This window comes from Burkholderia sp. MSMB1826, from assembly GCF_001526325.1.
Lineage (GTDB): Bacteria > Pseudomonadota > Gammaproteobacteria > Burkholderiales > Burkholderiaceae > Burkholderia.
Genome location: NZ_LOYN01000032.1, coordinates 1 through 230686 on the forward strand (window position 1 = coordinate 1; position 230686 = coordinate 230686).

The 230686-nt window shown below is 64.1% G+C and carries 208 protein-coding genes, 2 tRNA genes, 4 pseudogenes and 1 riboswitch; of the genes and pseudogenes, 118 read left to right on the forward strand and 96 right to left on the reverse strand.

Features of this window, described 5'->3' with window-relative positions:
* Positions 1–562 precede the first annotated feature (562 nt).
* Both WS95_RS20250 and WS95_RS20255 read left to right on the forward strand, forming a co-directional pair.
* Positions 563–1888, forward strand: a complete 1326-nt coding sequence (locus WS95_RS20250; RefSeq protein WP_218921600.1) for a B12-binding domain-containing radical SAM protein — start codon at positions 563–565, stop codon at positions 1886–1888.
* A gap of 9 nt (positions 1889–1897) precedes the next feature.
* On the forward strand, positions 1898–3325 hold the full coding sequence (locus WS95_RS20255; RefSeq protein WP_059825303.1) for an HD domain-containing protein: 1428 nt from the start codon (positions 1898–1900) through the stop codon (positions 3323–3325).
* A 522-nt stretch (positions 3326–3847) separates the two neighbouring features.
* On the opposite strand, the gene WS95_RS34925 is transcribed toward WS95_RS20255, so the two are convergent.
* Together WS95_RS34925 and WS95_RS34930 are read right to left on the reverse strand one after the other, a co-directional pair.
* Positions 3848–4846, reverse strand: a complete 999-nt coding sequence (locus tag WS95_RS34925) for a hypothetical protein (protein WP_156444514.1) — start codon at positions 4844–4846, stop codon at positions 3848–3850.
* Positions 4847–5088: 242 nt separating this feature from the next.
* Positions 5089–5259 (reverse strand): annotated as a pseudogene (locus WS95_RS34930) (IS256 family transposase); the annotation flags it as partial.
* 247 nt (positions 5260–5506) lie between these two features.
* Here WS95_RS34930 and WS95_RS20265 point away from each other — a divergent pair.
* Positions 5507–5938 carry a TIGR02594 family protein gene (locus tag WS95_RS20265; RefSeq protein ID WP_059825309.1) on the forward strand — a complete coding sequence of 144 codons (432 nt, stop codon included), beginning with the start codon at positions 5507–5509 and terminating at the stop codon, positions 5936–5938.
* 46 nt (positions 5939–5984) lie between these two features.
* On the opposite strand, the gene WS95_RS20270 is transcribed toward WS95_RS20265, so the two are convergent.
* The 5 genes from WS95_RS20270 to WS95_RS20290 form a co-directional block, all read right to left on the reverse strand.
* Positions 5985–7421: an efflux transporter outer membrane subunit gene (locus tag WS95_RS20270; protein ID WP_059825312.1), complete on the reverse strand. Its 1437-nt coding sequence runs from the start codon at positions 7419–7421 to the stop codon at positions 5985–5987.
* Between the two features lie 15 nt (positions 7422–7436).
* The gene (locus WS95_RS20275) at positions 7437–9011 is read right to left on the reverse strand and encodes a DHA2 family efflux MFS transporter permease subunit (RefSeq protein WP_059784244.1); all 1575 of its coding nucleotides are present in this window, start codon (positions 9009–9011) and stop codon (positions 7437–7439) included.
* 13 nt (positions 9012–9024) lie between these two features.
* Positions 9025–10119 carry an HlyD family secretion protein gene (locus WS95_RS20280; protein ID WP_034205337.1) on the reverse strand — a complete coding sequence of 365 codons (1095 nt, stop codon included), beginning with the start codon at positions 10117–10119 and terminating at the stop codon, positions 9025–9027.
* Between the two features lie 64 nt (positions 10120–10183).
* Complete coding sequence (locus WS95_RS20285) at positions 10184–10615, reverse strand: MarR family winged helix-turn-helix transcriptional regulator (RefSeq protein ID WP_059825315.1); 432 nt, start codon at positions 10613–10615, stop codon at positions 10184–10186.
* A 107-nt stretch (positions 10616–10722) separates the two neighbouring features.
* A complete protein-coding gene (locus WS95_RS20290; protein ID WP_059825318.1) occupies positions 10723–11643 on the reverse strand; it encodes a LysR family transcriptional regulator in 921 nt (306 codons plus the stop codon).
* Positions 11644–11735: 92 nt separating this feature from the next.
* Between WS95_RS20290 and WS95_RS20295 the strand changes: the two genes are divergently transcribed.
* The 3 genes from WS95_RS20295 to WS95_RS20305 all read left to right on the forward strand — a co-directional run bounded on the left by WS95_RS20295 (position 11736) and on the right by WS95_RS20305 (position 14045).
* The gene (locus WS95_RS20295; RefSeq protein WP_059825321.1) at positions 11736–12164 is read left to right on the forward strand and encodes a MarR family winged helix-turn-helix transcriptional regulator; all 429 of its coding nucleotides are present in this window, start codon (positions 11736–11738) and stop codon (positions 12162–12164) included.
* Between the two features lie 191 nt (positions 12165–12355).
* Positions 12356–13603: an aconitase X gene (locus WS95_RS20300; RefSeq protein WP_059825323.1), complete on the forward strand. Its 1248-nt coding sequence runs from the start codon at positions 12356–12358 to the stop codon at positions 13601–13603.
* On the forward strand, positions 13596–14045 hold the full coding sequence (locus WS95_RS20305; RefSeq protein WP_059825325.1) for an aconitase X swivel domain-containing protein: 450 nt from the start codon (positions 13596–13598) through the stop codon (positions 14043–14045). Before WS95_RS20300 ends, WS95_RS20305 begins: the two co-directional genes overlap by 8 nt.
* 22 nt (positions 14046–14067) lie before the next feature.
* Here WS95_RS20305 and WS95_RS20310 read toward each other — a convergent pair whose 3' ends face one another.
* Complete coding sequence (locus WS95_RS20310; RefSeq protein ID WP_059825328.1) at positions 14068–15147, reverse strand: AraC family transcriptional regulator; 1080 nt, start codon at positions 15145–15147, stop codon at positions 14068–14070.
* A 75-nt stretch (positions 15148–15222) separates the two neighbouring features.
* On the opposite strand from WS95_RS20310, the gene WS95_RS20315 reads away from it, so the two are divergent.
* Positions 15223–17256 (forward strand): NADPH-dependent 2,4-dienoyl-CoA reductase, encoded by a 2034-nt coding sequence (locus tag WS95_RS20315; protein ID WP_059825331.1) that lies wholly within the window; start codon positions 15223–15225, stop codon positions 17254–17256.
* A gap of 194 nt (positions 17257–17450) precedes the next feature.
* Here the strand turns inward: WS95_RS20315 and WS95_RS20320 are convergent, their stop codons facing one another.
* Together WS95_RS20320 and WS95_RS20325 are read right to left on the reverse strand one after the other, a co-directional pair.
* Positions 17451–17855, reverse strand: coding sequence for a DUF2471 family protein (locus WS95_RS20320; protein ID WP_059784235.1), 405 nt, complete (start codon positions 17853–17855; stop codon positions 17451–17453).
* 165 nt (positions 17856–18020) lie between these two features.
* Positions 18021–18914 (reverse strand): LysR family transcriptional regulator, encoded by an 894-nt coding sequence (locus WS95_RS20325; RefSeq protein ID WP_059825334.1) that lies wholly within the window; start codon positions 18912–18914, stop codon positions 18021–18023.
* A gap of 86 nt (positions 18915–19000) precedes the next feature.
* Between WS95_RS20325 and WS95_RS20330 the strand changes: the two genes are divergently transcribed.
* Positions 19001–19780, forward strand: a complete 780-nt coding sequence (locus WS95_RS20330; RefSeq protein ID WP_059825336.1) for an NAD(P)H-dependent oxidoreductase — start codon at positions 19001–19003, stop codon at positions 19778–19780.
* Between the two features lie 140 nt (positions 19781–19920).
* Here the strand turns inward: WS95_RS20330 and catC are convergent, their stop codons facing one another.
* From catC to WS95_RS20345, 3 genes are read right to left on the reverse strand one after another with little or no spacing between them, the layout of a single operon-like run.
* Positions 19921–20211 (reverse strand): muconolactone Delta-isomerase, encoded by a 291-nt coding sequence (catC, locus tag WS95_RS20335; RefSeq protein WP_059825339.1) that lies wholly within the window; start codon positions 20209–20211, stop codon positions 19921–19923.
* Between the two features lie 43 nt (positions 20212–20254).
* The gene (gene catA / locus WS95_RS20340; RefSeq protein ID WP_034205324.1) at positions 20255–21157 is read right to left on the reverse strand and encodes a catechol 1,2-dioxygenase; all 903 of its coding nucleotides are present in this window, start codon (positions 21155–21157) and stop codon (positions 20255–20257) included.
* 32 nt (positions 21158–21189) lie between these two features.
* The gene (locus WS95_RS20345) at positions 21190–22323 is read right to left on the reverse strand and encodes a muconate/chloromuconate family cycloisomerase (protein ID WP_059825340.1); all 1134 of its coding nucleotides are present in this window, start codon (positions 22321–22323) and stop codon (positions 21190–21192) included.
* A 91-nt stretch (positions 22324–22414) separates the two neighbouring features.
* On the opposite strand from WS95_RS20345, the gene WS95_RS20350 reads away from it, so the two are divergent.
* On the forward strand, positions 22415–23305 hold the full coding sequence (locus WS95_RS20350; RefSeq protein ID WP_059825343.1) for a LysR family transcriptional regulator: 891 nt from the start codon (positions 22415–22417) through the stop codon (positions 23303–23305).
* A 234-nt stretch (positions 23306–23539) separates the two neighbouring features.
* Here the strand turns inward: WS95_RS20350 and andR are convergent, their stop codons facing one another.
* On the reverse strand, positions 23540–24499 hold the full coding sequence (gene andR / locus WS95_RS20355; protein ID WP_059825347.1) for an anthranilate 1,2-dioxygenase regulatory protein AndR: 960 nt from the start codon (positions 24497–24499) through the stop codon (positions 23540–23542).
* A gap of 213 nt (positions 24500–24712) precedes the next feature.
* Here andR and andAc point away from each other — a divergent pair, with 213 nt between their 5' ends.
* From andAc to WS95_RS20380, 5 genes are all read left to right on the forward strand, one after another.
* Positions 24713–25984, forward strand: a complete 1272-nt coding sequence (andAc, locus tag WS95_RS20360) for an anthranilate 1,2-dioxygenase large subunit AndAc (RefSeq protein ID WP_059825350.1) — start codon at positions 24713–24715, stop codon at positions 25982–25984.
* A gap of 14 nt (positions 25985–25998) precedes the next feature.
* Complete coding sequence (andAd, locus tag WS95_RS20365; RefSeq protein ID WP_059825352.1) at positions 25999–26475, forward strand: anthranilate 1,2-dioxygenase small subunit AndAd; 477 nt, start codon at positions 25999–26001, stop codon at positions 26473–26475.
* Positions 26476–26501: 26 nt separating this feature from the next.
* Positions 26502–26828: an anthranilate 1,2-dioxygenase ferredoxin subunit AndAb gene (gene andAb / locus WS95_RS20370; protein ID WP_006479527.1), complete on the forward strand. Its 327-nt coding sequence runs from the start codon at positions 26502–26504 to the stop codon at positions 26826–26828.
* Positions 26818–28038 carry an anthranilate 1,2-dioxygenase system ferredoxin--NAD(+) reductase gene (gene andAa, locus WS95_RS20375; protein WP_059825355.1) on the forward strand — a complete coding sequence of 407 codons (1221 nt, stop codon included), beginning with the start codon at positions 26818–26820 and terminating at the stop codon, positions 28036–28038. The genes andAb and andAa overlap by 11 nt, the downstream gene beginning before the upstream one ends.
* Before the next feature lie 108 nt (positions 28039–28146).
* Entirely contained in the window at positions 28147–29433 is a 1287-nt protein-coding gene (locus WS95_RS20380) for a DUF445 domain-containing protein (protein WP_059784221.1), read from the forward strand.
* A 33-nt stretch (positions 29434–29466) separates the two neighbouring features.
* Here WS95_RS20380 and WS95_RS20385 read toward each other — a convergent pair whose 3' ends face one another.
* The 4 genes and pseudogenes from WS95_RS20385 to WS95_RS20395 form a co-directional block, all read right to left on the reverse strand.
* Positions 29467–29769, reverse strand: a complete 303-nt coding sequence (locus tag WS95_RS20385) for a HigA family addiction module antitoxin (RefSeq protein WP_059784218.1) — start codon at positions 29767–29769, stop codon at positions 29467–29469.
* Positions 29770–29781: 12 nt separating this feature from the next.
* A pseudogene (locus tag WS95_RS33710) lies at positions 29782–30059 on the reverse strand (type II toxin-antitoxin system RelE/ParE family toxin).
* Positions 30060–30450: 391 nt separating this feature from the next.
* The gene (locus WS95_RS20390) at positions 30451–30750 is read right to left on the reverse strand and encodes an addiction module antidote protein (protein ID WP_059784215.1); all 300 of its coding nucleotides are present in this window, start codon (positions 30748–30750) and stop codon (positions 30451–30453) included.
* A 3-nt stretch (positions 30751–30753) separates the two neighbouring features.
* Entirely contained in the window at positions 30754–31071 is a 318-nt protein-coding gene (locus WS95_RS20395; RefSeq protein WP_059825358.1) for a type II toxin-antitoxin system RelE/ParE family toxin, read from the reverse strand.
* Positions 31072–31464: 393 nt separating this feature from the next.
* Here WS95_RS20395 and WS95_RS20400 point away from each other — a divergent pair, with 393 nt between their 5' ends.
* The 12 genes from WS95_RS20400 to WS95_RS20455 all read left to right on the forward strand — a co-directional run bounded on the left by WS95_RS20400 (position 31465) and on the right by WS95_RS20455 (position 47989).
* Positions 31465–33105, forward strand: coding sequence for an acetolactate synthase large subunit (locus WS95_RS20400; protein WP_034205314.1), 1641 nt, complete (start codon positions 31465–31467; stop codon positions 33103–33105).
* 29 nt (positions 33106–33134) lie between these two features.
* Positions 33135–34568 carry an aldehyde dehydrogenase family protein gene (locus WS95_RS20405; RefSeq protein ID WP_059825361.1) on the forward strand — a complete coding sequence of 478 codons (1434 nt, stop codon included), beginning with the start codon at positions 33135–33137 and terminating at the stop codon, positions 34566–34568.
* A 238-nt stretch (positions 34569–34806) separates the two neighbouring features.
* Positions 34807–36390, forward strand: a complete 1584-nt coding sequence (locus WS95_RS20410) for a Na+/H+ antiporter (protein ID WP_059784209.1) — start codon at positions 34807–34809, stop codon at positions 36388–36390.
* A 475-nt stretch (positions 36391–36865) separates the two neighbouring features.
* On the forward strand, positions 36866–37999 hold the full coding sequence (locus WS95_RS20415; RefSeq protein WP_034205311.1) for a hybrid sensor histidine kinase/response regulator: 1134 nt from the start codon (positions 36866–36868) through the stop codon (positions 37997–37999).
* A 124-nt stretch (positions 38000–38123) separates the two neighbouring features.
* The gene (locus WS95_RS20420; protein ID WP_034205310.1) at positions 38124–39800 is read left to right on the forward strand and encodes a methyl-accepting chemotaxis protein; all 1677 of its coding nucleotides are present in this window, start codon (positions 38124–38126) and stop codon (positions 39798–39800) included.
* On the forward strand, positions 39797–40309 hold the full coding sequence (locus WS95_RS20425; protein ID WP_059784202.1) for a chemotaxis protein CheW: 513 nt from the start codon (positions 39797–39799) through the stop codon (positions 40307–40309). The genes WS95_RS20420 and WS95_RS20425 overlap by 4 nt, the downstream gene beginning before the upstream one ends.
* On the forward strand, positions 40306–41742 hold the full coding sequence (locus WS95_RS20430) for a CheR family methyltransferase (protein ID WP_059825364.1): 1437 nt from the start codon (positions 40306–40308) through the stop codon (positions 41740–41742). The genes WS95_RS20425 and WS95_RS20430 overlap by 4 nt, the downstream gene beginning before the upstream one ends.
* A gap of 46 nt (positions 41743–41788) precedes the next feature.
* Positions 41789–42499 (forward strand): chemotaxis protein CheW, encoded by a 711-nt coding sequence (locus tag WS95_RS20435; protein WP_059825368.1) that lies wholly within the window; start codon positions 41789–41791, stop codon positions 42497–42499.
* The gene (locus WS95_RS20440; RefSeq protein ID WP_059825371.1) at positions 42496–44805 is read left to right on the forward strand and encodes a hybrid sensor histidine kinase/response regulator; all 2310 of its coding nucleotides are present in this window, start codon (positions 42496–42498) and stop codon (positions 44803–44805) included. The genes WS95_RS20435 and WS95_RS20440 overlap by 4 nt, the downstream gene beginning before the upstream one ends.
* Entirely contained in the window at positions 44802–45821 is a 1020-nt protein-coding gene (locus tag WS95_RS20445) for a chemotaxis response regulator protein-glutamate methylesterase (RefSeq protein WP_059825374.1), read from the forward strand. The genes WS95_RS20440 and WS95_RS20445 overlap by 4 nt, the downstream gene beginning before the upstream one ends.
* 79 nt (positions 45822–45900) lie before the next feature.
* Positions 45901–46006: riboswitch (Fluoride riboswitch) on the forward strand.
* Between the two features lie 79 nt (positions 46007–46085).
* The gene (locus WS95_RS20450) at positions 46086–47327 is read left to right on the forward strand and encodes a voltage-gated chloride channel family protein (protein WP_059825377.1); all 1242 of its coding nucleotides are present in this window, start codon (positions 46086–46088) and stop codon (positions 47325–47327) included.
* A 77-nt stretch (positions 47328–47404) separates the two neighbouring features.
* A complete protein-coding gene (locus WS95_RS20455; RefSeq protein WP_059825381.1) occupies positions 47405–47989 on the forward strand; it encodes a hypothetical protein in 585 nt (194 codons plus the stop codon).
* Position 47990: 1 nt separating this feature from the next.
* Here the strand turns inward: WS95_RS20455 and WS95_RS20460 are convergent, their stop codons facing one another.
* On the reverse strand, positions 47991–49004 hold the full coding sequence (locus WS95_RS20460) for an alcohol dehydrogenase catalytic domain-containing protein (RefSeq protein ID WP_059825384.1): 1014 nt from the start codon (positions 49002–49004) through the stop codon (positions 47991–47993).
* Between the two features lie 116 nt (positions 49005–49120).
* Between WS95_RS20460 and WS95_RS20465 the strand changes: the two genes are divergently transcribed.
* Positions 49121–50014, forward strand: a complete 894-nt coding sequence (locus tag WS95_RS20465; RefSeq protein ID WP_034205301.1) for a LysR family transcriptional regulator — start codon at positions 49121–49123, stop codon at positions 50012–50014.
* 72 nt (positions 50015–50086) lie between these two features.
* On the opposite strand, the gene WS95_RS20470 is transcribed toward WS95_RS20465, so the two are convergent.
* A complete protein-coding gene (locus tag WS95_RS20470; protein ID WP_059825388.1) occupies positions 50087–50800 on the reverse strand; it encodes a riboflavin synthase in 714 nt (237 codons plus the stop codon).
* A gap of 210 nt (positions 50801–51010) precedes the next feature.
* Entirely contained in the window at positions 51011–52873 is a 1863-nt protein-coding gene (locus WS95_RS20475) for an ABC transporter ATP-binding protein (protein WP_059825391.1), read from the reverse strand.
* A gap of 485 nt (positions 52874–53358) precedes the next feature.
* Here WS95_RS20475 and WS95_RS20480 point away from each other — a divergent pair, with 485 nt between their 5' ends.
* A complete protein-coding gene (locus WS95_RS20480; RefSeq protein ID WP_034205298.1) occupies positions 53359–54240 on the forward strand; it encodes a Dyp-type peroxidase in 882 nt (293 codons plus the stop codon).
* A 96-nt stretch (positions 54241–54336) separates the two neighbouring features.
* On the opposite strand, the pseudogene WS95_RS20485 reads toward WS95_RS20480, so the two are convergent.
* Together WS95_RS20485 and WS95_RS20490 are read right to left on the reverse strand one after the other, a co-directional pair.
* Positions 54337–54739, reverse strand: a pseudogene (locus tag WS95_RS20485) (OsmC family protein).
* Between the two features lie 97 nt (positions 54740–54836).
* A complete protein-coding gene (locus tag WS95_RS20490) occupies positions 54837–55760 on the reverse strand; it encodes a LysR family transcriptional regulator (RefSeq protein WP_059784168.1) in 924 nt (307 codons plus the stop codon).
* A gap of 462 nt (positions 55761–56222) precedes the next feature.
* On the opposite strand from WS95_RS20490, the gene WS95_RS20495 reads away from it, so the two are divergent.
* The 6 genes from WS95_RS20495 (at position 56223) to WS95_RS20520 (ending at position 62295) form a co-directional block, all read left to right on the forward strand.
* Positions 56223–57317, forward strand: coding sequence for a helix-turn-helix domain-containing protein (locus WS95_RS20495; RefSeq protein WP_059825395.1), 1095 nt, complete (start codon positions 56223–56225; stop codon positions 57315–57317).
* Positions 57266–58582 (forward strand): Nramp family divalent metal transporter, encoded by a 1317-nt coding sequence (locus WS95_RS20500; RefSeq protein WP_059825398.1) that lies wholly within the window; start codon positions 57266–57268, stop codon positions 58580–58582. The genes WS95_RS20495 and WS95_RS20500 overlap by 52 nt, the downstream gene beginning before the upstream one ends.
* Positions 58583–58662: 80 nt before the next feature.
* Entirely contained in the window at positions 58663–59253 is a 591-nt protein-coding gene (locus tag WS95_RS20505; protein WP_059825401.1) for a phosphatase PAP2 family protein, read from the forward strand.
* 490 nt (positions 59254–59743) lie between these two features.
* Positions 59744–60532 (forward strand): SDR family oxidoreductase, encoded by a 789-nt coding sequence (locus tag WS95_RS20510; RefSeq protein ID WP_059825404.1) that lies wholly within the window; start codon positions 59744–59746, stop codon positions 60530–60532.
* A 37-nt stretch (positions 60533–60569) separates the two neighbouring features.
* A complete protein-coding gene (locus WS95_RS20515; protein WP_059825655.1) occupies positions 60570–61586 on the forward strand; it encodes an NADP-dependent oxidoreductase in 1017 nt (338 codons plus the stop codon).
* Between the two features lie 196 nt (positions 61587–61782).
* Positions 61783–62295 (forward strand): hypothetical protein, encoded by a 513-nt coding sequence (locus WS95_RS20520; RefSeq protein ID WP_059825407.1) that lies wholly within the window; start codon positions 61783–61785, stop codon positions 62293–62295.
* 46 nt (positions 62296–62341) lie between these two features.
* Here WS95_RS20520 and WS95_RS20525 read toward each other — a convergent pair whose 3' ends face one another.
* The 4 genes from WS95_RS20525 to WS95_RS20540 form a co-directional block, all read right to left on the reverse strand.
* The gene (locus tag WS95_RS20525; RefSeq protein ID WP_034205290.1) at positions 62342–63394 is read right to left on the reverse strand and encodes an AI-2E family transporter; all 1053 of its coding nucleotides are present in this window, start codon (positions 63392–63394) and stop codon (positions 62342–62344) included.
* A gap of 235 nt (positions 63395–63629) precedes the next feature.
* Positions 63630–64214 (reverse strand): BPSL1445 family SYLF domain-containing lipoprotein, encoded by a 585-nt coding sequence (locus tag WS95_RS20530; RefSeq protein ID WP_034205289.1) that lies wholly within the window; start codon positions 64212–64214, stop codon positions 63630–63632.
* Between the two features lie 65 nt (positions 64215–64279).
* A complete protein-coding gene (locus tag WS95_RS20535; protein ID WP_034205288.1) occupies positions 64280–64666 on the reverse strand; it encodes a DUF883 family protein in 387 nt (128 codons plus the stop codon).
* 284 nt (positions 64667–64950) lie between these two features.
* Positions 64951–66822: an ExeM/NucH family extracellular endonuclease gene (locus tag WS95_RS20540; RefSeq protein WP_059825410.1), complete on the reverse strand. Its 1872-nt coding sequence runs from the start codon at positions 66820–66822 to the stop codon at positions 64951–64953.
* Positions 66823–67028: 206 nt separating this feature from the next.
* On the opposite strand from WS95_RS20540, the gene WS95_RS20545 reads away from it, so the two are divergent.
* From WS95_RS20545 to WS95_RS20580, 8 genes are all read left to right on the forward strand, one after another.
* On the forward strand, positions 67029–67382 hold the full coding sequence (locus WS95_RS20545) for a YciI family protein (protein ID WP_027782496.1): 354 nt from the start codon (positions 67029–67031) through the stop codon (positions 67380–67382).
* A gap of 125 nt (positions 67383–67507) precedes the next feature.
* On the forward strand, positions 67508–67927 hold the full coding sequence (locus WS95_RS20550; RefSeq protein WP_006482945.1) for a YciI family protein: 420 nt from the start codon (positions 67508–67510) through the stop codon (positions 67925–67927).
* Positions 67928–67952: 25 nt separating this feature from the next.
* Complete coding sequence (locus tag WS95_RS20555; RefSeq protein WP_034205286.1) at positions 67953–68369, forward strand: VOC family protein; 417 nt, start codon at positions 67953–67955, stop codon at positions 68367–68369.
* Positions 68366–69634 (forward strand): RNA polymerase sigma factor, encoded by a 1269-nt coding sequence (locus WS95_RS20560; RefSeq protein WP_034205285.1) that lies wholly within the window; start codon positions 68366–68368, stop codon positions 69632–69634. Before WS95_RS20555 ends, WS95_RS20560 begins: the two co-directional genes overlap by 4 nt.
* Before the next feature lie 225 nt (positions 69635–69859).
* On the forward strand, positions 69860–70282 hold the full coding sequence (locus WS95_RS20565; RefSeq protein ID WP_006497294.1) for a rubrerythrin family protein: 423 nt from the start codon (positions 69860–69862) through the stop codon (positions 70280–70282).
* Between the two features lie 121 nt (positions 70283–70403).
* Complete coding sequence (locus WS95_RS20570) at positions 70404–71741, forward strand: heterodisulfide reductase-related iron-sulfur binding cluster (RefSeq protein WP_059825658.1); 1338 nt, start codon at positions 70404–70406, stop codon at positions 71739–71741.
* Between the two features lie 62 nt (positions 71742–71803).
* Complete coding sequence (locus tag WS95_RS20575) at positions 71804–72385, forward strand: DUF3501 family protein (RefSeq protein WP_059825413.1); 582 nt, start codon at positions 71804–71806, stop codon at positions 72383–72385.
* A gap of 711 nt (positions 72386–73096) precedes the next feature.
* Complete coding sequence (locus WS95_RS20580) at positions 73097–74038, forward strand: transposase (RefSeq protein ID WP_059825415.1); 942 nt, start codon at positions 73097–73099, stop codon at positions 74036–74038.
* A 141-nt stretch (positions 74039–74179) separates the two neighbouring features.
* Here WS95_RS20580 and WS95_RS20585 read toward each other — a convergent pair whose 3' ends face one another.
* Positions 74180–75706, reverse strand: a complete 1527-nt coding sequence (locus WS95_RS20585; protein ID WP_059784143.1) for a mannose-1-phosphate guanylyltransferase/mannose-6-phosphate isomerase — start codon at positions 75704–75706, stop codon at positions 74180–74182.
* 94 nt (positions 75707–75800) lie between these two features.
* On the opposite strand from WS95_RS20585, the gene WS95_RS34935 reads away from it, so the two are divergent.
* The 11 genes from WS95_RS34935 to WS95_RS20635 all read left to right on the forward strand — a co-directional run bounded on the left by WS95_RS34935 (position 75801) and on the right by WS95_RS20635 (position 88955).
* Entirely contained in the window at positions 75801–76067 is a 267-nt protein-coding gene (locus tag WS95_RS34935) for a hypothetical protein (protein WP_156444515.1), read from the forward strand.
* 70 nt (positions 76068–76137) lie between these two features.
* On the forward strand, positions 76138–77511 hold the full coding sequence (locus WS95_RS20590) for an undecaprenyl-phosphate glucose phosphotransferase (RefSeq protein ID WP_034205281.1): 1374 nt from the start codon (positions 76138–76140) through the stop codon (positions 77509–77511).
* A 74-nt stretch (positions 77512–77585) separates the two neighbouring features.
* Positions 77586–78998, forward strand: coding sequence for a UDP-glucose dehydrogenase family protein (locus WS95_RS20595; protein ID WP_034205280.1), 1413 nt, complete (start codon positions 77586–77588; stop codon positions 78996–78998).
* 30 nt (positions 78999–79028) lie between these two features.
* Complete coding sequence (locus WS95_RS20600) at positions 79029–79472, forward strand: low molecular weight protein-tyrosine-phosphatase (RefSeq protein ID WP_034205279.1); 444 nt, start codon at positions 79029–79031, stop codon at positions 79470–79472.
* Positions 79466–80644 carry a polysaccharide biosynthesis/export family protein gene (locus WS95_RS20605; RefSeq protein WP_034205278.1) on the forward strand — a complete coding sequence of 393 codons (1179 nt, stop codon included), beginning with the start codon at positions 79466–79468 and terminating at the stop codon, positions 80642–80644. The genes WS95_RS20600 and WS95_RS20605 overlap by 7 nt, the downstream gene beginning before the upstream one ends.
* 50 nt (positions 80645–80694) lie before the next feature.
* The gene (locus WS95_RS20610; protein WP_034205277.1) at positions 80695–82920 is read left to right on the forward strand and encodes a polysaccharide biosynthesis tyrosine autokinase; all 2226 of its coding nucleotides are present in this window, start codon (positions 80695–80697) and stop codon (positions 82918–82920) included.
* Between the two features lie 62 nt (positions 82921–82982).
* Entirely contained in the window at positions 82983–83942 is a 960-nt protein-coding gene (locus WS95_RS20615) for a glycosyltransferase family 2 protein (RefSeq protein ID WP_034205276.1), read from the forward strand.
* A gap of 43 nt (positions 83943–83985) precedes the next feature.
* Positions 83986–85131 (forward strand): glycosyltransferase family 4 protein, encoded by a 1146-nt coding sequence (locus tag WS95_RS20620; RefSeq protein WP_034205275.1) that lies wholly within the window; start codon positions 83986–83988, stop codon positions 85129–85131.
* Positions 85132–85141: 10 nt separating this feature from the next.
* On the forward strand, positions 85142–86608 hold the full coding sequence (locus WS95_RS20625; protein WP_059784132.1) for an O-antigen ligase family protein: 1467 nt from the start codon (positions 85142–85144) through the stop codon (positions 86606–86608).
* Entirely contained in the window at positions 86605–87789 is a 1185-nt protein-coding gene (locus WS95_RS20630) for a glycosyltransferase family 4 protein (RefSeq protein ID WP_034205273.1), read from the forward strand. The genes WS95_RS20625 and WS95_RS20630 overlap by 4 nt, the downstream gene beginning before the upstream one ends.
* Positions 87789–88955, forward strand: a complete 1167-nt coding sequence (locus WS95_RS20635; protein ID WP_059784129.1) for a glycosyltransferase family 4 protein — start codon at positions 87789–87791, stop codon at positions 88953–88955. Before WS95_RS20630 ends, WS95_RS20635 begins: the two co-directional genes overlap by 1 nt.
* Positions 88956–89085: 130 nt before the next feature.
* Here the strand turns inward: WS95_RS20635 and WS95_RS20640 are convergent, their stop codons facing one another.
* Positions 89086–90321, reverse strand: a complete 1236-nt coding sequence (locus WS95_RS20640) for an MFS transporter (RefSeq protein ID WP_059825418.1) — start codon at positions 90319–90321, stop codon at positions 89086–89088.
* A 154-nt stretch (positions 90322–90475) separates the two neighbouring features.
* On the opposite strand from WS95_RS20640, the gene WS95_RS20645 reads away from it, so the two are divergent.
* Entirely contained in the window at positions 90476–90946 is a 471-nt protein-coding gene (locus WS95_RS20645; RefSeq protein ID WP_059825421.1) for a winged helix-turn-helix transcriptional regulator, read from the forward strand.
* Positions 90947–92004: 1058 nt separating this feature from the next.
* On the opposite strand, the pseudogene WS95_RS33735 reads toward WS95_RS20645, so the two are convergent.
* From WS95_RS33735 to WS95_RS20670, 3 genes and pseudogenes are all read right to left on the reverse strand, one after another.
* A pseudogene (locus WS95_RS33735) lies at positions 92005–93411 on the reverse strand (MFS transporter); the annotation flags it as partial.
* Between the two features lie 121 nt (positions 93412–93532).
* Entirely contained in the window at positions 93533–94306 is a 774-nt protein-coding gene (locus tag WS95_RS20665) for an AraC family transcriptional regulator (RefSeq protein WP_059825430.1), read from the reverse strand.
* A 26-nt stretch (positions 94307–94332) separates the two neighbouring features.
* Complete coding sequence (locus WS95_RS20670) at positions 94333–94674, reverse strand: FKBP-type peptidyl-prolyl cis-trans isomerase (RefSeq protein ID WP_059466723.1); 342 nt, start codon at positions 94672–94674, stop codon at positions 94333–94335.
* Between the two features lie 581 nt (positions 94675–95255).
* On the opposite strand from WS95_RS20670, the gene WS95_RS20675 reads away from it, so the two are divergent.
* Both WS95_RS20675 and WS95_RS20680 read left to right on the forward strand, forming a co-directional pair.
* Complete coding sequence (locus WS95_RS20675; RefSeq protein ID WP_059825432.1) at positions 95256–96173, forward strand: metal-dependent hydrolase; 918 nt, start codon at positions 95256–95258, stop codon at positions 96171–96173.
* A 465-nt stretch (positions 96174–96638) separates the two neighbouring features.
* Entirely contained in the window at positions 96639–98123 is a 1485-nt protein-coding gene (locus WS95_RS20680) for a sigma-54 dependent transcriptional regulator (protein WP_059825435.1), read from the forward strand.
* A 1247-nt stretch (positions 98124–99370) separates the two neighbouring features.
* Here WS95_RS20680 and WS95_RS20685 read toward each other — a convergent pair.
* Complete coding sequence (locus WS95_RS20685; RefSeq protein ID WP_034206232.1) at positions 99371–100153, reverse strand: ABC transporter substrate-binding protein; 783 nt, start codon at positions 100151–100153, stop codon at positions 99371–99373.
* 235 nt (positions 100154–100388) lie between these two features.
* Here WS95_RS20685 and WS95_RS20690 point away from each other — a divergent pair, with 235 nt between their 5' ends.
* Both WS95_RS20690 and WS95_RS20695 read left to right on the forward strand, forming a co-directional pair.
* Positions 100389–100808, forward strand: coding sequence for an MbcA/ParS/Xre antitoxin family protein (locus WS95_RS20690; RefSeq protein ID WP_027782522.1), 420 nt, complete (start codon positions 100389–100391; stop codon positions 100806–100808).
* On the forward strand, positions 100805–101506 hold the full coding sequence (locus WS95_RS20695; protein WP_059825437.1) for an RES family NAD+ phosphorylase: 702 nt from the start codon (positions 100805–100807) through the stop codon (positions 101504–101506). Before WS95_RS20690 ends, WS95_RS20695 begins: the two co-directional genes overlap by 4 nt.
* Before the next feature lie 56 nt (positions 101507–101562).
* Here the strand turns inward: WS95_RS20695 and WS95_RS20700 are convergent, their stop codons facing one another.
* Positions 101563–102294 carry a metallophosphoesterase gene (locus WS95_RS20700; protein ID WP_059825440.1) on the reverse strand — a complete coding sequence of 244 codons (732 nt, stop codon included), beginning with the start codon at positions 102292–102294 and terminating at the stop codon, positions 101563–101565.
* 122 nt (positions 102295–102416) lie between these two features.
* Between WS95_RS20700 and WS95_RS20705 the strand changes: the two genes are divergently transcribed.
* Positions 102417–103070 (forward strand): DUF1345 domain-containing protein, encoded by a 654-nt coding sequence (locus tag WS95_RS20705; protein WP_059825441.1) that lies wholly within the window; start codon positions 102417–102419, stop codon positions 103068–103070.
* Between the two features lie 15 nt (positions 103071–103085).
* Here the strand turns inward: WS95_RS20705 and WS95_RS20710 are convergent, their stop codons facing one another.
* Both WS95_RS20710 and WS95_RS20715 read right to left on the reverse strand, forming a co-directional pair.
* Positions 103086–103754 carry a glutathione S-transferase gene (locus WS95_RS20710; protein WP_034205261.1) on the reverse strand — a complete coding sequence of 223 codons (669 nt, stop codon included), beginning with the start codon at positions 103752–103754 and terminating at the stop codon, positions 103086–103088.
* 99 nt (positions 103755–103853) lie between these two features.
* Positions 103854–104561: a class I SAM-dependent methyltransferase gene (locus tag WS95_RS20715; RefSeq protein ID WP_059784111.1), complete on the reverse strand. Its 708-nt coding sequence runs from the start codon at positions 104559–104561 to the stop codon at positions 103854–103856.
* A gap of 302 nt (positions 104562–104863) precedes the next feature.
* Between WS95_RS20715 and WS95_RS20720 the strand changes: the two genes are divergently transcribed.
* Positions 104864–106519 (forward strand): DUF3459 domain-containing protein, encoded by a 1656-nt coding sequence (locus WS95_RS20720; RefSeq protein ID WP_059785093.1) that lies wholly within the window; start codon positions 104864–104866, stop codon positions 106517–106519.
* 67 nt (positions 106520–106586) lie between these two features.
* Here WS95_RS20720 and WS95_RS20725 read toward each other — a convergent pair whose 3' ends face one another.
* From WS95_RS20725 to WS95_RS20745, 5 genes are all read right to left on the reverse strand, one after another.
* On the reverse strand, positions 106587–107171 hold the full coding sequence (locus WS95_RS20725) for a thiamine phosphate synthase (RefSeq protein WP_059784109.1): 585 nt from the start codon (positions 107169–107171) through the stop codon (positions 106587–106589).
* A 25-nt stretch (positions 107172–107196) separates the two neighbouring features.
* A complete protein-coding gene (locus WS95_RS20730; RefSeq protein ID WP_059825444.1) occupies positions 107197–108540 on the reverse strand; it encodes a hemolysin family protein in 1344 nt (447 codons plus the stop codon).
* A 76-nt stretch (positions 108541–108616) separates the two neighbouring features.
* Positions 108617–109396, reverse strand: a complete 780-nt coding sequence (locus tag WS95_RS20735) for a sensor histidine kinase (RefSeq protein WP_059825446.1) — start codon at positions 109394–109396, stop codon at positions 108617–108619.
* 67 nt (positions 109397–109463) lie between these two features.
* Positions 109464–110387, reverse strand: coding sequence for a DMT family transporter (locus WS95_RS20740; protein WP_059825661.1), 924 nt, complete (start codon positions 110385–110387; stop codon positions 109464–109466).
* Between the two features lie 41 nt (positions 110388–110428).
* Positions 110429–111286 carry a LysR family transcriptional regulator gene (locus WS95_RS20745; protein WP_059784103.1) on the reverse strand — a complete coding sequence of 286 codons (858 nt, stop codon included), beginning with the start codon at positions 111284–111286 and terminating at the stop codon, positions 110429–110431.
* A gap of 113 nt (positions 111287–111399) precedes the next feature.
* Here WS95_RS20745 and WS95_RS20750 point away from each other — a divergent pair, with 113 nt between their 5' ends.
* The 3 genes from WS95_RS20750 (at position 111400) to WS95_RS20760 (ending at position 114429) form a co-directional block, all read left to right on the forward strand.
* Positions 111400–111783, forward strand: a complete 384-nt coding sequence (locus WS95_RS20750; protein ID WP_034205254.1) for a tautomerase family protein — start codon at positions 111400–111402, stop codon at positions 111781–111783.
* Between the two features lie 139 nt (positions 111784–111922).
* Entirely contained in the window at positions 111923–113539 is a 1617-nt protein-coding gene (locus WS95_RS20755; protein WP_059825449.1) for a CHAD domain-containing protein, read from the forward strand.
* A gap of 44 nt (positions 113540–113583) precedes the next feature.
* Positions 113584–114429, forward strand: a complete 846-nt coding sequence (locus WS95_RS20760) for a TOBE domain-containing protein (protein WP_059784097.1) — start codon at positions 113584–113586, stop codon at positions 114427–114429.
* A gap of 161 nt (positions 114430–114590) precedes the next feature.
* On the opposite strand, the gene WS95_RS20765 is transcribed toward WS95_RS20760, so the two are convergent.
* The 4 genes from WS95_RS20765 to WS95_RS20780 form a co-directional block, all read right to left on the reverse strand.
* The gene (locus tag WS95_RS20765) at positions 114591–115292 is read right to left on the reverse strand and encodes a sulfate/molybdate ABC transporter ATP-binding protein (protein WP_059825451.1); all 702 of its coding nucleotides are present in this window, start codon (positions 115290–115292) and stop codon (positions 114591–114593) included.
* 64 nt (positions 115293–115356) lie between these two features.
* Positions 115357–116034 (reverse strand): molybdate ABC transporter permease subunit, encoded by a 678-nt coding sequence (gene modB / locus WS95_RS20770; protein ID WP_034205250.1) that lies wholly within the window; start codon positions 116032–116034, stop codon positions 115357–115359.
* Between the two features lie 10 nt (positions 116035–116044).
* Positions 116045–116839 (reverse strand): molybdate ABC transporter substrate-binding protein, encoded by a 795-nt coding sequence (modA, locus tag WS95_RS20775; RefSeq protein ID WP_059784090.1) that lies wholly within the window; start codon positions 116837–116839, stop codon positions 116045–116047.
* Positions 116840–116957: 118 nt separating this feature from the next.
* Positions 116958–117656, reverse strand: a complete 699-nt coding sequence (locus tag WS95_RS20780) for a phosphatase PAP2 family protein (RefSeq protein WP_059784089.1) — start codon at positions 117654–117656, stop codon at positions 116958–116960.
* A gap of 258 nt (positions 117657–117914) precedes the next feature.
* On the opposite strand from WS95_RS20780, the gene WS95_RS20785 reads away from it, so the two are divergent.
* Together WS95_RS20785 and WS95_RS33755 are read left to right on the forward strand one after the other, a co-directional pair.
* A complete protein-coding gene (locus tag WS95_RS20785; protein ID WP_059825454.1) occupies positions 117915–119024 on the forward strand; it encodes an extracellular catalytic domain type 1 short-chain-length polyhydroxyalkanoate depolymerase in 1110 nt (369 codons plus the stop codon).
* Positions 119025–119098: 74 nt separating this feature from the next.
* Entirely contained in the window at positions 119099–119275 is a 177-nt protein-coding gene (locus WS95_RS33755; protein WP_080747669.1) for a DUF3563 family protein, read from the forward strand.
* 109 nt (positions 119276–119384) lie between these two features.
* Here the strand turns inward: WS95_RS33755 and WS95_RS20790 are convergent, their stop codons facing one another.
* The 5 genes from WS95_RS20790 to WS95_RS20810 all read right to left on the reverse strand — a co-directional run bounded on the left by WS95_RS20790 (position 119385) and on the right by WS95_RS20810 (position 122896).
* Positions 119385–119804: an organic hydroperoxide resistance protein gene (locus tag WS95_RS20790; protein ID WP_048988685.1), complete on the reverse strand. Its 420-nt coding sequence runs from the start codon at positions 119802–119804 to the stop codon at positions 119385–119387.
* A 155-nt stretch (positions 119805–119959) separates the two neighbouring features.
* A complete protein-coding gene (locus tag WS95_RS20795) occupies positions 119960–120412 on the reverse strand; it encodes a MarR family winged helix-turn-helix transcriptional regulator (RefSeq protein ID WP_006479449.1) in 453 nt (150 codons plus the stop codon).
* A 190-nt stretch (positions 120413–120602) separates the two neighbouring features.
* A complete protein-coding gene (locus tag WS95_RS20800; protein ID WP_034205243.1) occupies positions 120603–121412 on the reverse strand; it encodes a BPSS1780 family membrane protein in 810 nt (269 codons plus the stop codon).
* Entirely contained in the window at positions 121403–122401 is a 999-nt protein-coding gene (locus WS95_RS20805; RefSeq protein ID WP_059825456.1) for a homoserine kinase, read from the reverse strand. Before WS95_RS20805 ends, WS95_RS20800 begins: the two co-directional genes overlap by 10 nt.
* A 99-nt stretch (positions 122402–122500) precedes the next feature.
* Complete coding sequence (locus tag WS95_RS20810) at positions 122501–122896, reverse strand: hypothetical protein (RefSeq protein WP_006479446.1); 396 nt, start codon at positions 122894–122896, stop codon at positions 122501–122503.
* Between the two features lie 129 nt (positions 122897–123025).
* Between WS95_RS20810 and WS95_RS20815 the strand changes: the two genes are divergently transcribed.
* Positions 123026–124552: an AMP nucleosidase gene (locus WS95_RS20815; protein WP_034205241.1), complete on the forward strand. Its 1527-nt coding sequence runs from the start codon at positions 123026–123028 to the stop codon at positions 124550–124552.
* 114 nt (positions 124553–124666) lie between these two features.
* On the opposite strand, the gene WS95_RS20820 is transcribed toward WS95_RS20815, so the two are convergent.
* Together WS95_RS20820 and WS95_RS20825 are read right to left on the reverse strand one after the other, a co-directional pair.
* Positions 124667–124954 (reverse strand): hypothetical protein, encoded by a 288-nt coding sequence (locus WS95_RS20820; protein WP_059784081.1) that lies wholly within the window; start codon positions 124952–124954, stop codon positions 124667–124669.
* Positions 124955–125335: 381 nt separating this feature from the next.
* Positions 125336–126091: a TIGR00730 family Rossman fold protein gene (locus WS95_RS20825; protein ID WP_034205239.1), complete on the reverse strand. Its 756-nt coding sequence runs from the start codon at positions 126089–126091 to the stop codon at positions 125336–125338.
* Between the two features lies 1 nt (position 126092).
* Between WS95_RS20825 and polA the strand changes: the two genes are divergently transcribed.
* From polA to WS95_RS20840, 3 genes are all read left to right on the forward strand, one after another.
* The gene (polA, locus tag WS95_RS20830) at positions 126093–128846 is read left to right on the forward strand and encodes a DNA polymerase I (RefSeq protein WP_034205238.1); all 2754 of its coding nucleotides are present in this window, start codon (positions 126093–126095) and stop codon (positions 128844–128846) included.
* 278 nt (positions 128847–129124) lie between these two features.
* On the forward strand, positions 129125–130459 hold the full coding sequence (locus tag WS95_RS20835; RefSeq protein WP_059784078.1) for an NAD(P)/FAD-dependent oxidoreductase: 1335 nt from the start codon (positions 129125–129127) through the stop codon (positions 130457–130459).
* A gap of 376 nt (positions 130460–130835) precedes the next feature.
* The gene (locus WS95_RS20840) at positions 130836–131711 is read left to right on the forward strand and encodes a dienelactone hydrolase family protein (RefSeq protein WP_034205236.1); all 876 of its coding nucleotides are present in this window, start codon (positions 130836–130838) and stop codon (positions 131709–131711) included.
* Positions 131712–131840: 129 nt separating this feature from the next.
* Here WS95_RS20840 and WS95_RS20845 read toward each other — a convergent pair whose 3' ends face one another.
* Together WS95_RS20845 and WS95_RS20850 are read right to left on the reverse strand one after the other, a co-directional pair.
* The gene (locus WS95_RS20845; protein ID WP_034205235.1) at positions 131841–132710 is read right to left on the reverse strand and encodes a sulfurtransferase; all 870 of its coding nucleotides are present in this window, start codon (positions 132708–132710) and stop codon (positions 131841–131843) included.
* A gap of 116 nt (positions 132711–132826) precedes the next feature.
* Positions 132827–133933: an aromatic ring-hydroxylating oxygenase subunit alpha gene (locus WS95_RS20850; RefSeq protein WP_059825459.1), complete on the reverse strand. Its 1107-nt coding sequence runs from the start codon at positions 133931–133933 to the stop codon at positions 132827–132829.
* 269 nt (positions 133934–134202) lie between these two features.
* Between WS95_RS20850 and WS95_RS20855 the strand changes: the two genes are divergently transcribed.
* The 4 genes from WS95_RS20855 to folE2 all read left to right on the forward strand — a co-directional run bounded on the left by WS95_RS20855 (position 134203) and on the right by folE2 (position 138328).
* Positions 134203–134496, forward strand: a complete 294-nt coding sequence (locus WS95_RS20855) for an exodeoxyribonuclease VII small subunit (protein ID WP_006479428.1) — start codon at positions 134203–134205, stop codon at positions 134494–134496.
* Entirely contained in the window at positions 134493–135377 is an 885-nt protein-coding gene (locus WS95_RS20860) for a polyprenyl synthetase family protein (RefSeq protein ID WP_059501205.1), read from the forward strand. Before WS95_RS20855 ends, WS95_RS20860 begins: the two co-directional genes overlap by 4 nt.
* Before the next feature lie 81 nt (positions 135378–135458).
* The gene (dxs, locus tag WS95_RS20865) at positions 135459–137363 is read left to right on the forward strand and encodes a 1-deoxy-D-xylulose-5-phosphate synthase (RefSeq protein WP_034205232.1); all 1905 of its coding nucleotides are present in this window, start codon (positions 135459–135461) and stop codon (positions 137361–137363) included.
* A gap of 155 nt (positions 137364–137518) precedes the next feature.
* Positions 137519–138328: a GTP cyclohydrolase FolE2 gene (folE2, locus tag WS95_RS20870; protein WP_006479422.1), complete on the forward strand. Its 810-nt coding sequence runs from the start codon at positions 137519–137521 to the stop codon at positions 138326–138328.
* A gap of 90 nt (positions 138329–138418) precedes the next feature.
* On the opposite strand, the gene tsaD is transcribed toward folE2, so the two are convergent.
* Positions 138419–139459, reverse strand: coding sequence for a tRNA (adenosine(37)-N6)-threonylcarbamoyltransferase complex transferase subunit TsaD (gene tsaD / locus WS95_RS20875; RefSeq protein WP_034205230.1), 1041 nt, complete (start codon positions 139457–139459; stop codon positions 138419–138421).
* A gap of 121 nt (positions 139460–139580) precedes the next feature.
* On the opposite strand from tsaD, the gene WS95_RS20880 reads away from it, so the two are divergent.
* The 9 genes from WS95_RS20880 to WS95_RS34940 all read left to right on the forward strand — a co-directional run bounded on the left by WS95_RS20880 (position 139581) and on the right by WS95_RS34940 (position 149349).
* Positions 139581–140810 carry an NAD(P)/FAD-dependent oxidoreductase gene (locus tag WS95_RS20880; protein WP_257128090.1) on the forward strand — a complete coding sequence of 410 codons (1230 nt, stop codon included), beginning with the start codon at positions 139581–139583 and terminating at the stop codon, positions 140808–140810.
* 105 nt (positions 140811–140915) lie between these two features.
* Entirely contained in the window at positions 140916–141128 is a 213-nt protein-coding gene (gene rpsU, locus WS95_RS20885) for a 30S ribosomal protein S21 (protein WP_006479415.1), read from the forward strand.
* Positions 141129–141322: 194 nt separating this feature from the next.
* Positions 141323–141769: a GatB/YqeY domain-containing protein gene (locus WS95_RS20890; RefSeq protein ID WP_059825463.1), complete on the forward strand. Its 447-nt coding sequence runs from the start codon at positions 141323–141325 to the stop codon at positions 141767–141769.
* A 70-nt stretch (positions 141770–141839) separates the two neighbouring features.
* Entirely contained in the window at positions 141840–143717 is a 1878-nt protein-coding gene (dnaG, locus tag WS95_RS20895; RefSeq protein ID WP_059825466.1) for a DNA primase, read from the forward strand.
* A gap of 88 nt (positions 143718–143805) precedes the next feature.
* Positions 143806–146223, forward strand: a complete 2418-nt coding sequence (rpoD, locus tag WS95_RS20900; RefSeq protein WP_082746962.1) for an RNA polymerase sigma factor RpoD — start codon at positions 143806–143808, stop codon at positions 146221–146223.
* A 317-nt stretch (positions 146224–146540) separates the two neighbouring features.
* Positions 146541–146618, forward strand: a tRNA-Ile gene (locus tag WS95_RS20905).
* 151 nt (positions 146619–146769) lie between these two features.
* Positions 146770–147642, forward strand: a complete 873-nt coding sequence (locus tag WS95_RS33765; protein ID WP_082746963.1) for an SMODS domain-containing nucleotidyltransferase — start codon at positions 146770–146772, stop codon at positions 147640–147642.
* The gene (locus tag WS95_RS20910) at positions 147639–148532 is read left to right on the forward strand and encodes an S-4TM family putative pore-forming effector (protein WP_059825473.1); all 894 of its coding nucleotides are present in this window, start codon (positions 147639–147641) and stop codon (positions 148530–148532) included. Before WS95_RS33765 ends, WS95_RS20910 begins: the two co-directional genes overlap by 4 nt.
* 25 nt (positions 148533–148557) lie before the next feature.
* Complete coding sequence (locus WS95_RS34940; RefSeq protein WP_156444516.1) at positions 148558–149349, forward strand: hypothetical protein; 792 nt, start codon at positions 148558–148560, stop codon at positions 149347–149349.
* Positions 149350–149399: 50 nt separating this feature from the next.
* Here the strand turns inward: WS95_RS34940 and WS95_RS33770 are convergent, their stop codons facing one another.
* Positions 149400–149984: an ankyrin repeat domain-containing protein gene (locus tag WS95_RS33770; protein WP_082746964.1), complete on the reverse strand. Its 585-nt coding sequence runs from the start codon at positions 149982–149984 to the stop codon at positions 149400–149402.
* A gap of 134 nt (positions 149985–150118) precedes the next feature.
* Here WS95_RS33770 and WS95_RS20920 point away from each other — a divergent pair, with 134 nt between their 5' ends.
* The gene (locus WS95_RS20920) at positions 150119–150661 is read left to right on the forward strand and encodes a hypothetical protein (protein ID WP_059825478.1); all 543 of its coding nucleotides are present in this window, start codon (positions 150119–150121) and stop codon (positions 150659–150661) included.
* A 42-nt stretch (positions 150662–150703) separates the two neighbouring features.
* Here the strand turns inward: WS95_RS20920 and WS95_RS34945 are convergent, their stop codons facing one another.
* The 4 genes from WS95_RS34945 to WS95_RS20925 form a co-directional block, all read right to left on the reverse strand.
* Positions 150704–151051 (reverse strand): hypothetical protein, encoded by a 348-nt coding sequence (locus WS95_RS34945; protein ID WP_156444517.1) that lies wholly within the window; start codon positions 151049–151051, stop codon positions 150704–150706.
* Between the two features lie 217 nt (positions 151052–151268).
* Positions 151269–151874: a hypothetical protein gene (locus WS95_RS34950; protein ID WP_156444518.1), complete on the reverse strand. Its 606-nt coding sequence runs from the start codon at positions 151872–151874 to the stop codon at positions 151269–151271.
* A 148-nt stretch (positions 151875–152022) separates the two neighbouring features.
* Positions 152023–152547: a hypothetical protein gene (locus WS95_RS34955; protein WP_156444519.1), complete on the reverse strand. Its 525-nt coding sequence runs from the start codon at positions 152545–152547 to the stop codon at positions 152023–152025.
* Between the two features lie 34 nt (positions 152548–152581).
* Positions 152582–153391 (reverse strand): DNA-methyltransferase, encoded by an 810-nt coding sequence (locus tag WS95_RS20925; protein WP_179950210.1) that lies wholly within the window; start codon positions 153389–153391, stop codon positions 152582–152584.
* Positions 153392–153548: 157 nt separating this feature from the next.
* On the opposite strand from WS95_RS20925, the gene WS95_RS20930 reads away from it, so the two are divergent.
* Together WS95_RS20930 and WS95_RS34960 are read left to right on the forward strand one after the other, a co-directional pair.
* Complete coding sequence (locus WS95_RS20930; RefSeq protein WP_156444520.1) at positions 153549–154427, forward strand: hypothetical protein; 879 nt, start codon at positions 153549–153551, stop codon at positions 154425–154427.
* A gap of 453 nt (positions 154428–154880) precedes the next feature.
* Entirely contained in the window at positions 154881–155966 is a 1086-nt protein-coding gene (locus WS95_RS34960) for a hypothetical protein (RefSeq protein ID WP_156444521.1), read from the forward strand.
* A gap of 316 nt (positions 155967–156282) precedes the next feature.
* Here the strand turns inward: WS95_RS34960 and WS95_RS34965 are convergent, their stop codons facing one another.
* Entirely contained in the window at positions 156283–156858 is a 576-nt protein-coding gene (locus tag WS95_RS34965) for a hypothetical protein (RefSeq protein ID WP_156444522.1), read from the reverse strand.
* Positions 156859–156860: 2 nt separating this feature from the next.
* Positions 156861–157217, reverse strand: coding sequence for a hypothetical protein (locus tag WS95_RS34970; RefSeq protein ID WP_156444523.1), 357 nt, complete (start codon positions 157215–157217; stop codon positions 156861–156863).
* Between the two features lie 552 nt (positions 157218–157769).
* On the opposite strand from WS95_RS34970, the gene WS95_RS34975 reads away from it, so the two are divergent.
* Genes WS95_RS34975 through WS95_RS20940 form a run of 3 tightly spaced genes read left to right on the forward strand, consistent with a single transcriptional unit; the run spans position 157770 to position 162060 of the window.
* Positions 157770–158138 carry a hypothetical protein gene (locus WS95_RS34975; protein ID WP_156444524.1) on the forward strand — a complete coding sequence of 123 codons (369 nt, stop codon included), beginning with the start codon at positions 157770–157772 and terminating at the stop codon, positions 158136–158138.
* Complete coding sequence (locus WS95_RS34980; RefSeq protein WP_156444525.1) at positions 158135–158440, forward strand: hypothetical protein; 306 nt, start codon at positions 158135–158137, stop codon at positions 158438–158440. The genes WS95_RS34975 and WS95_RS34980 overlap by 4 nt, the downstream gene beginning before the upstream one ends.
* Positions 158437–162060: an AAA family ATPase gene (locus WS95_RS20940; RefSeq protein WP_059825489.1), complete on the forward strand. Its 3624-nt coding sequence runs from the start codon at positions 158437–158439 to the stop codon at positions 162058–162060. Before WS95_RS34980 ends, WS95_RS20940 begins: the two co-directional genes overlap by 4 nt.
* A 62-nt stretch (positions 162061–162122) precedes the next feature.
* Here WS95_RS20940 and WS95_RS33775 read toward each other — a convergent pair whose 3' ends face one another.
* From WS95_RS33775 to WS95_RS20955, 4 genes are all read right to left on the reverse strand, one after another.
* Complete coding sequence (locus WS95_RS33775) at positions 162123–162563, reverse strand: hypothetical protein (protein WP_212167776.1); 441 nt, start codon at positions 162561–162563, stop codon at positions 162123–162125.
* Complete coding sequence (locus WS95_RS20945; protein ID WP_059825492.1) at positions 162560–163855, reverse strand: DUF6402 family protein; 1296 nt, start codon at positions 163853–163855, stop codon at positions 162560–162562. Before WS95_RS20945 ends, WS95_RS33775 begins: the two co-directional genes overlap by 4 nt.
* Positions 163856–163940: 85 nt before the next feature.
* Positions 163941–164795, reverse strand: a complete 855-nt coding sequence (locus tag WS95_RS20950) for a hypothetical protein (protein ID WP_059825495.1) — start codon at positions 164793–164795, stop codon at positions 163941–163943.
* A gap of 31 nt (positions 164796–164826) precedes the next feature.
* Positions 164827–165648 carry a hypothetical protein gene (locus WS95_RS20955; protein WP_059825499.1) on the reverse strand — a complete coding sequence of 274 codons (822 nt, stop codon included), beginning with the start codon at positions 165646–165648 and terminating at the stop codon, positions 164827–164829.
* Positions 165649–165951: 303 nt separating this feature from the next.
* Between WS95_RS20955 and WS95_RS20960 the strand changes: the two genes are divergently transcribed.
* The gene (locus WS95_RS20960) at positions 165952–166341 is read left to right on the forward strand and encodes a hypothetical protein (protein ID WP_059825503.1); all 390 of its coding nucleotides are present in this window, start codon (positions 165952–165954) and stop codon (positions 166339–166341) included.
* Between the two features lie 14 nt (positions 166342–166355).
* Complete coding sequence (locus WS95_RS20965; RefSeq protein WP_059825506.1) at positions 166356–167297, forward strand: hypothetical protein; 942 nt, start codon at positions 166356–166358, stop codon at positions 167295–167297.
* A 94-nt stretch (positions 167298–167391) separates the two neighbouring features.
* On the opposite strand, the gene WS95_RS34985 is transcribed toward WS95_RS20965, so the two are convergent.
* Both WS95_RS34985 and WS95_RS34990 read right to left on the reverse strand, forming a co-directional pair.
* Complete coding sequence (locus WS95_RS34985; RefSeq protein ID WP_156444526.1) at positions 167392–167829, reverse strand: replication/maintenance protein RepL; 438 nt, start codon at positions 167827–167829, stop codon at positions 167392–167394.
* Positions 167830–168993: 1164 nt separating this feature from the next.
* On the reverse strand, positions 168994–169371 hold the full coding sequence (locus WS95_RS34990; protein ID WP_156444527.1) for a hypothetical protein: 378 nt from the start codon (positions 169369–169371) through the stop codon (positions 168994–168996).
* A gap of 111 nt (positions 169372–169482) precedes the next feature.
* On the opposite strand from WS95_RS34990, the gene WS95_RS35790 reads away from it, so the two are divergent.
* The 7 genes from WS95_RS35790 to WS95_RS20985 all read left to right on the forward strand — a co-directional run bounded on the left by WS95_RS35790 (position 169483) and on the right by WS95_RS20985 (position 172868).
* Positions 169483–169614 (forward strand): DUF5710 domain-containing protein, encoded by a 132-nt coding sequence (locus WS95_RS35790; protein ID WP_257139909.1) that lies wholly within the window; start codon positions 169483–169485, stop codon positions 169612–169614.
* A gap of 439 nt (positions 169615–170053) precedes the next feature.
* Positions 170054–170368 carry a hypothetical protein gene (locus WS95_RS34995; RefSeq protein ID WP_156444528.1) on the forward strand — a complete coding sequence of 105 codons (315 nt, stop codon included), beginning with the start codon at positions 170054–170056 and terminating at the stop codon, positions 170366–170368.
* A 92-nt stretch (positions 170369–170460) separates the two neighbouring features.
* Positions 170461–170973 carry a hypothetical protein gene (locus WS95_RS20970; protein ID WP_059825509.1) on the forward strand — a complete coding sequence of 171 codons (513 nt, stop codon included), beginning with the start codon at positions 170461–170463 and terminating at the stop codon, positions 170971–170973.
* 138 nt (positions 170974–171111) lie between these two features.
* A complete protein-coding gene (locus WS95_RS20975; protein WP_059825513.1) occupies positions 171112–171426 on the forward strand; it encodes a hypothetical protein in 315 nt (104 codons plus the stop codon).
* Between the two features lie 66 nt (positions 171427–171492).
* Entirely contained in the window at positions 171493–171906 is a 414-nt protein-coding gene (locus WS95_RS35795) for a hypothetical protein (RefSeq protein ID WP_059825516.1), read from the forward strand.
* 58 nt (positions 171907–171964) lie between these two features.
* Complete coding sequence (locus WS95_RS35000) at positions 171965–172198, forward strand: hypothetical protein (RefSeq protein ID WP_156444529.1); 234 nt, start codon at positions 171965–171967, stop codon at positions 172196–172198.
* A 67-nt stretch (positions 172199–172265) separates the two neighbouring features.
* A complete protein-coding gene (locus WS95_RS20985) occupies positions 172266–172868 on the forward strand; it encodes a hypothetical protein (protein ID WP_059825664.1) in 603 nt (200 codons plus the stop codon).
* 421 nt (positions 172869–173289) lie between these two features.
* On the opposite strand, the gene WS95_RS35005 is transcribed toward WS95_RS20985, so the two are convergent.
* A complete protein-coding gene (locus WS95_RS35005) occupies positions 173290–173577 on the reverse strand; it encodes a hypothetical protein (RefSeq protein WP_156444530.1) in 288 nt (95 codons plus the stop codon).
* Positions 173578–173778: 201 nt separating this feature from the next.
* On the reverse strand, positions 173779–176520 hold the full coding sequence (locus WS95_RS33785; protein ID WP_257139910.1) for a DotA/TraY family protein: 2742 nt from the start codon (positions 176518–176520) through the stop codon (positions 173779–173781).
* A 224-nt stretch (positions 176521–176744) separates the two neighbouring features.
* On the opposite strand from WS95_RS33785, the gene WS95_RS35010 reads away from it, so the two are divergent.
* Positions 176745–177515, forward strand: coding sequence for a hypothetical protein (locus WS95_RS35010; RefSeq protein ID WP_156444531.1), 771 nt, complete (start codon positions 176745–176747; stop codon positions 177513–177515).
* A 599-nt stretch (positions 177516–178114) separates the two neighbouring features.
* On the opposite strand, the gene WS95_RS35015 is transcribed toward WS95_RS35010, so the two are convergent.
* Complete coding sequence (locus tag WS95_RS35015; RefSeq protein ID WP_156444532.1) at positions 178115–178936, reverse strand: hypothetical protein; 822 nt, start codon at positions 178934–178936, stop codon at positions 178115–178117.
* A gap of 89 nt (positions 178937–179025) precedes the next feature.
* On the opposite strand from WS95_RS35015, the gene WS95_RS21005 reads away from it, so the two are divergent.
* Positions 179026–179244 carry a helix-turn-helix domain-containing protein gene (locus WS95_RS21005; RefSeq protein ID WP_059825528.1) on the forward strand — a complete coding sequence of 73 codons (219 nt, stop codon included), beginning with the start codon at positions 179026–179028 and terminating at the stop codon, positions 179242–179244.
* A 505-nt stretch (positions 179245–179749) separates the two neighbouring features.
* Positions 179750–180166, forward strand: coding sequence for a hypothetical protein (locus WS95_RS35020; protein WP_156444533.1), 417 nt, complete (start codon positions 179750–179752; stop codon positions 180164–180166).
* 136 nt (positions 180167–180302) lie between these two features.
* Here WS95_RS35020 and WS95_RS35025 read toward each other — a convergent pair whose 3' ends face one another.
* The 5 genes from WS95_RS35025 to WS95_RS21025 form a co-directional block, all read right to left on the reverse strand.
* The gene (locus WS95_RS35025; RefSeq protein WP_156444534.1) at positions 180303–181169 is read right to left on the reverse strand and encodes a hypothetical protein; all 867 of its coding nucleotides are present in this window, start codon (positions 181167–181169) and stop codon (positions 180303–180305) included.
* A 109-nt stretch (positions 181170–181278) separates the two neighbouring features.
* The gene (locus WS95_RS35030; protein ID WP_156444535.1) at positions 181279–181605 is read right to left on the reverse strand and encodes a hypothetical protein; all 327 of its coding nucleotides are present in this window, start codon (positions 181603–181605) and stop codon (positions 181279–181281) included.
* Positions 181606–181734: 129 nt separating this feature from the next.
* Positions 181735–182403 (reverse strand): hypothetical protein, encoded by a 669-nt coding sequence (locus WS95_RS21015; protein WP_059825535.1) that lies wholly within the window; start codon positions 182401–182403, stop codon positions 181735–181737.
* 144 nt (positions 182404–182547) lie between these two features.
* Positions 182548–183387: a helix-turn-helix transcriptional regulator gene (locus tag WS95_RS21020; protein WP_156444536.1), complete on the reverse strand. Its 840-nt coding sequence runs from the start codon at positions 183385–183387 to the stop codon at positions 182548–182550.
* A complete protein-coding gene (locus WS95_RS21025) occupies positions 183377–184768 on the reverse strand; it encodes a tyrosine-type recombinase/integrase (RefSeq protein WP_059825541.1) in 1392 nt (463 codons plus the stop codon). The genes WS95_RS21020 and WS95_RS21025 overlap by 11 nt, the downstream gene beginning before the upstream one ends.
* Positions 184769–184963: 195 nt before the next feature.
* Here WS95_RS21025 and WS95_RS21030 point away from each other — a divergent pair.
* A tRNA-Ser gene (locus tag WS95_RS21030) sits at positions 184964–185034 on the forward strand.
* A 313-nt stretch (positions 185035–185347) separates the two neighbouring features.
* Positions 185348–186898, forward strand: a complete 1551-nt coding sequence (locus WS95_RS21035; protein ID WP_059825544.1) for a phospholipase D family protein — start codon at positions 185348–185350, stop codon at positions 186896–186898.
* Between the two features lie 7 nt (positions 186899–186905).
* Here the strand turns inward: WS95_RS21035 and pdxR (WS95_RS21040) are convergent, their stop codons facing one another.
* Positions 186906–188402, reverse strand: coding sequence for a MocR-like pyridoxine biosynthesis transcription factor PdxR (gene pdxR / locus WS95_RS21040; protein ID WP_059825547.1), 1497 nt, complete (start codon positions 188400–188402; stop codon positions 186906–186908).
* 235 nt (positions 188403–188637) lie between these two features.
* Here pdxR (WS95_RS21040) and WS95_RS21045 point away from each other — a divergent pair, with 235 nt between their 5' ends.
* Positions 188638–189288, forward strand: coding sequence for a pyridoxamine 5'-phosphate oxidase family protein (locus tag WS95_RS21045; protein WP_059825550.1), 651 nt, complete (start codon positions 188638–188640; stop codon positions 189286–189288).
* Positions 189289–189430: 142 nt separating this feature from the next.
* Here WS95_RS21045 and WS95_RS21050 read toward each other — a convergent pair whose 3' ends face one another.
* The 13 genes from WS95_RS21050 to WS95_RS21105 all read right to left on the reverse strand — a co-directional run bounded on the left by WS95_RS21050 (position 189431) and on the right by WS95_RS21105 (position 206825).
* Positions 189431–191257, reverse strand: coding sequence for a S53 family peptidase (locus WS95_RS21050; RefSeq protein WP_059825553.1), 1827 nt, complete (start codon positions 191255–191257; stop codon positions 189431–189433).
* Between the two features lie 235 nt (positions 191258–191492).
* Positions 191493–191882, reverse strand: coding sequence for a hypothetical protein (locus WS95_RS35800; RefSeq protein WP_257139911.1), 390 nt, complete (start codon positions 191880–191882; stop codon positions 191493–191495).
* Positions 191883–191885: 3 nt separating this feature from the next.
* Entirely contained in the window at positions 191886–192509 is a 624-nt protein-coding gene (locus tag WS95_RS21055; protein WP_059825555.1) for a hypothetical protein, read from the reverse strand.
* On the reverse strand, positions 192506–193198 hold the full coding sequence (locus WS95_RS21060; RefSeq protein ID WP_059825558.1) for a response regulator: 693 nt from the start codon (positions 193196–193198) through the stop codon (positions 192506–192508). The genes WS95_RS21055 and WS95_RS21060 overlap by 4 nt, the downstream gene beginning before the upstream one ends.
* Positions 193199–193299: 101 nt before the next feature.
* Positions 193300–194730, reverse strand: a complete 1431-nt coding sequence (locus WS95_RS21065; protein WP_059825561.1) for an efflux transporter outer membrane subunit — start codon at positions 194728–194730, stop codon at positions 193300–193302.
* 4 nt (positions 194731–194734) lie between these two features.
* A complete protein-coding gene (locus WS95_RS21070) occupies positions 194735–197878 on the reverse strand; it encodes an efflux RND transporter permease subunit (RefSeq protein WP_034205220.1) in 3144 nt (1047 codons plus the stop codon).
* Positions 197879–197898: 20 nt separating this feature from the next.
* Entirely contained in the window at positions 197899–199056 is a 1158-nt protein-coding gene (locus tag WS95_RS21075) for an efflux RND transporter periplasmic adaptor subunit (RefSeq protein ID WP_059784049.1), read from the reverse strand.
* Between the two features lie 563 nt (positions 199057–199619).
* Positions 199620–200090: a VirK family protein gene (locus WS95_RS21080; RefSeq protein WP_059784047.1), complete on the reverse strand. Its 471-nt coding sequence runs from the start codon at positions 200088–200090 to the stop codon at positions 199620–199622.
* An 81-nt stretch (positions 200091–200171) separates the two neighbouring features.
* The gene (locus tag WS95_RS21085; protein ID WP_059825564.1) at positions 200172–200783 is read right to left on the reverse strand and encodes an ankyrin repeat domain-containing protein; all 612 of its coding nucleotides are present in this window, start codon (positions 200781–200783) and stop codon (positions 200172–200174) included.
* A 77-nt stretch (positions 200784–200860) separates the two neighbouring features.
* A complete protein-coding gene (locus WS95_RS21090) occupies positions 200861–202396 on the reverse strand; it encodes a catalase (protein WP_059825567.1) in 1536 nt (511 codons plus the stop codon).
* Positions 202397–202620: 224 nt separating this feature from the next.
* Entirely contained in the window at positions 202621–204108 is a 1488-nt protein-coding gene (locus tag WS95_RS21095) for an efflux transporter outer membrane subunit (protein ID WP_059825570.1), read from the reverse strand.
* Positions 204109–204121: 13 nt separating this feature from the next.
* Positions 204122–205708, reverse strand: a complete 1587-nt coding sequence (locus WS95_RS21100; protein WP_059825573.1) for an MDR family MFS transporter — start codon at positions 205706–205708, stop codon at positions 204122–204124.
* Positions 205701–206825, reverse strand: a complete 1125-nt coding sequence (locus WS95_RS21105) for an HlyD family secretion protein (protein WP_059825576.1) — start codon at positions 206823–206825, stop codon at positions 205701–205703. Before WS95_RS21105 ends, WS95_RS21100 begins: the two co-directional genes overlap by 8 nt.
* Positions 206826–206916: 91 nt before the next feature.
* On the opposite strand from WS95_RS21105, the gene WS95_RS21110 reads away from it, so the two are divergent.
* A complete protein-coding gene (locus WS95_RS21110) occupies positions 206917–207750 on the forward strand; it encodes a CerR family C-terminal domain-containing protein (RefSeq protein WP_059825579.1) in 834 nt (277 codons plus the stop codon).
* A gap of 27 nt (positions 207751–207777) precedes the next feature.
* On the opposite strand, the gene WS95_RS21115 is transcribed toward WS95_RS21110, so the two are convergent.
* The 3 genes from WS95_RS21115 to WS95_RS35035 form a co-directional block, all read right to left on the reverse strand.
* On the reverse strand, positions 207778–210246 hold the full coding sequence (locus WS95_RS21115) for a mechanosensitive ion channel family protein (protein ID WP_059825582.1): 2469 nt from the start codon (positions 210244–210246) through the stop codon (positions 207778–207780).
* A gap of 339 nt (positions 210247–210585) precedes the next feature.
* Positions 210586–211545 carry an LLM class oxidoreductase gene (locus WS95_RS21120; protein WP_059825585.1) on the reverse strand — a complete coding sequence of 320 codons (960 nt, stop codon included), beginning with the start codon at positions 211543–211545 and terminating at the stop codon, positions 210586–210588.
* Between the two features lie 99 nt (positions 211546–211644).
* A complete protein-coding gene (locus WS95_RS35035) occupies positions 211645–212268 on the reverse strand; it encodes a hypothetical protein (RefSeq protein ID WP_156444537.1) in 624 nt (207 codons plus the stop codon).
* A gap of 480 nt (positions 212269–212748) precedes the next feature.
* Here WS95_RS35035 and WS95_RS21130 point away from each other — a divergent pair, with 480 nt between their 5' ends.
* The 4 genes from WS95_RS21130 (at position 212749) to WS95_RS21145 (ending at position 216344) form a co-directional block, all read left to right on the forward strand.
* Positions 212749–213651 carry an NAD-dependent protein deacetylase gene (locus tag WS95_RS21130; protein WP_059825667.1) on the forward strand — a complete coding sequence of 301 codons (903 nt, stop codon included), beginning with the start codon at positions 212749–212751 and terminating at the stop codon, positions 213649–213651.
* A complete protein-coding gene (locus WS95_RS21135) occupies positions 213648–214289 on the forward strand; it encodes a DUF938 domain-containing protein (RefSeq protein WP_059825590.1) in 642 nt (213 codons plus the stop codon). Before WS95_RS21130 ends, WS95_RS21135 begins: the two co-directional genes overlap by 4 nt.
* Before the next feature lie 97 nt (positions 214290–214386).
* A complete protein-coding gene (gndA, locus tag WS95_RS21140) occupies positions 214387–215799 on the forward strand; it encodes an NADP-dependent phosphogluconate dehydrogenase (RefSeq protein WP_021160879.1) in 1413 nt (470 codons plus the stop codon).
* 200 nt (positions 215800–215999) lie between these two features.
* On the forward strand, positions 216000–216344 hold the full coding sequence (locus tag WS95_RS21145) for a DUF4148 domain-containing protein (protein ID WP_034205207.1): 345 nt from the start codon (positions 216000–216002) through the stop codon (positions 216342–216344).
* A gap of 112 nt (positions 216345–216456) precedes the next feature.
* On the opposite strand, the gene WS95_RS21150 is transcribed toward WS95_RS21145, so the two are convergent.
* A complete protein-coding gene (locus WS95_RS21150; protein ID WP_059825593.1) occupies positions 216457–216777 on the reverse strand; it encodes a hypothetical protein in 321 nt (106 codons plus the stop codon).
* A gap of 427 nt (positions 216778–217204) precedes the next feature.
* Here WS95_RS21150 and WS95_RS21155 point away from each other — a divergent pair, with 427 nt between their 5' ends.
* Complete coding sequence (locus tag WS95_RS21155) at positions 217205–217939, forward strand: peptidoglycan DD-metalloendopeptidase family protein (protein WP_059784029.1); 735 nt, start codon at positions 217205–217207, stop codon at positions 217937–217939.
* A 67-nt stretch (positions 217940–218006) separates the two neighbouring features.
* On the opposite strand, the gene WS95_RS21160 is transcribed toward WS95_RS21155, so the two are convergent.
* Entirely contained in the window at positions 218007–218645 is a 639-nt protein-coding gene (locus tag WS95_RS21160) for a Pr6Pr family membrane protein (RefSeq protein ID WP_059785085.1), read from the reverse strand.
* A 225-nt stretch (positions 218646–218870) separates the two neighbouring features.
* Here WS95_RS21160 and WS95_RS21165 point away from each other — a divergent pair, with 225 nt between their 5' ends.
* The 5 genes from WS95_RS21165 (at position 218871) to WS95_RS21185 (ending at position 224501) form a co-directional block, all read left to right on the forward strand.
* Complete coding sequence (locus WS95_RS21165; protein ID WP_059825596.1) at positions 218871–219407, forward strand: cytochrome b; 537 nt, start codon at positions 218871–218873, stop codon at positions 219405–219407.
* A gap of 155 nt (positions 219408–219562) precedes the next feature.
* The gene (locus tag WS95_RS21170) at positions 219563–219931 is read left to right on the forward strand and encodes a DUF2946 domain-containing protein (RefSeq protein WP_059825598.1); all 369 of its coding nucleotides are present in this window, start codon (positions 219563–219565) and stop codon (positions 219929–219931) included.
* 83 nt (positions 219932–220014) lie between these two features.
* Entirely contained in the window at positions 220015–222147 is a 2133-nt protein-coding gene (locus tag WS95_RS21175; RefSeq protein WP_059825601.1) for a TonB-dependent copper receptor, read from the forward strand.
* A 221-nt stretch (positions 222148–222368) separates the two neighbouring features.
* Positions 222369–223463 carry a triacylglycerol lipase gene (locus tag WS95_RS21180; protein ID WP_059825602.1) on the forward strand — a complete coding sequence of 365 codons (1095 nt, stop codon included), beginning with the start codon at positions 222369–222371 and terminating at the stop codon, positions 223461–223463.
* A 3-nt stretch (positions 223464–223466) separates the two neighbouring features.
* The gene (locus WS95_RS21185) at positions 223467–224501 is read left to right on the forward strand and encodes a lipase secretion chaperone (RefSeq protein ID WP_059825605.1); all 1035 of its coding nucleotides are present in this window, start codon (positions 223467–223469) and stop codon (positions 224499–224501) included.
* Positions 224502–224531: 30 nt separating this feature from the next.
* Here WS95_RS21185 and pdxR (WS95_RS21190) read toward each other — a convergent pair whose 3' ends face one another.
* The gene (pdxR, locus tag WS95_RS21190) at positions 224532–226052 is read right to left on the reverse strand and encodes a MocR-like pyridoxine biosynthesis transcription factor PdxR (protein WP_059825608.1); all 1521 of its coding nucleotides are present in this window, start codon (positions 226050–226052) and stop codon (positions 224532–224534) included.
* A gap of 108 nt (positions 226053–226160) precedes the next feature.
* Between pdxR (WS95_RS21190) and WS95_RS21195 the strand changes: the two genes are divergently transcribed.
* The 4 genes from WS95_RS21195 to WS95_RS21210 all read left to right on the forward strand — a co-directional run bounded on the left by WS95_RS21195 (position 226161) and on the right by WS95_RS21210 (position 230626).
* Positions 226161–227261, forward strand: a complete 1101-nt coding sequence (locus WS95_RS21195; RefSeq protein ID WP_059825611.1) for an ABC transporter ATP-binding protein — start codon at positions 226161–226163, stop codon at positions 227259–227261.
* A gap of 76 nt (positions 227262–227337) precedes the next feature.
* Positions 227338–228384 carry an ABC transporter substrate-binding protein gene (locus WS95_RS21200; protein WP_034205198.1) on the forward strand — a complete coding sequence of 349 codons (1047 nt, stop codon included), beginning with the start codon at positions 227338–227340 and terminating at the stop codon, positions 228382–228384.
* A 111-nt stretch (positions 228385–228495) separates the two neighbouring features.
* A complete protein-coding gene (locus WS95_RS21205; RefSeq protein ID WP_059825671.1) occupies positions 228496–229752 on the forward strand; it encodes an ABC transporter permease in 1257 nt (418 codons plus the stop codon).
* 37 nt (positions 229753–229789) lie between these two features.
* Complete coding sequence (locus WS95_RS21210; protein ID WP_027782591.1) at positions 229790–230626, forward strand: ABC transporter permease; 837 nt, start codon at positions 229790–229792, stop codon at positions 230624–230626.
* Positions 230627–230686: the final 60 nt, after the last annotated feature.

The window sequence follows — 230686 nt, forward strand, 5'->3', positions numbered from 1 at the left end:
CGACTATTTGGTCGATTTCTACAACCATCGTCGCCTTCACTCGGCTGCGAAGGGAATGCCGCCAGCGCGTTTCGAAGCGCTCGCAGCCTAACCCGGAGCTATGTCCAGAGTTACTTGACCACTTCAGCTGTCTCAGTCAAGCAAGGAGGGAGGTTTATGTCCTCTGGCGGGAGATGAAGGTGGCGGAGATTGTAGCTTGTGGCATGGGGACGGTGGATGAGGAGACGCGACAGGAATGCTTAGTGAAGCTTTTGCCGGTGCAGAAGTGATATTCGCAGCTTGTTTCCGAGGCGCAAGGAATGTCGAAGGAAGTTGTTCAATAGGATAGGTCGCATTGATGTTGCTCGGTCGGGCGAAGGAGTCCACTGGATTGAGATAGTGCTTTCTTCGAGGATATGGTCGCATTACGCAGTGGTATCGTTGTTTGGTAAATTTAAAATTATAGTCGTGAATGATTAGAGCTAGCGCCGTTACCTTCATTTCTGCTGGAATGTATTCCCCCAAAAAACGCGACCACGCACTTGCTCGTCGACAGTTATATCTAAACTATGGTGCCTTGTCTTTGGCGACGAAACTCCAACTTGCCGGTCATGATGTCGCACTCATTCACGGCGAGCATCGCTCCCCTGAAGATGTTCTCGGCCAGTTGCGCGAAAGCAATCGGTTTCCGTCAATTTATCCGTTAATGATTTCTATTCCGAGTTTCTACGCTTTGCCCTGGGCGCAAGTGTTCTGCAAACTGGCTCGGGCAGTTGATCCGAACTGCCGGATCGTCGTAGGTGGTCGATGGGTAGTTGGGCCCGATCCGCAGTGGCTTCGAGGAATGCTTCCGGAAGCTGACGTGCTGGCTCCTGGCTTGAGTGAAGGCGTTATCGAGAGGTTGCTGACCGAAAGCCCGGTGCTGTACCGGATCGCAGAACCAACGCCTGACTTTACGCTCAACCATCTTCTTGTGGACGGATATCGAAGGTACCAACCTAGCGTCGAGGCATCACGCGGCTGCGGCATGGGGTGCGCCTTCTGCGAGGAACGGGATATTCGGGTCGAGAAACTTGGCAACGCGGCCGCATTGGCTGCCTCCATGCAATTGGTTCACGAACAGTATGATGGAGAGGAAATCCACCCCTATCTACAATCGTCAATGTTCATGCCGACTGCGTGCTGGGCATCGTCGTTCGCTGACGAAACATCCCGCATCGGTCTAGAGATCGCTTGGCGTACTGAAACGAGGGTCGACGTGATGACGCCACAGACGTTAGCGTACCTCGCCGAAGCAGGCCTAAGTGTTCTTGACTTGGGTCTAGAGACTGCCTCACCTCGCCAGATTTTGAGGATGCGGAAATCAGACAATCCCGACCGCTATCTTCGCCGAGCCTCCGATCTACTTACGGCATGTCGGCACTATGGCATCAAAGCGAAAGTCAACGTCCTGCTTTACGCCGGCGAAACCCTGGAGACCTTGGCGGAGACGACCGACTGGCTTGATGAGCATCGCGATTCTGTGACAGGGGTTTCGGTCGGGCCCGTGGTGGCGTATGGACCGCCGAAGACGGCTACCCTGCTTCTGGACGAATGGCGTTTGCTCGGAGCCAGACCGGTAGACGAACTCGCTTCGATCACAACTGGAATCACGACAATGCATCTGAGCGACGATTTTTCTGTCGAAGCGGCCGAAGCTGCAAGCTTAGAGTTGTCCCGCCGTTTCATGGATGAGGACGCTTATTTCGCGCTCAAGAGTTTTTCCTATTACCCGCGTGACTATGGTCGCGCCGACTTCGAGCGCGACGTTGCAATGTCCGCTCTCTCTGCGTTGCCGTTCACAGTTGCCGAACCGGTGGCGACATCGTGTGACGATATTCGTGATTCCAATAATATATTGACAAACTGAGGAATATTTATGAATAGCAAGATGATAAAGGACCCTATTCACGGGGCGATCGAATTCGAGGGGGGCGCAGAGTCACTCCTAAAATCCATGTTGTCGGATCCGTATTTTCAGCGTCTACGTCGCGTTAAACAATTAGGTTTTTCAGACTTCGTCTTCCCCTCGGCTAGCCATTCCAGGTTTGCACACTCGCTTGGTGTTTATGCGGTCGCAAAACGTATGCTAAAAGTAGTGGAGCCTGAAGCCCAAGGTGGGAAATGGTCAATCAAGGGTAAGGCTTGTCTCGCTGCCGCGCTGCTTCACGATATTGGTCATGGCATGTTCAGTCACGCGTTCGAAAATGCGATTTCACTGTATATGGAGCGTAATCAGTCTTCTCGAAGCGGCTCACTTGCAGAGGCGTGCAACCATGAGTCGATCAGTCTACGGATTATCAGAGATTCCTCAATCACTCGGATTCTCGAAGAGATGGGGGGCGAATTCCCAGAAATGGTGGCGAGAATGATCGCCAAAGAAGACGAAACGTGCGTCTACACTTCGTTGGTATCGAGTCAGCTTGACGCGGACCGTTTGGATTATGCTAAACGTGATTCCTATTTCGCAGGTGTTTCCTCCGGTGGCATCGACCTAGAATGGTTGATGCGCAACTTGCAAGCTAAGGAGGGGGCGAACGGTCGCTTTCTATATGTAAACAGTAAGGCTTACATCGCGCTGGAACAATTCACCGTCACTTTGTTCCAACTTTATCCGACCCTGTACCTTCATAAGCGAACCCGTGGTGTCGAGTACATGTTCTCGTTGTTGTTAAGCCGAGTGTTTGAGTGCATTTATGCTGGGGAAGAAGCAAAAGCTGGTCTAACAGCGAGCCATCCCTTGGTGCAGTTCTTCAACAATCCCAAGCAACTTTCCCATGTCCTCCTTCTTGATGACACTATGTTCTGGGGATCGCTGTACCTTTTCCAGCAAGCAGATAACGAGTTAATCAAGACACTGGCCGAACGGATCGCTTTGCGAAAGTTCTACCCTATGCACGACATTTGGAAGTTCGCGGATGAGACGGCTGCCGACGACTCCACGATGAAGGGGCTTGACGCCAGTCAGCGACTACAAGTGCTGAACCAGGTTTGCACGCGGGTTTCAGAGCACCTACAAACCCAAAGTGGACTTTGGACCGAAACGTGTTGGTACGATAAGTATCCGAGAGATATCTACAAGCCACGGAACGTAGAGGGCGGCCATCCGCAGCAGATTAACGTTGAGGTGGGGGGCAAGATCGTCGACATTGCGTCGATTTCGCCGATTGTTGCGAGTGCGGCACGTTTCAGTATCCATCGCATCTTCTATGACGATGCCGACGTGGGTCTGGGAGGCAGGCTAGAAGCTGAAATTCGCGACCGTGTTAAACACGAGTTGGCGGTTGCCCTGAATGAGTCGGTGTAGGGGTGTAACTGTGAGAGGAGATTAAATCAGTTTCGTTCACTCGTCACGACTATGCGAGGTCATGATGATGTTCTACGCTGAGTGGAATGATGTCGGGCGGCATGCTCCCGAACGTATTCGTCTCCATCTTCTCGTGTTCGCAAAGACGATGCGTGCAATGAAGCTGGCAGGCGCGTGAACTCGCGCGCCGACGCCGTTTGCCAGAAGAACACGATCACGTAATCTGCCTGCGTCTCGGCATAATGCAACTATCCTCCCAACCGGGCATCACTGGTCGGCAGTTCTGCGCGTTTTTTCACGGCCTCGGCCAATTACTGCCGTTCGCCAATCCCACGAACCCGTCATTCGAATGACGGGTTTCCTCTGCGGATTCAACCCGTCGATGCAACACACTTGAAGCTGCATTCCACGAGTGACCTTGAAGCGATGGTTGACGCGTTCCATCTCAATTGGACGAAGTCGCCGGCAATTGGAAGCAGTTGTTGGTGTTACGCTCAAGAGGTGAGGAATGGTTGCAACGGCTTACCTCCTGTTGGAGTCACGCACTGGCTCTGTGAGCCATGGCATGACACGGATTTCAGGATGCTTGCCCTCGCTATGCCGCCACGTCAGATCTGCAACAAGAAAGTCCAGCCAAGCAGGTTCCAAACGCAACTCGCCCGCCTTTGGTGCTGGTTGCTGATGACGGTCCTTGAGCCAAGCCAAGATGCATTCGCGGACGGCGCGTGGATCCCCGAAGAAGTCTTTGAATTTTTCCACTTTCGGTCCGCCTGTTTCTGAACTTAGCTTCCCATTCTGCTTGTCTTCGAGTAGCACCTTCAACGCTTCAGCGAAGTCCTTGTATTCGTGCAATTGCCCGCATGCTTCAGGGAAGGCCTCATTTGTCAGCATTTCGCGTAACTTATCGCATCCCTCTGGAGTCAATTCACTGGTTAGTGCGTTTACTAGCCCTTCAGCGTTTTTTATCTTATCTATTATTTCAACAACAGGCAGATAGGCCACCAGAGACATGGGTTCGGGTAGTAATTGTGGGCGCGGTTTGCCACTGACCACATGCACGGGATCGAGGTCCACTACCACCAAGGCTTGATCGGTTGGCGACAGAGCTCCCTTGCAGTCGGGTTGCAAAATGCCCTTGCTCCAACCGTGGTACGGGGTCAAAAGTCCAACTACGCCGGCATGTTCAGGTTTCACGCCACTAACCGAATCAATGCCGATGAAACAGCTACCGCCAACGCCGATCTTCTTGTTGGCCGCATTACAAAACACGGTCGCTGTACCCGACGCTAGAACACTGGCCTGACCGGCGTGCCAATAATCGTTACTTCGGCTTGTTAAAGCGGGAACCAGCAAAACGGATCGCCGCTCACGCTTCCGTTGCGATAACGTCAGTAGTTCACCAAGGGCGATAACGTCATGGTTGACAAGATCTTTGGCTTCGGACGGATCGCCGCCAAATAGTTGCAACATCTTGGCTAACTCTTGCTGCAGCGGCGATCGGTTGGCTGGGCTTGTCAGCATGAACAACTCTGAGCAAATCAACTCCATGCAGTAACGCAGCTTTTGAGGAGCATGGACTAACGCTTGCAGTAGTGGAATCAGCTGGTCAGCGGACCACTCACCTTTCTTGGCGCGACTTCGGATACGACGCAATTCCTCCACCACTTTCTCTTCGGTGTATAGCGGTTGCAACGTATTGGTATACGGACGGAAGAGTTCGTGAGCTGCCACGGAACGGTACTTCTTACCACGCTGCAGCTCAATAACCTCCTCATTACCTTCCCGCCCAATGCCCGTTCGATCAGCGCCTTCTTGAGCGCCAGCGTCGCGGCGTTGATGGCTTCGGCCGTCATCGGACCGTTGCCGAACTGCTCGAGCAGCTCGGCCGGAATCGCCGGCAGAGCCGCCGGCTGGGCTTTCGGTTTGCGAGGCATAAACTCTCCTTGGGAGCATGTTATGCCTTAAACACAAAATTCCTGACAGGCCCCGGTTGGCGGAGTCGATGGCGCTGCCGACATGATACGGGCGCACTCGACGAAAATCGCAACCTGCAAGGGCGCTGTGGATTCGCTCCATTCGTGCGAAGATTGCGCGAAACGACACCGACACGTGCCCGAGAACGACGTGACCCTATCGAACCCTGAGAGCAAAGTGAACGCCGCCCACGCCCACCCACCCTGGATGCCCGTCGCGCTGGCCGAACTCGGCATCCGCCGCCATCCGCCCGGCAGCATCAACCCGCGCATCGTCGAGTACAACAACCAGACGAACCTGGTCGGCTACGACGACAAGGTTTCCTGGTGCTCGTCGTTCGTGAACTGGTGCATGGTGCATGCCGGATTCCGCGGTACAGGCTCGGCGCTCGCACGCTCGTGGCTCGAATGGGGCAAACCGCTGGAGCGCCCGGTCTACGGCTGCATCGCGATCCTGACGCGCGACGAGCCGACGAGTTGGAAAGGGCACGTTGGTTTCTACCTGCGCCACGATGCCGAACACGTGCATCTGTTCGGCGGCAATCAATTGGAAGAGGTTCGCGAGCTTGCGTACCCGTTGCATGAAGTAATCGGGTACCGTTGGCCACTGCCGGATGACCGCAACGCCGCGCCGGCGTAGCCGTGCAGGCCGTCGACGCGGCCTGCATCCCTATCAGGCATCGGCTTCAGTTCTTCGCGACGGCCTCGACCTCCGTCCCACCCGCCCCCTCATTCCTGCTCCACCCACCCCCAAGCGACCGATACAACGCCACCGCTGCCAGCGCGTGCTCGCGCTTGACCTGATTGAGCGAATCCGAATCCCTTAGATAGACCTCCTGCGCCGACAGCACATCGAGAAAATCGGTCGCGCCGCCCTTGTAAAGCTGATTCGCCAATCCAAGCGCTTTATCGGAAGCCGCCAATGCGCTACCAAGCCTCCGCGTCGCCTCGTCGGAACTGACGAGATTCGCGCGCGCATCCTCGACTTCCCGCAACGCTTGCAGCATCGTCTGCCGTAACCCGAGTTCGGACTCGCGCATCCGGCTTTCGCTCTGCGAGATATCGGCGGTAATCCGTCCCGCGTTGAAGATCGGGCTCGTCGCACTCAGCGCCGCGCTGAACAGGTTATCCGTCAACGTCGGCAACCCGAGATACGAAGCCGCCAGAATCCCGTCCGTCAGGTTCAACGAAAACTTCGGATACCGCTCGGCCTTGGCCACGCCCACTTGTGCCGCCCGCCGCTCGACTTGAGCGTAGGCAGTCAGCACATCGGGCCGCCGCAACAACGCTTGCGAAGGCAACGTCCCCGGCACACCGACCGGCGGCGCCGGAATCTCCCCGGCCTGCGCCAGCACGAGCCGATCGACCGATTCCGGCGTCCGCCCCGAATACACGGCGATCAGATTGAGCTGATGCGATATCTGCGCCTGCGTCGGCGGAATCCTGGCTTCGAGCGCATCGAGCTGGTTCTGCGCGCGCGTCACGTCGAGTTCCGTCGACAGCCCGAAGGCCTGTCGCTTGCGCGTGAGTTCGAGCGCATGCTGCCGGATCCTTGCGTTATCCTGCAGAATCTTCAATTCCTGCTGCGCCCAGCGCAAATCGACATACGCGGATGCCGCATCGGCCGCGAGCGCGAGGCGCATCGCGTCTTCCGCATGCTTCTGCCCAACTAGCTCGGCCTGTGCGGCCAGCAATTCGAGCCGTTCGCCGCCGAACACATCGGGCGACCAGCTCAGTGCGAGCCCCGCACCGGCCTGCCGCACGTAGCCGAGCGGCGGCGGCGTGTTCTGTCGCGCGTCGGCCGCATGGGCGGTCGCATCGAGTTCGGGCAGCAGCACCGCGCGCTTTTGCACGGTCAGCGCCTGCGCCTGCTTCACGCGTTCGGCGGCGGCTTGCAGATCGAGGTTGCCGTCGAGCACGGTCGCGATCAACCGGTCCAGCACGGGATCGTGGAATTGCGCCCACCAGGCGGCAGCGTCGATGTCCGCGCGCGGCACGTCGGTATCCCACGCGGTGGGCGCAAGCGTCTGAACCGATTCGGTCAACGCCGGATGTTGCGCGGGCTGCACCGCACACCCGGCGGCGAATGCGCTGACGGCCAGCGCGACGAGTAGCTTCTTCATGATGATCCTTTGGCCTCAGTGCGCGTCCGGCGGCGGCGCATTCAACGTAATGGGTTTGGAAAACACGACGGCAAGCAGCGCGACGACGAAGCACAGCGACAGTGCGTAGTACGCGTCCGCATAGGTGAGCGTCAGCGCTTCGCGATAGATCAGCCGATGCAGGTTCGCGAGGCCGGCCTGTGCGGTATTCAACGTATTGCCGGCCACCGATCCCCAGTACGCGGCCTGGCGATCGAGCAGCGATGCGACTTGCGGTTCGCCGGCGCTCACGTGCTCGTTCAGCCGCAGGTAATGAAAATTCAGCCGGTCGTTGAGCATCGTCGCACTCACCGCGATGCCAATCGCTCCGCCGAGGTTGCGCATCAGGTTGAACAACCCGCTCGCCGATTTCAGTCGCGACTGCGGCAGCGAGCCGAGCGCCATCGTCACGATCGGCGGCACGCTGAACTGCTGGCCGATGCCGCGCAGCGCCTGCGGCAGCAGCAATTCCCGCCAGCCCCAGTCGTGCGTGATCGGCGTGTACAGGTAGCAGCCGAGGCCGAAGCAGATCAACCCGAACACGAGCAGTGCACGCATGCTGAAGTAGCGCGCGGCGAACGCATACGCGCACAGCGCGATCAACTGGAACGCGCCGACCGACAACAGCGCGATGCCGATCTGCAGCGAGCTGAACGCGCGCACCTGCGCGAGGAACAGCGGCGTCAGGAACACGGTCACGAAGATCCCGATGCCGGTCACGAACGACAGCAGGCTGCCGATCCCGAAGTTGCGTACGGCGAGCGCGCGCAGGTCGACGATCGGATCGTCGGCGGTCAGCGCGTGCACGATGAACAGGAAGCCGCAGATGCCGGAGATCCACGCGCAGATGACGATCGCGTCGTCGCCGAACCAGTTCTTGCGCGGGCCTTCTTCGAGTACGTATTCGAGGCAGCCGAGGAAGCCGGACATCAGCGCGATGCCGAGATAGTCGCCGCGCTTGATCAGGCTGAGGTCGGGCTCGTCGATATGCACGTAGCGCGGCACGAGCGCGGCCACCGCGATGCCCGGCACGAGGTTCAGGTAGAACAGCCAGTGCCACGACCATTGGTCGGTGATCCAGCCGCCGATCACCGGGCCGATCGCCGGCGCGAGCGATGCGAGCGCGCCGATGGTCGTCGACGCGATCAGTCGCTGCTTGCCGGGAAACAGCACGAACGCGGTGGTGAACACGGTCGGGATCATCGCGGCGCCGAGCGCGCCCTGCATCCCGCGGAACAGGATCATCGAGTTGATGTCCCACGCAAGCCCGCACAGCATGCTGGTGATCGTGAAACCGACGGCCGATGCGACGAACAGCCAGCGCGTCGACATCACCTTCGACAGCCAGCCCGACATCGGGATCACGATGATCTCGGCGATCAGGTACGCGGTCTGCACCCACGACAATTCGTCCTGGCTCGCGGACAGCCCGCCGCCGATGTCGCGCAGCGACGACGCGACGATCTGGATGTCGAGCGTCGCCATGAAGAAGCCGACGCACATCAGCGCGAACGCGAACACGCGCTGCTTCGTCGGTTGCGACGCGGGGTCGCCGGAAAACGCGGTGGTCATCGTCGGCTCCCGCTCAGTGCTTGTGGTCGGTATGCACGGTCACGACCGCGGACAGGCCGGGGCGCAGCACCTGCTCGATGCCGGGCTGCGGATCGAGATGCACGCGCACGGGCACGCGCTGGACGATCTTCGTGAAGTTGCCGGTCGCGTTCTCGGGCGGCAGTACGCTGAAGGTCGCGCCGGTCGCGGGCGCCAGGCTGTCGACGCGGCCATGCAGGCGCGTGCTCGACGCGTCGAGCGCGACGTCGACGCGATCGCCCGCGCGCATCTTGCGCAACTGGTCTTCCTTGAAGTTCGCGTCGACCCACAGGCCGGACGCCGGCACGACCGTCAGCAGCGGCACGCCGACGTTCGCGAGCATCCCGACGCGGCCCGTGCGGTTGCCGACGTAGCCGTCGACCGGCGAGCGGATCGTCGTGTATTCGACGTTGAGTGCCGCGACGCGCTGCGCGGCGAGCGCGGTGTTCACACGGGCCCGCGCATCGGCGAGCTGTGCGCCGAGCACGTCGAGCTGCCGCTTCGAGGCGAGCAGCGCGGCGTCGCTGCGTTCGACGGCCGCGCCGGCCTTCGAGTAATCGGCATCCGCGCGTTCGACGATCTGGTTCGATACGGCGTCCGACTTCACGAGCTCGCGATAGCGCACGCGGTCCGACGCGGCGCGCGTCAGTTCGGCCGACGACGCGTTCTTGTCCGCCGCGTGCTGGCCGATCACCGCGAATTGCAGTTGCTGCTTCGCCTCGAGTTCGGTCACGGCGGCGCGCGCGCTGTCGACTTCGGCGCCGGCCTGCGCGAGCTTCGCGTCGTAGTCGCGCGCATCGAGCTGCACGAGCACGTCGCCGGCCTTCACGCGCTGGTTGTCGGTCACGAGAATCTTGTCGACGAAGCCGTTGACCTTCGGCGCGAGCACCGTCACGTCGCCGCCGACATACGCGTCGTCGGTGCTTTCCTGGAAGCGCAGCACGAACAGCCAGTCGAGCGCGGCGGCCGCGACCACGACGACGACGGCGCCCACCGCGATGCGCATCCACGGCACGCGGCGTTGCTGCTTCGCGGGCCGCTCGGTTGTGGCTGCTTCGCGGGACGAGGCAGCGGCTTGGGTCGTATCCATCGATTCACCTATGTATATGCACTTTTCAAAACGACCGACGGCACGGCGTCGATCGGGGAAGGGGTCAGCGTTCCGGCAAGTTGTGCGTGACCCGGAACAATTCGTCTCTCAGGCGGGCCGCCTGCGTCGGCCCGAAGCACCGCTCGAACGCTTCCTGTGCGGCGAGCCAGTGCACGTGCGCATCGGCCACCTTCGTTTCGCCGTCCGCGGTCAGCGCGAACGTCTGGCCACGGCAGGGCGGCTCGATGCGCCCCGTCACCAGCGCCGCGCCGACGAGCGGCTTGAGCGCGCGCAGCAGCGCGGTGCGTTCGATCACCAGCACGTTCGACAACGTCGCCATCGTCAGGCCGGGCCGGTCGCGCAGCAGCGCGAGGATGCTGTACTGCGACGGCGTGACGCCCGCCCGCGACAGGTAACGCTCGTAGAACTGCGAAATCCGCCGGGCGGCTTGCCGGACTGCGAAGCAATCGTCGTCGGTGAGCGTGGTCTTGTGCATGTGCACATGTTAGGTGGCGGGGCGGCGCGAAGCGAGCGGCGCGGCGGGATCAGATTGGTGTCGTGGCTGTACCAATCGGCGCCGGCAACGCGCGTTCGCGCGCCGGGTCAAGCCGCCGCGGGCACACTCCAGCCTTCGCGGTCGCAATACGCGGCCGTGTAGTCGATGAACGCCTTCACCTTCGCGGGCAGCAGCGCGCGGTTCGCGTAGGCGAGCTTGATGTCGACGAACGCATCGACGAGATCGGCGCCTTCCAGCAACTGCACGAGCGCGCCCGACGCGAGTTCGGCCTCGACGAGCGTTTTCGGGACGATGCCGATGCCGAAGTCGTGCATCACCATTTCGCGGTTGAACACGGGGCTGTTCGACGAGATGTCGAAACGGAACGGCACGGTAAGCGTGTCGCCGTCGACGCGGAACGACAGCGCGGGGCGGCGCAGCGACGGCGAGATCGGCACGAACGGATGAAGGGCGAGGTCGGCCGGCGTCTCGGGGCGCGCATGCGCGTGCAGATACGCGGGCGTCGCGACGATCACGACCGGAATGCGCTCGATCAGCCGCACGACGGTCGATTCGCTCGTCAGCATGTACGGCACGACGATGCCGATGTCGTAGCCTTCGCCGACCAGATCGACCGGGCGCTCGGTCAGCGTGACGTCGAGGCGCACGTTCGGATGCGCGGTCTTGAAGCCGGCGATCAGCGGCACGAGGCGGTTCAGCGCGGCCGTCGTATGCGCGACGAGGCGCAGCAGCCCCTCGGGCTCGCGCGTGTGCGTCTGCGCTTGCACTTCCAGGGCATCGAGCTCGTCGAGTACGGCTGCGCAACGTTCGTAGATCCGCTCGGCCGTTTCGGTCAGCGACACCTGGCGCGTGGTCCGGTGCAGCAGCCGGCTGCCGAAGCGCGCCTCCAGATCCGCGACCGCGCGCGACACGACCGGCCGCGCAAGGCCGTGCATGTCCGCGGCGCGCGTGAAACTGCGCATCTCCACCACCGACCGGAAGATCCGCAGCTTGTCGATGTAGTCCATGTCCGTCTCCTTGACGCGATGGCCGGCCGCCGGCCGGTGTTACGACGGAGTGTACATTGACTTTATGCATATGCACATATAGATTGCGAAACATGAACGACATCTCGATTGCTCAGACCTGCAACTGCCTCGCGCTGCGCCAGGCGGCGCGCTTCGTCACGCAGTTGTACGAGCGCCATCTGGCCCCGGTTGGCGTCACGCCCGCGCAGTTCTCGATCATGGCGAACCTCGCGCATCGGCCCGGCCTCGTGATGAGCGAACTCGCCGATACGCTCGTGATGGATCGCACGACCTTGCTGCGCGCGCTGAAGCCGTTGCAGCGCGACGGCTTCGTCGCGACGGCTGCGTCCGAGCACGATGCGCGTGCCCATGCGCTCCATCTCACGAAGCTCGGCGAGCGCACGTTTGCGCAGGCGAAAGTCGCTTGGCAGGCCGCACAGGACGAATTCGACGCGCAGTTCGGCCGTGATCGCGCAAAGGCGTTGCGCAATGAGCTGTTCAGCCTGACGGCGGAACGCTAGGCGATGCTTCGGTGTGGCGAGCGACTGGTGCGAAATCCGAGCCATTGGTAGGGCTGGAAGTATTCGATCGTGAAGATTGGTTTTAAAGGTGTCCGGTTTCCCGTCGATCTGGACAGTTTTTATTTCCAGTTGTAGAGTCCTCTGACCGATTTCAGGGCCGGCGCCGCCGGTACGAGTCAGAGGAGCCACCGATGCTGCAGTTGAGTGACCGCGACGACGCGATGTTGCGCGGGGATTTCGGCGACGGCGTCGCCCGCGCGATGCGCATCGTCGCGCGCACGGCGCAGGTGATGTCCGCGCCGCACCTGATCGACATTACGTCTGCGCACATCGACGGTTGTCTGTATCACGGCCGGACGAGCCTCGACTTCGTCGACTATTTCGTCGAGACGGGCGCGAAGGTCGCGGTGCCGACCACGCTGAACGTCGGGTCGCTCGACCTGATCCATCCCGAGCTGTATCACGGCGACCGCACGATCCAGCGCGATGCGCAGCGCCTGATGGACGCGCATGTGCTGCTCGGCTGCGAATCGAGCTTCACGTGCGCGCCGTATCAACTGAAGAATCGCCCCGCGATGGGCGAGCAGATCGCGTGGGCCGAATCGAATGCGATCGTGTTCGCGAACTCCGTGCTCGGCGCGCGCACGAGCCGCTACGGCGATTTTCTCGACCTGGCCGCCGCGATCACCGGGCGTGCGCCGTATGCGGGGCTGCATGTCGACGCGAACCGCGCCGCGCGGATCGTGTTCAATGCGCCGGACTTCAGCCGCCTGCCGTCGCGCGACATCTATTTCGCCGCGCTCGGTTTGGCGGTCGGCAAGATCGCGGGCGCCGTCGTGCCGGCGATCGTCGGGCTGCCGGCGGACACCACCGAGGACGAGCTCAAGGCGCTCGGCGCGGCCGCCGCGTCGAGCGGGGCCGTCGCGCTGTTCCATGCGGTCGGCGTGACGCCCGAGGCGCCGACGCTCGATGCCGCGTTGCACGGGCAGGCGGCGCAACGCACGGTCGACATCACGATGGCCGACCTCGACGAGATTCGCCGCACGCTGAATCACGGCGCGGCCGGCGACGCGCTCGTCGCGGTCGCGCTCGGTACGCCGCATTTTTCGCTGGCCGAATTCCGCACGCTCGACACGTTGCTCGACGCGTTCGACGGCCAGCCGGCCTGCGATTTCTACGTGAACACGAGCCGCTTCATTTTGTGGGAGCTGGAGCAAGTCGGTCTCGCGGAGAAATTCGCCGCGCGCGGCGTCCAGATCGTCGTCGATACCTGCACGTACATCACGCCGGTGATGAAGCAGTTGTCGGGGCTGGTGATGACCAACTCGGGGAAATGGGCGTCGTATGCGCCCGCGAACATCGGCGTGACGGTCGCGTACGGCAGCATGCGCGAATGCGTGCGGTCCGCGTACGAAGGCAAGGTGCGATTCGATGACTGAAGCGACGGGACAATGCTTGACGGGCGACACGCTCGTGCCGGGCAGCGCGTGCGCGCGCCCGTTCGTCCTCGACAAGCCGCTGAGCTTCTGGGGCGGCTACGACTCGGGCGCGGGCCGGATCGTCGATCGCGGGCATCCACAGGCCGGCGCGAGCCTCGCCGGCAAGGTGATGGTGATGCCGCACGCGAAGGGCTCGAGTTCGAGCAGCAGCGTGCTCGCGGAAGCCGTACGCAACGGCACGGGGCCGGTCGCGATCGTGTTGAAGGAGCGCGACCTGATCATCTCGATCGGCGCGATCGTGGCCGCCGAGCTGTATGCGATCGCGGTGCCGGTGGTGTGCGTGAGCGACGACGTGTACGACGCGATCGCCGCGGCAACCGGCGACGTGCGGATCGAAGCGGGAGAGGGGGACGGCGGCGCGCGGATTCATATCGGCGGCTGACGCGCTGCGCGCGTGTTTCGCATCAGTCGCGTGCCACGCCCGCCGCCTCCCGATACGCGCTCGGCGTCTGCCCGGCCCAGCGCCGGAACGCGCGCGTGAAATTCGCCGGGTCGGTGAATTGCAGCCGTTCGGCGATCGTCTTCAGATCGAGATCCGACGCGGCGAGCAACTGCTTGGCGTCGCGAAACCGTGCTTCGTCGAGCAATTGCCGGTAGCTCGATCCGGCTTCCTCCAGCCGGCGCCGCAGCGTGCGCGTCGACACGAGCAGCGCATCGGCGAGCGTGTCCGGCCCCGGATAATCGCCGGCCGCGCGCGCCAGTTCCGCCCGCACGCGCTCGACCAGATCGCCTTCCTCCTGCCGCACCTGCGCATATTCGCGCTCGACCTGCACGAGCGCCTGCCGGTGCGCGACTTCGTCGGCGAGCGGCAGCGGCCAGTCGAGCGCGTCGCGTGCGATCCACAACGCATTGGCCGCGCGGCCGAATGCCACCGGCGGCAACGTATCGCGATAGCGCGCGAAATACGCGGGCTCCGGCCACGTGAATTGCAGCGTGATCGGCGGTGACACGCGGCCGGACCACTGCGAGATGTTCTGCGCGAGCCCCGTGAGCACGAATTCGAACATCACGTGATGCTGCAGCACGGGGTTCGCCTGCACGCCATGCAGTTCGAGCGTCGCGCCGCGTGCGTCCTCCGCATAGGTCAGCCGGTATTGGCGATTGCGCATCCGGAAGTAGCGCTGCGTGACCGACAGCGCTTCGCGGATGTCCCGCGCGGTCAGCGTCGCGTAGCCGAGAAAGCCGTGCACGGTCGGCTTCAGCAGCAGCCCGAATGCGAGCCCGATACCCGGATCGCCGCCGATTTCGATCGCGTTGAGCACGAGCCGCCCCCATTGCGACGGCGCGACGCGGGCGTCCGGCTCGGCCAGCACGGCGTCGCGCAGGCCCGTGCCGGCACGCACGGCGGCCAGGTCGACGCCGCGTGCGGCCAGCGCCTGCAGCAGCAGGCGCGTATAGGCGACCGGAATCGTCGGTCGGCGCAGCCCGAGGCGATCCTTGCGAGACGGGGAAGTCATGTCGATTTGGCCGGAAATGACAAGCATTATGGCTGTTTGGCCCCTCACGTTCAAGGCGGTGCGCGCCTACGATGGCAGGCATCGCTTATTGGCCGGATCATCATGACGACTCCCTTTCCCCACCTGCTCGCACCGCTCGATCTCGGCTTCACGACGCTGAAGAATCGCGTGCTGATGGGCTCGATGCATACGGGCCTCGAGGACAGCCGCAAGACGCTGCCGCGCCTCGCCGAATATTTCGCCGAGCGTGCGCGCGGCGGAGTTGGCCTGATCGTGACGGGCGGCTTCGCACCGAACGTGGCCGGCTGGACCAAGCCGTTCGGCGGCATGCTGACGACGTCGGCCGCCGCGCGCCGGCATCGCGAGATCACCGGCGCGGTGCATGCGGAGGACGGCAAGATCGCGCTGCAGATCCTGCATACGGGTCGCTACGGTTATCACCCGTTCGCGGTCGCGCCGTCGAAGATCAAATCGCCGATCTCGCCGTTCGCGCCGCATGAACTGAGCGCGCGCGGCGTCGAGCGGCAGATCCGCGCGTTCGTGCGCTGCGCGACGCTGGCACGCGAAGCCGGTTACGACGGCGTCGAGATCATGGGCTCCGAGGGCTACCTGATCAACCAGTTCATCTCGATGCACACGAACAAGCGCACCGACCAGTGGGGCGGTTCGTACGAGAACCGCATGCGCCTGCCGATCGAGATCGTGGAGCGCACGCGCGAAGCGGTCGGCCGCGACTTCATCCTGATCTACCGGCTGTCGATGCTCGACCTGATTCCGGACGGCAGCGACTGGAGCGAAACCGTGCAGCTCGCGAAGGCGGTCGAGCGCGCGGGCGCGACCATCATCAACACGGGGATCGGCTGGCACGAGGCGCGCGTGCCGACGATCGCGACGTCGGTGCCGCGCGGCGCGTTCGCGTGGGTGACGAAGAAGATGAAGGGCGAGGTCGGCATTCCGCTCGTGACGACCAACCGGATCAACCGGCCCGAAGTGGCCGAGCAGATTCTCGCGGACGGCTGCGCGGACATGGTGTCGATGGCGCGCCCGCTGCTCGCGGATGCGGAGTTCGTCGTCAAGGCCGCGCAGGGCCGTGCCGACGAGATCAATACCTGCATCGGCTGCAATCAGGCATGCCTCGATCACGCGTTCAAGAACCGGATCGCATCGTGCCTGCTGAACCCGCGCGCGTGCCACGAGACCGAGCTGAAATACACGCCCGCGCCGCAGCCGAAGCGGATCGCGGTAGTTGGCGCGGGGCCGGCCGGGCTCGCCTGCTCGACGGTGCTCGCGCAGCGCGGCCATCAGGTCGATTTGTTCGACGGCGCGGCCGAGATCGGCGGCCAGTTCAACATGGCGAAGCGGATTCCGGGCAAGGAGGAGTTTCATGAAGCGCTGCGCTACTTCGGCCGGCAGGTCGAACTGACCGGCGTGAAGCTGCACCTGAACCGCCGCGTCGACGCGAGCGATCTGATCGCGGGCGGTTACGACGAGATCGTGCTGGCGACCGGCGTCGCGCCGCGCGACCCGAAGATTCCGGGGCAGGACGGGCCGAACGTGCTCAGCTATATCGACGTGCTCGCGGGCAGGCAGCCGGTGGGCCGGCGGGTCGCGGTGGTGGGCGCGGGCGGGATCGGCTTCGATGTCGCCGAATATCTGGTGCAGGACGGCGAGTCGCCGACGCTCGATCTCGACGAATGGAAAGCGGAGTGGGGCGTGACCGACCCGGCCGCGACGCGCGGCGGCGTGACGCGCGCGCAGGCGTCGGCGCCGGCGCGTGAAGTGACGCTGCTGCAGCGCAAGGCCGCCCCGCTCGGCAAGGGGCTCGGCAAGACGACCGGCTGGATTCACCGTGCGACGCTGAAGATGAAGCAGGTGAAGATGATCGGCGGCGTGAACTACGAGCGGATCGATGCGCGCGGGCTGCATGTGTCGTACGGCGAGCAGCGCACCGATCACGAACTGATCGAAGCCGACACGATCGTGCTCTGCACGGGGCAGGAGCCGCAACGTGCGTTGCTCGCGCCGTTGCAGGCGGCCGGCCGTTCGGTGCACCTGATCGGCGGCGCGGAACTGGCCGCCGAACTCGACGCGAAGCGCGCGATCGATCAGGGTGCGCGGCTCGCAGCGCGGTTGTAACGGGCGACCGCTGCAACGGTCGCTCGAACGTACGTCGCGCGGAGACGATCAGGCTGCGCGCGCGGCTCGCGGCTTGCCGCCCGATGCGCGGATTCGCCAATGCGGGACCGCGGCGAGCCGCAGCGCCGGTCGCGCTGCCACGCTAGGTGGCGGCGCGAGCCCGGCATACCGTGATTGCGATTGACTGGCGCGGCTCAGGCCGCTTCGGCCCGCTCTTCCTCCTCCGCTTCGAGCATCGCCTTGACGATCAGATAGACGGCCGGCAGATCGTCGTCGTCGCGGCGCCAGTCGACCGGCTCCTCGACGTCCGCGGCGACCAGCCGGCTGTCGCGCAGCCGGATGAACGCGTCGACGACGGCCGGATCGTTGCGGTTCAGGAAACCGGGATTCGAGAACGCCAGCTCTTCGACGTTCAGCAGCGCCTGCCAGCTCATCGTGCGCACGGCCGCCGGGTGGGTGCGACGGCGCAGGCCGAGCGCCCGCTGCGCGGGGCCGCCGACGACACGCTGCAGATCGACGACCGCCCGCTGCGCGGCGCGCTCGAAGTGGGCGGGATTGAAGCCGGGTTGTTCGGGATCGAATGCGGAAGCCTGGAACATGGTCGCCTCACAAAAGTCCGTTCGTCTGTGGATGACGGAATTCGGGTCAAATGGTGCAAAAGCACTGTAAATATATACAGTGTTCGATGCGGTTTCAAGCCCCGAATGCAGGATTCCGTGCGTCGGCGAGCGACGCGGGCGAATCGCGTCGATCGGGCGAACGCTCTACACCGCCGCCGCGATCGTTTCCCGCAGCCATCGATGCGCCGGATCGCGATGCATGCGCTCGTGCCACAGCATCGACATCTCATAGCCGGGCACCTCGACCGGTGCGTCCACCACGCGCAGCGCGGGCACGTCGCGCACCAGCCGCTCGGGCAGCATCGCGACGAGGTCGGTGCTCGCGACGGCCGACATCACGAACAGGAAGTGCGGCACCGACAGCACGACGCGTCGCGCGGCGCCGACCTTCGCGAGCGCTTCGTCGGTCACGCCGAAAAAGCCGCCGCCGTCGGGCGACACGATCACGTGCTCGAGCGTGCCGAACTGCGCGAGCGTGGGGCGCCGCTTCAGCTTCGGGTGACCGGCACGGCCGATCAGCACGTAGCGCTCGACGAACAGCGGCAGGCGCCGCATGCCGGGCGGCGACCCTTCGGTCGTGTGGAACGCGAGGTCGACGCCGTTTCGTTCGGTATCCTGCTCGATGCGCGGCGGCACGAGCTCGATCACGGCCAGCCGCGTGCCGGGCGCGGTCGAACGCAGCGTGTGCAGCGCGGGCAGCACGATCGTCGATTCGCCGTAGTCGGTCGCGGCCACCCGCCACGTGTTCGTCGCGGTCGCAGGATCGAACGGCGCGGCCGGGAGCACCGTGCGCTCGACCGCCTCGAGCGCGTCGCGCAACGGCTCGCGCAGCGCTTCCGCACGTGCGGTCGGCCGCATTCCGCGCGGCCCCGGCAGCAGCAGCGGATCGCCGAACACGTCGCGCAGTTTCTGCAACTGCACGCTGACCGACGGCTGCGACATGTTCAGCCGCTCGGCCGCGCGCGTGACGTTGTGCTCGGCGAGCAGCACGTCCAGCGTGACGAGCAGGTTCAGGTCGAGCCTTCTGAGATTATTCATGGCTATAGCTGGAATATCGGGAATTCATTTCAAATATACCGTCGGAGGCGGCATCCTGCAGTCATTCAATTGACGGAGTGACGAGCATGAAGGTGCTGATCGTGTATGCCCATCCCGAGCCGCGTTCGCTGAACGGCGCGCTGCGCGACTTCACCGTCGGCCATCTCGAAGCGGCCGGCCACACGGTGCAGGTGAGCGACCTGTATGCGATGAACTGGAAGGCGGTACTCGATGCGAACGACGTGACCGATCGCGCGCCCGACGCGCGGTTCGATCCGTCGCTCGATTCGAAGCGCGCGTTCGAGGCGGGCACGCAAAGCGAAGACATCGCGCGCGAGCAGGACAAGCTGAAGTGGGCCGACGCGGTGATCCTGCAGTTTCCGCTGTGGTGGTTCTCGATGCCGGCGATCATGAAGGGCTGGTTCGAGCGCGTGTACGCGTACGGTTTCGCGTACGGCGTCGGCGAGCATTCCGATACGCACTGGGGCGATCGCTACGGCGAAGGTTCGCTGGCCGGCAAGCGGGCGATGGTCGTCGTCACGACGGGCGGATGGGAGCCGCACTACAGCCCGCGCGGCATCAACGGGCCGATCGACGACTTGCTGTTCCCGATCCAGCACGGCGTGCTGTATTACCCGGGGTTCGACGTGCTGCCGCCGTTCGTGATCTATCAGACGGGCAAGATGAACGCCGCGCGCTTCGACAAGACGTGTACGGCGCTCGGCCGGCGTCTCGACGAACTGTGGACCACGCCGCCGATTCCGTTCCGCCGCCAGAACGCGGGCGACTACGAGATTCCGGCGCTGACGTTGAAAGAGGAGATCGCGCCGGGGACGGTGGGGTTTGCCGCGCATCTGGCCGCGTGAGAGGGGCTGCGCACGTCGACGCGCGGTGATACGGGTAACCGTCGCCGAATGCAAAACGCCCCGGGCGGCCTGCGTGACATCGCCGGCCGCCCGGGGCGTGCATTTCGCGGTCGTCGGTCACGGCCGCGATGCATCGTTGCTTACCGATCGTCTTCCCGCACCGACGAAGGATGCCGGCACAGCGCCCGCACTTCCATCTCCATATACGGAAACAGCGGCAACTGACTCAGCACGTCGTGCAGTTGCTGCACGCTGTCGACGTCGAAAATGCTGACGTTCGCATACTGCCCGGCGATTCGCCACAGATGCCGCCACACGCCCTCGTTCATCAACCGCTGGCACATCGCCTTTTCTTCCGCCTTCAGCGTCGCCGCCTTGACCGGATCCATGTCCGCCGGCAGGCGAACGGTCATTTCCACATGAAACAGCATCCTGCACTCCTTGCGTTGTCGATTCGTCGAACGGGACGGGCGCTCACGCCTGCGCGCGGGGCCGCTCGACTTCGCTCCCCGGCACGTCCTGCTTGTCCTTGAGCAGCGAGAAATCGAAGTCGATCAGCGCGAACTGCCCGTCGACGCCGTACGGCTTGCCTTCCGCGCCCTCCGCCTGCCTGACCGGCGGGATCAGCCCGTCGCGCGTCGCGAACGCGAAGTCGTCCCACAGATGCGGATCGCCATCGATGTTGATCTGCGTCGTCAGCTTACGATACCCGTCCGCGGAAACGAAGAAGTGAATGTGCGCCGGACGATGGCCGTGGCGGCCGAGCTGGTCGAGCAGTTGCTCGGTCTTGCTGCCCGGCGGCACGCTGTAGCCGACCGGCAGCACGCTGCGGAAGCTGTAACGGCCTTCGGCGTCGGTGCGGATCGAGCGGCGCAGGTTGAACGCGGGCTGCGACGGGTCGAAGTACGAGTAATTGCCCAGGTGGTTCGCATGCCACACCTCGACCAGCGCGTTCGCGAGCGGCGCGCCGTCCTGGCCGAGCACCCGGCCGCGCATGATCAGCGTCTGGCCCGGATCGGTGCCGTCGTCGAGCCGTGCGTGACCGACCGATTCCGGCGCGCCGGCGACGTACAGCGGCCCTTCGATCGTGCGCGGCGTGCCGCCGTGGATGCCGGCCTTTTCCTCGGCTTCGTCCATCCGCACGTCGAGGAAGCGTTCGAGGCCGAGGCCCGCAGCGATCAGCCCGAATTCGCGGCCGGCTTCGTTCAGGAAGTTCAGCGCCGTCCAGAATTCGCTCGGCTGCACGTCGAAGTCCTCGATCGTGTAGCAGATGTCCTTCACGATCCGGTTGACGATCGCGCGCACGCGCGGGTTGCCGGGCTTCTCGGCGGCGTCGTCGAAGGTCTTCAGCAGTGCGTCGATGGCTTGCTTGTTCATCTGTGTCTCCGGTTTCGGTTGTCGTGTGGGGATCAGCGGGCGTCGCGTCGCATCCGTTCGATGCGGGCCCAGTCGAAGGTGAGGCCGAGGCCGGGCGCCGCCGGCAGGTGCAGCTTGAAGTCCTGGTAGCGCAGCGGCTCGCCGAGAATCTCCTCGGTGAGCAGCAGCGGGCCGAACAGTTCGGTGCCCCATTTCAGCGAGTCGAACGTGCTGAACAGTTGCGCGGACGCCATCGTGCCGGCCGCGCCTTCGAGCATCGTGCCGCCGTACAGTTCGATGCCGGCCGCCGCGGCGATCGACGCGACGCTCGCCGCGCCCTGCAGGCCGCCCGATTGCGCGATCTTCACCGCGAACACGTCGGCCGCGCGGTCCTGCGCGAGCGCGAACGCGTCGACGGGGCCGTGCAGCGCCTCGTCGGCCATGATCGGCACCTGCGCGAGCTGCGTGAGGCGTTTCAGCCCCGCGCGGTTGGTCGCGGCGATCGGCTGCTCGACGAGGCTCACGCCGGCGTCGGCGAGCCGCGCGCCGGCCCAGATCGCATCGGTTTCGCTCCAGGCCTGGTTCACGTCGACCCGCACGTCGCCGCGCTCGCCGAGCGCGCGCTTGATCGCGACCACGTGCGCCACGTCGTCGGCGACCGCGTTCGCGCCGATCTTCAGCTTGAACGCGCGATGGCGGCGGGCGTCGAGCATCGCTTCGGCTTCCGCGATGTCGCGCTGCGTGTCGCCGCTCGCGAGCGTCCACGCGACATCGACCGCATCGGCCCGGCGCCCGCCGAACAGCTCGGACAGCGGCACGCCCAGACGCCGCGCCTGCGCATCGAACAGCGCGGTCTCGATCGCGCACTTCGCGAAGCGGTTGCCCTGGAACAGCTTGCGCGCCCGCGCCATCGCGGCGCCGGGGCGCGTCGCGTCCATGCCTTGCAGCAGCGGCGCGAAATAGGTGTCGAGGTTGACCTTGATGCTTTCGGGGCTTTCCTCGCCATAGGCGAGGCCGCCGATGGTCGTCGCCTCGCCGACGCCTTCGATACCGTCCGTGCATCGAATTCGGACCAGGACGAGCGTCTGGCAATGCATCGTGGCGACCGACAATTTGTGGGGCCGGATCGTCGGCACATCGACCAGCAACGTCTCGATGCGCTCGATGGTGGCGGCGGTTGCTATCATGCGATTCCTCCTGTTGGTGCACATGGTAGGAATTCCCGCCCCGCGTCGTCCAACACTCTTTCCGACTACTTCCATACCTTTGAGGCATGAAATGGAATTGCGTCAGCTCCGGTACTTCATCGCCGTCGCCGAGGAAATGAACATCACGCGGGCCGCGGAGCGGCTGCACATGACGCAGCCGCCGCTGAGCCGCCAGCTCCAGGCGATCGAGGACGAGATCGGGTTGCCGCTGTTCGAGCGCGGCGCGCGGCCGCTGAAACTGACCGATGCCGGGCGCGTGTTCTATGCGCAGGCGAAACGTCTGGTCGACCAGGCCGACGAGCTCGGCCCGCTGACGCGGCGGCTCGCGCAACTGTCGGAGCGGATCGTGATCGGCTTCGTGCCGTCGACGCTGTACGGCGCGCTGCCGGACGTGATTCGCGCGTTTCGCGAGGCGCAGCCGGACGTCGAGCTGTCGCTGATCGAAATGTTCACGCTCGAGCAGCTGGGCGCGCTGAAGGGCGGACGGATCGACGTGGGGTTCGGCCGTCTGCGCTTCGACGACGACCAGTTGGTGCGCGAGGCGCTGATCGAGGAGAAGCTGATCGCGGCGCTGCCGGTCGGGCATCGGCTCGCCGATCCGACCCGGCCGCTGACGCTCGCGGATCTCGCGAGCGAGACGATGATCGTCTATCCGAGCACGCCGCGGCCGAGCTTCGCCGATCAGCAGTTGTCGGCGCTGCGCGACGGGGCGGTCGTGCCGGCGGCCGTGCACGAGGTGCGCGAACTGCAGACGGCGCTCGGGCTCGTCGCCGCGCAGGTGGGCGTGTCGCTGGTGCCGGAGAGCGTGGAGGGCGTGCGCGTGAAGGGCGTCGTCTATCGGCGGCTGCCGGAGCCGGGCGCGACGTCGCCGATCATCATGAGCCGCCGGCTGCACGGCGAAAGCGCCGCCACGGCGGCGTTCTGCTCGATTGCGCGCGAGATGATCGTGCCGGCCGCATAGCGGAGCTGCTCGCCTTTCGACTGCAACTAACGGTCAGGCCCGGCGGAGCCGGCGGACGCAGTGCGAGGTCCGTTGCGGGGCGATGTCGGTGGGCGTCGGCACGCGGCTGCCGCGGGCGAGCCGGGAGGCAGATCGGAAGGTCGGGAAGGTCGGGAAGGTCGGGAAGGTCGGGAAGGCCGGGAAGATCGGGCTGGCCGGGCCGGGCAGGCAGATCGGCAAGCCCGCGCGTCCGGGCTACCGCTTCCCGTCGAGCGTGTCCGACGGCGATTCGCCGAACTTCTCCCGATACGCGATGGCGAACCGGCCGAGGTGCGTAAATCCGCAATCGAGCGCGATATCGGCGATCCGCCGGTCGGACGCCGCGCCGCGCAGCAGTTCGCGCGCGTGCGCGAGCCGCGTCGCGCGCAGGTATTGCATCGGGCTCATCCCGCGGAATTGCAGGAACGCGTCGCGCAGCGTCCGTTCGGGCACGTTGGCGGCCTGGACGATATCGGCGAGCTGCAGCGGCTGCGCGTAGTGTGCATCGACGAATTCCTGCGCGCGCCGCACGAAGCCCGGCGCCGGGTCGCGATGCGACGCCTGCAGCGCGGACGGCGGATGACCTTCGATCAGCAGGTCGATCAGCAGATGCTCAAGCTGCGATGCGACCCGCGGGTTCGCGTTCGCGCGTTCGAGCAGCTCGGGCGACCGCGCGACGAGCATCAGTTGCTGGCGCCACGCGGCGAGCGCGGCGTCGCTGATGTGCAGCACGGGATCGAGCGTCGCGCGCGGATCGCCGGTCAGCGAACCGACGGTCGCCGCGTCGATGCGCAGCACGAACTGCTCGCAATCGGCCGACAGCACCGCGTCGAAGCGCTCGCCGGGCGCGCACAGCACGCCGGTCTGCCCGTCGACGCCGAGCTGCCGCCCCATCGCGCGCACTTGCGCGTGGCCGGACAGGCAGAACATCAGCAGGTAGTAGCCGTCGACGGCGTCGACCTGCACGCGCATCGCGTCGCCGAACGCGATCGTGCCGATCCCGAGGCCGCCCAGCTTGACGAAATCCATGTGCGATGCGCCGTGCACGCGGCCGTTCGGCAGCAGCGCGTGCGGCTGCATCACACGCGAGATCCGCTCGCGCGTCTCGTCGAGATCGCGGGATTCGAACAGCCGGTGCGCACGCAGCGCGAGCGGCTCGAACGACGTTGGGGACATGGGCCTCAGCCTTGGTATGGACGACGCGCGCTTCGATCCGACGAATGGGCCGCGCTCGTGCGCCGGGTCGCGTGTGCCGTCATGCTAGCGCAGAAATCCGCCGAAAGTGGATATTGCGCCGCCGCAATCGCACTTTCCGGATAGACGCCGAATATTAGCCTTTCAAAAATCGGCTCCATGCATTCAACGCAACGGATCGACAAGGAGTCCGACATGGAGCAGACAGAATCGCCCGTCGTTTTCGCCGCGCGCGGCGACGCGTCCGACGTGACCTTCCCGCACGACGACGGCTCGCGCGTGCCGTACAAGGTGTTCAGCTCGCAGGCGGTCTACGAACGCGAGCAGGAACGCATCTTCCGCGGGCCGACGTGGAATTTCGTCGTACTCGAAGCGGAAATCCCGAACGCCGGCGACTTCAAGAGCACGTTCGTCGGCGATACGCCGGTGGTCGTCACGCGCACCGAGGACGGCGCGCTGTCCGCGTGGGTGAACCGCTGCGCGCACCGCGGCGCGCAGGTGTGCCGCAAGTCGCGCGGCAACGCGAGTTCGCACACGTGCGTCTATCACCAGTGGAGCTTCGACAACCAGGGCAACCTGCTCGGCGTGCCGTTCCGGCGCGGCCAGAAGGGCATGACCGGGATGCCGGCCGACTTCGATTCGAAGCAGCACGGGCTGCGCAAGCTGCGCGTCGACAGCTATCGCGGGCTCGTGTTCGCGACCTTCAGCGACGAGGTCGCGCCGCTGCCCGAGTATCTCGGCGAGCAGATGCGCCCGTGGATCGACCGGATCTTCCACAAGCCGATCGAGTATCTCGGCTGCACGCGTCAGTATTCGAAGTCGAACTGGAAGCTGTACATGGAGAACGTGAAGGATCCGTATCACGCGAGCATGCTGCACCTGTTCCATACGACCTTCAACATCTTCCGCGTCGGGATGAAGGCGCGCTCGATTCCGGACGCGAACCACGGGCTGCACAGCATCATCACGGTGACGAAGACGGGCGACGATACGTCGGCCGCGTACAAGCAGCAGAACATCCGTTCGTTCGACGAGGGATTTCATCTGGAGGACGAATCGATTCTCGATCTCGTGTCGGAATACGACGAGGATTGCACGAACCATATCCAGCCGATCTTCCCGCAGCTCGTGATCCAGCAGATCCACAACACGCTGGTCGCGCGCCAGATCCTGCCGAAGGGGCCGGACAACTTCGAGCTGATCTTCCACTTCTTCGGTTATGCGGACGACACGCCCGAGCTGCGCGCGTTGCGCATCAAGCAGGCGAACCTGGTCGGGCCGGCCGGCTACATCTCGATGGAGGACACGGAAGCGACCGAACTCGTGCAGCGCGGCACCGTGCGCGACGCCGACGCGACGTCGGTGATCGAGATGTCGCGCGGCAATCCGGACCAGCAGGACACGGTGATCACCGAAAGCCTGATCCGCAAGTTCTGGGTCGGCTACCAGAAGCTGATGGGCTATTGAGGCGGGAGCGAAAAATGACGGAAGACATGAAGACGTGGTTCGAGATTTACATGCTCCAGAACCGCTACATCGGGCATCTCGACAACGACCGGCTCGAACGCTGGCCGGAAATGTTCACCGAGGACTGCACGTACGAAATCGTGCCGAAGGAGAACGCGGATCTCGGCCTGCCGGTCGGGATCGTCCACTGCACGAATCAGCGGATGCTGCGCGATCGCGTGGTGTCGCTGCGGCACGCGAACATCTACGAAGCGCATACGTACCGGCACATGACGTCGGGTCTCACGATCGTCGCACAGCGCGACGGCGAGATCGACACCGAGAGCAACTACGTGGTCGTGCAGACGCGCAGCAACGGCGAATCGAACGTGTACCAGGCCGGCAAGTACTACGACACGGTCGTGCGCACGCCCGACGGGCTGCGCTACAAGACCAAGCGCGTGATCTACGACACGTCGCGCGTGCAGACGCTGCTCGCGACCCCGATCTGACCGATCTGACGAAGCAAGGAATCGACATGACCGAAGCAACGCTGGCCGAGTGGCATCCGCTCGGCGCTTTCGACGAATTCTCCGAGGACGAACCGGCGGCGCGCGTCGCCGGCCAGAAGCCGATCGCCGTGTTCCGGATCGGCGACGAACTGTTCGCGATGCACGACCTCTGCACGCACGGGCATGCGCGGCTGTCCGAAGGCTATGTGGAGGACGGCTGCGTCGAATGCCCGCTGCACCAGGGGCTGATCGACATTCGCACCGGCGCGCCGAAATGCGCGCCGATCACCGAGCCGGTGCGAACCTATCCGATCCGGATCGTCGACGGGCAGGTGGAAGTCAATGTCGGCTGATCCGTTCGTGATCGTCGGCGCCGGCCATGCGGCGCGGCGTACGGCCGAGGCGCTGCGCGAGCGCGACGCCGCGGCGCGCATCGTGATGATCGGCGCGGAGCGCGAGTTGCCGTACGACCGGCCGGCGCTGTCGAAGGATGCGCTGCTGAGCGACGGCGGCGAGCAGCGTGCGTTCATTCGCGATGCCGCGTGGTACGACGCGCAGCGCATCGAACTGCGGCTCGGCGCACGCGTCGAAGCGATCGAGCGGGATGCACGGCGCGTGCGGCTCGACGACGGTGCGACGTTGCCGTACGCGAAGCTCGTGCTCGCGACGGGCTCGCGCGTGCGGACGTTCGGCGGCCCGGTCGACGAAGGTATCGTGCCGCATTACGTGCGTACCGTGGCGGATGCGCGCGCGTTGCGTGCGCAACTTGCGCCCGGGCGCCGCGTGGCGGTGCTCGGCGGCGGCTTCATCGGCCTCGAGGTCGCGGCGGCCGCGCGCCAGCTCGGCTGCGACGTGACGGTGATCGATCCGGCCGCGCGCTTGCTGCAGCGTGCGTTGCCGGAAGCCGTCGGCGCGTATGCACGGCAATTGCATGACGCGCGCGGTGTGGCTTTCCAGATGGCGACGCTGCCGCGCGCGATCCGCCGCGCGCCGGGCGGCGGCGCCGTCGTCGAGGCCGATCGCGGCGACGTGCCGGCCGACGTCGTTGTGGTCGGCATCGGTGTCGTGCCCAACGTCGAGCTGGCGCAGGCGGCCGGGCTCGACGTCGACAACGGGATACGCGTCGATGCAGGCTGCCGCACGGCCGATGCCGCGATCTTCGCGGCGGGCGAGGTGACGATGCACTTCAATCCGCTGCTCGGGCGCCACGTGCGGATCGAATCGTGGCAGGTGGCGGAAAACCAGCCGGCCGTCGCGGCCGCGAACCTGCTCGGCGCCGACGAGCGCTATGCGGAGCTGCCGTGGCTGTGGTCCGATCAGTACGACTGCAACCTGCAGATGCTCGGGCTGTTCGGCAGCGAACGCACGATCGTCGTGCGCGGCGATCCGGCGAGCGGGTCGTTCACGGTGTTCGGGCTCGGCGACGACGGCAGGATCGTCGCGGTGGCCGCGGCGAACCTCGGGCGCGACATCGGTGCGTCGCGGCGGTTGATCGCGGCGGGCGCGGTGCCCGATCCGGAGAAGCTGGCCGATCCGGCGGTCAATCTGAAGACGTTCATGTAGCGGCGGCGCGCGGCACGCGTGCGCCGCGAGTGCCGACGCCGGCGGGCGGGTTTGTCGGTTGCGGCGAAATCGGGGATATTAGCGGCATCGCCGATTCGTCCGTCCTCCATGACGCCAGACAAAGCCCTCGAACTGAAACGAAGCAAGCGCCGTGCGCTGTGGCTGCTGCTGGCGGCCGTCGCGGTGTTCGTCGCCACCATCCTGCTGCCGCGCGGCCCGTGGGTCGACGGCTTCAAGGCGGTGGCCGAAGCCGCGATGGTCGGCGCGCTCGCCGACTGGTTCGCGGTCGTCGCGCTGTTCCGCCGCGTGCCGATCCCGTTCGTGTCGCGCCACACCGAGATCATCCCGAAGAACAAGGACAAGATCGCCGACAACCTCGCGGTGTTCGTGCGCGAGAAATTCCTCGGCCCCGACGCGCTCGCCGCGCAGATTCGCCAGCACGATCCCGCGCAGAAGCTCGGCGCGTGGCTCGGCGAGCCGGCGAACACCGACGCGCTCGGCGGCTACGTGACGAAGCTGACGAGCTTCGCGCTCGACATGACCGACGACGCGCGGATCCAGTCGTTCGTCCACGATGCGTTCCGCGCGGTGATCGACCGGGTCGACCTGTCGCAATCGGCCGGCGCGATCCTCGACACGCTGACGAAGGACGGCCGCCACCAGGCGCTGCTCGACGACGCGATCGAACAGGTGGTCGACGTGCTCGACAAGGAAGAGAACCGCGAGGTGATCGCGGGCTTCATCGTCGAATGGCTGAAGACGCAATACCCGAAGGTCGAGAAGATCATGCCGACGCAGTGGTTCGGCGAGAACGGCGCGCGGATGCTCGCGAGCGCGGTGAGCCGCGTGCTCGAAGGCGTCGCGGCCGACCCCGAGCACGAGTTGCGGCAACGCTTCGACCGGACGGTCGTGCGGCTGACCGAGCGGCTGAAGCACGACCCCGCGTTCATCGCGAAGGGCGACGAGATCAAGCGCTATATTCGCGACGGCGATGCGTTCAACGAGTACGTGCGCGACTTGTGGGACCAGTTGCGCGCGTGGTTGAAGGCCGATCTCGCGCGCCCCGATTCGGCGCTGCACCGGCAGGCCGCGACGCTCGGCGGCTGGCTCGGCGCGCGGCTCGCCGAGAGCCCGGCGCTGCGTGCGTCGCTGAACGAGCACGTCGAGAAGGCCGTGCACGAGATGGCGCCCGATTTCGCCGATTTCCTGATGCGTCACATTCGCGACACGGTGCGCAACTGGGATGCGGGCGAGATGTCGCGGCAGATCGAGCTGAACATCGGCAAGGATCTCCAATACATCCGCATCAACGGCACGCTGGTCGGCGGGCTGATCGGGCTCGGGTTGTATCTGGTGTCGCTCGCGCCGCGCTGGGCGGCCGGCTGGCTGCATTGACGCGGCCACGCGAACGAACGGTGGACTGCGTGCCTACGCGTGCGTGCGTTCGCGCGGTTCGACCTTGCGGTCGATCTCATTGCGCGTCGGAAGCGTCTTGAGATCGTACGTGGCTTGCAGATTCAGCCAGAATTCCGGCGACGTATCGAAGTAGCGCCCGAGCCGATAGGCCGTATCGGCCGTGATTCCGCGCCGTTCCTTGACGATTTCGTGCAACCGCGTTGCCGGCACGTTCAACGCGAGCGCCAGCGCGTTGACGCTCAATTCCAGCGGAACGAGGAATTCTTCCCGAAGGATTTCGCCCGGATGAATCGGGCGCATTCCGTTCTTGAGCATGCGAAGCTCCAGTCAGTGACAGTCGACGATCTCGACCTGGACGGGCCGTCGTCGCGCCATTCGAAACAAATCCGCCATCGCTCGTTGATGCGGATGCTGTGCTGACCTTCCCGATCGCCCTGCAACGCTTCGAGCCTGTTGCCGGGAGGCGCCCGCAAATCGCGCAGTTCCTTCGCTGCGGCAATCATTTGCAGTTTCCGGGTGGCAACCGTTTCGATCGTGCGGAAGCGCTTGGGCGTCTCTCCTGCGAAAAGCAACTGCGTGTCTTTGCATCGGAACGAATTGATCATTACGGTTAGGGTATTACGTTTTGCGTAATACGTCAATGAGAATGAAATGGCTGTGGCGATGCGCGCGCCGAAGCGTTGTCGCGTGAGATGAACAACAGGAGACCTACCTGATTGGAAATCAATGGAGGTCGACGCGTGACGACAGGCGTCGCCGATGGGTGCCCAGCGGTTTCTGTCGTTCTGACGAGTATGGGGCGTTCGATGCCTTTACGCGTCCGATATGCCATCCGGACGATCGGATGCATCGACGGCACGCAGGCCGGCGGGCTGATCGGCTCGGGGCGGATCGGATGTCGCTCGCACCGCGCCGCGCCGCGCCGGGCGGCCGGGTGGCGGCATCGAGGCGGGTACGGACGTTGCGCCGGCGGCGCGATGCCGTGCGTCGCCCCGGTCAGGCGGCAGCCTTGGCGCCGTGCAATTGCAGGCCGAGCGCCTTGATGACTTTCAGGATCGTGCCGAAGCTCGGATTGCCGTCGTGCGACAGCGCCTTGTACAGCCCTTCGCGCGACAGGCCCGCATCGCGCGCGACCTGCGACATGCCGCGTGCGCGGGCGATCACGCCGAGCGCGTGCGCGATGAAGGCCGGATCGTCGCCGGCTTCCTGCAGGCATGCGTCGAAGTAGTCGGCCATGTCGTCTTCGGTTTTCAGGTGTTCGGCCGAATCCCATGGCCGCGTCTTGATCTTGTTCATCGATCACTCCATGTCGAGGTGCGCGAGCATTGCATGCGCGGCGCGTATGTCGGCCTGCTGCGTCGATTTATCGCCGCCGCAAAGCAGGATGACCCATATCGTCGCGCGCCTGACGTAATAGACGCGGTAGCCGGGCCCATGGTCGATGCGCATTTCCACGATGGGCGCGCCGGCGGATTTCCAGTCGCCGGGATTGCCCATCGACAGGCGGTCGATGCGCGCCTGGATGCGGCGCTTGGCGATGCGATCGGGCAGGCCGGCGAACCAGGTGTCGAAGACGTCGGTGGTCCGGATGCTGAATGCCGGGGAACTGTAAGGCATGAATTGCGATGTGTCAACCATGGTTCACATGTCTGTCGAGTTGAACATCGTTCCCATTACAGCCCGGCCGGGGCACCGCTGGACGTTTCCCGGCCATCAGGCCGATCTTTCCGCTGCCGCAGTCGGCCATCCGGCCGAAGCCGGAATTTCGGGAATCCGTCTACAATCAAAAACGTCTTTGCCGCCCGCGCGTACTTGCCGCGCAGGCGGGTCCGTTCGTCCTCCGGCATCCGGAGGCGCCGCCGCGCAGCACGCATCCGGTATTGCGTCTTGCGCGGCGAGCAGTGCCGTGGTCTGTGTCCAGTAGGTAAGGCGTCCGCGTGCCGTAGGCCGGCGCGCGTCCTGAACGCCGCGTGTCCGTAGGCCGGGCAGGCGGCATAACCGAGAGTCCCCATGAAAGCATCGGATCTGTTCGTGAAGGCGCTGGAAGCCGAAGGCGTCGAGTACGTGTTCGGCATTCCAGGCGAAGAAAACCTCGATCTGCTCGAATCGCTGCGGCGATCGAAGATCAAGCTCGTGCTGACCCGGCACGAGCAGGCGGCCGGGTTCATGGCCGCCACCTACGGCCGCCTCACGGGCCGCACCGGCGTGTGTCTCGCGACGCTCGGGCCGGGCGCGACGAACTTCGTGACGGCTGCCGCGTATGCGCAGCTCGGCGGGATGCCGATGCTGATGATCACCGGGCAGAAGCCGATCAAGTCCAGCAAGCAGGGCCATTTCCAGATCGTCGACGTGGTCGACATGATGCAGCCGCTCACGAAGTTCACGCGGCAAATCGTGTCGATCGGCAACATCCCGTCGGCCGTGCGCGAAGCGTTCCGCCGCGCGGAGGAAGAGCGCCCGGGCGCCGCGCACCTCGAGCTGCCCGAAGACATCGCGCACGAAGAGGGCGACGGCAAGCCGATTCCGCGCAGCTACAGCCGGCGGCCGGTGGCGGAGGAGAAGGCGGTCGCGCACGCGGTCGACGCGATCCAGGCCGCGCGCCATCCGCTGCTGATGATCGGCGCGGGCGGCAACCGCAAGACCACCTGCAAGATGCTGCTCGAATTCGTCGACAAGACGGGCATCCCGTTCTTCACGACGCAGATGGGCAAGGGCGTGATCGACGAGACGCACCCGCTGTGGCTCGGCAACGCGACGCTGTCCGACGGCGACTTCGTGCATCGCGCGATCGAGCATGCGGATTGCATCATCAACGTCGGCCACGACGTGATCGAGAAGCCGCCGTTCTTCATGCGCACCGACGACAAGACCGTGATCCACGTGAACTTCCTCGGCGCGCAGGTCGACCCCGTCTATTTTCCGCAGATCGAGGTGGTCGGCGACATCGCGAACGCGGTGTGGCAGATGAAGGAGGCGGTGAGGCCGCAGCCGCATTGGGATTTCGAGCGCTTCGCGATGATCAAGACGCATTTCGACGCGCATCTGGAAAAGGGCCAGCACGACCCGCGGTTCCCGATGTATCCGGTGCGGATCGTGAACGACCTGTACAACGCGCTGCCGCTCGACGGCATCGTCTGCCTCGACAACGGGATGTACAAGATCTGGTTCGCGCGCTACTGGCGTGCGCACGAACCGAATTCGCTGCTGCTCGACAACGCGCTCGCGTCGATGGGCGCGGGCCTGCCGTCGGCGATCGCGACGAAGATCGTGCATCCGCAGCGCAAGGTGATCGCCGTGTGCGGCGACGGCGGCTTCATGATGAATTCTCAGGAGCTCGAAACGGCCGTGCGGCTGAAGCTCGACATCGTCGTGATGATCCTGCGCGACGATGCGTTCGGGATGATCCGCTGGAAGCAGGAGAACATGAATTTCCCCGATTTCGCGATGACGCTGAAGAATCCCGACTTCGTGTCGTACGCGCAGAGCTACGGCGCGCACGGGCATCGCGTCGAATCGGCCGACGATCTCGAGCCGTTGCTGCGCGAGTGCTTCTCGTCGCCGGGCGTGCACGTGATCGACGTGCCGATCGACTACTCCGACAACGAGCGCGTGCTGAACCGCGAGATCAAGCGCCTGTCGGCGCAACTCTGAATGCCCCGTTCACAGGAAGGAGTCGTTCCATGTTGAAGGAAACCTATCCGTACTACCTCGCCAACGAAGCCGTCTACGCGAACACCGATCTGGAGGTGACCGACAAGTTCAGCGGCAAGGTCGCCACGCGCGTCGCGCTGGCCGACGCGAAGGCGATCGATGCAGCGATCGCCGCGGCAGTCGACGCTACGAAGCCGATGCGCGAGATGCCCGCCTACAAGCGGCAGGCCGTGCTCGATCATTGCGTCGCGCGGTTTCGCGAACGTTTCGACGAGCTGGCCGAGGCGCTGTGCATTGAGGCCGGCAAGCCGATCAACGACTCGAAGGGCGAAGTCACGCGGCTGATCGATACGTTCCGCGTCGCGGCCGAGGAATCGGTGCGCATCGACGGCGAGATCGTCAACCTCGAGATCTCCGCGCGTGCGCAGGGCTATACGGGCTACACGAAGCGCGTGCCGATCGGCCCGTGCTCGTTCATCTCGCCGTTCAACTTCCCGTTGAACCTCGCCGCGCACAAGGTCGCGCCCGCGCTCGCGGCCGGCTGTCCGTTCGTCCTGAAGCCGGCGAGCCGTACGCCGATCGGCGCGCTGATCATCGGCGAGGTGCTCGCGGAAACCGACCTGCCGAAGGGCGCGTTCTCGGTGCTGCCCGCGCATCGCGACGGCGCCGACCTGTTCACGACCGACGAGCGCTTCAAGCTGCTGTCGTTCACCGGGTCGCCTGCCGTCGGCTGGGCGCTGAAGGAGAAGGCCGGCAAGAAGAAAGTCGTGCTGGAGCTCGGCGGCAACGCGGCCGCGATCGTCGATGCCGACCAGCGCGAGCGGCTCGACTACGTGGTCGAGCGGCTCGCGTTCGGCGCGTACTACCAGTCGGGCCAGAGCTGCATCGGCGTGCAGCGGATCCTCGTGCATGCCGACCTTTACGACGCGTTGCGCGAGAAGCTGATCGCGAAGACGCGTTCGCTGAAGATGGGCGATCCGAAGGATCCGTCGACGTTCGTCGGCCCGATGATCTCCGAATCCGAGTCGCGCCGGCTGTCGGGCTGGATGGACGCGGCCGTCGCGGCGGGGGCGAAGATCGTCGCGGGCGGCAAGGTCGACGGCGCGATGTTCGAGGCGACGCTGCTGGAAAACGTCGGGCGCGAGCAGGACCTGTACCGGAAGGAGGCGTTCGGCCCGGTCGCGATCCTCGAGAAGTTCGACCGCTTCGACGACGCGCTCGCACGCGTGAACGACAGCGACTTCGGGCTGCAGGCCGGCGTGTTCACCGATTCGCTCACGCATGCGCAGCGCGCGTGGGACGAACTGGAGGTCGGCGGCGTCGTGATCAACGACGTGCCGTCGTTCCGCGTCGACAACATGCCGTACGGCGGCGTGAAGGATTCGGGCCTCGGCCGCGAAGGCGTCCGCTACGCGATCGAGGACATGACCGAGCCGCGGCTGATGGTCGTGCGGCGTCGGTGACGCGCGTCAGGCGGCGCGGCGCCGCGACGGCACGCGGGCGGGCGATCGGGCCGGCCCGCGTGCCGTTTTTCATGGCGGCGCGCGGGGCGGCACGGCGCCGCGCGCGTCCTCCGCGTACCCTGCGCGGCCGCCGGAAACAGGCTCGACTACGGGCCTCGCCTCGTGATGTAATCGCGCGAAACAGCCGACCGGGGTACGACGCCGGAAAGCGCGAATTCATTCTCCACGAGGTCGATTCATGTCCCCCGTCTCGGCATTCAAGCTGGTTCTGTTGTCATTCCTCGCGATCGTTGCGCTCGAATGCATCGCCAAGCGGCTGCGGCTGCCGCCCGCGGCCGCGCTGCTGATCGGCGGCATCGGCATCGCGTTCATCCCCGGTCTGCCGCCGATCAACCTCGATCCCGAGCTGGTGCTGCTGGTGTTCCTGCCGCCGCTGTTGATGGACGGTGCGTACTTCTCCGTATGGGAAGAATTCAAGCGCAACGTCGGCGGCATTCTGATGCTGGCGATCGGCGCGGTCGTGTTCACGACGTTCGCGGTCGGCTTCGCCGTGCACTGGGTGGTGCCGGCGCTGCCGTGGGCCGCATGCTTCGCGCTCGGCGCGATCGTGTCGCCGCCCGACGCGGTCGCCGCGAAGGCCGTGCTCGAACGCGTCGCGCTGCCGCGCCGGCTGATGGTGCTGCTGGAAGGCGAGAGCCTGCTGAACGACGCGGCCGGCCTCGTGCTGTTCCGCTTCGCGGTCGCGGCCGCGCTCACCGGCGCGTTCAGCCTCGAGCACGCGGTCGTGCGCTTCGCGGAGCTCGGGCTCGGCGGCGTGGTGGTCGGCTTCGTGATCGGCAAGCTCGTCGTGTGGTTCCTGAAGCTGCTCGACGACGACTACCTCGTGATCACCGTCGCGGTGATTGCCGGATGGATCGCGTACATCGCGGGCGAAATGGCCGAGGTGTCGGGCGTGATCGCGACGGTGACGGCCGGCATGATCGTCGGCTGGCATCAGCACGAGGTGTTCTCGGCGGCCGTGCGCACGCGCGGCACCGCGTTCTGGCAGGTCATCGTGTTCCTGCTCGAGGCGATGGTGTTCGTGCTGATCGGGCTGTCGCTGCGCGGCGCGATCCATCGGCTCGGCGGCTTCGACCAGGTGCTCGGCACGATGGTGCCGCCCGTGCTCGCGGTGCTGGCGGCGGTGATCGTGTCGCGCTTCGTGTGGATCTACGCGGTCGAGGCGCTGAAGTGGCCGGTGCGCGGCCTCGCGCGGCGCGTGGAGGCGCCCGACTGGAAGGCCGCGACGATCATGAGCTGGGCCGGCATGCGCGGCGTGGTGACGCTGGCGATCGCGCTGTCGCTGCCCGAGGCGCTGCCCGGCCGCGACGTGATCCTGGTCGCGTCGTTCGCGGTGATTCTCGTCACCGTGCTGCTGCAGGGCACGACGATCGGGCCGCTGATCCGGCTGCTGCGTCTGCCGCCGAGCGAGGCGCGCGCCGCGCATCATCTGACCGAGCCGCAGACGTGGGCGCATATCGAGGCGGCGCAGCTCGCGGCGATCCAGCCGCTGGTGCGTGACGACAACGGCAACGTGATTCACCCGCGCCTGCTGGAGCAATACACGTATCGGGCCGAGCTGACCGAGCGCGCGAAGAACGAGCCCGAGTATCCGGCGGAGATCCGCGTTGCGCACTACGACGTCGTGCTGGCCGCGATCAGGGCCGGGCGGGCGGAACTGTTGCGCCTGCATCGTTCCGGGCGCATTCACGACGAAATGCTGCACACGGTCGAGCGCGACCTCGACCTGCAGGAAGTGTCCGCGCAGCACGCGCGCGGCTAGGGCGGCCAGCTTACGAATCGCACGGGTCGGCGTTCTGCCGGCCCTGAAACGCGCGCGGGGCGAGCTACCCGTCGCGCGATTTTTTTCCCTCCCACCCACCGATTCGGTGCATCCGAATCCGGCCCTCAATATGACCGACGCCGAGCCTTGCAGCGCATGCAAACCTCGTCGCGGCGGTCCCGCAAACGTTATCGTCTTTCGAATCCGGAAATGATCTGATTTATCTGTTTCCGTCTCTTTCTGCATATTTGGCAAAACTAAACCGGAAGGAGATAGATGCTGTGTTCTAATTTCATTTAGAATCAGCCGGTTATGTTTATTGAGAGAAAGAATGCGGAGGTAATGCGGTCGTCGACGGGGAAACAAGCGGCGTCCGAAGCCCCGCAAGGCAGTGCCGACAGGCCAAATCGGCGAAATCAGGCGGGTTTTACAACTGCCAATATAAGATAGTGTCCAAGTCGGATAAACAACTCCTATGAAAGAATCGATTGGAGATTCGGCGTTTGAAACTGTATTTATGAAAGAATCGAGCAGTGATAATGCCTCGGATTGCCTCGAATCGGGGTTATCGGTCCTCCTGGTCGACGACCAGCCGTTCGTCGGCGAGGTGATCCGTCGCGCGTTGCGCAGCGAGCACGACATCGACCTGCACGTGTGCACCGACGCACATCGGGCGATGGCGGTCGCGCGCGACGTGAAGCCGACGGTCATCCTGCAGGATCTCGTGATGCCGGAGATCGACGGCCTCGATCTCGTGCGCGCGTGGCGCGCGGACGCCGGCACCGCACGCGTGCCGATCATCGTGCTGTCCGCGAAGGAGGAGCCGATCGTCAAGCGCGAGGCGTTCATCGCCGGCGCGAACGACTATCTGGTGAAGCTGCCCGACGCGATGGAGCTGACCGCGCGCATCCGCTATCACTCGAATTCGTACCTGATGTCGCGGCAGCGCGACGAGGCGCTCGATTTCCTGTCGCACGACATGCGCTCGCCGCAGACGTCGATCCTCGCGCTGCTCGACGTCTACCGGGCCGAACACGGCGACATGCCGGCGATCATGGAGCGCATCGCCGGCCACGCGCGGCGCGCGCTCGCGCTCGCCGACGGCTTCATCCACCTGACCCGCGCGCAGTCCGAGCGCCGCGCGCCCGAGGTCGTGAGTCTCAACGAGATCGTGCTCGACGCCGTCGACCAGCTGTGGGAGAAGGCGGCCGGGCTCGGCTGCCGGGTGATCGCGCACGTGCCCGATACCGAGTGCGTGACGATGGGCGACCGCATGATGCTGACGCGCGCGGTCGCGAACCTGATCGACAACGGGCTGAAGTACGGCCCGACCGGGATGGACGTACATTGCACGCTGAGCGGCGACGACGGCGCCTGGCTGATCGGCGTCGAGGATGCCGGCGCCGGCATCGCGCCGGAACAGCGCACGGCCGCGACCGAGTCGTTCGTGCAGCTCGAATCCGCGCACGGCGCGGCGCGCAGCGGTTTCGGCCTCGGCCTCGCGTTCGTCCGCGCGACGGCGGCGCGGCATCGCGGCCAGATCCTGATGCGCAATACGGCGCGCGGCTTCATGGTCGCGCTTCGGCTGCCGGCGCAAGCGGAGCGGTGATGTCGCGGCGCGGCCTGCCGGCGCCGCGCCGCCCGCGAGACCCCGATGCGCTCGTGGCGCGCCACCCGGCGCGCAGGCGGGCGCGGATTTTTTCAACGCTGAATTTAGAAAGCCCATAACGAACATGGCCACCGTGACGCCCCGCACGACCAATGAAAGCCTGCATCCGACGATCGGCGCTGCCCGGCTGACGCTCGGCAATCGCATCCTGCTCAGCTTCGGCGTGCTGTTCGTGCTGATGCTGGTGACAGCCGGCGTGTCGTACGAGCGACTGCGCGCGATCAACACCGAAGCCGTCAGCATCGAGCGCGACTCGCTGCCCGGCGTCTACCTCGCGTCGACGCTGCGCGGCTCGGTCAACGAATCGTTCACGCTGCTGCAGCAGGCGACCTTCGTCGATACCGAACCCGAAACCGTGCAGCGCGATCTCGCCAGGATCCCCGACGTGCTGAAGGACATCGAGTCGCTGTCGGTGGACTACCAGAACACGACGTTCCGCGACGACGACCGGCAGCGCTTCGCGGCGTTCCGCGGCGCCTACGATCACTACGTGCCGCTGCTGAACGAAGCGATGCGGAAGAGCCGAGCGTCGCGAGACGAAGCGGTCGCCGCCTACGCGAAGGTGCTGCCCGCGTGGACCGAGGTCGTGCGCAACGCGAACGTGCTGGTGCAGGAGAACCGCAAGTTCGCCGAGCAATCCGCGAAGCTGATCCGCGAATCGGTGCAGGACACCGAGATCGTGCTCGCGACCGCGCTGGCGTTCGTGCTGCTGTCCGCGCTCGGGCTCGGCTACGGGCTGTACCGTTCGGTCACCGTACCGATGGCGCGCCTCGTCGAGGTGCACGACGTGATGCGCACCGGCAACCTGACGCGTCGCCTCGACCTGCGCCGGCGCGACGAATTCGGCACGCTCGAGACGGGCTTCAACCGGATGGCCGACGAGTTGACCGAGCTGGTCTCGCGTGCGCAGCAGTCGTCGATGCAGGTGACGACGTCGGTGGCCGAGATCGCCGCGACGTCGCGCGAGCAGCAGGCCACCGCGAACGAAACCGCGGCGACGACGACCGAGATCGGCGCGACCTCGCGCGAGATCTTCGCGACGTCGCGCGACCTGCTGCGCACGATGAACGAGGTGGCCGGCGTGGCCGAGCAGTCGGCGACGCTCGCGGGCGTGAGCCAGAGCGGGCTCACGCGGATGGGCGAGACGATGCGCAGCGTGATGGATGCGGCCGGCTCGGTGAACGCGAAGCTCGCGATCCTCAACGAGAAGGCGCTGAACATCAACCAGGTGGTCGCGACGATCACCAAGGTGGCCGACCAGACCAACCTGCTGTCGCTGAACGCGGCGATCGAGGCCGAGAAGGCCGGCGAATACGGCCGCGGCTTCGCGGTCGTCGCGACCGAGATCCGCCGCCTGGCCGACCAGACGGCGGTGGCGACCTACGACATCGAGCAGACGGTGAAGGAGATCCAGTCGGCGGTGTCGGCGGGCGTGATGGGGATGGACAAGTTCTCCGAGGAAGTGCGCCGCGGGATGCTCGACGTGCAGCAGGTCGGCGGGCAGCTGTCGCAGATCATCGCCGAGGTGCAGACGCTCGCGCCGCGCTTCCAGATGGTCAACGAAGGGATGCAGACGCAGGCGAACGGCGCCGAGCAGATCACGCAGGCGCTGTCGCAGCTGTCGGAAGCCGCGCAGCAGACGGCCGAGTCGCTGCGCCAGTCGTCGCAGGCGATCGACGACCTGACGCTCGTCGCGAACCAGTTGCGCACCAGCGTGTCGCGCTTCAAGGTCGACGCGTGACGCGCGCCGATCCGCAGCACGGCGCCCACGCGCTGTTCCTGATGTTCGAGCTCGACGGCGAGCGTTATGCGCTCGACGCGGCCGGCATCGAAGAGGTGCTGCCGCTCGCCGTCACGAAGGCGGTGCCCGGCGCGCCCGACTGGATCGCCGGGCTGCTGATGCGCGGCGGCCAGCCGGTGCCGGTGATCGACGTGCCGATGCTGGCGCTCGGGCGGCGCGCGCAGGCGCTGCGCTCGACGCGGCTCGTGATGGTCCGCCATCGCGCCGGTCACGCCGGTGGCGAGCGCACGATCGGCCTGATCGTCGAGCGTGCGACGCAGACGATGCGGATCGACCGCGCGGCGTTCCGCGCTAGCGGCGTCTCCACCGCGCGCACGCGCTGGCTCGGGCAGGTCGCGAACACGCCCGACGGCGTCGTGCAGCAGATCTCCGTGTCCGACCTGATCGACGACGTTGCCCGCCTGTATCTGTTCGACGGCCTGTCGGGCCACGGGGAGGAATCCGCATGAACGCGTCCGAATCGCGATTTCGCGGCTGGCTGCTGCGCGAGACCGGCATCGACCCCGATTCGCTCGGCAACGATTTCCTGATGCGGGCGCTGACGGATCGCGTGCATGCGGTGCAGGCGGACGGCGAGCGCGTGCCGTCGGCCGCGCGGCCGACCGTGACGCCGGAAGCGCTCGACGCGTACTGGCAGCACCTCAACGCGTCGGCTGACGAACGGCGCGCGCTGATCGAGCTGTTCGTCGTCCCGGAGACGTGGTTCTTCCGCGACCGCGAAGCCTTCGCCACGCTCGCGCGGCAGGCCGCCGAACGGCTCGCCGCGATGCCCGGCCGCGTGATCCGCGTGCTGAGCGCGCCGTGCTCGACGGGCGAGGAGCCGTATTCGGCGGCGATGGCATTGCTGGATGCGGGGCTCGAGCCGGCCAGCTTCGCGATCGACGCGATCGACCTGAGCGCGCGCGCGATCGAGCAGGCGCGGCTCGGCTGTTACGGACGCAATGCGTTTCGCGGAACGGCGACGGAGTTTCGTACGCGGTATTTCACGCCGACCCGCGACGGCTGGCTCCTCGACGAGCGCGTGCGCGCGTGCGTGCAGTTCAGTCACGCGAACCTCGTCGAACCGGTTGCCGACAACGGCATTCGCTACGACTTCGTGTTCTGCCGCAACGTGCTGATCTATTTCGACCGCGATGCGCAGGATCGCGTGATCCGCTCGCTCGACGCGCGTCTCGCCGACGACGGCATGCTGTTCGTCGGGCCGGCGGAGACGGGCGTCGCGATGCGGCACGGGATGCGCTCGGCGCGCGTGCCGCTGGCGTTCGCGTTTCATCGCGAGTCGGCCGGCGCGGCGGCGGCCGATGCATGCGCGGTCCGGCCGGTTGCGCCGCTGTCCGCGGCGGCGCCGTACCGGCGCGCGGAGCGCGTCACGGTCGCACCGCTCGCCGCACTGCACCCGGCGGCGGCCGTGGAGCCGCCCGCCTGGCTCGGCGACGGGCGTCAGCCGTTCGCGGCGGCGCCGGCCGTGCCGACGGCCGCAATCGACGCACGGGCCGAGCTTGCCGTGGCAACCGCCGTGGCGGCCGCGCCGGCCTACGACGGCATCGCCCCGACGATCGACGACGCGCCGACGCTGGAGGATGCGCCGACGCTGGAGGATGCCCAGGCCCTCGCGAACGCGGGTGCGTTCGACGAGGCCGAGCGCGTGCTCGCGCAGTTCTCGGCGCGCGTCGGCCCGCATGCCGACGCGTTCTACCTGAACGGACTGATCGCGGATGCGCGTGGGCGCGCCGCGGAGGCGAGCGACTTCTACCGGAAGGCGTTGTACCTGCGCCCCACGCATCACGAGGCGCTGACGCATCTCGCGACGCTGCTCGACGTCGGCGGCGATCGTGCGGGCGCGCAATGGCTGCTCGAACGCGCCCGGCGTTCGGCCGGCTGACACGACGACGGGAATGGGACCGACACCGCGATGACCAGAGGAATTCATGAACCGCGCCGCCGCTACCACTGACGACGCGACGCTCGACGTCGACGATTGCTGGAACCGGATCGGCACGCGCGGCGACCGCTCGTGCGAGCGGCTGAACGACTGCCTGCGCTGCCTGAACTGCCCGGTCTACGCCGGTCACGCGGCGAAGCTGCTCGAGCGTCAGCTCGACGTCGCTGAGATGACGGACGTCACGCGCCGAATGAGCGCGTTCGGCACCGCGCATGCGCGCGACGACGACGGCGATACGCGCCATGCGGCGCTCGCGTTCCGGGTGGCCGACGAATGGCTCGCGCTGCCGATCGGCGTGCTGCGCGAGATCGCCGGCACGCGCCCGATCCATTCCCTGCCGCATCGCCGCCATTCGGCCGTGCGCGGGGTGGTCAACATCCGCGGCACGCTGCGCATCGCGATCTCGATCGGTGCGCTGCTCGGCCTGGATGCCGGCAAGACCGGCAGCGGCAGTGGCGACGACGGCCGTTTCACGCGGCTGCTGGTGGCCGCGCACCAGGGCGAACCGGTCGTGTTTCCGGTCGACGAGGTCGAGGGCGTGTTGCGCTTCGGCGCCTCCGACTGGGTGCCGGTGCCTGCCACGGTCGGGCGCGCGAGCGCCGGCCTGTCGCGCGGCGTGCTGTCGTGGCGCGGCAAGTCGGTAGGGCTGCTCGACGACGATCGTCTGTTCGACGCCGTGACACGGAGCATGCGATGAGCGGCGATGACGACCTGAGCCACCTGTCGCTGCTCGAGCTGTATCGCGAGGAGACGCGCACGCAGACCCAGGCGCTGTCGGAGCGGCTGCTCGCGCTCGAATCGGGCGAGCCCGATTCCGTCGCGCTCGAAGCGTGCATGCGCGCCGCGCATTCGCTGAAGGGCGCCGCGCGCATCGTCGGCGTGCCGCTCGGCGTCGAGATCGCCGGGCGGATGGAGGAATGCTTCGTCGCCGCGCAGGCCGGCACGATCGCGCTGACTGCCACGCACGTCGACGTGCTGCTGGCCGGCGTCGATTTGCTGGTGCGCGTCGGCGATCCGCAGGGGCAGCCCGTGTCCCAGACCGAGATCGACGGGTTCGCGGCGGCGCTGACGGGCGCCGACGGCGCGCAAACGATGCAGGCGCCGGCCGCCGTGCCGCCGCCGGTGCCGCCGTCGTTGGTGCCGTATCGCGAACACGACGGCGCCGCGAACGAGCCGGTCGGGGCGAGTGCCGCGATGCCGCCGCTCGCCGTGTCGGGCACGGCGCCCGATCCGGTCCAGGCCGGCCGCGTCGCGGGCGCCGGTGCGATGCGCCGCGTGCGCGCCGATACGCTGAACCGGTTGTTGAGCCTGTCCGGCGAATCGCTGGTCGAATCGCGCTGGCTCAAGCCGTTCGCCGAATCGATGCTGCGCGTGAAGCGCGCGCAGCGCGACGCGGCCCGTTCGCTCGACCTGATGTACGAGCAGTACGCCGACGATCTCGACGCCGGCATGCTCGCGTCGATGAACGAAGTGCGGCACATGCTCAACGACCTGCAGCGCTCGCTCGCCGAGCGCATGGACGAATTCGACCGCTTCGAGCGGCGCAGCACGCATATCGCCGAGCAACTGTACGACGAGGCGCTGCAATGCCGGATGCGGCCGTTCGGCGACGCGACGCGCGCCTATCCGCGCATCGTCCGCGATCTCGCGCGCTCGCTCGGCAAGCAGGTGCGTTTCTCGATCGTTGGCGAAGGCACGCAGGTCGATCGCGACATCCTCGACCTGCTCGACGCGCCGCTCGGCCACCTGTTGCGCAACGCGATCGACCACGGCGTCGATTCGCCCGACGCGCGTCAAGCGCGCGGCAAGCCGGCCGAGGCGAGCGTCACGCTCGAGGCGCGCCACAGCGCGGGCTCGCTGCTCGTCAGCGTGATCGACGACGGGCCGGGCGTCGACATGGATGCGCTGCGCGCGGCCGTCGTGCGCCAACGCCTGACCGACGACGAGACGGCCGCGCGGTTGTCCGATCCCGAACTGCTCGAATTCCTGCTGCTGCCGGGCTTCTCGATGCGCGATGCGGTGACCGACGTATCGGGACGCGGCGTCGGCCTCGACGCGGTGCAGGAGATGGTGCGCGGCGTGCGCGGCGCGGTGCGGATCTTCAACGAGCCGGGCGCCGGCATGCGCTTCGTGCTGCAGTTGCCGCTCACGCTGTCGGTGATCCGCAGCCTGCTCGTCGAGGTCGGCGGCGAGCCGTATGCGTTCCCGCTCGCGCACGTCCGACGCACGCTCGAACTCGCGCACGACGACATCGACGTGCTCGAAGGGCAGCCGCATTTTCCGTTCGACGGCCGGCGCGCGGGCCTCGTCGCCGCGCACCAGTTGCTCGACGCGGGCGAGCCCGATGTCGTGCGCGCGACCACCGCGGTCGTGGTCGTCGGTGGCGAACCCGAGCTGTACGGCGTCGCGGTCGACCGCTTCCTCGGCGAACGGATGCTCGTGGTGCAGCCGCTCGACAGCCGCCTGAACAAGATTCAGAACATCGCGGCCGGCGCGTTGCTCGAGAACGGCGACCCGGTGCTGATCGTCGACGTCGAGGACCTGATCCGCTCGGTCGACAAGCTCGTGCGCGGCGGCCAGCTCGCGCGGCTCACGCGCGATCCGCAGCTCGCGCTCGCCGACCGGCGTCGCCGCGTGCTCGTCGTCGACGATTCGCTGACGGTGCGCGAGCTCGAACGCAAGCTGCTGGAAAAGCGCGGCTACGACGTGACGGTCGCGGTCGACGGGATGGAAGGGTGGAACGCGGTGCGCAGCGATGCGTTCGATCTCGTCGTGACCGACGTCGACATGCCGCGCATGGACGGCATCGAACTCGTCACGCTGATCAAGAGCGACCCGATGCTCAAGCGCGTGCCGGTGATGATCGTGTCGTACAAGGATCGCGACGAGGATCGCCGGCGCGGGCTCGATGCCGGCGCCGATTACTATCTCGCGAAGAGCAGCTTCCACGACGAGGCGCTGCTCGATGCCGTGCACGACCTGATCGGGGACGCGCACCGATGAACATCGGCATCGTCAACGATCTGCCGCTGGCCGTGGAGGCCCTGCGCCGCGTGATCGCGCTGCGCGCGGACCATCGCGTGCTGTGGGTGGCGACCGATGGCGACGAGGCCGTGGATTTCTGCGTCGCGCATCCGCCCGACGTCGTGCTGATGGATCTCGTGATGCCGAAGGTCGACGGCGTCGCCGCGACGCGCCGCATCATGGCGCGCGCGCCGTGCGCGATCCTGATCGTGACGGCGAGCGTCAGCGCGAACACGTCGTCGGTGTACGAAGCGATGGGCGCCGGCGCGCTCGACGCGGTCGACACGCCGACGCTCGCGCTCGGGCTGTCGACCGATGCGTCGCCGCAGGCGCTGCTCGCGAAGATCGACCAGATCGGCCGGCTGCTCGAAAGCCGCACCGCGGCGCTCGTGCCGCCGGGGCCGGCGCCCGCGCGCGGACAGCCGACGCTCGTCGCGATCGGTGCGTCGGCGGGCGGGCCGACCGCGCTCACCGCGCTGCTGCGCGCGCTGCCGGCTGACTTTCCGGCCGCGATCGTGATCGTCCAGCACGTCGACCAGGCATTCGCGTACGGCATGGCCGAATGGCTCGACGGCTATACGCGGCTGCCGGTGCGCGTCGCGCGACAGGGCAGCGTGCCGGAAGCGGGCGAGGTGCTGCTCGCGGCGACCAACGACCATCTGATGCTGTCGCCGCGCGGCGTGCTCGGCTATACGCGGCATCCGGCCGAAACGCCGTACCGGCCGTCGATCGACGTGTTTTTCAACAGCGTCGCGGACGGCTGGCAGGGCGAGGCGCTGGGCGTGCTGCTGACGGGCATGGGACGCGACGGCGCGCTCGGCCTGAAGGCGATGCGCGCGAAGGGCTGCTATACGATCGCGCAGGACGAAGCGACCAGCGCCGTGTACGGGATGCCGAAGGCGGCCGCGGCGATCGGCGCGGCGTCGGCGATCCTGCCGCTCGATCAGATCGCGCCGCAGTTGATCGCGCGGATCGCGCTCGCGCCGCGCGACTGACGGCGCACCAGGCGGGCGCCGTCGTTTCGCGGTGCGCCGGCGTCTGCATTGCGTGCGTGGCGCGGCGTCGCGTACAATCGCGGCCTGCGGAGATGGCATGCCTCCCTGCGGTCGTTCGCGGCGCGTGGCGCGCGCGGTGCGGCCCTCAACCGCCGGTTTGCCCGGCTGATGATGCCTGCGTGTTCCTGGGTCGTCAGGAGGTCGCAGGCCGTCCATCCGGCGTTCTGCCGCCCAGGTTTCGATGTTCCGTCGAATCTGGAAATCATGTTCTTCACGACTTCTGCCGATCTTTTCGCGACCGTGCGCTATGTGTGCCGCTGGCTCGCGCTTTCCGCGCTGCTCGGCACGCTGGCCGGTACGGCTTCCGCCGTGTTCCTGATCGCGCTCGACTGGGCGACCGGCACGCGCGTCGCGCATCCGTGGCTGCTGTGGGGGCTGCCGGCCGCCGGTTTCGCCACCGGCTGGATCTACCATCGCTTCGGCCAGTCGGTCGCGCGCGGCAACAACCTGCTGATCGACGAGATTCACGACCCGAAGGCGCTCGTGCCGAAGCGGATGGCGCCGCTCGTGCTCATCGCGACCGTCGTCACGCACCTGTTCGGCGGGTCGGCCGGCCGCGAGGGCACGGCCGTGCAGATGGGCGGCGCGCTCGCCGATCGCGTCACGCACCTGTTTCGTCTCGATCGCGAGCATCGTCGCGTGCTGCTGATGGGCAGCATCGCGGCCGGCTTCGCGTCGGTGTTCGGCACGCCGCTCGCAGGCGCCGTGTTCGGGCTCGAGGTGCTCGCGATCGGGCGCGTGCGATACGACGCGCTGCTGGCCTGCGTCGCGTCGGCGATCGTCGCGGACGCCGTGTGCCGCGCGTGGGGCGTCCATCACACGGCCTATGCGATTCCGTTCGTGCCGGCCGTATCGGCGACGGGGCTGGCCGTGACGGTCGTCGCGGGCATCGCGTTCGGCGTGGTCGGACGGCTGTTTGCGTTCGCGACGCATGCGCTGACCGCGTGGTTTCGCCGCGCGATCCGCCATGCGCCGCTGCAGCCGGTGCTCGGCGGCCTGCTGGTCGCCGTGGCCGCGACCGTGCTGAACGTGCCGCGGTATCTCGGCCTCGGCATCCCGACGATCGAGGCCGCGTTTCACGGCCCGCTGCCGCTTTACGATTTCGCGGGCAAGTTCGCGTTCACCGTCGTCACGCTCGCGTCGGGATTCAAGGGCGGCGAAGTGACGCCGCTGTTCTACATCGGCGCGACGCTCGGCAATGTGCTCGGCCAGGTGCTGGCGCTGCCGGTGCCGGTGCTCGCGGGGCTCGGCTTCGTCGCGGTGTTCGCGGGCGCGGCGAACACGCCGATCGCGTCGACGATCATGGCGATCGAATTGTTCGGCGCGGACATCGGCGTGTATGCGATCGTCGCCTGTGTCGTCGCGTATCTGTTCTCCGGACCCGCGGGGATTTATCGCGCGCAGCGCGTGGCGGTGGGGAAGGGGGCGCGGGCGGAGGCGGAGTGAGGTGGGGGCCGCGGTCGATGTCGTTCGATCGCGGCGGTGCGATGCGATACCCGGGACGCTGAAAAGAGAGGCATCCAATGACGTCGGACGATTTTCTGAACGAAGCGAAGCGGCTTGCGAGGCCGTGCCGTCAGTACCGCTTCGCGGACGACGGCGAACCCGTCACCGGCTACTGGCATGGAGTTGATGCCGGCGCGTTGTGCATTTCCGTCGAGCGCGACGGCGTCTGGCTGAACGTATATCTCGACGATGGCGGCACGTCAGGCCGCGTGGAGACTTCCACGCAACCTGTCCGCTCCGCCCGCCCGCTGTGCCGATCCGACGCGATGTCGCTTCCATCGGTCGACGCGGTGTTCCGCTTCGGCTCCGCCGCGATCGGCGCGTACCTCGACGCACTCGGCTGGCGGCGCGACTGGGGATTCAACGGTAACTTCAAGGGCGCGGCCGCGCACGACTACGAGCGCGAATGGATGGCGCAATGCCCGCTCTATACAGGCGGCGTGGTGGCCGTCGCGGGCGGATGGAACATGCCGTGGCCCGACGATGACTGGAATGAACTGATCGACCTCGAACTCGTTCTCTGGACGTTCGAGGAATCGGAACCGTGGATCGAGGTGTTTTCCGACGGCAGCCGCTACTCGGTGATCCAGCGGATCACCTAGCTCACGTGTCGCTGCGATCACCGTGCACCAACACCGCCTTGGCGCCCTCGGCCGATTCGTACCGCATCGCCTCTTCGATTTGATCGAGGCGAAACATGTCGCCGATTTTCGTTCTGAACAACGGATCGTCGATCACCTGTTCCAGGTTGCCGAGCGCGCGGACAAGGTTGTCGGGTTCCTTCACCGTGCGGCTGTCGAAATTGCTGAACCGCTTCATCGTCAGATTTTTTGACATGAATAGGACGGAAGGAATCACGACCGGCGACGCAGCGCCCAGAAAGCCGTACACGTAGACCGTCGGGTTCGGCGGCAGCACCGGCAACACGTGACTGAGCAATTCGCCGCCGACGCCGTCAAAAACGGCTGTCGCGTTCAGTTCCGCCGCGAGCGAAGCAAGCTCGCGCTCGAATCCTTCTCGCGTGACGATCACGTGCTCAACGCCGGCCGCGCGCAACGTGTCGCGCGCGGCGTCGCCACGAACCAGAAAGATCGCTTGCAGTTGTCTGTCGCGCACGAGCGCCGCGATCCCACGGCCTGTTGCCGAATTGCCAGCCGTCACGATGACACCCTTGTGCCCGTCCCTTTCGGCTTCGTCGAGAAATGCGTAAGCCGTCATCGCGTTCACGAGCGAGCCGCAATAATCTCGCGCACAAACGTGCTCGGGCAAAATCAGGCACGTGCTGTAGGGCACGTGTGCGCGCTCGGACCACAAGCCGACGCTGCGCGGGCTTCGGGCCAGCGAGCGATAAATCGCCACCTGTTTGCCGAGGTATTTTTGCGGCACACCGTCGCCGACGGAGACGACTCTTCCGGCACCGGATGCGCCCCAGACAGCGTGTTCGCTCAACGGCAACGCAAGACCCGCCGCTGCCGGCCTTGTGAGGAACGTCTTGTCGCCGTGGTTGATGGCTGACGCATCCATGTCGATCAACACATGCTCGGGTGCGGCGTCGAGTGGCGTGGGAATGTCGCGCAGTTCGAGTTCGCGGTCGGGCGTCACACTGAGTGCTTTCATGGTCGGTCGTGTCGGTTGGCTGAACAACCGTGAATCTACGGCGATTTCGATATTGCCGAAACGGCCTGTTCCGACATACCATCAATTCCATTTTGGAATCGCCGGGAAGCCCGCTGATGGATCGTCTGGATGCAATTCGGCTGTTTGTCCGCCTTGTCGAATGCGGCAATTTCTCGGCCGTGGGGCGCGAACATGGAATAGGACAGCCTGCCGTCAGCAAGAAAATCGGTGCGCTCGAAACTCACCTTGGCGCGCAGCTTCTGATGCGCACGTCGCGCAAGGTCATCGTCACCGATGCGGGGCTCGCGTTCTACGAGTCAGCCAAGCAACTCATTGACGATTTTGACGTGCTCGAAGCGTCAGTGGGCGACCGTCAGCGCGCCCCCAAGGGCGTCGTCAGGGTCAACACGGCGCCGGCACACGGACGGCTGTGCATTACCCCGTTGTTGCCGGAATTCTTCAAGCGCTACCCGGACGTAAGCGTCGAATTATCGGTTTCCGAGCGGCTGGTCGATCTGGTTGGCGATGGCGTCGATCTTGGCATCCGGCACGGGCAGTTGATGGATTCGTCACTCACCGCCAAAAAACTGACCGACGCGGATTTCCTGCTCGTCGCCAGTTCGGACTACGTTGCCGCACGTGGCGAGCCACAGCGACTTTCCGACCTCGATCGGCACGCGTGCGTGGTATTTTCGAAAGATCGCGAGCCGAAACCGTGGGCGTTCAAGGTCAAAAAGGAAACCGTCTCCTACGTGCCGCACGGCTCGCTGATGACGGGCGACGCCGAACACATCCGGGCGTCCGTTCTATGCGGCCTCGGCATTGCGCAAGCGCCGTCCTGGTTGTTCGAGGAAGACATTCGATCCGGCAAGGTTCGCGTCCTGCTGCCGCAGTTGCAGCCTGAACGCTTCCCCATCCATCTCGTGTACCCCGCAGGCCGACGCCTTCCGATGCGGGTCCGAGTGCTCGTCGAATTTCTGGTTGCGGCCTTCAAGAACGGCAAGCCTTGACCGGTCGGAGCGCCACGGACGAATAAGCCTGCGTACCCACGCGACATACCGTGGCACGCAGGTCATCGACCTTTACTGCTTCGGCAGCCGCGCGACATTGCGCGCCAGCAGTTCCTCGATATCGATGCCTTTTTCCGCCAGCAGCGCGGTGACGACGCCGTTCAATTCGCCGAGCGTTTCCTTGACCGATTCCCGGATCGTATCGACGACGACCTGGGTGCTGCGCTCGATCTCGATGTTGACCTTGTCGTTGACGCCCTTCGCATCGAACGTGGTCGCGCGGCGCGTTTCGGGAATCAGCCACACGTCGAACCAGCCTTCGTCGCGATTGACGTCCGACACGGTGAGGCTGCAGCCGTTGATCGCGATGTAGCCCTTCGCGAACACATAGCGCTTGAATTCGGCCGGCACGCCGATGCGGATCATTCGGTTGTGCTCGGAAGACGCGATGTGCGCGATGGTCCCCGTGAAATCGACATGGCCGGACAGCGGATGCCCGCCGATCTCCGCGCCGTCCTTCGCGGCCCGCTCGACGTTGACGCGCGCGCCGGTCGAGAGGTCGGCCAGCGTCGTGATCCGCAGGCTCGGCAACATCACGTCGAAGTCGATCAGCACCGGCGAATGGATGGTCGTCACCGTCAGGCAGACGCCATCGACCGACACGCTCGCGCCGATCTCGATATCGTCGGTGAACCGCTCGGGGAATGCGATGCTGAAGGTCCTCAGCTCGCCGTGATCCTTGATGGCGTCGATGGTGCCGACGCCCTGAACAATGCCTGTAAACATGGTCTGCCTTTCGTCGCGAATTGCCTGGCCGACATGATAAGTGATCCCGGCGGCGAACACGCCGCGGCGCGCGGTCCGGCACCGCCGAGCCAACGCCGCGGACACGAAAAAAGGCCGTGCGCATGGCACGGCCTCGATCCGGAACCGATTGCCGCCGCGAGGCCCGGCGGCGATGACTGCGCCGCCGGGCCAGGTCGCGACGCGCCTGCATCAAACCTCGGCCGGCTCTCCCAGCGGCCCGGCATTGCGATCCGCCGTGCGTCGCGGCGAATCGGCGAGCCCCTTCGCCAGCTCCAGCGCCTGCCGCTCGAACAGCCGGCGATAGATGCCGCCGTCGATGCGGATCAGCGCGTCGTGGTTGCCTTCCTCGATCACCTTGCCGCGATCGAGCACCAGCAGCCGGTCGAGCGCACGCACGGTCGACAGCCGGTGCGCGACGACGAGCGTCGTGCGGTCGACCATCAGCCGCTCCATCGCCTGCTGGATCAGCAGCTCGCTTTCGCTGTCGAGGCTCGACGTCGCTTCGTCGAGGATCAGGATCGGCGCATCCGCGAGGAACGCGCGCGCGATCGCGACGCGCTGGCGCTCGCCGCCCGACAGCTTGATCCCGCGTTCGCCGACGAGCGTGTCATAGCCGTCCGGCAGCGCGGCGATGAAGTCGTGCGCGCTGGCCAGGCGCGCGGCGCGCTCGATGTCGGCGCGGCTCGCATCGGGGCGCGCATACGCGATGTTCTCCGCGAGCGTGCGGTGGAACAGCACGGGCTCCTGCTGGACGATCGCGATCTGGCTGCGCAGCGAATCCTGCCGCACTTGCGCGATGTCCTGGCCGTCGATCGTGATGCGGCCGCCCGATACGTCGTACAGGCGCTGGATCAGCTTGATGAACGTCGTCTTGCCCGACCCCGAATGGCCGACGAGGCCCACGCGTTCGCCGGGCGCGATCCGCATCGAGAAATCGTCGTACAGCGGCACCGGGTGGTTGCCGTAGCGGAACGTCACGTGCTCGAAGCGGATCTCGCCTTGCCCGATCCGGATGGCCGGCGCGCCGGGGCGATCGTCGATGCCGAGCGGCTGGCGTTCGAGCGCGACGAGTTCTTCCATGTCGTTCACCGAGCGCTGCAGGTTGCGGATGTGCATGCCGACGTCGCGCAGGTAACCCTGCAGCATGAAGAACATCGTCAGCGCGAACGCGATGTCGCCGACGCTCGCCTCGTCGTTCATCCACAGCCGCAGGGCGACGCCGATCATCGCGGCCTGCATCGCGACGAGCATCGCGCCCTGCAACCCGCCGTTGAACGTGCCGCGCACCCACGTGCGGCGCGTGCGCTGCCGCCACTTGCCGATCACGCGTGCGAGCCGCGCTTCCTCGCGCGTTTCCGCGCCGAACGCCTTGACCACCGCGTTGCAGCTCACCGCATCGGCGAGCGCGCCGCCCATGCGCGTGTCCCACAGGTTGCCGAGCCGGGCGGCAGGCGCGACGATGCCGAGCGACACCGCGACCGTCACCGCGATGTACAGCAGCGACCCCGCGCCGACGACGAGCCCCATCACGGGCCAGTGCGTGCCGAGCAGCACGGTCGCGCCGACCAGCATCGCGACCGACGGCAGCAGCGCGATCAGCACGGTGTCGTTGAGCAGGTCGAGCGCCCAGATGCCGCGCGTGATCTTGCGCACGGTCGAGCCCGCGAAGCTGTTCGCATGCCAGTCGGTCGAGAAGCGCTGCACGCGGTGGAACGACGCGGCGGCGATCTCGCTCATCATCTTCAGCGTGAGCGTGATGATGTTCAGGTAGACGCCCTGGCGCAGCACCGTCGCGCCGATGCCGAGCGCGGCGAGCGTGGCGAACGCGACGAGGGCCGAATGCCACGCGGCGGCGCGGTCGGTCAGGCCGCTCGACAGCGCGTCGACGAGGCGGCCGGCGAACAGCGGCGTGAGGACGTCGGCGAGCGCGGCGAGCAGCGCGAGGCTCGCGACCGCGGCGATGCGCGCCGGCTGCTTGCGCCAGTAACGGAGGGTGAAGCCGAAGACGGCCTGGAATGCATGGCCGCCCAGATGGGAGGTTTTTCTGGTCATTTATCGTTGCCCGGCGCGTCGCGCGACGGGACTTTCCGGTTCGGAGAACGTCGAAAACGCAACAGCCGGGCCGCGCGAAACACGCGGGCGGAACGAAACGGGCTGTCGGGAAAAGCGCGGCTGACGGGTCAGCGGAAAACTCGGGAGCCGGCGCGGACGGCGGGCTGGATCAACTGCGCCGTGAGACCACGTTCGGGAAGGTTGCTGGCATTCGGAACATCTGCACCTCCCTGAAGTGAACGGTTGAAAGGACGCCGAAAAGACGTGCAGCGATTTTATCAGGAGTGTCGCGCGCGCCGCAATGTCTGACGAATGCGGCGTTGCAGCGTCGATACGGTTAGTATTCAGGGTTTTGGCCCCTTTTCGCGTACGTTGCGCGATGGCGGGCACGGGCCGCGGCGGACGCATCGATTACACTTCGGCGTCCGCGGCGCGCGACGACGCGCGCCCGCCCGGATCCACTCCGAACCCTTCCCGAGGAAACGATGAGCGACGTTCAGCAAGGCATCCTGGCTCCGATCGATACGGCAGCGCGATACCTCACTTTCACGATGTCGAATGACGGCAATATCGCCGCGGCGCTGGCCGCGCTGCGCGAGATCGTCGACGGACGCGACACGGTCGTCGGCTTCGGGCACGCGCTGGCTGCCTATCTCGGACATCCGGTGCCGGGCCTGACCGACTATCCGGCGTTCGCGGTGAACGACCGGACGCTGCCGGCGACGCCGGCCGACGTGTGGGTCTGGCTGCGCTCGGACGATCGCGGCGAGATCGTGCTGCGCGCGCGGGCGATCGAACGCGCGCTCGCGCCGGCGTTCGTGCTGCAGGACGCCGTCGACGGCTTCCGCTATTCGAACGATCGCGACCTGTCCGGCTACGAGGACGGCACCGAGAACCCGGAAGGCGACGACGCGATCGCCGCGGCGATCGTGACGGGGCAGGGCGCGGGGCTCGACGGTTCGAGCTTCGTCGCAGTGCAGCAGTGGGTGCACGATTTCGACCAGATGGAGCGCATTCCGTCGGGCGAGATGGATCACATCATCGGGCGCCGCCGTTCGGACAACGAGGAACTCGACGACGCGCCCGAATTCGCGCACGTGAAGCGCACCGCGCAAGAGAGCTTCGAGCCCGAGGCGTTCATGCTGCGCCGTTCGTCGCCGTGGTCGGACGCGCGCCGCGCGGGCCTCTATTTCGTCGCGTTCGGCTGCTCGTTCCGCGCGTTCGACGTGCAGATGCGCCGGATGAGCGGCGCGGAAGACGGGATCGTCGACGGCCTGTTCCGCTTCACGCGGCCGCTGACGGGCGCGTATTTCTGGTGCCCGCCGATGAAGGACGGCAAGCTGGACCTGTCCGCGCTCGGACTGTAAGCGGCGGGCGGGATCGACGAACGGGCGGGTCGCGCCGGATGCGCGGCCCGCCCGTTTCGTTTTTCGCGCGGCAGACCGTATGGCCTGCCGCGTGCGTCAGTTCAACGTCGTGTCGATCCGCGTGCCGCGCTTGATGAACTGCGTGACCGGCGTCTTCTCGCAGATTTCCGCGAGACGCTGGCGTTGCGCGTCGTCGAGCGGGCCGTCGAGCGTCACGACGCGGCGCACGTACTGTACGCCATCGCGATCGGCATGCAGCTCGGTGTGCACCGTGATGCGCGCGGCCGGGCCACGTCTTGCGCTGCATGTACATGCGCAGCGTCGCGGCCGTGCATTGCGCGAGCCCGGCCAGCACGAACTCGTATGGCGCCGGCCCGCGATCCCGGCCGCCTTCGCGCGGCGCTTCGTCGCCGGTCAGCGCATGCGTGCCGGCCTGCAGCTGGACGACGTAGTCGGGCGCGTCGGCATCGAGGACGGCGTCGGCGTGGATGAGGGACATGGCAAATCTCCGGTAGCGGATCGAGGAAAGAGGGCGCCGTGCGGCGGCGCGCAGCCGCCAGCATACCGTCGCGCTCGCGCGCTCGCGTGCCGCGCCGCTACGTGTCGGCGATACCGGCGCTGCTGCGCACGAGCGCGGCGATGCGTTCGCGCACCCACCGATGCGCGCGATCGGTGTCGCGCGACTCGTGCCAGTACGCGAGCAGCGGGAACGGCTTGAGCCGCAGCGGCAGCGGCCGCACGGCGATCGGCAGCAGCGCGGCCATGCGTCGCGCATAGGTGTGCGGCAGCGTGACGAGCAGATGGCCGGCCGCGGCGATCTGGCAGGCGGCGAAATAGTGCTGGCAGGTGAGCCGGATGTCGCGCAAGCGCCCGTCGTTGCCGAGCAGGACGTCGAGCGATTGCGGCGCGCCGAGCGACGACACGGCGATATGCTGCGCCGCGAAATAGTCGCCGCGTCGCAGCGGGTCGCGCGCCAGCGGATGATCGCGGCGCATCGCGACGACGAGCGAATCGTCGAGCAGGTGTTCGGTGGCGATGCGCGCGCCGGTCGGCACGCGGCGATCGACGACGAGATCGAGGTTGCCCGACGCCAGTTCGCGTTCGATGTCGGGCACCGCGATGCGGCGGCTGACGAGCCGCAAGCCCGGCGCTTCGTCGGCGAACGCGGCGACGATGCGCGGCAATGCGATGGATTCGAGCACGTCGCGAATGCCGACCGCGATGCTCAGGTCGAGCGTCGCGGGATCGAAGGCGGACGGATCGCGCGCGGTGCCTTGCAGGCCCTTCAGGTGCCGCTGCACGTCCGCGATGATCGACCGCGTGCGCTCGGTCGGCACGACGCGATTGCCCTGGCGCACGAACAGCGGATCGTCGAAATGCGCGCGCAGCCGGTTGAGCGCATGCGTGACGGCCGGTTGCGTCAGATGCAGCGCGCGGGCGGCCGCGCCGATGCCGCCATGCACGTAGACGGCGTCGAGCACGCGAAACAGGTTCAGGTCGAGACGGTGATCGGCGGGCACGGAGCGCGGGCGGCGTGGTGAAGGACGGATCGATTCTAAAGGATGCGCAGGCAACGGATGCGCGGCTCGGCATACGCGCCGATCGTGCGTGTTCGATGGCGTCGCGCAGCGGTCGAGCGGCCGCTCGCGTATCGGCGCGAACGGCGTCGACACGCATGACGGCCGCGATGGTCGGCCGCATCGTATGCGCGATTCCGTGCCGGCTTACCGGCGGCGCACGGCAGCCTGTAGTAATCCGCCATCATGCTGTCCCCGTCGGCCATTTAGCGCCAAAGGCACTACCCGTTCGGCTAAGATGCCGTCGCTTCATATTTCGGGATAGCCGTCCTGTCGCACGCATTCAAACCAAATATAAGCCTGACAGTTCGACGGTATTAGAAGAAGTCGAACAAGTCGGGGGCTTGGCCAGTGAATGCAGCAGATCAGCGGTGGGTCGTTATCTATTTGAGTACGGGGTTTTCGTTGGCCCAGGCCGCGCGTCTCGGCGAAGCCTTCAACCTGGCGAATCGCCTGCATGGGTACGGCGCGGATTATCAGCTCAAATACGTATCCGAAAGCGGGGGACTGTTGCAGTCGTCGTCCGGCGTGAGAATCGCGGCCGATCCGCTCGGCGACGAACACAGCCGCCGTGCGCTCGCGTTCTTTCATCTTCATGGCGACCGGGCGGCCGTCAATTGGGACGACGCATTGCAACGACGCCTGACCGACATTCGCCGGCATGCGCGCTGGATCGTCGACGCGATGGATCTGCCCGCGCTCGCCGCGACGCGGCGGCCGTCGTCGTCGATCGACGGGCGGCCGGGCCGGGCGGGGCGCCGGGCCGCCACGACGATCGAATCGCGGGTCGGCGAAACCGACGTGTTTGCCGCCGCGCTCGACATGTTCCGCGCCGACCTCGGCGACAGCGCCGCGCAGGAGATCGCCAGCAACATGATGCGGCCGGTCGAGCAGCGCTATGTGCAGTCGATGTGGGCGTTCCGCGAACTGAGCGCGAGCCCGTCGATCCGGATGTCCGTGCAGCGGCTGCGCGCGCAGAGCGTGAACCGCGTCTCGATCGCGAACGCCGCGCAGGCGGCCGCGATGAGCGAGCGCAATTTCCTGCGGCGCTTCAAGAAGGAAATCGGCGTGACGCCGACCGAGTTCGTCCAGCACGTGCGGCTCGAACGTGCGTGCCACATGCTGATCCATACGACGCTGCCGGCCGACAAGGTCGCGCGGCGCACCGGGTTCGGCAGCGGCGAGCGGCTCGCGAAGCTGTTTCGCCAGCGCCTGTTGATGTCGCCGACCGAATTCCGCGTCGCCGAGCGGGAAAAAATCCTCGCGCACGGCGCGGCGTCGCCCGGTTCGGACGACGGTCGCGCCGCCGCGTGTTGCGACGGCGACCACGACGGCGACGGCGACGGCGACGGCGACGGGGCGGGTTGCGACGCATGCGCGGCCGAGCGCGGGAAAACGGGCCGGATACCCGTAGAATCGTCGTGTCGCGATCTCGATTCCCGGTTTCCATGCCCTTCCTCCCCACTACCGCCACCGCCCCTTTCTGCCCGTCGGAAGTAAAGGGCAGCATCACGATCGACGCTGCCGCGCCGCGCTGGCGCAAGCTCAGGCGTTTTTTCGGCCCCGGCCTGCTGGTCGCGATCGGCTACATGGATCCCGGCAACTGGGCGACCGATATCCAGGCGGGCTCGCAGTTCGGCTATGCGTTGCTGTGGGTCGTCGCGTTCTCGAGCCTCGCGGCGATCTTCCTGCAGATGCTCGCGGCGCGGCTCGGCCTCGTCGCGGGCAAGGATCTCGCGCAAGCCAGCTACGACCGCTACGGGCGCCTCGGCCGCGTCGTGCAGTGGATCACCGCCGAAGTGTCGATCATCGCGTGCGACATCGCGGAAGTGCTCGGCTGCGCGCTCGCGTTCAAGCTGCTGCTCGGCGTGCCGCTCGCGTGGGGCGTCGTGCTGACCGCGCTCGACACGGTGATCGTGCTCGGCCTGCAGGGCAAGGGATTCCGGCAGATCGAGGCGATCGTGCTCGGGCTGATCGCGACGATGGCGTTCTGCTTCGTCGCGCAGGTGGCGATCACGCCGCCCGACTGGCATGCGGTGGTCGGCGGGCTCGTGCCGGGCGATCCCGGCCACGACCGCAAGGACGCGATCGTGCTCGCGCTCGGCATCGTCGGCGCGACGATCATGCCGCACAACCTGTATCTGCATTCGTCGGTCGTGCAGACGCGGCACGTCGTCGGCGGCGCGCGCGGCGTGATCCGCGACACGCTCGCACTCGTGCGCATCGATACCTGCGTGTCGCTGTTCGTCGCGATGCTCGTCAATGCGGCGATCCTCGTCGTCGCGGGTGCGGCATTTCATGCGACCGGCCAGCACAACGTGACCGACATCGAGCAGGCGTATCGGCTGATCACGCCGATCGCGGGCGGCGCGGCCGCGCTGTTGTTCGGCATCGCGCTGCTCGCGTCGGGGCAGAGCTCGACGCTCACCGGCACGATCGCCGGCCAGGTCATCATGGATGGCTTCCTGCATACGAAGATCCCGTGCTACCAGCGCCGGCTGATCACGCGCGGGCTCGCGCTCGTGCCGGCGCTGATCGGCGTGCTGTGGCTCGGCGACGGCTCGGTCGGGCAACTGCTCGTATGGAGCCAGGTGCTGCTGAGCCTGCAGTTGCCGTTCGCGATGTGGCCGCTGATCCGCTCGGTCAGCGACCGCGGCACGATGGGCGAGCATGCGATCGGCCGCGGGATGCAGGTGGCCGCATGGGCGCTGTTCGCGGTGATCACCGGCACGAACCTGCTGTTGATTACCGGTGTCGCGGGCTGATACAGCCTGTCACAGGCTGACACAGGTGCGCTGCGCGCTTGCGGTAAACTGCGGCCTTTCGATCGTCCCCGAAGTTCGTCATGTGGAGTGAAATCAGCAACATCGGCGATGCCGCGCTGACCTTGCCGATCGCGCTGACCTGCGCGGCATGGCTCGCGCTGACCGACTGGCGTCTCGCCGCCCGCTGGGGCGTGCTGCTGGCCGCCGGCATGGGCGTCGTCGGCGCCACGAAAATCCTCTATGCCGGATGCGGCATCGAGCTGCCGCAATTCGATTTCCGCGTGATCAGCGGCCATACGATGCTGTCGACGTCGGTGTGGACGGTCGCGCTGTCGATGCTGTGGCAGGCGTTCCGGCCGGGCAAGGCGCCCGGCATCGCGGCCGGGCTGGCCGTCGGCGCGGTCACGGCCGTCGCGCGCGTGTTCGATCATTCGCACACCGTGCCGGAAGTCGTCGTCGGCTGGATGCTCGGCGCGCTGGTCGCGCTGGTGTTCCTGCGCGGCTACGACGGCGCGCGGCAGCGCGCGTTTTCGCCGCGTGTCGCGGCGGTTTGCCTGCTGCTCGTGTCGGGTATCGCGTACGGGCACCGTGCACCGTTCCAGCGGATGATCGACACGCATTCGCCGCAGCTCTGCGCGTTCGTGCGCGCGCCGTCGGGCGACGGGTTCTGACGGTCGCCGACGGCGGGCGCTCCGGCGCCGCCTGCTTGGCGCGTTCTCGCCGCCGGCGTTCGTCCGGCGTTTTCCCGCGCATGGCACGATGCCACGCCGGCTCGTCTTCCCGATTGCATTCTTCTCCGTGCGCAACGCAACGCCCGTCTCCCGTTGATCGGCTGGCCGACGCAATCCATCCGAGCGGCCGCACCGGGCGGTTCGCGCACGGGCGCCGGTACGTGCAAGTCATGAACGACGCCTATGACCGGGCATAACGAAGATTCATTTCATCGATCGGCAGCATTCGCGTACGCTGGCTGTCGTTTCATCGCGGGCAAGCTGCGCGGCCGGTCCGGCGTGCGTCGCGGCCATCTCGATATACTCGCGGGAACCGTGCGTTGCGTCGCCGTGTCGGCGACCGGCGACCGGCGCAGGTCGGCTGGACCATGCACGCAAACCCCGTCGCGGCAGCGTTGCGCGACGACGATTCACGACAGGAGCAGGTCACATGACAATCGTTTCTCCGCGCCTCGCCGGCAAGTGCGCATACATCACGGGCGCCGCGGGCGGCCTCGGCCGTGCGATCGCGCGCCGGATGGTCGAGCAGGGTGCGCGCGTGTTCCTGACCGACATCGCGGAAGCGGCGGTGCTCGATGCGTTCGCGCAGGAACTCAATGCGGGCCGTACGACGCCGGTCGCGTTCTCCGCGACCCAGGACGTGCGCGACGAAGCGCGCTGGCAGGCGCTGCTCGCGCAGGCGACCGACGCGATGGGCGGGCTGTCGGTGCTCGTCAACAACGCGGGCGTCGGCTCGATCGGTTCGCCCGCGCAAATCGAGCTGGACGAATGGCGGCGCGTGATGGCGATCAACGTCGAGAGCATCGTGCTCGGCTGCAAGCATGCGCTGTCGTACCTGGCCGAGAGCCGTCCCGCGTCGATCGTCAACATCTCGTCGGTCGCGGCGTTCAAGGTCGAGCCGGACTTCACCGCGTACAACGCGTCGAAGGCGGCGGTCGCGTCGCTGACGAAGTCGGTCGCGATCGATTGCGCGCGCCGCGAGATCGACGTGCGCTGCAATTCGATTCACCCGGCGTTCATCCGCACGGGGATCGTCGAGCCGCTGTTCCAGTCGCTCGGCGAACGCGACGCGACGCGCAAGCTCGCGCGCGGCATTCCGCTGCGCCGGCTCGGCGAGCCGGACGACGTCGCGCACGCGGCCGTGTATCTCGCATCCGACGAGAGCCGCTTCGTGACGGCCGCCGAACTCGTGATCGACGGCGGCATGTGCGCGGTCTGACACGCATCCCGAACCACGACGATTGGAGGAGAACATCATGTCGACAACCGTGAACCGCCAGCTGCTGCTGAAGACGCGCCCCGAAGGGCGGGTCGGCCGCGAACACTTCTCGCTCGTCGAGACGCCGGTGCCGGCGCTTGCCGACGGCGAGGTGCTCGTGCGCGTGCTGTATCTGTCGATGGACCCGACCAACCGCGTGTGGATGAGCGACGTGCCGCAGTACCTGCCGCCCGTCGCGATCGGCGAGGTGATGCGCGCGCTCGGTATCGGCCGCGTGGTCGCGTCGCGCCATGCGGGCTTCGCGGAAGGCGAGCTCGTGCAGGGGCTCGTCGGCTGGCAGGACTATGCGGTCGTGCCGGCCGAGCAGGCCGCGCAGCTCGTGAAGCTGCCCGCGCAGTCCGGCCTGCCGCTGCCGACGCTGCTCGGCGCGTGCGGGATGAGCGGGCTGACCGCGTACTACGGGCTGACCGACATCGCGCCGGTGCAGCCGGGCGAAACGCTCGTCGTGTCGGCGGCGGCCGGCTCGGTCGGCTCGATCGCCGGGCAGATCGGCAAGATTCACGGCGCACGGGTGGTCGGCATCGCGGGCGGCGCGGACAAGTGCCGCTACCTGACCGAGACGCTCGGCTTCGACGCGGCCGTCGACTACAAGGCCGACGATTTCCGCCAGCAACTGAAGGCGGCGACGCCGGACGGCGTGCACGTGAACTTCGAGAACGTCGGCGGCGAGGTGATGCGCGCGGTGCTGTCGCGGATGGTGATCGGCGGGCGCGTCGCGCTGTGCGGCGTGATCTCGAACTACAACAGCGGCCGCGCGGCCGACGACGTCGGCGTGCTGATCTCGAAGCGGCTGACGATGCGCGGCTTCCTGATCCTCGATTACCGCAAGAGCCGCGAAGCCGTGCAGACGCTCGCGGGTTGGCTGCGCGACGGCCGGCTCAAGGCCGAGGAAACCGTGGCCGACGGTCTCGAAAACGCGCCCGACGTGCTGAACCGCCTGTTCGACGGCGACCATCGCGGCAAGCTCGTGCTGCGCGTCGATCCGAACGCGTGACGGGCGTGCGACTTCGGTCGCATCGGGCCGCGGGGCCGTGTCGACTACGCTGAGTTCGATCGATTCGGCTTCAGTTTCGGACTTGTCCCATATATTGTCCGGGCCGCTCTCCTTACAGTAATTGCCAGCACACGGGCGGCGTGACCGATGCGTCACGCCGCCCGTTTTTTCGGTCACGCGGCAGAGGAGAGGGAACATGCGCAACAACGCGAAGCGATCGGCATCGGCGACGGCAGTGGGCGCCGGCGTCGTGCGGACGATGGTGTTCGGGCTCGGTGTCGTGTTCGCGATGTCGATTGCCATGCCGAACGCGATGGCGGCCGGACAGCCCGCGTCGGATGGCGTCGTGCGGTTCGCCGGTTCGCTCGTCGACCTCTACGACGTGACGCTCGATGCCCCGGCGGGCGTGCAGGTCGACGCGCGGGACGCGGCCGGCGGCGCGGCAACGGCCACGCTCCGGTTCGATGCGCATGGCCGGCGCCTGGCCGGTGCGCAGGTAGCGCTGGTCGGGCCGAACGGCGCGCCGCTCGCGTCGGACGGTGGCGCGGCAGTGCGGGTGACGTGGCGCGATGCGCGCGACGAACGAAGCGTGCCGCTGGCGCCGGGCCGGGCTCATCGCGTCGGCCCGTATGGCGGCGTGATGACGGTCGCGGCGGATGAAGCAACGGGCGCTGCGGCGCCCGTCTTGATCCATATCCGTCATCCGTGACCGGCGATTGCCGCACGCGTGCGGCGCGCCGGCGGCCGGACGCGCGTCATTCGCCCTGTTCGGCGCGCGCGTAGATGTCCCAGCTCGCCATGAACAGCGCGGCGACGAGCGGCCCGATCACGAAGCCGTTGATGCCGAACAACGCCATCCCGCCGAGCGTCGAGATCAGCACGACCCAGTCGGGCATCTTCGTGTCCTTGCCGACGAGGATCGGGCGCAGCAGGTTGTCGACGAGGCCGATCACGCCGACGCAGAACACGACGAGGATCACGCATTTCCAGACCGAGCCGATCATCAGCAGGTAGAGCGCGGCCGGCACCCACACGAGGCCCGCGCCGATCGCGGGCAGCAGCGACAGGAACGCCATCAGCGCCCCCCACAGCACGACGCCCTCGATCCCGAGGATCCAGAAGATCAGGCCGCCGAGCGCGCCCTGCACGAGCGCGACCGCGATGTTGCCCTTCACGGTCGCGCGCACGACCGTCGTGAATTTCGCGAGCAGCAGGTTCTTGTGCTCGTCGTCGAGCGGCAGCGCGCGGCGCACGCGGCGGCCGATCTCGCCGCCGTCGCGCAGCAGGAAGAACACCATGTACAGCATCACGCCGAAGCTCACGATGAACTGGAACGTGTTCTGGCCGATGCTGAGCGCCTGAGTCGCCGCGAACTGGCTGATCTGCGCGGCGCCGTCGGTCAGCTTCTTCTGGATGCCCGGGATGTTGGTCAGCCCGTATTTCTGCAGCAGATGCTGGATCGACGACGGCAGTGCGTGAACGATGTCCTGGAAGTACTGCGAATAGTTCGGCTGCGCGGTCTTGATTTCCTGGTACACGTACGCGATTTCCTGCACGAGCGTGCCCGCCACGAACACGAGCGGCAGGATCACGATCAGGATGATCAACGACAACGTGACGAGCGCGGCCAGGTTGCGCCGCTTGCCGAAGCGCGCGGCCAGCCAGCGCTGCACGGGCTGGAACAGGATCGCGAGAATGGTGCCCCAGAACACGGCGCCGAAGAACGGTGCGAGGATCCAGCAGAGTCCGACGGTGACCGCGAACAGCAGGAAATAGAAGAATTTTTGGTGATCTTGTCCGCTATCCATGGGTGACATTCGCGCAGATTGATGCGTGGTTTGATTGAATTTCGTCGCCCCGTGCGCGATCGATTCGCGAACGTCACGGGTTCGCGGCGAAACGCGTTGCGGGGCGGCCCACGCGGAGTATGCCCGCAAAGGTGCCGCCATCATAGCCGCTGCTTGAGAGACATGCGAAAACGCCGCGGCCGGGGCCGCGGCGCTGCCGGGAAGCGAACGCGGCGCGAGGCCGCGTGCCGCGTCGTCAGATGTGGAGCTTGGTGACCTTCGTGCCGTTCACCGACAGGTCGCCCATCAGGCCCGCGTTGGTCAGGACCAGCACTTCCACCGGTGCGGTGGCCGTGTTGGTGTCGACCGCGCCGTTCGCGCCGACCTTCACGACCGCGACCGACGCGTCGGCGCCGGCCGACCAGCCTTCCGACTTGCGGAACGAGTCGAGCGCATCCTGCGTCATGAACAGGAACACGACCGCCTTCGACTGCGCGCCGGCCTGCAGCCCGACCGACAGCGACGACGTGTTGTAGTAGCCGACGGTACTGCCGCCGACGCGTAGCGCGCCGTTGCCGGACTGGGCGCCGACGATGAAGCCGGCTTGCAGCACGTTCGGGAACACGAGGACGCCGCGTGCTTTCGAGACCAGATCGCGCGAGCCGGGCACCGTCGAATACAGGCGCGACAGCGTGGCATTCACGCTGGCGTCGATCGACTGGCGTTTCGACGCGCTGGCCGCCGCGCTATCGGGTTTGTCGGACGTGGTCGTGCAGCCGGCGAGGGCGAGGCTGCCGAGCATCACGGCAGCGGCGGCTTTCATGGCGAGGGATTTCTGCATGGCGGTTTCTCCTTCGTTGTCTGATTGAGAGCGGACGGTGCGGGCGACGGTGCGGGCAGCCCCGTTCAACGGCGGGAAAGGAGCAGCCCCGCGACGAACGCGAGGCCCGCGACGACGCCGGCGGTCTGCCACGGATTCTCGTGCACGACCTGCGACATGCGTTCGGCCGAATCGCGCAGCCGGGCGGCCGCGCTGCCCGACGCGTAGTCGAGCGCGCCGCGCGCTTCGTCGATCCGGGACTGGATGCGTTTGCGCAAGGCGGCGATATCGCCATCGCCGTCGTTTTTCAGCAAATCTTCCAGTTCGTCGACCAGCCCGCGCAGATCGTCGCTCACGTCGGCTTGCAGGTCGCGGGCGGCGGAGCGGGTCGTACGGCCAACGCGTCGGCCGGTGCGGCGGATATCGGACAGGCCGCGGTCCAGCTTGTGTTCGATCGAGTCGGTAAGCGCCATGGTGTTTATCCTCCTTCGATTCCAGGCTAATTTGAAGATAAGACGAATCGCAGCAACTAGTGTGATTCACTTGATCCGTTTGAGTTTCGAGACAAATTTTCAATTCGTCGGCGGGATTGCCCGAGCGCCCCGTCACGCGGGGCGGAGCGGCGGTTGAAAAAATTTCGCGTCTCGGCCGACGCAGCGTGTCGAACAGCGGATCGCAGTGAAAGCCCGGTAAATATGGCGTTGCCGGGCCATCAGGTAAATAGTGCCGTTGCAGGTCGCGTACTGATGCAATTGCACTAATCGACGCCAGATCGAGGCGCACGATTCGTGCCCGGTGCCGATCGCCCACCGCTGCCGTCCAGCGCGACGTCGATGACGACGGGATCGTGGTCGGACGAGCGGTAGGCGTCGGGCGCGTAATAAGCAGACCGTCGCGCGGACGTTTTGTAATCGGGCACGGGTTGCAGGACGAGCGGTTCGTCCGCGTTGATGTGCCAGAACTGCACGGCCTTCACGCGCGCGGCGAGCGGCGGCGTGGCAAGTGCGTGGTCGAGATTGCCGGCTTCGCCGCGAAATACGTAGCTGTACGCAGCATCGCCGACGAAGCGGGCAACCAGGTTCGCATAGCCGCGCGCTTCGAGCGTGCGAATCGGGTCTTCCTTCGCATAACTGTTCAGATCGCCGATCAGCAGCACGCCGTCGGCCGCGACGCCCGTCGGCGACGTGGCGAGCCAGTCGGCGACGCGCGCGGCCGCCTGGGTACGCGCCGCGTTCCAGCAGCCCTGGCCGTCGGACTGGTCGAGATTGGCGCCGCTCGCATGCGGGCAGTTCTTCGACTTCAGGTGATTGACCGCGACCGTGAACGCGCGCGTGCCGCCGATGCGCCGGAACGTCTGCGCGAGCGGCGGGCGGTGCCGGCCGCCGAGTGCGACGGTGGCGGCGCGCCCGACCGGCTCGACCGTGCGGCTGTCGTACAGCAGCGCGACCGCGATCGCGTCGCGGCCCAGCCGCGCGGTGCCGGGATCGACCGCGCGCCAGCCGGCGCCGAGTTGCGCGGCCAGACGCCTCGCGGCGCTCGCGTCGCCGTAGCCGTTGTTCGCGATTTCCATCAGCCCGATCACGTCGGCGCGCAGCGCGCGCAACGCCGCGACGATCTTCGCTTCCTGCCGCGCGAACGCGGCAGGCGTTTTCGCGCCGCGGCCGGCCGGCGCGTCGAATCCGCCGCCGCGGCCGTCGCCGTTGAAATAGTTGAAGACGTTGAACGATACGACGCGCACGTCGGCGTCGGGATGCCGGGCCGGTGCCGCGGTACGCGGGTTCGCGGCGGCCTCGAACACCGGCGCCGTGCCGGTCACCGGTTGCAGCCGCCATGCGCCGTAGCGCCACTCGAGCACGCCCTCTATGCCGCGTACCGTGTAGCCCGCGCGCAGCGTGTTGGCGGCGCTCAGCGCGGGCGGCGGATAGCGGACGGTCGCCGGGTCGCGGCGGCTCGAACCGTCGTCGAGCACGATGCGGTTCAGTGCGTTGGCTGCGGCCTGGGCGGCAGCATCGGCCGGCAATGCGACCTGGGTCGGTATGCGCAGTCGGCCGTTGCTCAGCACGATGCTGCCGTAGCGGCCGAGTTCGTAGGTATCGCTGACCGTCAGCGTTTGCGGCAGGCGTACGCGCATGGCTTCGTGCGCGGCCAGGACGGCGGGCGACGCGACCGGCAGCGCGAGCGTGGCCGGCGTGACCGTCTGCCCGCGTGCGCAGACGGTCACGCGGCCCGACAGGGTGAACTGCGTCCGGCCGTATTGCTCGTCGACCTTGCCGGTCAGATGCACGAGATCGCCGGGCGCGGCGCGCGCGTTCGGCGCGTGGACGAACAGGCCCTCGGGAACGCCCGGCCGGCGTTGCCGTTGCGCGTCGGCCTGCTGGACGAAGAAGCCGCCCAGGCCGTCGGTGCCGCCGAACGCCGCGGTGACGACCACTTCGATCGATGTCGTTTGCCCGGCGAGCGGCGACGGCCGGCCGGCGCGGCGGATCTCGGCAATCGCCGTGGTCGCGCCGCCGCAGCCGCTGCTGACCGGCAGCGCCGCGAGGGCCGGCCGGGCGAAGAGGGAGGCGCAGAGCACGACGGACAACGCCGCGAACGGCGCAACGGCGAACAGGAGGAGCGGGCGTGACATGAGACGGTCCACAGGATGAGAATCCGACAGTTCGGGACCGCATCTTGAAGGCAAACTGTCAGGCTGCGACCGAAATGGCCGTCCGGCCAGTGCCGGTTGGCCAACGATGCGGCAAGCCGCCCCGCGGCTGTTACGCTTTCGCATCGGCCGTCGCATGCCGCTCGCCCGGCGCATGCCGCGGCGCCCCGTCCCCACAGGAGAAATCCATGTCTTACATGCTGTTGATTGTCGAACCGACCGAGCAGCGCGCCGAACGCACGCTCGACGAAGGTCAGGCGCTTTATGCGCGCATGGTCGATTTCGCCGAGTCGCTGAAGGCGCGCGGCGTGCTGCGCGGCGTCGAGTCGCTGGAGCGGTCCGAGCGCGGCACGCGCGTGCAGGTGCGCGACGGCGAGACGCGCCTGCTCGACGGCCCGTTCGCGGAGGCGAAGGAGATGATCGGAGGCTTCTTCCTCGTCGACGTCGACACGCGCGAGGAAGCGATCGAGATCGCGCGCCAGTGTCCGGCTGCGCAATGGTGCACGGTCGAGGTGCGCGCGGTCGGCCCATGTTTCCTGTGAGCGTCGCGACTCGGTATTTACCCTGATTTGTCGTGGCGCGTGTCGATCCGGCCGTCTTCCGCCCGTCGTCCGGGTAAGGCGCCGCGGAACGGGCGCCGCTTTCCACCGACGACGAGGAGTAAACGATGCGATTCATGATCATGATCCGGGCGAACGCCGTCAGCGAATCCGACGCGTTGCCGGACAACCGGCTGGTCGAGGCCATGACGGTCTATCACGAGGAACTGGCGAAGGCCGGCGTGCTGCTCGACGCCAACGGCCTGAGGTCGAGCGCCCATGGTTGGCGCGTGCGCTACACGGGCGGCAAGGGCACGGTGATCGACGGCCCGTTCGCCGAAACGAAGGAACTGATCGCCGGCTATACGCTGATCCAGGTGCGTTCGCGCGACGAAGCGCTCGAATGGACGCGCCGGTTTCCCGCGCCGTTCGGCGCCGAGCTCGATTGCGAGATCGAGGTGCGGCCGCTGTTCGAGCTCGACGACCTGACGCCGAGCGACGCGGTCGAGCGGTTCCGCGATCTCCACGTCGGCCGTAGCCACGCCTGAACCAACCTCACAGGGAGCACCCGTCATGCACAAGATGGTTTTCATCAATCTGCCGGTAGCCGACCTGCCGCGCGCGAAGACGTTCTACCAGGCGCTCGGCTTCGAGGTCGTGCCGGCCTATACCAACGATCAGGCCGCCTGCATCCGGATCAGCGACGCGATCTTCGCGATGCTGCTCGTTCGGCCGTTCTTCCAGACCTTCACCGACAAGACCATCATCGATCCGGCGACGCACATCCAGGTGTTGTCGTGCCTGTCGTGCGACAGCCGCGCCGAAGTCGACGCGATCGTCGCGAAGGCGCTGGCGGCGGGCGGGGCCGCGCCGCAGGCGCCGCGCGAGTACCCGAACATGTACGGCCACGGGTTCACCGATCCGGACGGCCACACATGGGAACTGATGGCCATGCCGCTGGACGCGTCCGCCCAGGGGCAGGCGTCGTGACGCGTGAGGCGACTCATCGTGCGATCGAAGCGGTCTGGCGAATCGAGGCGCCGAAGATCATCGCGCGCGCCGCGCGCGTGGTGCGCGACGTCGGCGTGGCCGAGGAGCTGGCGCAGGACACGCTCGTCGCGGCGCTCGAGCACTGGCCCGTCGACGGCGTGCCCGACAACCCGGCCGCCTGGCTGATGACGGCCGTGAAGCGACGCGCGCTCGACCGGGTCCGGCAGGAGTCGCTTCATGCGGCGAAGCGCGATCAGCTCGGTCACGAGATGGACGCGCTCGAAGCGCATGTCGTCCCCGATATCGCGGACGCACTCGCCGACGCGCGCGACGACGACATCGGCGACGACCTGCTGCGGCTGATCTTCACGTCGTGCCACCCGGTGCTGTCGACCGACGCGCGCGTCGCGCTGACGCTGCGGCTGCTCGGCGGGCTGACGACGGGCGAGATCGCGCGCGCGTTCCTGACGCCCGAGCCGACGATCGCGCAGCGGATCGTGCGCGCGAAGCGCACGCTCGCGGCGGCGCACGTGCCGTTCGAGGTGCCGCCCGCCGATGCGCGGCCCGCGCGGCTCGCGTCGGTGCTCGAAGTGATCTATCTCGTGTTCAACGAAGGCCACGCGGCGACGGCGGGCGACGACTGGATGCGTCCGGCGCTATGCGACGAGGCGTTGCGGCTCGGTCGCGTGCTGGCCGGGCTCGCGCCGGACGAAAGCGAAGTATTCGGGCTCGTCGCGCTGATGGAGCTGCAGGCGTCGCGCATGCATGCGCGCATCGACGCGCAGGGTCGGCCCGTGCTGCTGCTCGACCAGGACCGCAGCCGCTGGGATCCGTTGCTGATCCGGCGCGGCCTCGCCGCGCTGGAGCGGGCGACGAAGCTCGGCGGCGTGCGCGGGCCGTATGCGCTGCAGGCGGCGCTTGCAGCGTGCCACGCGCGCGCACGGCAGGCTTCGGACACGGACTGGGCACAGATCGTCGCGCTGTACGACGCGCTCGCCGAAGTCGCGCCGTCGCCGGTCGTCGAGCTGAATCGCGCGGTCGCGGTAGGGATGGCGTTCGGGCCGGCCGCGGCGCTCGAACTCGTCGACGTGCTGCGCGACGATCCGGCGCTGGCGCGCTATCACTGGCTGCCGAGCGTGCGCGGCGATCTGCTCGCGAAGCTCGGCCGCGCCGACGAGGCCAAGCGGGAGTTCCGCCGTGCGGCGGAACTGACGCGCAACGAGCGTGAGCGCGAATTGCTGCTCAAGCGCGCGATGGATGCGTGACGCATCGCGCATGACGCGCGTGGCGCCGCGGCAGCGCCCATCTTCGCGGCCATCCGCCGCGTTCGCCCCCGACACTATCGCCCGCATTGAAAAAGCCTATTGGGGGATGCGAACGCGAGCGCCTAGATTGAAGAGCACGATGCGCGCCCGGCGCACGCATCGTTCCCCACATATCTGATCGGCCCGGCGTCGCACGCGGCCGCGCCGACTCGAACGGAGGCGCAAATGGCTCAACTCAAGGGCAGCAAAACCGAAGAGAACCTGAAGGCCGCATTCGCGGGCGAATCGCAGGCGAATCGGCGCTATCTGTATTTCGCTTCGAAAGCCGACGTCGAGGGGCAGAACGACGTCGCCGCGCTGTTCCGCTCGACGGCCGAAGGCGAAACCGGCCATGCGCACGGCCATCTCGAATACCTGGAAGCTGTCGGCGATCCGGCCACGGGTTTGCCGTTCGGTTCGTCGCGGCTGAATCTCGAATCGGCGATCGCCGGCGAAACGCACGAATACACCGACATGTATCCGGGCATGGCGAAGACCGCGCGCGACGAAGGGTTCGACGAAATCGCGAACTGGTTCGAGACGCTCGCGAAGGCCGAACGCAGCCACGCGAACCGCTACACGAAGGCGCTGGACAGTCTCGTCGACTGACGGGACGTCGCAGGTCGCGCTGCAACGCCGCGCGGCCGGCACCGGCCGGCGGTTCGTTCATCGCCGCCCGCACCGCGCGGGCGGTGCGCTTGCGCACATGCGCGCCACGCGGGAGCGCCCCATGCCCCACAAGGAAGGCAGTCTCGAAGCCCCGACCCGGCATCCGCTCGACTGGCAGTCCGAAGCGTTCTACGACCAGGCCGCGATCGATGCGGAAATGACGCGCGTATTCGACATCTGCGCCGGATGCCGGCGCTGCGTGTCGCTGTGCGGCGCGTTTCCGGCGCTGTTCGACCTCGTCGACGACACGCCGACGGGCGACATCGACGAAGTGCCGAAGGCCGCATTCGGCAAGGTCGTCGACCAGTGCTATCTGTGCGACCTCTGCTACATGACGAAATGCCCGTACGTGCCGCCGCACGCATGGAACGTCGATTTCCCGCACCTGATGCTGCGCGGCAAGGCTGCGCGTTACAAGCGCGGCGAAGCGCCGCTGCGCGACAAGGTGCTGTCGAATACCGATGCACTAGGCCATTTCGCGGGCATTCCGGTCGTCACGCAGACGGTCAACGCGGTGAACCGCACGCCGCCTGCGCGCCACGCGCTCGAAGCGCTGCTGGGCGTCGACCGCGACGCGTGGCTGCCGGAGTTCGCGCCGCGCAAGTTCCGCCGCGCCGCGAAGCGCTCGGATGGCCCGCCGGTACGCGACGGCGAACGCACGCCCGGCAAGGTCGCGATCTACGCGACGTGCTACGTGAATTTCAACGAGCCGGGGATCGGCCACGACCTGCTCGCGATTCTCGCGCACAACGAGATCCCGTACGAGCTCGTCACGCGCGAAGCGTGCTGCGGGATGCCGTTGCTCGAGCAGGGCAATCTCGACGGCGTCGCCGCGAAGCAGGCCATCAACATCCCGGTGCTCGAACGCTATGCACGCGAAGGCTACGCGCTGATCGGCGCGATCCCGAGCTGCGTGCTGATGTACAAGAACGAACTGCCGCTGATGTTCCCCGGCGACGCGGCCGTGCGTGCGGTGGCCGACGCGTTCTGGGATCCGTTCGAGTACGTGATCGCGCGGCATCGCGACGGGCTGCTGAAGACCGATTTCAAGACCGGCCTCGGCACCGTGTCGTATCACGTGCCGTGCCATGCGCGCGTGCAGAACATCGGCCGCAAGACGGCCGATGCGCTGTCGCTCGTGCCCGATACGCGCGTGAACGTCGTCGAGCGTTGCTCCGGCCACGCGGGCACGTTCGGCGTGAAGAAGGCATTTCATGCGGATGCGATGCGGATCGGCGCGCCCGTGTTCAAGGCGATGGCCGAGCCGCAGCCGGACGTCGTGTCGTCCGACTGCGCGCTCGCCGGCCATCACATCGTGCAGGGCATCGGCGAGAAGGGGCTGCCGCAAGCGCCGCTCGCGCATCCGCTGACGCTGCTGCGCCGCGCGTACGGCATCTGACGCGTCCGAACCCGCTTCGTTGCGAACACATCGACGACATCCGACGATACCCAAGGACATCCATGACGCTGACCCGCGACTCCCTGCTGACGCTCGAAGCGTACGCGAAGATCCGCAAGGCCGAACACGCGCGGCTCGTCGCGTACAAGCGCCGCCGCGCGGTGGCGCTCGGCAATCACCTGCGTTTCCTGTTCGAGGACGAGACGACGATCCGCTATCAGATCCACGAGATGCTGCACATCGAGAAGATCTTCGACGAAGCCGGCATCGCAGCGGAGCTCGACGCGTATCTGCCGCTGGTGCCCGACGGCACCAACCTGAAGGCGACGATGCAGATCGAGTACGAGCACGAGGTCGAACGGCGCGCGGCGCTCGCGCGGCTGATCGGGGTCGAGGATCGCGTGTACCTGCGGGTCGACGGGCACGCGAGCGTCTACGCGATTGCCGACGAGGATCTCGAGCGCGACAACGCCCAGAAAACGTCGGCCGTGCACTTCGTCCGCTTCGAGTTCGATGCGCCGATGCGCGCCGCGCTCAAGGGCGGGGCGGCGCTGTCGATCGGCTGCGATCATCCGGCCTATACGACGCCGCCGCAGCGCATCGACGCGGACGTGGCCGCGGCGCTGGCCGGCGATCTGCGCTGAGCCGGCGCCCACGGCGCCTGGCGGCGCCGCTTTTCCGTTCCGACCCGAAACGGCGCGCCGCAACGCCGCGGCGCGGCCGCTCGCCCGTTGCCCCGGAAATGTAACAACCGTGACGGATTTGCATGCGGGGACACAGTGGGCGCGCCGCGTCAGCGTATTTTCATTACTCGCAGAGAAACAATAAAAAGATTGTGCATGGAGATAATTCGATTCCCTGTAAATCGAATGATTTACCGATTCGTGAATATCTTGTTACGAATTTTTCCCTGATTTACCGATTTCGGGAAGCCATTCCGCGGAGTGTCGCGGATGGGGCCGGAGCAGACCGCAACGGCCCGTTTCACGGCATTCTTCAGACGCTGCGGAGCCCCGCCAGACGGGCCTTTGCAGCCGCCGGCATAAAGATCTCGCAAAAAAATTCAAGCGTAAATGGATTGCTCGCCCATGGCAGGTTGTTTCAGTGCGTAACATTAAGTCATTGTCATATTGAGATAAACCCTGAGGATGGTATGCTTCGTGCACAAAAATTCCCACATTGGAGTGAGACCGCGATTTGTGCGCCATTGCCGGGAATCGCGGCACCGTGAAAGTGCGGTGTCGCCCGGTATGCACAACGCCGGATAACCATAATGTGCAACCTGGCCGCCCCGCGACGTGTCGCGACGGCGCCGCCAATCGCAGCCCCGGCCTGGCTGCGTGGAGAGATCGACTATGTTCTTCGATGAGCTTAACGATGAAGAGTGGTTTCGCCTTTCAGCGCTGATCGCCGATGAACCCATCCGGCTGAACCGTCGCGGGCGTCCGCGCGCCGAACCGCGCGTCGTCGCCAACGCGGTGCTCTGGATCCTGACGACCGGGGAAGCCTGGTCAAAGCTGCCCGGTCGCTATCCATCCGGGCCGACGTGCCGCCGCCGCTACGAAGAGTGGCTCGCGAACGGCACGCTGCTGAAGATGATCGACGTGCTGACCCAGTTCAGCGGGCGCACGTTCGCGTATATCCCGCCGCCGCCCGTCGCGGTCGCGCCGGCCCGCCGCGCGGAGCCCGTGCCCGACAACGACCGTTTGCGCGGCGTGTTCTGGCAAAACCCCGAGTCGTGGCAATTGCCGGTTGCGCAGGCAAACGTTTGGCCGGGCGAGGGTGCGTCGCTGAGCACGATGCGGGACGACCAGGTGGACGGCCGCTCCGGCGTGTCGTTCACGGTGCCCGGCGCGCCGGCCACGGAGCTGCGCCATGTGCGGGCGTCGGCGGCGAGCTTCGCCGCGGCCGAGCCGCAGGTCGACGAGTATCGCGGCTATACGATCAGCGGGATCGCGCAGCCCGTGCAGAACCTGATGTATCGCGCGTGGGCCGAGATCTCGCAGGACGACCGGCGCGTCGAGCGCTCGGGCCTGATCGGCCCGCGCTTCACCGACGCCGAGGAAGCCGAGCAGTACGCGCTCGACTGGGCACGCCAGTGGATCGATCGCCACGGTGCGAGCGACGCGCCGGCGCGCGAGCCGCAGGGCGAAGTGTTGGCCGGCTTGTCGGCGCTGGCGCGCGCGGAGTCGGACATCAAGCGCTTCATCGCCGAGCGTCGCGCGGGCGCGTTGTCGGAAAGCCGCAACGATCCCGTGCAGTCGGAACGTCGCGAATACGAGTACCGCGTGGGCTGATCGCCGTTTCCGTGCCACGCGCGGGCCGTCGTGCGCCACGACGCCCGCGCGCCAGTCCGGTGTCTCCTTCGGTGTCTCCATGTCTGCCTCGCTCGGGCGCCGCTGTCGAGGCGGCGCCCTTTCGTGCATGACGGCGCCGCGTTACTGTCTGCCGTAGGTATCGTCGAAGCGGACGATGTCGTCCTCGCCGAGATACGCGCCCGACTGCACTTCGATCAGCTCGAGCGGCATCTTGCCCGGGTTCTCCAGGCGATGCGATACGCCGAGCGGAATGTACGTCGATTCGTTTTCGGACAGCAGGAACGTTTCGTCGCCGCGCGTGATGCGCGCGGTGCCACGCACGACGATCCAGTGCTCGGCGCGGTGGTGGTGCATCTGCAGCGACAGTTGCGCGCCCGGCTTCACGACGATGCGTTTCACCTGGAAGCGCTCGCCCATGTCGACCGAGTCGTAGTGGCCCCACGGACGATGCACCTTGCGGTGGTCGGTCGCTTCGGAGCCCTGTCGCGCCTTGATGTGCCCGACGATCTTCTTCACGTCCTGCACGCGCGATTTGTCCGCGACGAGCACGGCGTCGGGCGTTTCGACGACGACCAGGTTCTGCGTGCCGACGCAGGCGACGAGCCGGCTTTCCGAGTGCGCGAACGTCGATTCGGCGCCTTCGAACAGCACGTGGCCGCGGCCGACGTTGCCGGTTTCGTCCTTCGGCGAGATCTGCCAGATCGCATCCCACGAGCCGACGTCCGACCAGCCCGCGTCGAGCGGCACGACGACGCTCTCGCACAGTTGCGGCTGGCTCGCGAGCGGTTCCATCACCGCGTAGTCGATCGAGTTCGACGGCGACGCGGCGAATGCGTCGCGATCGACGCGGAAGAAGTCGCCGTCTTCCTTGCCCTGCGCGACGGCCTGTTCGCAGGCCGCGTAGATTGCGGGCTCGAGCTGCCGGATCGCCTTCAGCCAGACCGACGCGCGCACGATGAAGATCCCGCTGTTCCACCAGTATTCGCCCGACGCGACGTACTGCTGCGCGAGTTCGAGGTGCGGCTTCTCGACGAAACGGTCGAGGCGGCGTACGTCGAGGGGGCCGGTTGCGGCGTCGCCGAGCGGCGCGCCGACGCGGATGTAGCCGTAGCCGGTTTCCGCGTGCTTCGGCACGATGCCCATCGTCGCGATCTTGCCTTGCGCGGCGCAGTGCACGCCGGCCGCGACGGCCGCGTGAAAGCGCGGCACGTCCGCGACCGCATGGTCGGCAGGCATCACGGTCATCACCGCGTCGTTGCCGCCGGCGACGAGCCGCAGCGCGGCGAGCGTCAGCGCGGGCGCAGTGTCGCGACCGAGCGGCTCGAGCATGATCGTCGCGTGCTTGGCCGTCAGGCGCAGTTGCTCGGCGGTCGTGAAGCGGTGATCTTCCCCGCAGACGATCAGCACGTCGTCGTTGAGCGGATGATCGGCCGTCAGGCCGTCGAGGCGCAGCGCGGTGGACTGCAGCAGCGAGTGATCGCCGAGCAGGCCGATCAGCTGTTTCGGAAAACGCTCGCGCGACATCGGCCACAGGCGCGTGCCGGAACCGCCGGCGAGAATCACGGGCTGCACGGCGAGACGCGTGCCGGCCGCGGGGGCGGCGGAAGTAGAAGGGCGCGTTTCGGCGGCCACTGCCGGAGCATTCATGATGACACTCTCCACGGTTGAAGTCGGTGCCTGTCGTTGTAGCATGAAGTAAATCGACAATAAAACCGGACCCAATGCCGGATATCCGTCAGGCATGCGTACGGAAGAATTTTCCGCGATAGCACCGGCCGGAAATAAAAAAATAAAAAATAATTCCGGGCGCCGGCCGGACGCGACCGCCCGCAAAGGGCGGCCGGGAAGCGTAAAGATTCCGAAAAAATCTCCGTTCCCGACCGATTCGGGAAAACCTGCCGATTTAATTAAAAAAGATCGCGGCAAGAATTTCCGATTATTTTTCGAAATACTTGTGCGCTTGAGGAGGAATTTTCTTGTCGCTTCAATAGCGTCATGCAACGTTTGAATCGAATGCGCGGCATGGGCTGCGCAAGGCGCTGTTCGGCAAACGCCTGTTCAAAGAAGAGGAAACAGACATGTTGAGCGTGCTGGCGAGAGTCATCGATATCGCGATGGTCGTGACGGGTGCGCTGATCGCGGCCGCGTTGCACGACGGCAGCATCGGGCTCAGCGACCTGCAGCGCACGACGGTGCTGTTCGATTGCCTGCTGGTCGTCGTGTTCTTTCCGGCCGTCGGCATCTACCAGTCGTGGCGCGGCAAGCGTCTCGTCGGGCTGGTGGTCCGCGTTGCGTTCGCGTGGCTCGCCGTGGAGCTCGCGGGCATCCTGCTGAGTTTCAGCTTTCACCAGTCGGGCGACCTGTCGCGGCTGTGGCTGGGTTACTGGGCGCTCGCGACGACGGCGCTGCTCGCGGGCTCGAAAGCCTGCGTGCACGTGGTGCTGCGGCAATTGCGCCGCGGCGGCTACAACCTGAAGGCGGTCGCGATCGTCGGCGGCACGCCGGCGGCACGGCGGCTGATCGCGCAGATGCGGGCGCGGCCGGAAGCCGGCTTCAACCCGGTGTGCGTGTACGACGAAAGCGAGGCGCCGGGCGAAGTCGCGCTCGACGACGTGCGTATCGAGCGGCAGTTCGAATCGCTGGTGTGGCTGGTGCGCAGCCGCGCGATCAGCGAGCTGTGGCTCACGCTGCCGATCACGGAGGAGCGTCGGATTCACGAGATCGTGACGGTGTTCCGCCACGACTTCGTGAACATCCGCTTCATTCCGGACGTGCGCACGCTGTCGTTCTTCAACCAGGAAGTGGTCGAGGTGCTCGGCGTGCCGGCGATCAATCTCGCGGCGTCGCCGATCACCGACGTGCGGATCCTGCCGAAGTTCGTGTTCGACCGGCTGTTCGCGCTGGCGGCGCTCACGGCGCTCGCGCCGGTGATGGTGCTGATCGCGGCCCTGATCAAGCTGACCTCGCGCGGGCCGGTGTTCTTTCGGCAAAAGCGCAAGGGCATCGACGGGCACGAGTTCGAGATCTACAAGTTTCGCTCGATGAAGGTGCATCAGGAAGTGGCCGGGCAGGTCACGCAGGCAACGAAGAACGACTCGCGCGTGACGCCGGTCGGCCGGTTCCTGCGGCGCACGAGCCTCGACGAGCTGCCGCAGTTCATCAACGTGCTGAAGGGCGAGATGTCGGTGGTGGGCCCGCGCCCGCATGCGCTCGCGCACGACGACATCTACAAGGATCTGGTCAAGGGCTACATGTTCCGCTACCGGATCAAGCCGGGCATCACCGGGTGGGCGCAGATCAACGGCTTTCGCGGCGAGACCGACCAGATCGAGAAGATGATGGGCCGCGTGAAGCTCGACCTGTACTACATGCAGAACTGGTCGTTCTGGCTCGACATCAAGATCGTCGTGCTGACGCTGTGGAAAGGCTTCACCGGCAGCAACGCGTACTGACACCGACGCGCCGCGTCACGCAGGCATTCCGGTTTTCCGAATTTCGAATCATTGGTCAAGGGGTCCGACACATCATGAATCTGACTATCATCGGCAGCGGTTACGTAGGGCTTGTCACCGGCGCCTGTCTCGCCGACATCGGGCACGACGTGTTCTGTCTCGACGTCGACCAGGCAAAGATCGACATCCTGAACGGCGGCGGCGTGCCGATCCACGAGCCGGGCCTGAAGGAAGTGATCGCGCGCAACCGTTCGGCCGGCCGCCTGCGCTTCTCGACCGACGTCGAGGCCGCGGTCGCGCACGGCGACGTGCAGTTCATCGCGGTCGGCACGCCGCCCGACGAGGACGGCTCGGCCGACCTGCAATACGTGCTCGCGGCGGCGCGCAACATCGGCCGCTACATGACCGGCTTCAAGGTGATCGTCGACAAGTCGACGGTGCCGGTCGGCACGGCCGAGCGCGTGCGCGCGGCGGTCGCCGAGGAGCTCGCGAAGCGCGGCGGCGACCAGATGTTCTCGGTCGTGTCGAATCCGGAATTCCTGAAGGAAGGCGCGGCCGTCGACGATTTCACGCGGCCGGACCGCATCGTGATCGGCTGCGACGACGACGTGCCGGGCGAGCGCGCCCGCGAGCTGATGAAGAAGCTCTACGCGCCGTTCAACCGCAATCACGAGCGCACGCTGTACATGGACGTGCGTTCGGCCGAGTTCACGAAATACGCGGCGAACGCGATGCTCGCGACGCGCATCTCGTTCATGAACGAACTGGCGAACCTCGCCGACCGCTTCGGCGCGGACATCGAGGCCGTGCGCCGCGGGATCGGCTCCGATCCGCGCATCGGCTACCACTTCCTGTACGCCGGCTGCGGCTACGGCGGCTCGTGCTTCCCGAAGGACGTCGAGGCGCTGATCCGCACCGCCGACGAGCACGGCCAGTCGCTGCAGATCCTGAAGGCGGTGTCGTCGGTCAACGCGACGCAAAAGCGCGTGCTCGCCGACAAGATCGTCGCGCGTTTCGGCGAGGACCTGACCGGCCGCACGTTCGCGCTGTGGGGCCTCGCGTTCAAGCCGAACACCGACGACATGCGCGAGGCGCCGAGCCGCGAGCTGATCGCCGAGCTGCTGTCGCGCGGCGCGCGCGTCGCCGCCTACGACCCGGTCGCACAGCAGGAAGCGCGCCGCGTGATCGCGCTCGATCTCGCCGATCACCCGAGCTGGCTCGAGCGCCTGACCTTCGTCGACGACGAGGCGCAGGCCGCGCGAGACGCCGACGCGCTCGTGATCGTCACCGAATGGAAGGCGTTCAAGAGCCCCGACTTCGTCGCGCTCGGCCGCCTGTGGAAGACGCCCGTGATCTTCGACGGCCGCAACCTGTACGAGCCGGAGACGATGAGCGAGCAGGGCATCGAGTACCACCCGATCGGCCGGCCGGGCTCGCGCCAGGCCGTCGCCGCCCGCGTGCCGGGCGCCGTGCGCGCCGGCGCGTAACCCGTTTTCCGTCACTCGTTACGAGACGCCATGTTCCGGAACATCCTGATCGTCTGCCACGCGAACGTCTGCCGCAGCCCGGCGGCGGAAATGCTGTTCAAGTCGCACGCCGCGTCGCGCGGCGGCCCGCGCCCGACGTTCCATTCGGCCGGCGTGCACGCGAACGACGGCGACGGCATCGATCCGGTGATGCGGAAACTGCTGGCCGAGCGGGGCGTCGATGCGACGACCCATCGCTCGCGGCGGCTGTCGCGCCGGATCGTGCGCGACGCCGACCTGATTCTCGTCAGCGAGCGCGATCAGATCAAGGCCGTCGAATCGGTCGATCCGTTCGCGCGCGGCAAGGTCCACCTGCTGGGCAAGTGGGAGGACGCCGAGATCGCGGACCCGCATGGCGGCCCCGAGGCCGACTATCGCGAGAGCTACTCATTGATCGAACGTCTGGTTCAAGGATGGCTGCAAAAACTATGCTGAAACGTCCCATGCGCCCGCTGGCGCTCGCCGTCGCGCTGACGACCTTCCTGTCGGCCTGCGCAACCGCGCCCGGCAACTACCTCGACTCGTCGAACCTGAAGGACGACGGCCGGCAGGAAGCGGCCGAGACCTATCCGGTTCATTACATCGACGCCAAAGTGGTGATGGATCAGCTGCAGAAAGCGCAGGTCGACCATCCGCTGCCGCCCGGGCGCTTTACCGATCCGTCGCAGTACACGTATCGCGTCGGTCCGCAGGACATTCTCGGCGTCACCGTGTGGGATCACCCGGAGCTGACGACGCCGCAGGGCCAGTCGTTCTCGAGCGGCGGCAACACGACGCAATCGGTCGCGGGCGCGCTGCAGCAGCCGTATACGACCGCGCTGCCGGGTCAGGCCGATCCGTACGGCCAGACCGTGGCCGCCGACGGCACGATCTTCTTCCCGTTCGTCGGCCGCATCCGCGTGGCGGGCAAGACGGTCGCGCAGATCCGCGACGAGATGGCGTCCAGCCTGGCGCGCTACGTGAAGAACCCGCAGCTCGACGTGCGCGTGCTGTCGTTCCGCAGCCAGAAGGTGCAGGTGACGGGCGAGGTGAAGCAGCCGGGCCCGCTCGCGGTGAGCGACGTGCCGCTGACGCTGGTCGACGCGATCTCGCGCTCGGGCGGCTCGACCGCCGAGGCCGACCTGCAGCGCGTGCGGCTCACGCGCGACGGCAAGCTGTACACGCTCGATGCGAACGGCGTGCTCGATCGCGGCGAGGTGAAGCAGAACGTGATGCTGCAGCCGGGCGACATCGTCAACGTGCCGGACCGCAGCGACAGCCGCGTGTTCATCATGGGCGAGGTCAAGACGCCGGTCACGGTGCCGATGCTCAAGGGCAAGCTGACCATCGCCGATGCGCTGACGGCCGGCGGCGGCATCCTCGACACCGACGCGAACCCGCGCAAGATTTACGTGATGCGCGGGATGCGCGACAACCCGACGAAGCCCGAAGTGTTCCGTCTCGACATGACGCAGCCCGACGCGCTGATGCTGTCGAGCCGCTTCCCGCTTCAACCGCTCGACGTCGTCTACGTCAGCACGGCCGGCTCGGTGCAGTTCAACCGCGTGCTGCAGCAGGTGCTGCCGACGATCCAGACGATCTTCTACATGCGGCAAATCACGCGCTGATAGCCCGCCGGGGCGGCGTCCGCCCCCCGGCACCACTCAAGCGGGAACGAATGGTGAACACGCAAGCGAAACACTCCTACGCGGACCTGACCGCGAAAACCGAGGAAGAGGACGTCGTTCTCGGCCAGTTGCTCCAGGTCATCATGGACGACATCTGGCTGCTGCTCGGCATCGCGGTGACGGTCGTCGCGCTCGCCGGCCTCTATTGCTTCATCGCGAAGCCGGTCTACCAGGCGGACGTGCACGTGCGGGTCGAGGGCAACGACAACACGTCGCAGGCGCTCACGCAGACGCAAACGGGTGCGTCGATCAACAGCGGCCCGCAGCAGGCGCCGACCGATGCGGAAATCGAGATCATCAAGAGCCGCGGCGTCGTCACGCCGGTCGTCGAGCAGTTCAAGCTGAACTTCTCGGTCGCGCCGAAGACGCTGCCGGTGATCGGCAGCCTCGCCGCGCGCCTCGCGACGCCGGGCCAGCCGTCGCGGCCGTGGCTCGGCCTGAAGTCGTATGCGTGGGGCGGCGAAGTCGCCGACGTCGACTCGATCAGCGTCGTGCCGGCGCTCGAAGGCAAGAAGCTGACGCTGACGGCCGGCCCGAACGGCACTTATTCGCTGGTCGACGCGAACGGTACGCGACTGCTGGCGGGCCGCGTCGGGGAATCGGCGCAGGGCGGCGGCGTGACGCTGCTCGTGCAGAAGCTCGTCGCGCGTCCCGGCACGCAGTTCACGGTGGTCCGCTACAACGATCTCGACGCGATCACCGGTTTCCAGTCGGGCATCCAGGTGACCGAACAGGGCAAGCAGACGGGCGTCGTGCAGATCTCGCTCGAAGGCAAGGACCCGGACCAGACCGCCGCGATCGCGAACGCGCTCGCGCAGTCGTACCTGAACCAGCACGTGATCGCGAAGCAGGCAGAAGCGACCAAGATGCTCGACTTCCTGAAGGGCGAGGAGCCGCGCCTGAAGGCCGATCTCGAGCGCGCGGAAGCCGCGTTGACGCAGTACCAGCGCACGTCGGGCTCGATCAACGCGAGCGACGAAGCGAAGGTCTACCTCGAAGGCAGCGTGCAGTACGAACAGCAGATCGCCGCGCAGCGCCTGCAGCTCGCGTCGCTCGCGCAGCGCTTCACCGATTCGCACCCGATGGTGATTGCGGCGAAGCAGCAGCTCGCGGAGCTGCAGGGCGAGAAGGACAAGTTCAGCAACCGCTTCCGCAGCCTGCCGGCGACCGAAGTGAAGGCGGTCCAGCTCCAGCGCGACGCGAAGGTCGCCGAGGACATCTACGTCCTGCTGCTGAACCGCGTGCAGGAGTTGTCGGTGCAGAAGGCCGGCACGGGCGGCAACATCCACCTCGTCGATTCGGCGCTGCGCCCGGGCGATCCGATCAAGCCGAAGAAGGCGCTGATCCTGTCGGCCGCCGTGTTCCTGGGGCTGATCCTCGGCACCGGCGTCGTGTTCCTGCGCCGCAACCTGTTCCAGGGCATCGAGGATCCGGACCGCGTCGAGCGTACGTTCAACCTGCCGCTGTACGGGCTCGTCCCGCAGAGCGCCGAGCAGGTGAAGCTCGATGCCGCGGCCGAGAAGGGCGGCACTCGTGCACGGCCGATCCTCGCGAGCCTGCGTCCGAAGGACCTGAGCGTCGAAAGCATGCGCAGCCTGCGCACCGCGATGCAGTTCGCGATGATGGACGCGAAGAACCGCGTGATCGTGCTGACCGGCCCGACGCCGGGCATCGGCAAGAGCTTCCTGACGGTCAACCTCGCGGTGCTGCTCGCCCATTCGGGCAAGCGCGTGCTGCTGATCGACGCCGACATGCGCCGCGGGATGCTCGACCGCTACTTCGGCCTCACCTCGCAGCCGGGGCTGTCGGAGCTGCTGAGCGACCAGTCCTCGCTCGAGGACGCGATCCGGGAGACGCCGGTGCAGGGCCTGTCGTTCATCGCGGCCGGCACGCGCCCGCCGAACCCGTCGGAGCTGCTGATGTCGACGCGCCTGCCGCAATACCTCGAAGGCCTCGGCAAGCGCTACGACGTCGTGCTGATCGATTCGCCGCCGGTGCTCGCGGTGACCGACGCGACCATCATCGGCCGCATGGCCGGCGCCACCTTCCTGGTACTGCGCTCGGGCATGCATACGGAAGGCGAGATCGCCGACGCGATCAAGCGCCTGCGCACCGCGGGCGTCGATCTGGAAGGCGGGATCTTCAATGGCGTGCCGCCGAAGGCGCGCGGCTACGGCCGCGGCTATGCGGCCGTGCACGAATACCTGAGCGCTTGATCGCATTGCACGACACCGGGCCGGCGCGCGCCGCATCGGCCCGGCCGAATGGAGAACCCTCGATGAAAATTTCCGTGCTCGTTCCGACCTACCGGCGTCCCGCCGACCTCGCGCGCTGCCTGCTGGCGCTGCAGCGGCAGCAGCGGCTGCCCGACGAGGTGATCGTCGTCGCGCGCCCGGAGGACGACGCCACGCACGAACGGCTCGCCGATCCGGCGGTCGGCGGCGCGCTGCCGCTGCGCATCGTGCCGGTCGACGTGGCGGGGCAGGTCGCCGCGCTGAACAAGGGGCTCGACGCGTCGACCGGCGACATCGTCGCGATCACCGACGACGATGCGGCGCCGCGCCCCGACTGGCTCGCGCGCATCGAAGCCGCATTCCTGTCCAACCCGCGCGTGGGCGCGGTCGGCGGCCGCGACTGGGTGCACGAAAAAGGCCGCCTGCTCGACGAATCGCGCGAGCAGGTCGGCCAGCTCACGCTGTCGGGCAAGATCATCGGCAATCATCACCTCGGCGTCGGCGGCGCACGCGAAGTCGACATGCTGAAAGGCGCGAACATGAGCTACCGCCGCGCCGCGATCGAACGGCTGCGCTTCGACACGCGGCTGCGCGGCGCAGGCGCGCAGGTGCACAACGACATGGCGTTCAGCATGGAAGTGCAGCGCGCGGGCTGGACGCTGCTGTACGACCCGGCGATCGCCGTCGATCATTTCCCGGCCGAGCGCTTCGACGACGACCGTCGCGATGCGGCCTCGCTGAACGCGATCAGCAACGGCGCATACAACCTGCAACTGACGCTGCGCGAGCATCTGCCGCCGCTACGGCGCGAGATCGCGTGGTGGTGGTGGACGCTGATCGGCACGCGCGTCTATCCGGGCTTCGCTCACGTGCTGCTGTCGCTGCCCACCGCGCGGCGCGCCCGCGTGCTCGCGCACTGGCGCGCGGTGCGCCGCGGCGCGCGCGATGCGCGCCGCACGAACCTCGCCCCCCACCGCGCGGCGATGCCGCCGGTGACGTCTTGAACGGCCTGCGCGCAGTGCGCGCGGCCACGCCCGGAGGGCTCGCATGACCATGAAGGATGCAACGAAAGTTCACGTCCATTTGTTCTATGGCGCCGATCCGCGTACCTACCGGAAAGGCGACGACATCGGCTGCCTGTACGGCTATCACCACGCCGAATCCGACGAGTTCCGGCTGACCTATTCGCAGGACGGCCGCGAGAACCGCGTCGTGAGCATCGCGCGCCGTGCGCTGAAGGCGGCGCTCGGCTTCGACGTCGTGCATGCGTGGCGCAACCGCGCGGCGCTGCTCGATACCGACGTGATCTGGACCCACACCGAGCAGGAGCATCTGGCCGCCGCGCTGATCCTGAAGCTCGCCGGCGCGCAGGGCAAGCGCCCGCTGCTGCTTGCGCAGAGCGTGTGGCTGTTCGACAAATGGAACAGCTTCGGCGGCCCGCGCCGCTGGCTGTACCGCAAGCTGCTCGCGCGCGCCGACGCGCTGACCACGCTGGCTCGCGACAACGCCGACCTGTGCCGCCGCTACCTCGGGCGCGAAGCCGAGTTCGTCTATTACGGGCTGAACACGCAGGACTTTCCGCCGGTCGAGCCGCAGCAATGGAAACCGAACCGGCCGCTGCGGATCGCGGCGATCGGCAACGACCGCGACCGCGACTGGCGCACGTTCCTCGCCGCGTTCGGCGGCGACGCGCGCTACGACGTGCGGCTCGCGACGCGCCGCCGCGTGCCGCGCGAGTGGCACGCGCCGAACGTGAAGATCGGCCCGGCGGCGGGGCTCGCGAAGCAGCACGAGCTGTACGCGTGGGCCGACGTGATCGTCGTGCCGCTGCGGCCGAATTTCCACGCGTCGGGCATCACGGTGATGCTCGAGGCGGCGGCCGTCGGCAAGCCGATGATCGTGTCCGACGTGGGCGGCCTGAGCGACTACTTCCCGCACGATACGGCCGCCTATGTGCCGGCGTTCGACGCGCAGGCGATGCGCCAGGCCGCCGATCGCTTCGTCGCCGACCCGGTGGCGGCGCTCGACTGCGCGCGGGCGGCCGCCGCGTGCCTGCGCGAACGCGACCTGACCACGCAGGCGTTCGCCGAGCAGCACGTGCGGATTACGCGCGACATGCTGCGCCGGCGCCGCACACCCGCGGCGGCCGGCGTGGCGATGCCGCTCGCCGATTCGCGTCCGTCGTCGCAGTGAGCTCGGATCGATGAGTACGATTGCCGCCGAACGCGCACCGTCGCGCCCCCGCAGCCGGTTCGCCGAGCCGAAGCACTGGGCCGGGCAGGCCGGGCTGTGGACGTTCACCGCCGCGCTGATCGCCGTCCACCAGGGCAAGGTGCTGACGCTCGCGTTCCCGGTGCTGGCCATCGGGGTGGGCGTCTGGCTGTATTTCAAGAGCCCGGCGCGCTATGTCGGCTTCATGTGGTGGGTGTGGTTCCTGAGCCCGGAAGTGCGGCGCCTGGCCGACTGGTCGAAGGGCGCGTTCACGCCGACGAGCCTGATCCAGGTCGCGCCGCTCGCGGTGACGATGATCGCCGGCTTCGGGCTGCTCAGGCATTACCGCGTGCTCGCGCAGCGGCGCGGGATTCCGGTGCTGCTGATCCTGTTCGGGCTCGTGTATGCGTATCTCGTCGGGATCGTGTCGAGCGGCGTGATGGCCGCGACCTACGACCTCGCGAACTGGCTGTACCCGATCCTGATCGGCTTTCACATCATGGTGAACGCGCGCAACTATCCGGAGTACCGCGACGTGCTGCTGTCCACCTTCATGTGGGGCATGCTCGTGATGGGCGTGTACGGCGTCGTGCAGTATTTCGTGATGCCGCAGTGGGACGTGCTGTGGATGGTCGGCTCGCAGATGGGTTCGCAGGGCGAGCCGGTGCCGTACGGCGTGCGCGTGTTCAGCACGATGAATTCGTCCGGACCGTTCGCGTTCGCGATGATGGGCGCGCTGGTGTTCGTGCTGGTTGCGCCGCAGAAGATCCGCTGGTTCGCGGGCGCGGCGGGCTTCGTGTCGTTCGCGCTGTGTCTCGTGCGCTCGACCTGGGGCGGCTGGGTGATCGCGCTCGCGATCCAGCTCGTGCAATCGAGCAACCGCGTGCGGATGCGGATCCTGATCAGCGGCGTCGTGCTGGTCGGGCTGTGCGTGCCGCTCCTGACGGTCGGGCCGGTGGCCGACCGGCTCGGCCAGCGCCTGCAGTCGATCGCGAACCTGAAGGACGACCGCAGCTACGACGATCGCAACAAGTTCTACGCGACCTTCGCGCAGACGGCGTTCACCGACGTCGCCGGCGAAGGGATGGGCGCGACCGGCGCGTCCACGAAGCTGTCGAGCGACAGCGGCGAGCTCGGCAAGTACGGCAGCTTCGACAGCGGCGTGATGAACGTGCCGTTCGTGCTCGGCTGGCCCGGCACGCTGCTGTATCTCGCGGGCGTCGTGATGCTGTTCGGCCGCACGCTGCGCGCGGCGTTCAAGCTGCGCAAGGACAAGTTCGTCGGCGCGTGCCTGAGCCTGTGCCTGTCGACCTTCGCGATGCTCGTGTTCACGAACTCGCTGATCGGCACCGGCGGCCTGCTGATGTTCACGGCCATTTTTTCGATACTTGCCGCGGCGCACTGGCAGAAGGCGCAACGCCTGCTGGTCGCCGCGCGTTCACGGGGAGGCGACCATTGAGAATCGCGATCGTCACGCACGTCGTGCGACATAACGACGGGCAGGGCCGCGTCAATTACGAAATCGCGCGCGCGGCGCTGGCCGAAAACTACGAGGTCACACTGGTCGCGTCGCACGTCGCACCCGAGCTGCTGGCCGACCCGCGCGTGCGCTGGGTGCCGGTGAAGGTCGGCGGCTTCTGGCCGTCGAATCTCGTCAAGCAGCAGGTGTTCGCGCTGAAAAGCGCGGCGTGGCTGCGCGCGCACCGCGGCGAATACGACGTGCTGCACGTGAACGGCTTCATCTCGTGGATCAAGGCCGACGTGAATACCGCGCACTTCGTGCACGGCGGCTGGTTCAAGAGTCCGTACTATCCGTTCGGGCTGACGAAGGGGCTGTGGTCGGCCTACCAGTACGTCTATACGCGCGTGAACACCGCGCTCGAGCGCTGGGCCTACCGGCGCTCGCGCGCGATCACGGCCGTGTCGCAGAAGGTGGCCGACGAAATCGCCGGGCTCGGCATCGACAGCCGCAAGATCAGCGTGATCTACAACGGCGTCGACGGCAGCGCGTTCGCGGGCGCCCAGGCCGACCGTGCGGCGTTCAAGCTGCCGGACGACGCGTTCCTGCTGCTGTTCGTCGGCGACCTGCGCACGCCTCGCAAGAACCTCGGCACGGTGCTGAAGGCGCTGACGAAGCTGCCGCCCAACGTTCACCTCGCGGTGGCCGGCTACTTGCCCGGCAGCCCGTATCCCGACGAAGCGCGCGCGCTCGGCATCGATTCGCGCGTGCATTTCCTCGGGCTCGTGAAGAACATGCCGACGCTGATGCGCTCGGTCGACGCGTATGTCTTTCCGTCGCGCTACGAAGCGATGAGCCTGTCGCTGCTGGAGGCGATGGCGGCCGGGCTGCCGGTCGTCACCGCGCGCACGGCGGGCGGCGCGGAAATCATCACGCGCGAATGCGGGATCGTGCTGGAGGATCCGGACGATCCGGCCGCGCTCGCGCAGGCGATCGGCTCGCTCGCGGCGTCGCGCGACACCTGTCGCGCGATGGGCGATGCGGCCCGCGAACTGATGACCCGTTTCGGCTGGGCGCACATGGGCGCCCAGTACGTCGCGCTTTACCGGCGCATCGGCCAACCCACGCAGCCGTCCGCCTTCGCGCGGGCCGAGCATGCGATCACGCAGGAGCAACCGTGATGTCCCAATCTTCCCGGCCGATCAAATCGTTGCAGATCGGCATGCACTGGTTCCCCGAACGCGCGGGCGGCCTCGACCGGATGTACTACTCGCTCGTCGGCGCGCTGCCCGGCGCGGGCGTCGAGGTGCGCGGGCTCGTCGCCGGCTCGCCGAAGGTCGCCGACGACACGGGCGGGGCGATCCAGGGCTTCGGGCCTGCGTCGCAGCCGCTCGCGCGGCGGATGCTCGCCGCGCGGCGCGCGCTGCGCGACGAGATCCGCAGCGAGCGTCCGGACGTGATTTCGTCGCACTTCGCGCTGTACACGTTTCCGGGCCTCGACGTGACGCGCGGGATTCCGCAGGTCTCGCACTTCCAGGGGCCGTGGGCCGACGAAAGCCAGGTCGAGGGCGCCGCGTCGCTCGGGCAGCGCGCGAAGCGCTATCTCGAACAGGCCGTCTACACGCGCTCGTCGCGGCTGATCGTGCTGTCGCAGGCGTTCGGCCAGATCCTGACGAACCGCTACGGGATCGATCCGTCGCGCGTGCGCGTGATTCCCGGCTGCGTCGATACCGCGCAGTTCGACACGCCGCTCACGCCGGCCGAGGCGCGGCACAAGCTGCAACTGCCGCAGGACCGGCCGATCGTGCTGGCCGTGCGCCGGCTCGTGCGGCGCATGGGACTGGAGGACCTGATCGACGCGATCGGCCTCGTCAAGCGCCGTCACCCGGACGTCCTGCTGCTGATCGCCGGCAAGGGCAAGATCGGCGAGGAACTGCAGCAGCGCATCGACGCAGCCGGGCTGCAGGACAACGTGAAGCTGCTCGGCTTCGTGCCCGACCACCATCTCGCGGCGCTGTACCGCGCGGCGACGGTCAGCGTCGTGCCGACGGTCGCGCTCGAGGGCTTCGGCTTGATCACCGTCGAATCGCTGGCGTCCGGCACGCCGGTGCTGGTCACGCCGGTCGGCGGATTGCCGGAGGCGGTCGCCGGGCTGTCGAACGATCTCGTGCTGCCGTCGACGGGCGCGGATGCGATCGCCGAAGGGCTCGGCGGTGCGCTGTCGGGCGCGATCGCGCTGCCCGACGAGGCCGCGTGCAAGCGCTATGCGCGCGATCATTTCGACAACGCGGTGATCGCGCGGCGCGTGGCCGGCGTCTACGAAGAGGCGATCCGGGCGGCAGGCTGAACGCCTGCGGCGCGCAGCGCGCGCGCCGAACCGAACGCCCGGCCGGCGCGCGTGCGCGGCCGGTTCGCGTGCCGGCCGCCCGCCGGGGGCGCGCCGGCTTTTCCCGTTCGATCCGCATGACCCGCGCGCATCACGCGCGCCGCAGCGTCGCGGCCCATGCGCCGAGCGCGGCCGCGCTCACCGCCGCACCGAGCATGCAGACGCCGGTCCATCCTGCGCGTGCATACGTCATCGTCGCCGCAATCGCACCGAGCCCGCTGCCGGCCGAGTAGAACAGCATGTAGCAGCCGACGAGCCGCGCATGCGCGTCGGGCCGTGCGCCGAGAATCATGCTCTGATTGACGACGTGCACAGCCTGTCCGCCGACGTCGAGCAGCACGATGCCGACGATCAGCAGCGCAATCGACGTATTGCCGAACGCGAGCGGCAGCCACGAACAGGCGAGCAGCGCGAGTGCGGCGCCGGTCGTCGCTTCGCCGCGCCCGCGATCCGCGAGCCGGCCCGCGCGGGCGGCGGCCGCCGCACCCAGTGCGCCGACGAGGCCGAATGCGCCGATCTGCGTGTGCGACATCGCGTGCGGCGGCGCGCTCAGCGGCAGCACGAGCGCGCTCCAGAAGATGCTGAACGCGGCGAACATCAGCAGCGCGATCGCGCCGCGCACGCGCAGCACGCGTTCGTCGCGCAGCAGCGACACCATCGAGCGCAGCAGCGCCGCATAACCGATGCGCTGGCGCGGTTCGTGCCGATCCGGCAGCAGCCGCGACAGCACGACCAGCATCGCGATCGCGAGCCCGCCCGACACGAGATAGACCGCCCGCCACCCCGCGATGTCGGTGACGACGCCCGCCAGCGAGCGCGCGACCAGCAGCCCGACCACGACGCCGCCCTGCGCGGCGCCCACCACGCGCCCGCGTTCGCCGGCGCCGGCGAGGGTGGCCGAGCATGCGATCAGTCCTTGCGTCATCGCGGTGCCGAGCAGCCCGACCGCGACCATCCCGGCCAGCAGCGCGACGCGCGTCGACGCCACGGCCACGCCGATGCAGGCGGCGCTCAGCAGCACAAGCTGCACGGCGATCAGGCGCTTGCGGTTCAGCAGGTCGCCGAGCGGCACGACGAACAGCAGCGCGAGCGCGCAGCCGAGCTGCGTCGCGGTGACGACGCCGCCGACCGCGGCCTGCGACACGCCGAAATCCCGCGCGATCGAATCGAGCAGCGGCTGCGCGTAGTAGACGTTCGCGACGCTCGCCGCGCAGCAGACGGCCAGGAGCGCGACGCGCGCCGACGACAGGCGGCCGCCCTCGGCCGGATGGACCGCGCCGGTTGGCGCGTTCGATGCAACGGTGCCGGAATGGCAGGACGATTCCATGGGTTTCCTCATGCAATGTAGTTGCAATTTGAAACTGGTTTGGAGTGTAGGGAAAGTAGTTTTAAAATGCAACCTGTTTGACGGCGGGCGTGGGGCCCGTGCACGGACGGTCGGCCTGCCCGCGAAGGCGGCCGGCGCGATTGCGGAGAGGAACATGGCCAGGCAGAAAAGTCTTGCGGATTCGCCGTGCCCGGTGGCGCGCGCGACCGATATCGTCGGCGATCGCTGGGCGTTGCTGATCGTGCGCGACGCGTTCGACGGCGTGCGCCGCTTCGGCGATTTCCGCGCGAGCCTCGGCGTCGCGAGCAACATCCTGTCCGACCGGCTGAAGATGCTGGTGGACGCGGGCGTGTTCGACGTCGTGCCGGCCTCCGACGGCACCGCGTATCAGGAGTACGTACTGACCAGGAAAGGCGAAGGGCTGTTTCCGGTCATCGTGATGCTGCGGCAGTGGGGCGAGGCCTACCTGTTCGCGCGCGGCGAGCCGCATTCGGTGCTGGTCGACCGCGGCACCGGGCGCGCGATTCGCAAGCTCGCGCTGCGGCACGACGACGGCCGGCCTTTGAAGGCGGCCGACACGGTCGTCAGGAAGATCGACGGCGAAGCGAGTGCGGCACGGCGATGAGCGCGAGGCGCGATGGCTGCACCGTCGGCTAGACTGTCGCGATCGTCGTCCGGAGCCGCATCGCCATGACTCATCCACTGGATTCCGCCGGTTATCGGCGCTTGCTCGAGTTGCAGCGCCGTATCCACGATCATTGCGCAAGCGAAGGTGCCGAGGAAGGCCACGACCATGCGGATCCGGCGGAGCCGCTGTGGCTGTCCGATTTCAATCATCTCGACGTCGCGCCGCTGCGGGCCGGGCTGCATGTCCGATACTTCGGCGAGGCATGGGGCGAGCCGCTCGACTGGACGCTGGCATGTCTGGCGGAGCCGGAGGTGGCGAGCCTCGTGACCGATCTGGTGTTCAGCGGGCCGGACGAAGGCGCGAACGGCACGCGCGAATGGGATTTCGGTCCGCTGCTCGATTCGGATGCGCACTTTCCGATACTGCGGTCGCTGTATGTGCGGCCGACCGAGCCGGCCGATCACAACTTGTCGATGATCGTGCGCCGGGATCGGATCATGCAGGAGGGCGGCGAGATTGCCCGCTTCGTCGCGAAGGCGCCGTTTCTCGCCGAGCTGACGGTGCCGAACGCACCCGATGCACGCTTCTTCGACGTGCCGTTGCCGTATCTGAGCCGGCTGCGCATCGGCGGCTGTTACGACACGCAGCAGTTCATCGACCGTCTTGCCGGCAGCGATAACCTGCCGTCGCTCGGCCGGCTCGATTTCTCCGAGTCGACGGAATTGCATTCGGCGTGGAAGCACGAGCGTGGCGCGGGCTGCATCACGCCGTTCGACGCCTACGAGCGCTTGCTGAAGAGCCGGACCGGCCAGCGGCTCCACGCGCTGTATCTGAGAAATACCTGTCTCGACCTCGACGCGCTCGAAGCGCTGCAGGCGCTGCATCCGGCGTTGCAGCTGATGGTGATCCAGGCCGGCAGAGGCGGCTATGTGAGCCACTTCAGGAAGAACTTCTTTCCGTGGCGTCACCTGATCCAGCCCGACCCCGGCGACGCGTGACCGCCAGCGCTCGATCGTGCGCCGGCACCGCCCGACGCGAACGCGGTGCGTCGCGACGCGCAGCGGCCCGCACACGGGTCGCGAGCAGCGCGGCCGCACACGGGTCGCGAGCAGCGCGGCCGCGAGCAGCAGCATGACCGATAAGGCGGTTTCGATCCGCAATCCGTTCGCGACCTGCGATGCACCGCCGCCGGCGAGCGCACCGAACGCCGCGACGCCGATTGCGCCGCCGGCCTGCCGCGCGGTATTCAACACGGCCGACGCGATGCCGGCGCGGTCGGGCGCGACCGATGCGAGCACGGCCGTCGTCATCGCGGGCACCGCGAACCCCATGCCCGACGGTATCAGCAGGAACGGCGCCAGCAGCATGCCGAGCGGCGTCGACGCGTCGACGAAATGCAGCGACCCGTAGCCGAGCGCGGCGACGAGCGCGCCGACCAGCATCGGCACGCGCGGGCCGTGGCGCGCGACGACGCGGCCGCTCGCGAGATTCGACAGCAGGAACCCGCCCGTGAGCGGCAGGAACGCGAGCCCCGCCTGCAGCGCCGATTCGCCGCGCGCGCGTTGCAGGTACAGCGCGAGCACGAACAGGGTGCCGTAGTACGTGAGGTTCACGCAGATGCCGAACAGCACGGCCGCGCTGAACGTGCGGTGGCGGAACAGCGACAGCGGCAGCATCGGCGTGGCCGTGCGCGACTCGATCGCGACGAACGCGAGCGCGGCCAGCGCCGCCAGCACGCAGCCGCCGGCCACGACCGGATGCGTGAAGCCGAGCGGCCGCCATTCGATCACCGCGCCGGTCAGCGCGGTCAGCATCGCGATCGCGACGAACTGGCCGTGCAGGTCGAGCGAGCGGGGCGGCGCCGCGCGTTCGTGGCGCGCGGGCACCCACGCGAACGTGGCCGCGAGTCCCGCCGCAGAGAGCGGCAGGTTCACGAGGAAGATGCCGCGCCAGCCCCATGCGGCGATCAGCAGGCCGCCGACGACCGGGCCGGCCGCGATCGCGATCGACCCGGCCGCCGTCCACGCGGCGACCGCGCGGGCGCGCAGGCGCGGGTCGTGCCGGCACGCGTCGTTCAGCAGCGCGAGCGAATTCGGCAGCATGGCCGCGGCGCCGACGCCTTGCAGCGCGCGGGCCGCGACCAGCATCGCGGGCGCGACGGCGGCGCCGCATGCGAGCGACGCGAGCGCGAACAGCAGGAGGCCTGCGATATACAGGCGGCGTGCGCCGAAACGGTCGCCGAGCGCGCCGGCCGACAGCATCAGCACCGCGAACGCGAGCGTGTACGCATCGACGACCCACTGCAGGCCGGCGACCGGCAGGTGCAGGTCGGCGGCGAGATGCGCGAGCGCGATGTTGACGATCGTCACGTCGAGCTGCGTGACGACGAAGCCGATGCTGACGGTGGCGACGACGCGCGCCAGCGCGGGCGGGAAAGCGGAGGAGGGTGTGGTCGTATCCATGCGCCCATCGTAGGCGGCGACGGATAGGCGACGTTTCAGCGAGACGCGAAGCGTCGATACGGATGCCGATCCGCGTGCTGCCGGCTACGTGCGTCGATGCGTATTCAGCGCGCCATTGCGCTCAATGCCGTTCGCCGCGCCAGCGTCCGGGCGCCACGCCGAAGCGCTTCGTGAACGCATGCGTGAACGTGCTTTGATCCGCGAAGCCGACGCTGCCCGCGATGTCGACGAGCGAATGCCGGCCGTCGGCGAGCAGCACGACCGCGGCGTCGAGCCGCAGCCGCTGCAGGTAGCGATGCGGCGTTTCGCCGAACGCCTCGACGAACAGTTGATGAAACCGGCGCATTCCGTAGCCGCAGTGCTCGGCGAGATCGGCGATGCGCAGCGGCTCGGCGAGCCGCGCGCGCAGCCAGCGGTCGATGCGCGCGAAATCGAGGCCCGACGCCGGCGCGGCGATGCCCGCATCGTCGAGCAGCGCGTCGCACAGGCGCGCGGCGGCCTGCCACTGAAAGCGGTGCGCGGCAGCCTGTCGTGCGTCGCCGGCCGGCGCATCGTGCTGGGCGGCGACCGCCGCGACCTGCGCGACGAGCGACGTGAGCGCCGGGTCGATCGACACGGCGCGCGCATGGTCGAACAGCCGCTGCGGTACCGCGAGCGACGCGGCGGGCAGGTCGATCACGAGCTGGCGATTCTCGCCGAGGCCCGCGTAGTCGTGGCGCGCGCCGGCCGGAATCAGCCAGGCCGCGTGCCGGTCGATGCGCCGGCCGATTCCGTCCACCGCCATCACCATCGCGCCGTCGACGCCGAGCACGACCTGGTGGAAGTCGTGCACGTCCGACGCTTCGCACGTGGCGTAGCGGCGCAGCGCGATGGCGGGGGAGGCGATGCGTTCCATCGGAAGGGAAACGGCCGGCGGCGGGGTCAGACGTCGAGCAGTTCGACTTCGAACACGAGCGTCGCATTCGGCGGAATCACGCCGCCTGCGCCGCGCGGGCCGTAGCCGAGCTGCGGCGGGATCGTCAGGCGACGCACGCCGCCGACCTTCATGCCCTGCACGCCTTCGTCCCAGCCCTTGATGACCATGCCGCCGCCGAGCACGAACGCGAACGGGTCGTTGCGATCCTTGCTCGAATCGAATTTCTGACCGTCGGTCAGCCAGCCGGTGTAATGGACGCTGACGGTCTTGCCGGCTTGCGCTTCCGCGCCGGTGCCTTCGGTCAGGTCCTCGATCTTGAGGCCCGATGCGGTCGTGGTGACAGACATGACTTCTCCTGAAAGAACGTTGCGTGAAACCGCTATTGTAGGCGAGCGCGCAGCGGCCCGGCGCGCGTGGATTTCGTGCCGTCGTACGCGTGTCGGCGAAGGTGGCGGGGCGCCGCGCGCGGAATCGGCCGATCCGCTATTGGAACGCGCGTTTGAATTTTCGGCGAGCCGCGGGCCGCGGTTGCACCACGGCAGTGCGCCACGCGTATGAATCGACGTTCTCGGCACGTCTTGCCGCATGCCGGGCGACCGTTGCCGGACGCGGCGAGATGCCCGGCGCACGGGGCTGTCGGGCCGATGGCGACGCGCTGCGCCACACCCGCCACCTCGCCCGTTCGCGCGCCGGCGCGTTCGAATCGCTACCCGGCCGGGCGTCGTTCGAACGCCGTTTTTTCCGCCTGTCCGACCGTGCCCTGTTTGGAAGTGCGCATCTACCGCACGGCTTGCGTGCGCCGGCGCGAGCGGCCTATCGTTACATCTGTCGATGTCAGGATTTTGGCGGCGCGCGACGCGTCGCCCGGGCTTGCGCCGGCCGCGTCCGACGATGCGCCGGGCCGCTCGGCAACAGGAGAACGATGCACATGAAGTCAGCCGCTTCCGTCACCGCAGCCGGGATCATGCCGGTGCGCCGCGACCTGCGCTTCGACCTGCCGGTCGAACGCGCGAAGGACTGGCATGGCCTGGGGTCGCACGTGACCCATTTCTTCAACGCGCTGTCGCTGCTGTTTCCGGCCGGCGAGCGCTTCTTCATGGATTCGGTGCGCAACTACCGCGACCGGATCGACGATCCCGTGCTGAAGCAGCAGGTGCTGGGCTTCATCGGCCAGGAGGCGATGCACACGCGCGAGCACGTCGAATACAACGAGCTGATGCAGGCGAACAGGCTGCCCGCGCGCAAGCTCGACCGGCGCGTGTGGACGGTGCTCGGCTACATGAAGCGCACGCTGCCGCATTCGGTGCAGCTCGCGCACACGGTGGCGGCCGAGCACTACACGGCGATGCTCGCCGACTGGCTGCTGCGCGACCCGACGCGCCTCGGCGGCTCGGTCGAAGGCTACCGGCAGATGTGGATCTGGCACGCGCTGGAGGAAACCGAGCACAAGGCCGTGTCGTTCGACGTGTGGAACGCCGCGATGAAGCCGGGGCTGCGCCGCTACCTGATCCGCATCGGCGTGTATCTGCTGACGACGCTGACGTTCTGGCCGACCGTGTTCCTGATGCATGCGACGCTGCTGTGGCGCGATCGCGGCGCCGGCCATCACGTGCGCGGCCTGCTGCGGACGATCGCGTTCCTGTACGGGCCGCGCCGCGGGCTGTTCCCGCGCATCGCCGGCGAATGGCTGAGCTTTTTCCGGCCGGGCTTCCACCCGTGGGATCACGACAATCGCCACCATCTCGCGCGGGTCGACGCACTGGCCGCCACCTACGGCGAACACGGCGGCACGCCGGCCGGCCGCGGTCGCGCGAACGCGCCGGCGCCGCTCGCGTCGGGCCGCTGATCCGGGCCGCAGGCCGCCCGTCGCGCGGCGCGCGGCGGGGCATCGTGCCTGTTGCGTTCGCGCATCGGCCGGCTCGTTCCGACGATTGACGACAATCAACCGGAACCGGTTGCACCGCGTTCGCGTGCCCGGCACACCGGTTGCACGCGTATGCGCCGGTGCGCCGGTGCGCCGATCGGGCGTGCGCCCGTCCCATACCCATGCCTCGCGCCAGCACCGGCGCGGCTTTGCGCGTGCGACCCCGGTTCTTTCCGGCCGTGTGCGGCGCCCGCCACAGGGATAACACCCATCTAGCCGGCGGCCGGCCGCATCGATATACCGTTCATGGCGACGTCGACTCCCGCGCGATTCATGCGCAGGGGGATTTTATTCGGACGGAAATACGCCCAATATGTCGGTTCGATCGTGTCCGTCGTACGCGGCGGTGAGCCGGCGCGCGATACCAAAGCCAAGCGGGGAACAACGATGGTTGCAAGGTCACCCGACGCAAACGGGCACGCGGCGCCCGAGATGACGGACGTGTCCGTCACCGCTCCCGAGGCCGGCCGCAAGCTGTTCGTGATCATGCGCACGCCCGACGAGCCGTTGCTGGCGCAACTGCGCGGGCTCGGCTGGGAGATCGCGGTCGCGAAGACGGCCGGCGCCGCGCAGAACATGACCTCCGGCGTGAGCGTGGCCGCCGGGCTGGTCGATTTCACCGGGTTCACGTCGCGCGACTATCCCGCGCTGAAGATGTGTCTGAGCCAGCCGGCGATCGGCTGGATTTCCATCGCGCAGGCCGGCATCACGATCGGCCCCGCCGTGCGCGAACTGATCCGCAGCTATTGTTTCGATTACGTGACGCTGCCGCTGCCGTCCGAATGGATTTCGCACGTGCTGGGCCATGCGCGCGGGATGGCCGCGCTCGATCGCGTCGACGGCGCCGCCTACGCGGCGTCGATCGGCGAACACGGGATGATCGGCAACTGCGAGGCGATGCAGCAACTGTTCAGCACGATCCGCAAGGTCGCGAAGACCGACGCGAGCGTGTTCATCTCGGGCGAGTCGGGCACCGGCAAGGAACTGACGGCGCTCGCGATTCACGAGCGCTCCGGCCGCGGCAAGGGGCCGTTCGTCGCGATCAATTGCGGAGCGATTCCGCATCATCTGCTGCAGTCCGAGCTGTTCGGCTACGAACGCGGCGCCTTCACCGGCGCGAACCAGCGGCGCGCGGGCCGGATCGAATCGGCGAACGGCGGCACGCTGTTTCTCGACGAGATCGGCGACATGCCGGTCGAAAGCCAGGCAAGCCTGCTGCGCTTTCTGCAGGAAGGCAGGATCGAGCGGCTCGGCGGGCACGAGTCGATCGCGGTCGACGTGCGGATCATCTCGGCCACGCACGTCGATCTCGACGGCGCGGTCGAAGCCGGGCGCTTCCGAGCGGATCTCTATCACCGGCTGTGCGTGCTGCGCATCCACGAGCCGCCGCTGCGCGCACGCGGCAAGGACATCGACATCCTCGCGCACTACGTGCTGCAGAAATTCAAGGCCGACAGCGGCCGCAAGATCAGCGGCTTCACGTCGGCCGCGCTCGATGCGATGCGGCGCTACGAGTGGCCCGGCAACGTGCGCGAGCTGATCAATCGCGTGCGGCGCGCGATCGTGATGGCCGAGAGCCGGTTGCTGACGCCGCACGATCTCGGGCTCGACACGCCCGGCGAAACCGAACCGGTGACGCTCGAACAGGCGCGGGCGCTGGCCGAGCGCACCGCAATCGAGAACGCGCTGCTGCGCAACGACCACCGGATCAACAAGGCCGCCGCCGAACTCGGCATTTCACGCGTGACGCTCTATCGGATGATGATCGAGCACGGGCTGAACGATCGCGACCACAACGGTGACAACGGCGGCAACGACGGCGGCCACGACGGCGCGCCGTCGGACGACGCCGGGCATCAGCGGGTCGGCTGAGCGGCGCGCGAACCGGCTCGGCGAGCGGTCCGCAGCCGCTGCGGCACGAACGTGACGGGCGGCGCGCACGGCCCGACCGCGACGACGCGCCACGCGCGGGCGAGCCTTGGCCCGACACGCCGAAGCGGGTCAGCGTGGCGCGCTCGGCGGATCGTCGTGGGCGGTCGCCCGGGCGGCGCGAGGTCGCGTGCAGCGGCGCCGCAGGATAGCCATGCGATCGGCCGCGTCCGGCGTCCGGCCGCGGCGTGCGGCGCACCTCGCCGCCGGCGGCATGTAAAGCGCATGAAACATTTCGCGTCGGCCGCCGGGCGAATTCCCGCGTCGAATCGGGCCGATCGGCCGGTTCGTCGCCGGTAAAAATTCCGCGCTCCATTGTTCAGCCTTATTCCGCAAGGCCCCGCCGTGCCGCCGCCGGCGCGTGCCGCGGCACCGATGTTTCAATTGCGTAACTTCCGGCATCCCACGCCGGTTCCGGCCGCGAGCCGGCCCGATCGCCCCCTTGTCCGGCCGGGCTCGCGCCGCGCTGGCCCGGTCCTTGCGAAGAAGGGCGTGCGAGAGTCGACGACGCGAGGTCCGTCCGGTCAGGCAGCCAAAGCCTTCAGTACCGGCCAGGACGCAGTCCGCGGGGATGCGGCGGCCGCGCGCGGTGCAGCGGCCGCGTCGCGGCGAGCACGGAGCGTCGTCGCCTGATCGCCGGGGCATCGGCATCGTCCGGTTGCCGGAACAAACATCAGACAGCAAACGGGGTAGAAAAATGATCGATCGTCACACGCCGCGGTCCGCAGGCCGCGATCGCCGTGATTCGGGACATCGCCGCTCGAACGTCGCGCTTGCGGCCGACCGGCATGCCTCGACAGGCCATCTCTCCGCGCCCGGCGCGAGGCGGATCCGGCTGGTTGCCGGTCATCCGCGCCGGGTCGGTACTTTCCTGCACGCGAACCCGATCCGCATGGGCATGTGCACACGGGCGCCGGTACCGCGACGCCCGGTTTTCGCCTATTGATTCGAACCGCACGACGTTCGCTCGCGTGGCCCGCCGTTGCCGCACGCGATTGATTGGTGATCCGAACGATAGACGAAACGTCGTGCCGCAGGCCGCGTACGACGCAACACGACAAACGACGCAACACGACGCGCATTCGATGCAACGGCGCACCGCTCGATGCCGTTGCCATCCGGTTGAAGGGGAGGGGCGGTCGGACGCGCGCGACGGAAGCGGTCATCCGTACGCGCGCGACGCCGTTTTTTCAGCCGCCGTAGATGTCGAAGTCGAAGTACTTCGATGCGAGCCGCTTGTAGGTGCCGTCCTTGACCATGTCGACGATCGCGCGGTCGATCTTCGCCTTCAGGTCGGTGTCCTCCTGGCGCAAGCCGATGCCGGCGCCGATGCCGAGCACCTTTTCGTCGACGAGTTCGGGCCCGACGAACGTATAGTTCGCGCCGCGCGGCGATTTCAGGAATCCGATCGCGGCCTGCACTTCATCCTGGAGCGCTGCGTCGAGGCGACCGGCGATCAGGTCGGCATACACGCCGTCCTGGTTCTGGTACGACACGACGTTCGCGCCTTGCTTGCCCCAGTACGCCTTCGCATACGTCTCCTGCGTCGTGCCCTGCTCGACGCCGATCGATTTGCCCTTCAGCGATTCGGCGGTCGGCAGCAGCGGCGAGCCTTTCTTCACGACGAGCCGCGTCGGCTGGTTGTAGATCTTCGTCGTGAAGCCGATCTGCTGCGCGCGCTGCGGCGTGATCGACATCGACGACAGCACCGCATCGAACTTCTTCGCCTTCAGCGCCGGAATCATCCCGTCGAAATCGTTCTCGAGCCACACGCATTTCGCCTTCAGGCGCGCGCAGATCTCGTTGCCGAGGTCGATGTCGAAGCCGACGAGCTTGCCGTCGGGCGTCTTCGACTCGAACGGCGCATAGCTGGCGTCGGTGCCGAAGCGGATCGTGGTCCAGTCCTTCGCGACGGCGGGGCCTGCGGATACCGCGAGCAGGGCGATCGAAACGGCGGCAATCAGTCTCTTCATCGTGCATTCCTTGGCGTGGTGCATCCGGTTTCTGGGCGACACGGTCTCCACGGACACGACCCGCGCCGTGACGCGGTGTCCGCACGGCCATTAACGCAGAAAATAAAATCAGAGTCCAGAATGGACAAAAAATATCGTTTCGCTGGATGCCTGCACGCGATCGATGGGTGCGACCCTTGCAAAAATACGAGAATGGACTAATCTTGTTAGTGAATTCGTTTCGAGACTAACGATCATGTCACAGCCCGCGTACGATTCGCATTCCGCCGTGCCGCACGCTTCGGTCGCGCAGATGTCGGCGGCCGGCCTGCGTGCGTTTTTCAACATCGCGCGCGATTGGGAGCTGACGATCGACGAGCAGATCGTGCTGCTCGGATCGCCGGGCCGCTCGACGTTCTTCAAGTGGAAGGCCGCGCCCGAATCGGCGCGCCTGCCGCGCGATACGCTCGAGCGGCTATCGCTGCTACTCGGCATCTACAAGGGGTTGCAGATCCTGCTGCCCCAACCCGCCGCGGCCGATGCGTGGGTCAAGCGGCCGAACGATGCGGCGCCGTTCGGCGGCAAGCGCGCACTCGACCGGATGCTGGCCGGCAACGTCGGCGATCTGGTGGCGGTCCGGCAATATCTCGACGCGATGCGGGGTGGCTGGGCGTGACGACACCGATCGAAGTCAACCGGTGGCCCACGACCACCGTCGATTGGGCGCCCGCCTATCGCGTGATTCCCACCCGTTTTCCGGCCATCAACCTGTTCGACCGCGTCGCGTCGGCGGACGACTTCGACGCGCTCTACGCGCTCGAATCGCTGACCAACGACCGCATCCGCAACGAAGTCGGCACGCTCGATCTCGTGCCGCCCGCCGAGCGCCGCTACGGGCAGGGCTGGGGGCCGATCATGGCCGCGTTCACGCACCTGAATCCGCTGGGCAGCCGCTTTTCGGATGGCAGCTACGGCGTGTTCTACTGCACGCGCACGCGTGACACGGCGATCGCCGAAACGCGCTATCACAGCGGGCTGTTCCTCGCCGCGACGAAGGAGCCGCCGATGCGTCAGCAGATGCGGCTCTACACCGTGTTCGCGCACGGCGACGTCGCCGACGTACGCACGTGGCCGCAGCGCGATCCCGCGTTGCTGGACCCGGTCGACTACAGCGCGGGACAGGCGTTCGGCCGCGCGGTGCGCCATGCGGGCGGCGCCGGGATCGTCTATCCGTCGGTGCGCGACCCGCGCGGCGAGTGTCTCGCCGCGTTCCGCACGACGCTGCTGCGCGACTGCCAGCATGCGGCCTATCTCGAATACAACTGGAACGGGTCGGCCGTCGATGCGGTGTTCGAACTGAATCAGGTCGGCTAGCATTCGCCTGGCCGGCACGGCCAGCCGTTGCGCGGCGCGGGCGCCGGCCCGGCGCGTCAGGGCAGCGGCCAGTCGCCCGCGTGGCGTTCGCGCGCTTCGGCCTGCGTCATCGACCAGGTGCGGCCGGTGCGCGGCTCGGCGAGCGTAAGCCGGCCGGCGGGCGCGAACGCACCCGTATCGATGAACCATTGCGCGCCGATCCGTAGCGGCGCACGCACCGGCGTGTGACCGGTGCAGGTCAGCGACAACCCGGCCTGCCGCGCCGGATCCGCGAGCCCCTGGACGAGGTCGCGGCCCCACATCAGCCGCTCGCGTACGTCGTGCGAATAACTGCCCGTATCGAGATCCGCGTCCGAGCCGAAGAATTCCGCATGCAGCACGTTGAAGCGCGTCGGGCCGTCGCCGATCACGCGCACGAGCGGCAATGCGTCGACGCGCGCCGCATGCGCGCGCAGCCGCTCCGGCGGCAGGTCGGCGCCCCAGTCGCCGCCGATGCCGCGCCACGCGTCGGGCGGCAGCTTGCCGCGCGCGACGAGGCTCAGCACTTCCTCGTGATTGCCGCGCACGACGTGGCACCACGACCGCTCGAGCAGGTCGAGCGCGGTGTCGGAGGCCGGGCCGCGATCGACGAGATCGCCGACCGAGAACAGCCGGTCGCGGGCCGGGTCGAAGCGGACGTCGTGCAGCAGCGCGCGCAGGACGTCGACGCAGCCGTGCAGGTCGCCGACGACGAAGTCGCGGCCGGTCGTATTCTCGGGATGGCGGCAGAGCAGGGCGGTGGCGGTCATCCCCTTATCTTAGGCGCTCGCGCCCATCGCCACGCCGCGATGGAATGGCGATAATCGGGGCGCGTTGGCCGCCGATGCGGTGCACCGGTCGAACCCTTTCCATTTGCTTTCGGAATGACACGATGACGTTTTATCCGCAGGTATTACGCAACCGGCCGCGCATGGTCGCGGCGTTCGTCGCCGGCTTGCTGTGCGCGGTGCTGCTGCCGTTTCCGCTGCGCCCGACCGTGCGGGCGCTGATCGGCTGGGATTGCGCGGTCTGGTTGTATCTGGTGCTGATGTGGGTGCGCATGGTCACCGCGCATCATCACAAGGTGCGCGAAGTCGCGATCCGCGAGGATGAAAACGCGACGACCGTGCTGACCGTCGTGTGCCTCGCGACCGTCGCGAGCGTCGCGGCGATCGCGATCGAACTCGCGACCGCGAAGAGCGTCGGCTTCCGCGCGGGACTCAGCCACTACGCGATTACGGGCGCGACGCTGTTCGGCGCGTGGTTCCTGATTCCGACGATCTTCACGCTGCACTATGCGCGGCTCTATTACGGCTCGCCGAGCAGCGATCGCGCGCTCCGCTTCCCGGACCGGAACCCGGAGCCCGATTACTGGGATTTCCTGTATTTCGCGTTCACGCTCGCGGTCGCGTCGCAGACGGCCGACGTGTCGCTCGCGAACCGCTCCGCGCGGCGCTCGGTGCTCGCGCAGTCGATCCTGTCGTTCTACTTCAACATGGCCGTGCTCGGCTTGTCGATCAACGTCGCGGCGGGGCTGCTGAGCTGACGCCGGTTACGCCGGTCACTTGAGCAGGTCGTACCGGCCGCCGCGCTCCAGCGCGCGCTGGTATGCAGGCCGGGCATGAATCGTGTCGAGAAAGCGCGCGATCGCGGGATACCGGCTGCCGCCGCCGCGCGCGGTCGCGGCTTCGAGCGGAAAGCTCATCTGGATGTCGGCCGCGCTGAAGCGGTCGCCGACGAACCAACCGGTGCGTGCCAGCGCGCCGTCGACATGGCCGAGATGCAACGCGATCTGCGGATCGACGAAGCCCGACTGCAGCGTCGCGGCGATCTTGCGTGCGATCGGCCGCGCGAAGAACGGCATCGGCGCCTGCGCGATCCGCAGCGCGACGAGCTTGAGCAGCAGCGGCGGCATCGCGGACCCTTCCGCATAGTGAAGCCAGTACGTGTAGTCGTGCCGCTCGGGCGAGCCGGGCGGCGGCGCGAGGCGCCCGTCGGCGTAGCGTTCGACTAGGTATTCGACGATCGCGCCCGATTCGGCGAACGTGCGGCCGTCGTCGGTCACGACGGGCGACTTGCCGAGCGGATGGATCGCGCGCAATTCGGCCGGCGCGAGCATCGTCTTCGGATCGCGTTCGTAGCGCACGATCTCGTACGGCACATCCAGTTCTTCGAGCAGCCAGAGCACGCGCTGCGAACGCGAGTTGTTCAGGTGATGGACGGTGAGCATGTCGAGGCCGAAAAGGGGGGCGGGAACGACATCATACCGAGCGCATGCGGCGCGTTCGCGAATCGCACGGCGCGTGTCGTGGCGCGCCGCATCGAGCCGTCATGCGCGCCGCACCGCGATCCATGCACCCCAGAACAGGCTCGCGAAAAAACGCAGCGGCGCGTCGAAGCCCGCTTCGCGCAGCAGCGCGAACACGGCGTCCTCGGACGCGGGTGGATCGGCGCCCTGCAGGATCTTCGCGAGCTGCGCGCGCACGGCGTCGGGCGTGGCGCCTTTCATGCGCCAGCGCTGCTGCCAGGCGTCGAGCAGACGCGGGTGGTCCGCGTAGCGGCGATGGTTGCCGGCGAGCACGAGCGGTGCGCCGGGCTTCAGGCGTCGTGCGATCGCGTGCAGCAATGCGGCTTTCGCGTCGTCGCCCGGCACGTGATGCAGCACGCCGATCAGCGTCGCCCCGTCGAACGCGGGCGCGTCGGGCAACGCGTCGACGCCGGCCTCGACGAACGTCGTACGCGCGCCGAAACCCGCGGCTTCGACGTTCGAGCGCGCGAGCGCGAGCATCGGCGCGGACGGGTCGACGGCCGTGAACTGCCAGCCCGGTTCGAGCGCGGCCGCGACGCAGATTTCCTGCCCCGTGCCGCCCGCGCCCGCGACGAGCATTCGCGCATCGGGCACGCCGATCGCCGACGCGAGCAGGCATGCGGCGAGTTCATGGCATGCATCGTAGCCGGCGAGCGCGATGCGCGATTGCTCGGCGTATTCGTGCGCGCGCGACGGATCGAATTTCGCGGCGCTGGCGGGAAGCGACATGGCGGAGTTCCTCGGAGTGGGGCGGACGGCGTGTCCGCGGGCATGACGCAGAGCGTAGGGGCGCGCGGCCGGCGCAACAAGGCGAGCGATCATTCCGGTATGCCGACTACCCGACTCGTCGGCCCGCACCCGCTGGTTTCCCCGGGGTCGATTCGCATTTAAAAATATCTGACCACGATGCATCGAGATGGCGAATCCGGCGCATACTCGTTTCTCTCCCCCGCCTGGCCGTCGCATGCCGGGCCCCGATGCGCTGCGCCATCGGCGCGGCCATGCCGCTCGGTACGCACGAGGAGCGCATGATGTCCGATTGTCCGCACGATCCGTACGCGCAGCACTACATCCATTGTTTGCCGTTTGGCGCGCAGCCCTGCGGCGCGCTCAGCACGGCGCCGCGCACGCATTTTCGCGTGTGGGCGCCCGGCAGCACTCACGTCCAGCTCGAACTCGATACCGGCTACGGCCCGACGCTCGTCCCGATGACGAGCGCCGGCCCGAACTGGTTCGAAGTCTTCGTCGACTGCGGCGCGGGTGCGCGTTACCGCTATCGTCTCGACGATACGGTGTCGATTCCCGATCCCGCGTCGCGCTCGCAACCCGAGGGGCTCAACGGCCCGAGCGAGGTCGTCGATCCGCGCGCGTTCAAATGGCGCAATACGTTCTGGCACGGGCGCGCGTGGGAGGACATCGCGCTGTATGCGATCCGCCCGCACGCGGTGGGCGGCTTCGACGGCGTGCGCCGCCGCCTGCCGCAGCTCGCGCGCCTCGGCGTGACCGCGCTGGAGTTGCTCGCATCGCCGCACGACAGCCTGCCGTTCGCGCCGCTCGCGGCCGAAGGCGGCCCCGACGCGCTGAAGGCGCTGATCGACGATGCGCACGGCTACGGTCTCGCAGTGCTGCTGGAGCTCGACTACGCGCGCTTCGGCAGCGGCACCGATGCGCTGCGCCACTACGCGGGGCCGTTCTTCCACACGCGCGACGATCCGCTGCAGGCCGCGCCGCTCGCGCTCGACCATCCGGAAGTCTGCGATTTCTTCTGCGACAACGCGCTGTACTGGATCGACGAATACCGCTGCGACGGGCTGCGCCTGCGCGAAGCCGACCGGATCGGCGTGTCGTGGCTGCGCGAGATCGCGGATCGCGTGCGCGCCGCCGTGCCGGCCGACCGGCTGATCCACCTCGTGCTCGGCAGCGAGCGGCATCCGGCCCATCTCGCCGATACCCATTTCGACGCGCAGTGGAACGGCTGCGGCGAACGCGCGCTGCACCGGCTCACGGGGCGCGACACGTCGGCGCATGAAGGCATTTCGATGCACCAGTCGATTCACACGCTCGCTCGCGCGCTGACCGCGGCCGGCGCGGCGTACCGGCCGGCCGCGCCGGCTGACGGCATGGCCGCCGACGGCGGCCTGTCGCTGACGTCGCTCGTCCTGTCCGATGGCGCATGGCGCGACGGCGGCCCGGGCGATCACGACGGGCAGGCGGCCGGTCTGGCCGGGCTGGCGCTGTCGCTGCTCACGCCGCAGATCCCGCTGATCTTCGACGAAACCGCGCGCGACATCGACCGCGCGCATTTCGTGCAGTCGGCGCTCGCGGTGCGCGCGAAGCTGATCGCGCCAAGGCTGTCCGATTGCCGGCCGCAGGACGCACGTGCGCTGAAAGCGGATGGCGACGGCGATGCCGACGCGCTGTGCGCATCATGGCGGCTTGCCGACGACGAAACGTTGACGATCGCGTTGAACCTGTCGCCCGAGGCGGTGCCGTTCGACGCGCCGCGAGGGCGCGTGGTGTTCGAGACGCCGGCGCGTGCGCGCGACCGGGTCGATGAAGGGGAGTTGCCGCCGTATTCGCTCGTCGCGTGGCTGACGGGCGACGTCAATCGCTACGCGCTGACGCACGATGTGCGTCGCATCGACGACGGTTCGTGGCGCGGGATGCGTCCGAACCTGAACGCGTGAGGCCGAGCGCGTGACGCGTCGGAGCCGGGCGCGGCCCGGCCCGGCAACGCTGCCGGAAGGCGCCGAATTACCAGAACCCGCGGATGCCCGCGATGCCGTATGCACCGTGACGGCGCGCCTCGTCGAGATGCGCGTGCGTCATGCCGCCGAGCGCGAACACGGGCATCGCGGCCTGGGCGGCCAGCGTGTCGAATTGCGCCCAGCCGAGCGTTGGCGCGCCGGGGTGGCTGAGCGTCGGCAGCACCGGCGACAGCGTGACGAAATCCGCGCCCGCACGCGCGGCCAGCAGCAGATCGTCGTGCGAGTGGCACGCGGCGGACACGCGGCGGCCGGCCGGCAGCGGCCGTTGCGCGACGGCGCGCAGGGCGGCGCCGTCGAGATGCCAGCCGGCGCCGTCGAGCCGCATCACGCCGGCTGCATCGATCGGCCCGTTCAGCATCAGGGACGCGCCGGCTGCGTCGCAGCGGGCGAGCGCCGCGGCGGCCAGTGATGCGAACGCGGCCGCGTCGAGCGATTTCACGCGCAGTTGCACGAGCGTTTCGCCGCGCGCGAGCACGGCCGACAGCCGGTCGAGAAACGCGGCCCGATCGGCCGCCGACGCGGACGCCGGTTCCGGCGTGATCACGCAGCAGCGCGGCAGCGGCGCGTTCATCGCGCGACGACGCGGCGCGCGGCCGTCATTCGTCGGCCTCTTTCGCGATCTTCGGATAGACGCGCACGAGCACGATGCGCGGCCCGTTCATCTTCTTCACGACGACGTCGAAGCGGTCGAACGACACGCGCTGCCCTTCGGTCGGCAGGTCGTTGAGCGCCTGGATCACGAGGCCGCCGACCGATTCCGCGCGGCCTTCGTCGATGTCGATGCCGAGCGCCTGTTCGAGCGAGACGACGGGCAGGCTGCCCTTGCCCATCAACGTGCCGTCGTCGAGACGGCTCCAGTCGGCATCGCCCTGGCGGAACTCGTCGTGGATCTGGCCGACCAGCGCGCCGAGCAGGTTGTCGAGCGTCAGGAAGCCGATCGGCTTCTCGCCCTTGTTGCCCACCAGCGCGAAGTGCGGAGCGCCCTTGCGGAAGCGGCGGAACAGTTCGAGCGCCGGCGTGTCGGGCTTCACGTACTGGACCGGGCGCACGTAGTCGGACAGGTCGTCGAGCGCGGCGCCCGCGTGACGGGCGAGCAACAGGTCCTTCAGGTGGATCAGCCCGCTCACCTGTTCGCGCGACGCATCCTCGAACAGCGGATAGCGGCTGAAGCGGTGCCGCGCGACGATCTCCATGTTGTCGGGCAGCGGCAGGTCGCGCCGCAGGCCGATCATTTCATGGGCCGGCCGCATCAGGTCCGACACGGTCATCGACGAAAAATCGAGCGAGTGCGCGAGCGTGTTCCACTCGTCGTTGCTGTACGTGCCGCGCGCCGGCTGTGCCGCATTGCCGGCCGCGCTGCGGCGGCTGCGCAGGATCAGCTTCAGCTCGTCGGTCGAATAGTGCGCGTCGCCGCCGTGGTCGGCCGACAGCCCCGCGAGCCGCAGGACCGCGTTGGCGCTGGTATTGAGCACCCAGATCGCCGGATACATCGCCCAGTAGAACGCGTAGAGCGGCAGCGCGACCCACAGGCCGACCTTCTCCGACTGGCGGATCGCCATCGATTTCGGCGCCAGTTCGCCGACGACGATGTGCAGGAACGAGATCAGCGAGAACGCGAACACGAGCGAGATCAGGTGCACGACGCGTTCGGAGTGGACGCCGACCAGGTCGAGCAGCGGGCCGATCAGTTGCGCGAACGCCGGTTCGCCGACCCAGCCGAGGCCGAGCGACGCGAGCGTGATGCCGAGCTGGCACGCGGAAAGATACGCGTCGAGCCGGCCGTGCACGATGCCGAGGATGCGCCCGCGCAGGCCGTGCTTGCGGGCGAGGGTCTTGACGCGCGTCGCGCGGAGTTTGACGAGGCCGAATTCGGCCGCAACGAAGAACCCGTTCAGGGCCACCAGGAACAACGCGCCGATGAGCGCGAAGATCTGTAACAAAGAATCGCTCCGGTTATGACAGGCCCATCAGTATAGAGCCGGAAAGGAATTTGTAATGTATCGACCGGCCGCTTGCTTACACCGGCGCCTCGCAGGGAATCGAGAACGTGAGCGTGGCGGCGGCGCCGTCGGCGAACACGTCGTGCGTGAACGTGCCGCCGTGCGCGAGCGCGACGCGCTGGCACAGCGCGAGCGTCCACGCGCTGCGCTTTGCATCGCGCTCGCGCAGCATCTCGCGCCGGGCGAACGATTCGAACGCGTGCGGCTGCGCGGGATCGACGAGCGCGCCGGCGTTAACGGTGCAGGTGGCGCGCGCGGTGAATTGCGCGCCGTCGCGCGTGCAGGCGAACGCGACGCGGCTGCCCGCGGCACTGGCCTCGACGGCCGTCGTCAGCATGGTCCAGAGCGCCTGCGCGACGCGTTCGCGATCGACGGCGAGCGACGGTTCGCCGTCCGGCAGCGTCGTGTCGAGCGCAACCTGCCGTGCGTCGGCGAGCGCGAACCGCACGAGCGCGACCGTTTCGTCGAGCAGCGCGCGCAGCGCGAACGGCCGCGGCGCGAGCGTGAGCATGCGCGTTTCCGCGCGCGGCGCGTCGAGCACGCCGTCGATCAGCGCGACCTGTTGGTCGATGCCCGTGCGGATGCCCGCGAGCGCGCGCTGCAGGTTCGGATCGGCATGGGCGAGCTGGCGCTCGAGCACGTAGGCCCAGCTGTGCATCGCATTCAGCGGGCTGCGCAGGTCGTGCGACGCGATGGAGAGCGCCTGGTCGCGCAGGAATAGCGCCGCCTGGGCGGCGTAGTGCGCTGCGCGTTCGCGCAGCAGGTCGGCGGCGGGATCGACGGAAGTGGACGTCACGGAGCAGGCCTGTCGGAAGCGGTTGGCGTGGAAGTCACGCGAATCGCCATTATAGGGACGGTGGGCGTCACGCCGGCAGCGCGTCCTCGTCCTTTTTCCGTGCGTCGCCGTTCGGCAGCAACTGGCACGCGAGCAGGCCGGCCAGCATCAGCGCGCAGCCGACGAGCGCGCGCAGCGTCAGCGTTTCGCCGAGCGCGGCCCAGCCGGCGATCGCCGCGAACACGCCTTCCATGCTGAAGATCACGGCCGCGTGTGCGGGCGCCGCGTCGCGTTGCGCGACGACCTGCAGCGTATAGCCGACCCCGACCGACAGCAGCCCGCCGTACAGCAGCGTCGGCAGCGCGCCGCGCAGCATCGCGACGCTGACCGGTTCGACCGCCAGGCCGACCGCGAGACACGCGATGCCGCACACGGCGAATTGCAGGAACGCGAGCACGAGCGGATCGTGGCGTTTCGCGAGATGGCCGACCGCCATCACGTGCGCGGCGATGATGACGGCGCCCGCGAGCTGGAACCAGTCGCCGTCGAGCACCGCGAAGTGTTCGTCGATGCTGAGGAAATACAGGCCGACCGCGGCCAGCATCGCGCCGAACCACGTGCCCGCGCCGATCCGGTGGCGCGCGAACACGCCCATCAGCGGCACGATCACGACGTACAGCGAACTGATGAAGCCGGCGTTGGCGATCCGCGTGTATTGGAGGCCGAACTGCTGCAGCGAGATCGACACGGCGAGCAGACCGCCGAGCGCGACGCCCGGCAGCAGCAGGGCCGGTTCGCGCCGGATGGCCGCGAGCTGCGCGCGCGACGCCGTATTCATCATCAGCAGCGGCACGAGCACGAGCGCGCCGAGCAGGAAGCGCAGCCCGGTGAACAGGAACGGCCCGATCACGTCGAGGCTCAGGCGTTGCGCGACGAAAGCGGAGCCCCAGATCGCGGCGGCGGCGAGCATCAGCAGATTGGCGCGGAGGTGCTTGCGGGCGTCGGGCTTCATCGGCATTCGTCTGGAGATTGCGGGCGGTGGAGCCCGCTAGTTTACGCCGAGATTGCAAGGCTGTCGGCAAACCTGCGCAGCGCGGCGGCGGCCCGGGCGTCGCGTACGCGCGAATACAGCACGACCTGCGATTGCGGCAGCGGCGGCAGCCCGAATTTCGCGCCGACGTCGACCAGCGTGCGCGGGGCGACGCGGCGCGCGAGCGGGCAGACGGCCAGCCCCGCCGCGGCCGCCGCCGTGACCGCCGCGACCCCGCCGCCCGTGAAGCGCTCGCGCCAGGGCAGCCCCGCGCGGTCGAGCGCGCGCAGCGCGGCGGCCCGCACGCCGCAGGGGCCGGCCAGCACCGCGAGCGGCAGCGGCTCGCCGGCGCGCGGCGTCCAGTCGGGCGCGGCGAGCCAGGCGAGCGGCTCGGTGAACAGCGGCGTGCCGTCGTCGCGCGGCGGATCCTCGCCCGGCTCGTGACGGACGATCACCGCGTCGAACCGCCGTTCGTCGTATTGCGGAAGCAGGCTCGTCGACGCGCCGAGATGCATTTCCAGCGACAGCCCCGGATCCTGCCGGTGCAGGCTCGTGAGCACGGCCGGCAGGTCGGGCACCGCGACGTGCTCGCTGACGCCGAGCGACAGGCGGACCGTGCCGGTCGAGATCGCGCCGAGCGCATGCTCGTGCGCGTCGAGCAGCGCACGGGCGGCCGGCAGAAAATGCTCGCCGTCGGCGGCCAGCTTGACGACGCGCGGCGTGCGCGCGAGCAGCGGCTTGCCGAGATGGGTTTCCAGCCGCTTCAGCTTCAGGCTGACGGCCGATTGCGTGGTGCCGAGCGCATCGGCGGCGCGCGTGAAGCTGGCGAGGTCGGCGACCAGCACGAACGCGCGGACGGCATCGAGATCGAGTACTTTCATTTCAAATGAAAATGGATGAAATATTCATCAATGACTGTTCATTATAGGTTGGCGCGCCTAACCTGACGCTGTGTTTTCGTTCTTCAACGTCACTCACCGACAGGAGCAAGACCATGCCATTCACCCGTATCGCCGTACGCGAAGGCAAACCGGCCGCCTACCGCAGGGCCCTCGTCGACGGCGTGCACCGCGCGCTGATGCAGACGTTCAACGTACCCGAGGACGACATCTTCATGGTCGTGACCGAGCACGCGGCCGAGAATTTCGTGTTCGGCCGTCATTACTACGATATCGAGCGCAGCGACGATCTCGTGATGATCCAGATCACCGCGAACAACACGCGCACGCTCGAGCAGAAGCGGGCGCTGTACCGGACGATCGTCGAGAACCTCGCGCAGCAGCCCGGCGTGCGGCGGGAAGACGTATTCATCAGTCTCGTCGAGGTGCTCAAGGAGAACTGGTCGTTCGGCAACGGCATCGCGCAATACGCCGTCTGACGTGCCGGCTTGACCTGCCACAGGGAGACAGGGCCGGATCGTCGCCTGCGCGCTTTTGGGGCGTGTACTATGGAAGTTGCTTCACGAACGACGCCGGCGCGGTCGATGCGCCGGCGATCCTTCATGTGCAGGAGCCTCCATGTCGCGTGTGCTGGAAATCGTGTTGTCGTTGTCGCTGGAAGGGTGGCCGGTCAAGGGCGCAAGCCGCGCCCGGGGCGCGCAGCGCGACTTCGGCGCCGAGCTCGTGCGTGCGTGGCGGATCTGCCCGCAGGTCCGGATGCGGCGCGGCCACGAGCGCGTGACGATTGCACCGTGCCAGATCGAGGAGGCCGAGCGGAGTCCCGGCGCGAACTGGTGGACCTGGGTCGAATCGAACGCGCATGGCACGCGGGTCGTCGCCTCGCGCACCGCGACGTTCGCCCCCGGCGTCACGCAGCGCGAACTGTTCGACGCGGAGCACGCGGGGATCGCGGTCGCCACGCCGCTGCCGATACCCGCGCCGAGCGCCGCAGCCGGTGCCGACGCACGGGCCGCCGTCGGCGGCGATGCACCGGACACCGACGAAGCGCGGTCCCAGGCGTCGGCGCTGCGCGTCGTCAGCGAACGGCGGCGCGGGCGCTGGGCCGACGACAGCGGCGTCGTGGTCGAAATGACGCTCGACGACATCACGCTGCACGGCGGCGGCGAGCCGCCGCGCCGCCACGTCGAGCTGCGCCTGGCCGCGCCCGACTGGGAAACCGTGGCCGCGCGCACGGCCGCGTTGCGCGCGTTGTTTGCCGCGGCGCGCGAACTGAGCGGCGCGTGGCCCGCCTTCGTGCAACTGACGAGCGTGATCGACCGCGCCTGTGCGGGCGGCCCGCTGGCGCCCGCGCTGGTCAAGGCGCAATCCGTCGACCTGACCGGCATCCGCACCCAGCGCGCCGCGCTGTTCGCGCTGTCCGGCGACATCACCGCGCAGTGGCTCGGCAACGAATGCGGCGTCCTCGATCGCGACGATCCCGAATTCGTGCACCAGATGCGCGTCGCGCTGCGCCGCCTGCGCACGCTGATGCGCTTCTTCCCGCGTTTCACCGACCGTCAATGGAAGGACACGCTCGGCGTCGACCTGCGCTGGCTCGCCGCGCTGCTCGGCACGGTGCGCGACTGGGACGTGTTCGCGACCGAGAGCCTGCCCGCGCTGATCGCGGCCGACGGCGGCGGCAGCGACTGGGACGGCACGCTCGACGCTGCCCGCGCGCAGTCGATGGCCGCGCGCGTCGAGCTGCGGCAGGCGCTGCATTCGGCCCGCTATGCGCGGCTGACGCTCGGCTGGCTCGAATGGCTGAGCGCGCTCGCGCTGCCGGCGGCCGACGGCGACGACGCGCCGTCGCTGCGGCGTCACGCGTCCAAGCGTGTGCGGCGGCTGTTCGGTCATCTCTACGCATCGCCGTCGCTCACGTCGCTGGACACCGCGGCCCGCCATCGGGTGCGGATCGATGCGAAGCGGCTGCGCTATGCCCTCGAATTCTTCGCGTCGCTCGCGTCGCGCCGCACGCGCAACGAGACGGTCAAGACGCTGGCGCGCGTGCAGAGCGTGCTCGGCGAGGCGAACGACGCGATGGTCGCGCTGCATCATCTCGAGCAACTGGCGGCGCCGCCGTACCAGATCGGTTTCGTGCGCGGCTACGGCGCCGCGCTCGAACAGCGGGCGGCGCGCGACGCCGAGGCGCTACTGGCCAGCCTGCGGGCGCCGAAGCTCGGCGGCAAGCCGGGCTGAGCGCCGTGCGCCGACCCTATAATGGCCGCCCGTATCCCGCACGCATGCCGATGACGACCGACGCACCGCATTCCTCCTCGTCCGCCGGACCGCTCGAATTGGGCGGCGAGCTGTGGCTGCGCGCCGGCGACCAGACGCTCGGCGGCGCGACGCGCATCGCGCTGCTCGCGGCGATCGGCGACACCGGTTCGATCACGCGCGCGGCGAAGGCCGTCGGCCTCAGCTACAAGGCCGCGTGGGACGCGGTCGACACGATGAACAATCTTGCCGGCGAGCCGCTCGTCGCGCGCTCGACGGGCGGCAAGGGCGGCGGCGGCACGACGCTGACGCCGCGCGCGACGTCGCTGATCGCCGCATTCCGCACGATCGAGCGCGAGCATCGCCGCTTCATCGAGGCCGCGAGCGCGGCCGTGGCCGGCTTCGACGTCGACTGGGCGCTGATCGGCCGGATCGGGATGAAGACGAGCGCGCGCAACCAGTGGTTCGGCAAGGTCGCGTCGATCGTGCGCGGCACCGTCAACGACGAGGTGACGCTTGCGCTGCCGGGCGGGCAATCCGTCGTCGCCGTGCTGACCCACGAAAGCGCCGAGGCGCTCGGGCTGCGGGAAGGCGCGAGCGCGTGCGCGCTGGTGAAGGCGTCGTGGGTCGTGCTCGCGGTCGACGATGGCGGGTCCGAGCTGAAGGTGTCCGCGCGGAACCGGCTGTGCGGCAGCGTCGAAGCCGTCGCGGCGGGTGCGATAAACAGTGAGGTGACGCTCGCGCTCGACGGCGGCGGGACGCTGACGGCCGTCGTGACCAACGACAGCGTCGACGCGTTGCAGCTCGACGTCGGCCGGCGCGCGATCGCGCTGTTCAAGGCGTCGAGCGTGATACTGGCGGTGACGGGCTGACCGGGCAGTGCGGCTTGCCGCGGGGGCGGGGCGAAGCCGGCGCCGCACCCGTTTGCATCGCACCGGCTTCGTTTTCCGCTTTCAGCATGTGCCGCGACGCGGCGTCTCTCAGGTTTCAACGTGGCGGCCAGCGCCACGGTCACGACCACGGCGTCGCACGTTCAGACGACGCGCGTCGGCCACTCGGCGTGCGGCGCGCTCGCCAGCACGCGTCCTTCGCTCAACTGCACGACCTGGTCGCCGAAGGCGGCGACGTCGTCGGGGTCGTGCGAGATCAGCACCATCGGGATGTCGAGTCGCGCCTGCAGTTCGGCGAGCTCATGACGCATGCGCTGGCGCATCGCGCCGTCGAGCGCCGCGAACGGTTCGTCGAGCAGCAGGATGCGTGGCTGCGCGACCAGCGCGCGCGCGAGCGCCACGCGTTGCTTCTGCCCACCCGACAACTGCGACGGATACTGCCCGGCGAGCGATTCGAGGTCGAACGCGCGCAGCCAGTACGCGACTTCCGGCGGCACCGTTTTCGCGCGCGGGTTGCGCAGTCCGGACGTGAGCCCGAACGCGATGTTCTGCCGCACGTTCAGATGCGGAAACAGCGCGTAGTCCTGGAACAGATACGCGACCCGGCGTTCGCGGGTCGGCACGTCGATGCGGCGTGCAGCGTCGAACAGCGGCTCGCCGTTCAGCGCGATCGTGCCTTCGTCGGGCGTCAGCAGTCCGGCGATTGCCTGCAGCGTCATGCTCTTGCCCGCGCCGGACGGCCCGAACAGCACGACGCGCTGCGTCGTCGCCGCGAACGACATGTCGAGCGTGAAGCGGCGCTCGGCGTTCGCGTAGGTCTTGCGGATATCGACGACGAGGCTCATTCGACCCTCCGCCGAAGCGGGCCGGCTACCGCACGGCGCCGGCGATACGGACGGGACGGGCGCTTCATGTCAGTTGGCTCCGCCGGGCGCGCGACGGTACGAGCCAGCCGGTCGCGAGCAGCACGAGCACGCAGGTGATCGACGTCACCAGCACGAGGAAGTTGGCCGTGGCGTCGTCGCCGGCCTGCACGGCCGCGTAGATCGCGACCGACAGCGTCTGCGTGCGGCCGGGCAGGTTGCCGGCGATCATCAGCGTCGCGCCGAATTCGCCGAGCGCGCGCGCGAACGCGAGCAGCGCCCCCGCGAGGATCCCGCGCGCGGCGAGCGGCAGCGTCACACGGAAGAACACCGCCCCTTCGCCGAGCCCGAGCGTGCGCGCGGCGCGCTCCAGATGCGGATCGACGCCCTCGAACGCCGCGCGCGCCGATTTCAGGATCAGCGGAAACGCGACGACCATCGACGCGATCACCGCACCCTGCCACGTGAACACCAGCGCAATGCCGAGCGTGTCGAGCCACGCGCCGAACACGCCGCGCCGGCCGAGCAGCACGAGCAGGTAATAGCCGAGCACCGTCGGCGGCAGCACGAGCGGCAGCGTCAGCACGGAATCGACGACGTCGCGCAGCGGCGAGCGCCAGCGCGCGAGCACGAACGCGGCCGCGACGCCGAGCACGATGTCGAGCGCGGTCGCCCAGCCGGCCACCTTCAGCGACAGCAGCAGCGGGACCCAGGCGTCATGCATCGCGATACGCTCACTTGGCGGGCTTGAAGCCGAACGTCGACAGCACGGCCTGGCCCTGCGGCGACGCGACGAAATCGATGAACGACTGCGCCTGCGCGGCGTGGCGACTGTCCTTGACTACGGCGATCGGGTAGGTGATGGCCGTCCGGGTCGGCACCGTCAGCGCGACTTTCACGCGGCCCGGCATGATCGCGGCGTCGGTGCCGAACACGAAGCCCGCGTCGACCTCGCCGCGCGCGACGTAGTCGAGGCTCTGGCGCACGTTGGCAGCGAGCACGCCCTTCGCGCTGACGGCGTCCCACACACCGGCCGCGCGCAGCGCGCCCTCGGTGTAGCGGCCGACCGGCACCGAGGCCGGGTCGCCGTACGCGATGCGCTTCACGCCGGGCGCGGTCAGGTCGTTCAGCGACGTCGGCGCGGCCGCGTGACTGTCCGCCGGCACGATCAGCACGAGCGAGTTCGCGGCGAAATCGCGGCGCGTGCCGGGCACGATCACCTTCTCGCTCACCGCGCGATCCATCGCCTTCTGGTCGGCTGACGCGAACACGTCGGCCGGCGCGCCCTTGGCGATCTGCTGCATCAGCACGTCCGATGCGCCGAAGTTGAACAGCACCTTGGTGTCGGGATGCTGCTTCTCGTACGCGTCGCCGACGGCCTTGAATGCATTCGTCAGGCTGGCGGCCGCCGACACGACCAGTTCGTCGGCGGCGGAAGCGGGCGCGCTGAACGCGACCCCGGCGGCAAGCGTGGCGATCGGCAGCAGGCGAAGCAGGGCGCGGCGAAGCGGACGGACGGTTGAGCGCATGGGGATTCGTTTCGAATGGGTGGAAACCGTAATCGTAATATAGGGCGGGTTATAACGCTCGACATACTGCTCATGCGGCAGTGCGCATGAAATGGTCAGACGTAAAAAGGGGCGCCCGTCACGCGTGAAGCGTATGCGGCGCCGATTCGGTGCGCTGCAGCGACGACGGCTGCGACGCGGGACGGTAGTTCGGGTTGGCCTTCCAGCGCGCGCGGACGAACGGGCGCTCGTGGCCCGACAGTTGCAGCGCGACCTTGGTGACCCAGCGGTGCGACGGCACCGTGAGGCCGTGCAGCGCCACGGTGACGAGCGCGAGGCTCGCGACGACCGCCGGCACCGACCAGCGGTGCGGCGCCGCGCGCCACGAGCCGGCGATGAACGCGAGCGCGGCGATCGCGCCGACGATGCAGCCGGTGATCGATTCGGACGGCGAATGCGCGGCGAGTGCGACCCGCGACACGCCGACCGCGACGCCGGCCGCGAGCCCGAGCGCGATGCCGGCGATCCGCACCGGCGTGCGCGTGCGGATCAGCGCGAGGAAGATCGCGACCGGATACACCGACGTCGACAGCATCGCATGCCCGCTGAATCCGGTGAAATCCCACGCGCGGATGCCGATGCCCCAGCCGAGGAACGCGATCTTCGTGAGCGCCACCACGCCGATCGCGGCCGCGAGCACGCCGAGCCACGCGGCCGCACGCTGCCACGAGTAGCCGAGCGCGAGCCAGACGGCGATCGTGATCGCGAGCGGCAAGGTCAGGCCGGCGCCGCCGAACGCGGTGATCATGATCCACAGGTGAGCGGGCAGGTCGAACATCGGGAAGGGAGCGGACGAAGGCGGGACAATGCTTAAATCAACGCGCGAGCCGGGAAGAACGACTACAACGGATACAAGCGACGAAGCCCCAGTATAGCGCCGCGTCCGCATGAGGCCCGTTTTTTGCGCTACCGGCAACGATCGGCGTGCAGGAAAAATCCCGGAAACAATGCTATGGTGCATTGCACAAAGTCGAACGATGCATTCGTTGCGGTGCTCTGATGGCGCCCCTATTCTTCCTGACTGCGAGCCCGATCGATGACCAAAAGTCTGACCAAGATGTGGCTGGGCGGCATGAAACGCATGCTGTCTCCGGCCGCCAAGCGAGCGGCGCGCGATGCGCAGCGCCTCACTCGCGATGCACTCGAGGCCGTGGCCTCGCCTGCCGTGCCCGATCCGTCTCAGCCGCGCGAATCGCGCGTGCGGCCGCGCGCGGCCGCTTGGGCGGCGGGCGAATGGACGCGCGGCGAACATCCGATGGCGCCGGCGCTCGGCCGCCTCGTCCAGAATCTCGCGTACGGGCTTTATGTGCCGCCCGGCCGCCGGCGCGGCGCGATACCGCTCGTCGTGATGCTGCACGGCTGCCGGCAGTCGGTCGACGAATTCGCGCAGGGCACGCGGATGAACCTGCTGGCCGACAAGCACGGTTTCGCGGTGCTGTATCCGGAGCAGTCGCTGCGCGCGCACGCGCATGGCTGCTGGCACTGGTATGAGGACACCGATCGCGCGGGGCGTGGCGAGGCGGACGCGGTGGCGTCGCTGGTCGACGCGCTGGTCGACGAGCACGGCTTCGACGCGTCGCGCGTCTACGTCGCGGGGCTGTCGGCTGGCGCGGGCCTCGCGTCGCTTCTCGCGCTGCACCATCCGGACCGTTTCGCGGCGGTCGCGTTGCACTCCGGCCCCGCGCTCGGCGAGGCGAATTCCGGCATCACCGCGATGGACGTGATGCGGCGCGGCCTGCGGCAAAACCCGGCTGCGGCGGTCGATACGCTGGTCGACATCGGCGCGTATCCGGGCATGCCCGCCTTGATCGTCCAGGGCGACGGCGACCGGGTCGTCGCGCCGAAGAATGCCGACCAACTGGCCGTGCAGTTCATGCGCCTGAACGGGCTCGCCGATAGCCGGGGCGCGTTGCGCGGCGGCGAACGCGTCGAGTCGCGCGAAACGGGCGCCCGAGTGACCGACGTATGCCGCGACGGCGAGCCGGTCGTGCGGCTTTGCCACGTGAAAGGGCTCGATCACGCATGGGCCGGCGGCGACGAAGCCGTGCCGTTTCACGCGGCAGTCGGCCCCGACGCAAGCACGATGATCTGGGCCTTTTTCGAAGCTCATCGTCGCACTGTGGCGACCGAACGACGCACCGTTTGATCGACGCTGGCCAAAAACTAGGGTTTTCCCTATAATTCGGGAAAACCCTAGTCCAGACCTTTGCGAGATCGAACATGTACCTGCTGAGCCACCTCTTCCTGATGCTGACCAAGAACGCCGAAAAGGCCGCGAAAGAGCGCGCCGACGCGTACCTGGCCGAAGCCACCGACATCTACGATCTCGAATTCCGCATGCGCAAGATCGATCGCGACGCGGCACTGAACCGCCCGTATTCGTTCGGCGCGCGCTAAGCGGCGCACGCGGGCCTGCCGGCCCGCCATTTCGACGATTCGCGCAAAAGGGCGCGTGCGGCATGGTGCCGCACGCGCCCTTTTTGCATTCCGCCGAACCTGCGTCGCGTCAGACGACCGTCAGGCGCACCGGTACGTTGTTGCGCGTGGCGTTCGAATACGGGCACACGTGGTGCGCCTTGTCGACCAGCGCCTGCGCGTCGGCCTTGTCGAGCCCCGGCAGCGATACGCGCAGTTCGATGTCGAGCCCGAAGCCGCCGGCATCGTTCGGGCCGATGCCCACTTCCGCCGTGACTTGCGTATCGGCCGGCAGCGTCTGCTTGTTCTGGCCCGCGACGAATTTCATCGCGCTCAGGAAACAGGCCGAGTAACCTGCGGCAAACAGTTGCTCCGGATTCGTGCCTTCCGCACCCGTGCCGCCGAGTTCGCGCGGCGCGGCCAGCTTCACTTCCAGCTTGTGGTCGGCGGATACCGCGCGGCCGTCGCGGCCGCCCGTGCTCGTGGCGCTGGTCTTGTACAGAATGTTCATCGTGCAACTCCTGTCGGGAAAAGGGAGAAAAGCGGTCCGGTAAGACGGGGGCGTCGCCGGCCACGAGGAAAATATAGAGCACAAATCATTAGTGTGCAAATGAAATTTGCGAGAAAAACCCGATGGCGCCGGGCAGGTCGCTCGGCGCTCGAGCGTCAGCGTTCGTTGGCTACCGACAGCGCGTCGCGCAATTGCTGAAGGTCGGCGCGCAGCCTGATCAGGAACTCGGGGGTTTGCTGCATCGCGCAAAAGAGATCGGCGGGCACCGAGCGCGCGCGATCCTTCAGCGCACGGCCTTCCGGCGTCACGCGCACGTTGACGACGCGCTCGTCGGCCGCGCTACGCACGCGTTCGACGTAGCCGAGCGCTTCCAGCCGCTTGAGCAGCGGCGTGACCGTGGCCGGATCGAGGTCGAGCCGCGCGGCGATGTCCTTCACGGCCATGTCGTCGCGTTCCCACAGCACGAGCATCGCGAGATATTGGGGATAGGTCAGCGACAGCTTGTCGAGCAGCGGCTTGTACGCCTTCGTCATCGCGTGCGAAGTCGAGTAAAGCGCGAAGCATAGTTGCTCGTCGAGCGTCTGGGGCAGCGGAGGCAGGCGATCCATGATTCGGGGAAGCGCGGCGGATGCGCGAACGATTTGTACGCAAATTATTTTGCGCGCAAAAGACCGGATTGAACAGAGGCGACCGGATGCGGATCGTTAGAGGAAAAAGGGGAGGTCAAGGCGCGCCGGGCGACGAGCCGGCGCGAGAAACGGCGAGACGGCCGGCGACATGCGCCGGCCGGGAGAAGGGTCAGCGACCCGACATCGTCGTGGTCGCGCCCGGTTCCTGCACGCCGAAGCAGCCGCGATAGGTCGCGTAGAACGAGCAGTACAGCATCGTGACGATGATGATCGTCACCGGCATCATGATCGTCAGCGCATACGCACCGGCGCCGAGCGCCTGCAACAGCAGCGACAGCGCGAGCGACGTGCCGAGCGCGACGCCGAACCACAGCGCGCCGTAGACGACGAACGCGCCGCGATTGCGCCAGCAGCTGACGATGCTGAAGAACAGCGCCTTCGCGGGCGGGACGTCGTGCCACGCGACCAGCACCGGCGCGAACCAGAACAGCATCGCGACCGGCAGATAGAGCAGCGTCGCGAAGAACAGCGCGCCGAGCGTGCCTTGCGCGGCCAGCGTCTCGGGCGTCGTGTTCGCTTCGTCGGCCGCGCCCATCATCACGTGGAACAGCGCGCCGCCGTCCACGAACGACGAAGCGGCGAACACCAGCACCATCGACGCGACGTAGATCGCGCCGAGCGCGAGCAGCCGCTGGGTCGCGACGGTGCCGTACGAGCGAAAGCCGTCGACGAGGATCGTCGGCATCACCGTCTTGCCGGCCACCGTGTCGCGGCACGCGGCCATGAACCCGACCGCGATGCCGGGAATGAACACCAGCGGCAGCGCCGAGCCGATCACGGGCACCATCGACACCAGCGTAATGGCGAGCAGATACGTGAAGAACAGCGTGATGAACGCGAGCGGATTCCGGCGGAACAGCCAGATGCCTTGACGGAACCAGACATAGCCCGTTTTCGCGGGCACTTCGATCAGTTGCATGCGGTTTGGATCTCGGGAAGCGCGGGCGTATGCGCGATACGCTCCCGCAGGATGCGTTCGAAATGGCCGGGGTCGTGCGGCTTGAGCATCTCGGCCGCGCGCGGCAGGTAGAAGTCGTACAGGCGCGACACCCAGAAGCGGTACGCGCCGGCGCGCAGCATGTCGCTCCAGTGGCGCCGCTCCTCGGCCGTGAACGGCCGGACCGTCTGGTAGGCGCGCAGCAGCGCATCGGCGCGCGCGACGTCGAGCACGCCGCTCGCGAGGTCGACGCACCAGTCGTTGACGGTCACCGCGACGTCGAACAGCCACTTGTCGCAGCCCGCGAAGTAGAAGTCGAAGAAGCCGCCGAGGCGCACGTCGTGACCGGTGCCGGGCGCCGCATGGGCGAACAGCACGTTGTCGCGGAACAGGTCGCAATGGCACGGCCCGCCCGGCAGCGCCGCATAGTCGTCCGACGCGAAGAAGCCGGCCTGGTGCGCGAGTTCGCCTTCGAGCAGCGTGCGTTGCGCGTCCGTGATGAACGGCACGATGGCCGGCACGTTCTCCTGCCACCACGGCAGGCTGCGCAGATTCGGCTGGCTGCGCGGGTAGTCGCGCCCGGCGAGGTGCAGGCGCGCGAGCATCTGCCCGACCTCGATGCAGTGTTCGACCCCCGGCGCGAGTTCGGCCGCGCCGTCGAGCTTCGTGACGATCGCGGCCGGCTTGCCGTGCAGTTCGCCGAACAACGTGCCGTCGTCGCGCGGGACCGGATCCGGCACCGGCACGCCGTGGGCGGCCAGATGGCGCATCAGGTCGAGATAGAACGGCAGTTGCTGCGCCGTGAGCTTTTCGAAGATCGTGAGGACGTATTCGCCGCGTGTCGTCGTCAGGAAGAAATTGCTGTTTTCGATACCGGACGGAATGCCGCGGAACGCAAGCACGTCGCCCAGTTCGTAGTGGCGCATCCATTGCGCGAGATCGGAGTCGGAAACAGCGGTGAAAACGGCCATGCGGGATGCGTCAGGTCAGGGTGTCGGCACGCGGGCGGCGTGCATCGCGACAGCAGGTGAAGGGGCGGCGCGGCGCGATCGGTGCGCGGCGCCACGGAATCAGTAGCGCAGGTTCAGCGACGGCAGGCGCGTGATCGGAATGCCCGCGTCGTGCGGCTTCGGCGACGTGTCGGGCGTCGAGCTCATCTGGTAGCGCGTGCCGAAGTTCGACTTCACGTCGATCTCGACCGGCTTGCCGCGGTCGCGGTACTCGGTGACTTCGGTGCCGTTCTTGCTCTTTTCGTGGAAGCTCGGCGTGCGGCGGATGTCGGCGAAGTCCACTTTCGACGTGACTTCGGCGCCCGGCCGGTTGATCTTGCGGAGATCGGGCAGGCCGGCGGCTTCGTTGGCCTCGGCCCGGGCCTGCGCGTCGGCGTCGGGCGTGCCGCCGGCGGCGTGAGCGACGCTGGCGGCGGCAAACGCGACGGCAGCGGCGACGAAAATGAGCGGCTTCATGATGAGTCTCCAGTGAACCTACCGATTTTAGCAAATACTGCGCGCCATCCGGCCCTTGCGCGCGCAGGGGCAGCCATAAAGGCGACGGGGTTCCGTGGTAATGTCGTCGGATCAGACGAGGTGATGAAAATGAAGAACGATTTGAGCCGCCGGCACCGTGTGCTGTCGCCCGAAAGCCCGTCGGTCGAGGCTTTCGACGATCCGATCGCCGCCGTTGCGCGGCTGTCCGCCATTTACGACACGAATACGGGCTTCCTGCGCGATGCGTTTGCGCGCTATCGCCGCCACGAACCGATTACCGAGCACGTGCGCGCGTGCTACCCGTTCGTGCGGATCCGCACCGACGTCAACACGCACGTCGATTCGCGCCGCTCGTACGGCTTCGTCGCGGGTCCCGGCGTATTCGAGACGACGGTCACGCGCCCCGATCTCTTCGCGAACTACTACCGCGAGCAACTGCGCCTGCTGTCGAAGAACCACCATGTGAAGATCGAGATCGGCGTGTCGTCGCAGCCGATTCCGATTCATTTCGCGTTTCCGGAAGGCATTCATCTCGAGGGCGAACTCGATCGCGACCGCCTGCTCGCGATGCGCGACATCTTCGACACGCCCGATCTGTCGTATCTCGACGATCGCATCGTCAACGGCACGTTCGAGCCGGCGCCGGGCGAGCCGCATCCGCTCGCGCTGTTCACGGCCGCACGCGTCGACTTCTCGCTGCACCGGCTGCGCCACTACACGGCGACGTCGCCCACGCACTTCCAGAACTACGTGCTGTACACGAACTACCAGTTCTACATCGACGAGTTCGTGAAGCTCGGCCGTACGCTGATGACGGAAAGCGACGACCCCGAGGTGCGCGCGTACCGCAGCGAATACAGCGCGTTCGTCGAGCCGGGCGACGTCGTCACGTACAACGCGAACCTCGGCGGCGAACCGGCCGAGGGCACCGCGCCGCCGCGCCTGCCGCAGATGCCCGCGTATCACCTGAAGCGCGCGGACGGCAGCGGGATCACGATGGTCAACATCGGCGTCGGCCCGTCGAACGCGAAGACGATCACCGATCACATCGCGGTACTGCGTCCGCACGCGTGGGTGATGCTCGGTCACTGCGCGGGGCTGCGCAACACGCAGCGTCTCGGCGACTACGTGCTCGCGCACGGTTACGTGCGGGAGGATCACGTGCTCGACGCCGACCTGCCGCTGTGGGTGCCGATTCCGGCGCTGGCCGAAGTGCAGCTCGCGCTCGAGCGCGGTGTGGCCGAGGTCACGCGGCTCGAAGGTGCGGAACTGAAGCGCGTGATGCGCACCGGCACGGTCGCGAGCGTCGACAACCGCAACTGGGAGCTGCGCGACCATCGCGAGCCCGTGCAGCGGCTGTCGCAGAGCCGCGCGATCGCACTCGACATGGAAAGCGCGACGATCGCCGCGAACGGCTTCCGCTTCCGGGTGCCGTACGGCACGCTGCTGTGCGTATCGGACAAGCCGCTGCACGGCGAACTGAAACTGCCGGGCATGGCCGACACGTTCTATCGCGGGCAGGTCGACCAGCATCTGCAGATCGGCGTGAAGGCGATGGAGATCCTGCGCACGAACGGGCTCGACAAGCTGCATAGCCGCAAGCTGAGAAGCTTCGCGGAAGTGGCGTTTCAGTAACGACACGGCGCAACGGCGTCCGTCACGACAAAGGCCGCACGCGAACCCGGGTTCGCGTGCGGCCTCGTTTTTTTCGTTTCGATGCGAAGGCCGGATGGCCCCGTGCTCAGGCGCTCAGCACTCGCCCTTCTTCGCGTGCCCCGGCGGGCAGTGATAGCCGCCATGACCGCGATGACGCTCGTGATCTTCCCACTCGCGGCGTTCCCAGTAGCGGCGGCCGTCCCAGTAGCGGTCGCCGTGCCAGCCGACGATCACCGGCGCCGGTGCGACCACGACGGGTGCGGGCGCGACGACGACCGGCGGGGGCGTGCCGATGTTGACGTCGACGTTGACGGCGTGAGCGAGGCCGGACAGCGAAAGGCCGAGGCCGGCGAAGGCGAGGGCGATCAGCGAGCGTTGCATGTTCTTTTCCGTGGTGTGGTGATGAATGGGTCGGCGCGACGCGATGGAAGCGAGGGGGACCGTTCCACCGGGGGATCGCCGCACCGACACGATGAAGTGTGCTGGCGTGCGACGGAAAAGGCGAGTCGTGATTATTACGGAGGATTGGCGGTGCGCAGGCGCGCGACGGGGCATCCATTTGACAGTGACGGGCCGCCGGTGTGGGCGATCCCGCGACATCGCGCAGCGCCGACGGCGGGGATTTGACATTCGACCGCGCGCAGCGGCGAACGAGTATTAACAGCGCGTTACAAAGTCACGCCCGGCGGGCCGCCGGATCGCGATGCCCATGGCGTCGAAGCGCGACAGCCGGCCATCGGGCCGGCTGTCGTCATTGACCGGTTACAGATAGAACATCCGGTCTTCTTCCGGGCGCGGCGGATGATCTTCGTCCGAGCCTTCTTCCTCGCCGCTGTCCTCGTAGAACGCGAGCACCGCGTCGAGCACCTGGTCGGGGTCGTCGATCACCTGCATCAGGTCCATGTCTTCCGGGTTGATCAGGCCGTTCGGAATCAGCTGATCGCGGAACCATTGCAGCAGTCCCTGCCAGAACTCGCTGCCGACGAGAATGATCGGCACGAGGCGCGACTTCTTCGTCTGGATCAGCGTGAGCACTTCGGACAGCTCGTCGAGCGTGCCGAAGCCGCCCGGCATCACGATCACCGCATCGGAGTTCTTCACGAACGTGACCTTGCGCGTGAAGAAATGGCGGAAGCGCAGCGAGATGTCCTGGTAGTGATTGCCGGCCTGCTCATGCGGCAGCTCGATGTTCAGGCCGACCGACGGCGCCTTGCCGGCGTGCGCACCCTTGTTCGCGGCTTCCATGATGCCGGGGCCGCCGCCGGAGATCACGGCGAAGCCGGCGTCCGACAGCTTGCGCGCGATCTGCACCGCGAGCTTGTAGTGCGGCGTATCGGGTTTGAGGCGGGCAGAACCGTAGATGCTGACGGCCGGGCGGATCTCCGACAGGTACTCGGTCGCCTCGATAAACTCTGCCATAATCGTGAACATCTGCCACGATGCGCGCGCCTTCTTGGCCGTCGCGCGTTCTTGATCTGCGAGCGAACGCAGACTCGGAATCACTTTTCTCTTGTTCATAATGCCTGAAGAACGAAATCTGGAAGGTAAGACCCTGCTATTGGTTGACGGTTCGAGCTATCTGTATCGGGCTTACCATGCGATGCCTGATTTGCGTGGCCCTGGCGGGGAGCCGACCGGAGCGCTCTACGGAATCATCAACATGCTGCGCCGTATGCGCAAGGAAGTCAGTGCAGAGTATAGCGCTTGCGTGTTCGATGCAAAGGGCAAGACGTTCCGCGACGACCTTTATGCCGACTATAAGGCAAACCGTCCGTCGATGCCGCCCGACCTCGCATTGCAGGTCGAGCCGATCCACGGCGCCGTGCGCGCGCTCGGCTGGCCGTTGCTGATGGTCGAAGGCGTCGAGGCCGACGACGTGATCGGCACGCTCGCGCGCGAAGCGGAGCAGCACGGGATGAACGTGATCGTGTCGACCGGCGACAAGGATCTCGCGCAACTCGTGACCGAGCGCGTCACGCTCGTCAACACGATGACCAACGAGACGCTCGATCGCGACGGCGTGATCGCGAAGTTCGGCGTGCCGCCCGAGCGGATCATCGACTACCTCGCGCTGATCGGCGATACCGTCGACAACGTGCCGGGCGTCGAGAAGTGCGGGCCGAAGACGGCCGTGAAATGGCTGTCGCAATACGACAGCCTCGACGGCGTGATCGAACACGCGGCCGAGATCAAGGGCGTGGTCGGCGACAACCTGCGCCGCGCACTCGATTTCCTGCCGCTCGGTCGCAAGCTCGTGACGGTCGAGACGGCCTGCGATCTCGCGCCGCATCTCGAATCGATCGAGGCATCGCTGAAGAGCGACGGCGAGGCGCGCGAGCTGCTGCGCGACATCTTCGCGCGCTACGGCTTCAAGACCTGGCTGCGCGAAGTCGACAGCGCACCCGCGGAAGGCGGCGGCGCCGATGCGCCGGAAGGCGAGCCGGCCCCGGTGATCGCGACCGACGTCGTGCGCGAATACGACACGATCCAGACGTGGGAGCAGTTCGACGCGTGGTTCGCGAAGATCGATGCGGCCGCGCTGACCGCGTTCGACACCGAGACCACCGCGCTCGACCCGATGCTCGCGCGGCTCGTCGGCCTGTCGTTCTCGGTCGAGCCGGGCAAGGCGGCCTACCTGCCGGTCGCGCACCGCGGCCCCGACATGCCCGAGCAGCTTCCGCTCGACGAGGTGCTCGCGCGCCTGAAGCCGTGGCTCGAATCGGCCGATCGCAAGAAGGTCGGCCAGCACCTGAAGTACGACGCACAGGTGCTCGCGAACTACGGCATCGAACTGAACGGCATCGAGCACGACACGCTGCTCGAGTCGTACGTGCTCGAATCGCACCGCACGCACGACATGGACAGCCTCGCGCTGCGTCATCTGGGCGTCAAGACGATCAAGTACGAGGACGTGGCCGGCAAGGGCGCGAAGCAGATCGGTTTCGACGAAGTGGCGCTCGCGCAGGCCGCCGAATATGCAGCCGAGGACGCCGACATCACGCTGCAGCTTCATCACGCGCTGTATCCGCAGGTCGCGCGCGAGCCGGGCCTCGAGCGCGTGTATCGCGAGATCGAGATGCCGGTGTCGCTCGTGCTGCGCAAGATGGAGCGTACGGGCGTGCTGATCGACGATGCGCGTCTGCAGGCGCAGAGCACCGAAATTGCGACGCGTCTGATCGAGCTCGAAGGGCAGGCGTACGAACTGGCGGGCGGCGAATTCAATCTCGGGTCGCCGAAGCAGATCGGGCAGATCTTCTTCGAGAAGCTGCAGTTGCCGGTCGTGAAGAAGACGCCGAGCGGCGCGCCGTCGACCGACGAGGAAGTGCTGCAGAAGCTGGCCGAGGACTACCCGCTGCCGAAGCTGCTGCTCGAGCATCGCGGGCTGTCGAAACTGAAGTCGACCTATACCGACAAGCTGCCGCGCATGGTGAACCCCACCACCGGCCGCGTGCACACGAACTATGCGCAAGCGGTCGCGGTGACGGGCCGTCTTGCGTCGAACGACCCCAATCTTCAGAACATTCCGGTGCGCACGGCCGAAGGCCGGCGCATCCGCGAGGCGTTCATCGCCGCGCCGGGCCACCGGATCGTGTCGGCCGACTATTCGCAGATCGAATTGCGGATCATGGCCCATATCTCGGGCGACGCGTCGCTGCTGCGCGCGTTCTCGCAGGGCGAGGACATCCACCGCGCGACGGCCGCCGAAGTGTTCGGCGTGACGCCGCTGGAGGTCAATTCCGACCAGCGCCGGATCGCGAAGGTGATCAACTTCGGGCTCATCTACGGGATGAGCGCGTTCGGGCTCGCGTCGAATCTCGGCATCACGCGCGATGCGGCGAAGCTCTATATCGACCGCTATTTCGCCCGCTACCCGGGCGTCGCGCAGTACATGGAAGACACGCGCGCGACCGCGAAGGAGAAGGGCTACGTCGAAACCGTGTTCGGTCGCCGCCTGTGGCTGCCCGAGATCAATGGCGGCAACGGCCCGCGCCGCCAGGCGGCCGAGCGCGCGGCCATCAATGCACCGATGCAGGGCACGGCGGCCGACCTGATCAAGCTGTCGATGATCGCGGTGGACGACTGGCTCACGCGTGACCGGCTCGCGTCGCGGATGATCATGCAGGTGCACGACGAACTGGTGCTCGAGGTGCCCGAAAGCGAGCTGTCGCTGGTGCGCGAGAAATTGCCGGAAATGATGTGCGGCGTCGCGAAGCTGAAGGTGCCGCTGGTCGCCGAAGTGGGCGCCGGTGCGAACTGGGAAGAGGCACACTGACGCACCCCCGGGCGCTCCCCGTTCCCCGCGGCATATTGTTGCAGGGATGCCGAATATCGAGATGGTTTGCTTGTGGTCAACGCGCAAGCTCCCGGACAATGCATGTCAGTCATGTCATTGATGCGGGGCGGCGCGCCCCGCGTTCCGGATCGGCCGCATCGAAGTGCTTCGAACTGCACATCGACGATGTCCGAACCGGTTAATCCACCGGACGGCGCGAATGCATCGCGTTTGCTTCGTCCGGCGGCAGCAGTTTCGAATCGCAAAGGGGGAATCGGATGCATCGGATCATCATCGTAGGCGGAGGCGCGGGCGGCCTGGAACTGGCGACGCGGCTCGGCGATCGTTACGGCGCGCGCGGCAATCGTCCCGCGCGTGCGCTTGTCACGCTCGTCGACCGCAATCCGACGCACATCTGGAAACCGCTGCTGCACGAGGTCGCGGCCGGCAGCATGGACCCGTTCACGCAGGAGCTCGAATATGCGGCGCAGGCGCGCTGGCACGGCTTCGAGTTCCAGCAGGGCGAGCTGTCCGGGCTCGACCGCGCGGCGAAACGTCTCATGCTGGCGCCCCTGAACGACAGCGACGGCGCGGAACTGTTGCCGGCGCGCGAGCTGGAATACGACACGCTCGTGATCGCGATCGGCAGCACGACCCACTTCTTCGGCGTGCAGGGCGCACCGGAAAACGCGATCGCGCTCGATACGGTCGGGGAGGCCGAACGCTTCCGCAAGCGGCTGATCGCGGCATGCATGCGTGCCGAGCACCAGACGCCGGCGCCGACGGCGCCGGGTGGGGCGGCCGAGCCGCGCATCCAGGTCGTGATCGTCGGCGGTGGCGCGACGGGCGTCGAGCTGTCGGCGGAACTGCGCAATACCGCGCAGGTACTGTCCGCGTACGGGCTGCACAAGCTCGATCCGCGCAACGACGTCGGCATCGTGCTGATCGAATCGGGGCCGCGGATTCTGCCGGCACTGCAGGAGCGCGTGTCGGCGGCGACGGCCGAACTGCTCGAGAAGCTCGGCGTGCGGCTGATGCTCGGCGAGCGCGTGACCGAGGTGGCGCCCGGGTTCGTGCATACCGCGAGCGGCAAGGTGGTGCGCGCGGACCTGACGGTCTGGGCGGCCGGCATCAAGGCGCCGTCCGTGCTGGCGCACCTCGACGGCCTCCAGGTCAACAAGCTCGGGCAGCTCGACGTGCGCCGCACGTTGCAGACCTTCACCGACGACAACGTGTTCGCACTCGGCGATTGCGCGGCCTGCGCATGGCCCGGCAACGAGCGCAACGTGCCGCCGCGCGCGCAGGCTGCGCACCAGCAGGCGAGCTTCCTGCTGAAGGCGATCGGTTGCCGGCTCGAGGGGCGCCCGCTGCCCGAATTCACGTATCGCGATTTCGGTTCGCTCGTGTCGCTCGGTCACTTCAGCGCGGTCGGCAATCTGATGGGCGGGCTCATCGGCGGCAACATGCTGATCGAAGGGCTGTTCGCACGCTTCATGTACATGTCGTTGTACCGGCTGCACATCGCGGCGCTGCACGGTTATCCGCGGATGATGCTCGACACGGTCGCGCACTGGCTGCGGCGCACGACGCTGCCGCGCGTGAAGCTGCACTGATCGCGTACTCGTCTGCTCGTGTACTCGCGTGCGGAGCGGGTGGAGAATGCGCACGTCGTGCGTGTTCGCCGCCCGTTTTTCTTTTCGATTCGCAAGGATTCGGTCGCGCGATGCACGTCGATAGGCGCAACCGCGCGGTGATTCGGCGGGCCGTCGGCAGGTTGCCACGCGATGTCGATTCGATCGCCGCCACGCGCCGTAATCGAGTCTTACACATCCGACAGTTGACGCGACAACGGATTATTGGGCATCTTGTCCGGGTTTTCGTTTGCGGCGGAGTGCCAACCGCCGCGACATCCGCGCCGCGCGCCGGTGCGATGCCCCGTCATGGCGTATCCGCGATCGTGACGGCGGCGCCCAATCGAGGAGTGCATTCATGTTGAAACCCGAAGTCGACAGCCTGGTCCCCCATGTCCCGTTCTCGCGCCGCAAGTTCATGCAGGCCGCGCTGGGCGGCACCTTCGCGGCGGCCGTGCTGCCCGTGTCGGCGCAGACGGTCACGACCGACAGCGCTGGGCTGGACGTCGACACCATCGAGATCCGCTCCGGCGATGCGAGCGTGCCGGCTTATCGCGCCCAGCCGGTCGACAAGACGAACCTGCCGGTCGTCATCGTGATTCACGAGATTTTCGGCGTGCACGCGCATATCGCCGACGTGTGCCGGCGCTTCGCGAAGCTCGGCTATCTCGCGATCGCGCCCGACCTGTTCGCCCGGCAGGGCAACGCGGCGAAGTATCCGACGATGAAGGAGCTTTACGACCACATCATCAGCAAGGTGCCGGACCGGCAGGTCACCGAGGATCTCGATGCGACCGTCGCGTGGGCCGGCAAGAACGGCGGCGACCTGACGCGTCTCGGCGTGACCGGGTTCTGCTGGGGCGGCCGCCAGGCGTGGCTGTACGCGGAACACAATCCGCACGTGCGGGCCGCCGTGGCCTGGTACGGATTCGTCGAAGGCAAGACCGACGAGATGACGCCGTTCAACCCGGTCGACCACGCGTCGTTGCTGAAGGTGCCCGTGCTCGGGCTGTACGGCGAGAAGGATCAGAACATCACGCAGGCGTCGCTCGCGGACATGCGCAAGGCGATCCAGGCGAGCGATTCGAAGCTCGCGCGCGAATCGGAGATCGTCGTGTATCCGGATGCCGGTCACGCGTTCTTCGCCGACTACCGGCCGAGTTACGTGAAAGGCGATGCCGAGGACGGCTGGAAGCGCGCGATCGAGTGGTTCCACAAGTACGGCGTGATGTAAACGGCAAGCGGCGGCAACTGCCGCCGCGGCATCGGTCGGCGCAGCGCCGGCCGCGGCTTCACCGGCCGCCGCAGCACCGGCCACCGCGGCACCGGCCGCCGCTTCATCCTCGTCGCGCCGCGCGGGGGCTCAAGGATTCGGGCCGGTCGCGATCGGTCGCGACGGATCGGCGCTCCACTCGCTCCACGAGCCGGGGTACAGCGACGCGCCGTGCAGGCCCGCTACTTCCAGCGCCAGTGCGTTGTGGCATGCGGTGACGCCGGAGCCGCATTGCAGGATCGCGCGATTCGGTTCGGTGCCGGCCAGCACGGCAGCGAATGCTTCTCGCAATTCGTGGCCGCTCTTGAAGCGGCCGTCGGCGGCCAGATTGTCCTTGAAGAAGCGGTTGCGCGCGCCCGGAATGTGGCCGCCCACCCGATCGATCGTTTCATTTTCGCCGCGATAGCGATCCGGTGCGCGCGCATCGATCACGACGCGCGAGGGCGACGACACGTTCGCGAGCACGGCGGCTGCATCGACCGTCGATTCGAGCGGCGCGGCTGAGCGGAAGTCGCCGGCGGCCGGTTGCGGCACGTCGGTCGTCAGCGGCTGGCCGGCCGCTTCCCAGGCCTGCAGGCCGCCGTCGAGCACGGCAACCGAATCGTGGCCGAGCCAGCGCAGCAGCCACCACAGGCGCGCCGCGTACGCGCCGCCTTGCGCGTCGTACGCGACGACCTGCTGACCCTGCTTGAGGCCGCGGCTGGCGAGCAGCGTGGCGAGCGCGTCGCGGGTCGGCAGCGGATGGCGGCCGTTGGTGCCCGTCTTGCGGCCCGACAGGTCGCGGTCCAGGTGAAGATAGTGCGCGCCGGGGAGGTGGCCGGCTGCGTACGCGGCTTCGCCGGCGCCGGGGTCGGCGAGATCGAAGCGGCAGTCGAACAGCGCGACGCTGCCGGGCGCCGCGGCCAGGCGCTCGGCGAGATTGGCGGCGGAGATGAGCGTGGTGTAGTGAGTGTGCGGCATGACGGCTCCCTGGAGTGCAAATGGCCTGACACTCCAAGTCTAAACAAAAAAAGACGGGCCGAAGCCCGTCTTTTCGTTTGCCGGCGGCCGCGCGGCGTCGATGCGCCGCACCCGCGTCAGAACTCGCCGAGGTGGCGGCGCAGGAACTCGTGGAAGTGCTGCATGCCGTCTTCCATCGGGCTCTGGTACGGGCCCACCTGCGACTCGCCGCGGGCCATCAGCGCGCGGCGGCCCGCATCCATCCGCATCGCGATCTCGTCGTCCTCGACGGCCGTTTCCATATACGCGGCACGCTCGGCCTCGACGAATTCGCGTTCGAACAGCGCGATTTCCTCGGGGTAATAGAACTCGACGATGTTGGTCGTCTTCTGCGGCCCGCGCGGAATCAGCCACGACACGACCAGCACGTGCGGATACCACTCGATCATCAGGCCCGGGTAGTAGACCATCCAGATCGCGCCGAACTCCGGCGGCACGCCGTTGCGGAACTTCAGCACCTGCTCGTGCCATTTCTGGTAAGTCGTGCTGCCCGGTTTCGCGAGGGCGTTGTGCACGCCGACCGTCTGCACGCTGTACCAGTCGCCGAACTCCCATTTGAGATCGTCGCACGACACGAAGCTGCCCAGGCCCGGATGGAACGGGACGACGTGATAATCCTCGAGGTAGACCTCGATGAACGTCTTCCAGTTGTAATCGCACTCGTGCACTTCGACGTGATCGAACTGGTATTCGGAGAAGTCGAAGTGATGCTTCGTGCCGAGATGGGCGAGGTCGCGCGCGACGTTGCGGCCCTCCGCCTCGAACAGCAGCCCCTGCCAGTTCTGCAGCGGGCTCTTGCCGAGGTTCAGGCACGGCTTGTCGGGGAAGTGCGGCGCGCCGAGCAGCTGGCCTTCCAGATCGTACGTCCAGCGGTGCAGCGGGCACACGATGTTCTGCGCATGGCCGCGCCCGTTGAGCATGATCGCCTGCCGGTGGCGGCACACGTTCGACAGCAGTTCGATCTGGTTCGTCTGGTTACGGACCAGCACGCGGCCTTCCTTCTCGGACGGCAGCGCAAAATAGTCTCCCGCCTCGGGCACCATCAACTCGTGCCCGACGTAACGAGGTCCTTTCTTGAAGAGGGTTTCGATCTCGCGCTCGAGTAGCGCCTCATCGAAATATGCAGTGACTGGAAGCTGGCTGTGAGCCGACTTCAACTGAAGCGCATCGCTCAGATTGGACATTCCCACTCCCGGTGTTAGCGTGAAAGCAGTGAACAACCCAACCATCGAAAAATCGATTTAGGGAAACGGAGAATTATACCCGGTTCGCCTCGCAAGGCTAGGATTAAGTGCCTGATTTGTGTCAATTTTTTGTCGGGCGACCGTCGAAAGGCGCACACTGTGTGCCGGAGATGGGGCTGGAATTGTGCGCGGGCGCCCACGACGGCAGGTCGGAAAATTCTCTTTTGCCGTAGAATGTCCGACTTGTTTTGAAATTTGACACCTCGTCCATGGCGAAAACCGCATCCCCAGGCGCCACGCCGCCCGGCAATGGCACCGAACCGTTGCCGGACAATTACGAGATGGCGCTCGCGGAGCTCGAGACGCTGGTTGCCCGGATGGAAGGCGGCGCGTTGAGCCTCGAGGATTCGCTGGCGGCGTATCGTCGCGGTGCGACCCTCGTTGCGTTTTGCCAACAGCAGCTCGAGAAAGTGGAGCAGCAGGTTCGCGTGCTCGACGGCGCGACGCTGAAGCCGCTTTCGTCCGGAACGGCCGCCACGGACGGCGAAGACGACGATCTATGACATTCGAACAATGGATGCGGTCCGTGCTTGACCGTGTCGAGGACGCACTCGGCCACTATCTGCCGGCTGAAACGGCGACGCCCGCGAAACTTCACGAGGCGATGCGCTACGCGGTCCTCGGTGGCGGCAAACGCGTTCGCCCGCTGCTGTGCCATGCAGCAGGCGAGCTGACCGGGGCGACGGAGGCGGCGCGCAACGCCGCGGCGGCGGCGCTGGAGATGATCCACGTCTACTCGCTCGTGCACGACGACATGCCGTGCATGGACGACGACGCGCTGCGTCGCGGCAAGCCGACCGTGCACGTGCAGTACGACGAGCCGACGGCGCTGCTGGTCGGCGACGCGCTGCAGTCGCAGGCGTTCGTCGCGCTGACCGACGCCGCTGCGCTGTCGCCGGTGCAGCAGGCGGCGCTCGTGCGCGAGCTGGCGCTCGCGAGCGGCTCGATCGGCATGGCCGGCGGGCAGGCGATCGATCTGGCGAGCGTCGGCCTGAAGCTGACGCGCGAGCAGCTCGAGACGATGCACCGGATGAAGACGGGCGCATTGCTGCGCGCGGCCGTGCGGATGGGCGCGCTGGCCGGCGAGACGCCGTCGGCGGAAACGATGGCCGCGCTGGACGTTTACGCGGGGGCCGTGGGTCTGGCCTTCCAGGTCGTCGACGACATTCTCGACGTCACGACCGATTCGGCGACGCTCGGCAAGACGGCCGGCAAGGACGCGGCGAACGACAAGCCGACCTATGTATCGATCCTCGGTCTCGAGGCGTCGCGCGAGCTGGCAGCGCAGCTGCGCGCCGAAGCGCATGACGCGCTGAAACCGTTCGGCGCACGCGCACAGCGTCTCGCCGAACTTGCCGACCTGGTAGTGAACCGGGTCAGCTGACGCGAAAGCCCGCCGCCGCGCACATGCCACGGTGCGCGCAAAAGAATGCGGGCGCGTTTGATTTCCTACAATGGAACGACGATGTACGACTTGCTGAAAACCATCGACGACCCGGCGGATTTGCGCCGCCTCGATCGTCGCCAACTGCAACCGCTCGCGGATGAACTGCGCGCGTTCGTGCTCGACAGCGTGTCGAAGACGGGCGGCCACTTGTCGTCCAACCTCGGGACGGTCGAGCTGACGATCGCGTTGCACTACGTGTTCAACACGCCGAACGATCGCATCGTCTGGGACGTGGGTCACCAGACCTACCCGCACAAGATCCTGACGGGTCGCCGCGACCAGATGCATTCGCTGCGTCAGTACGACGGCATCTCGGGCTTCCCGCGCCGCAGCGAATCCGAATACGACACGTTCGGCACCGCGCACTCGAGCACGTCGATCTCGGCCGCGCTCGGCATGGCGATCGGCAGCCAGCTGAACGGCGACGACCGCTTCTCGATCGCGGTGATCGGCGACGGCGCGATGACGGCCGGCATGGCGTTCGAGGCGATGAACAACGCGGGCGTGTCGGAAGATGCGAAGCTGCTCGTGATCCTGAACGACAACGACATGTCGATCTCGCCGCCGGTCGGCGCGCTGAATCGCCATCTCGCGCGCCTGATGTCGGGCCGCTTCTATGCGGCTGCGCGTGCAGGCGTCGAGCGCGTGCTGAGCGTCGCGCCCCCGGTGCTCGAACTCGCGCGCAAGCTCGAGGAGCATGCGAAGGGCATGGTCGTGCCGGCGACGCTGTTCGAGGAATTCGGCTTCAACTACATCGGCCCGATCGACGGTCACGATCTCGATTCGCTGATCCCGACGCTGCAGAACATCCGCGAACTGCGCGGCCCGCAATTCCTGCACGTGGTGACGAAGAAGGGCCAGGGCTACAAGCTCGCCGAAGCCGATCCGGTGCTCTATCACGGCCCCGGCAAGTTCAACCCGGCCGAAGGCATCAAGCCGTCGACCACGCCCGCGAAGAAGACCTACACGCAGGTATTCGGCGAGTGGCTGTGCGACGAAGCCGAGCGCGACACGCGCGTGGTCGGCATCACGCCCGCGATGCGCGAAGGCTCCGGCATGGTCGAATTCGAGAAGCGTTTCAAGGATCGCTACTACGACGTCGGCATCGCCGAGCAGCACGCGGTGACGTTCGCGGGCGGTCTCGCGACCGAGGGGCTGAAGCCCGTCGTCGCGATCTACTCGACGTTCCTGCAGCGTGCGTACGACCAACTGATCCACGACGTCGCGCTGCAGAATCTGCCGGTCGTGTTCGCGATCGACCGCGCGGGCCTCGTCGGCGCGGACGGCGCGACGCATGCGGGCGCGTACGATCTCGCGTTCATGCGCTGCATCCCGAACATGACGATCATGGCGGCATCCGACGAAAACGAATGCCGCCAGATGCTGCACACGGCGCTGCAGCAACCGAACCCGACCGCGGTGCGCTATCCGCGCGGCGCGGGCACGGGCGTGGCGACGGTGAAGGAATTCACCGAGATCCCGCTCGGCAAGGGTGAAGTGCGTCGCCGGACGTCGCAGCCGGAAGGCAAGCGCGTCGCGATCCTCGCGTTCGGCACGATGGTCGCACCGTCGCTCGCCGCTGCCGAGGAGCTCGATGCAACGGTCGCGAACATGCGCTTCGTGAAGCCGATCGATGCGGCGCTCGTGCGCGAGCTGGCCGAAACGCACGATTACCTCGTCACGGTCGAGGAAGGCTGCGTGATGGGTGGCGCGGGTTCGGCCTGCGTCGAAGCCCTGATGGAGAGTGGGGTTATCCGACCCGTAATACAATTGGGCCTCCCTGACCAGTTCATCGATCACGGCGACCCCGCGAAGCTGCTGTCGCAATGCGGCCTCGACGGCGCGGGCATCGCGAAATCGATTCGCGAACGCTTTCTGAGCCCGGCGGCCGATGTCGCCGATCAGGCGAAGCGCGTCGCATGAGGCGGCGCCGCCTGCGGGCGGCGCCGGCGCGACTGGCGCAACCGGTCTTCATTGATGCGGAAAACATGGGCCTGCGGGCCCATGTTGCTTTTCCGGCTGCCGCGTGACGCGGCGTGCGCGTCGTCGGACGCGCGGCTTACAAGGATTGAACCAAGATGAACCAGATGAACCCCGCCTTCGTGATGCCCGACGTGCAGAGCACGGTGGATACCCGTCAGATCCCGATTCAGCGCGTGGGCGTGAAGGCGGTCCGGCATCCGTTGACGGTGTGTACCGAAAGCGGCGACGTGCAACCGACCGTCGGCGTCTGGAACCTCGACGTCCGTCTGCCTGCCGATCAGAAGGGCACGCACATGTCGCGCTTCGTCGCGCTGCTCGAAGAGAATCGCGCGCCGCTGACGGTCGAGCGCTTCCGCGCGATGCTCGCGTCGATGCTCGTGAAGCTCGAGGCCGAGGCCGGCCGCATCGAAGTCACGTTCCCGTATTTCGTGAACAAGACGGCGCCGGTGTCGGGCGTGCAGAGCCTGCTCGACTATGAAGTGACGCTCGCGGGCGAAAGCCGCAACGGCGACACGCGCCTGTTCCTGAAGGTGCTCGTGCCGGTGACGAGCCTGTGCCCGTGCTCGAAGAAGATCTCGCAATACGGCGCGCACAACCAGCGCTCGCACGTGACGATCGATGCGGAGCTGGCCGCCGATCTGCCGGTCGAGGCGCTGATCCGCATCGCCGAAGAAGAAGCGTCGTGCGAACTGTGGGGGCTGCTGAAGCGTCCGGACGAGAAGTTCGTCACCGAGCGTGCGTACGAGAACCCGAAGTTCGTCGAGGATCTCGTGCGCGATGTCGCGCAGCGTCTCGATGCGGACGAGCGGGTGGTCGCCTACGTGCTCGAAGCCGAGAACTTCGAGTCGATCCACAATCACAGCGCGTATGCGCTGATCGAGCGCGACAAGCGGCACGCTGCATGAACGCCGCGACGTTTCGTCGCGCCAATGAGAAAGGCAGCTCGGAATCGAGCTGCCTTTTCGTTTTCCGGCTGGCGGCGTTGCGTTGCGGATTCAGCGTGCGAGCGACGCGAGATCCCAGCGCGGCTTCACCGTGAACGCGTAGTCGGCATTCGCCTGTTCGGGCCAGCGGCCGAGCCGCAGCGCGCCCGCGAGCGCGATCATCGCGCCGTTGTCGGTGCAGAGCGCGAGATCGGGATAGTGCACGTCGAAGCCGCGCTTGGCCGCGGCCGCCGACAGGGCCGCGCGCAACTGGCGGTTCGCGCCGACGCCGCCCGCGACCACGAGGCGCTTGAGCTTCGTCTTCTTCAGCGCGGCGAGCGACTTCGCGACGAGCACGTCGACGGCCGCATCGACGAAGCCGCGCGCGAGGTCGGCCTTCGCCCGTTCGAGCGCTTCGCCGTCGAGCTGGGCCGCTTCGAATTTCTTCATCTGCGTGAGCACGGCCGTCTTCAAGCCGCTGAAGCTGAAGTCGAGATCGCCCGAATGCAGCATCGGGCGCGGCAGCACGACCGCGCCCGGCGTGCCCGTTTCCGCGAGTTTCGAGACTTCGGGGCCGCCCGGATAGCCGAGGCCGATCAGCTTCGCCGTCTTGTCGAACGCTTCGCCGGCCGCGTCGTCGAGCGTTTCGCCGAGCGTCTCGTAGACGCCGACGTCGGTCACGCGCATCAGTTGCGTGTGGCCGCCGGAAACCAGCAGCGCGACGAACGGGAACGGCGGCGGCTCGTCGACCAGCAACGGCGACAGCAGATGGCCTTCGAGGTGGTGGATGCCGACGGTCGGCTTGTTCCAGGCGAGCGCGAGCGCATTCGCGATGCTCGCGCCGACCAGCAGCGCGCCGGCGAGGCCGGGGCCCTGCGTGAACGCGATCGCGTCGATGTCCTCGCGGCGCGTGCCGCTTTGCGCCATCACGTCCTCGAGCAGCGGCAGCGCGCGGCGGATGTGGTCGCGCGACGCGAGCTCGGGCACGACGCCGCCGTAGTCGCGGTGCATCGCGATCTGCGAATGGAGCGCGTGCGCGAGCAGGCCGCGCTGCGTGTCGTAGAGCGCGAGGCCGGTTTCGTCGCAGGAGCTTTCGATGCCGAGAACGAGCATGGGTACGGGCAGGGCGCGCCGTTTCGGACGCGCCGCAGATAGGTCGACGTAACCGGAAAGTATAGCAGGCGAGGGCGGGCCGGCGCTGGCGGCGGCCCGGCCCCGATGCCGGGCAGGTACAATCCGCGCCATGGAAACTTATGACATCGCCGTGATCGGCGCGGGCGCCGCCGGCATGATGAGCGCCGCGGTCGCCGGGCAGCTCGGCCGCCGCGTCGTGCTGATCGATCACGCGCCGCGGCTCGCCGAGAAAATCCGCATCTCGGGCGGCGGCCGCTGCAACTTCACGAACCTGTATGCCGGGCCCGACAATTACCTGTCGTCGAATCCGCATTTCGCGCGCTCGGCGCTGGCGCGCTATACGCCGCGCGACTTCCTCGGACTGCTCAAGCGCCATCGCGTGACCTGGCACGAAAAGCACAAGGGTCAGCTCTTTTGCGACCACGGCAGCGACGCGATCATCGACGTGCTGAAGCACGAGTGCGACGCGGGCGGCATCGCGTGGCGCCGGCCCGTCGTCGTCGACGCGGTGCGCCATACGCCGTCGGACGGCTTCACGCTCGATACGCAGCAGGCCGGCCCGATCGCTGCGCGTGCACTGATCGTCGCGACCGGCGGCCTGTCCATCCCGAAGATCGGTGCGACCGACTTCGGCTATCGGCTCGCGAAGCAGTTCGGCCACAAGCTCGTCGATACGCGGCCCGCCCTCGTGCCGCTGACGTTCGCGCCGCAGGACTGGGCGCCGTTCGCGCCGCTGTCCGGCGTATCGCTCGAAGTGCGCGTATCGACCGGCGACAAAAAGCGCGGCGGCGAATTCGTCGAGGATCTGCTGCTGACCCATCGCGGGCTCTCCGGGCCGGGCATCCTGCAGATCTCGAGCTACTGGCAGCCCGGCGACCCGATCCGCGTCGACCTGCTGCCGCAGCGCGACACGGTGGCCGACCTGCTCGACGCGAAACGCACGTCGAAGCGCCAGATCGGTTCGCTGCTCGCCGACTGGGTGCCGTCGCGCCTCGCGCATGCGTGGCTCGACACGCATCGCGTCGCGGCCGACGCGCGGCTCGCGGACCTGCCCGACAAGACGCTGCGCCAGATCGGCGACGCGCTGTCCGGCTGGACGCTCACGCCGAACGGCACCGAAGGCTACAAGAAGGCCGAAGTGACGAAAGGCGGGGTCGATACGCGGGAGCTGTCGTCGGCGACGATGATGAGCGCGCGCGTGCCGGGGCTGTTCTTCGTCGGCGAGGCGGTGGACGTGACGGGCTGGCTCGGCGGCTACAACTTCCAGTGGGCGTGGGCGTCCGGCACGGCGGCCGGGCAGGCTGCGGCCGAGTATGCGCGCGGCGCATGACGCACCGGCCCGCGCCGTTGCGCCCGGGGGCGGCCCCGTGCCTTTGGGCATGCGCTCTGCTATACTCGGTAGTCTTTCCCTGCAAACCTTTATTCGTGTCGGATCATGACGATCATTCGCGTTAAAGAGAACGAGCCGTTCGAAGTTGCCATGCGTCGCTTCAAGCGCACGATCGAGAAGAACGGTCTGCTGACCGAGCTTCGTGCGCGCGAGTTTTACGAGAAGCCGACCGCGGAACGCAAGCGCAAGAAGGCCGCGGCGGTGAAGCGTCACTACAAGCGTATTCGCAGCCAGACGCTGCCGAAGAAGCTGTACTGAACGATTGGGCGCCGCGCGGTTCGCTGAGCGGCGCACCGGCGACTCCGCGCGATCGGGTGCGGTCGCGCAGCCGATCAGGCGGCGAGTCGCCGATGCCGGATTCGAGCAACCCGCTTGAGACACTGTCCCAAGCGGGTTTTTGTGTTGACGTCCGTTCGCGGGCGTCGGATTCACGTTTCCATCCCGGGTGAAAGATGAGTTTGAAAGAGCAGATCAGCGAAGACATGAAGGCCGCGATGCGCGCGAAGGAAAGCGAGCGTCTGGCAACGATTCGCCTGCTGATGGCCGCGATCAAGCAGCGCGAAGTCGATGATCGGGTCACGCTCGACGACGCGGGCATCACGGCCGTGGTCGACAAGATGATCAAGCAGCGCAAGGATTCGATCAGCCAGTTCCAGGCGGCCGGCCGCGACGATCTCGTCGCGAAGGAGCAGGCCGAGCTGACCGTGCTGGGCGGCTACATGCCCGCGCAACTGTCGGACGCCGAAGTGGCGGCCGAAGTCCAGGCGGCGGTCGCGCAAACCGGCGCAGCCGGCCCGCAGGACATGGGCAAGGTGATGGGCGTGCTGAAGGGCAAGCTCGCCGGCCGTGCCGACATGACGGCCGTTTCCGCGCAGGTCAAGGCCGCGCTCACGAAGTAAGACCCGTTCCCGGCGCGCCCAGCGATGCGTGCGCCGGGCGCCGTATCCTCTTTTTTCGTTCGATCCCACGGTGATTCCGCATTCGTTCCTGCAGGATTTGCTGAACCGCGTCGATATCGTCGACGTGGTGGGCCGGTACGTGCAGCTCAAGAAGGGCGGCGCCAATTTCATGGGGCTGTGCCCGTTCCATAACGAGAAGAGCCCGTCGTTTACCGTCAGCCCGACCAAGCAGTTCTATCACTGCTTCGGTTGCGGCGCGCACGGCACCGCGATCGGCTTCCTGATGGAACACGCGGGGCTCACGTTCCCGGAAGCCGTGCAGGAACTCGCGCAATCCGTCGGCCTGACCGTGCCGCACGAGCCGTCGATGCGCGGCGGCGGTGGGGGCGCAGGCGGGGGCGGCGACCATCCGGCGCCCGTGTCGAAATCGGTGGCGACCGCGCTGTCCGACGCGATGACGGCCGCGTGCGACTACTACCGCAAGCAGTTGCGCGGCGCGACCGACGCGATCCAGTACCTGAAGAACCGCGGGCTGACCGGCGAGATCGCCGCACGCTTCGGTCTCGGCTATGCGCCGGACGGCTGGCAGAACCTCGAGGCCGCGTTCCCCGACTATCGCGACGAGTCGCTCGTCGAGGCGGGGCTCGTGATCGTCAGCGAGAAAACCGATGCGCAGGGCGTCGCGCGCCGCTACGACCGGTTCCGCGAGCGGATCATGTTCCCGATCCGCAATGTGAAGGGGCAGGTGATCGGTTTCGGCGGCCGCGTGCTCGGCAGCGGCGAACCGAAGTACCTGAACTCGCCGGAAACGCCGCTGTTCAACAAGGGCAGCGAGCTGTACGGGCTGTTCGAGGCGCGGCTCGCGATTCGCGAGCGCAAGTACGTGCTGGTCGTCGAGGGTTACATGGACGTCGTCGCGCTCGCGCAGCTCGGGTTTCCGAACGCGGTCGCGACGCTCGGCACCGCGTGCACGCCAATTCACGTGCAGAAGCTGCTGCGTCAGACCGACACGGTCATTTTCAGTTTCGACGGCGATGCGGCCGGGCGGCGCGCGGCCCGGCGCGCGCTCGAGGCATGCCTGCCGCATGCGGGCGACAACCGCACGATCCGGTTCCTTTTCCTGCCGACCGAGCACGATCCGGACAGCTACGTGCGCGAGTTCGGCGCGGACGCGTTCTCCGAGCAGGTCGAGCGCGCGATGCCGCTGTCCCAATTTCTGTTGAACGAAGCAATCGCCGGCAAGGCGCTCGATCAGCCGGAAGGCCGCGCGAAGGCGCTGTTCGATGCGAAGCCGCTGTTGCAGGCGCTGCCCGCGAACGCATTGCGTGCGCAGATCATGCACATGTTCGCCGATCGCCTCGACATTCCGTTCGAAGAGGTCGCGGCGCTGTCGGACGTCGATACGCGTATCGCGGCGGCGCCGCGCCAGGCGCCCGCGCGCAGCGAGCGGCGCCGCGTGACGGACAGCGAAAAGCGCGCGTTGCGCACGCTGGTGATGCATCCGCGCGTCGCCTCGCAGCTCGACGACGAACAGATTGCGACCCTGCGTGCGCTGCCGCGCATCGGCGAGTTGTTCGCGGAAGTCGTCGATCATGCGCGTGCGCTGGGCGACGGCGCGGAGTTCCGGCTACTGTCGGATGTCCTGAGGACGTCCTCGAACGCGGCGACTTACGAGGAAATCTTCCGCGAAATTCTGGACTATGATGAAAACGTCCGCGATTTGCTGTTACAGAATCCGGAAGACGAGACGGTGCCCGAGCGGCAGCGTGAGCAGGAGCGGATTGCGGGGGAGGAGCTGCAGGCAGCGGTGCTCAAGATGCGCTATGACGCCTGCTGCGACCGGCTGGACAGGCTGGCGCGGCAATCCACCTTCACCCCCGAGGAATTGACCGAATTGACGGAATTGAACCGGCAGCGAACCGACATGAAGCGTCGGCTCGGGCTGTAGGCGGCTGGGGCGCTTAGAGAGGGTTCCCCAGCGTGCTATAATATAAGGTTTCCAGCGGTTTGTTTTCCAAGCAGAGGCGAGAATCGCGATGGCAAAGACGACAGGCGGAAAGAAAGCAACAGGCAAGGGCTCGACGGAGCCGACCAAGAAGGTCACAGCGGCCAAGTCTGCTTCTTCCGCCAGGACAACGTCTTCAGCCACGTCAGCTCCTGCGGGAAAGAAAACCGCGGCCGGCACTGCTCAGGCTGCGCCGGCGCCGGCAGCCAGAACACGGGCTGCCGCCAGACCCGACTCCGGGCCGGCCAAGCCGGCGGCGAAGCGGGCAAGTGCGAAAAGCGCAAGGGACACGACTGCCGACGCGGACGAAACGGCAGTACGTACTACTCATGCACCCACGGTTCAACCGGCTGTCGTCCAGCAGCCGCGAGTCGATATAGCCGGTACGGCGAACTCCATGACCAAAAAGCTGAACGAAGTATCCGTCGAAGACGACGCAAATCAGACCGACGAGCAGCCCGCAGCCGCGGCTGCACCGGGCAAATCCAAGGTGCGCGATCGTCGCGCCAAGGAAAAGGCGCTGCTGAAGGAAGCGTTCGCGACGAGCACGCCGGGCACGGCCGAGGAGCTCGAAGAGCGCCGCGTGAAGCTGCGCGCGCTGATCAAGCTCGGCAAGGAGCGCGGCTTCCTCACGTACGCCGAAATCAACGACCACCTGCCGGACAACTTCACCGAGACCGAAGCCCTCGAGGGCATCATCGGCACGTTCAACGACATGGGCGTGGCGGTATACGAGCAGGCGCCGGACGCGGAAACGCTGCTCCTGAACGACAACGCGCCCGCCGCGTCGTCGGACGATGAAGTCGAAGAGGAAGCGGAAGTCGCGCTGTCCACCGTCGATTCGGAATTCGGCCGCACGACCGACCCGGTCCGGATGTACATGCGCGAGATGGGCACCGTCGAGCTGCTCACGCGCGAAGGCGAAATCGAGATCGCGAAGCGGATCGAGGACGGCCTGCGCCACATGGTGATGGCCATCTCCGCGTGCCCGACCACGATCGCCGACATCCTCGCGATGGCCGAACGCGTCGCGAACGAAGAGATCCGCGTCGACGAGCTCGTCGACGGCCTGCTCGATCCGAATGCTTCGGACTCCACCGATACGGACGGCTTCTCCGCGAAGGAAGCGGAAGCCATCGAGAACGAGGACGAGGAAGCCGAAGAGGAAGAGGAAGAAGAGGAAGAGGAGGAAGACGACGGTGCCGCGCAGGCATCGGCCAACGCCGCCCAACTCGAAGCCCTCAAGCGCGCGTCGCTCGAGAAGTTCGCGCAGATCAGCGAGTGGTTCGACAAGATGCGCCGCGCGTTCGAGAAGGAAGGCTACAAGTCGAAGGCCTACCTGAAGGCGCAGGAAACGATCCAGAGCGAGCTGATGACGATCCGCTTCACCGCGCGTACCGTCGAACGCCTGTGCGACACGCTGCGTGCGCAGGTGGACGAAGTGCGCCAGGTCGAGCGTCAGATCCTGCACATCGTCGTCGACAAGTGCGGCATGCCGCGCTCGGAATTCATCGCGCGCTTCCCCGGCAACGAGACGGATCTCGACTGGGCCGAGAAGATCGCCGCGGAAGGCCATCCGTACAGCGCGGTGCTGTCGCGTAACGTTCCGGCGATCCGCGAACAGCAGCAGCGCCTGCTCGACCTGCAGGCGCGCGTCGTGCTGCCGCTGAAGGACCTGAAGGAAACCAACCGCCAGATGGCGGCCGGCGAACTGAAGGCGCGTCAGGCGAAGCGCGAAATGACCGAGGCCAACCTGCGTCTCGTGATCTCGATCGCGAAGAAGTACACGAACCGCGGCCTGCAGTTCCTCGACCTGATCCAGGAAGGCAACATCGGCCTGATGAAGGCGGTGGACAAGTTCGAATACCGTCGCGGCTACAAGTTCTCGACCTATGCGACGTGGTGGATCCGTCAGGCCATCACGCGCTCGATCGCCGACCAGGCGCGCACGATCCGTATTCCGGTTCACATGATCGAGACGATCAACAAGATGAACCGCATCTCGCGGCAGATCCTGCAGGAAACCGGCCTCGAGCCGGATCCGGCCACGCTCGCCGAGAAGATGGAGATGCCGGAAGACAAGATCCGCAAGATCATGAAGATCGCGAAGGAGCCGATCTCGATGGAAACGCCGATCGGCGACGACGACGATTCCCATCTCGGCGACTTCATCGAGGACACCAACACGGTCGCGCCGGCGGATGCCGCGCTGCATGCGAGCATGCGCGACGTCGTGAAGGACGTGCTCGATTCGCTGACGCCGCGCGAGGCGAAGGTGCTGCGGATGCGTTTCGGTATCGAGATGAGCACCGATCACACGCTCGAGGAAGTCGGCAAGCAGTTCGACGTCACGCGCGAGCGCATCCGTCAGATCGAGGCCAAGGCGCTGCGCAAACTGCGTCACCCGAGCCGTTCCGACAAGCTGAAGTCGTTCCTCGAAGGGAACTGATTTCCAGCATCCGTGCCGCGAACGCCGCCGGTATCCGCATGATGCCGGTGGCGTTCGTTCCCTTTGTCGTCTTTGTTGTTACAATGCCGGCCCGGCCTCGTTATCGGGGCAGCGTGTAGCACGCTTTGCTTCTCGTCTGGGCCCCTAGCTCATGCTTGGTTAGAGCAGCGAACTCATAACTGTTTGTGTTGGGGCTCGGTGCGCGCGCAATGCCTTGATTTTCAAGGAAATATTTGGCGTAGCCTTGGCATGAAAAATATTTTGCTACGTCTAGGCTACGCCGTAGGGCCTTGCGTGCGGTAGAATTCACGGTTTTTGGGCCTCTAGCTCACGGCGGTTAGAGCTCTCGACTCATAATCGAGCGGTACCGGGTTCGACCCCCGGGGGGCCCACCAAACATCCTCAAAAAGCTCCTTCGGGAGCTTTTTTCGTTGGTGTCGCATACGCGTCTGAGGCGACGCGAAACAAAGCCACTCAGCGCGCCTTGACTAATGCGAAAATGGCTGCACATTGCGAAGAAACATACACTGCAACGGGGGAAGGGGCATGCCACGCACCATTGAACAAGGGTTTATCGATTTTCACAACAAGATTAAAACGTCTGCCGTGGAAACCGCAGCAGCGAAATCTCATCGAGCCTCAATCGAAACCTGCTTGAGAAACAACTTTGGCTTGAACCGATTTACTAGGATTGGTTCGTTTGGGAACGGCACTAACGTAAGCGGGTACAGTGATGTGGATTACTTGGCTTGCCTTCCAAGAAGCGTGTTAACACGTACCTCCACAGCGTCGCTTGTGAAGGTAAAAAACGTATTGGATGTTCGCTTTCCTAACACTGGGGTAAAGGTCAGCACCCCCGCTGTTGTCTGTCCATTCGGGACATACAAGTCAGAAGACACAGAAATTGTGGTGGCTGACTATCTTAGAGAGGAAAAGGGCTTTAAGGTCTACGATATCGCAGATGGCGACGATGGTTGGATGGAGGCAAGCCCTGATGCTCACAACCACTATGTAGCCGAGGTTGATCGGAAGCATGGTGGTAAAGTCAAGCCGCTAATTCGGTTCATAAAAGCTTGGAAATATTATCAGAACGTCCCTATCAAATCCTTCTATCTGGAGATGAGAGTGGCGAAGTATGCAAACGACGAACAAACCATCATTCATCACTTGGATGTGAAGTATTTTCTTGACCGCCTAAATAATGAAGGTTTGCTCGCTATGCAAGACCCGATGGGGGTTGCTGGCTACATCTATCCCTGCAAAAGTGATGTTCAGAAGACCGATGCGCTATCAAGGCTAAATACAGCGGCTACGCGGGCGAACAAGGCTGAAGCTGCTAGAGCAGCAGGGAATGTGAGCGAGGCTTTCGATTGGTGGCGTCTTCTGTATAACGATAAATTCCCCACCTATTATCTATGAACATCATTCAAAGGCAGGAGTTGCCCGAGAACATTGAACTTCTGGCGGCTCAAAGGAACCTCTATTCAAGAGCCAAGAACATCATTGGGATTCAAATGGTGCTCAGTGGGCCGGTTGCCATCGGTGCTGCGATTACAACCATTCTTCGGCCAGATTTGAAGGGTTATGTCGCGCTTTGGGGCATCTTGGTTGTGGTTTTTGATCTCTTTGTCTTCACGCCTTGGGCTAAGAAGCTTAGGGATAGTGCGGCTAGGGTTCAAGAACTTTTTGATACCAAGGTCTTGGGCCTAGACTGGAATGACATTTCTGTTGGCAAGAAACCCGAGCCCGAGTTGATTCATGAGGAAGCAAAAAAGTACGGCACAAGTGATGAAAAAAGGGCTGGCCTAAAGAACTGGTATCCACTCGTGATAGGTGAGGTTCCCGAGATCTTTGGTGTAATCATCAGTCAAAGATCTAATGTATGGTGGGATTGCAAGATGAGGAGGAAATATTCTCTCTTCGTGAGAATAGTCCTAGTATCCATTGCACTGGGATTGATAGCGTATGGCCTCCACGAAAAGAAGGATATGTTTGAATTCTTGGCATATATCGTGGCACCTCTTGCCTCTACGTATGTGTTTGGCTACCGTCAAATGACGGAGCACAGTGATGCAGCCGACAGGCTGGATAAATTGAGGGATCTGTCTGAGAAGGTATGGTCAGATGCCGTTGCCGGGAAAGACGTGCCGACCCTGAGGGCTAAATGCAGAACCTTGCAGGATCAGATATTTGACCATAGAAAGAGAAATCCGCCCGTATTCGATTTCCTTTTTAAATGGTTTAGGGACGGGAACGAGGCGTTGATGAACAAGGGTGCTGAGGCTCTTGTGGCGGAAATCAAGAAGTAAAAGTAGTGCTTTCTCGGGGACTGAGGTGCCGAAAATTTCGTTTATCCACACTGGGTTTCCGGCGAACTGCATATCGCCAAACATCGTTGTCGAGGACGGGTGGGAGCAATACCCTCGACGCCTTGGGACGGGCTTTTTCGCTCGTCGTGAAGAGAAAATCTACTACTTGACTGCTCGACACTGCCTTACCAAGGACCAGAAAGAAGACATCGCAAAGATTGCTGCACGCCTGCACATTCCGTTTGCCTTGCAAGGGAGCACCGGGAAAGAAGATGATTACGTGGAATTTTCTAGTGCAATCTCGCTAAAGCATGATTCAGAAGACATTCCAGGTGAGCTCATCGATCTAGTCGTCCTTGAGGTTAATATTCCTCAAGATGGTAAGAAGAGAAAGCAGCTCCTTCACCGTTCAGTAAAGCTTCCCCCGCTTGGTGAGTGGTTGGATAACTTTGTCAATCATCCTATAGCAAAAGAAGCTCTGGACGACGGGCAGGGGATCGTATTGTCTGGTATTGGCTATCCTTACGAGGGAACTGAAACAGATATCAGCTATCCCGATGGACAGCCTGTAGAGATTGTCACGCAAGCTGCGAAGTTTGCCGGGCATTTGACCCATGGCAGCTCCCCGGATAGGCTCAGGCTAGAGAACGTTACTTGGCATCAAGATTTGAATGGCTTTAGTGGTTCGCCGGTATTTGTTGGCTTCAAAAACCAGCATGGGAAACACTATGCACTAGCGGGAATGTTGGTGACGGGCGGGTCGGGTAGGATTCATTTCATAAAGGTCGGGATCGTCACCAAAGCCTTTCAGATCTAACGGCACAGCAAAAGTATGTTCACGAGAAAGCACCCGCATGGGTGCTTTTTTTATATCTTGGTTTTTGGCGTGCGCTCTTCCTTCTGAGCTAGCTCCGCTTCCAATGTTTGTTTGGTCTTGTAGGCTTGAGCCCACTTGTGTAGCTCGCGGTAGAAGTTTCCGCTCCCAGTGATTTCAAGCACTGCATCGATACTTGCCCCAGCCTCCACAAGGTATGGCACAACGTTTATTCTATCTGCATGTGTCGCTAGTTTGACTGCTCTTTCTTCCTGAGCATGGACGTCTGCGCCTAGTTCCACCAAGCACTGAACAGCTTCAAGGTGTCCACCTTCTGCTGCAAAGCATAGTGCCTCCTCACCGTTGGCATGAACATCTGAGCCACGTTCGACTAGATGTTTGATGATTTCGCATTGCCTATGTTTTGCGGCGATCTTGAGATAGAAGGGTTCTCTGAGATCGAAGCCTAAGGATTCAAAGTAAAGAGCGTCATCCCAATCTCCGTTGGTGATTGCAACGGCTAATCTGTCACCCATGTTCCCTAGTTCATCCACTAAGTTCATGACGGCACCTAGGTTGCCTTCCTCTTGGTGGTAGTCCATTTCTTCTTCTATTTCACTCACCGTTCTATCGCCCATTGTTTATCCTTGTTTTCGCCTTTTAATATACTAAATATGGGGATGAAGTCAATGGGTGGGGTTGACTTTTCTGATTTGTTTTGTAGTTTAGAGAAATATTGCTGTTAACTACAAAATGAATCAGAGGAGTGTGTATGGATAAAAACAATGAAAAGAAGGTATGTCTGGTGGATTTCATCACTGAAATTCCTAACAAGCAATTGCCACAGTATCAGGAGCAGGCTGAGCAGGCGAAGAGGGCGGTTGCTAATGCCATGAGGTGGCAGATCGAGGAGGCGCGCAAGAAGTGCAAGAAGTTCAAATGTAAGTACGACGAGGACAGAGACGCGGAGAGTTGGGCGGGCTTCTGCGAATGGCGCAGCAAGGTTGCTGGCCTCGTTTCCGGGGAAAAGAAGCAGAAGGCCCAGGCTGAGAAGCTGGTCTATCTGTTTGAGCTCCTTGCCGTCAACCGCGTGCCCGAGGAGCATATTACCTACAGCCTCATCCAATTCATTTCAAAGCAGTTGGATGGACGCAGCTTGGACAAGGAGAAGTGCTTGGAGCTCCGAAGCCACTACAAGCCGCACAAGGCCGTCTACCAGGTGCCTGAAGATAAGAGGCAGCTCTGGGCAGCAATCAAGCTTAACTACTCTATGGGGAACAAGGGGAAGGATGGTGTTAAGAGACGCAAGATTTGATAGTAAGGTAAAAAACACTCGCCTTCCTACGATTTATCGCTGTTAGCAGCGTCGCAATGGTCGGGCTTCTGTAAAGATGCCTCTTCTTCTAAACGCCAGAGGGCTTTCTTTAATAAGGGTGGCATTCAATGAGTTGAGGCCGCCGTTATCAAAGAAAGCTTTCCTATGCAAAAATCTATCGTAATTTTCAGTCCAAGCTGGAATTTCCAGCTTGTTTAGTCTAGCCAAATGCTCAGCAATATCTCCAAGATAAGCATCTTGCCAATACTCAAATGTGCGTCCATTTTGGTCTAGTAGATTTGGTTCTACACTTAAAGCATTCTGCAACTCATCTTTGGGCATCTTTTTGGTTTCGTCGATGAATTCTGCTATGGCATTGTCGTATGCCATGTTATGTTTGTTGATAAATTCAACTATATCATATAGACTTCTTGGGCGTTGATCTGGGCGCATTTTTCATCCTTTCTAATACCGTTCGACTTTCTCTTGCACTCATTATGGTCGAAAGCCATTATAAAGCAAGATCTTGAGATTCGCGATCTCCATGCGGCGTAGAGTTTGTTGTAATTAAAAAGGTTTTTCCCTTGTTCTCTTGTTTGTTTGAATATCAAATTCTTGGCTTGGTGTGGTGTGAAGTAGGTCGGCTTTCCAGGTCTTGAAGAATTCCTCTTAGGTTCTCAATCTTATCTGGACCGCCTAAAACATCACTAAGCTTAGATACTTGAAGTCTACATTCCTCGTAGATCTTCTCGCCTTTTCTTGAATCCGGGTCATAGCCGAAATCAGCCGCCCATTCTTCATAGGTCAAGTAGTGCATGACCAGAGTATCTTCGGTTAAGGCGTGAAGAACCTCTTGTAAGGTAGGGGTGGGAAATTCCTCTTTCCCAGGCATGATGGTAAACGCCATTGCGCCACGAGCGATTTTCCTAGCAACTCCAGTTTCTACGGCTGCGTCAATGGCTTGATCGACTGCGGCTCTCTGATGTTTCGATAGCTGAAGTTCGCTTGGATAGGGTAGATGCCCAACCCCTTTGCTGTAGTCAAAGGTCATCTTGTTTCGTATCGATGAGAGTGTGACCTTCCAATTCAGCGATTTCTGCTTTGAGTCGGCATTTCTGGATATACTGAAGGGAACGAACTGGGTTTCTATTTTGAGTTCCAATCCATTCGCTATCTGTTCAAATTCATTTTGTGCATCGTTTTTGTATTCCATCTGATGGTCTCCATATTATTGTTCTTATATGGGGCGTGAAAAATAAATCAACTATCAATTCTGATAGTTGACATTGGGGAGTCGGAGGGGGATAAAAACAAAAACCACCTGTAAGGTGGTAGTTGTGCTTCTGGTGCTTGTTGGCTGGCTATTGGGTGCTGCCCTTGTTGGGTAGAAAATTTGAAAAGCGAGCGGAGCTTTCATCAGGCACATCCATGACGCACCATTGAATCTTTCCAATCTCACGTCGTTTCCCAACCTTGCTGCTGCGAACATCCGCATGCCCCAAGATATGTTTTCCTTTAGTTTCAATCATAATTATGAGAATGTCTTCGGATTTCACGTGTCCATGAATTTCCCCCATCTGCTCCATGACGAACTGACGTTCCTCCTCTGTTCCTGTCCATTTGGAGCCTTCTGAAAACATCATGATGGCATCAGCTCCAAGGAAGTGACAGGCAACCTTTAGAGCCGTTACATAGTCCTCTTTGCTGGCAGAATCAAGGGGGGCTACAAGTTTGCTGTCCCCTTTGATAATGATGGCTAGTGGGTCCCCAAGCTCCTTGCCTTTTTTGAACTCGCGCTCAAGGTGATTGATGCTCTTGAAGTAGAGTCCGCTGATGCTTTTGCTTAAGCCAATTTCAGTGATTTCGTTGTAATATCCATTTTTCATAGCTTTCTCCTCGTAGTAGTTGTTGTTTGTCTCGTTAAGCTGCTTGCCGAAGAAGCTCTTTGGCTTGAAGTTCCTCGGCAATTTTCGTTTGCACCTGGTCGCAACGTGCCTGAGCCATCTTGAAGAACTCTAGGTTCTTCTCAAAACCGATAGCCTTACGTCCTTGCTTCCATGCACTCACAATCGTTGAGCCACTGCCACAGAAGGCATCGAGAATGAGGTCTTGTGGGTCCGTGTGGTTCTTCACAAGAGGGTCAATCATCCATGAGTACTTCTCAGTGGGATGCTTGGTGGTCTTCTTGCCAATGGAGCCCTCGTAGCATTGAGTCATTTCCTTCTGTGCGCCGAAGTTGAAGGTGTAGCTTTTACCCTTGGCAAACCAGATGGCCTCTTCGATGCTTGAGCGATAGTTATTCTTGCGAATGCCGGGAAGCGGATTGACCTTCTTGAAATAAAGCTTGTTCTTGAAGCTAAGGTCAAACTCTTGCTCAATCAGATAGGTGATAAGCCCGGTGTATTTGCGGTCGAGAAAGAGAATGCAGCTCGCACCATCCTTCATGACACGATGGAACTGGGCCACATATGGCTTGAACCATTCCCAGTACGCGTTCATGTCTTCCCAGGCATCCTGGAAGTCGTTGCCCCATGCTTGGCTAGTGGATACAATCTTCCCACCCGACTTGGTAAGTTTTCCCTTGCTGGCGATACCGTAGGGAGGATCTGTAAGCACCAGATCAACAGATGCTGTTGGAAGGTTGCTCATGCCGACAAGACTGTCTTGATTGATTACACCTTGGTTGAGGCATTGGTTGAGATAATCAGTTTGTTTGTTTTTATCGTTCATGCTTTTCTCCTTGTTGTTAAGCATGTACGCAGTTTATTTTTTTGATCGACTTATCTCATTGCGCCTAATCTTTGTGCTCAATGTGTATAAAGAAGACAATGCGCGAATTCTGGGGATTTCCTAGAATGCTTGACACTCAGGAAATGGGAGTTTTGGGGTGAGCCACGGTGATTGGGACAAAGACCTTGTAGCGATGCGAACCCGCTACTGGGGAAGGGCAGTCAAGGAAGAAGCGGGCAAGACCTTTGGTGTTGGGAAGAAAGACAAGGATTTCATTGATGCATGCCGTTTCGGGAAGACAGCTCTGTCCGAGCTTGGAGGCATGCCTTGGGCTGACTATCTTGTGGGTAAGAAGAATCCTGTCTACAAGTCCGTCGATGCCGTTGAGAATGTGTTACCGGGGACAGCAATCAGTTTCTACAAGGGACCCAAAGGATTGGAGCTCTGGAACATCCTTGCTGGCAACGTCAAGGACGCAGAAGCGCTGCTGGACAGCACCTTGGAGGCTGAGTACGGTGCTGAAGCTCCGAGGGGGTGGGATTTGGGGCAGAAGCTGTTCTGGCTCGTTCTATCCATATTGGCCTTTCCACTTCCTCCGTTCGTGGAGCAAATGACCCAGGAGGGGCTTGTACGAGATGGAGAAGCACTGCCTTGGTCCGATATCCAGCACCTTGTAGATCGCGGGACAATCAACCTACCTATGGACGGCGGTGCGGTCCGGCTGGCATCTCTGCTGGCCACGTGCGACGACACGAGAAAGATCTACACCCTAGAGAACGCTTTCTCTACCTTCGGCTCAAGGCTGGTGAGCTATGCCTATGATCGTCACATCAATCACGGCGTGGAACTTGGCTTCTCAACAGAATTCATCGTTGCCGCACTTGGCCTGCTACCTTTAGCCGAAGCGGCCAACAACAATAGCCTTAAGCATATAGCCAAGATTCTCATTGAAGGATTGACTCTGAGTGCCATTGGGCAAGAGATGCCTGACGTTGAGGCTGATCTGAATGGTTTTGTGAGGAATAAGCTGATCTAGCACCTTGACTTCTCTGTGTGGTTTTGTATCTTGCTTCAAAAAGGAGTAAGGTATGAAGTGGCGACAAATTAAACTTGCAATGAAGCTAAGGAAGAGAAAAAGTATGGAGTTTGAGGTCGTTTTGTCCAGAGAATATTTTTCCCTGCTTGATTAGAATGGACGTGAACTCAGCAGTACTTGCACCACCAGACTTCGATATTGTTAGAAAAAAGGGAGCAAGTAAACCAGAGAAATGCTTCTCAACATTTGAGAGGGAAAAAAATTTCTTGATGAAATAATCGAAGCCTCCACACCAAAACCAAAAAACTGAGTGGAAGAGTAACGCCTATTCAACTATATGCGCATATGTGTGCCCCAGACTCTTGCGTATAAGCAAGCCTCTCATCTGAGGCTTGACGCGAGGTGCTATCCAGTGAGTGCCGGTCCATTTTTTACTTATTCGCGGGGAACGAAATGGAAAAACTTTTGGTTGTGGCGTTCGCCTTTATTGGTCTGTTCGGTGCAAATTCTGCACATTCTAGCAGCACATTCGAAGAGGCTGGCCGGAAAATGGTGTCAGCAATTGTCAATGGAAATGTTTTCGATGTGAAAATGCTACTCCGGCAAAGTACCATAATTCCTGATGGATACATGGAAGGGGGGCGGCCTGTTTCGTACCTTAATGTTGCCGTCACTTCTGTCAATCCCAATCTAGAGGTAGTGAAAGCTCTACTAGATGCCGGTGCCACGACCTCGATGTATAAGCGGAGTCAGGAGGACATCGATAAATGCAGCTTCGTTCTAGTCAATGCATTAACCGTATTAGGGGTGCCGAAGAAGGAACAGTTGTACGCCAGGCTCGATGTCGTTAAGTTATTATTAGACCGAGGCATAGATGAAGAGGCATTCACTTGCAGAGCGAAATTAATTGGAGGGGGAGCCTATCTAAGGTTGCCAAGTGCGATTCTTGAAAATGACCGCGTTGAATCTCTACCTCAATCTAAATACACGCTTGATTTAATCGGAATATTCAAATCTCACGGCCTAAGTTTTGCCACAGAAAACCCTCTTCCCCGAGGTATGCACGGGAGAGGATTTGTTCATCTCTTCGGATTATCGGATCGGGTAATCACATCAATGATTGAGTCGGGGGCAAAGTTTGATGTCCCGGACGAAAATGGCATGACTGCGATTCATTGGTTTGCGCTTGGTATGATCCAAGGGAAAAATGCGATAGCGGGCAACAATCGTTATAAAGTACACGTACTTAAGCTTATCAAATCGCAAGTCAAGCTTGATCCCAAGGTGTTTACTGAAACCACTAGGTTCGATCTGACGGCGGCAGATCTTTCATATTTTGTTGCGAGTCAAGATATGAAGTGGTCTATCAATGTCCCCGCGTTTCACGAAGAAGGACATGATGAATTGGTAAGAGAGTTAGGTGGTGATCCATCAAGACCAAATACGAAGTTGCCTAAGTATGCTGCGTGCCTATCAAGAAATCTAATCGCTCCAGGTAATCATCACTATGTTAATAGCAATTGTGATATCACGCTGTGAAATATACAAGTGCAGGTTCTGTTAAATTAATTTAATTTTTATATTATGCGGCAGCAGTGAGGAGTGCAGCATCATTGAAAGAGCGCCTTCGGGTGCTTTTTTATGCCTGGTTTTCTTAAATGGAACACGTAGTGCAAGCCGCTAGGCTTTCCCCGAAGATGAGGCTCGCGCCGACTGAGCGAGATAGACTAGCCTATCTAGCCTCACGATGCCTTCTCCACTCAATGGCAGGTCCATCTTCTCTATGTAGGAAGCTCTGTTCCATCATCTCTGTAACAGCAGATGAAGTCTGCTTTCTTATGTTTGCCGTTTTTTCTCATATCTTGTTTCTGGCGGGTATGGTGGTTCCTTTCTTATTTAAGGAGCTGGAGAGCTTTGTTTTGAGTTTATGGACCTTCTTCCACTCCTTAGCCCACCCGCGAATTTCCTCTGTGCCTGGTACATTGCTCTTGATAACAACACCTACATCCAACCCAAGTTGGGTGACTAGGTGCTGAACCAATCCCAAGCATTTTGTTTCTACTGCTGCTTTAAGGTGATCATTCGTGATCGTTGCACGATGAGAAACTAGGAGCTGGATCAACTCGATGGTCTCGCCAGTTCTATCACCTCCATCAGTGTCTTTAGCTCTATTAATTATATGGAAAAGCGCTTCTCTCCCATGGAAGCTTAGATTCACCTTTAGCTTGTTTTTGGGGTGAAGAAGTTCTTGAAGGAAAGATTTGTTTCCATACCATGCGGCAGCTTGGAGTTGAATTTCTTCATCGGTATAGAGTTCTCTGGTTCCTTCCTGTTCGTAGTGCATTTCAAATGGACGCATTCCCATGCGTCGAGCCATAGCAACGTCTTCATCCAAGGGTGGTTTTGTTGGTTGTTCGTCTTTCATGGTCATGATTACTGAGCCTCCTCATCGTTTTCTGGTCCAAGATCAAACCCGACATCTGAACTCGTGTCAGAGTGAATGGAGGGCAAGGTTCCATTTCTGTTCTGTAATTTCATCTCGGCAATCTGATCGAAGATGCCTTTTGGTTTCTTAGCTTGGTAATCGATATACCATTTCTGTTTGAGAATGTATTCCGCCTCTTTCTTCAATAGAGTGTTTATGCGCTCCTCCATTGTTACACCTTGAATCTTGTATGCGCGTTTCAAGAACAAATACAAGTCATCGTCAATGCGCGCACTAACGCGGGTAAGAACTTCATCTGCAACATTTCCTTGTTTGAATAATTTTGATTTGGGTGGTCTTGTCATGTTTCATTCCTATGTGTTTATCAACATCAATATAACCACCGCTTTATCAATGTCAACGATGTAAGCGGAAAATATTCATCTAAGCAAGTCGATGATGGTGTTATATTTTTTATATTGTCGTGAAAATGGGCATGAATCAATCGTTTCAAGTTGCTCCATGTGCATGAAGACATGGAAACGAATTTCTATAAATCGCAAAATTAGCAATTTGTGGACTTGATGGGAATGCCATCTCAAGTTTATGGGTGAACCAAAATGCAAAATCAATAAATCGTATTGCACCGTGATTTTTCTCATGCACAAGAAAACGAAAAATTTCGAGAGTCATGCGCGGAAATTTGTAGAATTTGGATAGTCTCTGAAATGTAGACATTTTCATCATCAAGTACCTAACCCCCTAAAAACATAAGCACACACGGAATAGTCTGCGACTTTTCCATATGTGCTCACGCTCCTAGCCCTCTAAGTACAAGGCTTCTGTCTAGGACACCCTGGTCATCTCTTTACTTTTCCCTTTTTCACGTTAAAATCAATAAAAAGGGGTGAATAAAAATGACGACTAAATCTGTCAGAATCGATGGGGCTCTAATTTTAAAATCAAAAGAAAGACGCTTTCAGTCAGTTAATCAATATCTGCTCTATCTTCAAGAGTACGAAGAGGCTCACAAAAGAGGCACGTACAACCAAGTTTTGGAGTCCCACAACAAGGTCATGACCTTCCTTGAAGTCGAGCGGCTTCAACTTGATCGTTTAAACGAAGCTCTGTCCTTCTTTCTGGAAAAGCTGGATATTGAGCTTCAGCTTTCGCAACGAGAGCGTGACTTTCTAGAGCGCCTGATGCGTGCTAATGAGAAGAAGGGTACTTGGTCATACGATCCAAACAAGAAACAAAGAGAAAATAAAGAGGGGGGTAAAAAATGAGTACTACAATAGAACTACCAGATGATTTTTCAGGGGAGGCGGAATTCAAAGTCATCACAACTGACCTTGCTACAGGAATCGACACTGCATCCATTTATACGAAGCATTACCGCAATGGGGTCCTTCACCGAGAGGATGGGCCTGCTGTGCTTCTTGAGGGCAAACCATACGAATATTGGATAGATGGAAGGCTATTTTCTGAAGAAGAGTTTAGTGCCTATTTGGAGAGGAAAAAGCTCAATGAATCACTCAATTGTGATTTGAAAGAGCGAGAAAATTACAATAAGAAAAGTAAGATATGATTAATGTGGAGTGGAGAAGCGTTGCCCATGGATTCGATTACAAGAAGTACCTACAGAGGCAAGTTCAAGATGTGCTGGATGACCTGGACGACATGCAGGCTGATCCCAAGATGGCCTACTATGCAAAGTCAGGGGAATTTACTGTTCATAACCTGACTAGAATTTCAGGAGGATTGGCTGAGAGGTTTGATCTGCTTGGTGAGGCAACCATCAAGAAGCTCAATGTGATTTCAGAGCTAGAGCTTGGTGAGCACCCAGATGTGAAGAAGTCCCTAAATATCAAATCCAAGGTAAAGCACATATTGACGACACCCGACTATCCAAACGGTATAGAGGTATCCAAGAAGGACATCAAGCGTGGTTTTACCGTCCTAAAAAAGAAAGGCAGTAAAGACAAGAAAGATGCGATCCGTGTCGATTTCACCTTGGACCAGATCAAGGAGGAGGTGGTAACGAATCGCCGCACTTCCTTGGAGCTTATCTTCTCTCTGGACAAGTCCTTTTCTTACCTGTTCTTCTCAGATAAGTTGAGCCTTGAGCAGAAGAAAGCGATGCAGGAGATCATCTTTGAGGCCAAGCACAAGGCTATGGAAGAGATCATTTCCCCAATGCTTGTTGATCTACATGGCGAGCGTGGGGAAATGCTCTTTTACGATTTCATGCACTTGGATAATCGAGAGCAAGATCCGCACATTCATATTCACAGCAACGTCTCCAACCTCATTCGCTTCGAGGACGGCACCTACCGTGTGATCGAGCCACGAGAGCTCTTCAAGAACGGGACGGCCGAGAGGGTGGACTTCCAGTTCAAGTCCATCGTGCTTCAGATGATGGCCGAGCGCTTACCCGAGATTGCGATTGAAGCCTACGACAAAGATTTCCAGGTAGTGGAGGGCAAGGCAGGTGGGGGCATCTCAGAGATCAAGGATTTCAGAGTTGCCTTTGACGACGAAACCACACGTGCCATTCGTGCCAAATACACCCACGATAAGAAGCTCAAGGACCGCATCGATCTGGACAAGCGTGAGCTCTACCAGAAGTGCCAGAACGAGTTGGGGGAGTTGGAAGCTCAGTACACCAGCGGTCAGTTGAACCAGGACGCCTACCTCAAGCAGGTTGCCAAAACCAACCAGAAATATCAGAAGGACTACGAATTTCTTTCCTCTCGAAAGTACAACAAGCAGGTTCAACGCGAGCTCGTGAACAAGAAGGAGATCGTCTCCCTACATGAGAAGCAGGAGCAGTTGGTCCAGAAGGTTGCGGAGATCGATATCAAGATGAAGAAGGCAGACCAGGTGAAGGAGATCCGCCGTGCCTGGTCGGATGAACAGATCCTGGAAAACCTCACCAATCGCAGTCCCAAGTTCACCCGCAACGATCTGATACGAGACATCGCCAAATACCGCGGCCTTGGCGTAGAAGCCGCATGGGTAGCTGACGCCATGCTGCGCGATCACCCAGACATTTTTGCACTGCCACGGGCCACCAAGCACAGCAACAGCCCATTTGACCAACCAACCTTCACTTTGCGTTCGTTGGCCGAGCTGGAGTACCAGAACATGGAGCTCATGCGCACCTTGATCGACAACCGCGTACAGACCTCGTGGGTCAAGAAGCTGATCGAGCAGGCCGAGATAGCAGGCAGTTTCACCTTCAAGGAAGAACAGAAGGAGTACATACAAAATGTGTTCTTGCCGTTCGGAGTGAGCATCGTCGTGGGTCTTCCAGGCACTGGGAAGTCGTTTGCTATGCGCCATGCTGTAGATATCGCCAGAACCAAAGGCAGGAAGACCTACGGCTTGGCACCTACCGGCAAGGTGTCCAGTGCCATCGCTCACGAGGCTGGAACCGACTATGCAGCCACCATCGACAAGTTTCTGATCGACGTGGAGCAGGGCAAGGTGGAGCTCCATGCCACCGACATCATTTTTGTGGACGAGGCAGGCATGATCGGCACGCGCAATTACCATCGCCTGTTGGTGGCGGTGGAGGCCGCCGGCGCCAAGCTCGTGCTCATTGGAGACAACAACCAGCTCGATCCCGTATCTGCCGGGAACACCTTCAACGAGTTCATCAAGGAGCACGCTGGAAAGCCATACACCACGATCCTTTCCGAAATAAGCCGCCAGAAGAACAAGGATGCGCTGGAAGTGGCGAAGACTGTCTCGGGCCAGAAGAGCATGGCCGCACGTGGTGGAACCGCTCAGGAGCGATTGGAAGCTTGGCAAACCGATAGAGAGGCAGCTACACACATCGTGGAAGCTTTCGATCTGCTGGAATCCACTGGCCGTGTTCAGCAGTACAACACCACCAAGCAGATGCTCACGGACGTCATGGATAGGTTCTCCAAGGCTCCTGAAACCTACGAGCAGAAGATCTTGCTTGCCTCCACCAACAAGACGGTCGACACGCTAAACGGCCAGATTCAGGCACAACGTGCCAGGACAGGTGAGCTTGGAGAGAAGGTTACGGTTGCTGGTGAAGAATTCTATGTGGGTGATCGAATCGTTATCCAGAAGAACAACAAGGAGGTCAAAAATGGAGACTTCGGCACGATCAAAGAGGTGACTAAAGATGGTTCTCTAGTTATCGCTTTCGATAATGGACAGCGGAAAACGGTCAATCCGTTGAAGTCCAAGATCAACCTTGGATATGCCATGACGGTACATAAATCTCAGGGTGTGACCAAGACGCAAACCTTCCATGTTGGCGAAGAATCAGCGTTGAACAATGCTCAGTTGTTCAATGTGGCAGCAACACGAAATACGCAATACTACACCTTCTTTGCTGTCAAATCTGAATATCAAGCAGTCAAGCAATCCTACTGTAGAGCTTCTGACAAAATCAGTTTATTGGATGTTCGCAATATTATCCAGAGCGAAGAGCAAACCAATCCTAATCGTGCGGTGGATTTGCAGAGGAGGCTTGAGAAGAAGAAGGCTCGCTTGGAAGCTAGTAAAGCAGCTTCTGCAAAAGCCAATAAAAAGGTAGTAACTGAAGAAACCATCAAGCAAGCCTTCAAGGACGTACACAAGGCTCTACATGCCTTTGTTCCTCCCACCTACGAACAGATGCAAGAGCGCTTGGTCATGAATTTGGGCTGGAACTGGAAAGATTCCAAGGAATGGATTGTGGAGGCTGCGAAAGAGGGCAAGGCTGTTTATGCGGACAAGTCTCAGTTCGATACTACCAAGGAGAGGCAGTATGCGGTGCGTGCCTATGTCAGCAAGAAGATCGATGACATGTTTGACACCAGAGGCACTGGCAACAAGAAGAAAGCCAAGGTAGAGAAAGAAGAACCCTATGTTAGCTCCGTCCCAACGGTCTCTGAGGTCAAGCAATCTATGTTCGCCTTGCGTGGGGTGGAGGAAGAAGAAGAGGATTTGACCTACTACCAAGCGCAAATGCTATTACTCTCTGAGTTGAGATACAACTTGGGTGAAACGGAAGCTTGGCTCAAGGAGGCTGCTGAACGCATTAAGCAGGAGCAGGCCGAGTACTTGGCGAGCCTACCCAATGACGAGGAAAGAGAATTGACCGTCGAGCGAATGATTAGCGATACCGTCAAATACATAGTGGAGCGTGATAGGCACAAAGTCGATAAGAACAAGCCTATTTAAATATCTCTGGTTCACCTAACAGCGGACCAAAAAAGCACCCCGAAAGGTGCTTGTTCTGTCTTCTAATTGAAGAAGGGCAGTCGGGCTCTTATCCAGTCTATAGAACCAGGTGGCATGGCGATGGTGTGATCTGCCTGTTCTTCATCATCTTGGTATGTGATGCTATTTTTACCAATGGCTAGAGGTTCATGGCCGGGTACGCCGTCCCAAAATACTTTGTATCGACGTTTCGCTACGACATCGCCTTGCTCGTTAGTGATCGTCAAGACAACAGCATCGAAGCTATCACCAAAGAAGTGGCTGTTGTTTGTTCCACTTCCGCAAATGTTGATGGTGTATTTTTTTCCATCAAACTCCTTCACTCCACCATTTAGCTTGCTATTGTAGTTATGGCGTTGGCAATCTGTGTAATCGTGATTGCCCCAAAAGGTAAGCGTGGCTGCACCAGCTACCAACACGAGTAGAGCGATAGCAACCGCTGCGATGCGGCGCTTCTTCTTCACATTGGTTCTGGTGCTCGACATATCGTATCCAATTTAATCGAAATGGGATTTCTCAGTTTGAGAAGCAGGGGCTTGCTGTAGATCATGAAATCACCGCCCCTGTTGTGCTTCTCACGCCATTCATTGTAGGTCTTGTTGTAGACGGGGTAGTACACATTCTTCTCTAATAGCTTCCCAAATCCGGGCCTCTTATCAACCGGCTTGTCTATCGGGTCGCCCGGTAGATAAGGCCAATTAATAGTGGTTTCCGTGATCTCGGAACTACCCATCTGAGTATGAACCTTCTTGCCGTCGATCAAGTCACTGACGGCGGCACGGTAAGAAAGAATCATGTCCTTCTTGTTCCAGTGTCCAAGATATTGGCTGTTCCCATCACCTTTATCATTGAAGGAATAGTTGTCTTTCAGGTAAACGTAGATGTGTGTGATGGTTGCAACGGGATCGATGCAATATGCTTTCGTTTGCTTTTCCTTGTCATACTGGAAGTATCTTTCAGCACTGACATCAACCTGTCCTACGGCGGCATACAAATTGAAGTTTCCAAGCGCTGCTGTCAGATCCGTTAGCGCTAAGCCATCAAGAGTCGCACTCGTTGGGATATCCTGAAACTGGTACTGCCAGTCAATATGGAACTGGCGTTCATCGCCTACGAATGCGGATGTATCAAAGGACAGGTTTATAGAACCTTGGTCGATAAAGATCGACTTGAGGTGCCTGGTGATCTTTTTCTTGGCCTCTTTTGCAGCAGCAGGTGAGTAGATCTTCTTGCTGATCAGCTCGTCATACCGTTTTTGGACACTGCCGAACCCCAATGCCCACTTGAGTGTGACGGTGGTGTCATCGATGGGCTGCACCGAATTGGGATCGTCGTTGTAGATGTGCTTCGGGCTGGCGAACCACTTCCTTGCGATCTTGGCGGCGACAGGCCAACCAATCTTGTCCATTGCGCCAGGCACATCCTGAAGATCGAACTCGGGGATCTTGTCCTGATCCTCGGCCTCGACGATCTTGGGCTGTGGTTTTGGCGGTTCTTTTGGCTGCTGCTTCTTCGCCTGTTCGGCAAGTAGTTTCTGACGCGCAGCTTCCGCTTGTTGAGCCTTGAGCTGTTCGGCAGTGGGCTTCGGTGGAGCAGGCGGGGGAGTTTCGCCTGGTGCGAGTCTAGCGAAAGAGATTCGCTGAGGCGTGTTGATAGGAACAGCACCTCTGGCTCCAAGGCGTTCCTTCCAAACCGTTCCACGAAAAAACGAGGGTTCCAGTGTGTAATATGGAACCTTCCTCACCACTGCGCCCATAATAGTTCGCTGTCAAATTACAGAACCCAGATGAATATCATAGGTCTGACAATTGAGCAAGAAGGGACGGCGAGTCTGACGAAGGTTAAGAATTGAAAATAGACAGCCACTTCTTTCTTCTTTTGATCGAGTCCTTATCTGCGAGTAGGAAGACGAAGAAATCTTCATAGTGAGGAATCACCATGCCAGAGATGTTCTTCTCAATCTCATACTCTCGTGCCTTGTCAGACATTGCTTCCAGTAGGAGGTGGATCGGTCGGAGGACTTCTACGAGACGCCAGATCACCAGCGGAGCAGCCTTCTCGATTACAAGCTGCCTATGGAAGCAGTCAAACTGGCTCATAGGATGACCGTCTTCAGTGAGGTTCATGGTGAACCCATTGCGGTATCCAGCGCGGTCCATCTTGTACAGAAGATTCGTCGCTGAACGTTCTCGGAGGTGCCACGGCGTGTAGTGCTCGTAGATCGAGCGAGCGACATCCAACCACTTATACAGAGGACTCCTTTCCATTTTGGCTTCGCATACCTCATTCAGATTGAAGTAGCGAGACTGCAACCCATACTCAGTGAAAAAGCCGATGAGTTCCTGATCGTGAGAGGTCAGGGTAGGGAGCGGAGCCGAGGGCGAAAAGTACGCGGGCATTAGCTTCTGGCACTCGCTATATAGCGTCTGGATATCGTGTCCGAACTGATGCTTCAACTGCTTGATAGTCGGTGTCTTGTAGTCATTGGTGAGCATGTAATGCGTGACCACCGCCAGCTTAAGAATTCTCTCCATACCGATGGAAAGATGGAAGAACGCGGAGTAGAAGTAGCCATCCTTGTCTTGGAAGAAGTTCGCCTGGAGCAATAGATCGAAACCAGAGAGGATAGTATTCTTGGTGAGATGCGCTTCTTGGGCAAGAAGGCTGAATTTTTTATGAAAACCTAGCAGATTCATATTTGCCGTCTCTCATTAGTGAGTCTGATATCTAGTAACGCTGACCTAGCCGGAACTTGAGGTGCCATTTCTTGGAAGACTTCAGCGAGATCTTCATCAGATGGGCTACAGCTAAGGGAGTGGCCCCCGCTGCGAAGAGTTGGTTTACGCAATTAATGCCGCTCTCGGTTAGAGTCCCGTTCCCCTTATAGTGCCTGGGATGGTATGGCTGCGCGGCGTCGAACACATCCTTCGGAATGGACTGTATGATCTGATTGGTTGTGTCAACCCGCTCCTTGTGCTGCTTGATCTGTTTTGAAATCTTTTTCTTAAGTCGCTTTATTTCAAGTAGGTAAGTTTTCTCTGCGGCCTCAAACATAAGGCAATCAAAATCAAGGTGTATTATGAATTTCTTGCCGACTTCCTTGTGAATCTTGTCCCTTATTTTTTGCACGCGTTCAAGGATCGTGTGATCATATCGCCTTGAATTTTTCCCCGTCTTAGCCAGCTCAGAATAGGAGCCAACGTCTACGGTCAATTGATGCGGCTCATGACCGATGGCGTTTCTGTAGTTGATTAGAGTGACCAACTCCTTCTTCTCAGATTTGGAAATAACGCCTTCGTCGACCAGCACCTTGGTTGCCATGCGCATAATCTTGGATTCGCTCGGCTCCTTCTCTTTGCCGTCCTCATCTTGCTGCTTCAATCTGTCATCTTGCTGAAAAATCTCGTCAGTGCCACGGATGGCTCCAATAATGAAGCGCCGCAGATCTTCTATATAGAAGATGATAAGAATCATTTCAAATGCTCTTAGCTTCAGTTCGTTTGCTTCCAGCGCACTTGGAAGAGGGCCGTGGGGACGATGTGGTTTCATTTGGTTGTAGTTTAAAGAAACATTACTGTGAGCTATAGCTCTATCTCAAGCGATTAAATAAAACGCCTTTAGGTTCTTCGCATGCCCGCAATCAAGGGTCGTGCTTATGACGAGCAGAAGGCGACGCGTCGGGGTGCCGAACGACCAAAATTCCATCATGGAAATGGTAGCACTTTCACACTTTTGGTTAAGATGTTTTTTTCTTTTCATCTCGGTCTTTGAAATTATCCTTGCCAGGAGTGGCAATTGCCAGTGCCATGGTGAGGGGGTAGAATCGATCTATCTGAACCATTGGAAATCCATATGCTGACCGCTGACCTTCCTTTGAACGAGAAGTTGAAAGACCTGATCATAAAACTTGAGAACGATACTCTTGACAAGATCGTGAAAGGTCTTGATGTTCGCGGACAGAGCTACTTTGCCATTCGCACTGGTGAAATCGTGAGTCAGGTGGAGGAGGATAGGGTTTCGGAAGCTTTGGCCAAACTGAATGCCGATCACCTGCTTCTCTTGTTGGTGGAAAATAATAAAGGAGACGATTTCAAGGCGGGAGGCACGATCAACATTCATATCTATACCCCTAAACGCTCATTTGAGGGCTATACCGATATTTATCTGGATGAAGATGGAGCTAGGGTAGTTGACCCTATGGAATGGCAGGCTTGGGATGGAAATATTGGGTACTTCAAGTAAGCTACGGTGCAAAAATGGACAGCGCAGAGATTTCGCTCCTCGTGAGAGGAACTGACGGACAGATTAAGTATGTTTCTGAGGGGCTGGGTATTCCTCAGTTTTACAACCTAGTGCGCTCTAGGGATGATGGTAGGCACTTCTTGGTGGATTTCTCACCTGTCATCAATGCCTTGTATGAGATTCACAAGAAGGCGCATGATGAAGGAATTCTGACCAAGTACAACACCATGTACAACTACTGGTTGGATATGAAGACCCACACCAAAGAAATGGTGATGCTTCTTAAAAGTGAGGAGTTGATTAAGCAGTCCAATGCACTCATCAACGAGCTTCACATTGCCCTAAAGAAGGCTGATCGAGCCTTCAATGCCTATAGCAATTCACTTCTTGATGACGTGCTTGCGATCAAGAAAAGTTGCGACATCTACATCGATTCCATGCTCTGTTTGGTGTACGGAAAAGCAGTGCAGGACCTCGCATCGTTCAAGGCGGACGTGGTGGTTGGTGGGTATGCAGACTTCCTTGTGGAGCTTGCAGGGAGGCTGTATCGCCAGTTCGTAAGAGTGGGCAACTTTGACGACTCTTACCTGAAATACATTGCGTTTGAGCAGCCGGACGAACTCCAAGCATACCTAGCCTTGGATTCGGATGAGAGCGCGGCCAGCTTCAAGCTACGGTTCCTTGAGGCGGCTAAGCCGCAGTGCGATGAGGTAAAGCTTTGGGACGAGCACTACACGAGAATTAGACAAGTGAATATCCAATACGACTCTTACCATCAGAGCCATATTAGGGCCGGCCACGAGTTGCGTGATCTGCTCCAGAGGGCACGGTCGCTGAAGAGACTCGTTGATCGACTGAAGGAAGGCAATATTGAATGGGAGACCGGCGAGGACGCCATGAACGATCTTGCACAAGAGATTCATATTGAGCAACGCGGCCACCCACGGTTGAGATAGACCGAACAAAGGTGGCGCCGAGGAGTTTACTGGTTAAGCTCCTTTTCGCTTTTCCTTGAAGAGCGAGAGATAGTTCAACGCGCTTGAACTTTTGTTAAGCCGTGTCTTGTCTTTCATCCTGTTCGGACTGAGAGATCAATACTGTCGCATTAAACTTCGCGAACTTGGCTTTGGATCTTCCGTTCTTCCAAGCAACCTTTGCGTTCACATGCATGATAACGGTGCTGCCCGCACGAGAGGTTGTGATTACCTGCTTTTCCTTAAGATAAGCGATGGAGCGGGTAATCGTTCGTTCAGAGTGTCCTAGCAGTTCCTTCAATGTGGCTCTTGATGCAACGATGCTGTTTGTTTTGTCCATTTGCTCCATTAAAAGAAGTAGCAGCTCCAACGCTTTGGGGTTGTCTCCAATGAGTTTTCTTAGGGAGCCGATTTCGCTTTCGAAGAGCATCACAAAGCCAAAATTCTCTGGCAAGACTCTCTCTGACTTGACTTCCCCCGTGTGGCTGTCCACTATTTGTTGTTTACAGGTCATTATTATTTATTCCTTAAAAGTGAGAATTTTGTCCATCCGCGTGGACAAAATTGGCCTAATGCATGACATGAAAATAACGAATATTTTTTTATTGTCAAGAGGCCGGTCAGTGGTCAGTTAAACTATTTTTATGATCGACCAGAGTGCCATCCTGGGTGTCCACCCAGGTGGACATGTACGGTGGCTCGCTGCTCATCTGAAAACCCTTGTCAATCAAGGATCTCGCTTTTTTCACATCTATATCTAATAAAGAGATATTTTCAACCCTACGGGATTGCACCTCTACAGGGGAATTCAATCACGCTTTGAAAAACCCCATCTGCTGTCCGGGCAGCAGACCCCCGAAGCCGCCTTCGGCGTTTCTGTCCCGTTTGCTTGCGCTTCTCTAGCTGCCCTTCGGGCTCCAGTGCTCGGAACTGGATCTAAGCTCATCCTCTCTACCCTACGGGTACAGGTCTCGGTGCCCTACGGGTAGAGTCTGCAAGACAGCAGGCTATATTGTCCTTTGATGCACTCAATCGCCGTGCAGGCTCTTCTTCAGGAAGGCTGCCTAGGGGCATGTCCTACGGAGATCTCGATTTGTGGACAGAGGTTGAGTTGCCGTGAGGCATGGAAGACTTGTCTTAGGCAGCTACGACTGCCCAGAAGGAGAGCGAAGGCTCTCCCAAAGATGACTTAGCAGTCTATGTAGATTCGTTAGGCAGAGCTTTGATCAGGAATTGCCTGGAATCCTTGAAAAAACACCTCAAAACCGCTTTTTTTTGTCTCTAGATAGGTAGAGGTAGCCGACAGGCTATTTGCTCTCAAAAAATGAGCTAAAAACACGATCAGTGAGATCGGATAGTTTCGGGTGGATTTAACTTCGTCCGTCAGGACGGCAATGTAGCGAAAGCGAAATATAAAGAAACGCCGAAGGCGGCTTCGGGGGTCTGCTGCCCGGACAGCAGATGGTAGTCGCGCTCAAGCGCCCGTACAGCACATCAGATCGAGCAGATAGAAGCACCTTTAGGTGCCACATGGTTAGCAGGCGACCGCTGTTCATCCGCAAGATCCGATATTGGTTTCTTGGCGCGAGTACGGAAAAATTTGGCACACCACTGTGCCATGCTGGATGGCACTCTGTTCCATGCCGCGATACTTCTTGAAGTACCGCTGCGAACTGGATTATCTAAGCTTTCGTCTTGAGTTGATTGCATTTGCGGCGCTGCTCGGTAGCTTGAACTTTCCATGCTCGATATCAAACTTGACAACGGGTTCCCATTTGGAGCTAACGTGGTTTCTGCTGGAGCTATAGAAGTAATTGGCGTACTCCATCATATCCTCCATTTGCATTTTTGCTAGGATGACTGCTGTTCCAGGGATGCTGTTTCCCTCACTTTGGAACCGCTCTAAACCGCGCTGACTATGAATCGCCATGATAGGTATGTCAGAGGTGCGGTATGCGATTTCTTCTGATTCTTTGTTGGGGTCGATGTCTGCCATATCGATCCACCAGCTTGGAACATGTAGCCAAGCTTCGATGATGTCTTCTTTTATCTCCATAGTTTTCCTTGTTTTTCCTATCCAATTTTATTGTGAATCGGAATATTGTCAACGATGACTGGTTGACAAGTGAGCTGAGTTCTCTTATGTCTTCCTTGGTGGGGAATTCATATGAGAATAAATCTAAACGTTCCGTTCAAGGAAAAAGACAAAGCAAGGAAGCTTGGGGCAAAGTGGGATAGTGCAAGGAAGACTTGGTATGTTGTCGATGTGGACGACATTCAGCCCTTCATTCGTGGATGACTGCCCAGCAAGTCAATCCAAGCTCGTACAAACAGAGACAGAGGGAAGAGCAGTTCTATCGGGTCAGGGATGGTCGCGCGAGGGAGTACAAGCCCAGCAAGACGGAGACTCGCATCCCTCATTGGGAACGGAAGGAGTGATGCCGTGCAACACTCGTTCTTCATACCGGCCTAGGCGGCAGAAGCCATAGGTTCTCTAGGCGCCGCTTTAGGCTGTTCCCAGCTCGCTCCTGCGTCCGACGTCGATCTGATCTCGAGCGGCACCAAGCGAGATTCGCGCGGCCGCCTATGCAGCAGCTCATTGCTCGGCCTTACCCATGTCAACCTCTTGCACGCACGGCGGTGATTGTGTGCTATATTCGATTCCAGACTATTCTATATCAGACTATTGACATGCTTGCCAAGTTTTCTTACCTCTAAATGAGAACACAAGGAAAAGCATGGACGATCTATCAAAAATTATTGAATGGCTGCTGCGTCTCGCCACCAAATGGGTAAAGGTCGTGATGACAGTGGCTTGCATTTCTAGTCTCTCTATTGCGCCTCTCATGCTCGTTGTAGGAATGGCAGGAGTAGCAGAAGGTAAGCAACAAGAAATCGCTCAGGCTTGGTCATATATTGCGGTATCCCTTTTCTTTCTTTTCTCTTCGCCAGTGTTTATCTACAGAATATGGTCCGGGAGGTGGGTCTTCTATACCAAGTGGAGGGTAAGGAGGGAGCTTTCTAGGGAAAATTTCTTCAAGCCTACGAAATAAGCGATAAATCATTGAATAAATTTGCTTTTTCATAATTTGTACGGTAGTGTACAAATAATGCTTGACAAATTAATTTAATTATGGGTGAAAATATGAGCGACTTTTTGAATTATACTGCTGGTTTGCATGTCTTGGAAAAGATGGGTTCCCAAGAGCGTGTCATTGATCGCCAAAATCAGGACTTGAAGAAAAAGAACGAGGCAATAAGTGATGCGAACCATCGTGCCGGGATGGCTGAAGCCGCTGGCTCATTTGCCAAGAAGGAAGCGAAGCGCTATCAGGAAGAGCGTGATTTCTACAAAGATTTGCTTGCTAAGCCCTTTGCAGAAATCGCAGCTCACGATGGGCGCTTTCGTGAAACCTACGAGAAGCAGCAGGAGATGTTGGCCGATTGGATTGCTTCTCAGCGTGCGTTTCGTGAGCTTGCTATGAAATATGGTAAGTTGGCCGGGAAAACACCAGAAGAGATCAAGGCTGAAGGTTTGGCAACTGAAGCAATCATTCTTGCGGACCAATCTCAGTTTGGTAACACCGTGAATGAAGCCACCAAGGTTGCTGTTAAGCGCAAGAAGGCTCGTGAGGAAAAGGTGGCTCATTCCGCCTGAAAAGAATAAGTTTTGCTATACTTCGCATGTTGCCGCTTATGAAAGCACCTTCGGGTGCTTTCATTCATCTTGACATTCGCTTGGGGCTTTGTATGATCTTCTCGTAAAAAGAGAGGATGTATGAGCATAACAAGAAGAATGAGAGCCCTGTTCTGGAAGTTTTGGGCCGACACTGACGAACCCGAGAAAAAGGAATATTGGATAAAAATGGCTGAAGAGAGTTTTGTCTTTGAGGGTTCAAAGCTAGGGGCACTACTTCCCGAGCAGATCAGCGGTTTTGTATATGGACTCTATGAACCAATCGAATGGGATAACGATAGGCAACCTATGCAGTATCGCGCAGTGCTTGTTATCGTATTTCTCAACGGGGCATCGGAAACCGTGCCTGCTACGGATGAGAACATCCGCATGGCGACCGAAATCAAGAAGCTGAAACTGAAGGCAACACCATGATCACTCGTATCATCGATTCCAACCACATGACTTGGCGAAGACGTTTGCCTTCATGTGAGAAAAACAATGGAATCCAACCACAAGACGACGTCTGACCAATACGTTCAATTCCTGTTTGAGAATGAGCCAATCGCGTTCCTTGTCGACACAAACCTCACCCTAGGTGATATCTTCATCGCCTTGGCATATCCGAGCCTCTATGTGGAAGTGGGCGGGCAGAAGATCGTTATCGACGCTCAGCAACCGGACTTTCACGCCGGGGCCGACGAATACCCTCTGTATGCGTTCCTGAGCCTCTATCCTCAGTTCGCAGAACAGATCGTCCGTTGCCACCCGACTATCACAGCACTGTTCCAGCAGTACATGGAGAAGCAGTGGGATGAGCTGACAGGATCGGGGGACAGCCAAGAATTCCTAGACGGGGAGGCACGGCGTGTTCGCTGCATTTACTGCCTGCCAGAGCTAAAGAAACAGAATTAGGATTCGAATGAGGGGAGCGCCGACCTCAAATTTTTCTCTGGCGCATTTGGAGACCATCATGGATCATCTGACGCACGAACACCTCTTGGCCACTCTGGAAAAAATTGGCCATGTGCTGACTGAGCAGGGGTTTCAGAAGGGTACTTTTCAGATTGGGTTCAATCCGAAGTCGTTAGATGAGAAATTGAGTTCAATTCAGGCGGCGAGTGAGACATCCGAGGAAGCCCCAATCATTACACCTCAATTTGAGTGCCATTTTGGTGGATGCGGAATGATTTGTTGCACATTCTAAGTAGTTGACACCTCAGCAGTCCGAGCACCTTCGGGTGCTTTTCTTTTTCGATGAGATGACCGTGAGCATGAGCTTCACTAGCCGTATCAAGAAGGAGATGACGGAAGGCATTGTCAGAGCGATCTTGGAAGACGCTCAGTATCGTGTCATTGACAGCGGGATAGAGAAGGTGCTCAGGGAGCTCTCGTGCCTCACCAGTGCCGAGTACGGGGCTCTTGGCTACCCAGACGCGATGAGCCACCTCCCTGACTTCACGGTCATGAACCGGGAGCAGACCACCAAGCAGCTTGTGGAGGTCAAGTATCGGACTAGCTGGAAGAAAGAGCTACTGCTGGAAGTAGAAGACCAGGTGAAGATCTTCGGGGAGATCGTGCTGGTGTCAGTGAATGCCAAAGCTCCCGATCCGAACGGCCACAACTTGCCAGCCCGCTTCTTGCGCTGCTGTCGGCTCAAATACGACGGAGGGATATACAAGGTGGAGCTCAACAGGCAGAACAAAGACAAGAGCACCTACCAGGTATGGGAGCCAGTGAAGGCGCTCAATGATGGCACCTGGTTGTGGTGGGCAATGCGGCCGCTACACGAGGTCTTCAGTCAGCTCAAAGAAGACAGTAACAAGGACACCTTGTTCCATGCTGTAGAAGCTCTAGCGGGTATCCTGGAGCAATAAGAAAAGCACCCTGTGGTGCTTTTCTGTTTACAATGAAGCTTCCGCTTCCAAGTGCAACCGCCTACTTGGATTCCATAGTGAAAACTATGCAAACCAAAGCGGAAAAGGAGAAGGTCATGAACAAGAAAATGACCCGCCTTCTAGTGAGATTGTCAATTGCTATCTTACTTTTGGTATTGGCGACACCAGCTTATTGATGAAATCCTAGCGGACGTATAGCGACGGACAATTGTCATAAGGCCACTTTCAAGTTACCGCTTGAGGTGGCTTTTTCATTATATGGATAAAAATGTCTATGTCAAATCATAGGCGACAAAAAAGCACTTCCCTTGAGTGCTCTTTGTGGATGTTTCACGAGCTCCCGCTCACATTGCCTCACTCTCGCCACCACTCATAATAATGAAAAGAACATGTGTGGCAATTACCAGAATTTCTTCTGTTTGGCAGGTGGGTTATAGACTGGAGCATGCTCATAAATGTCTGGTCCCGCCTTGATGGTGCTGATTATGTCTAGATCGCCGCCGTAAGTGTTTGCAAGGTATTCCAACATTTGAGGGTCGGCTGTGTAGACTTGTGGCTTCTCATCCACTTCCATTGTCACGCAGATTGAGTTGCCCACTCTTACTGCTCTAACGTCTTTGACTCGGGTTGTGTCAAAAATTCCAACTCCAGCGGATTGAATAACAGGTATTCTGTTCATTCCTATCATATAAATATCTCCTTGATTATAGTGTCGTGTTGGCGAGGTTCGCGCAACCGATACTTATTAGGTAATATTTTTCGAATAAATCAACTATCAAATTTGATAGTTGACAGATTGTTTGCGAGGGGGTGTCGAAAATGTTTCGATTTTTTGGGGGCTATGCCTTGGGTGAAGTCAAGAAAAAAGCACCCGAAGGTGCTTGCGCGGTTAATCTTTTTTCTGATCATCTACGCCGCCTGAGGTAGGGGCAGGCTCAAGAGGCTTGGCCAACTCTTCCTTGTAGAAGGATTCCGCTTGCTTCATGAGGTCGGTTCCTGAGGCACCCGTAGCAACAGCTCTATCAAGGACGTCCTTGGTTCTGTCTGGACCGATCCTGCTCTGCATTCTCCCAATGGTTGCCATGACGGACTTGGCCTTCTTACCATCGATCTGACCTTCGGTAGTGCGAGCCGCTGGTATCGCAAAGTTTCCGAACTCTCCACTACCTAAATTGCGTTCCATAAGCTTCTGTCCAATGTCTGTGGCAGCTTGAACAGGACTGCCACCATAGTCAGCATGATCGTTTGCAGCAGATTCAGCGAAGGCACTTTCGAAGTCATTTCTGCCATGTTGAGGATCGGTGTTGACAGCTCCAATCAAAGCAGCAGCATAGGCTTCGCTGTTTTGGGCTGCTCGTCTCAACTCTGCATAGTTATTCTTAAATAGAGCACGAGGGTTGACATTGGCCTTCATGCCGTCAAACTGATTTTTGAAGTCAGCAGCACCTTGACCTGCTTCGCCTTCAAGATTTTTGTCTCCGGCGAGCGCTCTTTCTTTTCTTTCATTGATTTTATTGTCAATGAAGCTTCCAAGTTTTCCGCCACCTTTTGAGATACCCTTGGCGGCTGCACTAGCTGCAAATCCGCCTAAAGCAGCACCAGCGTTAGCGCCCTTGTCAGCAGCTTGTGAGAACTCACCAGCGAACTGACCTAATTGCGCTCCTGTTGGCCCGCCAATCCACTGTAGTAGCTGATCAGGAAGCTGGAACATTAAGCCAAAGCATTTTCTTATGAAAATGAACATAACAATGAAATAGACCAACGTTCCCATTGCTAAGCCAACTACAGCGCTAAGGCCGGTGAATGACCCTGTGTTCTGAGCAAACACCTCGAAGAAGGTTTTGTTGATAAATTCACCAATTACGGCAGAAATAACGATTGATGCTTCCATGCCGAAGATCATAAGAACTGGTCTAAGAAGTAGTGATAGGACTAGGGTATAGCCATTGCCACCACGTCCGGTTAGATCATCCCCATTTGGATGAAGGTGCATGATTGCCCATAAAGGTGCGGCAATAATGGCTTCAATGACTAGAAGAACCCACCCAACAATACAGCCAATCCAAATAATAAAAGGCATGTTAGGCAAGATGTACTCGGTTCCCATGGCAACACCCATGAGAAGCTTGACAGGTACATCTACGAACCAACCCATCATGCTGACCACAGCGCCAACTAATCCAGTTGTGCCTGTGACTGCTCCTATAATTCCTGCGCCAAGGATCGCAGTGACTAAGCCAAGCATAATGTTTTTGCATGTTGCAATTAACCTGTTTCCTAGGTCATTGGCAATGATAAGTGGGTGGCGTGCATCATTCTTTAATTCGTAAAGATTCACCCCTGTCATGGATTCGGTAATCTTGGCCTCTATTTTTAGCCACAAGTTGCTTGTTACTTGAGTTTGACCGCCTGCTTCTTTGTCGTTGGTTTCGATTCCGAATGAGTCTGTTGGAGTTGAGTTTTTCGCGCTTGCTAACACTAAGTCGGCCGCACGAAGATACTTGGCTGCATCATCAAAAATAAGAGCATCCATTTTTGGTGATGTGAAATCGCTGGTTGCTGTTGAGCTGACTGACTTGTTGATTCGATCATTCATTTGAATGATTCTAGTAAACCAAGCGCCAGCTAGTATCCAGCCTTGATTGCTGGCTGAAGATTTGATTTTTTCGTAAGCATCGCCAGTGGACAAAGCATCCGCAGTGGACTTCACACCGCTAAGATAGTCGTCTGCTGCTTGGCTTATTTGTGCGTAGTAGGCAGCGGCCTGCTCAGGTGTCATGGAAACGCCTTCGCCACTTTGAGCAGAAGCTAGAACTTGCTTGGCTAGGCTATCCATTTTGTTTACTAATGAGTCTGTCTGGGTATTTTGTGCCTTATTGATAGCAGACACATCCATTGGAGCGAAAATGGTACCTAAATCGCCAAGGTATCCTGCATTGGTAGAAGGGCTAGTGCTGGCGACAGTGGTGTCTATGGTCGTGTCCTGAGGATAATTGACAGCACCACAACCGTTTCTTCTTACGCTTGAAGATGCATCTCCATAAACATAGCCTTGTGGTGTTTGAATTTTGGAGTAAGAATATTGACCCCATTTCAATAGAGAATCGGATTCAGCGATTGCTTTGGCGTAGGACTGATAGCAAATAGAGGATCTAAAAGCGTCTTGTGCTACAGCGAGAACTTGTGCTCTTGCATTGGCTACATTGGTGTTGGCTGCTGAAGTAGGGTTGCTCATATATGCCGACCACACACCATCAGCTAATCCAATGCCTTGGACAACAAGCCACATAACAAGGGCCTGCATCACACAATAACCACCACCAACTACGGGAAGGACTAGGGCAGTACCTATTGAATATCTGACGGGTATCCACACTGAAGAGAATTTCTTTCCCAACATCTCTCCATCGTGCGCTGTGTTCAGTGTCCCGGCCAATATGGTGTAGGCCGCTAAAATCCCACCGATAATCAAGCATCCGCCATTGAACATTTTGATACCGGCAAGGAGCGGATCAGAGCCGCCACCACTGTCTAATAAGCCACCAAAGATTGCTCCTAGCACCTTCATGGAGACATCGCCAGCGGGAACATCAAATAGATTGGAGGCAAATGCTAGGCTAGGTAGCAGCATTGCTAGTAGCGTGATTGCGCTTTTTCTTATTTTTATCATCGTCGTCCCTTTTATTTTTGTTGTGCAGGGATATTTCTCCCTCTGTATACAGGTTACAAGGGAATTTGAAAATGTCAAAATAGTGGGCAATAAAAAACTCAGGCAGGTGCTGCGTGCCTAATGCATTGCTTTTCGTAGTACAATAGGTGTCGATTTGTACCGTTCGTAATAATTATAGGGGTAATATGTCAGTCCTCAGTGATCTCATTAGTCTGAAGGGGCTTGTTACGGTAACGGCCACCTTTGCACTCACTATCAAATCCTTGCGTCTTACTTGGAACGTCAATAAGAAGAACGTTCATGTGAATGGCAACAATAACGCTGTTTCCGTTGTCTACAACGAAGCCCTGGCGCCGGCGCAAAAGAGTTTCAGGTATCTCTGGAATTTGTTAGCTATCGCAGTTTTTCTTGCTTATCCATTGGCGGGAGCGGCGTTCAATTCTTCTATCAGAATTGTGGCATGCATTGGCGTTCCCATTGCCTTGGGTGCAGCAATTGTGCATTGCGTGAGATTTGGTTTTGGGCGCAGGCTCTGGGATCTTTTTTATGTGATCGGAGCGGGCATCGTGTGTTGGCTAACTTGGTGCGCGACACCTTTCTTGGAATACACAGCGAGCCAAGCAGCGTCGTTGTATCCCAATATACGTGCTGCGTTAGGTTTGTTCTCTGGTGGCACTTCTTTGCTGGATCTGAGCTATGCGATAACCAAAACTATTGGCTATCCACTGATCTCGGTTATCGGATTTTCCATGCTCTTCCTGTCAGTTCTCTATTTGGTCTTCGCATTCCTTACGGAGCGGACATTTGATGGGGCGCTGAAATTCTCGGTTTCTCAGGTCGGCATGGGCGCGTTGGGCTATATTTTGGCTTGCAATCTGTTTGTGGCGATGTTTTTGCAAAATTTCGCTTACATAAAGGCTGTGCTGCTCACTCCAATCGAGCCGTTCTTGAACTGAAGGCGGTATTCGTAAAAAAAGCACCCGTTTGGGTGCTTTTTTGTGTCTATCCGTTCTTAGTAGGCCGTAGTGGCATTCAATGGGAGGCGGAGCCCGATACTGTTTGCCTGTCGCTACTTTATGTTCGGAAAAATGCGACGCGCCATTTCCCATCGCTCAGTTTTGTTTTCCAGATAAGCCAGTTTAATGGGATGAGCGCGAGAAATGCGAATTTGGCAGAGAAGGTTACATGAGCATTTGTGGATACATCGCCATTGGCATGCATCAGGTAAACTGCTGTAAACAGGGCGGCTAGGAGCCACGTGAGGAAATTCAAAAGAGCCAATACAACTATGCTGCCAATTGAGCGGCCGAGGTCGAAGTACAAAGGGCGATTATTCTTTTTTGGATCTTGCATACTACCCCCTATTCAGTAATTTTTAAAATTAGGTCGCTGACTATAACACGACACAAATGTGTGTGCATGTGTGAGTTGACCAGTTCGTGCTGGAACCGCTTGGTCCATGCTCCAACAACGTACACTCGCGCATAGTTTCCCCAATTCATATGACAAAGCACCCTTTCGAGCGCTTTGCGTCACACAGCTTGAAGATAGATCGTCAGTTGGTGATCCACATGCCTACGTAGCCCGTCTTGGAAGTGTCAGTAGGGATGCCGCGCTCCACGATCAGCGATTTGGCAGAAGAGCCGGAACCGATCTTGTATGCAGTAAAGTAAGTGTTTGCGCTTGGGCTCGTGACCGCACTGCCTGAAAGCAGGGCGCTGAACTGAGCAGCCGTGATATTGGCCGTACCATTGTTGAAGGTGACGTTGCCGCTGCTGTCCACGGTCATGCTTGCTGTGGAGGAGTCGGGAGCCGAATTCTGACCTTGGGGGTTGCCGGCCGCGCTTTGATATGAGCAGTCCTCGATGTTGTAGAGGGTCTGCCCAGCAAGGTCCGCCGCATTGGTGACTTGGGTAGCCTGATTGGTGCCGTCGCTTGTGCTGATCGCGGCCCCCACATAGCGGCTCTTCGTTCCCGTTCCCACCGTGCCATTGGACGGCAGGGAATCGCACAACATGATCACGCTGCCTTGAGCGCGATTCGTAATGTAGAAGCCAGACGCCGACATGCTGCCTTGGGTGGCGTCAGTAATCGTCAGATCCGTATTCCCACTATCCAGCGCCAGAGTGCCGCCATTGGCCGTGGCATTGGATACGGTGCCAGCACTGCCCGAAAGGGAGGACTGGGTACCGTATTTGTAGAGGGCGTACTGAGTTGGCTTCAGGCTTGAGCTTGTGGTCGAGCCCCCCGTCGATGTTGAGCCGCCTGAGGTAGTTCCAGAGCCATTGCTGGAGCTGTCAGAGCCGCCATTACCACCCCCGCACGCGGCCAGGACGATCACCGCACCAAGAGCCACAACCAGTGTTTTTTTCTTCATGTTGCCCCTTGCTAAGTCGTTGATATCTATACTGAAACCGAGGAATAGTCTGAAATCGACTATTCTGGTCGAGACTATAGCATGCCCGGATGCTATATGGTCAACGGTACGAGAAGCTCAGACGTGTCCTGAGGGAGGTGCGCCGCGAAGCGAATCTCACCCAGGTGCAGCTTGCTGAAAAATTGGGCAAGGGGCAGAGCTATGTCTCGAAGCTAGAGAGGGGCGAGCAGTACATGGATGTGCTTGAATTTGTGGAATGGTGTGAAGCGTGCAGTGCTGCACCTGGTAAGGTCATAGCGAGAATCTGACCATGAGAACCGGAGGAGGCTGTCTTGCGTTTGGAGTTACTGTGCTTGAGCGTATGCCTTGTCGTCTTTATTCTTGGCGGAATCAGGCTTTATAAAACCAAGAATCCACTACATGTCTTTGGATTGGGCATGGTAATGGTGACTCTCGGGCTGTTTTTCTCAACGGTTGCTTTTTACGGGAACGCATCCATCAATCAAGAGGCGCGAGACTATCTAAAGAATATATTCTTGCTTTATGCTGGAATAGGCGGCAACCTTGTTGCAAGCTGGGTGTTGATGACGAAGTAGATTGTTTTAGAGCCTCTTTCGTCCTCGCTCTTTGATAAGGTGGTCGCATACTGCAAAAGTGATTTTCGTAATCACATAACCGACAATTCCTCCAAGTAAAATTGAACAGAGATCAGGGATGCTCATGGTTTCTCCTATTTGCTTGTAACATGTAATTGTTATTGTGGGTTTTGTCAATGGCACTATCAACCGCCTACGAGACAAGAAGGAGGAGAGCATGGAACCCTTGGAGCAAGCAGAACAATTTAAGTTGAATTTCGTTCCAGAGCAAAGCGATTCTAGCCTGAGAGTATTTAAAGGTGATCAATGGTTGCTGAAGGCAGTAAACGGAACCGTTTTGGGGGAATTTAAAAATGTCAAGGCAATAGCATATCCAGATCACCATTCAACAAAAATCGTATTGGAATTTGACTGGATCTGTCATGGTTGGCGAACGGTCAAAGGAGGGGAGCTTTCCATTAGCCTTCTCACCATTGATGATGTTGCTCTTGGATCGATAGATTCGCATTCTGGCTTTGCGGGGTGTGGTAATTTCCATCAAAATGTGCCTATGCAATGGAACTCGGATAGCGTCTTCCCCAACATAAAAGCAATAATGGTTCGTTTTTCTGCTGCAACATGGGAAGGATGCTGACTGTAATGCCTAGCCCCAAAGAAAAAAGACCCCTGGGGAGGAGTCTTTCGTAACCAATATAGTGAGTCAGGGTGGGCTCACGATTTAACATATGAGGTTTAAACCATCACTAATTATCTATTGGAATTTCATTTTGTCAAGTGGCGGCGCTGACGAGGGAAATAAATTCTTCTGTTGACATTACATAATTTGAGCTAAAGGGGGCGGGAAATTTATCATTTAGCAGCGCAATCGTTCCCTTCAAGGCTTCCTCTGTGCCCTTATCGCTTGTTACAAGAGTGTCTTCTGAGTTTAGATCCAGGGTCAGTGATATGTAGGCATCTTCGCAGTCATTGCGATCAATATTTAATGTGGATTCTCCAGCCGGAAGCTTGTTCGCATAAATATAAATGCGGTGAAGGATATAGCCGATGTACGGGGCCGTTGCGAAGAGTGTCTTTGCTAGGAGATTTGGATCTGAGTCGGTAGATGACTTGCTGGAATGCAAAAGGATTCCAAAGAGTGCGTCAGCAGTCAAGTTGTGGCTGCCGTTTAACGAGGGATCTAACCTCATTAAGTTAGCCAAATCTTGAACACTTTTTACATAGTGCTCTTCTTCTTCATGCAAAATCCCTGCAATCTTTTTCCCTCCATCCCTACAAGAGGCGATGGCTCCATCGGGATATGTCAGAGTTTGCGTTGCAAAGTCCTCCAGTGTTGGCGAATCCTCCACCTTCTTGATCAACTGCTCCAGAACAATGCGATCCTCTTGGCGAGTTGCGTTCACAGGTGCTTGATTCTGTTGGGAGAGAAGCCAAAAAGGATCATCTAGAATTCTCAATTCTTGGCACTTCAAAAAATTGCCACGTGAACGCAAGTATTTTTCGTTGTTATCAGAATCATTCAGGTGGCTGGCAAGCTCAAGGACTGATAGCGTTGATATGGCAAGGTCGACCTTCTGTGCCACCGTTTTTAGAGTTTTTCTCGGAATGGCGCGTATAGCCGATGTATCTAGAATGTACATCTGTTCTCCTGTTTAAGAGGGGCGTGCAAGATGAGAGGCAGAGGTCAATAATAGCACGAACAAAAAAGCTCGAAAGTTGCTATCTTGTTTTCGATGAGCTGTTGGATTTTTATATTCCAAGGTACTTGAATTTAGCAGCTCGTTTGGGGGATATTTCGTAACTCGATTTTTCTTCTGTGCGGCTGGCTTGCATCTTGGTTGCATTGAATTCCAGCGTTATGATGTCTATCCCGCCACTGCTATTTAACCTGGTGGTGATGGACGCGAGGTGGGGTAGCTTCAATAGCTCCATTATTTTTTTGACTCCCTCCTTTATCCCGCTTGTTTGGCCATACTGAAGATATAGCCCATTATCCAGATCTTCTTGGCAGTGGAATTTATTTCGCAAGTTCTGAATTTTGCTTGCTGGATTGCGTTTGTTCTCCTGATTTGGCATCCTTCCTCCTTTCTAGTTGTTCTGTAAATCCTCCTGGAATAACAGCTATCGTCAACTATCAAGTTTGATAGTTCCAAAGTAAAAAAGCACCCCGGAGGGTGCTTTTCTTTCTGCTGATCGCCATGGAGCTTACGCTGCCGCTGCTTCCTTCTTGGTAAACGGATTCGCCGGTGCCGGGTCTTTCGGATTAGCGATGGCGTGAAGCAACGCCTTCAGCTCTGCCTTGCCTTCTTCGGTTTTGAAATACTCCGTACCTTCCGGCGTGTAGAAGGGCTTCAGACTCTTCTCATCCTTGCCGTGTTCAGCCAACACCTTGGCAATCGTCTGATAGGGTGCCTTCAGGCTAGAGGTCGCTTGCTCATAGATGCGGCCTTTGTGGTAGTCAACGCCACGCGGCGTGCCCGGAATCTTGATGAGGATGGGGTTAGCATCGCTGGGACGAGTAGCACGCGGCTTCGAGCCTTCGGCTTTACCGCCTTTACCCTTGGTTGCCTTCGGGGCAGTCACACCGAGTTGGTCGGCCGAGAAGTGATGGATGGCTTGCAGGTTCACCATCAAATTCAGAGCGGATTCCGGTGTGAAATCAGCCGGGGTGAAAAGCTCCAGCGCCGAAATCTTCAACTCCGTTACTTGCTTCTTCAGAGCTTCGATCTTGTTGTCACGTTCAGCGAAGATCTTGCTGTTTTCTTGAAGGAGGCTCAGATACTCCTTTTGCTCCTCAGGGCTGAGGGCGTAGCGGTTTGCATCCAGTTCTGCGAAGCGCTCTGCCTTGGCTTGCGTGAGGAAAATGTTGCTCATATATGCAGCTCCAGTGTGTAGATCAGGAAGTTGAGGATGTTGGTCATATCAACAACTCACTCAATCCATGTGTTTGTTGATGGAGGTACTTTATGATGAAGGAATGGAAGAGTCAACATAGTTGACCCTTCTTGATGAGGAATTTTATGATTGAGAGGGCTTGTGTGGGAGGGTGCTTTCTAGCTTGTGATGCAGATGGTGAGCGTTGACCGATTGTGTGAACTGAACAGAAGGGTCTTTCACTTTGCTAACGTCAAGATCGTTGTCGAGAAGAAGATACATGAACTCGCCAAAGCCAAAATCGGTACCCTTGAAGTTAGCAAGGAGGTCGGCTATTCCAAACTCCGCTAGATTGTCACCAACTAACCGCTTCGCCTTCTTGTTTGGATCGCCGCCGTTGGCTAGGGCTCGTTTTGTCGGCTGATAGAGGTCGGTCAGTGAAGACGCTGCCATATTGTTGTATAGCCAAGCCGTGAGATTTTCTTCTGGGGTGGAGTAGTGCTCCACGTACTCCATAACGAAACCTTCTACTACTTCGGGTGGGGCGATCAGGGAATCAAAGAAGGGCATCGGTTCTGCTTGATTAGAGCAGATGAGGAGCGGGGTGGGAGGGAAGAACTCTGTGTCAAAGATCCCTTCCAATCTATGTAGCCTCACATGGCTTTCAGCCGTGGAAGCTACCGTGAGGTTGTCTAGCCAATCCCTGACATCGCCTACACGATAGGCAATGTTCTTGGGTTTCTTGATGAACTTGGGGCCCTTGCCGCTTACTCTCCATTTTTGGAGGGTGCTGATCGATTCGTCAATCCATTCGGCAAGAGCTTCTTCGCTGATGAGTTTGGAGTCAGGGTAGCTGTCGATCTTATCCTCACCCTTGCTCATGGAGTGAGAAATAGTCTCCAAAACAGCAATCAAATGATATGGGGTGAGGGTAGTATCGGGAGGCAGGCTCTTGAGCTTAAAAATGAACTCATCAGGTGTCATTTTCTGATTTCTCTGGCAACGTGGCAGTGAGCTTGGCTGCTTGGGATATGAAGAAATCCTCCACCTTTTGCAGCGCTGCCTTAATCTTATCGTAGTTCCGCATGAGGTAGTGTTCGTTCACATCGTTCATCTTGTGCTTGAGCAGGAAGTTGTACGTACGCTCGTTGATGTCCAGCCAAGTTGCAGCCGTGCCCCATGTACGGCGCAGATCGTGATGAGAGATCAGCTTGCCGGAGGCTTCTGCAATGTTCTTGAAGTGAAACTTTGCGTCCTGAGGGATATGCCCTGTTTTGCTATCGGCATAGCCGAAAACGTAATCGTTGATGGCGAACTCTTTGCGACGCTTCAAAATTTCCAGGGCAAGGGTCGATAGAGGGAATTTGTAATCGTCGCTATTTTTTGTTGCATCATAGTTGACCTCTTCTAACTGAAAATCAACTTGGTCCCATTTTAAATTGGCGATTTCAATCGAGCGTCCGGCCTGAAGCAGTGAGAACAGGATGTAATCACTTGCTACTTCATTGTGCTTGCGATAGGCAATGAGTGCATTCCACCATAGAGCGAATTCTTCCTTTCGGAACTCAACCATATTGGTTCGTTTTTTGGTTTTCGTCCATTTGTGATAAACGGACAGGACATCTACGGGGTTGCGGAAGTTTTCCTTTATATCTAGTTCTAAGCGAGGTATGACAAAGTTGTAGGCTGAGCTCAGATACTTGAAGCACATTTGATGTGTGCGAACCAGAGGAATAAGCCCGTCCTTCTTGGATACCCGAAGGGGTTTGGCCAATTCAAACATATTGAAGCGGTCAAGAATCTCTTCGCGTGTGATGGAGCGAAATGGGCGCTCCAGCCAGTCAGACAATTTGGCTTGGCGATCAATGATCCATTTCCCTTCTTCCTTGGGGTCCTTCTTGAGCAGGGTAATTATCTTTTCGCCAAAGTAGATGTGGCACTGCTTTACCCCTTTGATGGTCCCTTTCTTGCCACCCTTGGTCTTTTCTAGGTGTTCTTTGGTGTACTCGTCCAGCAGCCATTTCACAGTTTGTGCGGCATATTCCTCAGACTTCTGCTCCTCAGCTTTCTTGGCGCGGATTTCTTCTAACGGGTCGATCCCGGAGGACAGCTCAGCGAGCTTCTTGCTCGCAACCTTGCGTGCTTCGTCCAAAGTAATCTGACCGTACTTCCCAATCGTCACGCGCTTGGGAGCTCCGTGAGCGACCCGCTTGTATACGATGAAGGTCTTGGCTGTCTTGCCGATACGAAGAGCAAAGCCGGGGAGGGTGGTGTCATAGATTGTTACCTGCTTGCCATCTTCGCAAAGCGGAAAGCTCTCAATTTCCTTGATCGTGAGCTTGGTCTTGTTGGGGTAGCTATGCACGGTTGCGAGTCGCCTTTGAGGTAGCCTAGAAGGGGGGGGATCCTGTAGCCTTGATTCTGGCGCAAGGCTACGGCATGTGTCTAGGCTACACGCTAGGCTACGCGAGGGTGGCAAAGAGTGGCAACGAACGGCAAGCACTGGAAGCGAAAAATCCAGCAAAAACAAGCACTTGTGGAATTTTGGTAATGAAATCAAGGGCCTGAAAGGCTATGAACAGCGGACTCATAATTCGTTGGTGCCGGGTTCGACTCCCGGGGGGCCCACCAGATTCGCTTCCACGGTCGTCCGGGGAAGCCTCGAAACCCGCGATGTCGCACGGCGTCGCGGGTTTTTCTTTGGTGCGCCGCCCGAATGTGTCGAACGTATTGAACGCGTTCGTGCCGGCGCCGCATGTCGCATCTTCGCCACCGCGGAAACACCGAAAGCGTGCCGCCCCGATATCAATCGAAGTATGCTGTAGCGCGATCCGGTCGCGCGCCGGTCCGTAGCGCGCGTACCGTGGACCCGTGCCGCGCTCCGTCCGGCAGCCAGCCAGAACAAACACAATCCGACTTCGCCCGACATTGGGGGGCGGCCAACATGATCATGCTGCGTTCGTGGGGTGCGATTCTGTCGTTGCTGATGCTCGTCGCGTGCGCGAGCCTGCCGCCGCTGGCCGATCGCACGCCGACGCATGCATTCACCGATACGGACGATACGCGGCTGGGCGTCGCGTTCCAGCAGCAGGCCGCCGCTCATCCGGGGCAGGACGCGTTCCATTTGCTGACCGATCCGGTCGATGCGCTGGATGCGCGCGTGCTGCTCGCCGACCGTGCCGACCGCTCGCTCGACCTGCAGTACTACATCTGGCACGACGACCTGACCGGGCACGAACTGGCCGATGCGATCATTCGCGCGGCCGATCGCGGCGTGCGCGTGCGCGCGCTGCTCGACGATCTCGGCACCAATGCGGACGACCGCAAGCTGCTCGAGATCAGCTCGCATCCGAACATCGAGATCCGGTTGTTCAATCCGGTGGCCACGCGCCGCTTCAAGAAGATCGGCACCGTGTTCGAGTTTTCGCGCGTCAACCGGCGCATGCACAACAAGGCGATGATCGCGGACAACCAGGCGGCGATCGTCGGCGGCCGCAATATCGGCGACGAATATTTCGGCGCATCGTCGATGCTGGAGTTCGGCGATCTCGACGTCGTCGTTCACGGCCCGGTCGTGAAGGACATCTCGACGGAATTCGATACGTTCTGGAATTCGCCGTATGCGTATCCGATCGATACGCTGGTCGGGCACGACGCGGCGCCGGGCGGGCTCGATCGCGAACGCGAGCGATTGCGCGACTACCTGCGGGCGATGGAGGACAATCCGTACGTGCTCGAGGCCCGGCAGCGGCTCGACCGGATCGTCCACGGGCAGGGCACGGAGCTGTCGTGGGGGCATGCGACGGTGCTGTACGACGATCCGTCGAAGATCGCGCACGCGCCGAAGGACAGCGACGGGCACCTGATGCCGCAGTTGCGCGCGCTTGCGTTGCAGCCCCGGCACGACCTGCTGATCGTGTCGCCGTATTTCGTGCCGGGCAAGGAGGTGGTCGAGCGGCTGCGCGCGCTCACGGCGCGCGGCGTGCGCGTGACGGTGCTGACCAATTCGCTCGCGTCGACCGACGTGGCGGCCGTGCATGCCGGCTACCGGCGCTATCGAAGCGATCTGGTGAACGCGGGCGTGCGGCTTTACGAGCGTCGGCCATCGGGCGACAAGAGCATTTCGAAGCAGGTCATCGTCGGCTCGTCGCGCGCGTCGCTGCACGCGAAGACCTACGTGTTCGATCACACGAGCATCTTCATCGGGTCGATGAATCTCGATCCGCGCTCGCTGAACCTCAATACGGAGATCGGCGTTTACTGCGAGAGCCCGGCGATTGCGTCGCAGGTCGCCGACGATCTGGAGGCGCGGCTCGATCGGATCGCATGGCGTGTCGAGGCGAGCACCGATCCGGCCGGCAAAGGGCGGCTCAAGTGGATTCAGACGGACGCGGACGGGAAGATCACCGAGATCGATCACGAGCCGGAGGTATCCGCCCCGCGGCGCATGGAAGTGTGGTTTCTCGGGCTGTTTCCGATCGAATCGCAACTGTGAGCGACATTCAGCGCCGCGCGCGGCGGTGCCGGTCGATGACGTCGGCGAATTGCATTGCCGCCGTCTCGATCGTCGCGTCGCTCAGCCCCGAATAGCCGAGGACGAAGCCGTTGTATCGGCGGCCGTCGCCGCGGTAGCCGTCGCTGCGGCGGCCGTCGCCAATGCAGTAGTGGCTCAACGGTTGCAGCAGCAAGCCATGGGCGGCTGCGGCACGCGCGACGTCGGTATCGCGCAGCGGCACCGCGAGATCCGCGGAAAGATGCATGCCGCCCGGGCTTTCCCGCACGCTCAGCGACGTGCCGAGATGGCGCGCGAGCGCCGTTTCGAGGCTGCTGCGCCGGGCGGCGTAGAGCGCTCGCATCTTCCGCAGGTGCCGCGCAAAGAGGCCGCTGTCGATGAATTCGGCCATCGCCAGCTGGTCGGCCGAGTGACCGCGATGGACGAGTTCGCGCAGCGTGCGGGTGAAGTGTTCGACGAGCACCGGCGGCACCACCATGAAACCGAGCCGCAGGGCGGGAAACATCGTCTTGCTGAACGTGCCGAGATAGCACACCGGGGCATCGGCATGCAGGCCCTGGATCGCGGGCAGCGGCTGGCCGCCGTGGCGGAATTCGCTGTCGTAGTCGTCCTCGATGATCCACGCGCCGCATGCGCGGGCGCGCTCGACGAGCGCCGCGCGTCGCCGGGGGCTCATCAGCGCGCCGAGCGGGTACTGGTGCGACGGTGTCGTGTAGATCAGCCTGGGCGGGCGGGTGCGCCACTGCTCGTCGGTCGGCGCCATGCCTTCGCGATCGACCTCGATCGGCACGGGATTCAGGCCGGTCGACCGGAATGCGGTCCTCGCGCCGTTGTAGCAAGGATTCTCGAGCCAGCCGTAGTCGCCGGGATTCGCGAGCATGCGCGCGCAGAGTTCGAGGCTGCTCTGTGTGCCGTCGGTGATGAATACCTGGCCCGTGTCGCAGCGCACGCCGCGCGAGACGCGAATGTACGCGGCCACCGCGCGCCGCAGTTCGGGTAGCCCTTCGACCGGCCCGTACGCGAGCCGGGCGGGCGTGATCGTCTTCCATGCACGCTCGATGCACCGGCGCCACTGTGCAACCGGGAATTCGTCGAGCGACGGGAGGCCGGGAACGAACGGCAGCATGCGTTCGGGCTCGGGCTCGACGTTCTCCAGCCCCTGCACGCGCGCCGACAGGTGAACCGGTGCGGGGCCGTCCTCATGGCCGGCGCTCGGCTGGCTGCATCCGTCCCATAACGTGATCGTGCCGTTGCGCGTGGCCGCCACGAAGCCTTCCTCGGCCAGGCGCTCGTATGCATAGACCGCGGAATTGCGCGCGATGCCCAGTTCGGCCGCGAGCACGCGCGTCGACGCGAGCCGCGTGCCGGGCGGCAGGTGCCCGTCCAGCAGCATGTCGCGCAGGCTCCGGTAGAGGGCTTCTTGCTGGCTATGTGCGGTCGCGCCGTCCTGTCTGGAAAGCGACGAGATGAGCAGCGCGAGATCCATGGCTGGTTCCAGAAATTTTCCTTGTGCTGGTTCTTTCGAAGATGCCGCGCGCATCGTATCGTTCATGTTCTCGCGGGGCAGGCCGGTGCACGCGCATTCCTGGCGATCGGCGCGGCTTTGCGATACGCGCGTATTTTGCTCGATTCGGCAAGCGACTGTCGATGGGCCGGGCAACCGCGCGCTCACGCCCGGATACGGCACGATGCCGATACCATTCATTTCGCACTACAGATCTATGAACGACCGGACCACGCTCTCTTCCACGCCACGTACCACGGTTCGCCGCCTGCCCGAGCTGGCGAGCCACGATCGCACGATGCTCTACCGCATCGTGGACGACGCGTACGTCTGTCACATCGCGTTCGGCGACGGGCAGAACACGCACTGCATCCCGACCGCGCACTGGAGAAAGGGCGACGCGCTCTATATCCACGGGTCCAACGGCAGCCGGATGATCAAGGCGCTGTCGGCCGGCGCGCAGGCTTGCGTCGCGATGACGCTGCTGGACGGCCTCGTGTTGGCCAGGTCCGCGTTCAATCATTCGATGAATTATCGATCCGCGGTGATCTACGGGCAGTTCGACGTGGTGGAAGGCAGCGAGGAAAAACTCGCCGCGCTGGATGCGTTGATGGACAAGATCGCGCCGGGCCGCAAGCACGAAGCGCGGCCGGGCAATTCGAAGGAAATCAATGCGACCGGCGTGCTGCGGATTTCGATGGCGGAAGCGGCCGTGAAGATCAGCGATTCGCTGCCGTCCGACAAGGAAGAGGATCTCGGGCTGGCGGTCTGGGCCGGGATCTTGCCGTTGAAGACGACGCGCGGCGCGCCGGTTCATGCCGACGGTCACGTGCCGGTGCCGGATTATGTCCGGAACTGGGCCGATTGAGCGGCGCGACGAGGCCGCATCGGAAGCGGCGAGACGACACGGCTTGCGGATGACCCGCGAAGGCTGCGCAGCCTTCGCGGATCGACGGACGCGGTTGCGCACGAGACGTCGCGCTTGCGCATCCGGTTCGGTCAATGGCTCGTCAGCGCGCGAAATCCGACGTGCTCTGGATGAACGCGTTCAGCTTCGAGATGTTCACGCTGCCGAAGCCCGTCGTCGCATCCCAGCCGGCCTTTGCCTTGTAGCCGTACGTGCCGCTGCCGTTGTTGCCGGACGTGACGTCGTGCAGCAGCGCCGCGTTGCTCGGGAAGTACTTGTAGATGCTCGACGCCGGGAACCCGAGCGTATTGTTGTTGGCCGACTGCAGCCGCGCCCAGATGCCCGTGAAGATCGGCGCGGCGAGGCTCGTGCCGCCTTCGTTGTTCAGGTAGCCCGAACCCCACAGCGTGTCGGACGTCTGGCCGTTCACGACGAGAATCGCGCCCGTGCGCAGGTCGGCGTCGAAGCCGACGTCGGGTAGCGCGCGCTTGGTCGAGCCGGTCAGGGTCGACGACTGCCACGTCGGCGCGGCCTCGTACTTGCTGTAGCCGCCGCCCGTCGACCACACGGTGCCCGGCTGCCAGCTCGGATCGTTCCAGACGATTTCGCTGTTGTACGCATTGGTCGACGTATTGGTGAACAGCGTCGTGCCGCCCACCGCGATCACGTACGGCGACGTGGCCGGCTCGCTCACCGTGTAGGTCGAACGCGACGGCGTGCCGCTCGCGCATTCGTACGCGCCGTGGTCGCCGGCGGACACCGAGAAGGTTTGCCCTTGCGCGACCGCCTGCTTGAAGATGGTGTCGTCGGTGGCCTGCGAGCCGGTGCTGTACGCGGACGATTCGCATACGCCGAGCGATACGTTGATCACTTTCGCGACGTTGTCGGTCACGGCCTTGTTGTACGCGGCCGTGATCGCGGTGAGCGTCATCGACGGCGCGGTATAGAACACGACCTGCTTCACGCTGCCGCCGGCCGTGCCGACGATCGACTGGCTGTCGAGATTCCATTCGACGGTGCCGTCGGTGTCGGTGTACGAACTGCCGGCCGGGCCCGTCTTCACGATGCTGCTGCTGATCGTGCCGAGGCCGTTGTTCGCGGCGAACGTATTGAGGTCGCTCACCGTCTGCGACAGGTCGCCTTCGGAGATGATGCCGACCGTGGTCTGCGAGGCCGTCGGCGTGCCGTCGCCGCCGTAGATCGACGAGAACTCGGTCGGGTTGTGCGGCACCGCCGACGCGCCGGCCGGGATCGTCAGATTGCTGGTGTTGCCTTGCGGCTTGCCGCCCGCGCCCGTATGCATGAGCTCGACGTTCTGCAGGCCGAGCACCGCGCCGACGATGTTGCCGATCGCGTTCGGCACTTGCGCGGCATCGGTGTTCGCATACACGCTGCGGCCGTTGCGCGTGAAGCGCTTGAGGGTCGTGCGGAACGCGGACTGGACGGTTCCCGCGGTGCCGGACGCGGAGACCAGCAGCCGGTTCGGCGCGACCACGATATTCACGAAGCCGGCCTTGCGCAGATGCGCGACGACGGACGCGACCTGCTGGTCGGTCGGCGCATATTGCGCGGCGAATTGCGCGGGCGTCAGAAACTGCCGGTAGTGCGGCGAACCGGGCGTATGCAGGTCGCGCAGGTACTGGTCGAGCTGTGCTTCGTTGCGCAGGTTCAGCCCGAGCACGATGTCCACCGATTCGCCGGGCGCCATGTCGATCGCGGCGGCCGCCGCGGCAGCCGTGCTCGCCGCGGGCGCGCCGGCTTCGTTCTGCTGCACGAGCGGCAGGAAGCCCTTGGTGCGCGTTTCCGTCCAGCCGGCCGCGGGCGCGGCATGGGCGGTCGCCATGCCGAACGACGCGGCTGCGGCCGCGGCGGCGAGTGCGAGATTGACGGCGCGAATGTGCTTTTGTTTCTTGTTTGCAACCTGATTCATTTGAATTACCCCTCCGGTTGAACAACGAACGGCACGAACAACGATGGTCGACAGCGGTGCGGGTCATGCACCGCCGCTTTCTGTCGCATGCGGGCGGGTGGCACGGACGCGACAGGGCCTTTCGCCCGATCCGGAAAGCGGTTTTTCTCCGGGGGCGAAATACGGAAAACGCGGTAACGGAAAGGCTGCGCCTCAGGGCGGCGCAGTCGCGCCGGATTCGGCGCGGGCGGGATTGCTAGAGCAACAGCTTCGTTGTCCTGCTCATTTGATTCGATCCTTCGGCCCGCTGCCGGATGGCAGCCGTCCAGTGAAATACATCGGGATGCTGCACGCGCCGGCGGGCGAACGCATCATTCGGCGGCGCGTACTTCGGTGCAGCGGAAGCGAAAAACGTGGAACGGAATCGTTTGCGTGGCAGGCAATCCGTCGGATTGCTTGCATCGGACGGTATCAAGAACGAAAGTATGATGTCAAACTTTTTTTGATTATATGAAACAAAGTTAAAGCTAATAAAGTGCAATGATTTTGAAAAGATCGGTAGTGTTTTGTAATGTTCGAAACCGGCAACGCAGGTAATGCGGAAAGAGGCTCGCCGATCCTTTCCGATGCGTGTTGCAATGGCCAATCGTTATCGAGGAAATGCTCGAATCGGCGGGGCCTGTCGTTCGGTGACCTGAAGGTCGTCGACGATCCGGAACAGCGCGTCGACATGCCGAAGCAGCGCGTCGCGAGAGGAAGCGTCGCCATTGTCGGCGAGCGTCCTGATGGCGTCGAGCCGAGTTTCGAGTTCGGCGAGCCGTGTGCGCGTGACGCGACTGTTGCCGGCGGCGGTGGCCGTCGCATCGGATGGATTCGCAGGTTTCATTGGATGAGTCATCGCATTGAAATGCTCGATGAAGCGCGACAAGTCGGCCGGACAGCCGTCGCGGGAAACCGTGCGCGCCGACGGGTCGCCGGCGACGGTCCGTGCGGCGGTGTCCGCCATGGCGTCGAGCGTCGCGAGCATATGGTGGATCAGCCTGAGCAGGTCGAACGCAGCGGCCAGCAGGCAGACGAACAGCGCCGTTGCCGGCACCAGGTAAGTGGATGCACTGCGGAGCATGACGTCGGCCGTCGCGTCGCGCGGCAACGCGGCCGGCGCATGCAGTGCGTGGACGAAGAACGCGACGGTGCAGGCGAGCAGTACGACGACGCTCGCGGCGAGGCTGAACGCCCGCCCGATCTGCCGGCCGGGCCGTGCCGACGGCGTCACCGCACGCCTCGCAGCCGGTAGCCGACGCCGCGCATCACTTCCGGCATGCCAGGCGCGCCGGCCTGTTCGAGTTTCTTGCGCAGCCGGCAGATGTGGCTGTCGACCGTGCGCTCCAGCGCGCTCACGTCGGCCATGCACGCATCGAGCAACTCGCCGCGCGTGAACACGCGGCTCGGCGATCTCGCGAGATGCGCGAGGAGCCGGAACTCCGTCAGCGTCAGCGTGATCGGCACCTCGGTACCCGCCGTGCGCACGCGGGCCAGATAGCTGTCGGTGTCGATCTCGAGGTCGCCGACGCGCAGTATGCGCATGGTCGGCGGCGCGGCGGCGCGGCGCAGGATCGCGCGCAACCGCGCGACGACTTCGGCCGGGTTGAACGGCTTGACGATGTAGTCGTCCGCGCCGGCGTGCAGGGCCTGAAGCCGGTCGAGGTCGCGATCGAACGCGGTGACGACGACGACGGGTGTATCGTCGCGCCGTCGCAGCTCGGCGAGCACGTCCCAGCCGTTTTTCTGCGGCATCTTCACGTCGAGCAGGATCAGGTCGGGCTTCAGGCGCGGCTGCACGTCGAGCGCCGCTTGCCCGTCGGCGACGCGGTAGGTGCGAAAGCCGTCGCGCTTCAGGTATGCGTCGAGGATGTCCGAGATGTCGGGCTCGTCTTCCGCAATCAGTATCAGGGAATGGGTCATGGAGTGTACCGTGCGATGTCGAACAGTCGGGGCGGCCCGTGGCCGGGCCGGGGCACGCCGTTGCGCCACGCTGCCGCACGGGGCGCAACGGCGTCGTTCGTTCAGTTCTGCGCCACGCGCTTCGACGGTGCGACGTCCTGGTCCGTCAGGCCGCCGCCGAGCGCCTTGTACAGCGCAACGGCATTGCCGAGCTCGTCGCGGCGCAGGTCGAGCAGCGCCTGCCGTGCCGCATAGAGCTGCCGCTGCGAATCGAGCAACTCCAGCCGTCCCTCGACACCCGCGCGATAGCGCAGGTTCGACAGGTCGGTGCGGCGTTCGGCCGAAGCGACCACGCGCGTCTGCGCGTCGATCTGGCGGCCGAACGTTTCGCGCCCGGCGATGCCGTCGGCGACTTCGCGAAACGCGGCCTGGATCGCGCGTTCGTATTCGGCGATCGCGCTGGACTTGCGCACTTGCGCGAGACGCAGCTCGGAACGCAGCCGGCCACCCTGGAAGATCGGCACCGTGACCTGCGGCGCGAAGTTCCACACGCGCTGACCGCCGTCGAACAGGCTGCCCATCGCGGGGCTGAGGAAGCCGATCGACGACGTCAACGACAGGCGCGGAAAGAACGCGGCGCGCGCGGCGCCGATGTCCGCATTCGCGGCGACGAGATTTTGTTCGGCCTGCTGGATATCCGGGCGACGAAACAGCAGCTCGGACGGCAGGCCCGCCGGCAATTGCGTGATCACCGGTTGCTGCTGAAGCGGCAGCGGCTCGGGCAGATCCTTCGGCAGCTCGGCGCCGACCAGCAGGCGCAGCGCGTTGCGCGCCTGCTCGACGGCGCGCGTGCGTGCTTCGAGATCGGCCGTCGCGCTCGCGACCTGGCCTTCGGCCTGTGCGATGTCGACGCCGCTCGCCTGGTGCGCTTCCTTCAGGCGACGCGCGAGATCGAGCGATTGTCGCCAGTCGGCGAGCGTGCGCTCGGACAACTGGCGCTGCTCGTGCGCGAGGCGTTCGGCGAAGTACGCGTTGGCCACGCCGCCGACGAGCGAGATCTGCACCGCGCGTCGGCCGTGATCGGTTGCCAGGTAGCGCGCGAACGCGGCATCCGATTGCGACTTCACGCGGCCGAACAGGTCGATCTCGAACGCGCTGATGCCGACGTTTACGCCGTACTGGTTCTGCGTCGTGCCGAACAGCGGCGGATTCGACTGCGTGTCGTCCGACGTGCGCTGGCGCGTGAAGTTCGCGCCGGCGCCGATCGACGGCAGACGCGCGGCGCGCTGGATGCCGTACTGCGCTTCGGCGGCCTCGACGTTCAGCGCCGCCACGCGCAGGTCGCGGTTGTTGTCGAGCGCGAGCTCGATCAGGCGCTGCAGGCGGCGGTCGCCGAACATCGTGCGCCAGCCGAGATCGGCGGCGTTCGCGTGGAGATCGGCGGCAGCGGCGGCCGTGTAGGCCGTCGGCACCGGCATCGAGGGTTTGACCAGCGTCGGCGCGAGCGAGCAGGCCGACAGCGCGAGGACGAGGGGAAGAATAAGCAATCGCATGGCATCAACCTTCCTGTCCGTGAGTTGGGGCCGCCGGCTGCTTGCGGGAAGCCCGCCATGCGCCGATGCGCTCCTGGATACTCATCACGAACACAAAGAAAACAGGGACGAAGAAAATGGCCAGCACCGTGGCGGTCACCATGCCGCCGAACACGCCGGTGCCGATCGCGTGCTGCGTCTCGGCGCTGGCGCCGGTCGCGATCATCAGCGGCACGACGCCGAGGCCGAATGCGAGCGAGGTCATCAGGATCGGGCGCAGGCGCAGCTTCGACGCCTGGACGGCTGCCTCGATCAATCCCTTGCCTTCCTCGCGCAATTGCTTCGCGAACTCGACGATCAGGATCGCGTTCTTCGCGGACAGGCCGATCACGGTGATCATCCCGACCTTGAAGAACACGTCGTTCGGCAAGCCGCGCAGCAGCACCGCACCGATCGCGCCGATCAGGCCGAGCGGCACCACCAGCATCACCGACAGCGGAATCGACCAGCTCTCGTACAGCGCGGCAAGCACGAGGAACACGACGATCATCGACAGCACCATCAGCATCGGCGCCTGCGACGCCGACTGGCGTTCCTGCAGCGACTGGCCGGTCCACTCGACCGCGAAGCCCGGCGGCAACTGCGCGGCGAGACGTTCCATCTCGGCCATCGCCGCGCCGCTCGACTGGCCGGGGGCGGCGGTGCCCGAGATCCGCGCGGACGGGTAGCCCTTGAAGCGCACCATCTGCAGCGGCGTGTCGGCCCACACCGGGCGCACCACCTCGGACAGCGGCACCATGCCGCCGGCCGCGTTGCGCACGTACAGCTTCATCACGTTGTCGATCTGCATGCGCGCCGGCGCGTCGGCCTGGATGATCACCTGCTGCATGCGGCCGGCGTTCGGGAAATCGTTCACGTAGGTGGAGCCCATCGCGGTCGACAGCGTGTCGCTGAGCGTCGCGAACGACACGCCGAGCGCCTGCGCCTTCGCGCGATCGATCTCGAGGCGGATGCTCGTGCCGGCGGGCAGGCTGTCCGGGTACACGCCGGTCACGACCTTGCTTTGCGCGGCGAGTTCGAGCAGCCTGGCTTCCGCGGCCTTGAGCGCGGCCGTGCCCTGGTTGGCGCGGTCTTCCAGGCGCATCGAGAAGCCCGAGCTGTTGCCGAGTTCGTCGATCGCCGGCGGCAGCAGGCTCATCACCGTGCCTTCGGTCACGCCGGCCATCGCCTGCTGCGCGAGCATGCCTTCCTCCAGCGTCGATGCGCCGCCGCGATTCTTCCAGTCCTTCATCACGGACCAGTTGATCGCCGCGTTCGGACCCTGGCCCGAGAAGCCGTAGCCGATCACGGAAATGCTCGACTGGATTGCCGGACGCGAAGCAAGATGCTTCTCCAGCGTCTTGACCACGTCGTGCGTGCGCTCGGCGGTCGCGTCCGCGGGCAGCAGGAAGCTGGTGATGAAGTAGCCCTGATCCTCGTCCGGCAGGAACGACGACGGCAGGCTGCGGAAGCCGAACGCCAGCGCGCCCGCAATCGCGACGAACACCAGCATCACGCGGCCCGTGCGACCGACCAGGCGGCCGACGCGGGTCTCGTACCATTTCGTCAGGCGATCGAAGCGGCGGTTGAACCAGCCGAAGAAGCCGCGCTTCTCGTGATGGCCCGGCGCGAGCGGCTTGAGCATCGTCGCGCACAGGGCCGGCGTGAGCGTCAGCGCCAGCAGCGCGGAGAACAGGATCGACACGGCCATCGACAGCGTGAACTGCTTGTAGATCACGCCGACCGAGCCGCTCGCCATCGCCATCGGCAGGAACACCGCGGTCAGCACCAGCGTGATGCCGACGATCGCGCCCGTGATTTCCTTCATCGCCTTCGACGTCGCGTCCTTCGGCGACAGTCCTTCCTCGGCCATCAGGCGCTCGACGTTCTCGACGACGACGATCGCGTCGTCGACGATGATGCCGATCGCGAGCACCATGCCGAACATCGTCAGCACGTTGATCGAGAAGCCGGTCAGCAGCATCACCGCGAAGGTGCCGAGCATCGCGACCGGCGCGACGATGGCCGGGATCAGCGTATAGCGCACGTTCTGCAGGAACAGGTACATCACGAGGAACACGAGCACCATCGCCTCGAACAGCGTGGCCAGCACTTTCTCGATCGAGATCTTGACGAACGGCGACGTGTCGAGCGGGATCGAGTAGGTCATGCCCGACGGCATCGACTTGCTCAGTTCGGCCATGCGCGTGCGGATCGCGTCCGCCGTCTTCACGGCATTGGCGCCCGGCGCGAGCTGCACGCCGGCGAGCGTGGCCGGCCGGTTGTTCTCGCGGCTCACGAACATGTAGTTTTGCGAACCGAGTTCGACGCGCGCGACGTCGCCGAGCACGACCTTCGAGCCGTCCGCGTTCGCGCGCAGCACGACCTTCGCGAATTCCTCCGGCGTGGTGAGCTGGCCCTGCGCGGTGAGCGGCACGGTCACGCGCTGGCCCGGCAGCGCGGGCAGCGCACCGAGGCTGCCCGGCGCGATCTGCACGTTCTGCTGACCGATCGCGGTCGTCAGATCGCTCATCGACAGACCGAAATTGATCAGCTTCTGCGGATCGACCCAGATGCGCATCGCGCGTTCGGAGCCGAACTGCAGCACACGCCCGACACCGTCGATGCGCCGCAATTCCTCGGACACGCTGCGCGCCATGTAGTCGGCGAGCGCGCCTTCGTCGAAGCGGCCGCTGTCGGAGCGCAGGCCGATCAGCATCAGGAAGCCGGACGACGCGGATTCGACGATCAGCCCGTTCTGGCGCACGGCGGCAGGCAGGCGCGGCTCGATCGACTTGATCTTGTTCTGCACGTCGACCTGCGCCATCTCCGGATCGGTGCCGGGCTTGAACGTGACGGTGATCTGCGCGCTGCCGGACGTGTCGGCCGACGATTCGAAGTACAGCAGGTTCTTGACGCCGGACAGCTCGCGCTCGATGAGACTCAGCACGCCGTCGTTCATCGTCTGGGGCGTGGCGCCCGGATAGTTCGCGGTGATCGTGACGGACGGCGGGGCGACCGACGGGTAGCGTGCGACCGGCAGTTGCGGAATCGCGATCAGCCCCATCAGGATGATGAAGAGGGCGATCACCCACGCGAACACCGGGCGGCGGATAAAGAATTCAGCCATGACGGGAGGCTCCTCGTGACTCAGTGCGCGGACGCGGCGGCCGCGTCAGGCGACTTCCAGTCGGTTGCGGCAGCCGGCGCGCCGTCGGTCAGGCGTTCCATGCCTTCGACGACGATCTTCTGGCCGGCCTGCAGGCCCGACTTGATGCGGTAGCTGCGGTTCGTGAGCTCGCCGACTTCGACGGCCTTCAGATGCGCGTTGCCCTTCGCGTCGAGCACCCATACCTGCGGCTTGCCGCCGGCGCGCACCACGGCCTGTTGCGGCACCATCACGGCGTTCGCGTAGTGGGCGCGCGGAATGCGGGCACGCACGTACATGCCCGGCAGCAACTGGCGCTTCGGGTTGTCGACCAGCACGCGCAGCAGCACGTCGCCGGTGCCCGGATCGACGTTGACGCCCGAAAACAGCATGCGGCCCTTGACGTCGTAGCGCGTGTCGTCGTCGCGCAGCACGTCGACCGGCAGGCCGTTGCCGTCGGACGCTTGCGGTTGAGCCGCGAGCGCGCCGCGCAGCGCGTCGAGCGAGGCGGCCGGCTGGCGCACGTCCACGTATACCTGGTCGATCTGCTGGATGCGCGCCATCGGCTGACTGTCGCCGCTCGACACCAGCGCGCCTTCGGTCACGAGCGCCTGGTCGATGCGGCCGGCGATCGGCGCTTCCACGGTTGCGAATTTCAGGTCGAGCTGGCGGCGCGCAAGCGTCGCGCGGGCCTGCGCGACGTCGGCCGCGGCCTGGTCGCGTTGCGATACGGCGTCGTCGTACACCTGGCGGCTGATCGCATCGGCCTCGACGAGCGGCTTGAAGCGCGCGGCCTGCACCTTCGCGCGCTCGAGTGCGGCCTGCGCGCGCTGCAGCGATGCGGCGGCCGTGTCCATCTCCGCCTTGAACGGCGCCGGGTTGATCTGGAACAGCGGCTGGCCCGGACGGACTTCGGTGCCTTGTTCGAACAGCCGGCGTTGCACGATGCCGCTCACCTGCGGCCGGATCTCGGCCACGCGCACGGCCGCGACGCGGCCCGGCAGGTCTTCGGTCACGTCGACGCGCGTGGCGGCCACGGTCATGGCCGCCACCGGTGTGGCCGGCGCGGCGGCCTGCTGTTCGGACGGCCCGCAACCCGCCAGCATTGCCGCCACCAGCGCGCATACGGCGCCGTGGCAGCATCGTTTCTGATTCTTCATAGCGACTCCAGGAAGCGCAGGCAGCCCACTGCCTGCTTTGACGGACCGGAGTCTGACGCGCGTAGTTGGCGTCTTTGATGCGGAAAGATGGAGATTCGATGGAGGCGGCGAATGGCGCCGAAAAACGATGGCGGCGGGGGGGGCGGACGGCGCTTGGCGGAACGCTGGTTGGGGACGGCGGGCCTGCCGGGTGCGCGGGTGCCCGGCGTCGTGTCGACGTCGTGTGGGCGGCGGGGCGCACGTGGATGCTGCCGAGAGCGGTGCGTGGCGACGAGCGCGCCATTGGCCTTGGCCGATCGCTATCGGGATCCGGCGCAGGCATCGCGCGATATCGAAGCGGACCCGGGCAGCGAATGGATTGCGCCTTTCTTCAGGCGGTACGGGATCGCTCATCCCGATCCGGAGCGGATCGCGTTCTATCGTCTGCCCGACGAGTTTTGTGGAGTCGGAATGTGGACTCGGACGACGCACGGATCGATTTTCCCGTGCCGTACGTCACCCGAATTCCGTAGTACCCCTGCTGTTTTCGTGCGAATTTCCGCATTCGCTACGAAGTCCCGGCGTCAGTCGCGATCCCGCCACGCGTACGCGAAACGAAGTCCGTCGCCGAGCGTACACTGGAAAACCTGCGCGGGCGCGACGGGCTGGTACGTGGTGGGCGAAAGCGAGCGTACCGTCACCGTCGCGCTTTCGTCCTGCATCACGCGATACTGGATCAGCTCGAGTACGGTCGCGCCGCTCGGCTGGACGGTGAGGTGCTGGTTGGCGAACGCGAGCGTATTGCCGCCGACTTCCATGAAGTCGCGTATCGCGAAGCCGCCGGACACGGTGGGCGCCGCTGCCTGGGTAGCCGCCTGCTGCGCATGCTGGCACTGGTTCGGCGAAAAGATCGCGGTGACCGTCGCACCGGCAAAGAGCCGCGTGCGCAACTGACGATACGAATCGGCGCTGTCCGGTTGGGTGCTCGCGGCGGCCGCAGCGAGACTGGTTGTCGCGCCGGCGGCAACCAGAACAATGGCGAAGCGATTCAGCATTTTCCCGTCTCCGTGCGATGAAACCAACGGCACGATAGCACGGTGCATCCGCATCGTTCGGACGGTCGATTCGTAGTCGCACTACCGTTTGGCGCCGACATCCCGCAGTGCGTCCGCGGCATACGTGTTGTCGTGCGTCAGCGCGAGTTGCAGCAGCGATTGGCCGCGCCGGTCGACATGGTTCGGATTCGCGCCATGCGCGACGAGCAGCGGAATCAGCTCGAAGCGGTTGAACAGCGTCGCGAATCCGAGCGCGGTTTCGCCGGCGCCGTTCGTCTGGTCGATCGGGCAGTGCGTGTCGATCAGGCGCCGCGCGATGTCGGGTTCGTTCCTGAAGAGGGCGCCCATCAGCGCCGTATTGCCGTGACGATCGCCAATGCACGCATCGGCGCCGGCCGACAACAGGTAGTCGAGCGCCGCGGGCTGGCCGTCGTACGACGCGAGGATCACGGCCGTATAACCGTGGCTGTCGGTGGCGTCGAGGGGATAGCCGGCGTCGTGCAACGCGCGCAGGATATCGACGCGGCCGACGCGCGCGGCGTCGAACCAGTCGTCGTCATAGCGGCGCAGCGCGGCAGGGTCGGCCTTGCCGTATGCAGGCCGGTCGGGCAGGTGCGCGCAACCGGCGAGCGCGGCCAGCGCGAGCGCCGCCGCGGCCGCGCGGATCGCGTGGGTGAGGCGTTCGGATCGCATGAGGATGTCCTGATGAGTTGGCCGGGCCGACGTGCGCGGTGCGAGCGCACACGTCGGCAGCGACCGTCGTCGCGGGATCAGTCGTCGCTCAGCTTCGCGGCGAGCGATTGCACTTGCTGGACGTTCGCGTGAACGGCCTGCGCGAGACGCGTACCGTAATCGGCGTCGGCCTTGTAGAAGTACGACAGCATCGCGTACTGGTTGTGCGCGTTCTTCACCTGACCGAGATCGCCGGACAGTGCGGTGACGAGGTCGTCCTTGTCCTGCTGCGACAGGCTACGGTAGTACTCGCCCGCCTGACGGAACGGCAGCTTCTTGCGGATCGCCTCCTGCTGCGTCGTGCCGCTGAGCGCCGTGCGGACCGACTTGTACTGCGGATCCTGCGCGAGTTCGTTCAGCGTCGACGGTTCGTAATTCACCTCGCCCTTGCGGTCGCCGGCATTCATCTTGCCGTCCTGGTTGTTGTTGACGACCGGCACGACCGGGCGGTTGATCGGCAGATCCATGTAGTTCGCGCCGAGCCGGTACATCTGCGTGTCGGCGTATGCGAACAGGCGATCCTGCAGCATCCGGTCTTCGGACGGCTCGATCCCCGGCACGAGCCGCGACGGCGCGAACGCCGATTCCTCGGTCGACTGGAAATAGTTGTCGGGCACGCGGTTGAGCGTCATCGTGCCGATCTTGCGTTCGGGCACGCCGGTCCACACCTTCGTATCGTCGAGCGCGTCGAAGTCGAAGCGGTTCAGGTCCTTCGGCGCGAGCACCTGCACGTACAGATCCCACTTCGGGAAATCGCCCTGTTTCAGCGCGCCGTACAGGTCGTTCGTCATCATGTTCCAGTCGCGGCCGATCGATGCGGGGATCTCCTGCGGGCGCAGGCCGTGCACGCCTTGCTGGCTCTTCCAGTGGAACTTCACGTAGTGCACGTCGCCCTGCGCATTGACGAACTTGAACGCGTGCACCGCGAAGCCGTCCATGCGGCGATACGAATCGGGCATGCCCTCGTCCGTGTACAGCCTCGTCAGCATGTGGGTCGCTTCGGGCGTGTGTGCGAAGAAGTCGAACGCGAGGTTCGGATCCTGCACGCCGGTCACCGCGCTCGGTTTGTTCGCATGCACGAAGTCGGGGAACTTGATGCCGTCGCGAATGAAGAACACCGGCCAGTTGATGCCGACCATGTCCCAGTTGCCCTGCTGCGTATAGAACTTCACCGCGAAGCCGCGCGGGTCGCGCGCCTGCTCGGGCGAGCCGCGATAGCCCATCACGGTGGAGAAGCGCACGAACACGGGCGTGCGGGTGCCGGGCGTGAAGGCCTTCGCTTTCGTCAGGTCGGAGATGTCGGCGCTCGGCACGAACTCGCCGAATGCGCCGGTGCCGCGTGCATGCACGACGCGCTCCGGAATGCGCTCGCGATCGAAGCGCTGCAGTTTCTCGATGAGTGCGGAGTCCTGCAGCAGCACCGGGCCGGCGGGGCCGGCCGTTTGCGAATTCTGGTTGTCGCCCACGGGCGCGCCGGTGTCGCGCGTGAGTTCGGCGGCATGCGGGGCAGCGGAGAGCGCCACGCAGATCGCGGCGACTGCGTGCCGCAGCACGCGATGGGAGGATGAGGACATGACGATGGAACTCCTTGAATCCGATCGGTGGTGGGGAAGCCGACTGAATTAGAAGAGATCGTCAGACGATTGGCTAATTGATATTCGATATGTTTTCGATAGCCGTGGCGGAGATGCAGCGCGAACCGTCCGTTGTGCAAGAAACGAAGCCGTATCGTTGCGCGCGCAAGGAGTCGTTGCGGCGCGCATGATGTATCGGTCGTGCATGATTTCTGGCGGCGCCGTCAACCGGCGCTCGTTTGCCATCCGAGCCCGAGGCTCTTTTGTATCGACACGTAGTTCTTGATCAGTTCGGCTTGCCCGGCGATCACGTTCTGCTGCGCGGACAGCGCTTCGCGCTGCGTATCGAGCAGGTCGATCATCGACGCGACGCCCGCGCGATAGCGCTGGTCCATCAGCGCGCGCGAATGCACGGCCGACGTCTGTACCTTCGTCAACGCGACGACGTGCTCGCGCTGATGCCCGTAACGCTGCAGCGCGGTGTTGGCATCCTGTAATGCGCCGAGCACGGCCTTCTGATAATTCGCTTCCGCTTCGTCGCGCGATGCTTCGGCCGCACGTACCGCGCCGCGCGTGCGTCCGAAGTCGAGAATGTTCCATTGCAGGTACGGCGCACCGATCCACGTGAAATTCTGCTTGCGGAACAGGTGGCCGGGATCGGTCGCGCTGAAACCGAGATCGCCGAGCAACGTTACTTTCGGGAAATAGTCGGCGACATGCTCGCCGATCTGCGCATGACTCGACGCGAGCCGGCGTTCGGCCGCGCGGATGTCGGGGCGCTGTTTCAGCAACGTGGCCGGATCGCCGATCGCGACGCTGCCGGGCAGCGTCGGCAGCGCCGCGTCCGGGGTCGACAGCACGGCGTCGAGCGCGCCCGGCGCGCGGCCCGTCAGGATCGCGAGGCGGTCGAGCGATTCGGTCACCTGCGCATCGAGCGGGATCAGCGACGCGCGCGTGTTCTCGACCTGCGTCGTCAGCCGCTCGATGTCCGCATCGGCCGCGACGCCGCGTGCGCGGCGCTGCTGCGTGAGTTCGAGCATTTGCTGCTGCAATTGCGCGGTGCGCCGCGACAACGCAAGCCGTTGCTGCTGGTCGCGCAGGTCGACATACGCGTTCGCGACTTCGGCCGCGATCGACACCTGCGTGTCGGCGAGATCGGCATCGACGGCTTCGGCCTGCGCGGAAGCGGCTTCGACCGCGCGGCGCGTGCCGCCGAACAAGTCGATTTCCCAGGTCGCGTCGAAGCCTGCCGAATAGAGTTGCAGCGGCCCCGTGCCGCCGAGCGACGGCGACGTGCCGCCCGACTGGCCCGAGCCGTTCGACGGCAGCAGCGAGCCGAGCGCGCCGACGTCCGGTTCGCGCATGCGGATGGCCGCGACGGTGGCCGACGATTTCGGCATCTGCGCCGCGCGCTGCTGCGAGAGCTGCGCACGCGCCGCGCGCAAGCGTGCCTGCGCGGCGTGCAGATCGGGGTTGTACACGAGCGCTGCGGTGATCAGCTCGTCGAGCTGGCGATCGTTCAGCGCGTGCCACCACGCGCTCGGCGCGGGCGCGGCAGTGTCGACGCCGGTGGCCGGCGCACGCACGAAGGTCGATGCATCGGGTGCGGCGGGCGCGCCGCGGTAGTCGGGGCCGACCGTGCAGCCGGCGAGCAGGCACGCGGCCGCGCACAGAGTGAGCGCGGGGCGGCGGGGCAGGGAGAAGGGTTTCATCGCGTATGACGGGTCAATGGCCGGACGACATCGGTTGCGGCCCGCGCGGCGTTCTCAGCAGCAGCGCGAGCGGCACGCAGGCGAGCAGCGCGAGGCCCAGCAGATAGAAGGTTTCGGAATAGGTCATCACGACGGCCTGGATCTGGATCTGCTGTGCCAATTGGCCGAGCGCGCGCATGTTCGAATACGCGAGATCGCCGGTGTGCGCGAACCAGTTGGCCGCATAGGCCGACAGTCGATCCTGACCGATCGGCGAGTTCGCGCTCACCGATTCGCGCAGCGCGGCCGTATGGAAGGTCGTGCGCCGATCGATCACGGTGCCGATGATCGCGAGCCCGATCGAGCCGCCGAGGTTGCGCGCCATGTTGTAGAGCCCGGCCGCATCGCCCGAGTCTTCGCGCGCGACGGCCGCCATCGACGCCTGGTTGAGCGGCATCATCGCGAGCATCTGCGCGAGGCCGCGGATCAGTTGCGACCACACGAAATCGTGGCCGACGCTCTGCGCGGTCAGGTCGATGTCGAGCATGCAGCTCAGGCAGAACAGCAGCAACCCCGCGATCACGAGAATGCGGAAATCGACCTTGCCGAGCAGACGCGGGAGGATCGGCATCACGAGAAAGGCCGGCAGCCCCGACAGCAGCATGATCGCGCCGGCCTGTTCCGCGTTGTAGCCGGCGACGATCGCGAGGAACTGCGGCAGCAGGTAGGACACGCCATACAGCCCGGCGCCGACCGCGGACACGATCACGATCACGCTCGCGTAGCGCGGGTTGCGCATCAGCGACAGCCGCATGATCGGCCGTTTCGCGAAGCGCTGCGACAACGCGATCAGGATCATCCCGACCAACGACACGATGCTCAGCGTGACGATCATCTGCGATTCGAACCAGCGTTCGCGCTGGCCTTCCTCGAGCACGACGGTCAGCGAGCTCAGGCCGATCGCGAGGCCGAGGATGCCGAGCCAGTCCGCGTTGAAGAACGCACTCCATTGCGGGCGGTCCGACGGCAGGCCGAACACCAGCAGCGCCATCAGCAGCAGGCAGACGGGCAGGTTCAGGAAGAAGCACCAGCTCCAGTTCACGTTCTCCGCGAGCCAGCCGCCGAGCACGGGGCCGAACAGCGGCCCGAGCAGCACGATCAGGCCGAACATCGTCATCCCGACCGGCAACTGCGACAGCGGCAGGCGCGTGCGGATGATCGTCTGCGCGGTCGGGATCAGCGCGCCGCCGGTGAAGCCCTGGCCGATCCGGCCGGCGATCATCATCGGCAGCGAATGCGACCAGCCGCACATCATCGAGAACGCGATGAACAGCGCGGAGTTCGTCAGCAGGAAATTGCGCAGCCCGAACACGCGCGTGAGCCATGCGGCGAGCGGGATCATCACGATTTCCGACATCAGGTAGCCGGTCGAGATCCACGTGCCTTCGGTGCCGGTCGCGCCGATTTCGCCCTGGATCTGCGGCAGCGCGGAGTTCGTGATCGAGATGTCGAGCGTCGCCATCAGCGCGCCGAGCGCACCGGCCGCGACCGCGATCCAGTCGGTCACGCTCGCGCGGCCTTCGTGCGGCGGCGTGGGTGTCGTGGCGGGCGTATCAGCCATGATGCTGCTCGTCGCGGGCCGAGCGCGTATCGACGTCGACCGTCACCGACAGCCCAGGCAACAGCATGCGTTGCGCGCGGGCATTCGCGGCGAGACGGATGCGCACGGGCACGCGCTGGACGATCTTCGTGAAATTGCCGGTCGCGTTCTCGGGCGGCAGCAGCGCGAACTGCGCGCCGGTGCCGGGCGCGAAGCTGTCGACGACGCCGGACAGCGGGCCGTCCGGCAGCGCGTCGACATGCAGCTCGACGGGCTGGCCGACGCGCATGTTGCCGATTTGCGTTTCCTTGAAGTTCGCGACGAGATAGATCGAGTCGACCGGCACGACGGTCAGCAGGCGCGTGCCGGGCTGCACGTATTGCCCGACGCGCACCGTGCGGTCGCCGACGCGGCCTGCGAGCGTGCTGCGCACGATCGTGTTGTCGAGATCGAGCTGCGCCTGGGCGGCGCTGGCCTGCGCGGCCTCGAGCTGCGCCCGTGCCTGCTGGAGCTGCGCGGTGAACGACGCGATCTGCGTGCGGGCGGCGGCGATCGACGCGTTGTTCGCGGCGAGCGTCGCGCGCGCCTGGTCGCGCGTGCTTTTCAGGTCGGCCACGCGTTCGTGCGTTTCGGCGCCGGTCGCCGCGAGCGGCGCATAGCGCGCGTACTCGTCGCTCGCGTGCTGCGCGTTGATTTGTGACACCTTCGCCTGTGCGTCGGCCTGTTCGAGATTCGCGCGCTGCTGGCTGATGTCGGCTTCGGCGCGCGCGATATCGGCGCGGCGGGCGTCGACGGTCGCCAGCGCCTGCGCGAGCGCCACCTGGTACTGGCGGACGTCGAGCCGCACGAGCGGATCGCCGGCCTTGACGGGCTGGTTGTCGCGCACGTAGACGTCGGTCACGTAGCCGGCGACCTTCGGCGCGGCAGTCATGCTGTCCGCCTGCAGGTACGCATCGTTGGTGCTCTCGATGAAGCGGCCGACCGTCCACCAGCGACCGAGCCACACCGCGCCGCCGACGGCCGCGAGCACGGCGATCGCGAGCAGGATGCGTCGCTTCGTTCCGCCGTTGCCGTTGCGCGGCGTTGTTCCGTTTTCCTGACGATCTGCTTTCTGTGGCGGGTCTTGTGGTGTCGACATGCGGGATCCAATTTATTCCAAGTGGAAGAATTATTCCAGTTGATAAAATTGTGTCAAGTAGAATGTCGATCGATCGAATGACGAGGAAGGCATGAACGAAGCGAAGAAGCTGCGCCGCACGTCGGCGGGCGGCTACGCGCGCGGCGACGAAACGCGCCAGCGGATCATCGAGGCGGCGATCGAACTGTTCGGCGATCGCGGGTTCGCGGGCGCGTCGACGCGCGAGATCGCCGCGAGGGCGGGTGTGAACGCGCCGGCGCTCCAGTACTACTTCGAGAACAAGGAAGGCGTGTACCGCGCGTGCGTCGAGACGATCGCCGAGAACGGCTGGCAGGTGTTCGCGCCGGCGGTCGGCCATGCGCGGGCGATGCTCGACGCCGACGCGAGCGTCGACGCGCTGATCGATGCGTTCGTCGGGCTGCTGCGTGCGTTGTCGGACCGGATGTTCACCGCGCCGAAGACGATGAACCAGCGGATGTTCTTCGCGCGCGAGCAGGGCGGCCAGGAACCGGCGAGCGCGAGCGAAATCCTGATGAAGCGCATGCGCAAGCCGCTGAACGACGTGAGCGCCGAGTTGATCGCCCGCATCACGGGGCGGCCGGTCGACGATCCCGTCACGCGGTTGCGCGCGCTGAGCCTGTTCGGGCAGATCACGGTGTTTCACATCGCGCAGCGTTCGGCGCTGCAGTTGCTCGAATGGGAGGCGTTCGACGGCGAGCGCGCGGCGCTCGTGACCGAAACGATCGCCGACCAGACGCGCGTGCTGCTCCAGCAATGGCATGCGCAGCGCGATGCGGGGGCGGCCGATGCGCACTCCGCGCCGAAGCGCGGGCAGGGTGCCGCGGCGAAACGCGCGGCGAAGCCGCGGGCGGCGCCTCCCGCCGCGAAAAGCACGGCCCGCGTGAAGAAGCCTGCCGCGCGTTGAGCGCGGCAGATCACGTGCTCCCGACGATCAATCCGGCTTGCGCGCCGCTGCGTCGGGCGACGGCGGCCGGGCTGCCGTATCGGCGGCATTGCGCGTATCGGCGCGAAGGTCGTTTTCATCGTGGCCGACCGGCCGCGATCCGTCCGCATAGGCCACGACGCTGCGCTGCGGATTGGCGATCCGGATTCCGCGTTCGCGAAACGTCTCCGCGATGCGCCGGTTGAATTCGCGCTGCACGCTCCAGCGCGCCGAGTCCGTGCATTGCATCTGCCCGGCCAGCGCGAGCGCCGCGCCGTCGACCTGGTCGATGCCCCAGTAGCTGAAGTCCGACAGAATGCCGTCGCGGTACTTCGGGTCGTCGCGCAATGCGGCGCCGATTTCCTTCAGCGTCGCGATCGCGCGGTCGATGTCCTCGTCGTACGCGATGCTGACCTTGACCGCCGCGTTGCCGAGCCCGCGATTCGTATTGTTGACGGTCGTCACCGAGCTGAACGGGATCGTGTACAGCGACCCATCGCCGGCGCGCAGCCGCACGGTGCGGATCGACAGGTATTCGACCGTCCCCGACACGCCGGCGAGCGTGACCCAGTCGCCGACCTGCATCGCGTTTTCCATCAGCAGGAAGATCCCGGTGATGAAATCCTGCACGAGCTTCTGCGAGCCGAAACCGAGCGCGACGCCGAAGATGCTGGCGCCGGCCAGCAGCGGGCCGACGTTCACGCCGAGTTCGCTGAGGCCCGTCAGCACGACGACGAGCGCGATCATCACGAACAGCAGCGAGCGCAGCATCGGCAGCAGCGTGCGCAGCCGCGCGGCCCGCACCAGGTTGCCTTCGCGCGTCCAGCGTTGCAGGCGGCGCTCGATCGCGATGTTGGCCGCTTCCCACACGACGAGCGCGACGATTGCCGCGATCGCGATCGTCACCAGCGCGGAGGCGAGCCGGTGGCCGATCGTGCCCGTCTCGAACGCGCGGAAGATCGGCACGCCCCAGATCTGCAGCAGCAGCAAGAGGGTCACGATGCCGAGCGCGCCCGACACGATCCGGCGCAGCAGCGGGTAGTAGCGGTACGCGTGCAGATGAACGAGCGTGCGGTCGTCCTCGCGGCGCTGGAACAGCCGCGCGAGCGCGCCGAACACGACGATCGACACCATCCGCATCGCGATCATCGCGGCGATCGAGCGGCCGCCGAGCGTGATCAGCACGCGGTAGCCGTTGTGGACGTCGAGCGCCCACACGAACCACAGCGCCATCACGATGAAGACCGAGACGGGCGCCCATGCGTCGGCGAGCGCGTTGCCGACGACCGTGAAGGTCGGACGATCCGCGCCGGCGGCACGGATCCGTGCCGCGACCGGCCGGCGACACCGCAGGATCAGCACCGAGATCATCACGTGCCCGACGAGCGCGACGGCCTTCAGCAGCGCGACATGGCCGGCTTCGGTCAGGCCGAAGTTCGCGGCGATCTCGACGGCCGCCGTGCACGCGCCGACCACGATCGCGATCCGCGCGATCGAGCGTTGCGCGAACCCGGCCCATGCGTCGCTGATATGCAGCAGCCGCAACTGCCGCGCGTCGGGCTGGAAGAACAGCCGGCTGACGATCGTGACGAGCCGGCAAATCACGTAGGTGTCGATCAATGCTTCGAGCGCGGATTCGATCGGCGTATCTGTCTCGACGAGCAACGACATCGTCAGGCTCGCGACGCCGACGAACACGAGCAGCGGCACCGCGCGCAGCGCGAGACTGACGAGCGCGCGCGGCATCCGGTGCAGCAGCGTGGTGTGTCGGCGCGCCTGGCCCCGGCTTGGGGAGGGCGAGGGCGCGGCGTCCGCAGCGTCGGCGGCCGCGGTGTCGGGCGGGGGGGACGTGTCGGACGGCGGCGCGCGATCCTCGTCCGATGCGGCGGAATCGGGCGCGGGGCCGCGCGATGCATCGGCGCGGCGCGCGGCCACCGTCGCCAGCGCGCGTCGCAGCAGCCGCTTCGCGAGCCATTCGACGACGAGCGCTGGCAGAAGCACCGCGAGGAGGATCCCGAGCGTGCGTGTCAGGTCCGCACGCTGGTCGGCGCGCGCGAGCTTGTCGTGCCACCAGCTTCCCACCGAACCGATGTCGAGCAGCGAGCGCAGCGATTCCTGCAGCGCGTTGCCGATCTGCGCGGCCCAGCGCGATCCCTGGCGGACGAGCATCGATGCGAGCCCGTTCGACGTGAGCGCCGTCGGCGACGCGGCAGCCGATGCGCCGCTGGCCGCGGACGCCGCGCTTGCCGGCACGGCGGGCGCGCTCAATGCGCCGACGGCGGCGATGGCGCGCAGCGTCGTTTCGACCTGCGCGCGCTCACGCGGGTTTTCCAGCACATTCAGTGCCTGCTGCGCCTCTTGCGGCGTCAGCGCGGGCGCGGCGTCGGGGGTGGCCGATGCGGCGGCCGGGGCAGGAGCGGCCGCGTGGGCGGCCGAGACGACGGCGGCGAGCAGCCAGCCGAGGAGGATATGGCGCATGGCGTGGGCATGCGGGTGCGTCTCGTCACGCGGCCCGCGAGGCTGAATGATGGACGGAAGTTAACATGATCGCGATCGGGACCGAATAGTTCCGTCGCCGGCTATTCGATCGGGCATGAACGAGGCGGCGCGGGCGTTGGCGGGGCATGTGCGCAAGCCGTGTGCCGGCTGCCGTCCGTCCGATTTCGGCGGGAACGTCCTGCTTGCGTGGCCGTAAGGCGTCTGTAACGCGTGCGTGCCGGTGCCGATCGGCGATGCGCCGCTGCGCCGCTGCGAGGGCGTTCGTCCGGCCACGATCGACGCTTGCACCGCATCGTATGAATTGGGATTCCTGATGAATCAGGCTGGCTCGTCGTGAAATACCGGCAAGACATGCTCGGCGATTTCCTCGATGACGTCGCGCACGGGCCGGTCCGATCCAGGGTTCAGCGTGACGTGGTGCGTCCCCGCCGCGCGCATCTCGTGCAGGATGTCGACCAGCGCGCGCCGCCCGGTTGCATAGCCGAGCGGCAGCGCGGTGGCAGGCGTATCGGGATGCGCGGCGAGATCGAGCCGCATCGATACGCCGAATGCGCGAAATTCCGGCGACGCGAGCCGATCGACCGCCGCGCGCCACATCGAATAGCGGGCACGCTGCGTATCCGGATCGCGGTGATACGTCATCCAGCCGATCGCATGCCGGGCGATCCAGTCGACGCTCTGTCCGCCCGAGCCGACCGCGAGCATCGGCACCGCGTCGCCGCCGCGCGGCAGCAGCGTGAATTCGGGCGCATCGGGCGGCGCGTGGTCGGGCAGCACGCGCGACGGCACGCCGAGCGCGGCCGCGACGACGTCCCAGTGCGCGCGATAGCGGTCGCGCCGGGTGTTCGCGTCGACGCCGAACGCCGCATATTCGGGCGGCCGGTCGCCCGAGCCGAGCCCGAGGATGAAGCGCCCGCTCGACAGCGTCGCGACCGACAGCGCGCCTTTCGCGATATGCAGGGGATGACGGAGCGGCAGCACGATCGCGCCGCTGGCGAGCGCGATCCGGCGGGTGCGCGACGCCAGCGCGCCGAGCAGTACCCACGGGTCGAGGTGGCCGACCGGGTCGGGATAGTCGGCGCTGTTCAGCGGCACGTCGCGAATCCACAGCGCGCGAAAGCCGAGCGAATCGGCCAGCGCCGCGAGTTCGAGCTGTTCGTCGAAGTCCGCGACGATGCGGCCGCTGCGAAGCAGCGGAAGCGTGAGGCCGATCGACAGCCGTCCGGCCGAGAAGACACGATGCGCGATGTCGGGGCGGGCGGGAGTGGGGATGGTCATGGCGAATCCTTGGCGGCGACGCAGCGGGAGCGCGCGGCGCTCAGTGTCCGAATGCTAGCGTGTTTGCTCGATGCACGAGCGGGACGGCCAGGCCTCGCGCTACCCGACCCGCAGCGTCGCGCCGAGCGGCGCGAGCCGCGGGCGTGACGCCACGCACTGCGGCGCGCGGTCGTCGCGACCGCAGCGGCAGGCCGGCGTGCGGGAGCCGATATCGAACCGGTGCTTCGTATCGGACATGCGCGCGTGCGGGTTCCAGCCGGCGCCGGTGGCGGGCGGCGGGAACGGGCGAGGCCGGCCGCTCGCGTCCGATCGCGACACCGGCCGCGCGGCGATCGTCAGGCGGCCGGCCACTGCGCACAGCGACGACGCGACGATGCCGGCGGTGCGTTTCAGTTTCGAAACGTTCGCGCTTTCCGACGGGGTGCGATGCCTGCCCGCGGCCCGCGAGGCCTTGCGGCATGAAGCATGGTGCGCTCCTTGCATGGTTGTATGGGCCGTGAGTGCGATCGCGGGTGCAGTCGGCTCGGCAATCGCTTCAGTGGGTCGGACATATCGAAGACGGGGACAAGAGAATGAAAAAAGACCGAAACGCAACGTGTCGTGTTGCAAACATGAATCGCCGACCTGCCAGGGTATTCGCTTCGCCGTTGATTGCGGTGACGTGAGCGCGCGGCTTTCCGTTCCATCCGAGTAATCGGGTTCGTTCCGAACGACGGCGTGCATGCGTGACGCACGAGTCCGACCGGTGCCGGTCGGCCGTCGCGGGCGAACCGCGTGCAGGCGGATGGCCCCGGCCCGGATCCCGGAATCGTCATGCCTTGGCGCAACGCACGTCGTCGCGCGGCGCATGCGTTTGCACGCCGCGCATTGCGCGGGCATGACGAGCGCACCGAACGGGATCGGGTCGGGAAAGCCGGCGACGCGCCGACGTGCGCGACCGGGCGGAACACGCGGAGTCCAGGGGAGCGTCCGTCGATCGCGGCATGACGGACGTCGCAACATTGTGCTGTCAGTTGATCCACTACCCCGATGGATCAATTGTTGAAGCGCCCGTCGCCGAGCGGCGACGGGCGTCTTTTTGTCCGCGCCCGCGTGCCGTGGCGGCGGCCGGCCCGATCGCACGGCGTTCTGTATCATGTGCTGGCGTGCGTGGCGGCCCGTGCGGGCGCACGGCCTGCCGGCGCGACCGATCACGTTGCCAACATGAACGATAACGCCTTGCCCGATTCTTCCGTCGACGACGCCGATCCGGCCGCGCTCGATGCGCTGCAGACGTTCGTCGAGCGTCATCCTCGCCTGCTCGTGCTGACCGGCGCGGGCATCAGCACCGATTCCGGCATTCCCGGTTACCGCGACCGCAATGGCCAATGGATGCGCTCGCCGCCGATTCAGCTTCACGAATTCCTCGGCTCCGACGCCGCGCGGCGCCGCTACTGGGCGCGCAGCATGATCGGCTGGCCGGTCGTCGGCCGCGCGCGGCCGAACGGGTCGCATGTCGCGCTGGCGCGGCTCGGCGGCGCGGGCCGGATCGAGCGCCTCGTCACGCAGAACGTCGACGGCCTGCATCAGCGCGCGGGCAGCGGCGACGTGATCGAACTGCACGGCGGCATCGACGGCGTGACCTGCCTCGACTGCGGCGCGCATCATGCGCGGGCCGCGATCCAGGCCGTGCTCGAAGCCGACAATCCCGAGCTGCTGGGCGCGCAGGCCGAGCCGGCCGCGGACGGCGACGCGCACCTCGAATGGGCCGCGCTCGATACGTTCCGCATCCCGGCGTGCCCCGCGTGCGGCGGCCTGCTGAAGCCGGCGGTCGTGTTCTTCGGCGAGAACGTGCCGCGCGAGCGCGTGGCGCTGGCGTCGCAGGCGCTCGACGCGGCCGACGCGTTGCTCGTCGTCGGCTCGTCGCTGATGGTGTATTCCGGCTACCGCTTCTGCGTGTGGGCGCAGGCGCAGCACAAGCCGGTCGCCGCACTCAATCTCGGCCGTACGCGCGCCGACCCGATGCTGACGCTGAAGGTCGAGGCGCGCTGCGCCCCCGCGCTCGACGCACTCGTGGCGCGGCTGGGGCTCGGGCGCAACGGCGACACGAAGGAGCATGCATCGTGACCGGCGCCGCGACTTCGCCCGATCCGTCCGCGCGGCTGTCGGCGCCGGCGGCCGAACGCAATCGCGGCCCGATCCTCGACGTGCTGCGCCGCGTGCTGCCCGCGAGCGGCAACGTGCTCGAAATCGCGAGCGGCACCGGGCAGCACGTCGTGCACTTCGCGCAGGCGTTGCCGGGCCTGCACTGGCAGCCGAGCGATCCCGATGCGCACGCGCGGCGTTCGATCGCCGCGTGGGTCGCGCATGCGGGCCTCGAGAACGTCGCCGGGCCGCTGGCGTTCGACGTGCGCGACACGCCGTGGCCGGTCGCGGCGCTCGACGCGATCGTCTGCATCAACATGATTCATATCTCGCCGTGGGCCTGCACCGACGCGCTGTTCGCGGGGGCGTCGCGCGTGCTGCGGCCGGGCGGCGTGCTGTTCCTGTACGGCCCGTACCGTCGCGAAGGCCGGCATACGGCGCCGTCGAACGAAGCCTTCGACCGGCAGTTGCGCAGCCGCGACCCGTCGTGGGGCGTGCGCGATCTCGAGACCGTGGTCGCGCTCGGCCTCGATCGCGGGCTCGATTGCATCGAGGTCGTCGAGATGCCGGCGAACAACCTGAGCGTCGTGTTCCGGCGCCTGCCGCACGCGGAGCAATGACACGCAAGCGCGCAGCGCCGCCGGGTTTCCACTATCCTTTCGCCTGTGCGCGCGGCCCGGCTCGGGTCGCGCCCCGTTTTTTCCGGAGAATTGACTAATGGGCAAACAAGCAATCGGTGTGATCGGGCTCGCGGTGATGGGCCGCAATCTCGCACTCAATATCGAGAGCCGCGGTTACGCGGTGTCGGTGTACAACCGCAGCCGCGAGAAAACCGACGAACTGATCGCCGAATTCCCCGGCCGCAATCTGGTGCCGACCTATACGCTCGAGGAATTCGTCGCGTCGCTCGAAACGCCGCGCCGGATCCTGATGATGGTGAAGGCCGGGGAAGCGACCGATGCGACGATCGCATCGCTCAAGCCGCTGCTCGAGAAGGGCGACGTGCTGATCGACGGCGGCAACACGCACTTCACCGACACGATCCGCCGCAACCAGGAACTCGCGCAGTCGGGCCTGCATTTCATCGGCACCGGCGTGTCGGGCGGCGAAGAGGGCGCGCTGCGCGGCCCGTCGATCATGCCCGGCGGCCAGCGCGACGCGTACGACCTCGTCGAGCCGATCCTCAAGCAGATCGCCGCGAAGGCGCCGTCGGACGGCGAGCCGTGCGTCGCGTACATGGGCCCGGACGGCGCGGGCCACTACGTGAAGATGGTTCACAACGGCATCGAATACGGCGACATGCAGCTGATCGCCGAAAGCTACTCGGTGCTGAAGGACGTCGCGGGCCTGACCAACGACGAACTCGGCGCGGTGTACACCGAATGGAACCAGGGCGAGCTCGACAGCTACCTGATCGAGATCACGTCGAAGATCTTCGGCAAGAAGGACGAGGAGACCGGCAAGCATCTCGTCGACGTGATCCTCGATCGCGCCGCGCAGAAGGGCACCGGCAAGTGGACGAGCCAGAATGCGCTGGATCTCGGCGTGCCGCTGCCGCTCATCACGGAGTCGGTGTTCGCGCGCGTGCTGTCGTCGCTGAAGACCGAGCGCGTCGCGGCCAGCAAGATCCTGTCGGGCCCGGCCGCCGCGCCGTTCGACGGCGATCGTGCCGCGTTCGTCGAAGCGGTGCGCCGCGCGCTGTACCTGAGCAAGGTAATCTCGTACGCGCAGGGCTTCGCGCAACTGCGCACGGCGTCGGAAGAGTACGGCTGGAACCTCGATCTCGGGACGATCGCGAAGATCTTCCGCGCCGGCTGCATCATCCGCGCGCGCTTCCTGCAGAAGATCACCGACGCATATGCGAAGGATCCGGCGCTCGCGAACCTGCTGCTCGACCCGTACTTCAAGGACATCGCCGCGAACTACCAGGCATCGCTGCGCGACGTCGTGGTGGCCGCGGTGAAGGCCGGCGTGCCGGTCCCGGCGTTCGCATCGGCGGTCGCGTACTTCGACAGCTACCGTTCGGAGCGGCTGCCGGCGAACCTTGTGCAGGCGCAGCGAGACTTCTTCGGCGCGCATACGTTCGAGCGCACCGACAAGCCGGGCAGCTTCCACGCGAACTGGTCGTAACCGGCTGGCGGCGGCCGCATTGTTGCGAAAATCTATTCTTTGAATAGGGTTTTTCTATCCCGGATGTCGACATTGTTGGCTCCGGGGAAACAGTGTTTTCGCTCTTTCATGGTTTTCCCTAGGTGCTGACGGGACTAAACTTTATTCCATCGCTGCAGACATGGTGTGTGCGGCGGAGCAAAAAAATCCCGGAGGTAATCATGAAATCGCTGATCGCAACGTTCGCTGCTGCTGCTGTCCTCGCCGTTCCCGCCGTCTCGTTCGCCCAACAGAACGCGCCCGTCACCCGTGCACAGGTGAAGGCCGAGCTGGTCCAGCTGCAACAGGCCGGCTACAAGCTGGGCAGCGACCGGACCAACTACCCGGAAGGCATCCAGGCTGCCGAAGCCCGTGTGAACCCGCAACAGAACGTCGCTGCGGCCGACACGACCGGCTACGGTGCGCAACCGGCCGCCGGCCAGGAATCGGGCGCACCGGCTGCGGCCAAGACCGGCTGGCAAGTCAAGCGCATCTCGGACGGCGCACCGGTCTACAAGGGTCGTTAATGGTACGGCCGCGCTGGCGACCGGATCCGACCCCCTGTAGTACAACAGCCCGTCGTACCGCTAGTGCGGTACGACGGGCTGTTTTCATTGGCGGCGCGCGATGCGCCGCCGTTCAGTGCAGCGGGCGTCTGCCGTGCCCGATATCGCGAAACAGCGCTTCGGCCGGTTCCAGTACCTGCAGCCACGTTTCGTCGTAACCGCTCAGCGTATCGAGTGCGTCGCGCAGCCGTTCGATCGCGAGGACCGGCAACTCGACGCTGTGGCGCGTGGCGCCGGTCAGGTGCGTGACGCTCGCCAGCTGGACGAGCGCGTCGGCCGCTTCGGCGACGTCGGTCGCGAACAGCAGGTGCCGGTTGAGCAATTCGACCAGACCGCTGGAACCGGCGAAATCGTCGGCGTCGAGCTGCACGGAGAGAAACGTCGCGTTATTCATTGTCATGCTCCTCGTTGTCGTTGGATCGCGCTGCGCATCACCGAGTATAGGCGGCGATCGAAGCGGAGAATATGACGGGGCCGATACGGGCGGCGAGGGTGGCGGCACCCCGCAGGGAAATCTCCGAAGCCCCGGCCGGGCGGCCCGCCCGGCACGGCTCGCGGCCCGCCGGCGCGCCCGCGCGACGCCGCAAGATTGTTTCCGGATCCGCCAACTGTCGGAGCCTCGACCGCCACAAATGGTATCTTTGCCGATCGGGACGCGCGAAAAAGGGGCCGGTGAGCTCATTCGCGCCGACGTCCCGCTGTGGAAACTGACGGCCGCGACAGCGGTCGGATACTGGTTGATCCGGCCGTTCGGCCGGACATCGTGCGTCGCATGCCGGGGGGCGGTGGGCGGCGCAACGACGGCAAATCCGGGAGGACCCTTGAGAGAAACTATTCCCATCCACGACGCGCTCACGCGCTGGCTGCCGCAGGCGGCGCTCGTTGCCGCGGCCATCGCGCTGGCGGGCTGCACGATGACGCCGTGGACCGACAGTTGGCAACCCACGCGTCAACCGGCGCCTACGTCGGCGGCGACGCCGGGCGTGATCGCCGGCTATTACCGCGTGAACCCGGGCGATACGCTGGCGGGCATCGCGAGCGCCTACGGGCAGCGCGTGCAGGACGTGGCCAGCTGGAACCACATGGCGCCCACCGACGCCGTGTCGCCGGGCCAGGTGCTGCGGGTCGCGCCGCCGCCGGCCGCGGCCTCGTACGGGCAGCCGCCCGCGGCGGCCGCCCAGCCGGGCTCGCTCGCATGGCCGGCCACGGGCGTCGTCGCGACACCGTTCTCGGCCGGCAAGACGCGCGGCGTCGTGATCGCCGCGTCCGGGCCCGACCATTCGGTGCGGGCCGCGGCAAACGGGCGCGTGGTGTACGCGGGCTCCGGCGTCAAGGCGTACGGTCCGCTCGTGATTCTGAAGCACGACAACGGGCTCATCACGGCCTACGGGCACAATGGCAAGCTGCTCGTCAACGAGGGCGACGCGGTGCGCCAAGGGCAGCCGGTCGCCGAAATGGGCACCGACGCGAGCGGTCGTTCGACGTTCGAGTTCGAGGTCCGTCAGAACGGCAAGGTCGTCGATCCGATGAACTTCCTGCCGCGCAACGGCGGCTGATCGTCGGCATCGCCACGTGTGCGCCGGGTGGCGCACACGTTCCCGCCCCCTTTCATCTTTTCCACCTTCATCCTTTCTCGAGCGTCGCGGCGCCGGACTGTCTCGCACGATTGCCGAGCCAGCAAATGCCCAATGCGAGCGCCGCCGCGCCGAACGCGATCAGCGAACACTGGATCGCGACGGGCAGGTAGCCGTGCGGCCGCGGATCGACGAACGGGTAGGGATACCAGTTCTCCACCGCGCCGCGCACGAGCGTATAGCCGAGATAGACGACCGGAAAGCCGAGCCATGCGAATGCGCTGCGGCGCGGAATCGGCGAGCGCGGTTCGACATACAGCCAGTCGCACAGCATCACGAGCGGCACGATCCGGTGCAGTACCCAGTTGTTGAACGCCGGCGTGACGTGGCGCAGCGCATCGAGCCGCGCGAGCAGGAGCTCGTAGACGATCGCGGTGATCAGCACGTACAGCACCGCCGCGCCGCGCATCGATTCGTAGCGGGCCGAGCCGGGGCGCGCGATGCGCCATAGCCCCGCGGCCAGCATCGCGGCCGCGTAGAGGCTGCTCAGTTGCGTGAAGTAGCTGAGGTAGTTGCCGAGATGGAAGTTCGGCAGGCGCCAGTAGTCGGCGACGCTGTGCAGCGTGGTGGACACCGCGAGCAACGCGGCGATCAGCCGGTAGGCCGCAACGAAGAACGCTTTGCTCATGATGCCCGCGCGCCGTCGCACCAAAGCTTCATCGTGCCACAGCCGCCTGCGTGCGCGATGCGGATTTTCCATAGGGCGGCCCTGCGCGGCGCGCGTCGACGATACGTCGGATATTTGATCGCGTCGTGTAAAACCGGGCGCCCGTGCGGCTACAATCGCCACAGCATTGCCAGGCGTCGTCCGGTTGCAACTGGCGCCTTCCCCGAATACAAAACGAGACGAAGCATGAAAAACATCCTCGCGAAACAGACGCGCTACAGCTCGCCCGCGATCTTCTTCCACTGGGCCATCTTCGTGCTGGTCGCGCTGGCCTACCTGGCCATCGAGATTCGCGGACCGAAAGGCAGCGACAGCCGTGCGTTCTGGATGAACGTGCATCTGACGGCCGGTACGTTCGTCCTCGTGCTGTCGGTACTGCGCGTGCTGTGGCGAGTCGTCAGCCGCGTGCCGGAAGCGATTCCGCAGGCGGCGCTGCTGCGCTGGCTGTCGAAGCTCGCGCATGTCGCGCTCTACGTGTTCATCATCGCGCAGCCGCTGCTCGGCATCATGATGATCAACATGGGCGGCAAGCCGGTGTCGCTCGACTGGCTCGGCGTGTCGTTTACGCTGTTCGGCCCCGACAAGGCGCTGCGGCCGACGATCAAGGAAGCGCACGAGCTGATCGGCAACGCGTTCTATTTCGTGATCGGCCTGCATGCGCTGGCCGCGCTCTACCATCACTTCATCCGGCGCGACGACGTGCTGCGGCGCATGGCGCCCTGATCGTCCCGTTTCCGGCGCGCGAAGCACGCGGGGGCGCATGGTTGCGTTGACAACCATGCGCCCCCCGTTCGTTTACCGTCGCCCGCACTGTTCACCACGTCGAACATTCTGTAACATCTCGGCTGCCTTTACGTTCCGCTTACTCGTCGCCGCGCATGCTGCACCGACATCGTCACCTGACTGCCTGGCTTAGCCTGCTCGCGATCTGGATCGCGATCGCGGCGCCGCTGGTGTCGCAGTGGCGTATCGCGCAAGCGACGACGCCCGATGCGATCGTCTGCAGTACCGATCATGGTGCACATCGTTCGTCCGATACGGGCGGCATGCACGGTCATGCGTTGCATCTCGACGCGTGCGGCTACTGCGGTTTCTTCGCGCATAGCCCGGCCATCGGCGCGCCTGCCGCCGCATCGGTCGACTTCCTTCCCGTCGTTTCCGTTTTCGCTGCCGCATCGCCTTCCGTCGTGGCGCGCAGCGACCGCTATCCGCGCGCGTATCCGCGCGCACCGCCCGAGCGCGCCTGACGCGTTTCCCGCCGTTCCTACTTCCGCCGATATCCGTGCGGCCCGTCGAGGCCGCGTGGAGGGCGCCACTCGGGCTTTCGATCATGATCAATTTCCAGTTGCGTGCGCCGTGTGCGTCGCGCAATGCCGGTGCGCGACCGCTGCCGCGCATGCTGAAACTTACCGTTCCCGCGCTGGCTGCCAGCGCGCTGGCCGCGAGCGCCGCCGCGGCCGACACCCCACATGCGGCCGGCGCGCCGGCGGACGCCGCCGCCGTGCTGTTGCCGCCGGTCGAAGTCGTCGCGTCGCCGCTGTCGACGCCGCTCGTCGTCGTCACGGATCCGAAGGCGCCGCGCCAGCCGCTGCCGGCGAGCGACGGCGCCGATTACCTGAAGACGATCCCCGGCTTCACGTCGATCCGCAGCGGCGGCACGAACGGCGACCCCGTGCTGCGCGGGATGTTCGGGTCGCGGCTGAACATCCTGGCGAACGGGATGCCGACGCTGGGCGCGTGCCCGAACCGGATGGACGCGCCGACGTCGTATATCGCGCCGGAAAGCTATGACAAGGTCACCGTCGTGAAGGGGCCGCAGACCGTGTTGTACGGTCCGGGCGCGTCGGCCGGCACCGTGCTGTTCGAGCGTGTGACGCCGCGTTTCGAGCGCCCCGGCATGCGCTTCGACGGCAGTCTCGTCGGCGGGTCGTTCGGCCGCAACGACCAGAACCTCGACCTGAGCGCCGGCACGCCGGACGTCTACGGCCGCGTGACCGCGAACCACGCGCATTCGCAGGACTACGAGGATGGCAACGGCAACACCGTGCCGTCGCAGTGGGACAAGTGGAACGCCGATGCGGCGCTCGGCTGGACCCCCGACGACCATACGCGCGTCGAGCTGACCGCCGGCACCGGCGACGGCTATGCGCGCTACGCGGGCCGCGGGATGGACGGCGCGCATTTCCGCCGCGAGACGTTCGGCCTGTCGTTCGACAAGCGGCATCTCGGCGACGTGCTCGACCGGATCGAGGCGCGCGTGTACTACAACGAAGCCGATCATGTGATGGACAACTACACGTTGCGGCAACCCGACCCGACGAGCCGCATGCCGATGCGGATGGCCGCGGACGTGCGACGCCGCACGGTCGGCGCACGGGCGGCCGGGACGTTCCGCTTCGGCGACGACTTCAAGCTCGTCACGGGCGTCGATGCGCAATCGAACCGGCTCGATTCGCGGTCGTCGATGGGGCAGCAGAACTACCGCGACCAGCCGTGGGATGCGCAGGCGACGATGTGGAACGCGGGCGTGTTCGGCGAGCTGACGTGGTATGCGAGCGACGTATCGCGCGTGATCGGCGGCGCGCGCGTCGACTATGCGAGCGCACGCGACAAGCGTGCGGTGCAGCGCGGCATGATGACGAGCAAGCCGAACCCGACCTTCGACGACGATCGGACGAAAGTGCTGCCGAGCGGCTTCGTGCGCTACGAGCGCGATCTCGCGTCGCTGCCCGTCACGTGGTATGCGGGGATCGGCCACGCGGAGCGTTATCCGGACTACTGGGAACTGTTCTCGGCGACGCGCGGGCCGGCCGGCTCGGTCAACGCGTTCTCGGCGGTGCAGCCGGAGAAGACCACCCAGCTCGATATCGGCGCGCAATACAGGAGCGACCGGTTCGATGCATGGGTGTCGGCGTACGCGGGCTACGTACAGGACTTCATCCTGTTCAACTATGCGGCCGGCATGATGGGGCCGACCACGCAGGCAACCAACGTCAACGCGCAGATCATGGGCGGCGAAGCGGGCGTGTCGTGGCGGCCGGTCGCGCCGCTGCGCGTCGAGACGTCGCTTGCGTATGCGTGGGGGCGCAACGTGGCGAGCGGCGATCCGCTGCCGCAGATGCCGCCGCTCGAAGCGCGCATCGGGGTCGAATACACGCGCGGCGCATGGTCGGCGGGCGGCCTGTGGCGCATCGTTGCGCCGCAGCATCGCTACGCACTGAACGAGGGCAACGTGGTCGGCAAGGACTTCGGCCCGAGCGCCGGATTCGGCGTGCTGTCGCTGCATGCGCAGTACAACGTCAGCAAGACCGTGCAGATCTCGGTGGGCGTCGACAACGTGCTCGACAAGGCCTATACCGAGCATCTGAACCTCGCCGGCAACGCGGGCTTCGGCTATCCGGCGAACGCGCCGGTGATGGAGCCGGGGCGGACCGCGTGGGTGCGCGTGAGCGCGAAGCTGTAGCGCGCATCGCGCATGTGCGTCGCAGCATGCGCATGCATGAACGCCGCACCGCCCGAACGGGCGGTGCGCGTCAACCGATTAGAGAACCGTATCTAGTCGGGGCGCAAACGTTCGCGAGTCGTGCTTCACTCCCGCAGTCGACACACACGGTGCGCGCGATGCGGCATGCGTGTCGATCCGGTGTCATTCGCACCGGCAGCACAATAATCAGGAGAACATGCATGGCCAGATCGATGCGTTCCAGGGTAATGGCAGGGGCAGTGGCATGCGCGATGAGCGTCGCGCCGTTCGCGGGGACGGCCGCGCTGACGACGCTCGCGACGACGCGCACGGCGATGGCGGCAACCGCGCCCGTCGACGACTATGCGACGACGCGCTATCCGATCATTCTCGTGCACGGGCTGACCGGCACCGACAAGTATGCGGGCGTACTCGAGTACTGGTACGGCATCCAGGAAGACCTGCAGCAGCATGGCGCGACCGTCTACGTCGCGAACCTGTCGGGCTTCCAGAGCGACGACGGCCCGAACGGGCGCGGCGAACAGTTGCTGGCTTACGTGAAGACGGTGCTCGCCGCGACCGGCGCGACCAAGGTCAATCTCGTCGGTCACAGCCAGGGCGGGTTGACGTCGCGCTATGTCGCGGCCGTCGCACCCGATCTCGTCGCGTCGGTGACGACGATCGGCACGCCGCATCGCGGCTCCGAGTTCGCCGACTTCGTGCAGGGCGTGCTCGCGTACGATCCGACCGGATTGTCGTCGACGGTGATCGCCGCGTTCGTCAATGTATTCGGCATCCTGACGAGCAGCAGCCACAACACGAACCAGGACGCGCTCGCGTCGTTGAAGACGCTGACCACCGCGCAGGCCGCCACCTACAACCAGAACTATCCGAGCGCGGGCCTCGGCGCGCCCGGAAGCTGCCAGACCGGCGCGTCGACGGAAACCGTCGGCGGCAACACGCATCTGCTGTATTCGTGGGCCGGCACGGCGATCCAGCCGACGCTTTCCGTGCTCGGCGTGACGGGGGCGACGGACACGAGCACCGTTCCGGTCGTCGATCCGGCGAACGCGCTCGACCTGTCGACGTTGGCGCTGTATGGCACGGGCACGGTGATGATCAACCGCGGCTCGGGCCAGAACGACGGGCTCGTGTCGAAGTGCAGCGCACTGTACGGCAAGGTGCTGAGCACGAGCTACAAGTGGAACCATCTCGACGAGATCAACCAGTTGTTGGGCGTGCGCGGCGCGTATGCGGAAGATCCGGTCGCCGTGATCCGCACGCATGCGAACCGGTTGAAGCTCGCGGGCGTGTGATCGATGGCGGAACGTGAAGGGCGCGCGCCGCTGACGCGGCGCGTGGCGATCTACGGTGTCGCGGGGCTGGCGGCGATCGCCGGCGTCGCGATGTGGAGCGGTGCGGGATCGCATCGCGGCGCGGGCGTCGCGAGCGACACGCCGGATACGGCCGCGGTGGGCGGCGTGGCGGCTGCCGCGCCGCAGCCCGCCGTGCCGGCGAGTGCGGGCCTGCCGCCGTCGCTCGCCGGTTCCAGCGCACCACGGTTGCCGCTCGATGCGGGCGGGCATCTCGCGAAGTCGCGCGCGGTGCGCGATTTCTTCGACTATTGCCTGAGTGCGCAGAGCGACCTGAGCGCGGCCGCGCTCGATGCGTTGGTCGTACGCGAGATCGCCGCGCAGCTCGACGGCACGGTCGCGCAGGCCGAGGCGCTCGACGTATGGCACCGGTATCGCGCGTATCTCGATGCGCTCGCGACGTTGCGCGATGCCGGAGCGGTCGACAAGTCGGACCTGGGCGCGCTGCAGGTCGCACTGGATCAGCGCGCGTCGATCGCGTACCGCACGCTCGGCGACTGGAGCCAGCCGTTCTTCGGCGCGGAGCAGTGGCGGCAGCGCTACGACCTGGCGCGATTGAAGATCGTTCAGGATCGCTCACTGACGGATGCGCAGAAGGCCGAGCGACTCGCGGCGCTCGAACAGCAGATGCCGGCCGACGAACGCGACGCGCAGCAGCGGGTGGATCGGCAGCGCGCCGCGATCGACCGGATCGCGCAATTGCAGAAGAGCGGCGCGACGCCCGATGCGATGCGCGCGCAACTGACGCAGACGCTCGGCCCCGAGGCGGCGGCACGCGTCGCGCAGATGCAGCAGGACGATGCGTCGTGGCAGAGCCGTTACGCGGATTACGCGGCGCAGCGTGCGCAGATCGAATCGGCCGGCTTGTCGCCGCAGGATCGCGACGCGCAGATTGGCGCGCTGCGGCAGCGCGTGTTCACGAAGCCCGGCGAAGCCGTGCGCGCGGCATCGCTCGATCGTGGAGCGGGCAGCGCGCATTGACGAATCGGGTGCCGCCGTATGCGGCGGGCTTCATGCCGCGCGCGTGATGTCCCGCGGCAGATGGTGCTCGATGGTATCGGCGAGCGTGTCGAACGCGGGGCGGATGCCTTCGTGCGCGACGCATGCATAGCCGAGCAGCAGGCCCTGCCGCGCGGTGTCGAGGTTGCTGTAGTAGCTGGTGAGCGGGCGCACGATCACGCCCGCGTCGAATGCGCTCTGCGTGACCGCGCGATCGTCGCACGCGCCGGGCAGGCCGAGCACCAGATGCAGGCCGGCCTCGTCCCCCATCACCGGCAGCGCGTCGCCGAAGCGCGCGCGGATCGCGTCGATCATCAGTTGCCGGCGCTCGCCGTACAGCGTGCGCATTCGTCTGACGTGCGAAGTGAGATGGCCGTCCATGATGAATTCGGCGAGCACGGCCTGCTGCATCAACTGGCCTTCGCGATACAGCTCCGACAGCCCGGTGCGGAAGGTGTCGACCAGATGCTCGGGCACGACCATGTAGCCCATCCGCAGCCCCGGGAACAGCATCTTGCCGAGACTGCCGACGTAGATCACGCGGCCGCCGTCGTCGAGCCCCTGCAGCGACGCGAGCGGGCGGCTGCCGTAGCGGAATTCGCTGTCGTAGTCGTCCTCGATGATCCAGCAGCGGTGCTGGCGCGCATATTCGAGCAGCATGCGGCGCCGCGCGAGACTCATCACCATCCCGAGCGGGTACTGATGCGACGGCGTGACGAGCACGAGCCGCGGCGGATGCTGCATGTCGCTCGCGCGCGGGTCGAGCCCTTCCTGGTCGACCGGCACCGGCGCGAGCGCGAGGCCGGCCGCCTGCAGGACGCTGCGCACGCCCCAGTAGCACGGTTCCTCGACCCACGCGCGATCGCCGATGTCGGACAGCAGCCGCACCGCGAGATCGATCGATTGATGGATGCCCGTCGTGATGATCACCTGGTCCGGCGAGCATTTGACCGAGCGCGCGACGCGCAGGTAATCGGCGAGCGCGCGCCGCAGCGGCCGGTAGCCACCGCCCGGCGCATAGGTCAGCAACTCCGGATTGGCTTCCTTCCACAGCCGCGCCTGCAGGCGGCTCCACGTGCGGCTCGGGAATTCCGACACATCCGGCACGCCCGGCATGAACGCCCCCCACTGGCGCCGCGAGACGCCCGCATGCTCGATCAACCGCCGCCCCCGCATCGACAGGCTGCCCTGCGCGTCGGGCGGCGGCGGTTCGTCCGCGACCGACGGCGCCGTGACGCCCGGCACCCGGATCGCGGCGGCGTCCGGCCGCGTGTCGGCCACGTAGGTGCCGCTGCCGGTCGTCGTCAGCACGTAGCCTTCGGCCGTCAGCTGGTCGTACACGTGCAGGACCGTATTGCGCGCGATCGACAGGTCGCCCGCGAGCGTGCGCGAACTCGGCAGCTTTGTTCCTGGCCCCAATTCTCCGGTCAGGATGGCCTGCTGCATCAGTTGCAGCAGTTGCCGGTACATCGGTTCGGGCGAGCTGCGGTCGATGCGGGCGGAGAGCCAGTCGGCGACGATCACGGTATCCAAAGTGGTCCTACTTGGAATATTGAAATGGTTCCCTATTGTAGAACCGTGCGCACCGTATAGTGACTCGCATCTCAAAATCAATTGTCGCGGAGCCAGGGGGACAGCACGATGAAGTCCGATGATGTGATCGTCAGCTTTCGCGGCGTGCGGAAGACCTACGACGGCGAGACGCTCGTCGTCAAATCGCTCGACCTCGACATCCGCCGCGGGGAATTCCTGACGCTGCTCGGGCCGTCCGGCTCGGGCAAGACGACCTGCCTGATGATGCTCGCCGGCTTCGAATTCCCGACCGGCGGGGAGATCCGCCTCGACGGCGAGCTGCTGAACAACGTGCCGCCGCACAAGCGCAACATCGGCATGGTGTTCCAGAACTATGCGCTGTTTCCGCACCTGACGGTCGAGCAGAACGTCGCGTATCCGCTGACGGTGCGCAAGCTGCCGGCCGCCGAGCGCGCGGAGCGCGTCGCGCATGCGCTGAAGATGGTGCAGATGGAGCGCTTCGCGAAACGCTATCCGGCGCAACTGTCGGGCGGCCAGCAGCAGCGCATCGCGCTGGCGCGCGCGCTCGTGTTCGAGCCGAAGCTGGTGCTGATGGACGAGCCGCTCGGCGCGCTCGACAAGCAGTTGCGCGAACACATGCAGTACGAACTGAAGGCGCTGCACGAAAAGCTCGGCGTGACCTTCGTGTACGTGACGCACGACCAGGGCGAGGCGCTGACGATGTCCGATCGCGTCGCCGTGTTCGACAAGGGCATCGTGCAGCAGCTCGATACCGTCGACCGCCTGTACGAATCGCCGTGCAACGAATTCGTCGCGAACTTCATCGGCGACAGCAACCGGCTGCGCGGCACCATCGCGCGCGTCGACGGCGAATTCTGCGAATTCCGGCTCGACGACGGCACGAAGCTCGTCGGCCGCCATATCGGCGAAGCCGCCGAGGGCGCATCGGCCGTCGCGTGCATCCGCCCCGAGCGCATGAGCCTCGCGGCGCACGGCGCGCACGGCGCGAACGGCACCGCCAATTGCGTGAGCGGCGAGGCGCGCAGCCTCATCTATTTCGGCGATCACGTGCGCATGCGCTGCGTGCTGCCGGGCCAGGACGAATGCTTCGTGAAGGTGCCGCTCGGCACCGGCGCGCTCGACGCGTTCTCGCCCGGCGCGCCCGTCTCGCTTGCGTTCTCGCCCGAACATTTGCGCGTATTCGCGTGAGCATGGCTAACCCGGTTTTCCGCAGTACGTCGTCAACAACAAAGCCCACTTCCACCACGAGAGGAGAGGAACCATCATGAAACGAGCAAGCTTCACCGCGCGCCGCACGGCGCTCGCGCTGGCACTGGTCGCGTTCGGCGCATCGGCCACGGCTGCCGAGCTCACGGTCGTCAACTTCGGCGGCGCGAACGGCGACGCGCAGAAGGTCGCGTTCAACCAGCCGTTCGAGAAGGCCACCGGCAACAAGGTCACGGCCGTCGAATACAACGGCGAGCAGGCGAAGGTGAAGGCGATGGTCGAGGCGAAGCACGTCAACTGGGACGTGGTCGAAGTCGAATCGGGCGACCTGAACCGCGGCTGCGACGAAGGGCTGTACGAGAAGCTCGACTGGTCGAAGATCGCGAAGAAATCCGACCTGATCCCGGAAGCGCCGCAGGTGTGCGGCGTCGGCTTCTTCGTGTGGTCGACGGCGCTGTCGTACAACGCCGACAAGCTGAAATCGGCGCCGACCGGCTGGGCCGATTTCTGGAACGTGAAGAAATTCCCCGGCAAGCGCGGGATGCGCAAGGGCGCGCGCTACAACCTCGAATTCGCGCTGATGGCCGACGGCGTCGCGACGAAGGACGTCTACAAGGTGCTCGGCACGAAGGCCGGCCAGGATCGCGCGTTCAAGAAGCTCGACGAGCTGAAGCCGTACATCCAGTGGTGGGAAGCGGGTGCGCAGCCGCCGCAGTTCCTCGTCGCCGGCGACGTCGTGATGTCGACCGCGTACAACGGCCGCATCGACGCCGCGCAGAAGGAAGGCAAGAACCTGAAGGTCGTGTGGAACGGCAGCATCTACGACCTCGACTACTGGGCGATTCCGAAGGGCTCGCCGAACAAGGCGCTCGCCGAGCAGTACATCGCGTACACGCTGACGCCGAAGCCGCAGCAGGCGTATGCGCAGCACATCGCGTACGGCCCGGCGAACATCGCGGCGATCAAGTCGCTCGACGCGAAGACGCTCGCGAACCTGCCGAACTCGCCGGCCAACGGCAAGAACGCGGTGCTGGAGGACATCGGCTTCTGGACCGACCACAGCGACGAGCTCGAACAGCGCTTCGCCGCGTGGGCAACGAAGTAACCGGTCGGGCATCCTCACGGATGTCGTGATGCAACCGGCCGCGCGACGCGTCGATCGCGTCGCGCGGCATTCCGCCGGAGCGTGCCCGGCCGGAGAGAACCGTTGAATACGATGACGATTGCGCCTTCCTCGCCGTCGACCGCCGCACTCAAGCGCGAGCTGAAGGCTGCCGAGGCCCGCAAGCGCACGATGGCGCTGCTGCTGGTGGCGCCGCTCGCGATTTTCCTGCTGCTGATTTTCGTCGTGCCGATCGGCACGCTGCTCACGCGCGCGGTGCAGAACCCGGAGATCGCGACCGCGTTGCCGAACACGGTCGCCGCGCTGGCGGGCTGGGACCGCAAGACGCCGCCGGCGGACGCCGCGTATGTCGCGCTCGCGGCCGACATGACGAAGGTGGCCGACAGCGAGGCGATGGGTGCGCTCGCACGACGGCTGAACACCGAGATTCCCGGCTATCGCTCGCTCGTCGCGAAGACGGCGCGTGCGATGCCGCTGAAGGGCGACGGCGACGCGGCGCCGACGCCTGCGCAGACGCGCGCCAGGCTCATCGACCTCGATGCGCGCTGGGGCGAGATCGCGTACTGGCAGGCGATCGCGAAGAACGGCAGCCAGGTGTCGCCGTTCTACCTGCTTGCGGCGCTCGACCACAAGCAGGACGGCTTCGGCCGCATCGTGCAGGCCGATCCCGACCAGTCGATTTACCTCGCGATCTTCGGGCGCACGTTCGTGATCGGCATCGCCGTCACGCTGTTCGCGCTGCTGCTCGGCTATCCGCTCGCATACTGGATCTCGACGCTGTCGGAACGGCGCGCGAACCTCGCGATGATCCTCGTGCTGATTCCGTTCTGGACCTCGGTGCTCGTGCGCGTCGCCGCATGGATCGTGCTGCTGCAGAGCGAAGGGCTCGTCAACAAGGCGCTGCTCGGCAGCGGGCTGATCTCGCATCCGCTGACGCTGCTGTTCAACCGCGTCGGCGTGTACATCTCGATGACGCACATCCTGCTGCCGTTCATGATCCTGCCGCTCTACAGCGTGATGAAGTCGATTCCGCCGACCTACCAGCGCGCGGCCGTGTCGCTCGGCAGCCATCCGTTCGCCGCGTTCTGGCGCGTGTACGTGCCGCAGACCTATCCGGGTGTCGGCGCGGGCGCGCTGCTCGTGTTCATCCTCGCGATCGGCTACTACATCACGCCCGCGCTGCTCGGCGGGCCGAACGACCAGATGGTCAGCTACTACGTCGCGTATTTCACGAACGTGACGATCAACTGGGGCATGGCGTGTGCGCTCGGCGGGCTGCTGCTCGCGGCGACGCTCGTGCTGTACGCGGTGTACGGGCGCTTCACGCGCACCAACGTGAGCCTCGGCTGAGCGCCGGGCACAGGGAAACGGGAAGGGGATGCCCACCATGAAACTCGCCAGGCCGCTGTTCGCGCCGCACATGTCGTTCGTCGAGCGCGCGTGGTACGTCGCGTTGCGCGTGCTCGTCGTGCTGACGCTGCTGTACCTGATCCTGCCGGTGCTCGCGATCGTGCCGCTGTCGTTCTCGTCGAGCACGTTCCTCGTCTATCCGATTCCGGGTTTCTCCACGCGCTGGTACGAGAACCTGATCGCATCGGACGAGTGGCGGATGGCCGCGAAGAACAGCTTCATCGTCGCGCCGTCGGCGACCGTCGTCGCGACCGTGCTCGGCACGCTCGCGGCCATCGGCCTGACGAAGGCCGACTTTCGCGGCAAGGGGTTGCTGATGGCCGTGCTGCTGTCGCCGATGATCGTGCCCGTCGTCGTGGTCGGCGTCGGCATGTACCTGTTCTTCGCGCCGCTCGGGCTCGCGAATACCTACACGGGGCTGATCGCCGCGCACGCGGCGCTCGGCGTGCCGTTCGTCGTGACGACGGTCGCGGCGACGCTGCAGGGCTTCAACCAGAACCTCGTGCGCGCGAGCCTGTCGCTCGGCGCGAATCCGGTCACGACGTTCTTCCGCGTGACGCTGCCGGTGATCGCGCCGGGCGTGATGTCGGGCGCGCTGTTCGCGTTCGCGACGTCGTTCGACGAAGTCGTCGTCACGCTGTTCCTCGCGGGCGCGGACCAGACGACGCTGCCGCGCCAGATGTTCACGGGCATCCGCGAGAACATCAGCCCGACGATCGCCGCGCTCGCGACGATCCTGATCGTCTTCTCGACGAGCCTGCTGCTGGCGCTCGAATGGCTGCGCGGCCGCAATGCGCGGCGCGCGGTGTCGTAAATAGCGGCGCCGGCCATGCCGTTCGGCGGGCTGCGAGGCTGCCGATCGTTGCGTCTTCAA

Bases quoted from the DNA above. Each gene is read 5' to 3' on its own strand.
- WS95_RS20255 (WP_059825303.1), top strand. From the start codon at position 1,898: ATGAATAGCAAGATGATAAAGGACCCTATTCACGGGGCGATCGAATTC.
- WS95_RS34925 (WP_156444514.1), bottom strand. From the start codon at position 4,846: ATGCTGACAAGCCCAGCCAACCGATCGCCGCTGCAGCAAGAGTTAGCC.
- WS95_RS20265 (WP_059825309.1), top strand. From the start codon at position 5,507: ATGCCCGTCGCGCTGGCCGAACTCGGCATCCGCCGCCATCCGCCCGGC.
- WS95_RS20270 (WP_059825312.1), bottom strand. From the start codon at position 7,421: ATGAAGAAGCTACTCGTCGCGCTGGCCGTCAGCGCATTCGCCGCCGGG.
- WS95_RS20275 (WP_059784244.1), bottom strand. From the start codon at position 9,011: ATGACCACCGCGTTTTCCGGCGACCCCGCGTCGCAACCGACGAAGCAG.
- WS95_RS20280 (WP_034205337.1), bottom strand. From the start codon at position 10,119: ATGGATACGACCCAAGCCGCTGCCTCGTCCCGCGAAGCAGCCACAACC.
- WS95_RS20285 (WP_059825315.1), bottom strand. From the start codon at position 10,615: ATGCACAAGACCACGCTCACCGACGACGATTGCTTCGCAGTCCGGCAA.
- WS95_RS20290 (WP_059825318.1), bottom strand. From the start codon at position 11,643: ATGGACTACATCGACAAGCTGCGGATCTTCCGGTCGGTGGTGGAGATG.
- WS95_RS20295 (WP_059825321.1), top strand. From the start codon at position 11,736: ATGAACGACATCTCGATTGCTCAGACCTGCAACTGCCTCGCGCTGCGC.
- WS95_RS20300 (WP_059825323.1), top strand. From the start codon at position 12,356: ATGCTGCAGTTGAGTGACCGCGACGACGCGATGTTGCGCGGGGATTTC.
- WS95_RS20305 (WP_059825325.1), top strand. From the start codon at position 13,596: ATGACTGAAGCGACGGGACAATGCTTGACGGGCGACACGCTCGTGCCG.
- WS95_RS20310 (WP_059825328.1), bottom strand. From the start codon at position 15,147: ATGCTTGTCATTTCCGGCCAAATCGACATGACTTCCCCGTCTCGCAAG.
- WS95_RS20315 (WP_059825331.1), top strand. From the start codon at position 15,223: ATGACGACTCCCTTTCCCCACCTGCTCGCACCGCTCGATCTCGGCTTC.
- WS95_RS20320 (WP_059784235.1), bottom strand. From the start codon at position 17,855: ATGTTCCAGGCTTCCGCATTCGATCCCGAACAACCCGGCTTCAATCCC.
- WS95_RS20325 (WP_059825334.1), bottom strand. From the start codon at position 18,914: ATGAATAATCTCAGAAGGCTCGACCTGAACCTGCTCGTCACGCTGGAC.
- WS95_RS20330 (WP_059825336.1), top strand. From the start codon at position 19,001: ATGAAGGTGCTGATCGTGTATGCCCATCCCGAGCCGCGTTCGCTGAAC.
- catC (WP_059825339.1), bottom strand. From the start codon at position 20,211: ATGCTGTTTCATGTGGAAATGACCGTTCGCCTGCCGGCGGACATGGAT.
- catA (WP_034205324.1), bottom strand. From the start codon at position 21,157: ATGAACAAGCAAGCCATCGACGCACTGCTGAAGACCTTCGACGACGCC.
- WS95_RS20345 (WP_059825340.1), bottom strand. From the start codon at position 22,323: ATGATAGCAACCGCCGCCACCATCGAGCGCATCGAGACGTTGCTGGTC.
- WS95_RS20350 (WP_059825343.1), top strand. From the start codon at position 22,415: ATGGAATTGCGTCAGCTCCGGTACTTCATCGCCGTCGCCGAGGAAATG.
- andR (WP_059825347.1), bottom strand. From the start codon at position 24,499: ATGTCCCCAACGTCGTTCGAGCCGCTCGCGCTGCGTGCGCACCGGCTG.
- andAc (WP_059825350.1), top strand. From the start codon at position 24,713: ATGGAGCAGACAGAATCGCCCGTCGTTTTCGCCGCGCGCGGCGACGCG.
- andAd (WP_059825352.1), top strand. From the start codon at position 25,999: ATGACGGAAGACATGAAGACGTGGTTCGAGATTTACATGCTCCAGAAC.
- andAb (WP_006479527.1), top strand. From the start codon at position 26,502: ATGACCGAAGCAACGCTGGCCGAGTGGCATCCGCTCGGCGCTTTCGAC.
- andAa (WP_059825355.1), top strand. From the start codon at position 26,818: ATGTCGGCTGATCCGTTCGTGATCGTCGGCGCCGGCCATGCGGCGCGG.
- WS95_RS20380 (WP_059784221.1), top strand. From the start codon at position 28,147: ATGACGCCAGACAAAGCCCTCGAACTGAAACGAAGCAAGCGCCGTGCG.
- WS95_RS20385 (WP_059784218.1), bottom strand. From the start codon at position 29,769: ATGCTCAAGAACGGAATGCGCCCGATTCATCCGGGCGAAATCCTTCGG.
- WS95_RS20390 (WP_059784215.1), bottom strand. From the start codon at position 30,750: ATGAACAAGATCAAGACGCGGCCATGGGATTCGGCCGAACACCTGAAA.
- WS95_RS20395 (WP_059825358.1), bottom strand. From the start codon at position 31,071: ATGCCTTACAGTTCCCCGGCATTCAGCATCCGGACCACCGACGTCTTC.
- WS95_RS20400 (WP_034205314.1), top strand. From the start codon at position 31,465: ATGAAAGCATCGGATCTGTTCGTGAAGGCGCTGGAAGCCGAAGGCGTC.
- WS95_RS20405 (WP_059825361.1), top strand. From the start codon at position 33,135: ATGTTGAAGGAAACCTATCCGTACTACCTCGCCAACGAAGCCGTCTAC.
- WS95_RS20410 (WP_059784209.1), top strand. From the start codon at position 34,807: ATGTCCCCCGTCTCGGCATTCAAGCTGGTTCTGTTGTCATTCCTCGCG.
- WS95_RS20415 (WP_034205311.1), top strand. From the start codon at position 36,866: ATGAAAGAATCGATTGGAGATTCGGCGTTTGAAACTGTATTTATGAAA.
- WS95_RS20420 (WP_034205310.1), top strand. From the start codon at position 38,124: ATGGCCACCGTGACGCCCCGCACGACCAATGAAAGCCTGCATCCGACG.
- WS95_RS20430 (WP_059825364.1), top strand. From the start codon at position 40,306: ATGAACGCGTCCGAATCGCGATTTCGCGGCTGGCTGCTGCGCGAGACC.
- WS95_RS20435 (WP_059825368.1), top strand. From the start codon at position 41,789: ATGAACCGCGCCGCCGCTACCACTGACGACGCGACGCTCGACGTCGAC.
- WS95_RS20440 (WP_059825371.1), top strand. From the start codon at position 42,496: ATGAGCGGCGATGACGACCTGAGCCACCTGTCGCTGCTCGAGCTGTAT.
- WS95_RS20445 (WP_059825374.1), top strand. From the start codon at position 44,802: ATGAACATCGGCATCGTCAACGATCTGCCGCTGGCCGTGGAGGCCCTG.
- WS95_RS20450 (WP_059825377.1), top strand. From the start codon at position 46,086: ATGTTCTTCACGACTTCTGCCGATCTTTTCGCGACCGTGCGCTATGTG.
- WS95_RS20455 (WP_059825381.1), top strand. From the start codon at position 47,405: ATGACGTCGGACGATTTTCTGAACGAAGCGAAGCGGCTTGCGAGGCCG.
- WS95_RS20460 (WP_059825384.1), bottom strand. From the start codon at position 49,004: ATGAAAGCACTCAGTGTGACGCCCGACCGCGAACTCGAACTGCGCGAC.
- WS95_RS20465 (WP_034205301.1), top strand. From the start codon at position 49,121: ATGGATCGTCTGGATGCAATTCGGCTGTTTGTCCGCCTTGTCGAATGC.
- WS95_RS20470 (WP_059825388.1), bottom strand. From the start codon at position 50,800: ATGTTTACAGGCATTGTTCAGGGCGTCGGCACCATCGACGCCATCAAG.
- WS95_RS20475 (WP_059825391.1), bottom strand. From the start codon at position 52,873: ATGACCAGAAAAACCTCCCATCTGGGCGGCCATGCATTCCAGGCCGTC.
- WS95_RS20480 (WP_034205298.1), top strand. From the start codon at position 53,359: ATGAGCGACGTTCAGCAAGGCATCCTGGCTCCGATCGATACGGCAGCG.
- WS95_RS20500 (WP_059825398.1), top strand. From the start codon at position 57,266: ATGCCCTTCCTCCCCACTACCGCCACCGCCCCTTTCTGCCCGTCGGAA.
- WS95_RS20505 (WP_059825401.1), top strand. From the start codon at position 58,663: ATGTGGAGTGAAATCAGCAACATCGGCGATGCCGCGCTGACCTTGCCG.
- WS95_RS20510 (WP_059825404.1), top strand. From the start codon at position 59,744: ATGACAATCGTTTCTCCGCGCCTCGCCGGCAAGTGCGCATACATCACG.
- WS95_RS20515 (WP_059825655.1), top strand. From the start codon at position 60,570: ATGTCGACAACCGTGAACCGCCAGCTGCTGCTGAAGACGCGCCCCGAA.
- WS95_RS20520 (WP_059825407.1), top strand. From the start codon at position 61,783: ATGCGCAACAACGCGAAGCGATCGGCATCGGCGACGGCAGTGGGCGCC.
- WS95_RS20525 (WP_034205290.1), bottom strand. From the start codon at position 63,394: ATGGATAGCGGACAAGATCACCAAAAATTCTTCTATTTCCTGCTGTTC.
- WS95_RS20530 (WP_034205289.1), bottom strand. From the start codon at position 64,214: ATGCAGAAATCCCTCGCCATGAAAGCCGCCGCTGCCGTGATGCTCGGC.
- WS95_RS20535 (WP_034205288.1), bottom strand. From the start codon at position 64,666: ATGGCGCTTACCGACTCGATCGAACACAAGCTGGACCGCGGCCTGTCC.
- WS95_RS20540 (WP_059825410.1), bottom strand. From the start codon at position 66,822: ATGTCACGCCCGCTCCTCCTGTTCGCCGTTGCGCCGTTCGCGGCGTTG.
- WS95_RS20545 (WP_027782496.1), top strand. From the start codon at position 67,029: ATGTCTTACATGCTGTTGATTGTCGAACCGACCGAGCAGCGCGCCGAA.
- WS95_RS20550 (WP_006482945.1), top strand. From the start codon at position 67,508: ATGCGATTCATGATCATGATCCGGGCGAACGCCGTCAGCGAATCCGAC.
- WS95_RS20555 (WP_034205286.1), top strand. From the start codon at position 67,953: ATGCACAAGATGGTTTTCATCAATCTGCCGGTAGCCGACCTGCCGCGC.
- WS95_RS20565 (WP_006497294.1), top strand. From the start codon at position 69,860: ATGGCTCAACTCAAGGGCAGCAAAACCGAAGAGAACCTGAAGGCCGCA.
- WS95_RS20570 (WP_059825658.1), top strand. From the start codon at position 70,404: ATGCCCCACAAGGAAGGCAGTCTCGAAGCCCCGACCCGGCATCCGCTC.
- WS95_RS20575 (WP_059825413.1), top strand. From the start codon at position 71,804: ATGACGCTGACCCGCGACTCCCTGCTGACGCTCGAAGCGTACGCGAAG.
- WS95_RS20580 (WP_059825415.1), top strand. From the start codon at position 73,097: ATGTTCTTCGATGAGCTTAACGATGAAGAGTGGTTTCGCCTTTCAGCG.
- WS95_RS20585 (WP_059784143.1), bottom strand. From the start codon at position 75,706: ATGAATGCTCCGGCAGTGGCCGCCGAAACGCGCCCTTCTACTTCCGCC.
- WS95_RS34935 (WP_156444515.1), top strand. From the start codon at position 75,801: ATGCGTACGGAAGAATTTTCCGCGATAGCACCGGCCGGAAATAAAAAA.
- WS95_RS20590 (WP_034205281.1), top strand. From the start codon at position 76,138: ATGTTGAGCGTGCTGGCGAGAGTCATCGATATCGCGATGGTCGTGACG.
- WS95_RS20595 (WP_034205280.1), top strand. From the start codon at position 77,586: ATGAATCTGACTATCATCGGCAGCGGTTACGTAGGGCTTGTCACCGGC.
- WS95_RS20600 (WP_034205279.1), top strand. From the start codon at position 79,029: ATGTTCCGGAACATCCTGATCGTCTGCCACGCGAACGTCTGCCGCAGC.
- WS95_RS20605 (WP_034205278.1), top strand. From the start codon at position 79,466: ATGCTGAAACGTCCCATGCGCCCGCTGGCGCTCGCCGTCGCGCTGACG.
- WS95_RS20610 (WP_034205277.1), top strand. From the start codon at position 80,695: ATGGTGAACACGCAAGCGAAACACTCCTACGCGGACCTGACCGCGAAA.
- WS95_RS20615 (WP_034205276.1), top strand. From the start codon at position 82,983: ATGAAAATTTCCGTGCTCGTTCCGACCTACCGGCGTCCCGCCGACCTC.
- WS95_RS20620 (WP_034205275.1), top strand. From the start codon at position 83,986: ATGACCATGAAGGATGCAACGAAAGTTCACGTCCATTTGTTCTATGGC.
- WS95_RS20625 (WP_059784132.1), top strand. From the start codon at position 85,142: ATGAGTACGATTGCCGCCGAACGCGCACCGTCGCGCCCCCGCAGCCGG.
- WS95_RS20635 (WP_059784129.1), top strand. From the start codon at position 87,789: ATGTCCCAATCTTCCCGGCCGATCAAATCGTTGCAGATCGGCATGCAC.
- WS95_RS20640 (WP_059825418.1), bottom strand. From the start codon at position 90,321: ATGGAATCGTCCTGCCATTCCGGCACCGTTGCATCGAACGCGCCAACC.
- WS95_RS20645 (WP_059825421.1), top strand. From the start codon at position 90,476: ATGGCCAGGCAGAAAAGTCTTGCGGATTCGCCGTGCCCGGTGGCGCGC.
- WS95_RS20665 (WP_059825430.1), bottom strand. From the start codon at position 94,306: ATGGAACGCATCGCCTCCCCCGCCATCGCGCTGCGCCGCTACGCCACG.
- WS95_RS20670 (WP_059466723.1), bottom strand. From the start codon at position 94,674: ATGTCTGTCACCACGACCGCATCGGGCCTCAAGATCGAGGACCTGACC.
- WS95_RS20675 (WP_059825432.1), top strand. From the start codon at position 95,256: ATGAAGTCAGCCGCTTCCGTCACCGCAGCCGGGATCATGCCGGTGCGC.
- WS95_RS20680 (WP_059825435.1), top strand. From the start codon at position 96,639: ATGGTTGCAAGGTCACCCGACGCAAACGGGCACGCGGCGCCCGAGATG.
- WS95_RS20685 (WP_034206232.1), bottom strand. From the start codon at position 100,153: ATGAAGAGACTGATTGCCGCCGTTTCGATCGCCCTGCTCGCGGTATCC.
- WS95_RS20690 (WP_027782522.1), top strand. From the start codon at position 100,389: ATGTCACAGCCCGCGTACGATTCGCATTCCGCCGTGCCGCACGCTTCG.
- WS95_RS20700 (WP_059825440.1), bottom strand. From the start codon at position 102,294: ATGACCGCCACCGCCCTGCTCTGCCGCCATCCCGAGAATACGACCGGC.
- WS95_RS20705 (WP_059825441.1), top strand. From the start codon at position 102,417: ATGACGTTTTATCCGCAGGTATTACGCAACCGGCCGCGCATGGTCGCG.
- WS95_RS20710 (WP_034205261.1), bottom strand. From the start codon at position 103,754: ATGCTCACCGTCCATCACCTGAACAACTCGCGTTCGCAGCGCGTGCTC.
- WS95_RS20715 (WP_059784111.1), bottom strand. From the start codon at position 104,561: ATGTCGCTTCCCGCCAGCGCCGCGAAATTCGATCCGTCGCGCGCGCAC.
- WS95_RS20720 (WP_059785093.1), top strand. From the start codon at position 104,864: ATGTCCGATTGTCCGCACGATCCGTACGCGCAGCACTACATCCATTGT.
- WS95_RS20725 (WP_059784109.1), bottom strand. From the start codon at position 107,171: ATGAACGCGCCGCTGCCGCGCTGCTGCGTGATCACGCCGGAACCGGCG.
- WS95_RS20740 (WP_059825661.1), bottom strand. From the start codon at position 110,387: ATGAAGCCCGACGCCCGCAAGCACCTCCGCGCCAATCTGCTGATGCTC.
- WS95_RS20745 (WP_059784103.1), bottom strand. From the start codon at position 111,286: ATGAAAGTACTCGATCTCGATGCCGTCCGCGCGTTCGTGCTGGTCGCC.
- WS95_RS20750 (WP_034205254.1), top strand. From the start codon at position 111,400: ATGCCATTCACCCGTATCGCCGTACGCGAAGGCAAACCGGCCGCCTAC.
- WS95_RS20755 (WP_059825449.1), top strand. From the start codon at position 111,923: ATGTCGCGTGTGCTGGAAATCGTGTTGTCGTTGTCGCTGGAAGGGTGG.
- WS95_RS20760 (WP_059784097.1), top strand. From the start codon at position 113,584: ATGCCGATGACGACCGACGCACCGCATTCCTCCTCGTCCGCCGGACCG.
- WS95_RS20765 (WP_059825451.1), bottom strand. From the start codon at position 115,292: ATGAGCCTCGTCGTCGATATCCGCAAGACCTACGCGAACGCCGAGCGC.
- modB (WP_034205250.1), bottom strand. From the start codon at position 116,034: ATGCATGACGCCTGGGTCCCGCTGCTGCTGTCGCTGAAGGTGGCCGGC.
- modA (WP_059784090.1), bottom strand. From the start codon at position 116,839: ATGCGCTCAACCGTCCGTCCGCTTCGCCGCGCCCTGCTTCGCCTGCTG.
- WS95_RS20780 (WP_059784089.1), bottom strand. From the start codon at position 117,656: ATGTTCGACCTGCCCGCTCACCTGTGGATCATGATCACCGCGTTCGGC.
- WS95_RS20785 (WP_059825454.1), top strand. From the start codon at position 117,915: ATGACCAAAAGTCTGACCAAGATGTGGCTGGGCGGCATGAAACGCATG.
- WS95_RS33755 (WP_080747669.1), top strand. From the start codon at position 119,099: ATGTACCTGCTGAGCCACCTCTTCCTGATGCTGACCAAGAACGCCGAA.
- WS95_RS20790 (WP_048988685.1), bottom strand. From the start codon at position 119,804: ATGAACATTCTGTACAAGACCAGCGCCACGAGCACGGGCGGCCGCGAC.
- WS95_RS20795 (WP_006479449.1), bottom strand. From the start codon at position 120,412: ATGGATCGCCTGCCTCCGCTGCCCCAGACGCTCGACGAGCAACTATGC.
- WS95_RS20800 (WP_034205243.1), bottom strand. From the start codon at position 121,412: ATGCAACTGATCGAAGTGCCCGCGAAAACGGGCTATGTCTGGTTCCGT.
- WS95_RS20805 (WP_059825456.1), bottom strand. From the start codon at position 122,401: ATGGCCGTTTTCACCGCTGTTTCCGACTCCGATCTCGCGCAATGGATG.
- WS95_RS20810 (WP_006479446.1), bottom strand. From the start codon at position 122,896: ATGAAGCCGCTCATTTTCGTCGCCGCTGCCGTCGCGTTTGCCGCCGCC.
- WS95_RS20815 (WP_034205241.1), top strand. From the start codon at position 123,026: ATGAAGAACGATTTGAGCCGCCGGCACCGTGTGCTGTCGCCCGAAAGC.
- WS95_RS20820 (WP_059784081.1), bottom strand. From the start codon at position 124,954: ATGCAACGCTCGCTGATCGCCCTCGCCTTCGCCGGCCTCGGCCTTTCG.
- WS95_RS20825 (WP_034205239.1), bottom strand. From the start codon at position 126,091: ATGAACAAGAGAAAAGTGATTCCGAGTCTGCGTTCGCTCGCAGATCAA.
- polA (WP_034205238.1), top strand. From the start codon at position 126,093: ATGCCTGAAGAACGAAATCTGGAAGGTAAGACCCTGCTATTGGTTGAC.
- WS95_RS20835 (WP_059784078.1), top strand. From the start codon at position 129,125: ATGCATCGGATCATCATCGTAGGCGGAGGCGCGGGCGGCCTGGAACTG.
- WS95_RS20840 (WP_034205236.1), top strand. From the start codon at position 130,836: ATGTTGAAACCCGAAGTCGACAGCCTGGTCCCCCATGTCCCGTTCTCG.
- WS95_RS20845 (WP_034205235.1), bottom strand. From the start codon at position 132,710: ATGCCGCACACTCACTACACCACGCTCATCTCCGCCGCCAATCTCGCC.
- WS95_RS20850 (WP_059825459.1), bottom strand. From the start codon at position 133,933: ATGTCCAATCTGAGCGATGCGCTTCAGTTGAAGTCGGCTCACAGCCAG.
- WS95_RS20855 (WP_006479428.1), top strand. From the start codon at position 134,203: ATGGCGAAAACCGCATCCCCAGGCGCCACGCCGCCCGGCAATGGCACC.
- WS95_RS20860 (WP_059501205.1), top strand. From the start codon at position 134,493: ATGACATTCGAACAATGGATGCGGTCCGTGCTTGACCGTGTCGAGGAC.
- dxs (WP_034205232.1), top strand. From the start codon at position 135,459: ATGTACGACTTGCTGAAAACCATCGACGACCCGGCGGATTTGCGCCGC.
- folE2 (WP_006479422.1), top strand. From the start codon at position 137,519: ATGAACCAGATGAACCCCGCCTTCGTGATGCCCGACGTGCAGAGCACG.
- tsaD (WP_034205230.1), bottom strand. From the start codon at position 139,459: ATGCTCGTTCTCGGCATCGAAAGCTCCTGCGACGAAACCGGCCTCGCG.
- rpsU (WP_006479415.1), top strand. From the start codon at position 140,916: ATGACGATCATTCGCGTTAAAGAGAACGAGCCGTTCGAAGTTGCCATG.
- WS95_RS20890 (WP_059825463.1), top strand. From the start codon at position 141,323: ATGAGTTTGAAAGAGCAGATCAGCGAAGACATGAAGGCCGCGATGCGC.
- rpoD (WP_082746962.1), top strand. From the start codon at position 143,806: ATGGCAAAGACGACAGGCGGAAAGAAAGCAACAGGCAAGGGCTCGACG.
- WS95_RS33765 (WP_082746963.1), top strand. From the start codon at position 146,770: ATGCCACGCACCATTGAACAAGGGTTTATCGATTTTCACAACAAGATT.
- WS95_RS20910 (WP_059825473.1), top strand. From the start codon at position 147,639: ATGAACATCATTCAAAGGCAGGAGTTGCCCGAGAACATTGAACTTCTG.
- WS95_RS33770 (WP_082746964.1), bottom strand. From the start codon at position 149,984: ATGGGCGATAGAACGGTGAGTGAAATAGAAGAAGAAATGGACTACCAC.
- WS95_RS20920 (WP_059825478.1), top strand. From the start codon at position 150,119: ATGGATAAAAACAATGAAAAGAAGGTATGTCTGGTGGATTTCATCACT.
- WS95_RS34945 (WP_156444517.1), bottom strand. From the start codon at position 151,051: ATGGCATACGACAATGCCATAGCAGAATTCATCGACGAAACCAAAAAG.
- WS95_RS34950 (WP_156444518.1), bottom strand. From the start codon at position 151,874: ATGGAATACAAAAACGATGCACAAAATGAATTTGAACAGATAGCGAAT.
- WS95_RS34955 (WP_156444519.1), bottom strand. From the start codon at position 152,547: ATGAAAAATGGATATTACAACGAAATCACTGAAATTGGCTTAAGCAAA.
- WS95_RS20925 (WP_179950210.1), bottom strand. From the start codon at position 153,391: ATGAACGATAAAAACAAACAAACTGATTATCTCAACCAATGCCTCAAC.
- WS95_RS34960 (WP_156444521.1), top strand. From the start codon at position 154,881: ATGGAAAAACTTTTGGTTGTGGCGTTCGCCTTTATTGGTCTGTTCGGT.
- WS95_RS34965 (WP_156444522.1), bottom strand. From the start codon at position 156,858: ATGACCATGAAAGACGAACAACCAACAAAACCACCCTTGGATGAAGAC.
- WS95_RS34970 (WP_156444523.1), bottom strand. From the start codon at position 157,217: ATGACAAGACCACCCAAATCAAAATTATTCAAACAAGGAAATGTTGCA.
- WS95_RS34975 (WP_156444524.1), top strand. From the start codon at position 157,770: ATGACGACTAAATCTGTCAGAATCGATGGGGCTCTAATTTTAAAATCA.
- WS95_RS34980 (WP_156444525.1), top strand. From the start codon at position 158,135: ATGAGTACTACAATAGAACTACCAGATGATTTTTCAGGGGAGGCGGAA.
- WS95_RS20940 (WP_059825489.1), top strand. From the start codon at position 158,437: ATGATTAATGTGGAGTGGAGAAGCGTTGCCCATGGATTCGATTACAAG.
- WS95_RS20945 (WP_059825492.1), bottom strand. From the start codon at position 163,855: ATGGGCGCAGTGGTGAGGAAGGTTCCATATTACACACTGGAACCCTCG.
- WS95_RS20950 (WP_059825495.1), bottom strand. From the start codon at position 164,795: ATGAATCTGCTAGGTTTTCATAAAAAATTCAGCCTTCTTGCCCAAGAA.
- WS95_RS20955 (WP_059825499.1), bottom strand. From the start codon at position 165,648: ATGAAACCACATCGTCCCCACGGCCCTCTTCCAAGTGCGCTGGAAGCA.
- WS95_RS20960 (WP_059825503.1), top strand. From the start codon at position 165,952: ATGCTGACCGCTGACCTTCCTTTGAACGAGAAGTTGAAAGACCTGATC.
- WS95_RS20965 (WP_059825506.1), top strand. From the start codon at position 166,356: ATGGACAGCGCAGAGATTTCGCTCCTCGTGAGAGGAACTGACGGACAG.
- WS95_RS34985 (WP_156444526.1), bottom strand. From the start codon at position 167,829: ATGACCTGTAAACAACAAATAGTGGACAGCCACACGGGGGAAGTCAAG.
- WS95_RS34990 (WP_156444527.1), bottom strand. From the start codon at position 169,371: ATGGAGATAAAAGAAGACATCATCGAAGCTTGGCTACATGTTCCAAGC.
- WS95_RS35790 (WP_257139909.1), top strand. From the start codon at position 169,483: ATGAGAATAAATCTAAACGTTCCGTTCAAGGAAAAAGACAAAGCAAGG.
- WS95_RS34995 (WP_156444528.1), top strand. From the start codon at position 170,054: ATGGACGATCTATCAAAAATTATTGAATGGCTGCTGCGTCTCGCCACC.
- WS95_RS20970 (WP_059825509.1), top strand. From the start codon at position 170,461: ATGAGCGACTTTTTGAATTATACTGCTGGTTTGCATGTCTTGGAAAAG.
- WS95_RS20975 (WP_059825513.1), top strand. From the start codon at position 171,112: ATGAGAGCCCTGTTCTGGAAGTTTTGGGCCGACACTGACGAACCCGAG.
- WS95_RS35795 (WP_059825516.1), top strand. From the start codon at position 171,493: ATGGAATCCAACCACAAGACGACGTCTGACCAATACGTTCAATTCCTG.
- WS95_RS35000 (WP_156444529.1), top strand. From the start codon at position 171,965: ATGGATCATCTGACGCACGAACACCTCTTGGCCACTCTGGAAAAAATT.
- WS95_RS20985 (WP_059825664.1), top strand. From the start codon at position 172,266: ATGAGCTTCACTAGCCGTATCAAGAAGGAGATGACGGAAGGCATTGTC.
- WS95_RS35005 (WP_156444530.1), bottom strand. From the start codon at position 173,577: ATGATAGGAATGAACAGAATACCTGTTATTCAATCCGCTGGAGTTGGA.
- WS95_RS33785 (WP_257139910.1), bottom strand. From the start codon at position 176,520: ATGCTGCTACCTAGCCTAGCATTTGCCTCCAATCTATTTGATGTTCCC.
- WS95_RS35010 (WP_156444531.1), top strand. From the start codon at position 176,745: ATGTCAGTCCTCAGTGATCTCATTAGTCTGAAGGGGCTTGTTACGGTA.
- WS95_RS35015 (WP_156444532.1), bottom strand. From the start codon at position 178,936: ATGAAGAAAAAAACACTGGTTGTGGCTCTTGGTGCGGTGATCGTCCTG.
- WS95_RS21005 (WP_059825528.1), top strand. From the start codon at position 179,026: ATGCTATATGGTCAACGGTACGAGAAGCTCAGACGTGTCCTGAGGGAG.
- WS95_RS35020 (WP_156444533.1), top strand. From the start codon at position 179,750: ATGGAACCCTTGGAGCAAGCAGAACAATTTAAGTTGAATTTCGTTCCA.
- WS95_RS35025 (WP_156444534.1), bottom strand. From the start codon at position 181,169: ATGTACATTCTAGATACATCGGCTATACGCGCCATTCCGAGAAAAACT.
- WS95_RS35030 (WP_156444535.1), bottom strand. From the start codon at position 181,605: ATGCCAAATCAGGAGAACAAACGCAATCCAGCAAGCAAAATTCAGAAC.
- WS95_RS21015 (WP_059825535.1), bottom strand. From the start codon at position 182,403: ATGAGCAACATTTTCCTCACGCAAGCCAAGGCAGAGCGCTTCGCAGAA.
- WS95_RS21020 (WP_156444536.1), bottom strand. From the start codon at position 183,387: ATGACACCTGATGAGTTCATTTTTAAGCTCAAGAGCCTGCCTCCCGAT.
- WS95_RS21035 (WP_059825544.1), top strand. From the start codon at position 185,348: ATGATCATGCTGCGTTCGTGGGGTGCGATTCTGTCGTTGCTGATGCTC.
- pdxR (WP_059825547.1), bottom strand. From the start codon at position 188,402: ATGGATCTCGCGCTGCTCATCTCGTCGCTTTCCAGACAGGACGGCGCG.
- WS95_RS21045 (WP_059825550.1), top strand. From the start codon at position 188,638: ATGAACGACCGGACCACGCTCTCTTCCACGCCACGTACCACGGTTCGC.
- WS95_RS21050 (WP_059825553.1), bottom strand. From the start codon at position 191,257: ATGAATCAGGTTGCAAACAAGAAACAAAAGCACATTCGCGCCGTCAAT.
- WS95_RS21060 (WP_059825558.1), bottom strand. From the start codon at position 193,198: ATGACCCATTCCCTGATACTGATTGCGGAAGACGAGCCCGACATCTCG.
- WS95_RS21065 (WP_059825561.1), bottom strand. From the start codon at position 194,730: ATGCGATTGCTTATTCTTCCCCTCGTCCTCGCGCTGTCGGCCTGCTCG.
- WS95_RS21070 (WP_034205220.1), bottom strand. From the start codon at position 197,878: ATGGCTGAATTCTTTATCCGCCGCCCGGTGTTCGCGTGGGTGATCGCC.
- WS95_RS21075 (WP_059784049.1), bottom strand. From the start codon at position 199,056: ATGAAGAATCAGAAACGATGCTGCCACGGCGCCGTATGCGCGCTGGTG.
- WS95_RS21080 (WP_059784047.1), bottom strand. From the start codon at position 200,090: ATGCTGAATCGCTTCGCCATTGTTCTGGTTGCCGCCGGCGCGACAACC.
- WS95_RS21085 (WP_059825564.1), bottom strand. From the start codon at position 200,783: ATGCGATCCGAACGCCTCACCCACGCGATCCGCGCGGCCGCGGCGGCG.
- WS95_RS21090 (WP_059825567.1), bottom strand. From the start codon at position 202,396: ATGTCCTCATCCTCCCATCGCGTGCTGCGGCACGCAGTCGCCGCGATC.
- WS95_RS21095 (WP_059825570.1), bottom strand. From the start codon at position 204,108: ATGAAACCCTTCTCCCTGCCCCGCCGCCCCGCGCTCACTCTGTGCGCG.
- WS95_RS21100 (WP_059825573.1), bottom strand. From the start codon at position 205,708: ATGGCTGATACGCCCGCCACGACACCCACGCCGCCGCACGAAGGCCGC.
- WS95_RS21105 (WP_059825576.1), bottom strand. From the start codon at position 206,825: ATGTCGACACCACAAGACCCGCCACAGAAAGCAGATCGTCAGGAAAAC.
- WS95_RS21110 (WP_059825579.1), top strand. From the start codon at position 206,917: ATGAACGAAGCGAAGAAGCTGCGCCGCACGTCGGCGGGCGGCTACGCG.
- WS95_RS21115 (WP_059825582.1), bottom strand. From the start codon at position 210,246: ATGCGCCATATCCTCCTCGGCTGGCTGCTCGCCGCCGTCGTCTCGGCC.
- WS95_RS21120 (WP_059825585.1), bottom strand. From the start codon at position 211,545: ATGACCATCCCCACTCCCGCCCGCCCCGACATCGCGCATCGTGTCTTC.
- WS95_RS35035 (WP_156444537.1), bottom strand. From the start codon at position 212,268: ATGCACGCCGTCGTTCGGAACGAACCCGATTACTCGGATGGAACGGAA.
- WS95_RS21130 (WP_059825667.1), top strand. From the start codon at position 212,749: ATGAACGATAACGCCTTGCCCGATTCTTCCGTCGACGACGCCGATCCG.
- gndA (WP_021160879.1), top strand. From the start codon at position 214,387: ATGGGCAAACAAGCAATCGGTGTGATCGGGCTCGCGGTGATGGGCCGC.
- WS95_RS21145 (WP_034205207.1), top strand. From the start codon at position 216,000: ATGAAATCGCTGATCGCAACGTTCGCTGCTGCTGCTGTCCTCGCCGTT.
- WS95_RS21150 (WP_059825593.1), bottom strand. From the start codon at position 216,777: ATGAATAACGCGACGTTTCTCTCCGTGCAGCTCGACGCCGACGATTTC.
- WS95_RS21160 (WP_059785085.1), bottom strand. From the start codon at position 218,645: ATGAGCAAAGCGTTCTTCGTTGCGGCCTACCGGCTGATCGCCGCGTTG.
- WS95_RS21165 (WP_059825596.1), top strand. From the start codon at position 218,871: ATGAAAAACATCCTCGCGAAACAGACGCGCTACAGCTCGCCCGCGATC.
- WS95_RS21170 (WP_059825598.1), top strand. From the start codon at position 219,563: ATGCTGCACCGACATCGTCACCTGACTGCCTGGCTTAGCCTGCTCGCG.
- WS95_RS21175 (WP_059825601.1), top strand. From the start codon at position 220,015: ATGATCAATTTCCAGTTGCGTGCGCCGTGTGCGTCGCGCAATGCCGGT.
- WS95_RS21180 (WP_059825602.1), top strand. From the start codon at position 222,369: ATGGCCAGATCGATGCGTTCCAGGGTAATGGCAGGGGCAGTGGCATGC.
- WS95_RS21185 (WP_059825605.1), top strand. From the start codon at position 223,467: ATGGCGGAACGTGAAGGGCGCGCGCCGCTGACGCGGCGCGTGGCGATC.
- WS95_RS21195 (WP_059825611.1), top strand. From the start codon at position 226,161: ATGAAGTCCGATGATGTGATCGTCAGCTTTCGCGGCGTGCGGAAGACC.
- WS95_RS21200 (WP_034205198.1), top strand. From the start codon at position 227,338: ATGAAACGAGCAAGCTTCACCGCGCGCCGCACGGCGCTCGCGCTGGCA.
- WS95_RS21205 (WP_059825671.1), top strand. From the start codon at position 228,496: ATGACGATTGCGCCTTCCTCGCCGTCGACCGCCGCACTCAAGCGCGAG.
- WS95_RS21210 (WP_027782591.1), top strand. From the start codon at position 229,790: ATGAAACTCGCCAGGCCGCTGTTCGCGCCGCACATGTCGTTCGTCGAG.